This window comes from Spirosoma pollinicola (assembly GCF_002831565.1).
GTDB classification, from domain to species: Bacteria; Bacteroidota; Bacteroidia; order Cytophagales; family Spirosomataceae; genus Spirosoma; species Spirosoma pollinicola.
The window spans coordinates 1,038,087-1,268,772 of the sequence record NZ_CP025096.1; the positions used below are offsets into that span (position 1 = coordinate 1,038,087).

Sequence of the window (230,686 nt, forward strand, 5' to 3'; positions counted from 1 at the left end):
AGACATCCATTACATGCTCTTTAAAGTCGATTCAGCTCAGGGGAAATATTTATCCGCCATTCATCATTTCCGACTTCATAAAACATTGAACGATTCGCTTTTCAACGAAACCAAGGCGAAACAGATCGCCCAGTTGGAAATACAATATGAGACGAAAGAAAATAAACATAACATTAGCCTGCTCAGGAAAGAAAGCAACCTTCAGGCCACTGAATTAAAGCAAGCCCGAACGATCCGCAATACGATCCTGATCTGCTCCATTCTGTTACTTTGCCTGCTGGGGTTGAGTTATAATCGATACCGGCTCAAGCAGAAAAGCAATCAACTTCTCGAAACGAAACAACGCGAAATCAATCAAAAAAACCAGGCGCTGGAAACCCTCTTGTCTGCACAGCAACAACTGCTGACGGAGAAAGAATGGATGCTCAAGGAAATCCACCACCGGGTAAAAAATAACCTCCAGATCATCACCAGCCTGCTCCATTCGCAGGGCGTATTTTTGACCGACCAGGCCGCTCAGTCGGCCATTCGGGAAAGCCAGAACCGGGTTCACGCGATGGCGTTGATTCATCAGAAATTGTATCAATCCGACCAACTGACAGCTATTCCCATGGCAGGTTATGTGACGGAAATCGTCGATTACCTGATCCAGTCGTTCGACCGGGAAGATACCGTTCGGAAGCAGATTTCACTGGCTCCCATTGATCTGGATGTGACGTTAGCCGTTCCCCTGGGGCTGATTATCAACGAGATTGTGACTAACTCCCTGAAACATGCCTTTCCATTCAACCAGTCGGGCATTATCGGGGTTGACTTGATAAAACTGGACAGCCAGACCTACCAGCTTACGGTCAGTGATAACGGGATTGGTCTGCCCGCCGATATAAATCCAAACCATAGTCAGACGTTAGGGATGAGCCTGATTTGGGGATTGAGTAAGCAACTGGGTGGCCGTTTGCAAATCAATCATGACGACGGTGTACAAATAAGCCTGACGTTTACGGAAGAGAAAATAGTCAAAGAAATGGTCGGCCGGGACTAGCCATTTCTTCGCATTCGTCAGTTTTCAATCATTGACTCACCCCCTACCGCTCTAAAGACCCTGATTTGCTCATGATCAACAGGATGCAGTTAATTAGTCTGAGTGTCTGGTGCCTGTTTACGTTACAGGTCCAGGCTCAGTTGTCTGCTCCACAACTCGACAGTGTCCGTAATCAACTAAAAGGTAGTCTGAACGATACCACTCGGGTAAAACTATTGTTGGAACTAGGTACGTTTAAACTTGATCTGGCCACCCAAACGAAAACGAATCAGGATAGCACCGTCCTGCTTTTTCAGCAGGCGTTGACCCTAAGTAATCAGCTTGGGCAGCAAAAATGGAAAGACGAAAGTCTGTATCAGCTGGGCACCTATTACCTCCGAAACAACAAGCTGGCAAAAGGGAAAGCGTACTTCACTCGAGTCATTAAAGCCTACCAGCAGGCGGGTAATAAAGCACAGGAAAGTAGAGCCTGGTTCAGGATGGGAACTGGAATTCTTAGAATAGGGGAAAACTACGCTGAAATTTTAAGCGCGTTTGGTCACGCGCTGGCCCTGGCAAACCAACTCGGCGATCGACAACAGGAAGCCACCATACGGTCGGCTATGGGCGATATGCATAGTATAATGGGTGAATTTAACGAGGCCGAAAAAGAGTACCTGCGTGTCCTGACGATCCAAAAAGCCATCGGCGATAAACGCATTTACAAAACGTACTTTTCCCTGTCAAACATCGGGTTCTATCGGGGCGATTTCAATAGTGCATTGTCGTATGCGCTAAAGATGATTAAAGCCGTAGAAACCAGTGGGAATACCGGTGAACTGGATTATGCGTACTTCAGGCTGGGAAACGTGTATTTTGAGTTAGGCCAGATCGATAAAAGTGTCGAAGCATACAGGAAGTCACTAGCTATCAGCAAGCAAAAAGGCCAGGTAATTGTCGATGTAGCTCTGGCTAAAAAGTTATCCAGAGCATTACTCAAACAGGGTAGAGCACAGGAAGCATTGCATTTTTTAACAACTATTGACCGAAAAAATCTGCCACTTATCATTGATGACAAAATGACAATGGCCGAAAGTTTTGGGGAGTGCTATGCCGCCTTAAAGCAATACAAACGGGCCGAAGCCTATTATTTAGAAAGCATTGCCTGGAGCAAAAAAACCGCGTCCTGGGTAGCCCTGGTTGCCAATATGGGCATTGGGCGATTTTATGTAGCCACAAGTCAGTACGCCAAAGCCAGCCCTTACCTTCAGAAATTATTGTCGGCTCCGCAGGGTCAAGTGCCTGCCAATATTCTCATGGAAGTGCATTTGATGCAGTTCAAAGTAGATTCTGCTGCAGGTCGGTATGTAGTCGCTATTGCGCAGTTTCAACAATATAAGGCGTTAAATGACTCCATTTTTAATGCGGGTAAAAGCAGGCAGATTAACGAGCTGGAAATTCAGTATGAAACAGAAAAAAAGGAGCAGCAAATACAGTTATTGACTGAAAAAGAACAGCGCCAGCAAAGTGAATTGAAACGGGCACAAACCACCCGCTATGGCTTCATTGCCGGGGCTATTCTGTTGGCGGGTCTGCTTGGCATGAGCTACAATCGGTACCGGCTAAAACAACGTAGTCATCAACTCCTAGAGGCTCAGCAGCAGGAAATCAACCTGAAAAACGATTCCCTCCGCCAAATACTCACCGAAAAAGATCAGCTTCTGGAGGAGAAAGAGTGGATGCTGAAAGAAATCCACCATCGGGTAAAAAACAATCTCCAGATTATCAGCAGTTTGCTCCATTCTCAAAGTGTCTTTTTGACCGACCCGACGGCACAGTCAGCCATCCGGGAAAGTCAGAACCGGGTTCACGCTATGGCGCTAATTCATCAGAAGCTGTATCAGTCCGACCGACTGGCCAACGTTGATCTATCGGAGTATATCGAAGAAATTGTTGACTACCTGATTACGAGCTTTGACCGTCAGGATACCATCCTTAAGCAGATTGCCGTGTCACCTGTTGGGTTAGACATAACGCTGGCCGTTCCATTGGGTCTACTCATAAACGAAGCGGTGACCAACTCACTAAAACACGCTTTCCCGTCAGAACAGGCCGGTTTTATCGCCGTTGAACTAACAAAACCTGATCGCAAAACCTACCGGCTTACGATCAGGGATAATGGCATTGGCTTACCTGTCGATGTTAACCCCGACCAAAGTCAAACGCTGGGTATGAGCTTAATTCGGGGATTGAGTAAACAGTTGAAGGGCACGCTTCAAATTGATCAGAACGACGGTGTACAGATAAGTTTGCTGTTTATGACGGAACAAGTAGACCACGAGACGTTCATCAACTCATAACCTAAACGGTCGTACTTTCCAGCCAATTCAGGATGTAAGTAATTGAGCAAATTTATCTTAGATTAACTACCTTAGGTTCATGAGCCGCAAAGAAAAGCATATCGATCTAAACGAATCAGAACAAATAACTTTACGGGAAGGGGCAAAATATCATCCTAAACCTGAATTTAGAGAAAAATGTCGAGCTCTTTTGTTGAACCAAACTGGTGTGACCATCAAACAAATTGCCACTCATCTAGATGTCAATCATAATACGGTCGGAACATGGATAAACACCTGGGAAACAGCAGGCATTGTTGGCCTAAATCGAAAACTAGGCCAAGGGCGTAACCCGATTTTGAGTGTTACTAATCCTCGTCATATCGGGCACTTAGACAAGGCAGTTGATACGCATGCGCAAAATGTGAAAGCCATTCAGGCCGAATTAGTCAAAGAATTGAATACCCCCATGAGTTCAGATACGGTCAAACGCTTTTTAAAAAAATAATTACTCCTGGCGACGCATCCGGCGGTGTACGCATCAAGGCCAGAACAAAGTAATGTATGCCGATAAATACGAACGCTGGAAATTACTTCTAACACTCTGGCTACTAGGCTACATAGAACTTTATTTTGGGGATGAGTCCGGTTTTACGATGCAGCCCTATGTGCCCTATGCCTGGCAAAAAAAAGGGCTAACTCAACGCCGATTTGCTCGGCGGCAGAACAATCGGTTAAATGTCTTTGGGCTCATGAGTTTATCGGGTCAGTTAACGGTTTATCACAGTGAAGCCAATTTGGACGGTGCCTTTATTAAGAATTGTTTGGATGATTTTGCTCGAAAAGTACACCCTAAACCTTACGTAATTGTACTGGATAATGGCCCTATTCATCATGCAAAAGTGGTTAAAACCGAATTTGATACTTGGGAAAGCCAAGGTCTATCCATTTTTTATTTACCTACCTACAGTCCTCATCTGAATCCCATTGAAATTCTGTGGCGCTTCTGCAAATATAAGTGGCTTAACAAAACGCATTATAAAAGCTGGTCAACCTTAAAGCTAGCTAGCTAGGTGGCTTTCGAAACGTCAACACCGATGAAATAGCAAATGTCCATAAGAGATAGTAATTTAGGCCGGCCGGTGCCGTGTTCAACAAGTCCTTGCTTCAATGCTCAAACCCTTGCTAATGGGGCAGTATCCCCGAATTTCCATTCGAGCCTTTAAGCAAGTAAAACAGGGTGGGTCCTGAATCCGCGCATAGAGCTGGAACTCTGCGGCCCCCTAGGGTAGCCCACCCTGTTCACTTGTTGGCAAGCTACCAAATCTTAGAATCTTACCACGCCACAAACCTAAAGGGCGGCCCCGTCGTACCTGTTCATAAAGCAATCATTCGCTTGCGTCAGTGAATACTGACTTTATGAACAGGCACGACGGGGCCGCCCGTGCGGTAAATACTCGCGCCAGACGTTACTATTCGGGTAGTCTTTCGTATTAAAGTAATATGTAAAGTGATCTAGAATCAATGAGTCGGAAGTACAAAGTCAGAGATCAGTCAAAAGTTTATTTCGTGACCTTCACTGTAGTGCAATGGGTCGATGTATTCACCCGACGGCACTATAAAGACCTTATATTAGATAGTATGCGCTATTGTGTCGCCGAGAAAGGTCTGGAGCTTTATGCCTATTGCCTGATGACTAATCACGTGCACATGATTGTTGGAACAAATAAAAATCCAATTGAATACATTATGCGCGATATGAAACGACAAACCTCGACTCATCTGTTTCCAATGATCGAGCAGGATAGTGAAGAAAGTCGCCGGAATTGGATGTGTTGGATTTTTAAGCGGGCTGGTCAATTGAATCCAGCCAATAATGCACATCAGTTGTGGCAACATGGCTTTCATCCTACTGAGTTGTTCACCGACAGCGTGCTTCAGCAGAAATTGGACTATATACATAACAATCCGGTTGAAGCCGGATTTGTCGACGAGCCGGAAGATTACCTGTATAGCAGTGCCCGTAATTATGCCGCCCGTGCGGTAAATACTCGCGCCAGAAATCATGGCTGCCGTTCCCAGGCCAGCCAGGCCACCACAGCCAAACAAGCCGCAAACCATCCGAATGGCAGGCGTAGGTCGAGGAGCGATAAACACCCGAATACTACGGTCGTGATGAAACTGGCTACCCCTTGCAGGGCCTGATTAATCCCGAAGATCTCGCCCCGGTCTTCGTCGGTTGTGAGTTGGGCCATCAGTCCTTCAATCAATCCCTGGATGAGTGAAAATGTCAGGCAGTCAATCGTAACCAGAATATAGAGCCATAGCATGGATGTGCCCACCAGCCCGTAGCCACCGAGTATCGGTACACCCAGAAGGGCAAGCCAGAAAATGCCCCGACGCTGGTTGATACGGTCGGCGATATATGCATAGAACACGTAGCTGATAACGACACTTAGTGCCCCGAAATACATGAAAAAATACGAAATGCCTCTGGCATCCAGTTGCAACGCTCCGAAACTGACGAAGGTGACAAAGTAGAAATAATAGCCAAGGCCAAGTGTCAACGCCAGTTGCATTAATACCAGCTTTTTCAACCCCTTATACTGGTTGTCTTTGGCTAACAGGCGTCTCCATAGGGTATGCACGTCAAGCGACTGTGCCAGTTCCATTTTCAACGCTGCCGGTTCGACACCGGGTGGATTTGGATGCGTTTCGCGCAGTGTCCAACTCAAAATCATGTTCAGGCTGGATAACGAAACGGCCATGATGGCTACCACCCTTGCCTGATCGCCCTGCACAACGTCGAAGGTTGTTAGTAATAAACCCGATGCTGCAGGGCCAATGACAAAGCCGAGCGAAACGATGGCGCCTTCGATACCAAGGTTTTTGAACAGATTTTCTTTGGGTGAAATATCTGTAATCGCCGACCTGACCGTGGCGTACATGCCGTTTGTGGTGCCGTCGCTTATCCGGTTGGCGAAGTAATAGCCAACGCGTACTGGGAGCAACAGGCAATCGGCCAGGAACGTACCAATAGCCGAAATGATAAAGATAGGTCGGCGGCCGTACCCGTCGGAAAGTTTGCCCAGCAACGGAGCCGAGAATAGTTGCATGCCCAGAAACAGGGCTGTACCAACGGCAAGCCAGAGTTGCGGCCGATCCAATCCTTTTACGAATTCCGGTAAAATTGGCCCCACCGCTGAGCCGACTATGACATCAATAAAAATGATGGCATAAATCTGGTATAACCGATAATCGCGGGCTGGCCTATGGGTTGGCATGAATGAAGTAAGTCAGATGGATGGTGCTTCGAACCACCTCGTCCACCTTTAGTCGTTAAAATGTCATTACATAAAACTGGCAGGTAAACGACTGTCCGAATTCCTGCATGTCTCGTTGATAAGTCGGTTGGAAGCCGTATCGTTCATAAAACTGCATAAGTTTAGGGCGAGTGGCATCTGTTTCGAGTTGCAGCGTTTTAATGCCCCGTTTCAGGCACTCTTCCCGACTGAAGTCGATAATGGCCGCGAATAGATTTTGCCCGCTGAATAGCCGCCGAATGGCTAATTTGTGAATGAAGCCTGAGGTATTAGCCTCCACATCAGGCCAGTAAAGTGGATCTTCCCATTGGAGAATGAAAACTGCTGCCGGTTCCGGGTCGGTGCCATCGCCACGGTCGGCATACATCACGAAGAGATTGTCTTTGGTATATTCATCAATCAGGTTTTCAGGCGTGAGGGTGTCCACGTTCCAGAGACCGCGGTCGTTGTCAACGAGCCACTGGCCCACTTCGCGAAGTAATGTAAGGGCCGTATCGGGTTGATCGTTTCGAAAAGTAAATTGCATAGGTACTGATTAGGGTCTATGTACTACGTCTGTCCGTATGCTGCGCATACGGTTAACCATAGTCAACTCCTTCGGAGTTTTAGATGAATAGGTATTTTTCGTCGTACGTGATTTCGTGTTCGTCCAACAGGCTTTTGTATTCGTCGTTGAACGTGACTTTTTGATGGTGTTCTTTTTGTTTTTTAATGTAGTTGATAACCCGGTCACGTTCTTTGACCGAATAAGTAAAGGCACCATATCCCTCTGCCCATCCCTCGAACTCAGGGAATAATCCGCTGGATTTCATCCATAGCGAACTGGCAACTTTAATGTCCTTAACAAAATCGGCCAATGCAACTGATGGGTGTAGGTCACTGAGAATGTGAATATGATCTTCCACGCCATTTATTCTGAACAATTTGCAATTCTTATTTTTAATGACCCCCCAAATGTATTGGTACAGTTCTGAACAGTACGCATCATCAATAGTGGGATTTCTTCGTTTTGTTCCGAAAACGATGTGGTAGAGTATTTGTCGATAACTCATAGGGTTAGTGTTGGCGTCGGTGGGTATGTGGGTGTATGTATTTATATGTGCGTACCCTGCACTGCGTACCCTGCACTGCGTACCCTGCACTGCGTACAGGGTTAACCACAGTCAACACCTTCGGTGTTGTCCGCGTAGCAACACCGAAGGTGTTGACTGTGGTTAACCCCAGGTGTATCCTGGGGTATTGGGTCATGTGGTGTCCTGGGTCATGTGGTGTCCTGGGTCATGTGGTGTCCTGGGTCATGTGGATGTCCTGGGGTATTGGGTCATGTGGTGTATCCTATGTCATGCAGCATACGCTGATACATGTAGTCTATCTACGCTACTTTTTCCCTAACCCTGACCCGTCATCAACCACTTTGCTTAATACCGATACGCCATTTTCGTCAAATGCTTCGATGGCGAAGTAATAGGGGACACCAACGTTTAGGGCACGCAGTTCGAAGGTGTTGGGCTGGTCGTTCCAGAACTGATAATTCTGATAGAGTTTGTCGGGAGCGATGCCCCAGCGGATGTTGTAGCCTACCGCACCCGGTACTTTGCTCCAGGACAGGTCGGCGTTACGCTGATCTTTTTGCCGTTTGGCGGTCAGGGTCGCTGGTGTAGCGGGTACTTTCCCCTGACCATTGCCGAACACCCGAAATGCGTTGATTGCCAGATGCGACCCAGCTACATAGACATGTTCATAGCGCACATAGCGTGCCCTAACGGGTTTTCCGTCTCCACGGGGATCAAGCTCAACATACGCACAGGCGCGGTCGCGTTTGGGTTCTTTTGTGAGATCGGCGGCAACCGTCCATTTTTTGTTATCGGTTGAGGTCAGAATTTTGAACTGCGTATACACCGTTGAGTCGGAGTCGTAGACGGTTTGTTTATAGTCGATATAATCAACCTGCACGGCCCGTACATCGCGTTCGGCCCCCAGATCGAGGGTTAGCGTTTCGCCGGGTTTGTTCTGATTAGCCACCCAAAACGTACGCGGGTCTTCGTCCGTCGTTCTGTCTGCCGACAGTGTATCAGTGGGTGAGGCTTTTAAGGTCGACGAGGCTACGGCAGGCTTACGGTAGGAGAGGAGCATCCAGCCCGTAAACAGCTCATCGGTTTCCATGCCATTCTGACTGGGAACAGCTTTTGTGGCTAAATAATGCGGAAAATCGCCGAAACGAGTATTGGCAAATAGCTGGTCGTCTTTGTCGAAACCCGCCGGATTCATCACAATCCGGCGTTCCATTCCCCAGTTATACCCAATCCAGGTTGTGCCGGTGTTCCAGTAGTTGCCGAAGTTATCCTGAAACGTGTTGCCGTGGCCGCAGCCCGTGGCAAAGCCGCCGGGTTTATAGGCTACCGGGTTATAAGGCGCATACTCAAACGGCCCGAGTGGGTCTTTACTCACATAGGTGCCATTGCCATACACGTTGTACTCCGTGCCGGGAGCGCCATATTGAAGGTAATATTTGCCTTTATATTTGGTCATCCAGGCCCCTTCGGTAAAGGGCTTGAACGGGTCGGAGTGGTTTGGGCCGAAACGCTCCCAACCATGTTTGTAAGGGTCGAGCCAAAGCATGGCTTTGTAGGCTTCGGCTGGATTATTACCCGCATAGGTGAGGTTGCGTTTCTTGTCCAGTTCGGCGCCAAACAATGGGTACACATTCGATGAACCCCAGTACATATACCATTTATCGGTATCGTCGTCATGAAACAGGGCGGGGTCCCAGGGGCCAATGTCTTTGGGCAAACGCGGCATCCAGCGGTTAAGAAATTTCAGTTTACCTTTTTCGGGTTCGGTCGAGTAAAAAATAGGCCGTTGCTCAAAGGTAGACTGGAACAAATACATTGTATCGCGAACCGACAGAGCCGCCGGGGCGCACATATCCTCCATCGGCCACTTGTCGGGCACGATATAATTCCAGTTGATCAGGTCTTTTGAGTGCCACCAGCCGCCCTGAATGGTTACGAATAGATAATACTCCTTTTTGTGGTTGATAATAACCGGATCGGCCCCGGAGCGGTACGAGATTTTCTCGTTCAGTTGCTCAAAATTGTACCGATAGCTGATGTCCATCGGGTTGCAATAGGTCTTTTTCTGGACTTGAGCAATGTTCTCAAGCGAACAGATTGTTAGAAAGAGCAGGATCAGAAATCGCACGGAATTGTCAGGTTTAGGTAGGATCATTAACATTTGGACAGGCTCACAAGTTAAGCACCTATGACCAATATAAACAAGACTATCCTGCAATCGCTGGGCAGTGGCCTGGCCGGTGCCTGTGCGTTGACGGCGCTTCACGAAACCGCCCGCCAATTCATTTCAGACGCTCCCCGCGCCGATATTCTGGGAATGCGGGCCATCAAAAAAGTGATGGAAGTTGCCGATGAGGAGCCCCCCGCCGACGACGAACTGCACGATTGGGCGCTAGGCGGAGATATTGTATCAAATGCGCTCTACTATAGTTTGATCGGCCTGGCGAAACCTAAAGATGCACTGGTAACCGGGGCGGCTTTAGGGCTTGCGGCAGGCGTGGGAGCTGTTGGCTTGCCCGGCCCAATGGGGCTGGGTACGGCACCCAGTAGCCGGACAACCGCCACCGCAGCTATGACGATCGGCTGGTATCTGCTTGGCGGGCTGGTAACGGCAGGAGCCTATACATGGCTAAAGCGTAAATAAGCTACTTTTTAGTAAGTTAGTAACGTTCAGGAGATCGAAAAAAAAGCCTGAATACAGACAGTACATTCCACAAATTATGTACCTTGACTGTATGATTGCTACAACCCCGACACCTCCTTACTACGCTGTAATCTTTACGTCCATTCGTACAGATTATAATGATGGCTATAGTGATATGGCTACGCGGATGGTTGAGATGGCCCATCTACAACCGGGATTCCTGGGTGTCGAATCAGCCCGAACCGAGCTAGGTATTACCGTATCTTACTGGGAAAGTCCAGAGTCGATTCGTGTGTGGAAAGAAAAAGCCGAACACTTAATTGCCCAGCAGATAGGGCGCGAACGATGGTATGAAAGCTACAAAATTCGTGTCTGCAAAGTAGAACGAGATTACGGGTTTGAGTTGTAATGTGTTTATTCGTAGCTGAGATCTGACTGATTGGCGGTGAGAGTAGATACCAGTCGGGCTAAGCAATTAACAAACCTCTGATCCGCAATCGTCACCTGCGCCAATCTCGGTTTCGAGAGTTGCGTGGCTGATTTTTCGATGCTCCAGCCGGTGTCGGGCATCGGCTTTGAGTTTATTTACCGCAGCCACCGATAGGTTCGGTGCCAGCACAAGGTGCGCTGTCAGGGCGTTTTCTGTTGTGCTCATGGCCCATACATGCACATGATGAACGTCTTGTACACCCGCAACCGCCCGTAAGTCGGCCAGCACATCGGGGAGGTCAATATCTGCCGGAATGCCATCCATCGACAGCCGCAAACTATCGGTTAACAAACGCCAGGTCGAGCCCATGATAATAATGGCAACCAGTATGCCAATGAGTGGGTCGAGCCAGGTCCAGCCGGTATAAGTAATCAGGACCCCCGCCACCACCACGCCCAGCGATACCAGTGCATCGACGACTAAATGGAGGTAAGCCCCTTTTGCGTTCAGGTCGTGCTCTTTGTTTCTGAAAAATAGCATAGCCGACGCGGCATTGACCAGTATGCCCAGGCCCGCCACCCAGGCTACCGCACCACCCGCTACGGGTTCGGGATGCCGGAAACGACTGATGCTTTCCCACAAAATGGCGCCTATCGTAATTAGCAAAATAACGGCGTTCGTCAGGGACGCCAGCACCGTACTTTTCCGGTACCCGTAGGTAAAGCCAGGTGTTTGACGCACGCGTGCCAACCGAAACGCAAGTAGCGACAATAACAAACTCGCGACATCGCTGAGGTTATGACCTGCATCGGCAGCAAGCGCCAGCGAATGATAATAAAAGCCCATGCCGAACTCGACAATGACATACACTGTGTTCAGAATGGCCCCAATAATTAACGCCCGATTTACGGAGGTCAGTACAGTAGGACCATGGTGATGCCCGGCGTGTTCTTCATGGTTGTGTTCGTGTGCCATCTAATTAGTTAAGTAGCGTGAACCGTATGCAGTTCATTTCGTCGTTGTAAAGGTAGATCAGCGAGGAATGCAACAGGTAGTCAAAAACAGGGTAGACGATGGATTGAGTAGTTTCCTGAGATCGAAAATGAAAGGAGATTAAAAAAATAAGAGTGCTGATTAGCCGATTGGCATACAAATTAGTTATTAATTATAAATTCTTTAAAATGGTAACTTCTGGTATTAATACCGATGGAAGGCCGTACTTTCGTAACATGAACTTCTGTGGACCTTACGACAAAAAACTAGCGGAGCAGTATCAGCCAGTCCTGCATACCCCTATAGCAGCCGGGTGGGAGTTCAGGCAAAAACCACTTTTGCTAGCGGGTAGTGCCGGATGGCGATCTTTGGCAAAATTGCAGGATTGGGCATTAACGGCCAGCGTTCGTCATGAACTACTGAGCGACAAATGGACAATTGTGATTACAGATCAGCATCAAATCATCCAGTATGTAAATCCTCATTTCGAGAAAATGACGGGCTATTCTAATTATGAAGCCATCGGACGCCGACCCAGTTTTTTGCAGAGCGAAGAGACATCGAAATTGAGTCGTCTGCGCATCAGACAGGCCATTGAGCAGCAAAAGTCTGTGAGTGAGTTGATGCTGAATTTTAGAAAAGACCAAACGCCTTATTGGTGTCAGGTTACGATTCGTCCCATTAGTAATCGGCAGAAAGAGGTGGTCAACTATATTGCTTTTGAGCAGGAGGTCCCATTTGATGAATCCAGCCTTAGTTAATAAACATCAGAATGTCGATTGCCCACGTTGTCAGCGGCCTTTTACCTGCCGGGCGGGCACGATAAGCGTGTGCCAATGTAGCACACTGGTGCTAACTGATGCTCAGCATCGGTACATAAATTTTTTGTATCAGGGTTGTCTTTGCGCCAACTGCCTGTTTGATTTACAGTCGGAGTATACCCAAAAAACAGGATCGTAGATTACTGGAAAAAGAATTGCCTTACGGGCACGTTTCACTGACGAGAACAGGCGGCAAAGCTGTTTTTTTTATCATGAATTTTTCTGACCGCATAGGGACAGATCGAATTCATCCTGATTTACCTTTGCGCCAGAAATGAAAGGCGCACTGGTTTATATACTCCTCATTGCAACGTTGCTGCCAACCGTCAGCCCGTGGGGAACCATTGCGTATTATCACGTCAATAAAGACTACATCGCCCGCGTCCTCTGCGAAAATCGCGATAAGCCCCAACTCCACTGCGACGGTAAATGTTATCTGGCAAAGCAATTGAAAGCGCAGCAGGATCGACAGGATAAAGAAACGACTGAACGGGTGCAAAATACCCCCTTACTCCAGTTGTTCTGCCAGGCCAATTTGCCGTTTCAGTTTCGCTCAGTTCTGACTGTACTAGCGTCTGTTGAGTTTTCTGCTTATACTTTTCCTTCTTACGTGGCTCCCATGTCGGGCCCATTTCATCCTCCCCAGGTTTAAGTCGAGTCGCTTTTTTGCGGTTGAATAATGCCTTTTCTGACGCCGGATTTCAGTCCAGCGCTGGAGCCGTTATTTCTTATGCACCAGATTTTAATCTGGCCTCATTCTCTCTTTCGACTTAAACGAGTATCATGAACATGTATAAATTGTTCATAGCCTTAGGGTTATGGACTATGACTGCCTGTGTTGCATTGGCGCAGTCTGCTACTAAAGGGCTTGTATTTGATGCCCAAACCAAAGAACCAATACCCGGCGTAACGCTGGTTTTTCCTGATGGCAAAGGAACGATTACCGACGCAAATGGGCAATTTGTGCTAACCGCCAACAGCACAAAAGTCATCATCTCTGCGGTGGGTTACCGCAAACAGGAGGTTACATTAATACCGAATCAATCTGTTCGTGTTGCGCTCGAACCGGCCGTAGAAGACCTTCAAACGGTGGTGGTAACGGGCAACCGGGAAGCGGCTCTTCGTACCGAAACGCCTATCGCTATCTCGAAGTTATCGGCCAAACTGATCAACGAAACCAAGCCGACGAGCATTTTCGAGGTGATCAACAAAACGCCGGGCGTATTGATGGTGAACCTCAATAATGAGCAGCATATGATGGCCATTCGGCAACCGATGACCACCAACGCGTACTTCCTGTACATGGAAGATGGCGTTCCCATTCGGCCAATGGGGGTATTCAATCACAATGCGTTATTGGAAATGAATCAGTTTACGGTCAGCTCCATTGAGGTTGTCAAGGGACCGGTTTCGTCCATTTACGGGCCGGAGGCAGTCGGGGGCGCCGTCAACTTCATTACCCAGCGGCCTACTGCCGTGCCAACCGCCCGCGTGGGTATCCAGTTTGACCAATGGGGCTATAAGAGACTTCAATTTGGTGCCGGAGCACGGCAGGGAAAATTTGGTATTTATCTGGGGGGCTTTGTGTCGAAACAGCGTAACTCGTGGATGGCCAGTTCCAACTACGACAAGTCGTCGTACTTTACCCGGCTCGAATATGCCTTTACGCCCAAAACCCGTCTGACGGGTACCCTATCCTACAATGATTATACTTCGCAAACCAGCGGCAGCGTCGATAGTACCGCTTTTTTCTCGCGACAGTATGCCAGCACAACCGACTTTACCTATCGAAAAACCTTCTCGTTTCGCAGCCGCCTGACGTTGGAACACGACTGGAAAGATGGATCGGCGTCATTTGTTACGGCCTTTGTTCGCAATAATAGTGTTGGACAGAATCCGGCCTATTCGATTCGGTGGGTATCGGGTGCCGCAACGGCCACCGGGCAAATCAATAGCAACGATTTCAAGAGTTATGGAGTCATTGCCCAGCACACGCAAAAACTGAATTTCCTGAATAGTAAGCTCATCGTAGGAACCACACTCGACCTATCGCCAAACAGCTATTATGCCTACCAGACCGACTTAACGACGGAATTACGGGCTGATAAAAAGTCGGTGATCAAGTACACACAGGTGAAAGAACGGCCTGATATTCAATTGGCGAACTACCAGGCTGATATTCATAACGTAGCGACCTATGTGCAGTACGATTTTGACCCGTTGCCCAAACTTCGCGTATCGGCGGGCGTTCGCTACGACCGAATGGCCTTCGACTATACCAATGCGCTGGACAAGAGTTCGGGTGATAAAGCGTACAGTCAGGCGACGCCAAAAATCGGTGCGACTTATGATCTGAGCAACGGCAAGGGTATATACCTCAACTACGCCAAAGGATTTTCGCCCCCGGCACTCACAGCTATTTTCCTCAAACGTACCAACCCAACGGTGACTGGTGATCTGTTCTATTACAACCTTCAACCCGCCCGATTCACAAATATGGAAATTGGCGGCTGGGCGTCGTTGCTGAACAACAAAATTTACGTTGATGCGGCCCTCTACCAGATGAATGGCACCAACGAACTGCTCAACATCCGCCAGCCCGATAACTCAACGGACTATCAATCGGCGGGGCAGACACTGCACCGGGGAGTAGAGTTCAGTCTTACCTACCGACCTTCAAAACAGGTATTCTTCCGCTTTGGCGGTACGCACGCCGTGCATCAGTTTGTCGAGTTTACGCTCAGTCAGAAAGTCTCCGATGTGGTGCAGAACGTGAATGGAAAAGACATGCCGTCGGCTCCGCGCACCTTCTGGAATACCGAAATCAGTTATTACCCTGTCTGGCTAAAGAACTTTCGCAGTTCGGTGGAATGGCAACACGTAGGGGCATGGTATCAAAATCAGACCAATACGATCAAGTACGGCGGCTACGATTTCGCTAATGTTCGGGTGGGTTATCAGTGGAAAGGCATCGAGTTATTCTCGAACATACTGAACGCAACGAACGTCCTCTTTGCCACCAATGCCACCCGCGGTAACAACGCCACCGACCGCACGACCTACACGCCCGCAGCGCCAAGAACGTTTGTGTTTGGGGTTCAATATAGTTTTTCGGGAAAATGAATTTCTTTATAACACAGAGAAACGGAGGTATCACGGAGTTCACAGAATTATCGAAAATCGCTCGCTGAACTCTGTGATACCTCCGTTTCTCTGTGTTAAAACTAACCGACAATATATGAAAAGTCTATTAATTACACTCCTCCTTTTCTGCCTGATGGCTGCAAAGTCAGTCAATGAAACCCCTGTTTCCAATCCTCAATTCGTGGGGGGCGTTCCGCGTTTTACTACAGATGCAACTGGTAGCCCGTTGCTGAGTTGGGTAGAAAAAATCAGCGAAAAGGAAGCGGCATTTTATTTTGCCATTTCGTCTGATGGACAAACCTTCGGGGAGAAGATAAGGGTGAAGGCACCCCCCAATATATCCGTTCATGCCGAAGGAATGCCCAAAGTCGCGGTCAAAGCCGACGGGACACTACTGGCCGTTTTCGAAGTGCCAAACCCCACACCCGAATCACGCTTTGCCGGTGATTTACTGTACACGATGTCTACCGATAACGGGAAATCCTGGACTGAACCCGTGCCCGTTCATCAGAACGTGAAACCCGGTACGAGCCATTCGTTTAGTGACATTACCCGACTGCCTAACGGCGAAATTGGCGTTGTATTCTTGGATGAGAAACTGCCGGGTCGGGAGGGACGACCGGTTGTATTCGCCCAAACAATAAAAGGCAAAGGTTTTGGCACGGCGGTACTGGTCGATGATAATGCCTGTCAATGCTGCCGAACGAATGTATTCGTGGACGCAAAAGAGAACATTCATCTGACCTACCGCGACTTACTACCCTCCGGTAAAACCGATGTGCCAGCCTCGCGCGACATCAGCACGGCGGTTTCGACTGATGGCGGGAAAACATTCGGAAAGCCGCAAGTGGTCTTTGCCGACCATTGGCAGGTGAACGCCTGTCCGCACGCCGGGCCGGTGGTGGCGCAACTGGGTAATGATATTCTGATGACGTGGTTCTCGGGGAAAGAAGACGCCGTTGGCTTACGACTGGCTCGTCTGGGTTCCGATAAATTAGCGTCGAGCGTGTTATCCAATCGGGCGAAGCATCCGCAGATAGCTACGGCGGGCAATCAACTGGTTTGGGTTTGGGATGAAGCTGTTTCGAAAGATGGTTCTAATCAGATGGGGTCGTTTGTGCAGCGAATTGGCATGTGCACCTTTGCCGGGGGAGAAAGCAGCTCAACAACTTACCTGACCCCCGAAACCGTAGACGCGACCTATCCGGCTGTGCTCGCTACGAAACAGGGTGTGCTGGTAGCCTATGAGCAGACGAAAGACAAAGGAAAGCCGGTAATTGTTGTGCGGCAATTAGCCGCTCAGTAAGTACAAGGATAAACGCAAACAGGGCGTTAACTTGACGTCCTGTTTGCGTTTATCCCCTATCGGAATGCGTAGGCCAATCTAACAATAGGTGTGAAGTTCACGTTTTACGAACGGGGAGTTTGCGGCTAAAGGTTGCAAAATCGGCCTTGGCGGGCTTGTTCAACGAATCGTTTGTTAGAATGAGTCACTACCGGAAGATACTATGCGCGTGTTGATCGTTGAAGATGAATGGGAAGTTGCTTCGCTCATTAAGGCCGGTCTGGAGGAGTATGACTTCGTACCCGACATTGCCGGTAACGCTATGGAGGCCCAGAAGCAACTGGCCGATCATGAATATGAGGCTATTATACTGGACGTAAATCTGCCGGTAATTAGTGGGTTCGACTTATGCCGGATGATACGCAACCGATTTGATACGCTCCCTATATTGATTCTGACCGCCTTTGGCAGTACGGATAGCAAAGTGAATGGATTTGACGCAGGAGCCGATGATTATCTGGTAAAACCATTCGAATTTCGCGAACTGGTTGCCCGCCTGCGTGCCCTTAACCGGCGCAGTGGGGCCATGGCGCAGGAGGCTGTGGTGCTTAAAATTGCTGATCTTGAACTAAATCAGCAGAGTAAGACCGTAAAACGGGATAACCAGAAACTCATCCTGACCGCCCGGGAATTGGCCTTGCTGGAGTTTTTCCTGAAAAACCAGAACCGCGCCCTGACACGTAACGAAATCACGGAGCATGTCTGGGATATCAACTTCGACACAGGGACCAATCTTGTCGACGTGTATGTCAATTACCTCCGAAAAAAGATTGATAAGGACTTTTCGCCAAAACTGATTCATACCATCAGCGGTATTGGCTATATCATGCAGGCCGGCGATGAGTAGAATATAGAACAATGGATAATGGACAATGAATAATGGGCGGCAAAGTGCCTGACAATCATTGTCTATTATTCATTGTCCATTATTCATTCGTTTTAATTATGAAGATACGGACTCGTCTTTCGCTAACGTTCGTGGGCGTTGTTGCGGCAATTCTGCTGCTGTTTTCGTTCGTTGTATACGCCACGGCAGAATATTTCCGGCAGCGGGATTTCTATACTCAGTTAAGCGATAAAGCGAAGAACGTGGCCCGCCTTCTGCTCGACGAAGATGAGGTTAATACCCGTTTGCTTCGGATCATTGAACGGAATAACATTACCGCCCTGCCCGAAGAGCAAATCAATATTTATGACGAGAACAACCAAATTCTGTATTCAACGCGGGATAGCTCGATTGTAAAGCCTGAAGTTCTGAGCCTTATCCGGGAGAAAAGAGAGGTGTTTATTCGTAGAACCCATGCCGAAATAGTCGGTTTTACACATCGGCATCGGAATCGGAATTATGTACTGGTCGCATCTGCCTACGACCGGTACGGAATTGAAGAAATAGGTCATCTACAAACGATTATGGTCGTAGGTTTCCTGTGTAGCCTGGCGTTGGTGGGTGCTATTGGGTGGGCTTATGCAGGGCGGTCACTTCGTCCTATTTCCAATGTTGTCAGGGAGGTTGATCAGATAACGGCCTCGAACCTGAACCAGCGCCTAACGGCCGGGAGTGACGATGATGAGCTGGCTCAGCTGGCACATACATTCAACCTGATGCTCGACCGGGTACAGGAGGCCTTTGAAGTGCAGCGGAATTTTGTGGCCAATGCCTCGCACGAATTACGCACTCCCCTCACCATTATTACGGGGCAAATTGAAGTAACGCTGCTGAAACGACGCACCGTCGAAGAACACGAAGAAAAGTGGAAGGCAGCGTTGGAGGTCATCCAGCGGATGAACAAGCTGACTAATAATCTGCTCGACCTAACAATGGTTAGCCTTGGGGCTACACCCTTGAAATTCAGCGAGGTATCCATCGACGAAATCATTTATCAGGCTGCCCAGATGCTTATGAACCGGCAACTGGACTACACTGTCTTTTTTTCGTTTGATGGCGAGATGGATAAACTACACCCCTCCCTGACGATGGAGGGAAATAAATCCCTGCTGTATTCAGCTTTTTTCAATCTCATGGAAAACGGCTGTAAGTTTTCGGAGAAAAAACAGATCAATGTCATTCTCGGTGCCAACGAGCAATGGGTAACGATTGATTTTAAAGATGAGGGTGTTGGTATTCTGGAATCGGATATAAAGAGTATTTACGAGCCTTTCTTCCGGGCTGAAAACGTTAAGCGTATTCATGGGCATGGCGTCGGACTACCACTGACGTATCGAATCATTCAACTCCATCGCGGCCAGATTGATGTTGTCTCTCAAATTGGGCAGGGTACCACCTTCACCGTTCGGCTGCCCAAGCGATTCTAATCGTTTTCTAATCGTCTTCTAACGGGTCTCTCATCATATTCTAACAGACCCTTAATTAAAGGCACCTGCGCGCGAACGACCTTTGTTGTGTGAACTGTCATGTGGTTAGTTAACCAATTACGTCATGAACAACAATGTCAACGATACAAAAAAATCAAGCAGCCTTGTCAATTGGATAACCGTCTGGGGCTTCATTTTTGCGGTTATTGTCTATAACCTGTATGTCGACAATCGACTGAACCGGAACTGGTACCGGACGCAATATAAAGCAGAAAGCCAGCGGGCCGATTCACTGTATGCGGAGAAAGTGCGACTTGAGCAACGGCTGCGAGAAATTGAATCGACAAGAGACCCGTCGGTATCGACGGGTCTATCGCCTAATTCCAGAGGCACGGCTATTGTTGCCACGAGTGGATTTTAGGAAGAAATACCGTTGACGACAACCGAAATTGAACCATGAAAAGAAGACAAACCAATACCAATTTTTTTGATTTAACGAATCTGTCCGGCGACATTCGGGGTGGAGCTATTTCGTTTCTGGTAGCTGTTCCTTTATGCCTGGGAATTGCGCTGGCTTCGGGTGCTCCACTTTTCGCCGGTATCATCGCCGGGCTTGTTGGTGGTCTTGTCGTTGGTTTGTTTAGCCGGTCGGCGCTGAGTATTTCGGGGCCGGAAGCGGGCCTCATCGTCGTGACGCTGAGCGCTATTGAAACGCTGGGTTCATTTCCGGCTTTTCTGCTGGCTACTTGTATTGCCGGACTGATGCAGATAGGTCTCGGATTCGCAAGAGCGGGTATGGTCAGCAATTTCTTTCCCTCATCGGTCATCAAGGGGATGCTGGCCGGTATTGGCATTATTCTGATTATAAAGCAACTGCCGCACCTGGTGGGGTATGATGCCGATGCTGCCGAAGGACTTGCTCTTTTTCAGCCGGGCGGTTTCAATATTATCGAGCAGCTGCGCATGTCCCTTGGGCAGTTTAGCGGGGTCGCAATGTTGATAGCGCTATCCTCACTGGCCGTGTTTTACCTGTGGGGGCGGCTTTTGTTCCAGCAACGGGCTTTTGTCAAAAACGTACCCGCAGCCCTGATCGTGGTGCTGTTGGGCATCTTCATCAACGAACTCGTGCGTATGGTGTTCCCGCAACTTGCCTTGCGTGGCAATCATCTGGTGCAACTGCCCGTTCCCGGAAGCCCACAGGAATTTCTTCAATTATTTACTATGCCCGATTTTTCACAGTGGAACAACCCACTGGTGTATACGTCGGCAGTAGCCATCGCGCTTGTAGCAAGTCTGGAAGCACTCCTGTCGGTTGAAGCCACCGATGAACTGGACCCTCTCAAACGGAAAACACCGGCCAATCACGAGCTAAAAGCACAGGGTATAGGCAACATAGTGAGTGGTTTGATTGGTGGTATTCCGCTCACATCGGTAATTGTGCGGAGTTCGGTCAGTATCAATGCGGGTGCCCGCACGAGGTTAGCGGCTCTGGTCCACGGAACGCTGCTGCTGATTTGTGTCGTAACGTTGCCTACGTTGCTCAATAAAATTCCGTGGGCAAGTCTGGCGGCTATTTTGTTGGTAACAGGCTACAAGCTGGCGCGTATCGAGGTTTTCAAGGGTGTATTTGCCGAAGGCCCAGCGAAATTTATTCCCTTTGCTGTAACGATCATCGCTATTTTGCTGACCGATTTGCTAACGGGTATTGGCATCGGTATGATAACGGGTATTGTCTTTATTCTGCGCGAACATTATCAGAATACGCATCGCGTTCGAACGGAGCATGCCAATAACATAACGCGTATTCACGTGAGTTTGGGCGATCACGTTTCCTTTCTGAGTAAGGCCAAGTTGCTGAAACTGCTGAAGAATATTCCCGACAATGCGGTCGTAGAAATAGATGGTACAGGCTCTTCTTATATTGACAGCGACGTAATTAAAGCTATCGAAAATTTTGGCGTGGCGGCCTGTCAGCGGAATATTCAGCTTGTCTTTTTGCCCGCCCGGCCAGCGGAATCACCTGTGTATACCTTGACGGAATTAGCCGATAACTACCGACGCAACAATTCTGAACGAGGGTTTCGGCATGACTCACAACCGCACCTGCATCGTCAGGTAAACCCCACGCCGATTTAAGCATTCAGATCTGCCTTGATGAACGTGTAACCAGGATACACGTTCATCAAGGCAGACTAAAGACAGCAAGCCAAAATTTGCCAACACGTTCTTATGTGTGACCTGCTTGGTAAAAAAGCAGTTTTTGCTGGTTTGGGATAGATTGTATAGTTTTTAGTTAAATTACAATTAAATAGACTAAGCAAATAGTAGCTTTTTGGTCGGCAGCGTGATATATTTGACTCATCCTTTGGCAACATCCGCACCCGCAACTCAATCTTTCCCGGTCTGACCGACGTGTAAACACCGTGTAAAATGGGCTAATCACTTTTTTACCCTTTGTAATGCACTGCAATCAGTAAATGAGTTTACTTCATCACGTTAAACGTTCATTCGTCATGGCTTTTCACTCACCTATGGGTATTGGGCACACAGAGGCTCCTGCCGTTTGGGTCGTTGATGACGACGAGGACGACCGGCTTTTTATCAGTTCGGCCTTCGAAGATACCCCACAGCCCATTAGTGTATTGACACTGGCTGATGGCGACCAGCTACTGCCCAAACTAGCTGTCTGTAAGAGATTGCCTCAACTGATTTTACTGGATATTAACATGAGCCGGCAAAACGGTTTCGATACGCTCGCTCAACTTCGCAACACACCCACATTCGCCCATTTGCCGGTCGTTATGCTGAGTACGTCGTCAGATACCTTGGATCGCCAGCGTAGTTTGGCCCTCGGTGCCAATCAATTTATGACGAAACCCAACAGTTATACCCAATTGGTGACGCTCGTAAAAGGCCTAACCGAAACCTGGGCACTGGCTTGAGAATGCCCTGTCGTTAGTGCATTATACTAACTTTCCTGAGCGTGGCTGAACCAACTCGCCCTGCTAACCGATTCTTTACGTATGTCTTCATCACTACGTTTAGAATTGAGTACGCACATCACAGATGACCGCCCGGTCTTTGTGTCGGGTAATTTTTGCGACTGGCTTCCCGATTTGGATCTGTTCAGGATGCAGCCAGTGGGGCCGGGTCAATTTGTCTATGAGTTTCCGCCAGAAATAGAACTTCCTGATTTACTGGAGTATAAGTACACACGGGGCGGATGGGATCATGTTGAACTGAATGCATTAGGCGAAGGCGTTTCCAATCGAACGGCATCGCATTTTGATTCCCTAAAACAGGAATATGTACCCCATTGGCGGTGGTTTGGCATGCCGTTCAACCCCGAATTTCTGCCTAAAATAGAATTACTGGGCGACACCTTCGATGCTCCCGGACTTGGTTCGACTCGCCGGGTTCATGTGTTGTTGCCTCACGACTACGAAACATCAGGAAAGCGCTATCCTGTTCTATATTTACACGATGGGCAGAATCTGTTCGGTGGCGGGTCTGGTTATGGAAGTTGGGAAGTTGATCAGAAAATGGCCTTGCTGGCTTCCCGGAATCATCATGAAGTGATCCTTGTTTCGATCGATCACGCCAACGACGAACGTATCCGGGAGTTTACCTTCCACCGCACCCGTGCTGGTGCAGGACGAGGAAAATATTATATGGATTTCATTCGGCATACTGTAAAGCCTCTCGTCGACAAGCGGTTTCGTACCGTACCCGATGCGGCTCATACAGGCATTGGTGGCAGTTCGCTGGGTGGTTTGATTAGCATCTATGCCGGACTGATGCACCCTGATGTGTTTGGTCGCATGATGGTTTTCTCGCCTTCGCTCTGGATTTCGCCGAAAATTTATTTCGATGCTATTCGCTTTCAGGCGCCCGTACCCATCAAGGTATATGCTTACGGAGGGGAGAAAGAATCGCAATATATGGTGCCAAACATCCAGCGGTTCAACGAAGCACTGGCCCGCCAGAATTATGGTGGAAATGCTATCGATATTCACCTATCCGTTGACCCAACCGGTACGCATCAGGAAGCCCATTGGAGCCGAGAATTTCCAAAAGCGGTGGAGTGGCTGTTTTATTGAGTGTATTTGCTGAAGTGTGCAGTAGACGCTGCAGTATACGCCATATCTTCAAGATATGGCGTATACTGCAGCGTCTACTGCACACTTCAGCAAATACACTCGTTTTATTGACTATTATTAACCATGAATATTACGCTAACCACGCAAGTATCCGCTACCGGCGACCTCATTATCCCGGTGGTGCAAACCGATACACTGGCCGACCAACTGACTGACCTTGCCCCAAAACTGGGGATATCAGCCGAGGTGCTGCAACGCGATTTTAAGGCAGATGCCAAAGAAGTGCTTGCCGTCTATGGCCCGAACGACCAGAAAACGTACTTGCTGGGCATTGGGGCCGACCCAATGGAAATGGATTGGCTGCGTGCCTTCCGGAAATTCTTTTTTGATCAGAAAAGTAAACTGCCTGCTCAACTCGCTATCGACCTGACGGCCTTTGCCGGTAGCGTTAGCCAGGGCGTTGTGCTGGGTGTTCGCTGGGGCGGCTATGATCTTAAGCTGTATCAGACAGATAAACCCGAAGGACCGATTTTCTTTTCCGAGGCTGGCGAGTTGACGATCTACGTGACACCGGAGCAACAGGAAGCCGCAGAGAAAGCCCTGTCGCAGGCCGAGGCCATTGCCCAAACCCATCGGCAAATGCTTGACCTGATGAATGCCCCCGCCAACTATAAGAATCCGCAGACGCTGGCCGATTGGGCTGTTGAATCAGGGGGGCAGAATGGGTACTCCGTAACAGTTCTCGACAAAGCCGAACTGGAACGGCAGAAATTGGGAGCCTTGCTGAGCGTTAGTCGGGGGAGCGATGTACCGCCCGTGCTGATCATTGCCGAATATAAACCCGAGGGTATCGAGAATCTGCAAAAAGTGGGTCTGGTAGCCAAAGGCGTCACCTTCGATACGGGCGGTGTTTCCATTAAAAGCTCTGCCAGTATGCACCTCATGAAAAGCGATATGGGCGGGGCTGCGGCTGTACTCGGAACTGTTGAGGTGGCAGCTAAACTGAAATTGCCAATTCATGTGATCGGCATTGTTCCATCAACCGAAAACTCGACCGACGGTAGCTCCACAAAACCCGGCGATGTTGTTACGGCCTATTCCGGCAAAACCATCGAAATCATAGATACCGATGCCGAAGGCCGAGTTATTCTGGCTGACGGGCTGGGTTATATGGTCCGGAATTTCCAGCCCGATGTGCTCATCGACCTGGCTACCCTCACCGGCAGCGTTATTGGCGCTTTAGGGTATCACGCGGCTGGTATGTTCACGAAGAATAACCAGTTAGCCGCCCAACTTACCGAAGCCGCCGACCAGACGGGCGAGCAGCTCTGGCGATTGCCGCTTTGGGACGTGTACAACGAGGATATAAAATCGGATGTGGCCGATGTGAAAAATTACAGCGGAAAGCCCGTTGCCGGGTCGATCAGCGCGGCCAAATTCCTGGAAGTGTTCAGTGAAAAACACGTGGCCTGGGCACACCTGGACATTGCGGGGATGGCCTTTGCCGACACGGAATTTGGTTCGCAAAAGAATGCGACAGGTTTTGGTATTCGTCTGTTAATCGCCTACTTACAGATACTTCTTGCAGAAAAGGCGTAAGAAAGTTCGTCGTTTGCTCATTTGGCCGTATCTTTTTTGGCCAAACATAGTTTACCATTTCGTCCGGCCAGACATTACGAACGAGAGGCCTATACGGTTTCTAAAACCTTACAGGTCTAGCACTAAACCATCGAAAGTATGAGCCAATTGTCTTTTCTATGCATCGCCACTTTTTTGAAAGGGCAGGATTTCATGCGGGCCTGCAAGGAGTTGGGAAACACGGTTTACTTGCTAACCGATCAGAAGCTTGCCAACGAAGCCTGGCCCCGCGAGTCCATCGACGAGATGTTTTTCCTTAAATCGCCCAGCAATGCGCCCGAAGATCTGGAGCAAATGGTTGTAGGGTTAGCCCACGCCATGCGTTCCCGAAAAATTGATCGGGTGGTGGCGTTGGATGATTTCGACGTGGAGAAGGGCGCCCTTATTCGGGAAACGTTCCGCATCGACGGGATGGGGCAAACTACCGCCCGCTACTTTCGGGATAAACTGGCTATGCGTACACGGGCTTTTGTAGCCGGTATTCGGGTACCGGCTTTCTGTCCGCTTTTTCACGACGAAACCGTTACGGCATTCCTGCAAACGACAGAAGCCCCCTGGCTCATAAAACCCCGCTCTGAAGCATCGGCAACGGGTATCCGGAAAGTACATTCACTGGATGAAGCCTGGTCGGCTATTCATTTGCTGGGCGACAATCGGCACACCTATCTTATTGAAGAGTTTAAGCCGGGAAAGGTCTACCATGTCGATTCGTTGTCGGTAGATGGCAAAGCGGTTTTTACACGGGTGAGTCAATACCTGGCAACACCAATGGAAGTGGCGCATGGGGGCGGGGTGTTTCGCACAGGAACTCTTGACGTCGATACACCGGAAGCCGAAGCCCTCCGCCAGATCAACGATCAGGTAATGGCCGCCTTTGGTATGCGGTATAGCGCATCGCACTCCGAATACATCCGGGGCGATCACGATGGGGAGTTATATTTTCTGGAAACAGCTTCCCGCGTGGGTGGTGCGCACATTGCCGAAATGGTAGAAGCTGCTTCGGGCGTGAACCTCTGGCGGGAATGGGCCAAACTCGAAAACGCCATTGCGCTCAAAGAACATTATGTACCACCGATCGACAACGGACGCCATGCCGGATTGATTGTGTCGTTGGCTCGTCAGCAATGGCCGGACCTTGCAGTATTTACCGAACAGGAAATTTACTGGCGTATGAACCGCGAATACCACGTCGGGCTCATTATCCAATCGGACGACCGGACCCGAATCCGAACCTTGCTGGACGATTATATGCACCGTATTTACGAGGAGTTTCACGCATCGGCACCCTTGCCCGATAAACCCACGAGTTAATTTAGCTCTGTACCCACGGCCTTTAGGTCGTGTTTTTATGAGAGAGTTTGCCTTTCCATAAAACACGGGCTAAAGCCCATGGGTACAAATTACGACTACAACGTATCCCGTTTTGTCTTCCCAACAGGAACCGAAACGCCAAATGCTCTTGGGTCGCTGGGGGGCATGGTTTTCCTTTTCTTATTATCCTGAACAGGCGGCATTGGGTTATTTGGTGTTTGAGCCGTCATGCCACCCCCGGATATGGGCGTATCTACCCCCGGAATGGCTACCTGCCGTTGAACAGGCGACTGCTGAACAGGGGTTTCCTGTACCGCTTTGGATGAGTCGCTTTGCGCAAAAGATACCGAACCATAGAGGCTTATTGCTAAAAAGAACAGGAGCGTACGCATTTGAAGAGATCGTTTGTTGAGTAAACCGTCGCCAGCAGGATTGCCAGTGATTGGGTATCTTATCAACTAACTTTCATGCGTAAAGTTTTACGCTCATTCTACAGCTCATCGATGCGAACGAATTGATAGCCCTTCTGTCGAAATTCGCTTAGAAATTCGTCCAGATGAGCGTAAAGCTTGTCTGTTCGAGCGGAGGCTGTACCAATGTGCATCAGTAGAATAAAACCGTTTAATCCAGCTGTTTTTTGCTGCTCATAGGCGCGAATGGATGTCAAAATGGTGGCGCTGCTTCGATAATTCCGGTCTTGCGGTGTCGTGTAATCGGCATGGCTCAACGTGCCGGGAGTGTAATTAATAAGTTGAACACCTTCACGTTTCGTCCAGGCGGCAATGCTGTCATTATACCATTCATAGGGTGGCAGAAAGAGCCGGGGTGTTTTGTCTGTATGATCAACTTGAGCCAGAGCCGCGTAATTAGCCCGCAGATCGTTAACAAATTGCTGCCGATTGACCAGCAAACTGTCGCGCCTTGTCCAGTCGCAATACAGTAAATGCTGATCGGAATGCGGCCCCAGATAATGCCCTCCTTGCTTTAGTTGTTTTACCAGCGACGCAAAAGCCGGGTTTCGCAAAAAACGGCCTGTCAGAAAAAAAGAAGCCCGAACGCTATGCTTCTGCAACGTCCGGGCAATGCTTGAGCCACCATCGGCAAACTCGTCGCCGGTAAAGACCAGCGCCAGGTTGCGAACGGTTGTATCACCCCTGATTTTAGCGCCTTTAAAATAAGTTGAATTACGATCTGTACCTCGTTTTACAGGTAGCTTGTTTGCTGGTAAAGTTGCCTTTCTACCGGGTATGGGTTTGGGCGCGGGTTTATACGTTTCGGCATGTTTGGCTGCTAATAGATAAACGAGTGATGCCGTCCCATCCATAGTCGGTTCATTGGTACTGTAGTCACCATAATCGTCATGGTACACGGCTACTTTACTCTGAAAGGGCGCATATTCGTCGGGTTCGTGTAAGGTGATGCCAATTAAATTCCCGTAAATGCTGCCCCGCACGGGCCCATCTACCAGACCCCCATCAATGGGGTAGTTTTTCAGGTGCGTAAAGGATGAATGCGGATCGGAGGGGGTATCCGCATTGGCGGGCAGGCCATACACGAAACTCGTGCCCCACGGATTACAGCCAAATAACCAGTCAAAATTAGCTTGTTCGAGCGAGGCAAATTGATCGTCGGCGGTGAGTTGCCGATACCAGAAGCATTGTGTGGCGAAAGAAGTCGTCAGGTTGTTGCTGCACCAGGTAAACGGCACGCCCCGGTAAAACGCATTCTGACTGCCCCGTTTCCAAATCGTTTCGATACCCGATTTATAAAAGTCAGTGACGGTTTTGCGACTGGCCCTGGGCAGGTGTTTAGCCAATTCCGCATGACCGACGTTGACGAACGGATACCACTGATAATGTCGTGCGGTGTCGTTCAGAATCCAGGGGGTAACCGGCTCGCGACGGGCAAACGCCAGAGCCGTATTTTGCCATTTAGTAGCCTGTGCGCCTGTAGCTCGGGTCGCGTTAAGTTGCTCGACAGTAGCCAGTTCCATGTCGTCGACATAATTGTCTTCTTCATAGAAATAGGGTGCCCGACCTGGAGCCGTTTGACTGTTGCCCGGCTTCTGGATACCAAGCGTATAGGCCGACTGCGATCGCTTTTGCAGTTTGTCGACATAGGCCCGACTCACATAATTGGCCTGGCGATTTCGCAAAAGCTGATACCCCAAAGACAAAGCACTACTTACTTTGCCTGCCGTGGAAGCTACACCCGTTGCCCGATTTTTATATTTAAACAACCCTTGTGGCTGGCCTGTGGCAAAATAAACCGGCCGTTCGGCTCCCTTCCCATACATACTGTCCTGTTTGGGAATCCGCATGGCCGAATGATCGCGGTCGTCGCCAAGCTGGTTGAAGAGCCATGTGTCGGTAGGGTGCATTTTGAGCAACCAGTCAAGGCCCCATCGGGCTTCATCGAGTACGTCGGGCTGGCCGTTCATACCTGCCAGCCCATTGGTCTGATACTGATCGCCAAAGGCCGTTGGAAAATCGCGCAGTGCCGCCAGTAAATGATAGGTTGCATTGGCCGAGGTGGTCACATACTGCAAATAATCGCTGGCATCATGCCAGCCGCCGGATGCGTCGATATGCGTACTGTCGGGCATTGGGCCATACATGGTGTAGCCATCGTGGGTATGGCAGGAGTCTTTCAGGAATGGATTGTAGCCGCTCCGTTGCTGGCGCATATACCGCAAGCAAAAATCGGCCGCACCGGCATACACACCTTCGCCAATGCGAAAACCGGGCGACCGGGCGCCATCTGCTGTACGCAGGTAATACCGGCCAGGTTTTCGGAAAGCCGAGAAATCGAGCCGATACGTTTGCCGGAAGGGACCATATTCGCCAAACGCCCGGCCCGCCGGTAGTTGCCGGATAACCTGACTTGTCTGCTCATCGACCAACTCGAATGTACCTGCCGTCTGCCCGGTCAGGCTTCCCCAAACGGCTATTTTAGGGCTGCCGGGCCGATAGCCGAGCAAATTGATTCGAATAACGGCGGGCGGATCGTCGGGCGTTATAACGGATAGTGAGCTTAGTAGCAGAGAGACGAAAAGGACAAAGCGCATGATCAATCACCTAGTCTAAAGTTTATCTTTTCCCCGGTTGGAAGGATTTAATTCTATATAATCGTTGATACGTTGGTATTCAATATCATTGCGAACAATATGGTCGTGAAAACGCGTCTGCCAGCCAAAATCAAAACCCAGCCGATGTGCGTGTTTGGTTACTGCTGCTTTGTACGATCCAATAATTGATGAAACCGTATTCTTTCCCTGATTCTGAAATCGTTGTTCGCCGGGTGATGTATGCGGTTGCGGTAGAGACAAGGCATGCCTTGTCTCTACGATTGGACCGGTTGCATTTTGGTCATTTGTATGGGTTTCGTTCAATATTAATATCCCGTGTATATGGTTAGGCATTACGACAAATGAACCCAATTCTAGTTGTTGTGAATGGTGACGGATTTCATGCCAAAACACGTCAGCCAATACCCCTATATTCGACAGTTGCATTTTTCCGTCTTCAATTTCACCAAAAAAATGCTGGCGCTGGGCGGTACATATCGTAATAAAATAGGCTCCTGCCCAACTGTAATCCCACCATGCGGCCCTTGCCGATGCAATACGATATTTGTTTTGGAACCTATCCATTTTGCGGTTACGGTTTTATCTTTTCCAGTAACCCCATCATCATTTCTTCAAAATAGGCGCCATTATACGGACCAAACCAGTTCATGTCCCGGGTTTCGTAGGTCGTTCGATTGTAGTATTTATCGGGGGTGACATAGCCAATATAACCGCCATCGAAACTGGTAATCATCAGGTTGATGCCTTTTTTAGCAGCCAGTGGTTTGAAGTCGGCTACAAACTCGCCGGAGTAATCGCAGGGGGTGCCGAGCAATACGGTTTGGCCAATGCGCAGGGCTTTCAGGTCGGAAGGGTAGTCGCCATAAACGGCGTAAAAGAGCCAGGGGCGCACCCGCCAGTTGCCAATTACGCGGGGATGTGGCTCGCGCAGATCGAGGGGTAACGTAAGAATGGACAGGGCGCTATCCGATTTAGTCTGAATCTCTGGAACGGTGCGTTCGATGCGAAGGGCCAGATCACCCGCGTAATTACGAATTTCCTGAAAGTCGGTTTTACCCCGAGCCTCTGGTCCTGTGCTGCCAACGGCTCCTGCCATAAACACCGCAAAATCGGCCGATTTTTTTTCCAGCCGGTCTACCAGCGAGCCGGGATAATCGCGGCTGAGGTAGTTCCACATGCTGTCTTCGTAGAGAGTTGCGTGGCCGGAAAACGTGCAAAGCAAAGCCGATTCGCCCGATGCTTTTTTTAACTTCAACAAGTGAATCAGCCCATCGAGCGGCCCCGTTGGTCCCGACGAGCCAATGCGGTTATAGATATGGTCGCTGGCATCGACCTCACCATAGCCTACCTGCACCGGAGCCATATTCATTTGGGCGGCCCGGATGGCGGCCAGAATGCCCTCTGTAACGCGGGTCACGATTTTTTCGTCGTAGCCTCCCGCAATCAATTGGCCAACCAGGCCCGGTGCCCAACCGCCCATGCTGTTGTGTGAGTGAATGGCCCCGGTATAGATATTCTCCCAGCGCAGCCCTACTTCGGGCAACCGTTTTTTTAGAGCCTCGACAACCGTTGGGGGTGTAATGAGCAGGTCGAGCCCTATCATGGCAACTTTGGTGCTGCCATTATCGAGAACAATGGCGCGGGCAAAAATCGAATCGCTCACAACGTGCCAGTGTTTGCCCCGGCGAGCCCCATAACCACCTGTTGGGGTTGAGTAGGGAGGAGTTATGTTGGCTTTTGCCCAGCCTGCCCGAATTGGCGTTTTTGCTGCTGGTGGTGTGGGAAGTTGAGTCAGCCGTTCTTTTGTCCGGGTGTAATACGGCATTTGCTGGTATGGCGTTTCATCGACCGGTGCCAGGCTAACAGCCAGAAAAAGCAGGATAAGAATAACAAGTCCCAGCAGAACTTTCAGAAAAATACGAACGAATTTCATACGATTTGCGACCAGCGCGAACGGATTTGTCTGCAAGCAACAAAAAAACGAACGGATGGGAAAGGGATAGGAAAACTAAAAAAGGCACCGGAGAAAATCCCCGATGCCTTCCGCCATCCTACCGGTTTCCCGGCCTCCCTATTATAAGGTTTACTATAAGAACGCTGCCGCAGCGGCTAAAACCTCTGCTTTGGTCAGCGGCTCGTCAAATGCGCCACGGAAATTATCGTCTGTTATACCGGTTACGTTGGGTAGTGTTTTCAAGCTTACACCCCCTTGTGTAAAGGTTGTTTGGTTGGCATTAGACATCCAGGCTTTCATCCCCATCATCCGGCGAATCTCCGATGCATGCCTTGCTTCGACCGAGTGAATTTGCAGGGCTGTCTGCAAAATGGCTTTATCGTTGATCAAATTACCCGCCTGACCTTTATAAGCCTGAACGCCCGTGTCTTCGAGAGCACGTGCTGTGGCCAGGAATTGCGCATACGTTGTGAATGTCCCGGCTGGATATTTGAACGTTGGTTTCGCCACAGCCGCAGCACCCAAAGCTCCTTTCAGCAAGGCAACGTGTGCCGCTTCATGCTTGCTGATTTGATTGATAACCGTTTGGTCGCTGGCGGGTACCAGTCCCGCAGTCGCTAGGCCGGTACGGTAAAATTCATCCTCAAGATACTCAAGTGTGAGGGCAAAATTAACGGCGTCAATAGCCGCCTGCGTTGGCGCTGTGGTGGTTTGAGCAAAGGCTTTATTCAGGCTGGCGGCCACAAGGGTTGGAATACCGGCGGCTGCCAGATTTGAGCCAAATTTGAGAAGATTCCGACGCGAATAGAAACTATACCGCTCGCTGATTTCGGGATCAGCCTTTTCAATTTCAGATATTAATTTAAATAGATTCATGGCGTTGTGTCTGGTTTACATGGGAAGAGTAGCGGCCGTGATTTGTGTTTTCACGTACTTCTGGGCAATGGGCAATACAACAGCTGGTTTGTTGGCAGCATCGAGCCCGGTGGTAGGTGCTACCACGTCGTCACCGGCAAAGTCGGCAGATTTTGGGTTCAGTAAATCGCGGATCGCGGCTGCATGACGCGCTTCTACCGATACAATCTTGCCTGCCAGCGCCAGATAATTTACGTCTGTAATCAATGGGCCAGCTCCGTTATAAGCTGACACGCCAAGATCTTCAAATGCTTTGGCCGTTCCTAACACACTGGCCCGATCGCTGAAGTTAATGCTGCTGAAATTTGGAACCAGATCGGCAATTCGATTGGCAGCTGGAATAGCGGCTTTAAAAAACTCGCGGTGGATGATTTCGTGGTCGCGAATGTCCATCAGAATTGTCTTTTCGGCATCGGTCATGCCGCTGTAAGGCGTGGTAATGACCTGAGAATAAAAAGCCGCTTCCAGTTGTTCCAGTGCAAACGCATAGTTAAGAATACCGATATCACCAGTTCCCAAATCGACAGGGGCCATTACGGTGGTTGGGTTTTCTTCTCCTTCTTTGCAGGACGCCAGAAGGGCACCACCGGCGGCAAAAGCACCTGCGTAGCGCAGAAATAACCGACGACCTACCATCACCGGCTCTAACTGGCCTGGTAACATGGTCAGGCCCGATTCATTCTGTTGCTTGCTCATAACGTATGTAGTTAATTGTGTCAGTATAACCGCTATTTAACCAGACGGTTCGATAGATGTACGCCATCTTTTCTGACTTGGATTTATTTTTCTTAACAAAAGTCCCTCCAACGAAAGATATAGGGACTTTTATACACGCATAGAATTGCTTACTTTTTTGATGGTGTAACGTTTCTGAATAGACTGATACTTTGTAAAACAGATACGCTGAATTGTATAAAAACGATGGGTTTATCGCCTATTTTTACAGATTGTGTTGACGCAACAGACCGACGAAATGATTGACAGATGTTTACTGCAACTGTAACATGTCATGTGCGATCTGCATCCATTACCGTAACCGATCCTAATCCTCTGGTTTAATGAAACAATTATTGGCCCTATCTCTGCTGTTTTTTGTCGCCGTTTTACCTGGACTAGCCCAGAAAAATTTGCATGTCAGATCGCCTAATGGACAAATCGACTTTGTCTTCAATCTCTCCAAAACAGCCCCGTCGTATAAGGTTACGTTCAATGAAAAAACACTCGTTGAACCCTCAGAGTTAAGTCTGACATTTCAGCAGACGGGTGTTTTTGGGCCAAACCTGACGCAGAGAAAGTCAATAACCCGAATCATTGACGAGACTTACGAATTGGTAGTGGGCAAAGTTAAAAAAGCGAGAAATCACTGCCGGGAAACAACCATACCCTTGTACGAAAAGGAGGGCAACAAACGTCAGATTAACCTGGTCGTCCGGGTGTTTGATGATGGTGTCGCGTTTCGGTATGAGTTTCCTGAACAGGAAAATTGGTCATCGTATGTACTGACCGACGAAAATACAACCTTCCAACTAACCCAAAACCCCACGGTTAGGGCGCTGTTTCTGCCCAACTTCACCAGTTCGCACGAGGGATTATACACCACTACACTGCTAGGAAGTATTAAAAACGATACCTTGATGGATATGCCCGCGTTGTTCGAATTTCCGGATAAAACGTACTTAGCCATTACCGAAGCCGCTCTGCACGATTATGCAGGCATGTACCTGACAATGAAAAACGGGCCGTCGGGTAGTTCGGTATTAACGAGCCAGCTTTCGCCCCTGCCCGGTCAGACAGAAAACAAAGTGAAAGCCATTTTGCCCCACAAAACGCCCTGGCGGGTCATGCTGATTAGCGACCGGGTTGGTGCATTGATTGAATCCAATATCCTGACGAGCCTGAACGAACCGTCGAAGATTGTCGATGTGTCGTGGCTGAAAGCCGGAAAAACAACTTTCCCCTGGTGGAATGGAAACGTAACGCCGGATACAAGTTTTGCGCCGGGCAATAACTTCGACACCCAGAAATATTACATCGACTTCTGTGCCGCGAACCACATTGAGTATCATTCGGTGGTTGAATATGGACTGCACGAATGGTACGTAAACGATGGCGCGGGGTTCGTGCCGGGACCAAATGTCAATGCGGCCAAAGCTGTGCCGGGACTGGATATGCAGCAGGTGTGCGACTATGCCAAAACGAAAGGTGTGGGCATTCGGGTGTGGGTGTTCTGGACGGCCTTATACCCGAAAATTGACTCGGTGTTTGCACAGTATGAACGCTGGGGCATCAAGGGGCTGATGGTCGATTTTATGGATCGGGATGATCAGGAGATGGTTGCTATTCAGGAGCGTATTCTGCAAAAAGCGGCCGAACATAAACTGCATATTCAGTTTCATGGGTCATACAAACCCACCGGTATGCATCGGACGTATCCGAATGAGTTGACCCGCGAAGCAACGCTCAATTATGAAACCAGTAAATGGAGCGGTCTGGATACCCCCGATCACGACATTTCGTTTCCGTTTACGAGGCTCCTGGCCGGGCCAATGGATATGCACCTGGGTGGTTTCCGGGCGGTACCCGATAACCAGTACAAAATTCAATATACTCGCCCGCTCATGCACGGCACGCGATGCCATCAGTTAGCTATGTATGTGGTGACCGAAAGTTACCTGGGTATGGTAGCAGACTACCCCGACGCCTACAAAGGTCAGCCGGGATTCGACTTCCTGAAACAAATACCAACAGTCTGGGATGAAGTTCGGGTACTCAATGCCGCTGTTGGTCAGTTTATCACCATTGCCCGACGCACAGGCGACGACTGGTTTATTGGCAGTATCACCAATTCAAGAGCGCGGGAAATTTCGATTCCGTTTGATTTTCTTCCCGAAGGAAACTACACCGCCGACCTCTATTCCGATGCCCCCGACGTTGCCCAAAACCCTAACCACCTGACCCAACAAATCAGGACGATTACACGAGCCGATGTGCTAACCATAAAACTGGCAGCGGGTGGAGGGCAGGTTATCCGGTTGAGGAAACAGTGAACCGGGCGTTTTGGTACGGGTATGTACGATCTGGCGCGGGTATTTACCCGTGCCTTTTAATGAAGTCAGTATTTACTGACGCAAGCGAACCGGGACGCCGGACCGGCTTGCTTTATGAACAGGCACGGGTAAATACCCGTGCCAGATCGTACATACCCGCCCCAGATTACGTTCCAAAAACAAAGATGATTGGTTCCTGTTTTGACTCATAACACTCAACGGAAACAACCATGATTCGAACATATTTGAATGCCTTCCAGATAGGAATTGTTGCGGGGATGCGTGCCATGTCGGCACCTGCTTTTGTTAGTCATAAACTATCGCGTGAAACCCCGAATCCGCTGCCGGATTCTAAATTTCATTTTTTGACCTCGTCCAAAGCCGCTAACACCCTGGCTGTATTGGCGGGTGGCGAATTAATTGGCGACAAAATGCCCAATGCACCAAGTCGGATTGCGCCGGCACAATTGCCCTTCCGTTTGATTTCCGGGGCTGCGTCTGGTGCTGCACTAACCGAAGCTGATGGACAACCCGTTGCCTATGGCGCAGTTTTGGGAGCTGTGGGTGCCGCTGTTGGCAGCTTTGCATTCTACCACCTGCGCCATTGGCTGACGCACGAGAAGGATTTGCCAGACACTGTAGTCGCTCTGGCCGAAGATGCATTGACTATGGGTTTGGGCTTGCTGACTATAAATGAATAATGTACAATTTATAATGTAGAATGAAGGATCAATAATGTGCAAAAAGCATAGTTTTAGCATTTAGCACTATCAATTTTTCATTATCCATTAACTGAGTACGGCATCTTAATTGTAGGGGATTAACTGTCAATGGAAAAGGCGCTCATGGTAAGGCGCCTTTTCTGTTGTAAACACCCGGAAATAAGCTTACCATGTTATCTTTGCGTTTCCGAAATAACCCTCATCAACGTCTACCGGATTAATTTGTTAAGAGTGTTTGCCCGGAATTTACCGCTCGGTAGTAACAGATCGTCGGTGATTCAGCCACTCACTCATTCGCTCATTCGCTCATTCACCAGTACAAATGCAGGTTCTTAAATTTGGCGGCACCTCGGTTGGGTCCGTAGATAGCATAAAACAGGTTATCCAGATCATTGAAAACCATCGGCAAAACGGCGACCAGATAGCGGTCGTGTTCTCGGCGATGGGTGGCATTACCAATCAGCTTATCGAGATTGGGCGGATGGCTACGACTGGCGAAACCGACTACATGGAACTGGTTCGCCGAATTGAGGATCGCCATTTTAATGTAATAAAGGCCCTGATTCCAGTTAAAGAACAAAGCAAAGTATTCGCGCACATTCGGGGCATTATTAACGAACTGGAAGATTTACTGCGGGGTGTTTCGCTCATCCGCGAGCTTACGCTTCGTACTCATGACCTGATTACCAGCTTTGGCGAACGCCTATCGACAACGGTTATTACCGAATGCGTAAAAAGTCTGGGTATTCCCGCGCAGTTTTGCGATGCCCGCAAGATCATTAAAACGGATACCCAGTTTGGACAGGCTGAGGTAAATTATACCCTGACGAACCAACTCATTCAAGAGCATTTCGCCAAAACGTCTGACCTGCAACTGGTGACGGGCTTCATTGGCTCGACCGAAAAAAACGAAACGACAACCCTCGGTCGGGGTGGTTCCGACTATACGGCTTCCATCCTGGGCGCGGCTCTGAATGCAGAGGTTATCGACATATGGACGGATGTTGACGGAATGATGACCGCCGACCCGCGCAAGGTGCCCAACGCGTTTAATATTCCAACCATCACCTATGCCGAAGCGATGGAACTGTCGCACTTTGGGGCCAAAGTAATTTATCCACCAAGTCTGCAACCGGCGTTTGCCCGCAATATTCCGGTTCGGGTGCTCAACACCTTCAATCCAACACACGAAGGCACCGTGGTGAGCCGCACCGCCGAACGGCGTCAGTATACCATAACGGGTATTTCGAGCATCGACGATATTGCCCTCGTGAACGTACAGGGTTCCGGTATGATTGGCGTGGCGGGAGTATCGGCCAAGCTATTTGGCGTGTTGGCGGCCCATAAAATCAGCGTGATTCTGATTTCGCAGGCTTCGTCGGAGCACTCAATTTGCTTTGCCATCGACCCGCGCGGAGCCGAGAACGTAAAGACAATTCTTGACGCTGAGTTCGCCACCGAAATTGCTCACGGGCACATCGACAACATCGCTATTGAACGCGATCTGTCGGTTATTGCGACGGTGGGTGAGGGGATGAAGAAAAGCTCCGGTATTGCCGGGAAACTGTTTTCTGTACTGGGTAAAAACGGCGTCAACATTGTGGCTGTGGCGCAGGGGTCGTCGGAGATCAACATCTCGGTGGTTATTAATAAAAATAACCTCTCGAAAGCCCTTAACTCGCTGCATAACATCTTCTTCCAGTCCGAAGCCCGCGTACTAAACCTCTATCTGGTGGGTACGGGTCTGATTGGGAAAACGCTGTTGAAACAGATCTTCGACCAGTCAGAATACCTGCGTTCGGAGAAGCTGCTGAAGGTTTGCGTGGTGGGTATGACGAACACCAAAAAGATGGTGCTTGACCCAAAAGGTATCTCGTTGGACGGCTGGCGCGAACGGCTTTTAACGGATGGCGTCACGACGTCGCTACCGGCCTTTGTCGAGAAAATAAAAGACTATAACCTGCCCAACTCGGTATTTATCGACTGTACGTCGGACAAAGACATTGTGCAGTTTTACGAATCCTTGCTGGATGCCAATATCTCGGTCGTAACACCGAACAAAGTTGCCAATTCCGGCCCCTATAGCGAGTACCGACGGTTACAGCGCACAGCCCTGAATCGGGGCGTCAAGTTCCTCTACGAAACCAACGTGGGGGCTGGCCTGCCGATTATCAATACCGTGCAGGGGCTGATGACCTCCGGCGACCGTTTTCTTAAAATTGAAGCGATTCTATCGGGTACGTTGTCCTATATTTTCAACACCTTCCGCCCCGGCATTTCCTTTGCCGATGTGGTGCGCGAAGCCAAAGAAAAGGGCTATACCGAACCCGACCCCCGCGATGACCTGAGCGGCCTGGATGTAGCCCGGAAAATCCTGATTCTGGCCCGGGAAGCCGGTTTTCCACTTGAGCCGGACGATGTTACAATTACGAACCTGCTGCCGAAGTCGTGTCTGGATGCACCCACGATTCCTGCCTTTTTTGAGGAATTAGAGCGCAACAATGACTACTTCGAGAATCTGCTCAGCACTGCTTATGAGAAAGGCGAAAAACTCCGGTTTGTGGCTAGTTTCGAGAACAACAAAGCGACCATTGGCTTAAAACCAGTCGATGCTGACCACCCGTTCTATCAATTAACCGGCGCCGACAACATCGTTTCGTTCACCACCGAGCGGTATAAAGACCGGCCCTTAGTGATCAAAGGACCGGGTGCCGGTGCGGAGGTAACGGCCTCGGGCGTGTTTGCCGATGTGGTGAGTATCGGAAGCTATTTGGCGTAGAGATGTGGCTGGCGCGGGTATTTACCCGTGCCTTTTTGTGAAGCAAGCATTCGCTTGCGTCAGTGAATACTGACTTCATGAACTGGCACGGGTAAATACCCGCGCCAGCCGCGTGCATAGAGCAGGTAATGGCTTCGGACGTATTTGCCGATGTAGTAAGTATCGGGAGCTATCTGGCGTAAGAATAGAGAACTGTAGTGCCGCACCGGCGGCCTTTACAAGTAGGTGACTTAGAGACTTTCAACAGTCTCATTGCGTAAATCGGCTATACTCTTACCCCCGCACCATGCGCTTTTGGCTCTCGCTTGCCTGCTTTTTATTTCTTTCATTCTCCGTTTTCGCTCAGCAGAACACCGCTTATAAAGACCCGACTGTAGCTTTAGAAAACTTCGACTTCGAGGCTATTGATTACAATACATTAGATTCCATTTCACGCGATTATATCAACGCTATGGAGCACAGCCTGTACCACCGATTTGATAAGGCTGAAGCATTGCTGAAGAAAGTGGCTTTACAGACGACCTCCCCGTTGAGCGGGGTAGCTCGTTATCACTTGCTAAACGAGCTTTACTTCTGGCGGGGTAACTACGCGGAGTATGTGAAATTTGCTGACCAGATAAATGAGAAGCCAGAGTTCTATGAGTTGGCTAGCTTGTTAGCCGTACATCCGGCCATGCACGTCAATTTCTCCACCGACAGTTTAGTGATTCCCGTCACGATTCGAAAGCATAGTTATATTATCGTAGAGGTGTTTCTTAACGGAAAGCCTGTACGGCTCATCCTCGATTCGGGGGCTAGTTTTTCAATTGTTTCTCATAAGTTGAATGACGAACTGAAGGTAAAGCCTTTAGCGAATATAAACTTTCAGAATTCGGTTGGCACAATGATTAAGGAGCCTGTCGGCCTACTTGATTCACTGTCATTTGGTAACGTTCAACTAAAGAATGTACCAATAATCTACACGGCAAAGAATAGCGTTTTCAAACGGATGCACGTCGATGGCCTGTTGGGCTGGGATATTCTGCAAAAGCTCGCTTATACGGCTGATTTCAAAGCACAGACGCTTATGATCTGTAAGCCTGTTATAGACTCAACCGCCGAAAAAAATCTATTTGGTATAGGGCATCCTATTCTGATTGTTCGCACATCTTCGGACAACCCACTCAATATGTATTTTGACTCCGGTTCCAATAGTGTTGATTTACGGGAGAAAGGAGCCGCTAAACTTGGAGAATATAAGACCAGGAAAAGGCCGGGGGCAACCTTTGGCATTGGTAAAATGAAAATAGGCCTGTTTCGTTATGTGAAGGGTTTTACGTTTCAGACAAGCGGTCAATCATTTAGCCGGAAGTCTACTTATTTATCGCCCGTTGAGTATAGTTCGTTGAACATCATCTGTGACGGTGTCATTAGTAATGCACCTTTTCAAAAAGGCCGTCTCACGATTGATTACCTGAACAATCATTTCGGCTATACCGAGATGAAAGCCACAAAACGCTGAAAGTTTCGTAGCTTCGTAAACGACAATTTCCTCTTTCCTGTGCTAGCCGATACCCAACAACAACCCCTCATTGACCGCATTCGTGATATTGATCACCCCGAAGCTGTTCGGCGATTTTTTGGGTTGTTAAAGGAATTGATCGACATGGTTAACCTGCCCAATGGCGATGCCCGGCTGGCCTTTACGGTTCGGCAGGAGAAAGCCGCCATCACGGCGCATATCAATTTCTTTCAGGCTCTGCGTATTCAACGCCAGCGTCGCAGTGAAGTTGAATACCACCTTACCATTAAGAAATCCTGTCAGGATCGGCTGAAAACCATTGAGGAACTGGTTTTTGAACCCCTGACCGAAAAGTCCGATTATCTGGCCGTCATCATTGGGCAGTCGAATGTGCATTTGCTGTATATGCCGGTGCTGCGAACCTGCTGGGAAGACTGCCTGCTCGAACTGGTCGAGACGAGTAAACGGGGGCCGCACTCCGCCCGACATAACGCCGATGTGTACCGGGCCGCCGAAGACGAAGCTTTTCTGAGTGAAGTTATCCGGCTTGCCGATGATCCAACGCTGGCAGATCGGGTGTCGAACGGTAATGCCGTTGAGGAGCCGGAAGCCGGGTATGAACTAGAGCCAGCGCTGCCAAATCAACCCCATAATCTCATTCTGTTTGGCCCACCAGGTACGGGCAAAACGTTTGCCTTACAGCCCTATTTGCGGGAAAATAACTCGTTTATTACGTTCCATCCATCCTACAGCTACGAAGAGTTTATTGAGGGCATTCGACCGGAGGTACTCAACGGGCAAATCAGCTACAAAATTCGCAAGGGTATTTTTTATAAAGCCTGTATGTCGGCCATTCAACAGGCGGGATACGGCACTCTGGCCGACTGCCTGAACGACTCGGTGGAAAACCGTACCCGAAAGTTAAAAAAAGCACCAGCCTATTATTTGCTCATCGACGAGGTCAACCGCGCCAACGTTGCCAGTGTGTTCGGGGATTTGATTACACTGCTCGAAACCGACAAGCGGCTGGGTGCAGCCAATGAACTTTGGCTTACCTTACCCTATTCGCAGGAGCGTTTTGGCGTGCCGCTAAATCTATTCGTTGTGGCAACCATGAACACCACCGACCGCTCGATTGCGCTGTTGGATATTGCCCTTCGACGCCGGTTCTCGTTTCGGGAAATGCTGCCCGATCCAACGATTTTAGGCGTTATCGACGGTATTGATCTGGCCCAATTGCTGCGGACCATCAACGAGCGTATCGAATACCTGCTCGACCGGGACCATCAGATTGGTCATGCCTATTTTACAACGGTCGAAACCCACGCTGAACTTTGTGCCGTCTTTCGTGATCGGATTATTCCGCTGCTGCAGGAATATTTTTTTAATGATTGGGCTAAGATTCAGCTTGTTCTGGGCGACAATCCCGCCTGGGGTAAAGACCCCGACTTACGTTTGATTCGGATTAAGAAAAAATATACGTCGGTAGCAGCCAGTAAGTTATTTGGCGAAATGCCGGATTCTGTAGATGAAATAGTAACCTATGAAATTAACCCAAGTCTAAAAGATGATAACTGTGAACAAATACCGGCCGATGCCTTTGTTCGAATTTATCAGAAGCAGTAGAGCGGACATCTTGTCCGCTTCATAAAGTACTATTTTTGCGGACAGGATGTCCGCGTTACTCATGAAAGCACTAGTCCTCACTCAATACAATCAGTTCGATTTACAAGACGTACCAACTCCAACCATCCGGCCAAACGAGGTGCTGGTACGCGTGCAGGCGGTTGGCATTTGTGGCTCCGATGTACATGGAATGGACGGCAGCAGCGGTCGACGGATTCCGCCCATCGTAATGGGTCATGAAGCCAGCGGCATTATTGCCGAAGTAGGCAGCGATGTAAAAAACTGGGCCACCGGCGACCGCGTTACCTTCGATTCGACGGTGTATGTTCTCGACGACTGGTACAGCCGTCGGGGCCAGTATAACCTGAGCGATGGCCGCGAAGTAGTGGGCGTATCAACGCCCGATTTTAAGCGACATGGCGCATTTGCCGAATTCGTAGCCATTCCCCAGCATATTCTGTATGCGATTCCTGATAATGTCAGTTTTACGCAGGCGGCTTTGGTTGAACCGGTTGCCGTGGCGCTCCATGCCGTTAGTCTGACGCCCATTCAGGTGAACGATTCGGCGGTGGTTGTCGGGTCGGGCATGATTGGCCTATTCGTAATTCAAGCCTTAAAACTGTCTGGGTGCGGCACTATCATAGCTATTGACCTTGACGATGATCGGCTTGCTTTAGCGCAAGAACTTGGGGCAACGCATACTATAAATGCCGAAAGTGGTGAGATAGCCAAACAGGTACAAGAACTTACTGGTGGGCGCGGAGCCGATGTATCCTTTGAAGTCGTAGGCGCAGGTCCAGCTGTTAAAACCGCTATCGACTGTGTTCGGAAAGGGGCCACGGTAACGTTGGTAGGCAACCTTGCGCCAACGGTTGAAATGCCTTTGCAGGCCATTGTAACCCGCCAATTACGGCTACAGGGCTCGTGCGCCATCAATGGCGAATATGAAGCCGCGCTGGCCCTGATCTCATCGGGCCGGATAAATGTCGAAGCCATTCTCAGTGCCGAAGCGCCACTAAATGAAGGTGCCGACTGGTTCAAACGGTTATACGAGAAAGAGAAGGGATTAATAAAGGTCGTGTTAAAACCGTAATCATTGTTTAGCGGCCCATGCTATAATATCCGGGTACAAATCGGCAACGGTTTGGCCCGGTTTTTTGGTTTTATACAATCGAAGTAATTCCTGATTGAACCCGGTGAATTGCTGAAAACCCCGGTTAGCCATGCGATTTTCGAGGTCTCTATTAAGGACAGCAAATGTTTGTTCGTCAAACAGGTCGTTGAACAGTAAGGTGACGAGCGAATAATTCATGTATTCTTCAAAACACGAAAAAGCATTGTTGTAGTTAGCCGACGATTTGCCCGCTGTTATCCACTTGGTCAGGTTTTTATAGGCATCTGAAACCGCTTTTTTATTCCTGTCGGCTTCTGCTTCGGGGTTAAGGTAGGTGTGATTTAATTCAGTAAAAGCGATAATCATTCGCTGGCCTCTTGTAATATTTTTAGGTTGTTTGGCTTGACTGTCGTCAATAAATGGATAATTGATGTGGGACTGTGCTTCCGTAAAGCCATTGTCGGTGAAGTGGTTGGCCGATTGATTCCAGCCAACAAGGGGCGAGAATAGTATTTTTACCGCGGAATAATGCGTGGAAGGGAATTGCTTTTCCAGCCACGCTTTCATCGTCGCTACGTCCACATTCTTCTTGAAGTCAGTTATCAGACTATTGTAATAAGGCGTATGTTTCTGGAAAAACGAGCGAAAATTGGCCTGTTTGGTAAACTGTTCCAGTTTAGGAACATACGGAGTCAATTGATTGACTTCTCCCCAACTTGCCCGGTCATAAATGGGGCTTTTTACGAGTTTATTGCCTTGGAATAAGTAAGCGTAACTGTCCATTTTTAGATTGGCGTAGTTATCCTCTGACTTCAACAGCAGGGAATCAACCGTGCGAACTGCCGGATGATTTTTGTAGGGCGAGAAGTGCCTCATGACCTGCTTATAATAGTCGGTCTCCTTATAAATGGCAGGTGTCTTTCCATAGTTAGTGAGTGCAAAAATGACGTTTATGAGTTCATAGACTTCAGGTACTTCAACGCTCGTCTTGCCTTCATTAGCTTTTTTATAAGCATCTGTGAATGTGGCCGCTTTAACGAATTTATGACTCGTAAAATGACCCAGTAAGGTATCGCCTTTGGCTTCACGAATTATCTGAAAATCAGTCATAGCGTTATGCTGTAGAGTCATAACGACAGAGTCTTTTTCTGTAACCAGTACAAACGGAACGGATGCTTTCTCAAGAGGGAAATTGTAAGAAAAATCTTTAGGCACGTCGTTGACACCGTTAAAGTTTGACCGTTCACCATCAATGTACATAACGATTCTATTCTGCTTCGTACGAAGGGTGGGAGGGGTGGCCGTTTGCCCTGATGCGTCAAGTATTGTGAAGATAATCAGCAGAAAAGTGGCTATTCTTTTCATGTGGTCGGGTGTGTTGAATTGCACCTGCATTTTAGCAAAAAGGCGTAACAGTATCACTAATACATGAAATCTTATTGATGCAAACAGTTTCTATTTGGCCACTTCGTACTGACTGATCGTATAGCCATCATTCAACTCAAGCAAGTCGTCTGTTAGCTGAGTAATTATAGTTTTCTTGGTAGTTGCACAGAAAGCAGTTGGACAGATAACCCAGTCAGTGTAGTTGACGACAATTCCCTGGCGATTGAACTTGGTGGGGGCGCAACAATTAGCCGGGGTCGTTACACCATTTCGCTGATAAGCCACTGTGCCGTCTTGTCGGTATTCGATTGTGTAATAGGCATCCGTATCTCTGGATTGCCAAACATGGCTATCCAGCGTTCGGGTTTGGGTTAAATGCCACCGGTTATACAGCAAATCGGACGGGCCAATTAACTTGTCTTTCTGACATGAACCGAAAATGATTGTTGTCAGTAGGGTGAAAAACGCGCTCCGTTGCATATAATTGAGTCTTTGTTTGAGTAGAAGACCTATCGAAAACGCATTTCGTTGGAAGACGTTTAAAAAATTATGCCTGAACCCATACGCATTGCCATCATTGGCCCCGGCAAAGTGGCTCACCTCCACGCCCAGGCCGTTCTCGACACCCCTAATGCCGAATTAGTCGCCGTTTATGGCCGGACGTATCAGAAAGCGGAAGACTTTGCCAATAAATACGGTATACATGCGTACAGTGATGTGTACGACATGATTGACCGGGAAAACGTGGACCTCTGTCTTGTCTGTACAACGCACCCCGCCCACCGTGAACCCACTGTGGCTGCTTTAAACGCGGGTTCGCACGTTTTGGTTGAGAAACCACTGGCGTCAACGCTCGAAGACTGCGATGCCATGATGGAAGCGGCAAAACGGAACAATCGCCATTTGGGCGTTATCAGCCAGCGACGCTTTTATGCACCCAGTCAGCGCATTCGGGAAGCTATCGATACCGGAAAAATTGGAAATCCTGTGCTGGGCACGATCCAGATGCTCGGCTGGCGTAGTGAAGCCTATTACCAAAGCGATGCCTGGCGCGGCACCTGGGCCGAAGAAGGGGGCGGTGTACTGGTCAACCAGTCACCACACCAACTCGATCTGTTGCTCTGGTACATGGGCGAAGCCGACGAAGTATATGGTGTTTGGCGCAATCTGAACCACCCATATATTGAGGTAGATGACACAGCACTGGCCATTGTGAAATTTAAAAATGGCGGGCTGGGTAATGTTATTGTGAGCAACTCACAAAAGCCGGGCATCTTCGGAAAAGTCCATGTACATGGAGAGAACGGCGCATCGGTTGGCGTTCAAACCGATGGCGGAGCTTTGTTTATTGCCGGTATGTCGACCATCACCGACCCGCCCGTTAATGACCTTTGGACGGTGCCGGGCGAAGAGAATTTGCTGGCTCAATTCATCGAAGAAGACACCGCTTTTTTCAACACCATCGACGCAACGGTTTATTATTTCGGTCTGCAAATTGCCGAGTTCTGCGACGCCATTCGCGAAGGACGTGCACCGTCTGTAACAGGTCAGGAAGGCCGGAATGTAGTGGCCCTATTTCAGGCCATTTACGAATCAACGAGAACGGGCTTGCCGGTGAAATTGTAGTGCCGACCGTCCCGGTCGGGAGCAATGCCATACGGCAGTTGGGCCGTTTTTGCACCCGACCGGGACGGTCGGCACTACGTTAATTCGCTGGATCGGCGGGCGTGCTTGTATTATTGTTACGCTCCGTTAGCGGGTAGGGGAAAAAGTTACGATTCCGCTCGGCACCCGTTGCGCCCGGACCCGGACGATTAAACCGGCGACTATCTTCCAATCGGAAACCCTGATACGCCAATTCGATCTGGCGATTCCGGTAAATTTCCGTCAAAATGGCATCGGCAGTTTGCGCACCGGCATAAGCTGGCAGAGCTGCTCCCAAACCAAATACATCCGTAGTGGCGGTTTTGGTCAAGACTTTGTTCAGTGCCACTACCGCGTTGGTCAGATCTCCTTTTCGGGCATAGGCTTCCGCCTGAATCAACAAAATCTCACCCGGCAGGTAAACAGGAACAGCCGCATTGTTGGCCGTATAGAAAGCCGTTGCTACGACAGGCGCCACCGCCGGATTAGAACTAACCTTGGTCAGAAAACTGATCCGTTTGTCGGCTGCGTCGGGAGTGAGGGCACCGGTCAGGCCAAGGCTGGCGTTGGTTGGTTGAAACACGTTCAGGTTGCCAAAGGTGTATTCGAACAGCGGGTTGCGTGTGTTATCGTCGAAGTTATAGACCGATTTTTTCGTCAGATCAACCTTTGCGGCAGCGGCAAGCGCTTTGTCGTAATCACCGGAAAACAAGGCATAACGGGCAATCAGGGCCTGAATCGTGTTCGGAATATCAATTCCGGTTACGATCTTACTCGTAAAATCGGCCGATACGGGAGCGGCTGAGACCTGCGTTGCTGCCGTTTCGAGGGTGCTGATGGCTTCTTTGAAAACCTGCGCCCGAGGCACAAACGGCACGTTATTGCCTGTCGTAACGGGCGACTGCTCGAAAAACAAGCCCAGGGTTCCCAACGATAACGCCCGGAAAATCGACGCATAGCCAATAATACCGCTCTTTGTTCCGGCATCGCTCACTACACCCGTATTTGCCAGAATCAGTTCGGCATTTGAGCGTACCAGGTGACTTTGAGTCCAGAGGTTACGAACAACACTGTTGATGTTACTGACGTTTCCGGCACCCGTGGCGAGGTTAGCCTCATCAAGATTACCAACGTTTAGTACGGCCTCCTCTTTTGTCGTCAACCCACCACCCGCTGTGCTGGCGTATAATACGCTTAAGGCGCCACCGGTTGTGTAGCGGTATTGGAGTCCGTTGGAAAGGGTCATCAACCCATCGGGCGAGCTAACGGCTTGCGACTGGCTGATGGTGCTTGGGTTCAGATATTCCTTATTACAGGCAACCTGCGTCAGCATGAAGCCCGTAAGGAGAATGGGAGTTATTATTTTTTTCATAGTTAGAATGTCGCTGACAGTTTAAGTTGGTAGGTACGTGGAATAGGAACGTTTCCGAAGTCGATGCCCCGCAGCAAGTCGTTGTTGCCACCGGCATTGGTTTCCGGATCGAAGCCCGTGTATTTGTCCCATGAGTACAGGTTACGACCTACTGCCGATAGTGTCAGGCGACTAATGGCCTTAACAAATGTAGGCAGGGTGTAACTGAGGGAGACTTCGCGCAACTTGGTGTACGAACCTTTGTCAACCCGAAACTCCTGCGTGTTATAGATGCCGAAGATATAACCGCGCGTCAGCGTACCGCGTAATTCCTGTTCGGCATAATCGCCCAGGCCAACACCTTGCCGTGTCCGTTTGTCGGCGTTGAAAACATCAACACCCTGAACCATATCCAGAAGAACATGCAGGTTCAGTTTTTTATACGCCAGATTGGTGCTGAACGAACCCGTCCATTTTGGGTTTGGGTTACCAATGATCACGTTGGCCGTTGGTTTGGTCACGTCTAATGTACCGTCGGAGTTACGCGCCGGCGTGTAGTCGATAGCACCGTTTGCCTGGGCACTTGCCCGTTCGGACTGCGGGAAACCCGAAGGCGAAAGCAGCAACGTGCCGTCTGTATTGCGGGCATAAGCGGTGCCGTAGAAAACACCAACCGGCTGGCCAACAATTAAGTTAACCGGCGTTCCTGATGCCGACGATGCATCGGGGTTAATAATGGGCAGACCGCCTAAATCAAGAACTTTGTTGCGGTTTTGGTTATAAATGAAGGTTACATCCCAGCTCAGATTTTTGGTCTTAATGGGCGTTGCGTCCAGAACAATTTCAAATCCTTTGTTTTCCATCGAGCCTACGTTGTTAACGATACTGGTACCGCCAGTTGTTGGGGCCAGCGTCCGGTTTACAACCAGATTGGTGATCTTCTGATGGTAGGCAGTGATGCCCAACCCAATCCGACCGCTCAGAAACGATAAATCAGCACCGCCTTCGAGTTCGGCCATGCGTTCGGGTTGCACCTCGGGATTAGCCAATTGTGTACCCGGCGTTATAGTATTCTTACCCAGAAAAGCCACTGGGCTAAACTGGTAGAAACGAGCATACGAACCAATACCCGACAAGTTACCCGCTTCGCCGTAACTAGCCCGTAGTTTCAGGCTGTTGAATGCGTTGCCACCCGATATATTTTTCCAGAAATCGAGGTCCGACACAATGAACGAACCGCTCACTTTAGGGTAATACTGGTTGGTTTGACTTGTCGAGAATTTCGACGACTGGTCGCGACGGACGGCACCAGTAATAAAGGCCAGATTTTTATAACCAAACGTAGCCTGTGCAAACAACCCACTCAAACTAAAGCGATCCAGGTTATAGGCAACGCCCAACGTTGTACTACTGGCCCCATTAACGGTTTCAATAAATGGGGCCAGATTTTGCCCACTGTTGTAGGAATAATCGGCCTGAAAATACTGGTAGCTATACCCGATAGCCGAGTTTATCTTAAACTTATCGTTGAACTGATGCTCATACTGCGCGTTCAGGTCGTTGTTGAATTGCAGCGACTGGTTGGTAGCGGTAGCGGCAAATCCACCCGGATAGCGGGCGGCTGGCAAACCGGCCACTGCCTGATACGGATAGGGCCGAATGTAGTTTTTGCCAAACTGCGAGTAGGCGTCAACCCCCACAATGTAGTCTATACTTAGCCCTTTCAGCGGGGTCAGATTCAACTGAAGGCTGTTGATTGTCCGGCTCACCGACTGCGAAAACTTCATGTCTTCGATGGTCGAGAGTGGATTTACACGCGTGGGCTCCACAGCCTGCAAGTTTCCAGCCGCATCGCGCTTGGTGATGTCGTAGATGTTGTTGGTAATGTTGACCGAGTTGATCGGGCTGTAGAATACGTTCCCGTTCGCTTTCTCGTTGGAAAGGCTATTGATGTAGCTTAACCCCACCGATATTTTTGCCCAACTGGCCAGTCGCTGATCAATGCGGGCGCGGAGGTTATACCGGGTGAAATCGGTTCCTTTTATAATCCCCTCATTCTTCAGATAGCCAAACGACACATAATATTGTGTGTTGTCGCGGCCACCCGAAACAGACAGATTATTATCTGTACCGTAACCCGTCCGGAAAATCTGGTCGAAATAGTTGTACCGTTGCACATCCACCAAATTGGTTGCCAATGGCGTGTTCGTGCCATCGCGGTAAATACTGGTCGTTGTGGTACCGGGATTGGCCGCAATCTGGGCTGCCGAAATACCACCAATCGGATACAGACGCAGAGCCGCAAAGCCAAACTGTTTGCCATACGTATTGACAGGTACGCTTTTGCGTAGTTCATTGACGTTGAATGAAGTTGAGAACGTAACCTGTGCTTTACCACTTTGACCACGCTTGGTTGTAATAATAACAACGCCGTTGGCCGCCCGCGAACCATACTGAGCCGCAGCAGCCGCGCCATTAATTACGTTGAGCGTTGCAATATCATCGGGATTAATATCCGAGAGTCGGTTCTGACCCACGTTGGCATTACCCACATCATTGGCAATGGCAAGCTGCGACACGTTGGTGCTTGCATTGCTAACAATCACCCCATCGACCACGTACAGCGGGTCCGATGAGCCAACCAACGACTTGATACCCCGTAAACGAATGCTGATTCCACCAGCAGGGTCGCCGGAGTTTTGTGTAATCTGCGCACCCGGTACTTTGCCCTGCAACGAGTTGATCAGGTTACCCGAACCCGTTTGTTGCAAATCGGTTGCTTTAATTGTGCTGATGGCATTGCCCAATTCGCGTTTGGGTGCTGACAGGGTAGATCCCGTTACTACAACTTCATCGAGGTTGGTGGTGGCGGCTACCAACTGAGCGTTTATCGTAACTTCGTCCGCATTACCTAATGTGGTGTTTTGACGAAGTGTTTCGTAGCCGATGGCCGTAAACGCAACGGTTACTGGGCCCGGCTTTAGGGTTACGGGAAAGGTGTAATTTCCGTCGGCATCTGTTGTGGTGCCAAGCGTTGTGCCAACAATCACTACGGTGGTGCCGGGCAGTGCCAGTTTATCCGCGTCTGTTACGCGGCCTTTGATTGTGAAGCGAGCGGTCTGCGCAAATACGTTTGTGCAAAACAGCAGGGTTAGGCAAAGTATCCCAAGGAAAGGAACACGTTGCCCAACGGGTGGGTATTTGTTTGTCATAAGTGAAGAAATTTGGTAGGTGTTATCAAATTGTTAAAAAAATTAACGTCGAAATATACCGCTAAAATGATCTTCTAGGCTACCGTTCATCATCAATTGCCAGGGTTTGACAAGAACTAATGAATTCTTACTTTTTTAGTAAATTTGAATCTTAGATAAGTTCTATATATACTTCATGATCAATCAAACTCTTTCTAGATGGCTGCTGGGTATTGCCATCCTGCTGGCGCACCTGGCCACTGCTCAACAAGCTAAACAACGCTATACGAATCTTCAACAGGCGCTATCGTCTGGTCGGGAGTTAGCCGGATCTGCCGGGCCACGTTCTGTAAACTGGATTGAAGGCGGCAGCAAATTCTCCTTCATCGACGGGCAGAACATCAAAACGCTTTCACCAAAAGATCAAAAGGAAGACGTCGTTTTTGATGGCAGTCACCTAAAATTTCCCGGTACCGACAAGCCGTTTTCGTACGGCTCGTTTCAATGGTCGAAAGACTCGAAGAATATTCTGTTTCAAGCTAATTTTCGGCCGGTCTACCGGCGGTCGGGGGTGTCGGATTATTATGTGTATGCGGTTGCCGACAAGAGCCTGAAACTCGTGGCCAAAGATGCACAAACCGCCGAACTGGCTCCCGATGGCAGTAAAGTCGGTTACGAGCGGGGTGGCAATCTGTTTGTTTTTGATTTTTCGACACAGAAAGAAATGCAACTGACCGACGATGCGAAAGCCGCTTTCTATAACGGTCGTTTTGGCTGGGCTTATGAAGAGGAATTTGGCCTGGCGCAGGCCTGGGACTGGTCGCCGGACAGTAAGTTCATCGCTTTCTGGCAGTCCGACGAGCGGAAGGTGCCGATTTACAAACTAACGGATTACAAAGGGTTCGATGAGAAATTCGACTCACTGCCGTACCCACGTGTTGGCGATCAGAATCCAATAGTGCGCATTGGCGTTATCGAGATCGCGAACAAAGCCAAACAATGGATGAAGGTCGATCTAGGTCGCGACGGCGAACCGGACGGCTACATTCCGCGCATCTACTGGACATCGCAGGAAGGCCAGTTAGCTTTGATGCATTTAAACCGCAAACAGAACCATCTGCGGCTATTTATGGCAAATGCCCGCACAGGCGATGCCAAACAGATTATGGAGGAAAAATCAACGACCTGGGTCGATGTATTTGATTTCTTTGCGGGTATCAATCACCTGATCTATTTTCCGGCGGGTGTTCAGGAGTTTTACTGGGTATCAGATCGCGATGGTTTTGCCCACTTATATCGCTACGATTACACGGGTAAATTGCTTAATGCGGTTACAAGTGGTAAGTGGGAGGTAAGCTACGTTCATCACATCGATCCGAAAACGAAGAAGGTGTATTTCACGTCGACCGAAGCATCACCGCTGGAACGGCAGCTATTTGTTATTGACGTAGATGGCAGAAATAAGCGTCGGCTCACCACTGTTCCCGGTAGGCACGCCGTCAATTTCTCGCCCAATGGCCAGTATTTTATTGACCGTTACTCAAACGTGTCAACACCTACGCAGGTGGAACTACGCGACACAAAAGGGCAACTTATTAAAACCCTAGAAACTAATACTAAAGTAAAGGATTATCTGGCCGGTCATGAGTTTGCACCCAAGGAATTAAGCAGCTTTACTACCTCCGATGGACAGCAAATAGACATTTCGATCATCAAGCCACTCAACTTCGATCCCACAAAAAAATACCCAGTCATGCTGGATATTTACGGCGGGCCGGGAGCGCAGTCAGTCTATAATGAGTTTTCGGCATCGGCCTGGCATCAGTGGCTGGCGCAAACGGGCTACATTGTGGTTGGCGTAAACAACCGGGGCAGCGGAGGCTACGGCCGTGAATTTGAAAAAGTTGTTTATGAGAAACTAGGGAAGTACGAGAGCCTGGATTTTGCTGAAACGGCGGCTTATTTAGCTAAGCAGCCGTGGGTCGATGCGAACCGTATGGCGATTCGCGGGCACAGCTACGGCGGCTATATGAGTAGCTATACCATGCTTACCCACCCCGGCGTGTTCAAAGTCTCGCTCGTGGGCGCACCCGTTACGGACTGGCGGCTCTATGACTCCATCTATACCGAACGATACATGGGTTTGATTCCCGAAAATGAAGAGAAATACAAAGCCAGCGCAGTAACGACCTATGCAAAGAATCTAGCTGGAAAAATGTTCATAGCCCACTCGACAATGGACGAAAACGTCCACGTTCGGAATACGTTTCAACTAATGAACGCGCTTGAAGATGCCGGAAAAGATGCTGATCTGAGGATATATCCACCCGGTACTCACGGTGTAGCTTACAGCTCAGGGACGCAGCTACTGTTGTTTCAGCAGTATACCAGTTACCTGGAAACGAATTTGAAAGGTAGCCCAGTAAATTAAGGCGCTTCCAAAGCGAAAACACCCAGTTCACCACAGCTTTTTGGATATTTTCGCTTTTTTGTTTCCTGCGTTTTTGCCGCTAAAAGTTTAATGAGCTCTCAGGCAGGAATGTGATTTTCCTAAAATTTTTTCTAAAAATTTAGGAAAATCACAAGTATGTAAAAGTACTATTAATCAATTACTTGTGTATTTATATCTATATTCTATAGTTAATCTAGGGTATATACTTAGGTAAAATACTGTTGAACAAAATTGTTTTGTGGTAGTTCAGAACGATTAACATGCTTATCAATACAAAAGTATACTGCACAAAACATCATTCGTTATGAAAAAATTAATCATTGCTGCTATTGCATTCCTGGCTGTAGCTCAGCCAAGCATTGCTCAAGCTGTTCAGGAAGGCAAAGCTGCCAAAAAAGAGATGAAGGCTGAGAAGAAAGTAGCCAAAGCACAGGAATATAAAATGGAAGCCAGAACTCATAAAGGCTTGGAAGTAAAAGGGATTTCTGATCCAAAAACGAGGATGGCTAAAGCAGACCGTAAAATGGAAAAGGCCGAAAAGAAAGTGCTGAAAGGAGAAGCTAAAGAACTAAAAGCTGTTGCAAAAGAAAAAAAGAAAGAAGGGGCTGGGGTTAACTAAGGCCAAAAAACTGTAAGACGACGATTGCACAATTATCGTCGTACATTCATTCACACACGAAGAACGGGCTTGAGGTAAATATATCTTAAGCCCGTTCATTTTATAATCACTACTGACGTAAAGCCCGCCGAATAACGTCTTCGACACTCAGAGCTGGGTCAGCTTTTAGTGCGTCATCGACACTTTTCTCAGCCGTTGCTTTAGGGAAGCCCAAAGCAACAAGGGCGGCCATTGACTCTTCCCGAATGGGGTTTGCAGCTGGTTGCTGGCGGTAACTTGGGCCATCGGGAACAACACCCGATTTCTTCATCTTATCGCGCAGTTCGAGAATGATCCGTTGCGCCGTTTTTGCACCAATGCCTTTAATAGCCTGTACTGCCCGGACGTTTTCGCCCAGAATAGCCAGTCGTAAGTCGCCCGGCTGCATGGCAGAAAGCATGCCCAACGCTGTATTTGGCCCAACACCCGACACACCAATCAGATCCAGAAACAGACTTTTTTCATCGGCGTTGGCAAAACCATAAAGAGCCTGTAAATCTTCGCGAAAAAGATGGTGAATAAACAATTTGATTCGGTCGCCACCGCCCGGCAGAACAGCATACGTTTGGAGAGATATATGAACCGAATAACCCACGCCATGTACGTCTATTATGGCGTAGGCAGGTTCTTTATAGGACAGAATTCCGTCTAAATAAGCAATCATTCGTTAACTGAAAAAGCTTGTTTTTAAGGTAGTTATAGAGAGTAAAGATACAAAAAACCCACGACATTTTAGGTGAAATGTCGTGGGTTCATCAGGCTGTTGGGAAGCTATTTTAAGCGCTCCTGTAAGAGCTTGAAAATGGCTTTTACGTCCTGTTGCATTTCATCTTGCCGAGCTTCTATCCGTATCTGTCCTTCTTTTAAAGACGTTACATCCGCTTTTAATTCGGCTACATCTGTTTTTAGTTCAGCTACATCTGTCTTCAGTTCAGCTACATCTGTTTTTAGTTCAGCTACGTCTGTTTTTAGTTCAGCTACGTCTTCGGCTATTTGGCTGGTTCGTTCTTCCAGCAGGTCAACCTTTATTTCCAATCGACTAAGACGTTGAAGGACGACTGTAACCTGCTCGCGGGTGTCAGTAACGTAATCAACTATTTTGCCAATTTGAAAAATAATGCGTCCCTGTGTTCGAACAACGTCGGCTAGAACGGGCTCGATTTGATCTAATCGCTGGTCTGATGTCATGGCGGGCTTAGTAGTCATGTGAGTCTGGCAAATTAGACGTTTCGAACAACATTAAGTTACTTAGCCTACAATTAACTTTTGTCCCGGCCGGAGGGAATTACTTTGAATATGGTTCATTTTCTTGAGCTGATCAATCGTCAGGTCGTATCGTTGAACAATGTTCCAGAGCGTGTCGCCACTTTGTACCCGGTGATAGCGAGGTTTGTAGTGTTTCGATTTAGCAATTGCCTCTGCTTTTTTACGACCTTTCACCGTGCCCTGATCAGCCAAGCGTTCAGCGCGTGTTTCCGCTACTTCTTTCAGTATAACCAGTTTCTGACCGCGCTGAATTTTCGTGGATTTAAGATGATTCCAACGTTTTATGTCGTAAAGCTCAACATGGTATCGATCGGCAATATCACCAAGATTATCTCCTTTTCTAACGACATATGTTTGCTTCTTCGGCTTGCGCAGTACAACCGTTTCAATATCCTCTTCTGGTTCATCAGCCGATTCTGCTATGGCAAGCTTGGAGGCCAGTTTAGTGGATTTCCCCCCTGCTTTCTCCGCGGCAACCATTTCTTCGGTTGGCGTTTCGTCAAGGTTCATATGCGCCAATGGGTTGCGACCCAGTGCATTCCAGGCACCCATTGTGTCATTGCCATAGCGAATGTCTTCGGCATTAGCCAGTAGTATATGCTCCATAACGCCGGGTCGTTGTCTTGCCGAATCAAGAATGGCCCGACGACGATTGGCGAAATAGCCATATTGCTGATGAGGAACTCGCAACGGGTACCGGTTTGTGTACTCAGGCAGGATGGTCGTTGTAATGGCCGGATTCATCTTTTGCAAATCGGCCAGCGGCATCGTGCTGTGTTTGGCAAACGTTTCGAGGTTGAAATAACCACTAACCTGAATGGTGTCGTGCGGAATGGGATACTCGTAGGTTTCGGCAACGATGCCATGGTCATCCGCATGGTTCATCAGATACATGAACGCCACAAACTGCGGCACATAACCCCGGGTCTCTTTTGGTAACGCATCGTAAATGGTATAAAACGAATCACCGCCAGACCGGCGCATAGCTCGTTTAACCGCGTTTGGTCCACAATTGTAGGCAGCCAGTGCCAGTTCCCAATCGCCAAAAATATTATATAAATCGCGGAGGTATTTGCAGGCAGCTTCGGTTGCCTTGACGGGGTCCATCCGCTCATCTATATAATCGTCCTGATACAAACGCAGGTCACGACCGGTACCGGGCATAATTTGCCAGAGCCCTCCTGCGCCAGCATGGGAAATAGCGCGCGGATTTAACGCAGATTCAACAATGGATAAGTATTTGATTTCGTCCGGGAGGCCATATTGCGCCAATACGCGCTCATAGAGTGGAAAGAAAAGCGGCATTCTCTCCAGCATTGTCTTGGTGGTGCTGGCTTTGCGGAAGGTAAAATAATCCACATAAGCCTGTACGGCTTTGTGGTAGTTTAGCGGAATGTTTTTCTGCAACTTTGCCAGTCGTTCGCGTAGTAAGCTGTCGGGTACCGTTGGCACGACGGCAATGGTATCTTTTTTAACGATAATACTATCCTGTTGAATCGTCGTTTTGGTTCGGCCAGGCATAGCATGAGCCACTGTCAGCAGACCCATTACCACGCTCAACAGCCCCATTCTCAGCAGGCTACGGTTAATGTAGTTCATAGAGTTTTCGTTCGGTTAAGTTCGGTTATTATATTTAGTGTGAGACATGCTGTAGTATACCATTACTGGAAATATGTCATACGTCACATATTATGCATCATACATTTGTTTTGCCAAGGCAACCAATGCACCTTCGGCAAAAGGCGGGGCCATCAATTGTAAACCAATGGGTAATCCAGATGCATCTGTACCATTTGGAATGGATATGGCCGGATAACCAATTACGTTGGCCTGCACCGTAAAAATATCGGCGAGGTACATTTGTAAGGGATAATCCGTTTTCTCGCCTAACCGAAACGCTGGTGTTGGGGTAGTGGGCGATACTAAAAAGTCATATTTCTCAAACAACTGTTCGGCTTCCTGACGAATCAATCGCCTAACCTGCTGGGCTTTGGTATAGTAAGCGTCATAATAACTGGCACTTAATACAAACGTGCCCAGTAAAATCCGCCGACGTACCTCTGCACCAAAGCCTTCAGTACGGCTTTTTTTGTACAACGTCAAAAGATCCAAAGCTGATGTATCTGCTGATACACTTCTGTAACCATAACGCACTCCGTCGAAGCGCGACAGGTTCGAAGAAGCTTCGGCAGTAGTGAGGATATAATAGGTTGGTAACAGATATTTAAGGAGCGATATATCGACAGGCTCTACCGTATGCCCTGCGTTCTGAAGGGCATTGATCTTCGCCTGGGTGGCTTCGCGGATGGTTTGGTCAACGCCCGAACTTTCGACCCCATCGCGCAGGTAGGCAATGCGAAGTGGCCGATTTGGCAATGTCGCCTGTGTATAGGCAGAGACGGGCTGACTCGAAACGGTACTATCGAAATCGTCGGCACCCGCCATAATTTCCAGCAAGAGGGCTGCATCATCGACGGTATTAGCAATAGGTCCGATACAGTCAAATGAAGAGGCATAGGCAATTAGGCCCCAACGGCTAATACGCCCGTAGGTTGGTTTCAGCCCAACTACGCCACAGAAGGCGGCTGGCTGGCGAACCGAGCCACCCGTATCGGAACCGATGCTGGCTAAACAAAGGCCAGCCTGCACAGCTACAGCCGAGCCACCACTCGACCCGCCCGGCACCCGACTTGTGTCGGCGGCATTGAGAACAGGACCAAAGGATGAGTTTTCATTGGATGAGCCCATGGCAAACTCATCGCAGTTTTGCCGACCAATGATAATCACATCTTCGTTGAGCAAACGTTGTACGGCCGTTGCGGTAAACTGCGCCGTGAAGTTGTCCAGAATATGGCTCCCCGCCCGAACGCCGTGCCCTGTGTAACTTAAAACATCTTTGATGCCAATGACCATACCTGCCAGGCGGCCAGCCGTACCATCGGCTATTTTTTGATCGACAGCCTCAGCCTGTTGCCGGGCTTCATCAGCATAAATCTCTGTAAAAGCATTAAGATGGCGATGTTCGTTAATACGAATGAGGTATTGTTCTACCAGTTGGCGGCAGGTAATTGAGCCGGAATGGATATCGGCCTGAACGGTGGTAAAGCTACGGTAGAAAGTCAAAACAAAGGATGTAAAATAAAACCCCTATAAAGCAGAAACAGACAATCAAGCGGCTCCGGATTGGGGCTGCTTAATTGTCTGCCTATAAAAAGACTAGACTATTTCTCGGACTCTTTCAGACCTTCTTCGATATTCTCGCGAACGTCTTTGGTAGCGTCTTTGAATTCTTTAATGCCTTTACCAAGTCCCCGAGCGAGTTCGGGAATCTTTTTAGCGCCGAACAATAGGAGCAATGCAAGGAAGATAAAAATCATCTCCTGGCCGCCCAAACCCATAAATGCCAAAATGCTTGCCAAAATCATGTTTCCTGGGATTTGAATGTATGCAAAATTAACAAAACTCTCTCGTACAATCTATTAAAATTCACTGAAACTTACGCAGCAACCGTTCGTTTGGTTTCGAGCTTTCTGTTTAAAGTTTCAACTGGTACCGGATAGGTTCTGAATTCAGGGGTATAGATAGCAGATAGAGTAACATAACCTTAAACCCTGAACGGCAAACTTTATACTCAGCCAATTTTAATAGTCTCGACCGAACGGGATGCTTTCTTACCCGAGCCCGTCGCCGTTTGTTCCCACTGACGGAACTTCTCAATGTCATCTTTCATGCCACTAAATAGCCAGAACATCAGGGCAATATCATCTGTAAGCCCAACGATGGGCAGAAAATCGGGTAGTATATCGATCGGGGAAACAAAATAGATCAATACAGCAATGACCCGAATCAATGTTTTCCAGGGTAACTGGCGGTATTCGCCCGATGCATAAGCTTTTAACAAGCGGGTAACAACGCCTAGCTGCTCCCGAAAAGCGGAAATGTTGTTGCCTGACAGACCACCACTTTTTGCTATTGCCTCCTGAACTAACTGATAGAGACTCCGGGAGTTACGGGCATAGCGCACCGCTCCCACATTAGCTCGTTTAAAGAAAAGGGATGTTAGAATTCGCGAAATAAGACTCTTGTTTGCCATTGGATTAACTGTTACGACTGGCTGGTAGCCAACTAACAAAGCAACTTAAAATGAAAGTATAACAAAAAAAATCATTGAATAATCTATAAACGTTGGAACCTTGTATAAGTTTTAACCGAACGTCTTGGTTTGTCTTGAACCTGAACCGTACTTTTGCGGTCACTTGTTAACCTTTTAATTTCGAATACAATATGAAAGTTACCGTAGTAGGTGCCGGAGCCGTTGGAGCTACCTGCGCCGACAACATTGCCCGCCGTGAAATTGCTCATGAAGTTGTTCTTCTGGACATCAAAGATGGCATCAGTGAAGGCAAATCCCTCGATATGCTTCAGGCGTCAACATTGCTCGATTGCGACGTAAAAATAACAGGTTCGACAAACGATTATGAAAAAACAGCGGGTTCGAAAGTTGTTGTAATTACGTCGGGTATACCGCGTAAGCCAGGTATGACCCGCGAAGATCTTATTGGTATCAATGCGGGTATTGTAAAAGGCGTAACGGAAAATATTCTTCGCTACTCGCCCGATGCGATCTTCATTATTATTTCTAACCCAATGGACACCATGACATATCTGGCGCTGAAATCGTCGGGTATACCGAAAAATCGCATAATCGGTTTGGGTGGTGCTTTGGATTCGGCTCGTTTCAAAACGTATTTATCACTGGCATTGGAATGCTCGCCAAACGATCTGCAGGCTTCTGTTATCGGTGGTCACGGCGATACGACCATGATTCCTCTGACACGTCTGGCAACCAAAGCCGGTGTTCCGGTAAGCCAGTTCCTGGATGAGGATACCCTGAAGAAAGTAGCTGCCGACACGATGGTGGGTGGTGCTACCCTGACGGGTCTGATTGGTACATCGGCGTGGTATGCACCGGGTGCGGCTGGTGCCTATATGGTTGAAGCTATCCTGCGCGATCAGAAACGGGTAATTCCCTGCTGCGTATTGCTGGAAGGTGAATATGGTCAGTCAGATATTTGCCTTGGCGTACCGGTTGTATTAGGCATTAATGGTTGGGAAGAAATTATTGACTATAAATTAACCGACGAAGAGCAAGCCGCTTTTAACAAATCGGCCGATGCTGTTCGGAATATGAATGGTGTGTTGAGCACGCTGAATCTTGGCGTGTAGCCTATACCAGATGCACAAAAAAAATACCCGCCAAAAACTTGGCGGGTATTTTTGATTTGTGCCGGTGTCGGTTTTAAACCGTCCGGCGGGTCCAACTTGCAAAGTTTTAAATGAATATCTGGTATTGCAGGGTTAACTGACCACGTCGGCCGCCTGCTGATAGTTGGGAAGTACCTGATGAGGGTTCATAGTAGGGCCGATTCTGGTAATCGAGCGTAAGTTTACCATTGTGGCCTTTAATCAGGTAATTAAGACCAAGGTTATAAACACCCAGCGTGCTGGATACCCGTTGGTAATTAGCAATCTGAGCCTGCACATACGGCATAAGGGTGCCGTTTCCGGCACCGAACAGGTCCCGTTTCATCAGGTAACCGAACTGACCATAAACAACGCTGCCTGTACCAAACATAGGAAAGGTATTTCCTTGTGTACCGCCTAATGCACCCGGACGCTGGGCTGCCGAAATGTCGCTGGCGGGGTTCATGGCACCATTGAAACGAAGGTAGTTATTGCCATAATCTGTATGAAAATAGCCTAGATAGGCATTTACAGCTGTTCCTTTTTCCTTGCTCAGCGGCATATCCAGGAACGAAGCAACCGACCACAGGTTCATATTTTCGTAAATCGTATCGCCCGGAGCCGCCAGGTGTACCATAGCATTTTTCTGAGTAATGAAACCGGCTTCCAGATTAAATACTTTCTTCGCGCCGAGGTAAGTGCCCGTGTTATAGCCCGGAGCCTGATGAGATTCTTTATCGAAGAACTGCCACATGAAGAAACCCTGAAGCTGCTTTTCATGTCCTTTCAGCGCAAAAATAGAGTTTGGCCCGTAGGCTGGCAGAGCCGAACCGTTTGTCTGAATAGGGAAGGGATCACTCATGGCAATCCGATAATCGAGATGACCAACCTGTCCACGAGCATACAAACTCAGTTTTCGGGAAAATTCGTCTGTCTGGTCAACGGTCGCCTGAGCAAATACCGGTACATCCATCGACATGATCGTTGCCACGCTAGGAGCGCTGAAGCGCGAAAGTCCGTTGACAATCGTTAAGCCACCCCCAATATTAAGGTAGTTTTTGTTTTTAAAGACCAGGTATTCTGCAACGGCATCGTGGAAGAAAGCCTGTACTTTTCGCTGCGATGATGCCGTTTGATTAAATCCACCGTTCAGATAGTTAAAATTGTTCATCCCAAACTGGAAGTAAACAAAGACGTGATCGCTTAGCTGACCGAATAGCTGCATCCGGGTACGGCGCAGACCAATAGTAAGGGTATTGCCTTTTGGAACCCCAATCACTGTTGAACCGGGATTACTCTGGTTAAGCTGGAGCCAGGCCTGATTCAGAAAGGTAACTTTGAAAAAATGCGAACCCGACTCGTTAAGATTATATTTCAATTCGTTTTTCTCTGTTGCTGGCTTATGTTTGGGTGCGGTAGTTACCATCTCATTGACAATTACTGGCCCAGTTGTAATGATTACGGGTGCCGCAGGTTTAGTTGTATCGGTTAGCGATGGAGAAATAGACTGTTGAGCAAGTGTAAGTTGACAAATCATCAACAAAGTACTTACCCAAACGATCTTCATAAAAATATACATGTTACGGATGTTTTGGTATCACAACAAAGCTAGGTTGGTAACTTACAATGAGGACAAAACGCTGGTTAAATTGTAATTAAACTTAGACAAATAACCGTTTAAATGATCTTTTGGTGATGTTTTTTGGACAAAAAAAAGCCATCTGATGTTGAACAGACGGCTTTTTTTTTCTACTGAATTATTTCCAGTCACAATCTGGCGAAAGCCATTCCTGACCGGGATCGATAGGAGCGCCATCGGGGGGGGCAAGGGAAGGTGAAACAGGAATGGAGGCAGGATTTGTCTCGTATTGACTAATAAGCCAATACAAATAATCGGGCGTTGTACCAAGTGACGTTTCGTTATTAATTGTTCGGCCTGTGGGTATATTGACCGTTGGTTTAACCGCGTATTGGCTCTTGATACGCATTATGCCCTCATGTGCCGATGCCCGAACAGCACCATCTACATCCTTGTCTACGGCTAATTGCATCAGGCTTTCCAATACTTTACGCTGCAACATACGACTAATAGAACCTGCATAGGTAATATCTTTCTTTACTTGATTGTAGCCTTTCGAACTGTTATACGTTGACGAAATCAGTTGGTCGATCACCTGATCAAGGCTTGGAAGTAAACCATTCACGACCCATCGCTGGCTGGCTAACCGCGCACATCGCTCCGGATTCAATAGCATCCTGAGCGTCATAGCCGCAGCGGCTTCGGGTGGACCGAGGGGGTCAAATGTAATACCTGTGTGCCGTTTAAATACCTCTCGCTGATTGGGGTCATACCGAAATGGCCGAGGAGGAATCAGTGTAAGCACCACTGGCGGTACAGAAAGGAAACCAGGATCTAAAGTGGCTAATAAGGCATCTAAAGCTCGTTTTTGCTCTGGTGCGGGTACCGTCGACAAAACCGCCTGCCCATCGCCACGAAGGGCATTGGTGTAGGTTTGCCCACCTAATACTTTGGCAGCTGCTTCCACCTGATACCGATGGAACATATACATGGGCACAAGTACTTCTTCGAGTGTTGCCATTGGCATGCCGACCGGTATTTTCTTTTCCGTGAAATTGGCTAATGCCATTTTACGTACGTCCATAACACGCCGAAGTTCATCAACAGCATTTGCGCCGTTATCCCATAAGTGTGTGCCGGGGTGTGCCGAACCTTCGGGCCGGGCATCCTGATCAGTCAAAAAGGTAAGGCCCGCCTTATGCATATCGGTGACCAGTTTATTCAGCGCCTGTTTCTCATTCGTTCCGGCAGGAAACTGCTCATAACCATAGCGAATGCTCCATTTGTCGTAATCTCCAATGTTTTTGGCGTAGGCATCCGACAGGTCAATACTCGCGCCTTTAATTTTCGCAACCATCGTTGGGTAATCCATCACCGATGCCCGCTCCTGCGTGCTGGCGATGTAATTGTGTGGCAAGCCAAGCGTATGCCCAACTTCGTGAGCCGCCAGTTGCCGTAGTCGGTCGAGCGACATGGTCATCATAGGGTCGGCCTGTGACGAATCCGGCGACGGGCCAGTAAAATTGCCAACCAGACCCTGTGCAATCAGGTAATCCTGCCGAACACGTAATGAACCAAGCGTAACTTTTCCTTTAATGATTTCGCCCGTACGTGGATCGATGATGCTACCGCCGTATGACCATCCCCGAGTGGAGCGATGCACCCATTGAACCAAATTATAGCGGACATCCATTGGATCAGCGTCGGCAGGCAGCAACTTCACCTGAAACGCATTTTTGTATCCGGCGGCTTCGAACGCCTGATTCCACCAGGCAGTGCCTTCCATCAAAGCTGAGCGAATGGGTTCGGGGGTGCCGGGATCAATGTAATAAACGATAGGTTTTATGGCTTCGCTCACCGCTGCCGACGGGTCTTTCTTTTCCAGTCGATGCCGCGAAATGTACCGTTTCATAATTGGCTGACTTACGGGCGTGGCATAATCGAAATATTCGATACCACCGTAGCCGATGCGCGGGTCAAACAAACGGGGCTTATAATTCGCGTCAGGCAACTGCACAAACGAATGGTGCTGGTGCATCGTAACAACCGAGGGGGTTGGCACTACTTCGCGCAGGTAAGCCCCCGGATTGTCGCCAGTAAGGGTAATAATGGTTTCAAATTCAGTATTTTGTGGAAACGCTTTCGTGCGGGGTAAATACATCGCACTACGGGCTGGATCGAATTTAAAAGAACCCTGTTTCGTCCGGGCGATAGCCTGAACCGCCCCAACGGCATCCTGAATAAGAAAGGGTGTTAAATCGACGAGTACCTTTCCATTCTCTTCGGCTACAATATCGAAGCCGGCATGAACCGATTTGGCGAATGATTCCTCTACGGCCCGGCGTTCCTGAGGATCGTTGCTAATAGCACGATAGCTGTAATTGGGTTCAATGAGCAGCACTTTGGGGCCGCTGCGCTCAAATTTTACAACGTGCTCCTGACCTAACCGACCCCGATCAAGGCCAATATCATTCGATCCAACACCCTGTGCCAAGGTCGGATAATACAGGAATTCAGTGTTAAAAGAGGTTATTTCAAGCCATACTTTCCCCTTTTTGGCATCCCAGTAATAGGTCATGAAACCGGGGTTGCGTTCCATACCTGTGGTGAATGTGCCAATACTTCCTGATGTTCCGGTACTGCTGGTAGGTTGGGCCGACACCAGATAAGGGACGGCGAGTAATGAGTAGATAAATAAAAGTACCTTTTTATGCATTTTGAGATGAGGTTGTAATTCGTGCTCAAGATACGGTAAAAGGATTTATTGGCGATAGATATGCTCATAAAAGGATAGCCCGGCCATACTTTATGTTGTATGGCCGGGCTATCATGTTTATTATGTGAACGCTTCTCGACTATCGCAAACGATCTGATCCCCGTACTAATTTCTCATCCCGACGAATGAATCGATTGGCAAGCGCGTTAAAAACCAGAGCCGCAATAACGGCATAGAAACCCGGCAAAAAAGTGCCCTGGTCGGCAGGGTTGCCAAATTCTTTACCTACATAGAGCGTCCGATAAAGAATAATACCCATAATGGCAGTTAGCATCAACGCGTTTACGGCGCACATAGCCGTTTGTGTCAGCCTGTTTTTGTATTGAAAAATAGTGTAGAAAGACGACAGGCCAACAAGAGCAATTAAAAGGGCTAGATACCAGACCGTTTCGCCAAACGTTGCTGGTGAAGTTGGAACTGGAATGCCTGCTTGTGGTGAAACTAGTTGTTGTTGTGTGTACTGTAAGGCGGTAAGATGTGCCATCTCAGCCGGGGTTGCTCCTGCTTTCTCCCATAGAGGATTTGTGAGAGCAATACCCATGGCAACTGTGATGAGAAACAAAAATATCGTTTGAACGCGTTGGATCATTGGAGTTAATGATAAATGAATACTGAATAACGTATAAGGAAATTGTCCGTTACACCCTAAATGATTGGCAAAAATAGGCCAAAAACGACACATAATGAAAGCAGATATTCGCCTGATGGTAACAGCCGATGGATCGCATACCGCCATCAATGAGGGGTTGGATAAACCATATCATTCAATTCATGGTGCCTATCAGGAGTCGCAGCGGGTTTATATTGAATTGGGTTTGTTTCAGGCATTCAAAGAATTCCCTGAAACTGAGTTATATATCTTCGAAATGGGCTTTGGCACAGGCTTGAACGCACTACTCACGGCCCGCGAAGCGCAGATGCACAAACGAACTATTTTTTATTCGGCTATTGATGCTTATCCGCTGCCTATTGACGATGCCGGCCAGCTTAATTACGATGAACTATTTGGCACCTCTTATCTGCCAAAACTTCATGAATCTGCCTGGAATGAGCCGATTCATATAAACCCTTACTTCACGCTGGTGAAAAATGAAATCAAATTACAGGATTTCCAGACCGCCAATCGGTTCCACCTGATCTATTACGATGCTTTTGCGCCAACTGCTCAGGCCGAACTTTGGGAACCGGAAATTTTTGCCCAAATGGCCCGTTTATTGCTACCGGGTGGTATGTTAACCACCTATTGTTCGCGGAGTTATGTGCAGCGTAATATGCGGGCTGCTGGCCTGACGGTTGAAAAACACGCTGGCCCTTTGCACAAGCGCGACGTTTTGCGGGCAACGAAACAAGTTGAATAGTAGGAGTAACACACCTGGCAATCATTGGCGATACTTCACTGCCTTTAACAGTCTATCAGTGCAGGTTAAATACAGTGATTATTCTAATTTTATTAACCACCGTGCGTTAGTACTTAAAAACAACAGTAGCACCTATGAACCGTCTGCTTCTCTTCTTTGCAGGTTTCGTTTTGATCACCGTAAGCGCATTTCGAACCACTTTGCCGATTGACCCAGCCATTAGAAAAGTCCGTAACGAACCCAGACATATCAAGTGGCTAACCATTCAGGAAGCGTATGCCCTGACGCAAAAAAAGCCCAAAAAGTTTGTGGTAGATGTATACACAGATTGGTGTGGCTGGTGTAAAGTAATGGATCGTGAAACGTTTTCGAAGCCCGCCATTGTCGATTATGTAAACGAAAACTTTTACGCTGTTCGGTTTAATGCCGAGCAAACGGGCGACGTTACTCTGGGAAAACAGACGTTCAAATACATTAGTGGGGGGAGTCGGGGTGTTCACGAACTGGCCGCAGCCCTATTGAAAAACCAGATGAGCTACCCAACGACGGTATTTCTTGATGAGAAATTCAATCTAATTCAGCCAATTCCCGGCTATCTGGAACCACGCACCTTTCATCAGATTATCACGTACTTCGGTGAAAACTACCATCAGAAAGAGCCATTTGACCAATATAAAACAGGCACATATAAAGGATTTCAATCGGCCTTGACGGCAAGTAAATAAGCGCAAACTTACCAGGAACGCAGACTAAATGGATTGAGCGAATTAGAACAGATTTATCTGTTTTATCTGCCAAATCCGTTTAATCTGCGTTCTTATTTTTTACTTAAATTTGTAGTCTTTCATCAACCCAAACTGTCATAAAAAATGACTAACCGAGTACGTTTTTTTATACCAGTAGCCCTTGCTATAAGTCTTATAGCCGCTATTGCCCCAAAATTCATCGATCCAGAAAATATGGATTTATCGGTGAAGCCAGGCGATAATTTTTACCAGTATGCCAATGGTAACTGGCTCAAAAAAAATGCAGTTCCTGCGTCCAAAACATCATGGGGTAGCTTTAATGAATTACGTGAAAAGAGCCTGGATGCAATGAAGTCGTTGTTGGAAGAAGCATCCAAAACATCGACAAAAGGGCGCTTATATCAAATGGTAGGTGATTATTACCTGAGCGGTATGGATAGCCTGGCCATTGAACAACGTGGCTTTGATCCTATCAAGCTCGATCTTGCCCGCATCGACCAGGTTAACAATAAAGCCGGATTCTTTAATGAACTGGCCTACCAACGTACGCAAAGTAATGGTATGCTATTTGGCTTCTTTGTCGCGCAGGACCGAAAAAATGTAAGCAAATACCTTCCGCAATTTGGTCAGGGTGGTACTACACTTCCTGACCGGGATTATTACCTGAAAAATGATGCTCGCAGTCTGAAAATACGGGATGCCTACCACGACAATTTGACTAAAATGTTTGCCCTGATTGGTGAAGAGCCTACGCAGGCAGTTCAGGATGCAGACGTGATTATGCGCATCGAAACTGCGTTGGCCAAAGCACAAATGCCGCGTGTCGATATGCGTGATCCGTACAAAACGTATAACAAACTGACTGTTGCCAGTTTTTCTCAGCAGACACCCGGTATCAATTGGTCCGACCAGCTAACGAAATATGGTATAAAAGGTCAGGATACAGTATTGGTACAGAGCCCTGCATTTTTTCGGTCGCTTGATAGCCTGGTTTCGGCTACACCAATTGAGGACTTGCGTACATACATGCGCTGGAACATTCTCAAAGGAGCGGCCCCTTATTTGAGCGATGCCTTTGTAAAACAAAACTTTGCTTTCTCGCGCGTGCTGACCGGTCAAAAGGAGCAAACACCCCGCTGGCAGCGCATTAGTGGCCTGATCGACAATTCGCTTGGCGATTTGTTAGGCCAGCTTTACGTCCAGAAGTATTTCAAGCCCGAAGCAAAACAGCGTATGATGACGCTGGTGGATAACCTCGAAACATCCTACAAAGAGCATATCAATAAACTCGACTGGATGAGCGAGGAAACCAAGAAAAAAGCACTGACGAAATTAGTAGCGTTTAAACGTAAGATCGGCTATCCCGATAAATGGAAAAGCTACGAAGGCGTTGTCATCAATCGAAATGATTATTATGGCAACGTTAAATCGGCCAGTAAATGGTCGTACAATTACATGATCAACCGATTGGGCAAACCTGTTGATAAAACAGAGTGGGGGATGACACCACCAACGGTAAACGCCTACTACAACCCCGTAAATAACGAAATTGCTTTCCCGGCGGCTATCCTGCAATTCCCATTTTTCGATTTCGAGGCCGATGACGCCATAAACTACGGCGGTATCGGTGCTGTGATTGGTCATGAAATGACACACGGCTTCGATGATTCGGGTCGCCAATATGATGCTGACGGAACACTCCGCGATTGGTGGACGAAAACCGATGCCGACAACTTCAAAAAACGAGCCGACCAGGTAAAAGAGCAATTCTTCGGGTTCAAAGTGCTTGATTCCATTAAAGTGAATGGTCAGCTAACCCTCGGCGAAAATCTCGCCGACCTCGGTGGACTTAACATAGCGTACGACGCCTTCAAAAAAACGGCACAGGGTAAGTCGAGCGGCAAGAAAAGCCTGGTGGATGGGTTCACTCCCGATCAGCGATTTTTCCTGTCGTGGGCACAAGTGTGGCGAATCAATGTGCTTCCTGAAACAGAAGCGCAACTCATCATGACTGATCCGCACGCACCGGGTTTGTACCGCTGCAACGGGCCGTTATCAAATATCAACGCCTGGTATCAGGCATTCAATGTTCAGCCCGGCGATAAGATGTACAAGAAGCCAGAAGATCGGATTAAGGTCTGGTAAATGAATCAGGCTTGACAGAAGGGCTCGGATAAACTCTGGCTATCCGGGCCCTTTAATTATCCTAAACCTCCCTTTTATGAAAACATCATTCCTGTTCACTGCTCTTTTAATTGCCAGTTTATCCTGCCAAACCAAAACAAAGCAGGAAGCGCAAACAACTTCGGCAACAGTCACAGAAGACAGTGCCACCGCACTGGCAAAGCGGCCGGGGCCTGACAGCCCCCGAACGGCGGCCGACCGCTTAGTAAGAGCTTTATACTTTGAACATAACAAGACAGAAAATCCCATGCGAGAGACAAAAGACCGCTCATTAGTGGACCAGTTTTTCGCCAAGCCTACCGCAGACCTAATCTGGAATGACGCACAAAAATTAGGAAGCAAACTAAATCGAACGAAAATAAATTTGCTCTATAATGCGCCCGATGCGGCTATAAAAAAGACCTGGGTGTTGCCATCAGTGTTAGGAGGAACGAGGGCAATTGTGTATGTAACTTTTGAGAATAAGGCTAAACCAGAAGAAGTTAGAGTTGATATGCAGCAAGTTGCCGGACGGTGGCGCATTACTGAAATGCAGTATCCTGACGGGAAACAGCTCACCAAATTGTTGCACTAAAATTCATCTTTGTTAAATTATTTTTGGGGCATCTGTTGACAACACCGTAAAAACGTGTAATTTTGCAACTCCAAACCGGAAACGGGGTGGAAAATCGTTCTTTAACAGTGTTTTTTGGGGAGTTTCCAGAGTGGCCAAATGGATCAGACTGTAAATCTGCTGGTGTACGCCTTCGGAGGTTCGAATCCTCCACTCCCCACTCTTTAGTAATTAGTTAATGGTGATTTACTGTATCAGTCAGTACCCACTGTTAGTTAATCATTAAGTAAGCGGAAGTAGCTCAATTGGTAGAGCGATAGCCTTCCAAGCTATAGGTTGCGGGTTCGAGACCCGTCTTCCGCTCTGTTAATTACATTGTTAAAAACAAGCCGTTATAGCTCAGCGGTAGAGCACTTCCTTGGTAAGGAAGAGGTCCGGGGTTCAAGTCCCCGTAACGGCTCAGGACTTCTTAATGGAGTCTTTTTGACGGGGCCGCCCGTGCGGTATTAAGCCCAAACGGCATCAGTCCTCAAACGAGGGTGATCTCGCTGGGTTTAATTTATTTTCAGCGAGTTCATTCAATAACAAAAACAGTTCACAATAGCGTTTTAAAAACATGGCAAAAGAGAATTTTGACCGCTCGAAACCGCACGTAAACATCGGTACGATTGGTCACGTTGACCACGGTAAAACGACGCTGACGGCTGCCATTACGAAAGTGCTGGCCGGAAAGGGTCTGGCCGCAATTCGGGACTTCTCCTCGATTGACAACGCTCCGGAAGAAAAAGAGCGCGGTATCACCATCAATACATCGCACGTTGAATATTCAACGGCAAAGCGTCACTACGCGCACGTCGATTGCCCAGGCCACGCTGACTATGTGAAGAACATGGTTACGGGTGCTGCTCAGATGGACGGAGCTATCCTTGTGGTAGCTGCAACAGACGGACCAATGCCACAAACGCGTGAGCACATCCTGCTTGCTCGTCAGGTAGGTGTTCCTCAACTTGTTGTGTTTATGAATAAAGTGGACATGGTTGATGATCCGGAACTTCTTGAACTCGTTGAAATGGAAATTCGCGAGTTGTTGAGTTTCTACAACTTCGACGGTGACAATATTCCAGTTATTCAAGGTTCGGCTCTTGGTGGCCTGAACGGCGATGAAAAATGGGTTGCTACCATTGAAGAGTTGATGGACAGTGTTGATAGTTTTATCCCACTGCCTCCTCGTATGACAGAACTTCCATTCCTTATGCCCGTAGAGGACGTATTCTCGATCACAGGTCGTGGTACAGTTGCTACCGGTCGTATTGAACGGGGTATCATCAACTCGGGCGAACAAGTTGAGATCCTGGGTATGGGTGCTGAAAACCTTAAATCGGTTGTAACAGGTGTTGAAATGTTCCGGAAAATTCTGGACCGTGGCGAAGCTGGTGACAACGTAGGTCTTCTGCTACGTGGTATTGAAAAAACCGATATCCGTCGTGGTATGGTTATTTGCAAGCCAGGTTCAGTAACTCCTCACGCTAAATTTAAGGCTGAGATCTATGTACTGTCGAAAGAAGAAGGTGGTCGTCACACACCATTCTTTAACAAGTACCGTCCACAGTTTTACTTCCGTACCACAGACGTAACGGGTGAAATTACTTTGCCAGCCAACGTTGAGATGGTAATGCCAGGTGATAACATTACGATTGAAGTAAGTCTGATCAATAAAATTGCTATGGAAAAAGGTCTTCGTTTCGCTATTCGCGAAGGTGGCCGTACCGTAGGAGCTGGTCAGGTAACGGAAATTATCGACTAAGGTAAATATCTCAAAACAAGTGCATTTCTTAACAGAGATGCACTTGTTTTGCTAATAATAGTTCGTACTTTTGCAGTCCGTTTCGGGGCACGTCGATTCGGTCATTTTTGCAAAAAAATTAAACGGGTGTAGTTCAAGGGTAGAATAGCGGTCTCCAAAACCGTTGATGGGAGTTCGAATCTCTCCACCCGTGCAAATCCCTTACTTTAACATGGACAAGTTTATCTCGTTTCTGAAAGCCTCCTGGGAGGAAGTTCAGCACAACGTGACTTGGCCCAAATTCAGCGATCTGCAATCCAGTTCAACGCTGGTACTGGTAGCATCGCTGATTTTTGCGCTACTAGTCGGTCTAATAGATTTAGTATTTGAGAATGGCCTGAATATGTTTTATCAGTCATTCTAAATTGATTTATGAGGGACAATCAAGGCGTGTAGTTAACACATTACTGGATTCGTAACTCATAATTCTTAACGGGGCCGCCCGCGCGGTCGTAACGACAAGATGAACGGCATACAGTGGTACGTCATACGGGCAGTGTCGGGGCAGGAAAAGAAGATCAAATCCTACCTTGATAACGAAATTATCCGGCAAAAGTTGGACGAAGTAATTCCGGAAGTCCTTATTCCGGCAGAGAAAGTGTATGAAATGCGCAACGGTAAGAAGCGTGTTCGGGAAAAATCATTCTTTCCCGGTTACATTTTGATTTCGGCTGATCTGGGGAACAATCGGGCACTCGATATGATTCTAAATATGCCGGGCGTACTTGGTTTTTTGGGTAACGCGCAGGTAGGAACTACCTCAAAAGTACCCGTTGCATTGCGTCAGGCAGAAGTCAATCGTATTTTAGGTAAAGTGCACGAAGAAGCGCAGGAAGTTGCTGCACCAACGGTTGCTTACATTAAAGGCGAATCAGTAAAAGTAGTCGATGGTCCATTTGGTGGTTTCATCGGTACAGTAGAAGAAGTATTTGACGACCGGAAGAAAGTGAACGTCGTTGTAAAAATATTTGGCCGGAATACTCCGGTAGAACTCAGTTACGCGCAAGTAGAAAAGGAACTTTGATTTTAATCAAATTCCGTGATCGGACGTCCTATGCTTCCCTCAGAGGATAAACGATCAAAACAAGTTGGTTTGCCGTGAAGAAACCTGGATCGGTTATGTGACTAACTCCCGGGCAACGTAAATAGCAGATCGTAACTCAATTATCACAATGGCAAAAGAAGTAGGTGGCTACGTAAAGCTGCAAGTCAAAGGCGGGCAAGCCAACCCCTCTCCTCCGATCGGTCCGGCTCTGGGTTCCAAAGGTTTGAATATCATGGAATTCTGCAAGCAGTTCAATGGCCGGACGCAGGATAAAATGGGTACGGTGCTTCCGGTTCTGATTACATATTATAAGGATAAGTCCTTTGATTTCGTCATCAAAACTCCGCCCGCACCGATTCTGCTGTTGGAAGCAGCTAAGCTGAAAGGCGGCTCTGCTCAACCAAACCGCAACAAAGTAGGCTCTGTATCATGGGAGCAAATTCGGACCATCGCGGAAACAAAGATGCCCGATTTGAACGCCTTTACGGTGGAGTCAGCAATGAAGCAGGTGGCCGGTACGGCCCGCAGCATGGGAATCACGGTGACGGGCACAGAGCCCTTCGAGAACTAATAGACTTGCCGAAGCAAACACAGACATGGCTAAGTTAACGAAAAAACAAAAGGAAGCTCAATCGAAGTACGATGCTGCCAAAGAATATTCGCTCCAACAGGCGGCTGAAATTCTGAAGGACATCTCGTTCACGAAATTCGACGCTTCCGTGGATATTGACGTTCGGTTGGGCGTTGACCCGCGTAAGGCCGACCAAATGGTTCGTGGCGTTGCTACGTTGCCACATGGTACGGGCAAAACGGTTCGCGTTCTGGTGCTTTGCACCCCGGACAAGGAGAACGAAGCGAAAGAGGCTGGTGCTGATTACGTGGGGCTGGACGAGTATATCCAGAAGATTGAACAAGGCTGGACGGACATCGACGTGATTATCACGATGCCAAGCGTCATGGCTAAAGTTGGTCGTCTGGGTAAAGTTCTTGGTCCACGCGGTTTAATGCCAAACCCAAAATCGGGTACGGTAACTCCTGACGTAGCGAAAGCAGTTCGCGAGGTGAAAGCTGGTAAAATCGACTTTAAAGTCGATAAACAGGGAGCTATTCACACCAGTATTGGTAAAGTATCGTTTACGCCAGAAAAACTGGCCGAAAACGCGCAGGAAATTATTGCTACACTGATGCGTCTAAAGCCTTCATCGGCCAAGGGAACGTATGTGAAAACAATCAACCTGTCGAGCACAATGAGTCCGGGAGTAACGATTGATAAAGGCACAGTAGCCGGAATTTAAGCCATGAAGCGCGAGGACAAAGGAGCAATTATTGAGGAATTAACTGGAAAGTTCCAGTCTATTCCCTTCTTCTACATCACGGAAGCCAATGGCATGACGGTTGCTGAAACAAACAACCTCCGTCGGATGTGTTTTGAGCGGGGCATCGAGTATAGAGTGGTGAAAAATACATTCATCAAGAAAGCACTCGAACCCCTTGATACGGATTATACTCCGTTCAACGATACGGTATTGCATGGTCAGTCGGCGGTGATGTTTCACCCCGAAAATGGCAAAGCACCGGCTAAGCTTATTAAGGAGTTCCGTAAAACGAACGACAAGCTGCAACTGAAAGCTGCGTCTATTGACAATAGCTTATTTATTGGTGCTGATCAACTTGATATGCTCATCGCACTGAAGAGCAAAGAAGAGTTAATCGGAGAAATCATCGGTCTGTTGCAATCACCTGCCAAAAACGTCATCTCGGCGTTGCAAAGTGGCGGCAACAAATTGGCCGGTATCCTCAAAACGCTGTCGGAGCGCGAGGAAGCAGCCTAGCTGTAACGCGGACAGGATGTCCGCACTATCCGGCAAATTAAATGCGGACAAGATGTCCGTATTACTAACATATTGTATCACAACCAAATTAATATATTACTACAATGGCAGATTTGAAAGCGTTCGCGGAGCAGCTTGTAAGCCTGACAGTTAAAGAAGTTAACGAGTTAGCTACTATCCTGAAGGATGAGTATGGTATCGAACCGGCTGCAGCCGCTCCAGTAATGGTAGCTGGTGGTGCAGGCGCAGGTGATGCCGCTCCGGCTGTTGCTGAGAAAACGTCGTTTGACGTTGTTCTTAAGTCGGCTGGTGCTGCTAAACTAGCTGTCGTGAAACTGGTTAAAGATCTAACGGGTCTGGGCCTGAAAGAAGCCAAGGAATTGGTTGACACAGCACCGAAACCAGTTAAAGAAGGTGTAAGCAAAGACGAAGCCGAAGCGCTTCGTAAGCAACTTGAAGAAGCTGGTGCTGAAGTAGAAGTTAAGTAAGCAACTTGCTCTTTCGCATATCGCTCCAAGCAGGGGAGGCCAGACCAACGTCTGGTCTTTTCCTGTTTGGAGACTTTTTGTCTAAGCTCTTGCAGAAGACAAACTTATTTATATTGCCTTATGTTGTCTATTTACGCCCCTTAGGTCGGGTGACACCCGGGGCCTGAATAGCCGCTTAGTTCGAGTGCCGTGGCAAATCTTCGCAACGCACTCATTGAGAATCGGTTACGCAACTAAACGAAGCACAATCTTGGCGACAAACGCGAAAATCAGTACGCGCAAAAATTTTGCGACGATTCAGCCAGTGATTGGGTATCCAGACTTTTTGGATATTCAAGTAAAATCCTTCAAAGATTTTTTCCAGCTTGACACGCCCTCCAACCAACGGTCGGAAGAAGGGTTGTTCAAAGTTTTTCAGGAAAATTTCCCCATTTCAGACTCCCGCGAGAATTTTAAGTTGGAGTTCATCGACTACTTGGTCGATCCCCCGAAATACTCGGTTGACGAGTCTATCGATCGGGGTTTGACGTATTCGGTGCCTTTGAAAGCGAAACTGCGCCTTACAAACAATGACCCCGACAACGAGGACTTTGAAACGATTGAGCAGGAAGTATTCTTAGGAAACATTCCGTATATGACCGAGAAAGGCTCGTTTGTCATTAACGGAGCCGAACGTGTGATTGTTTCTCAATTGCACCGTTCGCCGGGTGTGTTCTTCTCCATGAGCAAGCACACAAACGGAACAAAGCTTTATTCAGCTCGGATTATTCCTTTTAAAGGCTCTTGGATTGAATTCTCAACCGATGTTAACAATGTCATGTATGCGTACATTGACCGCAAGAAGAAATTCCCGGTTACAACGCTTTTACGGGCTATTGGTTTCGGTTCAGATAAAGACATCTTGGACTTGTTCGGTTTATCGGAAGAAGTACCGGCAACGCCTGCCAACCTGAAAAAGGCCATTGGCCGTCGGTTAGCGGCTCGGGTACTGCGCACGTGGACGGAAGATTTCGTGGATGAGGATACGGGCGAAGTGGTGTCGATCAGTCGGAACGAGGTGCTCCTGGAGCGCGACTCGGCTATTTCCGTAGACGATATCGATGTAATTACGGAATCGGGACAGAAGTCGGTCATTCTGCATAAGGAAGACATGAACATGGCCGATTACAACATTATTTACAACACGCTGCAAAAAGATAGCTCTAACTCTGAAAAAGAGGCTGTAGAGCAAATCTACCGGCAGCTTCGGAACGCTGATGCACCTGACGAGCAAACCGCTCGTGAAATCATTCAGAGCTTGTTCTTCTCGGATAAGCGCTATGACCTTGGTGACGTAGGCCGCTACCGGATTAATAAAAAGCTCGGTCTTGACATTTCGTCAGACATGAAAGTACTGACCACAGAAGACATCGTGTCGATTGTGAAGTACCTGATTGGTCTGATCAACTCGAAAGCCGTTGTCGATGATATTGACCACCTGAGTAATCGACGTGTTCGGACAGTAGGTGAGCAGTTATATGCACAGTTTGGCGTTGGTCTGGCCCGTATGGCCCGGACGATCAAAGAACGGATGAATGTGCGGGATAATGAGGACTTCAAACCTGTCGACCTTATCAATGCCCGGACGCTATCGTCGGTTATTAACTCGTTCTTTGGCACTAACCAGCTATCGCAGTTCATGGACCAAACCAACCCACTGGCCGAAGTGACGCACAAGCGTCGCATGTCAGCATTGGGACCCGGTGGTCTATCTCGCGAACGGGCGGGCTTCGAGGTTCGTGACGTACACTATACCCACTATGGTCGTCTGTGTACTATCGAAACACCTGAAGGACCAAATATTGGTCTGATTTCATCACTGTGTGTCTATGCTAAAATTAATAGCATGGGCTTCATCGAAACACCTTACCGGATTATTGAAAATGGTAAAGTATCGATGGACAAGCCGGTGATGTATCTGACGGCTGAAGAAGAAGATACGCACTATATCGCGCAGGCTAACGCAGGTATCGACAAGAAAGGAAATTTCATGGTTGATCGCCTGAAGGCCCGTTTTGAAGGTGACTTCCCGATTGCTGAACCGCAGAATGTAACCTTCATGGACATTGCGCCAAACCAGATTGTGTCGGTTGCTGCGTCTATGATTCCGTTCCTCGAACACGATGATGCTAACCGTGCCCTGATGGGTTCGAACATGCAACGTCAGGCTGTGCCACTTCTCCGTCCTGAAGCACCTATCGTAGGTACAGGTTTGGAAGCTCGTGTAGCGGTTGATTCGCGGACATTGGTTATTGCTGAAGCTGATGGCGTAATTGAATTTGTTGACGCATCTAAAATCATTGTTCGCTATAGTCTTGATGAAGATCAGTTGGCTATTACGTTCGATGAAGATCGGAAGACATACAACCTCATCAAGTTCCGTCGTACCAACCAGGATACATGCATCAACATTCGTCCAACTGTTCTTAAAGGACAGAAGGTGAAGAAAGGTGATGTATTGTGCGAAGGCTACGCCACACAGGCCGGTGAACTGGCCCTTGGCCGGAACATGAAAGTAGCGTTCATGCCTTGGCAAGGATATAACTTTGAGGATGCTATTGTGATTTCGGAGCGTGTTGTACGCGAAGATATCTTTACCTCGATTCACATCGAAGAGTTTGAACTGGAAGTTCGTGATACCAAGCGGGGCGAAGAGGAATTAACCTCTGAAATTCCGAACGTAAGCGAAGAAACTGTTCGTAACCTCGATGAAAATGGTATCGTTCGGGTAGGTACAGAAGTGAAGGAAGGCGATATTCTGATCGGTAAGATTACACCGAAGGGCGAAAGCGATCCGACACCAGAAGAAAAACTTCTCCGTGCCATTTTTGGCGACAAAGCTGGCGACGTGAAAGATGCTTCCAAAAAAGCACCACCATCGCTGAAAGGCGTCGTGATCGATACCAAGTTGTTTGCGCGTCCGGCCAAAGAAGATCGGGGCAAGCATAAAGACGAGGTAAAAGCACTGATGAAGAAATATGGCCGTGAGTTGAATGACTTCCGGGCTCGTATGATCGAGAAATTGGTGCATTTGCTGGATGGCAAAACCAGCGCGGGTGCTAAACATAAGTTTGGCGACGAGATTGTGAGCAAAGGCGTGAAGTTCAACCGTAAGAATATTACGGATAACCTCTTCCCGGATCGCAATGCCTACCGCGATGAAAGCAGCTACTCTGTACCAGAGGAAGCTAACCTTCTGGCCGATATGAACCTCGACAACTGGACGGATGATGAAAAACTGAACCAGATGCTTGTCACGCTGATTAAAAGCTACAACAATCGTCGCAGTGAAATCACCGGTCGGTTCAAACGTGAACGGTTTACGCTCGAAGTTGGTGATGAATTACCTGCCGGTATCGTGAAACTAGCTAAAGTCTATATTGCCAAGAAGCGTAAGCTGAAAGTAGGGGATAAGATGGCTGGCCGTCACGGTAACAAAGGGGTTGTTGCCCGGATCGTGCGCGATGAAGACATGCCATTCCTGGAAGATGGAACGAAAGTCGATATTGTACTGAACCCGCTTGGCGTACCATCCCGTATGAACATCGGGCAGATTTACGAAACTGTACTGGCCTGGGCCGGTCAGAAATTAGATCGTAAATATGCAACCCCGATTTTCGACGGTGCGACAGAACAGCAGGTAGCTGATGAGCTGGATGAGGCAGGTTTGCCATCATTTGGCCGGACGTACCTATACAATGGTCTGACGGGCGACCGTTTTGATCAGCCTGTAACGGTTGGGATCATCTACATGCTCAAGCTCGGTCACTTGGTGGACGATAAGATGCACGCCCGTTCCATTGGGCCCTACTCGCTCATTACACAGCAACCGCTGGGTGGTAAAGCGCAGTTTGGTGGTCAACGGTTCGGTGAGATGGAAGTGTGGGCGCTGGAAGCCTTCGGTGCTTCGCACATCCTGCAGGAAATCCTGACGGTGAAATCCGATGACGTGGTTGGCCGCGCGAAGGCATATGAGGCAATCGTGAAAGGTGAAAACCTGCCGAAGCCAAATATTCCTGAGTCGTTCAACGTACTCGTACACGAGTTGCGTGGTCTGGCACTTGAAATTACACTTGAATAAAAGTGAAGTCGTGGAGTAAGTGGAGTGAGTAAAGGTGGTAAATCCTTCTTTACTCACTTCACTTACTCCACTTACTCCACTCATTTTAACCTATAATCTCCAACCAATGTCGTTCAAAAAGAACAAAAAGCTCAACAGCGACTTTGCCAGCGTGACGATCAGTCTGGCATCGCCGGAGTCTATTTTGGAGAGTTCCTACGGCGAGGTAACACAGCCGGAGACAATCAACTACCGGACCTACAAACCCGAAATGGGTGGCTTGTTTTGCGAGCGCATCTTCGGGCCAGTGAAGGACTGGGAATGTCACTGCGGTAAATACAAGCGGATTCGCTATAAAGGCATTATCTGCGATCGTTGTGGTGTTGAAGTAACCGAGAAAAAGGTACGCCGGGAGCGTATGGGCCACATCGAACTGGTGGTGCCTGTTGCGCATATCTGGTATTTCCGCAGCTTGCCCAACAAAATTGGGTATCTGCTGGGCCTTTCGACCAAAAAACTTGATCAGGTCATTTACTATGAACGCTACGTTGTTGTACAGCCTGGCGTAAAAGCAGAAGATGGCATTAATCAACTCGATTTCCTGACGGAAGACGAGTATCTGGACATTATTGACAAATTGCCGGGTAACAACCAGCATCTTGACGACAAAGACCCGAACAAATTCATCGCCAAGATGGGGGCCGAAGCGTTAGAGATGTTGTTGTCGCGGGTAGAGTTAGACGAACTGTCGTACTCGCTACGTCACGCGGCTGCAACGGATACGTCGCAACAACGGAAAGCAGAAGCGCTGAAACGGCTTAAAGTCGTTGAAGCATTCCGGGAAGCAAACGGCCGTATTGAAAACCGTCCTGAATGGATGGTGATCAAGATGGTACCGGTTATTCCGCCCGAACTTCGTCCGCTCGTCCCTCTGGATGGTGGTCGTTTTGCTACGTCCGATTTGAATGACCTGTATCGTCGGGTTATCATTCGGAACAACCGTCTGAAGCGTCTTATTGAGATCAAAGCTCCCGAAGTAATTCTCCGTAACGAAAAACGGATGTTGCAGGAAGCCGTCGATTCGCTGTTCGACAACTCACGTAAAGTGAATGCCGTTCGTTCGGAAGGTAACCGTGCCCTGAAGTCGTTGTCCGACATGTTGAAAGGTAAGCAAGGTCGTTTCCGGCAGAACTTACTTGGTAAGCGTGTGGATTACTCTGGTCGTTCGGTTATTGTGGTTGGGCCTGAATTGAAGCTCCACGAATGTGGTCTGCCGAAAGACATGGCTGCCGAATTGTTCAAGCCGTTTGTTATTCGCAAACTGATTGAACGGGGTATCGTTAAAACGGTGAAATCGGCTAAGAAAATCGTTGACCGCAAAGACCCTGTTATCTGGGACATTCTGGAAAACGTACTGAAAGGCCACCCTGTTTTGTTAAACCGGGCTCCAACACTTCACCGTTTGGGTATCCAGGCATTCCAGCCAAAATTGATCGAGGGTAAAGCTATCCAGTTGCACCCACTTGTTTGTACCGCCTTCAACGCTGACTTTGATGGTGACCAGATGGCCGTTCACGTGCCACTGGGCCAGGAAGCTGTCCTTGAAGCGTCGCTGCTGATGCTGGCGTCGCACAATATCCTCAACCCTGCTAATGGTGCGCCTATTACGGTACCCTCGCAGGACATGGTATTGGGTCTGTACTACGTAACAAAAGGTCGCAAGAGCATTCCTGAGTACCCAATCTTGGGCGAAGGCATGACGTTCTATGGTACTGAAGAGGTAATCATCGGTATCAACGAAGGGAAAGTTTCCAAGCACGCCAACATTAAGTGTCGGGTTAAGGTCCGGGACGAAAATGGCGAGCTGGTTTATAAAGTCATTGACACTGTAGCGGGCCGGTTGTTGTTCAACCAGGCTGTTCCGGAAGAGGTGGGCTACATTAATGAACTGCTGACGAAGAAGAAACTTCAGCAAATCATTGCGCTTATCTTCAAAATCTCGGGCGGTGCTCGGACAGCTCAGTTCCTTGATGAAATCAAAGAGCTTGGTTTCCAGATGGCGTTTAGAGGTGGTCTGTCAATCGGTTTGAGCGACATCATGATTCCTGAAGCAAAACAGGGACTTGTTGACGACGCAAAAGCTGAGGTACAGGCTGTTTGGGATAACTACCTGATGGGTCTGATTACAGAGAACGAACGCTATAACCAGGTTATCGATATCTGGACGCGTGTGAACTCCAAGCTAACCGAGACGCTGATGAAGCAGCTCGAAGCCGACCAGGGCGGGTTTAACTCAATTTACATGATGATGCACTCGGGAGCCCGTGGTTCGCGTGAGCAGATTCGTCAGTTGGGTGGTATGCGTGGTCTGATGGCCAAACCGCAGAAAAACCTGCAAGGCTCAGTGGGTGAGATTATCGAAAACCCGATTCTGTCGAACTTCAAAGAAGGTCTTGATGTATTGGAGTACTTTATCTCAACACACGGTGCGCGGAAAGGTCTGGCCGATACGGCTCTGAAAACGGCCGATGCCGGTTACCTGACCCGTCGTTTGCATGACGTAGCACAGGATGTTATTATCAGTGAAGACGATTGCGGTACACTTCGCGGTCTGCAAGTGTCAGCTCTGAAAGATAATGAAGATATCGTTGAGCCATTATCTGAACGTATCCTGGGCCGTACTACGGTTCATGATGTATATGATCCGCTAACGAAAGAGTTAATCGTTGCATCGGGTGAATTAGTGACTGAAGAAGTTGCTGCTCACATCGACGAAACGAGCATTGAAACAGTCGAAATTCGTTCGGTATTGACTTGCGAATCGCGTCAAGGTGTTTGCGCCAAGTGTTATGGCCGCAACCTGGCATCGGGCCGCATGGTAGATATTGGCGAAGCGGTGGGTGTAATTGCCTCGCAGTCGATTGGTGAGCCAGGTACGCAGTTAACCCTTCGTACATTCCACGTAGGTGGTACGGCCTCTAACATTGCCGTTGATGCATCGATCAAAGCGAAATTCGATGGTTTGATCGAGTTCGAAGAAATGCGGACGGTTCAATCGGAAGACAACGACGGTAACCCATTGACGATCGTAATGGGTCGCTCGGGCGAAGTTCGGATTGTGAATCCAAGTGACCGGAGCGTCGTTCTGATCAGCAACAACGTGCCGTATGGTGCATTCCTGCGGGTGAAAGATGGCGACATGGTGAAAAAGGGCGACGATATTTGCGCCTGGGATCCTTATAACGCCGTTATCCTGTCTGAATTGACCGGTACGTTGAACTTCGACGCTATTGAAGATGGTATTACATACCGTGAGGAATTCGATGAGCAAACTGGCTTTCAGGAGAAAGTAATCATCGAAAGCCGCGATAAAGCGAAAAACCCGGCCATTGTTGTACAAGGCACAACAACGTTAACGTTGCACTTGCCTGATAACGATGGCGGTCCGTTGCAGAAGAGCTACAACTTACCTGTTGGATCTCGTCTAGTTGTGAAGGAAGGTCAGAAAATTAAAGCTGGTCAGCCGTTGGCGAAAATTCCACGTAACGTTGGTAAAACCCGTGATATCACCGGTGGTCTGCCACGTGTAACGGAATTATTTGAAGCCCGTAACCCGTCGAACCCCGCAGTAGTAAGTGAAATTGATGGCGTTGTAACGTATGGCGCTATCAAACGTGGTAACCGGGAGATCTTCATCGAGTCGAGAGACGGAACGAAGAAGAAGTACCTCGTGCCGCTGTCGAAGTTCATCCTTGTACAGGACAATGACTTTGTACGCGCCGGTGCTCCATTATCTGACGGTGCCATAACACCAAGCGACATTCTGGCTATCAAAGGCCCGACGGCCGTTCAGGAGTATCTGGTAAATGAAATTCAGGAAGTATATCGTCTGCAAGGGGTAAAAATCAACGATAAGCACATCGAAGCCATTGTTCGGCAGATGATGCAGAAAGTTGAGATCATCGACTCGGGCGATACCAACTTCCTCGAAGGTCAGGTTGTGGACAAATGGTCTTTCCGTGAAGAAAACGATAAAGTTCTTGACGCCAAAGTGGTAATGGACGCTGGTGATTCACCGAACGTTAAACCAGGGCAGATTGTAACGAGCCGTCAACTTCGTGACGAGAACTCAGGTCTGAAACGTCGTGATATGGCCCTTGTGACCGTTCGCGATGCTATGGCTGCTGTTTCGCAGCCAACGCTGATGGGTATCACGCAATCGTCTTTAGGTACAGACAGCTTTATCTCGGCTGCTTCCTTCCAGGAAACGACGAAAGTACTGAGCGAAGCGTCGATTCGTGGCAAACGCGACGTACTCGATGGCTTGAAAGAGAACGTAATTGTTGGTCACCTAATTCCTGCCGGTACAGGCCTTCGTCGCTACCAAACAGCGATTGTTGGCTCGAAAGAGGAACTGGAAACGATTACCGAATCCCGCGAACAGTACGCTCGCAGCAAAAAGAAGGCTACGGTGTAACCGTTGATCAATACAAGTAAAAAGCCCCGGCCAGAAATGGCTGGGGCTTTTTTTGTTCTCTATTTATATATGCCAATCAGCTAATGTGTTGAAATTCAATAGCTAAACATAGCCACCAGTGTAGCACATATTTTCTGATTGATGGCTTCGTCCAATTGACCAATTTTCTTTATCAACCGTAATTTATCAACACTCCTGGCCTGATCTAGTGTAACTTGTCCGTCTCGATTGTCAAACTGACAATCAACCCGAGTGGGATAAGGTTTTCGGGTACTTGTCAAGGGTGCAACCATGACTGTATTCAAATATTTATTAACCGAATCTGGTGAAATAACGATGCAGGGGCGTGTTTTTGCAATTTCACTGCCTTTCGTTGGGTCAAGAGAAACCAGCCATACGTCGAAGCGAGCTACTACCACTGCCATTCTGTTTGATCAAAATCGTTGGTCATATTCTCAAATAAGTCGTTCTCGGGCGAATGACCTGCGTCTATTGCTTTCTGGAACAGGCTATCCCAACTGGCACGTGGGTTTGATTGGACTGGCCGCAAAATGATAGCTCCGTCTATAACTTGTATATCAACTTCATTTTCAATGCCCGTTTGCTGAAGCAAAGTACGGGGTAGAATAATGCCTTGCGAATTGCCAATACGTCGGATGGGTATGTGCATAGGTATGGGTGTATGTTATAACAAAGATATAACAGATGGCAGAAAAATAAAATTGTATGAGCTATCTTTAGTGGGGTATTCTCTCCATAATGATATCACCGCATCAGTTCATCGAACGTAATACTTACATAATACAAGCCCCCAATGCGGGCTAGGCCATACCCCTGCGCATAATACTGATTGAGTAGGTTGGTGCCGCCAAGCTTTACAATTGCTTTATACGTTGGTACTTTATAGGATACCTGCGCATCCAGACTTGTCCACGAGGGTAGCCAGATATCGCCCGCCGTTGTGCCCTGTTCATACCACATTTTATCGGTCCAGCGGTAGGTTAGTGAAGCGCCAAACCGATCAGTAAGGCGGGGGTTCGATAAAGTAATGTTGTAACGGTTTTCGGGTGAGTTAAACGAATTTCGACCTTTTTGCGACACCTCCGGATTGCTCATTTTACGCTTTACAATGGGTACACCAGCATTGTCATTGACGATATTCCCCTGAGCATCGTGTAGCGTTACAGTGCCAACCTGATGTGCGAAATTACCGCTGAGCGTGAAGCCTCGTCCCAAACTGTATTCGGAACCTACGCCCCAGCCGTTCACAACTATCTCGTTGACATTATTAACGTTGATTTGTAGCGTCCGGTAAGCGTTTGTTGAAAAGTCGGAGATTTGGCCATTCGTGGGTTGGTAAAAACTCTGAGCCGAAATAAAGTCGGTGTATTGACTGTGAAAATAAAAAGCATCAACGTAGAGCTTGTTCTGAATCAAGGTTTTATACCCGACTTCCCACGTTTTCATTTTCTCTGTTGTGAAACTAGCCGGGTTATACGCCCGGCTGCGTAGTTGCGCTTCGGTTATACGCCCGGCTGTAAAATCCTTTACATCGCTATCCAGATACGCCGGATTTGTAAACAGCCCTGCCGACTCAGCCGCGAGTTGTGAACCACCCACATTGCCCCCCAGGCCCGCTGCCGGAGCGGCAAATAATTGCCCCGGTAAAGGGTTATGAAACGCCGACTGCCATGATCCACGGAAGTTATGCGGGCCAATGCTCACTACTACCGAGGCACGGGGCGTGAAACCTCCCTTAATATATTGATTTCTGTCGTATCGAAGGGCAATTGTTGGTTTTACCGTTGCTATAGTTCCTATGCTCAATTCTTTGGCTGCCTGCACATACGCGCCATATTCATTGATGGTATATTCTGAACCATCAGCTTTTAGTGGAATGATAGTTCCACCTGTGTTAAGCGCATACTGACGAAAGCTACCACCGGCAATAACCTCAGCTGCATTGTCTAACAGCTTCGTAAAATTGTACATGCCTTCGTAATGCCAAAGAGCCGAATTGTCGCGTAAGCGTGTTCCTCTTGCTGTGGTGGATCCCGGTATAAAGTCGGTAGTATACGTGTTAGCGTAATCATCGCGCACCGCGTTAAACTGATCGGTTCCGGGTACATAGCGTCCACGGTCGGCTGTGGCGCGGGACTCGCCAATGGTGAACTTATTTTCTATATAAACCTGCCCGAATTCGGCTGCCCATTGGTTGAGGGATTTCCATCTGTTATTGATGGCAGTAGCTGTTTGGCCAATATTCCAGGCTTCGGCCTGCTGTTGGGTGGTATAAGCTCGTAGAAAGAAGTTCTCACCCCGTAGTTCAGCCTTCACCTGATGGCGTTGGTAATTCGGAAAATATTCGCGGAATCCAGCCGTACGAACGAAGTTGCCATTACCATAGTACCAGCCCAGCGATGCTTCAATATTACCCGGCAGTTTGTAATGTACCGACACGCTGGCGCGGTTATTGAAGACTTTGCCGTTGTTGCCCAGTACCTCTAACTCTGTATAGCCGGTGCGGGTAACGAGCTTATTCTGCAACAGCGCGTTGGCATAATTTGCTGGAAACATAAACGCTCCACCGGTATTGATGTCATCACCGTAGCTGTTAACACCGTCGTATTGAAAGTTCGTATTTGGATTGTTGTTAGGTGTATACCCGATACCCGTAGCAATGCCACCCCTGCTGGGATCGGTAGTGAAAAAGTTGACACGGGCACGCGTTGAGCGATCGCTATAATCATCAGCAATGAAGTCAGTACCGCTCAACCGCTGAAAATTTACTTTAAATGCAAAGCGTTCACCTATTTGCCTGGCGTATCGGATAGCCACATCGCCGTAGCCTGTTGGCCCGAAATCCGCTTTGCCAAAATTATTGGCCCCTACCTTTAGTTGTGCGCTTAAGCCCTGGTACACAAACGGATTTTTATTCGACGTAACCAGTAATCCCTGCATAGCATCCGGACCGTAAAGAGCCGATGAGGCACCCGGAACCAATTCGATGCTTTCGACATCCAGATCCGAAATACCCGCTACATTGCCAACGCCAAACCCCAGGCCCGGCGAGCGATTGTCCATACCATCAGTTAATTGCAAAAAACGGGTATTGTCGTTGGCTCCAAATCCGCGCATATTAACAGACTTAAACGTCAGGCTTTGGGTGAGAAAATCAACACCTTTTACATACTGAAGGGCATCGAACGGGCTCATCGCTGTCGACTCCTGAAACTGCTTTATACCAAGCTTTTCGACAGTTATGGCCGCTTGTTGATTCTCTTCCGGCACCCGGCTTACCGAAACCACTACGTCTTTTTCAAGACTGGTTTCTTCACTTAATGTAATCTCAACTCTACGAAAGTTATTTCCCCGTACAGCTACATCCTGTTGTCGATAGCCAGCAAGTAATACATCGAGTATGAGGGGCAGTGACTCGTTCGTTTGTAAAGAGAACTGACCATTAGCCTGTGAGGTAATGCTCGTGTTAGTCCCTCTGATGCTAATTGTTGCGCCTGCTAAAGGTTGGTATTGATCGTTGGTAACGATTCCGGCAATGTTGATCTGTGCCCGGGCTGTTATCGTGCCAAACAATGATAAAAAAGAAAGTAGAAAGAGTTGATTCATCAGTGAGTGAGTGAAAGTAGTTGGATGCAGTAGGCGTAAACGCATAAAGGCTGTCTACGTTAAATAAAATTAACGTAAACAGCCTTTATGAATTCAATAACTTACAATCTGGTACTTATTCAGTTACTCAGTTGCTATCACTTATATTATAATTAAAATCGGGTTACATATTGGACTGTTTGACCCGATAGCACTTGTAGCACTATAGCTAGAATGTATAGCGCAAAGTCGTGCCGTATGTTCGAGGGTCACCAAGCACGGCTGCATACTGACCGGCATTACCGGCGGCTGGCAGTAGCTGCTCGAAATAATTTTTATTCGTCAAATTTCGTGACCATAGCAAAATGGAGATACCATTCGATGCCCGGAATCCAATTCGGGCGTTCACCAGCGTATAGCCGTCGATGTTCAGGTAGGCCGATGGCGACGGGCTCGACGAGAACGAGGAGCGGTAGTAACCATCAAGAGCTGCGAAGAACCGGCCATCCAGGCTTAACAACTTCCCGGCACCGGACACCTCGCCCCCTAAGGAACCTGCCCATTTGGAAATGCCGGGCAGAGCACCCCCCGAAATGTCCTTAAAGGCTGATTCTCCGCCGGTTTCTTCGAGCGGGACGGGTGCGTTTTTGAAGGAGACATAGTTGCCATCGGTATAGGTAACGGCTCCATTGAACGAGAAGTTATTACCAACTCGAATGTTTCCGTCGAGCTCAACGCCGGTAACACGAACCTTCTCGGCATTGGCCAGATACCCTCTGTTTACGCCCACTTCGGCGGTTTGAACCTGCGTCTGATAATCTTTGATATCCGTGTTGAATACCGTCACATTAAAGGTGGAGCCTGGAGTTGGTCTGGTTTTTACACCAAGTTCGTAGTGGGTTACGTATTCAGGTTTCACTTTGGCCAGATCAATTAACGTCACCCCGTTTGCCGTAGGAAGCCCGCCCAGGTTGACACCAATCGGCTTATAGCTATTGGCATAGGTTGCGTAGGCATTCAGTTTCTTACTGGCTTTGTAAGCCAGGGTCACTTGCCCCGAGAAGTTGTTGTCCTCTACCCCAAACGCGAAAGCCTGATTTGTATAAAGCCCGTTCTTCAACGCGATCAGGGCAGGGTCAGTCGTTTGTAGACCACCGTAGGTTTCGCGTTTGTAGTCTACATCCTTCTTGTCGTAGTTAAACCGAAGCCCCGGTAGCAAATGCCACTTATCGCTGATAGACCAGTCAAGCTGACCAAATACAGCCGCACCAAAGGTCTTGAGCCTCGATGTTGTTCTTGTGCCAAAGCCATCAAAAAGGCCGGGGGTTTTCCATAGGGCACTGGTCGAACTTTGGGCAAACCGCCATTGAGCAGAACCCGATTCTTCCGTTTGAACAGGATCTGATGTTAAGTCCTGGTCGATAAGGAAAACCCCGGCAACGCCACTCAACCGTGACGAAAACTGTCCTGCATACCGAATTTCCTGTGTCCATTGCTTATGCCGCGAATTGCCCGCCGATTTAGTTAGCGCAGGCAGCCCCGTAAAGTCTCTGTCATTCGATGGGTCCCAGACCCAGTAACGCCAGGCTGAGGTCGACGTTAGTGTACCTCTTCCAATTTTTGCATCAACATTTACCGAAATACCGCCGAGGTCATTGTTGGCACGCAGGGGCGTATCGACATCGGTAACGCGGTCGAATGGATTCGTCGTTGGTAATTTATAGCCAAGATCGGTTATGATCGCATTGAACTGACGGTAGGCCGCCCGTTTCGTCGTGACAACCCCTGCTACCACAGTGGCATACCCATCGGGCCGTTGGCGCGAATTATCGCCTGTTATGGTAATCGCAACCTTTTCGGATGGCTTATACAACAATTGAGCTCTGTACCCCAGATTATTCAGAGTATTTGTGGGTTTCAGCGTAGTCGTGTTGTAGATGGTTCCATCGCGTTGCGTGCTGGAAAACGACACCCTGGCAGCAAGCTTACTGCTCAATGGGCCGGTTATCGACGCTTTAGCCTGCATGTAATTATAATTCCCGTAGCTTGTTTCAAAGGTAGCGCCGGTCTGAAAGCTAGGGGCGCGTGTCGTAATGTTAAAGGCACCGGCAGTGGTATTCTTGCCAAAAAGTGTTCCCTGAGGGCCACGCAATACTTCAACCTGCTCAATATCGACGAAATCAAGTGCCGTTGCTGCCGGACGAGCAAAGTACACACCGTCTACATAAAAGCCTACGCCGGGGTCAATACCGTCGTTGGTAAGCCCGAAACTCGAACCCAGCCCCCGAATGTTAAGCGTTGTGTTCCGGGCGTTAGAGGCATAGAGTTGCACACTGGGAACCAGTTCCTTCAGTCGGTTTACGTTGAAGGCTCCGGCATCTTCAGCACGGACACCGCTTATCACCGAGATCGGAATAGGTACATCCTGCGCCGATTCCTGACGACGTCGGGACGTGATAACTACGTCGGCTAATTGATTGCTGCCTTCTTCGAGTTTGATCTCTACATTGTCATTGCTTAAAACAACTTCCTGAGTCTGGTAACCTAAGTAAGAAACGACAACAACAAAAGGGAGTTTCTGGCCGGTGAGCAATGTAAACTGACCATTTAGATTGGTTGCTCCCCCGTTTGTCGTTCCTTTAATAACCACCGTTGCGCCAATCAGGCTTTTTTCGGTGCGGGCATCAATTACTTTTCCGGTGATCGTTGCATTGATGACAGGGGCATTTTGAGCGGATAGAAACAGGGGCATTAAAATGGCCCCAATAAGAAAAGCGGACTTTAAAATTCGTTTCATTGTCAATTTTGTTTGATACTACTTGTGATGCACACATCACAAAATACACCCGGCTCTATCTGGCTAAATCTAGGCTCTGTGCGTATTTTTTTGGTCTGATTCAGTCGTATTAATAAGCCAGATTAGCTGGTGAAATGAGGTTGTTTTTGTATTCTCCCTATTCTCCCGGTTGTAGATAGACTATTAGTACTTATAGTCTATTGATCTAATAGATTATGCAAAGCAGCGGTTTCCTGACTTCACTTCCAAATAATAATTTGTGATTTCGGACTACTTGGATAATTATCTTTATTAAAATATAATTAATATGAGAAAAGTATAAGATAATTGATAAATGAAGGATTGTAAATAAATATTTCCTGTAGACATAAAAAATCCGGTTAGCCATGATGAATAGCTAACCGGAGAAAAAAGCGATAATAAGCTATAGCTATTTTAGGCCGCCCGGCTACTTTGCGGACGACGGAGTATGGTCGAGCGTAAGGGCTGTGCCGGGTTACGGGCTTCTTCAATAACCTGTTCCGATACCATACCTAAATGATTGGCGCGTTTCAGAACATAATCGAACGGAAGGTTAAAGTAGTTTGATACTTCGCTGCGGAAGCTGTCCGGGAATCGCGACAAACGCAGCCCGAAGAACTTACGCACCTCGGCTTCGGGCAACATAGCGGCCAGCGCTACCCGTTCTGCTTCGACAAGCAACTGGTTCCGAACAGGGTAGAGGTGTTCCAGACCTATCGAGGCTGCCAGAATATTCAGGAACAGATTTTTGTACATGGCCGACAGTTCTGCTGGTAAAATAATCCAGCCCTGTTCCCGAAACTTGGACGAAAAACCGGTTAGACCTTTCTCTCCGCGAATTTCGCCAGCGATGAGCTCGTTCGGGAAACGCAGTTGGTTCGCTTCTGTGTTGGCATCTATTTTCTGAAGACGGAAAACGATGGCTTCTACAGGGCTTTTCGTAAATAACAGGTCAGCGGGTATAGCGCGGGTATTTTCCCACTGATCGGTCATACGCATAAACAGACTTTCGTTGACGGGCAGGTTTTCGGCATTGCCCAAACTGATGAGCATTTGGCGAAAAGCCGCCAGAAAATCAATCTGGAGCTGATTCGGATTTGATCGTCCTTTTTTCATTCGGATTGAGGTGCCAGATGTTGGTTTTTAAACCACTTTCCAGCTCATTAGTATGGTTGTTTGTTGGAAAATTGGGGAAGTAAATATACGTAATAAGCCGCTGATTACAAAGGCGTAACGTAAAGATAATCCGGGGTAATTTTCTGTAGCGTGGCATGTAGCCTGGCGTGGTACTCCGGGCAGACGAAGACTAATTTTGCGGGACCTTGTTAGCCTTCGGCTACCCGCAGTACCACGCTAGGCTACTTGAAAATTACCATCTACAGCCACCAATACATCCCTCAACTAAATTCTGTATCTCAGTGTCTATACGAAACAAATACAAATCAAATACCGCTTCGTTGGCTTAATACTGTCAGGAAAGTTTATTTTTACCCTACGTTTACACTTCTTGCAATCTGTATGCAATCTCGTAGCCACCTCAGTCAATGTTTACGTATCTGTACGCTTCTAGTCTTTCTTAGTCTGGGTTTGCTGTCAACCGCTCCGGCGCAGCCACAACCGAACGTAAAATTCGCCAGTAAATTTGACTTACTCGAAACGACGATCAGCGATATTCACCGGGCTTTCCGCAACGGAAACCTGACGAGTGAGCAACTGGTTAAGGCTTATCTGGAACGTATTAAAACTTACGATCAGCCCACCAAACTCAATTCGATCATTCTTGTAAATCCGGAAGCTATCGCTACCGCTCGTGCGCTGGATGCTGAGTTTAAGAAAACCGGTAAACTGCGGCCTCTGCACGGGATTCCGGTTATCGTAAAAGACAACTACAATACAAAAGGGCTACAAACGACGGGGGGCTCTGTTGCCCTGAAAGGCTTTGCGCCAACCGAAGATGCCGGGCAGGTAAAGAAACTGCGCGAAGCCGGGGCCATTATTCTGGCGAAGGCCAACATGGCAGAATGGGCTTTTACGCCCATGCATTCGCAGAGTTCAATACTGGGCGAAACGCTCAACCCCTATAATCTGGCGTATGTACCCGCCGGGTCGAGTGGAGGGACGGCGGCAGCGGTGGCAGCTAACTTCGGCACGATTGGGCTGGGTTCCGATACGGGTAATTCTATTCGGGGGCCATCGTCCCATAATGCGCTGGTGGGTCTGCGGACGTCGCTGGGGCTGGTGAGTCGGTATGGTATTATTCCATTGTTTACCCGTAATGATGTGGGCGGACCGATGTGCCGTACGGTGGAAGATGCCGTCAGGATACTGGATGTTACGGCCGGATACGACCCCAAAGACCCGATTACCAAAAACAGTCAAGGCAAAGTGCCGGAAAATTACACACAGTTTTTACGGAAAGATGGTTTGAAAGGAGCTCGGATCGGCGTCATGCGTCAATTGAGCGATAAGAACATTCACCCTGAAATTAAACAGCTCTTCGATCAGGCGCTGGCCGATATGGCTCGGGCGGGGGCCGAAATTATTGACGTAACTATTCCTGAGTTCGATTCGCTGCGGGCCAATCAGTCGTGTGCCGAGTTCAGAACCGACATTGAAAACTACTTACAGACCTTCGTGAAGCGGGATACTCTGAAAACGCTGGAAGATATTATACGCATTGGCGGCTATTCGGACATTGTGCGCGACCGGCTGACCTATCAGCAATCGCACTCAGGTCGCGCGCGGCACCCCGAAATTCCCTGTGGCGATCCCTTTACCGATCCATTGCGAATTGCCTACCGGAAAGGTGTCGAAGCCGAAATGAACCGGCTCAAGGTCGATGCACTAGTGTACCCAACCTGGAATTACCCGCCCGCGCTGGTCGGCGATGCAAAAGGCTACAAAGGTGATAATAGTCAATTAGTGGCCCCGGCTACCGGCCAGCCTGCGTTTACGATTCCTATGGGCTATACCACCGGCGATTTGCCGGCCGGTATCCAGTTCCTGGGCCGTATTTTTGACGAGCCGACCCTCATTCGCATAGCGTATGCCTATGAACAGCAAACCCACCATCGAATGGCACCCAAACGGTTTGGGGCTATCGGTAACTAACATACTAACGAATCACCAATTTTCAGTCCATGAATCGACCACCATTACAGCCAATTGGCCTCCTGATTACAGTACTTGTTTTCCTGAGCGGGTATTCCCTTCAGGCTCAATCCTTCACAAAAGGCGAGATTGCCCGCTGGCAGCAAAAAGCCAAACAGGTAACCATCACCCGCGATACCTGGGGCGTGCCGCACATCTACGGAAAAACCGATGCTGACGTGGTGTTCGGGTTACTCTTCACCCAATGCGAAGATGACTTTGGGCGGGTCGAAGAAAACTACATCACGTCCACTGGCCGACTGGCTGAAGTAGATGGTGAGTCGGCTATTTACCACGATCTGCGGGCGCGGCTATTTCTGGACACGACACAGGCCATTGCCATTTACAAAAAGAGTCCGCTCTGGATGAAAAGCCTGCTGGATGCCTTCGCCGACGGGGCAAACTATTATCTCTACACACATTCAGAGGTAAAACCCCGGCTACTGAAACGTTTCCAGCCCTGGATGCCGCTCATGTTTAGCGAAGGCAGTATTGGCGGAAATATAAGCGTGGTTTCCACCGAACGGCTGAAAGCGTTTTACGAGCAGCGCAAATCGACATCCTATATTGACTACAGCGACCATTACGAACGCGAATCCATTGGCTCGAATGGCTTTGCCATTGCCCCTGCCAAAAGTGCGACCAAAAATGCGCTGTTGCTCATCAATCCGCACACCTCTTTTTACTTCCGCTCGGAGGTACACATGGTTAGTCAGGGGGGATTGAATGCGTATGGGGCCGTGACCTGGGGGCAGTTTTTCATCTATCAGGGTTTCAACGAAAACTGCGGCTGGATGCACACCACCAGCTATGCCGACTCGATGGATGAATACCTTGAAACCATTGAGAAAAAGGGAAATGCCTTATACTACAAGCACGGCAAGGACCTCAAGCCGGTTCGTACGCAGAGTGTGCATATTCCCTACAAAACGGCAAGCGGGATGCAATACAAGGATTTTACGATGTACTTCACGCAGCATGGGCCTATTGCGGGAGAGAAAGACGGAAAATGGATTGCCATCGACATGATGAACACGCCCCTAAACGCACTCTCACAATCGTATTTGCGGACGAAAGCCACCGGCTACGACAGCTTCAAGGAGGTGATGAAACTCAACGGAAACGCATCGAACAACACGATTTTTGCCGATAAAAATGGCACCATTGCCTATTGGCACGGCAACTTCATGCCCAAACGTGACCCCAAATTCGATTGGGAAGAACCCGTTGATGGCAGCAATCCCGAAACCGACTGGAAAGGGTTACACGCAGTCGATGAGATTGTGCAGGTGCGCAACCCGGCCAGCGGCTGGATTCAGAATTGCAATTCAACGCCCTTCACGGTTTCTGGCAGCAGCAGCCCCGACAAGAGCAAGTACCCGACGTACATGGCGCCCGATGCGCAAAACTACCGGGGTGTCAATGCCGCCCGTGTCCTGAGCCAGAAAAACCTTTTCACACTCGACACGCTGATTGCGGCTGCCAACGACCCGCACTTAGTCGCGTTCGATGAGCTTTTGCCTCCGTTATTGACCGCTTACCAAACCGTTTCGGCCGATGCCGCGAACCAGTCGAAAGACCTGTCCGAAGCCATTGACGTGCTGAAAGCCTGGGATAAATCATACGGGAAAACGTCGGTTGGGCAAACGCTGGCTATTTTCTGGGGCGAGAAAATACAAAAGCTGGCCCGAAGCCGTGCGGCTGGCGACCAGCAAGTCAACAATCAATTGACATTTGCTGCCTATACCATCAGCAGTACCTCGCCACAGGAAAAAGTAAAAGCGCTGGCCGATGTCCTTACCGACCTCACCCGCGACTTTGGTACCTGGAAAACGCCCTGGGGCGACATCAACCGCTACCAGCGTCTGACTGGCAAAACGCAGGAAACGTATGACGACCTGAAGCCCAGCATCCCCGTTGGTTTCACGTCCTCGGCCTGGGGTTCGCTGGCGGCTTTTGCGGCCAAAACCTATCCCGGCACCAAAAAGCGGTACGGCAGCGTAGGCAACAGCTTCGTGGCGGTGGTTGAGTTTGGCAAGCGCGTCACAGCCCGCTCGGTGGTAACAGGTGGACAAAGCAGCCAGCCCGGCGCCAAACACTTCACCGACCAGGCTCCTTTATACTGTGAGGGTCAGTTCAAAGACGTACTCTTTTACCCCGAAGACATTCAGAAACAAGTAGAGAAAACGTACCATCCAGGGCAGTAGGGGAGGTCTTCACAAGCCGAAGCTACCGTTAAGTCATGTTGATGTAACAGAGGTTGGAAATTGCATGGGGTAATGATTCCTTTATGTCAACAATATCACCTACATCATTCTAGTAAGGAATTCGAGGAGCTAGAAACGCTTATTAATGCATTGGCTATAGTTGTGCAGTTGCGCGTGCATATGTATGTTGGGTGCGGGTCCAAAATGTGAGTGCAAGGCAGATTACCTGTGACAGTGGAACCAGCCCGAAAGGAAAGTTTGGGTTTGTTAGGCATCTTCTCGTTGACAGTGCGAACGCTTAAGAATTATATTATTTACAATTGCCTTTATTGTAGAATGACTCAGAAGCCTGAAATTTTTCCAGACCATTTTTTCCAGATCATTGATTCAGGTTGGTTTGAAGATGATGGAGGCATTGAGTTTGTCAGCTTCGAGTACACTGAAGACAGTATTACAATAGAATTTATCCTCCATTCAGGAGATGAAGAGATTGTAAATCAGAGTTGGCAGCTACAGGTCGGCAATCTCAAAGCTCATAAAATTGTGCCTGTATTTACCTCTGTCATATCCTTCCACGATGACCATTTCTTGTTGTGGGAGTTTACCGACAGGCAAACAAGTCTATACTTTACGGACAAAGCAGAAAATCCAGACAAGTTGCTAGCTGATATTTTTAGATTTCACTGTCAGTATTTTGATACGTATATCGAAATTGACAGATACGTTAACAATTGCATGGACTTTAGTTCGCTGTGTCACTCTGATTTAGGCCTTTTTGCAACAGGCCCAAAACAGATTTTGACTGGCTATTATACATGCTTGACAAACCACAACATGAATCCTTATTTCCAATCCGACTATGAACCCGCTTATACCGATTCTACGAAGCCATTGGGCGTTCTCATATTAGGTGAATCATACTTCATTGGTCAGGACTTTATATTGAAGCAAACTTCCAAATTGTAGGCTCTCGCTCCGCGTGGGTAGCATCCCGGTGACAGGCCGCTCGCCCCCAAAGGGAACTTTTCAGCCCAACCAAATGAGTGTGTAAAGGTTCAGGTACGTTTGTTCAGTTAAATAACCTGCTCATCATCAACACTCATGGTTGTTGGGTGCAGTCCCAAAAAATGCTTCAAAGTCAGCGTCCGTGCGACAGGTTGAACGCTCCGGTCGGGTAAGTTTGGGCTTCCATTTTCAGCTGACAGGGTAAACGATGAAATTAGGTAGCTTTGGAACTCTACTAGCCAGCTCTCTGCCGACAGCAGAAACGCCATCGTTAGGCAGGGCTGATAAATCTGCAGAAAATGAAAATTTGTGTTTATTGCGCTTCAAGTGCAAAGGTTGATCGTATGTATTTTGACGCAACAGAAAAATTAGCCCTCGAATTTGTAAAGGCCAAAATAGATGTTATCTATGGGGGCGGGGCGATTGGGTTGATGGGAAAGCTGGCGGATACAATTATTGAGAACGGGGGTAAAATAAAAGGTATTATGCCCAAGTTTATGAATGAAGTTGAGTGGGCGCATAAGAAGGTCGTCGATTTCGAGTTCACCGATAGCATGCATGAACGGAAAGCAAAATTTTTAGAAGATATTGACGGACTGGTAACGTTGCCAGGCGGCAGTGGGACTCTGGAAGAACTCTTGGAAGCCATCACGCTTAAGCGGCTTGGGCAGTTTACAAAACCAATTATCATTCTGAACACGAATGGATTTTATGACCCATTACGGACGATGCTTGAGAAATGTGTTAGTGAACAGTTCATGCATGAGAAGCACTTGGAAATGTGGTCGTTTGTTGATAATCCTGAAGAGGTGATCGATAGTATTATCAATGCACCCACTTGGGAACAAAGTGCTATAAATTTTGCCACGAACAAGTAAGTTTTTCTCGCTTTATAGTCTCCCGTCGACAGGAAGCATGTCCTGAAGGCAGGCTTTCAGTCCAGTTCAATGAGTGTGTAAAGGGTCAGGTACGTTTGTTTGCTCAACTTATGCGGCTACCATCAGCACTCATGGTCGTTGAGTGCGAGTCCTCATACTGCTTCCAGTCCCAGCCTCTAAATGACAACCCCAACGCCATAAGCACAGTCAGACTCTTCAGACAGTACCTGTGCGACAGGCATGAAGTTACCTACTCCCCTATAATGCCTTCCAGTGCCAACCATCCTTCAGCTTTCGCTATACAGCCATTTCGCTACCAGCTTTACATAGCGGGGCATGATAACAAAAGTCATGAGTGCGACGATGATGTTACTTGTGATGAACGGTTTTACGAAAGGGAACTGTAATACCGGTAAAGCCGAAGCAATAGGGGAGAGGAACCACGATACGAGGACCGATAACGGAAAAATGGCCGATAAGGTGATCAGAAACTGCTTGTAAGGTGGGGCGGCTTTTCTGTTTTGTGATGGAGTAAACCAGTATTCGAGTCCTGTTTTTATGTCGATCGTTTCGGCTGTGTTCAGGAACGGGCGCACCTTCTCTACCATCTGCCGACGTGTGTCGGATTCCAGCCAGGTACGCAGACTCGCTTCCGATGCGAAATGAAGGACGATGGTATACGCTTCGCTCGCTGCGTGCGGCCTGATGATATTTACGCCCCGATGTCCCTCTGCCTGCTGCGCCAGGGGCACAATTTCTTTTAGCCAGTTTTCGTATGCGGGAATCTGGTTTTTATAAGGACGCTGAACAATAATTGTCGTAACGGCACTGTCAATGTCGATGGGGGTAGGCGCTGACATACTAAACGTTCGTTTTTAGGAAGCTATTCAGCTTACGGTTCAGCTTAAATAAATATACTTTTAATCGTACATCCCAAATATATAAACGGAGTCGATTTCGTCAATAGACAAGAGGTAGATTTCGATGGGTAACAGGCTTTACGTATAGCCTGATCAGGTAGTCGTTATCTTCTGTTTTGTTTTAACCACCTTCATGAAATTCAACCGTTTATTTCTCCTACTTCCCCTCTTGCCAGTCCTTTTTAATTGTACCAATACTCCTGCAACACCGCCCCTGGTTGGCACATGGGAACTGGTTTCGGCAACGACGACGGAAAAAGATTCATCCTTTTCGACCTTTGACCCGACGCATAAGATGATCAAAATCATCAATGCCACCCACTTTTCGTTCCTGAATCACGCTATCAACGGTGACTCATCGGCAACCCGATTTAGTGGGGGCGGGGGCAAATATACCTTGGCGGACAGTGTATACACCGAGAACCTGGAGTACTTCACGGACAAGGCGTGGGAGAATAACAAGTTTCCGTTCGTTGTAAAAATTGTTGGTGATACGCTCGTTCAAAAAGGAGTTGAAAAAGTAGAGAAGTTAGGCATTGACCGAATAATAATTGAGAAGTATAAACGCGTGACGGACTAACGTTAGCCTTTCGGAAGTGCCCATTTGTCGTTCACTAAAACACCAAACAGCCGTGGAAGAAAATAAAGTTGATCGAAGAAAATTCGTTAGTGATTTAGCCCTGTACACCATCGGCGCTGGTGCGTTGGCGGTGCCAAAGCCCGGCTTTTCGGCTCCAGTCGTATATGCCGGAAATATCAATCACATTGGTCCACAGGCAGGCTTTAGTCCGCAAATTGGTACGTTGATTTCTATGCTGGATTGGGTAACGAACAGCGTTATCAACTACAATTCCAAACTGACTGTGGAGCAGTTGGATTATTTGCACGATAAAGAGTCCAACACCATTGGTTCGCTGATGCTTCATCTGGCGGCTACGGAAGTCGTTTATCAGGACCTTACATTCCATAACCTTCCGGATTTTTCGCCCGCCAACAAAGACAAATGGGAGGTAGCGATGAAACTGGAAGATAAAGCTCGTGAGCAGATAAAAGGCAACCCGTTGAGCTACTATAAAGACGCGTTTGCCGAAGTCCGCGCAACGACCAAAGCGGAAATGAAAAAGCGGGACGACGCCTGGCTGTTATCGGGTGAAACCAAAGACTGGGACTGGAACAATTACTGCAAGTGGTTTCACGTAACGGAGCATTACGCCAACCACCGGGGGCAAATGACCTGGTACGCCAAGCGGATACCCAAGTGAATGAAAAGGACATGAAGCAAGAATTAGCCCTACGCATACAGCTAGAAAACCCACCCGCAGACGTCGATTTTAGCCTTCAGAAAGGGAGTGGAACGAACTATACTATCCTTCAGAAACAAAGGTCTGGTACGCAGGCTTTAGTATTCGAGTGTACAGTTGCTGTAAAATTGGGCGCTGATAACCAGCCCGATTTCGCTGGAGTTGTCGTTCAGGGAACCCCAGCGAATCGGTTTATTTATATCAACATCGGGAAAAGTGCCGGACAGTTCGACTCTATCTGGAGTCGTCGGTTAAAGATTCCGCTAAAAGGGATTACGACCGAAATGATTGAGGAGACTACGGACGATTCGTCTCTGGTTTTGGAGACGAAAGTTCCGGGAACAGGAAAGGATGGGGGACCAGCCTGTGGAACCGTGAAGCCGTTCAACGGATGGTATCTCGCTGCGAATACTTCATCTACTTCTTCAACAGTTCCTTAAACGCCTTTAGCCGCACTACCTATTCCCGAACGTGAATGGTACTTTCACGGAGCCGTAAGAATGTGCCGTTCCGACTGGAGAAATCCGCTCTGATTTCGGCTGCCAGTGAGAGAGCGATTTCTTCGGGCGACACGGCCCCAATATCCAGGCCCACCGGTGCGTGGATGCGGGAAAAGTCGGCGTCGTCAATGGGGTTGCCTTCATCAGCTAGTTCAGCCCAGATGCGTTCCGAGCGGACACGCGGCCCCAACATGCCAATGTAAGGGGCGTTAGTGGACAGAACTTTCGGTAAGTTTTGCTTATCACTTTTGTAGTCGTGTGTCATCAAGACAACGGCCGTATGGGCATCGAAAAGAATAGTTGAGAAGTTTTCGGGGAGAACGATTTCATCCACGAGAGCCACAATTTTTTTGTTGACCTTCAGCGGATTCGCAACCACGGTTACCCGCCAGCCAAGTTCTTTAACCAGGCGCGTGAGCGGGTAAACGTCATATTGATGTCCCCACAGCACCAGATGAATTTCGGGAGATAGTATCTCAATAAATACGTCCAGTTCCTGTCCGTCCGGGCTGTCAAACCGGTAGGGGGCAGAAACCCCTTTTGTGATGCGTGCCTGTATTTTTTCGTCCAGCTGCGCCTGCAAAGTTGCGTGGTCAAGCACGTCGAGGCTGGCAGAATTGGTATATCGTATTACTTCACCTTCTTTAATGGAAGGCCAGTTCCCTTCCAGACCGGTAATGGTAATGAGGACATGCGTTTGGCGACGTTCGTTCATGCAGTTTTTGAGTACTTCGACAGGGTTCTTTTTATCGGTAAAATCAAGGGGTGTAAACAGTACGTCGATGATGCCATTACACCCTAAGCCAACGCCTATCTGGTGTTCATCGTCGGTAGTGGTATCGTACGTGATTTTAGACGGAGAGGCTTTCGCAATGGCCAATCGGGCGCGTTTAAGGGCATCGCCTTCCAGGCAACCCCCGCTAATACCGCCAATCCACAGCCCGTCGCTCATGACCAGCATTCGCGCACCCGTGCGCCGATACGAGGAACCTTCTACCCGCACCACCGTCGCTAAAGCGGCCTGCGTAGCGTGACGATCCAGGTGATCATAGCCGTCGATAATTGCTTTAATCTCTTTCATTTATGAATAAATATATCGGAATCTGCCCCGAATGTGACGGCTGCTACGTCACAGCATACATATACGTTTGGTCTTTATACGTAACGACATGTTCGGGGCGGTCTTATCCACTGGAATAAAACAAACAGAATTTAGGGCCAAATTGTCTTATCCATCGCTATTTTCCGGCAAATTGGTTGGCTTCTGGTTGTCAGTGAAGCCTGTTTACAACTGAAACGATGTGCCGGATAGCGGCTTCGACTTCCGCTTCGGTAGTGAACCGGCCTAAGCTGAACCGTAGCGAACTGTACGCTAAATCGTCTGACAGCCCCATCGCTTTCAGCACGTGCGATGGATCGGTAGACGCCGACGTGCAGGCCGAGCCGTTCGAGACCGCAAGCTCGTTTAATGATAGTAGTAATAACTCACCATCCAGCCCCGCAAAGCAGATGTTTGTCGTATTTGGCAGGCGAAACTGACGACTTCCATTAACCGTCGCGTTGGGCAACTGAGCCAGAATCCCGGCTTCGAGCTGATCGCGCAGGGCCGAAATACGGCTTGCTTCATTTGTCAACTGGAGCTGGCATAGACGGGCCGCTTCGCCAATACCCACAATGCCCGGCACATTGAGTGTTCCGGAACGTCGACCCCGTTCATGCCGTCCACCATCCTGCTGGGCTGTTAGCATGGTGGACTTGCGAACTACCAGTGCGCCAACGCCTTTTGGGCCATAGAATTTGTGGCCCGACAGGCTCAGCAAATCAATGGGGCTACTGGCAAACGAAAGGGGGATTTTGCCGACGGCCTGGGTAGCATCGGTATGAAACAACACACCGTGTTTGTGGGCTACTTCACCAATAGCCTGAATCGGTTGGAGGACGCCCGTTTCGTTGTTAGCCGCCATAACGGATATCAATAGCGTAGTCGGTTTAATCGCCCGTTCGACCTGATCTGCCGTAATGAGTCCATCGCTGTCTGGCCGAAGACAGGTGATCTCCGCACCCTGCCGGGCCATATGTTCGCAGGTATCCAGAACGGCTTTATGTTCGGTTGCAATGGTGATGAAGTGGTTGCCTCGCTGCCGGTTTGCTTCCCATACCCCTTTAAGGCCCAGGTTGATCGACTCAGTTGCCCCACTCGTAAAGGCCACCTCTTTCGGATCGGCATCCAACAGACGGGCGAGCTGCTTCCGGGCTTTATCAACGGCCTCTTCCGCTTTGGCACCGAAGACATGCGTGCGCGATGCCGCATTACCGAAATGCAAGCCGAAGTAAGGCAGCATACTTTCCAGTACAACGGGGTCAACAGGTGTGGTGGCGTTATAATCGAAGTAAGCCGGGTAGTTCATTATCGTCCTGGTTTGTTGTTATGACACCATTCGACCATTGGAAATTCAGATAGATTAATTTTTTTGCCAGTCAATGTTTTATAAGGTGCTAAGGACAGACCAGCAAAAGTACGTACACGCCAGTTTTTATCGTCTAAAAGCCAAAATGCAGCGTTATAGTAGCCTGACAGTTTAATGATAGAGGTTGAAACGTAATGGATTAGCAAAGTGCACATACACAATTCGTTAGCAGTCAGATTGAATTATTCTGTAAATTCGGTGTTTTTGACATACATTATTGCACGTACTCATGATTGAAAGACCCCTGACAGACTGGTTGCCTCTGACGATGAAAGAAGTCGAAAAGAGAGGTTGGGACGAAATTGATATCATCCTCGTATCGGGAGATGCATATGTAGATCACCCAGCTTTCGGTACCGCTGTAATTGGCCGCATCATGGAAAGCGAAGGTTTTCGCGTAGCCATTATCGCCCAACCCAACTGGAAAGACGATCTGCGCGACTTCAAAAAGTTTGGCAGGCCCAAATATTTCTTTGGCGTTACGGCCGGTTGCATGGACTCCATGGTTAACCACTACACGGCCAACAAACGCCTGCGCTCCAATGATTCCTATACGCCCGGTGGCGAAGCGGGCTTTCGGCCCGATTATGCCACTATCGTCTACACCAAAATCCTGAAAGAACTGTACCCCGATGTGCCGGTACTGCTGGGCGGCATTGAGGCCTCTCTACGTCGGGTGACTCATTATGACTATTGGCAGGATCGGTTAATGCCGTCCATTCTGGTCGATGCCGGGGCCGATATGCTGGTGTATGGTATGGGCGAGCAACCCCTCCGCGAAATTCTGAAACTGTCGCGGCAGGGCGTCCCGTTCTCGTCGATGCGGAACATAAACCAGGTGGCCTTTATGCACGACGCCAACAGCGAACTGCGCGATTATAACGAATGGAATTCGGTCGAGCTGGCGAGTCACGAGGTTTGTCTGGAAGATAAAATTAAATACGCGGCTAACTTCAAAATTGTTGAGGTTGAGTCGAATAAGTGGCAGGCTAACCGGATTCTTCAACAGGTTGGCGATCAGATACTGGTTATCAATCCGCCGTTCAAGACGATGGATGAGGTTGAAATTGATAAATCATTCGATCTGCCGTATACCCGTCTGCCCCACCCGAAATACAAAAAGCGGGGGCCAATTCCGGCCTATGACATGATCAAGTTCTCGGTCAACATGCACCGGGGCTGTTTTGGTGGTTGTAGTTTCTGTACTATTTCTGCGCACCAGGGCAAGTTTGTTGCCTCGCGGAGTGAGAAATCGGTCCTGAAAGAGGTTGAGGAAATTACGAAGCACCCTGAGTTTAAGGGGTACATTTCGGATCTGGGTGGGCCATCGGCCAACATGTATAAGATGAAGGGCAAAGACGAGTCGATTTGCGCTCGTTGCCAGAGTCCGAGCTGTATTCACCCTGTCATTTGCTCGAACCTCGATACCTCACACAAACCCATGACGGAGTTGTACCGCAAGGTCGACGCTAATCCGAAAATTAAAAAGGCGTTTGTCGGCTCGGGGGTACGGTATGATTTGCTGGTCGACGATTTTAATAAAAATAACGCCGACGGCAACCATGACGAATACATGGAGCAGTTGGTTACACGACACGTATCGGGCCGGTTGAAGGTCGCTCCTGAACATACATCCGACGACACATTGCGGGTGATGCGTAAGCCTTCGTTTAAGTATTTTAAGCTGTTCAAGCAGAAATACGACAAGATTCAGGAAAAGCATAACCTCAAACAGCCACTGATTCCGTACTTCATTTCGTCGCATCCCGGTTGCGAGGAGCAGGATATGGCCAATCTGGCTGCCGAAACCAAAGACCTTGGATTCCAGCTCGAACAGGTGCAGGATTTTACGCCTACACCTATGACAGTGGCTGAAGTGATCTACTATTCAGGCGTTCACCCCTATACGCTGAAGCCGGTTAAAACGGCTAAAACGCGGGAGGAGAAACAAGCGCAGAACAACTATTTCTTCTGGTACAAGCCCGAATACAAAAACTGGATTCGGAATCGCCTGAACCAGCTTAAGCGCCCAGACTTAGTAGAACGATTGCTGGGTGGTTCGAAAAACGAGTACAACAAGCCAAAGTATTCCGGGAACTATGCCGGTAAGAAAAAGGGACAGTCTAAATAGTAAATCGGGTATTCACGTTTACGTTTCTTTGGTGTCGGGTTCTCAAACCCGACACCACGAAGGAATGCTGAATTACAACGCAATCGGAACCGCCACGGCTGTGGTATCCCAGCCCATGTACATGACAACGTTTTTGGCGTCTTTTTTTGCGAATTGAATCGAGAAGTTCTCCAGCATATTCTCTGCCTTCTGAACGGGTACGTTTACCCGAACAACATCCAGCGCTTCGTTGTAGCTATAGGCTCCCCATTGATCCACGTCGGAGCTGAGGATGATGGTCCACTCTTTCTCATTCGGTATGGTCAACAGAGCGTAGTTTCCGGCTGGTACTTTTTTGCCGCCAATGGTCACGTCCTGATAAAACTTGATTTCGGGGGCTTCGTTAGCACCCGCCCGCCACACTTTACCATAGGGCACCAATTTTCCGAAAATCTCCCGGCCGTTTTTGAATGGACGATTATACGTAACACGCACCATGGCTTTGTCGGTGCCAATTTTTGCTGGCGCAAACTTGCGGTCATGCGCATAGTCATCCGGGTAATACGCCATGTCCATAGGCGTTTTGTCGAGCCCCCGGAACGTTTGGGCGTTCGTTGCGCCAATGGTCAGGAAAAGTAATCCGAAAAGCAAAGCTACTTTTTTCATAGTGTTTTTGAGAGGGAGAGTTTGTTACAGGTTAATCGTTGTTATGAAAGTGTCTAAATTTCTGAAAATTAGAAGAAGCAGTTAGTCGCGGGATTCAGAAACTAACTCATTCTCCCAGAAATTCTTTTTCCGTTATTTTGATATCATCACCAAATGTAGCCTTGCCCTTATGCTGCAAAATACCTAGTTGTCGTATCGCTCGCTTACGGGCTGATCCATAAATTGAATTGGCAACTCGTTTTCGTTTTTTTTCAAAGGCCATTACTAGATAATTAATTACTCCACTGTCACTGATTTCGCCAGATTCCTCGGCTGGTCTACATTACGACCACGCATCACGGCAATGTCGTAGGCCAGTAGTTGCAACGGAATGACCGATATCAACGGCATAAGAATATCGTGGACGTTCGGAATTTCGATTGTGAAGTCAACAATACCGGGCAGGAGCGTATCGCCCTCGGTGGTGATGGCAATTACGCGGCCTTTGCGGGCTTTTACTTCCTGAATGTTCGAGACAACTTTTTCGTAGGAACTATCTTTCGTGGCAATTACCACTACCGGCATATCTTCGTCGATGAGAGCAATAGGGCCATGCTTCATCTCGGCGGCAGGATAACCTTCGGCGTGGATGTAGCTGATCTCCTTTAGCTTCAAGGCCCCTTCCAGTGCAACCGGGAAGTTCAAACCCCGACCCAGGTAAATGAAGTTGCGTGCGTAGGTGAAGATGTACGCGATTTCCTTAATCTTATCGGCGGCTTGAAGCACTCGTTCGACTTTGGCCGGGATGCTTTCCAACTCGACCAGCAACTGCCGAAACAGTGAGTCTGAAATAGTGCCTTTGCGTTTGGCGGCCGCCAGTGCAATAAGCGTCAGCACCGTTACCTGGGCCGTAAACGCTTTGGTACTGGCTACCCCAATTTCAGGACCTGCGTGCGTGAAAGCCCCGGCGTGGGTTGCCCTCGCAATGGATGAGCCAACCACGTTACAAACACCGAAGATGATAGCGCCCTTTGACTTGGCCAACTCGATGGCCGCCAGGGTATCGGCCGTTTCGCCCGATTGCGAAATGGCAATAACAATATCGCCTTCCTTGATGATTGGGTTCCGATACCGAAACTCTGAGGCATACTCAACCTCAACCGGAATCCGAGCCAGTTCTTCAAAAATATATTCGGCTACCAGCCCGGCGTGCCAGGACGTACCGCAACCAATAATGACAATCCGCTTCGATTTGGCCAGTTTGTCCATGTAATCGCGTAGACCGCCCAGTTGCAGCGTGCCTTCCTCGGCCCGAACGCGACCCCGCATGGAATCGGCAATGGAGCGGGGCTGCTCAAAAATTTCTTTGAGCATAAAGTGGTCGAAGCCGCCTTTTTCGATGGCTTCCAGCTCCAGCTCCACTTTGTGAACGTAAGGCGTTGTGGTCGTATTATCGAGCGTTACAACGGTCAGTTCGCCGTTTTTGATAACTGCTACTTCGTAATCGTTGAGGTAAATGACGTCTTTCGTGTATTCAACGATGGGCGTGGCATCCGATGCCAGAAAAAACTCACTCTCACCAACGCCGATAACAAGGGGCGAGCCTTTGCGGGCGGCTATCAGTTGGGTTGGGTCGGTTGTGTTCATAATCACAATGGCATAAGCGCCCACAACTTCCTGCAAAGCCAGCCGAACGGCTTCTTCGAGTGTACCACCGTTGTTTTCCCAGATGTCTTCAATAAACTGACCCAATACTTCCGTATCGGTTTCGCTACTGAACGTGTGCCCTTTTTTGATCAACGCCTGCTTAATGGCCGCGTAGTTTTCAATGATGCCATTGTGAATAATGGCCAGCTTGCGGTGGAAGGAATAATGCGGGTGAGCATTCACATCGTTGGGTTCGCCGTGAGTGGCCCAGCGGGTATGTCCCATACCAATCGTGGAATACACGTCTTTTCCTGCTAACTCCTGCTCTAAAGCCGCTACTTTGCCTTTTTTCTTATAAACGCTCAGGCCCTGGCTGTTCACCAGAGCTACACCGGCGCTGTCATAACCCCGATATTCGAGCCGTTTCAATCCTTTTATTACCAATGGACATGCTTCGCGATGTCCTACATAAGCCACAATTCCACACATAAGTCAGTTACTACCGGAACGCCGGTGCGTTTATCTGTTGGGACGGATAAAGAAATATAATCTGGTTTGGGGAGTAAATTAAAGCTAAAAAGCCGGAAACTTCCGGCTTTTTAGAGAGACTTATTTATGACTCGTTTAACATATAATGCTATTACTACTTCCATTAGGTGACAGTAGAAGTAAACTATCCAGCCAGTTGGGTGTAAAGGTTATAATAGCGATCGGTTACGTCTTCGTCCTCTACGGTGTCAAATTTATGTTCCGGAAAATCGGTTAGGATCGCGTTCAGGCTCTCGCTTGTTTCTTCTTCAGCACGAACTACGGCATCGGCATAGGTAGATCCAATTCGGATAAATCCTTCGAAATCAGCGGTTTTTAGTTCGGCTAACATCTCATCGTCAATATCCATCATCCGGGCTTTTTCGATAATGTCGCCCGCAAATCGGTGTTCGAATGAGTTATTGTAAACCGTAAAAACTGACTTCGTGTCCTTAAACATTGGGTCGTTCTTGTAGGTCGTTTTAAGATAGAGTGGAATCAGGGCTGTCATCCAGTCATTGCAGTGAACGATATCGGGAGCCCATCCTAATTTTTTTACCGTTTCAAGAACACCCTTGCAGAAGAAAATTGCCCGCTCGTCGTTATCGTCATAGAAGCGGTTCTCCTTGTCATGAAAAACATATTTCCGCTGGAAGTAGTCTTCGTTGTCAATAAAATATACTTGTAATTTGGCTGTTGGGATCGATGCTACCTTGATAATCAGTGGTTTTTCATCATCTCCCACGGCAATGTTAATCCCCGACAACCGTACCACCTCGTGCAACCGGTTTTTGCGCTCGTTAATAAGTCCAAAGCGAGGCACCAGAATTCTAATTTCCATTCCGCGTTCCTGCATGGCCTGAGGCAATTTGCGGACGAAATCAGCGACGTCAGACGTTTTCAGGAAAGGGTTAATTTCACTGGCAACGTAAAGGATGCGGAGTTTGCTCATAAGATAGGGAAAGCGTGTGCTGTCTGAGTGAACCAAAAAAAACTTGCAAAATTATACAAATTTTTCCCGTATTTCAATACATTTTGTGCAAAAAAGATGCGCTTGCCGTATCATTGCACCCCCGAAACAGAATTATTTATTATGCATCGCTTTGATACGGTTGCCGCGCTTCGTCAACACCTGAATTCTATTCGTTCTGAGCAAACAATTGGTCTGGTACCAACTATGGGTGCCTTGCACGAAGGCCATATTACCCTGATCGAAACGGCTCGCCGGGAGAATGACGTTGTGGTGAGTAGCATCTTCGTTAACCCCACTCAGTTCAACAATCCCGATGATCTGGCACGCTACCCGCGCACCTTGGAAGAGGACTGCGAAAAACTGGAAGCGGCTGGCTGCGATGTAGTTTTTGCCCCCTCGGTATCAGAAATGTATCCGGAAACGCCCCTGCTGCGCATGAACTTTGGCGAGTTGGAAACGGTAATGGAAGGGGCTTTTCGGCCGGGTCATTTCAATGGAGTAGGCATTGTAGTCGCCAAATTATTCAACATCGTTCAGGCCGACCGGGCCTATTTTGGCCAGAAGGACCTGCAACAGGTAGCTGTGATCCGGCGGCTTGTTCGCGACCTTAGCTTTCCTGTTGAACTGATTCGTTGCCCAACCGTTCGGGAGCGCGATGGGCTGGCGATGTCGTCGCGCAATCGGAACCTGACCGAAGTGGAGCGAAAGCAGGCCACAACCCTGTTTAAAGCCCTTACACTGGCTCATGAGCTATTGACCGAAGGTCTTGATGTTGAGCAGGCGAAAGCGGCTGTAACGGGCTTATTTGCCGACAACCCTCATTTTCGGTTAGAGTATGTCGACGTGGTAAATGCAAACACGCTTCAAGTGGCCAGTGAGGTACTGGCACCGGGCCAAACCGCCATTTGTCTGGCCGCCCATTTAGGCAAGGTGAGGTTAATTGATAATCTGGTATTTTGAGTGGTACGAGCTCTTATCTTAATCAACAATCCGAAACATCATCTTTGCTTTCTCCCGCGACAGCGAATTGAAATGCCACCATTCAAACTCAATGGAGCTAAATCCCCCTTCTCGCATGGCTGTGCGCAGGATGTGCCGATTGTCGATTTGCTTTTGTGTCAACTTGCCTGATTTGAGTAGTTCATCCTCGCGGGAAGGGTAGGCCAGTTCACCAAAAAAATCGTACTTGGTTCCCATGTCCAATGGCTTACCGTCGGCAGTGGCAACGGTTAAATCAACGGCACAGCCATAGTTGTGAATAGACCCTTTGCGTGGGTCGGCAACGTATTTCTGGCGTTCGTGTTCGGGTAAGTCGGGGAGCGCATTCCAGAGCTTCCACTGCGCCGTGCGGGGACGGGCCGCGTCATACACCAGTAACCGAAGGGTAGGGTGATGGGCTTGCAGGTATTTGCTGGCCTCGGCGAGTTTTTTTGCCGCCATTGGTTGCATGTAGGCCCGCGTCAGGTCGCCATAAACGTCTTTCCCCACGAAGTTATCGGTGGTCGAATACTTGAGTTCGACCAGAATTGTGGGGTCAACTTTCTGTACATCCACAAGGCCTTGTTTAGCCATAGCACTTTCTGTAGTCTGCGCCTGTAGCGTTGTGACAGAGAGATACACCGAGAAAACACAGAGATACACGAAGATTCTCTGCGCATCTCTGTACGTCTTCGTGAATCGCTGTATCGTAATTTTTTTACCGTTCATCATAACGCAAATAACGCCAAAACGCACTACTTTGCCTGCTAAACCGCCCGTAACATGGCCTTAAATTACATTTGGGTTGCCTTTTTTATCGTTGCTTTTCTGGTTGCTCTGGCCAAACTGATTTTCCTGGGCGATACCGAAATCTTCAAACTTATTGTCGAAGGGCTGTTTGATTCCTCGAAGGTGGCCGTGATGGATATTGCCTTGCCGCTGGCCGGGGTGATGACGTTTTTTCTGGGTTTGCTCAACATTGGCGAGAAAGCCGGAGCCATCAATTTTATGGCCCGGATCATTGGTCCGTTTTTTCACAAGCTGTTTCCGGAAGTACCCAGAGATCACCCTGCTAACGGGCAGATGATTATGAATTTTTCGGCCAACATGCTGGGGCTTGACAACGCTGCCACGCCCTTCGGCCTGCGCGCGATGGCGAGTTTGCAGGAACTGAATCCGACCAAAGAAACGGCTTCCAATGCTCAGATTATGTTTCTGGTGCTGCACACCTCAGGACTAACCATTATTCCGCTGAGCATCATGGCACAACGGGCTATTCTGGGCGCAAAAGACCCATCGGATATTTTTATTCCCTGCCTGATTGCTACCTACGTTGCCACGGTAGTGAGCATGATCGCAGTAGCGATCAAACAGCGAATCAATCTGCTAAATAGTACCGTATTGGGCTGGCTGGGCGGTATTACCAGCTTGATCGGGTTGGCACTCTGGTTTCTATCGACCAAAACAAAAGAAGAAATTGAGGTCATTTCGAAAGTGACGGGTAACCTCATTCTAATGCTTATTGTGGTCTCGTTTCTGCTGGGGGCAATGCGCAAAAGGGTGGATATTTTCGACGCATTCATCGAAGGGGCGAAGGGCGGTTTTGAAACGTCTGTCCGAATTATCCCGTATCTCGTGGGCATGTTGGTCGCCATTGGTGCGTTTCGAAATTCGGGAGCAATGGATTATGTTATTGATGGATTGAAATACGTGTTCAGCCTGACAGGTATCAACACCGAATTTACAGATGCGTTGCCTGTGGCCCTGATGCGCCCTTTGAGTGGGTCGGGCTCTCGTGCCCTGATGATCGACGCCATGAAACAGTTTGGCCCCGATTCGTTTGTAGGTCGGCTGGCCTGTATGTTCCAGGGCGCAGCCGATACCACATTTTATATCGTGGCTCTATACTTTGGCTCAGTAGGGATTCGGAATTCGCGTTATGCCATCCCATTCGGGCTGTTCGCCGATTTGATGGGTGTTATTGCCGGTATAGCCTTAGGATATTTCTTCTTTCACTGAGCGAAAAAACTCAAAAGTGTGTTAACTGATTAGCTAGCTAACTCAACAAACTAACCGCTTCGGCGACCCTAAATCGAATGAACATTACCCAAGTTCGCGAACACCTGCACCGGTTAATCGACGAGGTTGACGATATCTACGTGCTCAACGGCTTATACCGCAACCTGAACTCTGACAAAATCCAGCGGGAAGCCTACGAAAAAGAGCAATTAGAAAAGGCAAAAAAACAAAGCCGGTCCGGTGAGCGTCGCTCGGGCTAACCTAACTCGCAAGGCCACCTACCGTCAGCGCAATGATAATGGCATTGAACCCAAAAGACAGTACCCCATGAATCAGGGCCGTTCGACGCATGCGCTTTGATCCGATAGATACGTCGGACACCTGACTGGTCATACCAATGACAAAGGAGAAATAGGCGAAGTCCAGGTAATCGGGTTCATCATCGTTCGGAAAGTCTAATCCACCAGACGGTTTTTTCTTGTTTGTGTCATTCCCATAATACAAGTGAGCATATCGGAGGGTAAAAACCGTATGAACCAGAATCCAGCCGCTGGCAATGGCCAAAAGTGCCAATAATCTATTCTGAGGCCAATCGGGTCCATTTTTGTCCGTTGAATCAAGGAGCACAATCACCGCATACAGGCTGGCTACGGCTGCCACAATTACGAATACCAGAATTAGCGTTCGGCTCGAATCTTCAAGCTGCGAAACTTTGGGCAAGTCGCGGGGGTGAGCCACACAAATACTTGCCCACATCAGGGCCAGAATCGTTACGGCAAAGGCTATCCAGACTAGCGTGAAGCGGGCCGCCAGGCTTAAGCTATCGGGGCTGAAAAAGTACGTGATTGCCGCCACCAGAAGGCCAATAAATAGTCGGTGTTGGGAGTCCAGACGAGCAATGAAAGGTGTTGATTTTGCACTCATGTTATCAATAACCAAAAAGCAGAACGCTAAGTACGCCCTTCGCCCCATGTTACCCAAATTTTCGGTTACTGATTACGGCAGCCGTACCTTTACGCCGTCAATGTACCTTAATTATCATGTCCCTACAGACGCAGCGTCATCTGGTCCGAATCGAGAATGAGTCTCTGTCCAAGTCGCAGAAAGAATTCAATCGGTTAACCCAAAAAATTGAACAAAGAAGCGTGGAGCTGAACGATCTGCGGGCGATTTATCAACAGATTCAGCAGCGGGTACAAGCCGATTATCATCCGTTAATTGATCAATATGGTCGTTTACAGGCCGATCTGGTGCGCCTATTCGACCGTGCTTATACCCATGAAGACATCACGAAAATCGAACGAAAGAAGCTTGCCGATTTGATTCGGACAATGGCTTTTGACCTGATTTCAGTCCACGAAATCGACAGCCTGAAGCCTATCTACGACAAATACAAGACTGAGGAGTTCGATGGAGGAACTGATGGGTCAGACGAGCAAGTGCCTAACGGTAAAAGGATTGGCACAGATCCGGATGAGGAGCATTCTGAAATGACCTATGAGCAGGAACTGGAAGCGGCCGAAGCAGAACGTCAGCGACAACGGGCCAACAAACCAAAATCAGCAAAACAACTGGAGCGCGAGGCCAAAAAACAGGCCGATGTACAAAAAACCACGAAAGCAGTGCGAACACTGTACATGGATCTGGTAAAGGCGTTTCACCCTGACCGCGAACCTGATGAAGCCGAAAAAGTGCGTAAAACGGAAATTATGCACCGCGTTATAGCTGCCTACGAAAAAAGCGATGTGCTGGCTCTGTTTCGTTTACAACTCGAATTTGAACGTATTGATCAGACTCATCTGGAAGCGCTCGCCGAAGACCAGCTCAAGTACTACAATAAAATTCTTCGGCAGCAGGCACAGGAGCTGGACGATGAGTTTCTGGCGCTACAAAAGGAACTAGCTACAATAACAGGTAAAGCAACGTTTACGGCCAGCTCCCTGGTGGGTTTTGAGATCAGCCTTAACACCGACATTGCTCAATTGAAGCGGGATATAAAGCAACTGAAAAGTGATTTGAAAATGCTTGCTAATATGGATATATTAAAACAATGGCTGAAAAGCTACAGGTAGAATAGCGCTATCTATATGGCTTGTTTACCAGTAACGGGTCAATTAAACGCGAATCTGGATAAAAAAGAATAACCTTTCAATTTCTGTAATATTCCTCGAAAAATCTGGCTTCTCCAATGATTATACGGTACAGGACGATTTTTTCAAAATTTTCAACAATCTTGCTGTGTTATTTGGCACTCTTATAGCCTGAAGCCGCTTTTGTTGAGAATCATGAAAGATTATATCCGACCCATTAATCGTTTGCTTGTCGCCAATAGGGGCGAAATAGCCATCCGCATCATGCGGGCTGCCACCGAATTAGGTATCACCACTGTGGCCGTTTACACCTATGAAGACCGGTATTCGCTTCACCGCTACAAGGCCGATGAAGCGTATCAGATTGGGCGTGACGAAGACCCCTTGAAACCGTATCTAGATGTCGAAGGCATTATTATGCTGGCCAAACATCACAAGATTGATGCTATCCATCCGGGCTATGGTTTTCTTTCCGAGAACGTAAAACTTGCCCGTCGGTGTCGTGAAGAGAATATCATATTTGTCGGGCCATCGCCGGAAGCTATGGACGCGCTGGGCGATAAAGTGCGAGCCAAAAACCTTGCTACCACAGCAGGCGTTCCTCTTATTCCTGACTCGCGCGAGGAGAATATGTCGCCTGAATTCGCGCTGACCGAAGCCGAACGAATTGGTTTTCCGATCATGGTGAAAGCGGCTGCCGGTGGCGGTGGGCGTGGCATGCGTGTGGTGCGGCAAGCCGAAGAATTTGAAAAGGCGTTTGCCGAAGCCAAAAACGAAGCACGTAATGCGTTTGGCGACGATACGATTTTCCTGGAAAAATTCATTGAAGAACCTAAGCACATTGAGGTGCAGTTGCTCGGCGATCAGCACGGCAACATCGTTCACCTGTATGAGCGCGACTGTTCGGTACAACGGCGGTTTCAGAAGGTTGTCGAAGTGGCTCCGTCATTTGGGTTGAAGCAGGAAACAAAAGACAAACTCTACGCCTACGCCCTGCAACTAGGCCGGGCGGTAAATTATTCCAATGCCGGAACGGTCGAGTTTCTGGTCGATAAGGCCGAGAATATTTATTTCATTGAGGTAAACCCACGTATTCAGGTTGAGCATACCATTACCGAAGAAGTAACAGGTATCGACATCGTTAGAACACAGATTCTGATTGCGATGGGCTATCAACTGTCCGACAACGGCATTTATATTAACCATCAGGACGATGTGCCGCTCAACGGCTACGCGATCCAATGCCGCATTACGACCGAAGACCCGGCCAATGGCTTCAAACCTGATTTTGGCACGATAACGGCCTACCGGAATGCGGCTGGTTTCGGTATCCGTCTCGATGAGGGAAGTAGTTATGCGGGCATGAAAATCTCGCCCTACTTCGATTCCATGATCGTGAAAGTTTCGGCACGGGGACGGACGCTGAAAGGCGCTACCCAACGCCTGACACGGGCCTTGCTGGAGTTCCGGATTCGGGGCGTAAAAACGAACATTGGCTTCCTGCTCAATGTAATCAGCAACCCGGTTTTCCAACGGGGCGAAGCGCGTGTTTCGTTCATTGAAACCCACCCCGAACTGTTTGACTTCCGCAAGCCGCAAGACCGCTCGACGCGCGTACTCAATTACCTCGCCGAAGTGATTGTGAACGGCAACCCGGAGGTTAAGAAAAAAGACGATAGCAAGGTGTTCAGAACACCAATTGTACCGGCTTTTGACCAGTATAGCCAATACCCGGCGGGTAACCGTGACCGACTGAATGAACTGGGACGCGAGAATTTTTCGAAGTGGGTTCTCGATCAGAAAAGTATACTATATACCGATACGACCTTCCGCGATGGGCACCAGTCGTTGCTGGCTACCCGCGTTCGAACACAGGATTTACAGAAAGTAGCTGAAGGCTTTGCCAAAAATCACCCCGAACTTTTCTCAATGGAAGTTTGGGGCGGTGCGACCTTCGATGTGGCCATGCGCTTCCTGTATGAAAGCCCGTGGAAACGTCTGGAAGCTTTACGCGAAGCCATGCCGAATATGCTGCTGCAAATGCTGTTTCGGGGTTCCAACGCGGTTGGCTATTCGGCCTATCCCGATAACCTGATCGAAAAATTCGTTGAGAAATCGTGGGAAACGGGCATTGATGTGTTCCGTATTTTCGACTCGCTCAACTGGGTCGAAGCCATGAAGGTAAGCATGAAGGCTGTTCGCGAACGGACAAATGCCATTTGCGAAGCCGCTATCTGTTATACCGGCGATGTGCTCGATCCGAACCAGAAAAAGTACACACTCCAGTATTATCTGGACATGGCTCGTCAACTGGAAGATGAAGGCGCACACATACTTGCCATTAAAGACATGGCAGGTTTGCTCAAACCTTTATCGGCAGAGGTACTTGTTCGTGAACTGAAAAAGGCGGTCAGTATCCCCATTCACCTGCACACGCACGATACGCCGGGCATTCAGGCCGCTACTTACTTAAAAGCCATTGACGCCGGTGTCGATATTGTTGACTGTGCCCTGGGTGCTTTGTCAGGGCTGACCTCTCAACCGAATTTTAATTCGGTAGTGGCCATGATGCAGGGGCACGAACGGGAGTGTGACGTGAATCTGGCATCGCTTAATGCCTACTCGAACTATTGGGAAGACGTTCGGGAGTATTACTACCCATTTGAGTCGGGAATGAAGGCGGGTAGTGCCGAGGTATACGAAAACGAAATTCCGGGTGGTCAGTATTCGAACCTGAAACCACAGGCCATCGCTACCGGTCTGGGCGATAAATTCGAGACGCTGAAAAAGAACTACTCGGTTGCTAATCAACTCTTTGGCGACATCGTTAAAGTAACGCCATCGTCGAAAGTGGTGGGCGATATGGCTATTTTTATGACGGCCAATAACCTTACTGCCAACGATGTACTGACGCGCGGTGATTCGCTGTCATTCCCCGAATCGGTAAAAGAACTGATGAAAGGGATTCTGGGTCAGCCAGTTGGCGGCTTCCCTGAAGAAACGCAGCGTGTTATCCTGAAAGGTGAAGAACCCATCACTGGCCGCCCGAACGAGCACCTGAAACCCATCGACTTCGATGCCGATTTCAAAGCTTTCCAGGAGAAATACCCGCAGTGCGACGGCTTTTTGGATTACCTGTCGTATCAGATGTACCCCAAGGTGTACGATGAATATTACAAAGCCAATGTGCAGTACGGCAACGTCAGCATTATTCCGACGCCTGCGTTTTTCTATGGTTTGAAAGAGAACGAAGAGATTCTGATCAACATCGAAGCGGGTAAAAATATCCTTGTTCGCTTGCTATTCAGATCCGAGCCGGACGAGTTTGGTATGCGAACCATTACGTTCGAACTAAACGGCCAGAGCCGGCAGGTGCAGGTTCGTGACAGAGCCTCGAAAGTTGAGAAGCAAATGAATGCCAAAGCGACCAAAGCGGGCGACATTGGCTCACCATTACAAGGCCGCCTAACCCGAATCCTGGTAAAAGAAGGCGACGTCGTTAAGAAAAACCAGCCTCTGTTTGTGATCGAAGCCATGAAAATGGAGAGCATCGTGGCCGCTCAAAAAGAGGGTAAAGTGGCAAAAGTTATCCTGAAAGAAGCGACTACGGTCGAGCAGGATGATTGCGTACTGGAACTGGCGTAAAATAGTATGAAACAGCCAGCCGGGTGGCCGGAGCCAGAGGCTGTTTCATACAATAATCTTCATCAACATGTGTACAAGACTTTCGACAATTGGCTTTCTACTACTTGTTGGCCTGACGGTAAGAGCACAGGTAAAGCCCCAGGCAGGTATATGGCGGGGTGTTTTCACACTCGCTGGTGGCCATACCGCGCCTTTCAACTTTGAACTGGCCGGAAAGGCCGCTTATTTGCTTAACGGAGCTGAACGCTTTGACTTAAAGAACGTCGTTCAACGGGGCGATTCTATTTTCCTGCCAGTCGATGTGTATAATACCGTGCTGGCAGCAAAAATCGTGGATGCCCAAACGCTGGTTGGCGTATTCAAATCGCTCGACCCGCAGTCGCAGGGCGCTGGTGTTCCTTTTCGGGCCGAGTTTGGGAAACGATACCGTTTTGTAGAGCAACCCGCAACGCCCACAGTGAGCATGCATGGCAAATGGGACATTGCTATTGATGAGAATGTTAAGCTGATTGGGGTGTTTGACCAGCGAGGCAGCAAACTAACGGGCACATTCCTTAGCACCGGTGGCGACCTTCGTTATTATGAAGGCTCGGTACAGGGCGACGAATTTTCGCTCTCAGCTTTCGATGGGTCTAATCCCCAATTGTTTACCGGTAAAATCAGCGGCAATGAGTTAACGGGCAGTTTTATTAATCGGCGGCAGGTTCGGTTGCTCAAGGGCACCCGCAATGCAAAGGCATCATTGCCAGACGCCTACGGGATAACGACCATGAAGGCTGGTGTACCTTTCACGTTCACCTTTCCCGATGCTTTTACAGGCAAACCGGTTTCATTGAGCGATCCGAAGTATAAGGGTAAAGTTGTCATTGTTACGACCTTGGGTAGCTGGTGTCATAACTGCATGGACGAAGCTGCTTTTCTATCGCCCTGGTACAAGGCCAACAAGCAACGGGGTATCGAAATTATTGGCTTGGCGTTCGAGGCTAAAAACGACCCGGCTTTTGCAAAGGCCAGGCTCGAAACAGTCAAAAATCGTTACCAGATAGACTACGACATACTTTTTGCTGGTATTGCCGATACTAAACATGCATCGGAAGTGCTGCCTGCCCTGAGTGAAATGTCTGTTTACCCAACAACCATTTACGTGAAGCGCAATGGCGAAGTCGCCAAAGTGCATACTGGCTATTCAGGCCCCGCCACGGGCCAGTACTACGAAGAGTTCGTAAAAGAATTCAAGGCAGAAATGGATCAGTTACTGAATGAATCTGCTTCTGTTGAAAGCAGTAGAGTGACAAATAAATAACCGACCTCATTACTTTACCTTTTACTCAAACATGAGTCATCCCAAATTTTAAAAGACTTGGCTCGCTTCACATCTCCGCATGAGCGAGGTGGGTGAGCCGCCAGCCAGTTGGTGCCGTAGGTACCTAATGTTGGTAGCCATCGGCCCCCTATGACCGCGGCTGCGTGCCGTAGGTACGCTACACGCGTATTTGGTGGCGTACCTATGGTACGCAGTCGAGACAGATTGCGGGCTATTTTCTACAAAGATTTGACCCCTATGGGGCCAATAAAAAGGGCAAGCTCAGGGGTAAGAAAATTCGGGATGACTCATGTTTTCTTTTATTACTGCTATTTCAGATAGGTATCCAACCACTCGAAAATGGCTTGCCGGTTAAAATCGCTATCGAACATGGTGCCATAATGCGGAGCCCCTGGCACGATGATGAGCCTGTTTTTAACCTGAGCAAGTGTTAGCCACGAACTTAGTAAAACGGATTGCGCGGCTGGCACCGACTCGTCTTTCTCTCCCTGTATAATTAAAAACGGTGGGTCATTCCTGTCAATATAGGTAACGGGACTGGCTATTTTCGCCAGATCAGGCCGACGTAATGGCGAGGCACCCAGCAAACGACTTTCCGAAGTCACTACAGACGTGTCTGATAGGGGAGCATCCCGTCGCATCAGGGCCAGAAAATCGGACGGACCATAGAAATCCACGACTGTTTTAATGCGAAACGAAGGCTTTTTTCGGTTTATGTAAAAGTCCGATATGGAATTGTTGGCAGACAAGGCCAGCAATGACGCCAGATGCCCGCCCGCCGAAAACCCGACTAAAGCAATTCGATTTCGGTCATAGCCGTATTTGGCGGCATTCTGGTATAGGAACTCCAGCGCCTGATTACAGTCCTGAATCTGAGCCGGAAATGGTGCCGTTGTACTGTACCGATAGTCGATAGATGCGAAGGCATATCCTTTTTCCAGAATTGATCGAACTGTATTTTTCATGTAGCTCATGTCGGCATACTTGTCGTTGAGCATCCAGGCACCCCCGTGTACCCAAACAACCAAGGGCGGTTTAGACGCCATTTGAGCGGGTAAATAGATATCCAGTAAATGCCTTTTCAAGGTATCACCGGCATAGGGCACATTCGCAATGAAGCGAGTATCTGTCGGAAAAATCGACCTGACCGGATTGGTAGGTTGTGCCTTGCAAAAGGTAACAACCAGTAGCAAACAAGGCAAAGCAATATGGCGTAGTGTCCGATTTAGCATAATCAGTGTTTGAGGTTGCGTAAAGGTAAGTTGCTGGACGATAGATAATCCCTGTAATGAACCTGTTACTGGCTAACTAATCAATACACATGTCTATAACTGACTTCTGGCTACTCCCGATGAACATCTTTAAAGCGAAGCATGTCTCCCAACCGCAGTTCTTTCTCTTCATCGAACCCACAGGTTGATCGAAATTCTTTGGGATTTTGATACGTTCCAAACAGCATATCCCACCATACAATATCGCCATAGTTGTGGGTATGTTTTTCATACTCGTGATGAATACGATGCATTTCGGGCCGTTGAAAAATATAGCCGACCCATTGAGGTGTTTTTACGTTAGTGTGGTAAAAAAACTCACCCAGAGCCGTACAAAGTGTATAAATGGCTCCTGCTTCAGCAGTTAACCCCAGTAATGTGTAAACCAGTAAACTGCCAATGATCGAATTAACAGTCATTTCGAGCGGATGCTTATAGAATGAGGTAATTACTTCCAGTCGTTGCGGGCTATGGTGAATCTGGTGGAAATGCGTCCAGAGAAAATCAACCGTATGCCGCCAACGATGCCACCAATAGAAAATGAATGTAGCGATAACATAGGCAATGCAGCCGCCACCTATATTTCCTGTATAGGCAGACAGATGAAAAACGGAATAAGCTGACAGCCACTTCTCCCAGGTAAATCCGGCCAGCACAACGATAATCAATTGTACGAAATTGATCGCGAGCACGCGAATTGTCCAGGTAGGCACATTAGGGAGTTTCCAGCCGGGAGTAAGCCGCTCCAGAATAAAGCAGGCTATAAAAACGCCAAAAATGATAGGTAACATAACGTTGTTGTTTTAGTGAATCAATACCCCAAAACAACTAGGTAAGGTTTACCAAAACATTGACGAACATCAATTTCGCTGCCCTCTCAGGCGACTGAGAGTTTCGGGCGAAATGCCCAGATGTGAAGCTATATACTTGAGCGGTACCCGTTGGAAAATAGCAGGGAAATCAGTCACGAGCTGTTGATAACGTTCGGGGGCGGCCTGCATTCGTAAATTCTGCGTGCGCCCTTCACTTAACACGTAATATTTTTCAGTGAGAAGTCGACCAATGGCATTGAATTCGGGAAAGTCACGATAGAGTTGTTGTAATTGATCGTAGGTGATTGACCACAAAATACAGTCTTCCAGGAGTTCAATATATTCCTGTGCGGGCTGGCGGCTGTAAAAACTGACAATTGAAATAATAAAGTCATTTTCCCGCATAAACCACGAGGTAACTTCTTTTCCGTCGCCCTGACCACCCATTTTTATATAATACCCGCGCACTACGCCCTTTTCAATAAAATAGATACGGTCGGAGCGTTGACCCGGTTGCAAGAGCCAGTGTTTGCGCGGCAATACATCCCGATGAAGCAGCTTTCCCAAGCCTTCTTTCAGGTCGGTTGATATGGGCCAAAACGTATTAATTAAAGTCAGTAACTGGTTCATATTTGAAACGTTAACGTTGTATCAATCAAACTTTTATTGCAACTTACTTGTGTAACTAAACCACTAGGAAGCCATGGAAAACCAACCGCCTTACCCACCTTCATCGCCAGCACCTATACCCTTAAACGACTCAGATGCCCGCATGTGGGCAATGCTTGCGCACCTTAGTGCCATACCGGGTTCTTTTGTTTTGATCGGTAGTATTGTGGCTCCACTGGTTATTTGGCAGATTCAAAAAGATCGATCGGCCTTTGTTGACTATCATGGTAAAGAAGCGGTCAATTTTCAAATCACCATGGCCATTGCTGCGGCAGTGTCGTTTTTGCTCATGATTCTTGTGATCGGAGTATTCCTCATTTTCGTTGTCGGTGTGGTATGGCTCGTTTTTACTATTATTGCGGCAGTAAAAGCCAACAACGGAGAATATTATCAGTATCCACTGACATACAGGTTTATTAAATAAGCCCTCTCCATTTTAGGCAATATCCGCTATTGACAACTATTTTTAGTATGAATCCTCAACAACAAAACCCCGAAGGTGCTATTGACGTCGAATTGAGCGAGGAAATCGCCGAGGGTGTTTATGCCAATCTGGCCATGATTGCTCACTCGAATAGTGAGTTTATTCTTGATTTTATCCGGCTGATGCCGGGTGTTCCCAAAGCCAAAGTAAAAGCGCGTATAATACTGACGCCAGAACATGCCAAACGGCTGCTGGAGGCCTTGCGTGAAAACATTGGCCGCTTCGAAGAGGCTAATGGCGATATCAACGAGCCTAACGGGTTTCGGTTCCCGGGTAGCGGCTTCGGCGGCCCTGTTGGGCAGGCGTAGATAGATTTACGATGTGCGGCTCAGGTTGATGCGAGAGTCTATCGTACATTGTAAACCGTACATCGTAAATCTATAATTCCTTTGGCATTCAAACTGTTTTCCGTATCTTTGCACCTCAAAATTCGGGAAGACTGTTTTTTATAAACTAATTTAAGAATGCCTACTATACAACAACTAGTGCGTAAGGGCCGCGAAAAGCTGATCGACAAGTCAAAGTCGCCAGCTCTAGACTCTTGCCCACAACGTCGGGGCGTGTGTACACGTGTGTATACAACGACGCCGAAGAAGCCGAACTCGGCCCTTCGGAAAGTTGCCCGGGTTCGTTTGACGAACCAAAAAGAAGTGAACGCCTACATTCCAGGCGAAGGTCACAACCTGCAGGAACACTCAATCGTACTGATTCGCGGTGGCCGGGTAAAAGATCTTCCGGGTGTTCGTTACCACATCGTTCGTGGTGCTTTGGATACGGCTGGCGTAAGCGGTCGTCTACAAAGCCGGTCGAAATATGGTGCGAAACGTCCGAAACCAGGTCAGGCTCCCGTTAAAGGTGGTAAAGGTGCACCGCCAGCGAAAAAGAAAAAGTAAATTAGTGTAGTCAGTTGATTCGTGGAGTATGTGTAATTAGAAGTTTTTGAACTTACTACACCACTTTACTTAATTAACTAATTACTAAAAAAACTGACTGGACGTCGGAAAGACTACGTTCAGAGTAAGATCAAAAATCTGAAGAAATCATGAGAAAGGCGAAACCGCCCAAGCGTTACGTATTACCCGATCCTAAGTACAAGGAAGTTCTCGTAACCAAATTTGTAAACAATCTGATGTATGCTGGCAAAAAGAGCTTAGCGTACTCCATCTTCTACGACGCACTCGATGTTGTTGCCAAGCGCACCACCGAAAGCGGTCTGGATACATGGAAAAAGGCGTTGAACAACGTCATGCCATCAGTTGAAGTAAAAAGCCGTCGTGTCGGTGGAGCTACCTTCCAGGTGCCAACCGAAGTACGGGCAGACCGAAAAGTCGCGGTAGGCATGAAATGGCTTATTAAGTATGCTCGTTCACGTGGTGAAAAAACAATGGTAGACCGGTTAGCAGCCGAAATCGTCGCAGCCGCTAAAGGCGAAGGCGCGGCTGTGAAAAAGAAGGACGATACGCACCGTATGGCAGAAGCCAACAAGGCGTTCTCTCACTTCCGGTTCTAAACCAACAAAACTGGCCAAATCCCCGATGGCCGTTAACTTTACAAAAGCTATCCAACATTGGGTAGCTTTTGTTGTTTTTCAGCTATATGGCAACTTTAGAAAACGACCTCCTCCGCATTTCCATCCGGCCCAAAGGCGCGGAGTTAACATCCATCTTCCATAAACCCAGCGGTATAGAACATCTGTGGCAGGCCGACCCTATGGTTTGGGGCTGGCATGCACCTAATCTATTTCCGGTAGTAGGTGGCTGTTTGAACAATCAACTGCTTATTGACGGAAAAACATACCCAATCGAACGACATGGCTTTGCCCGGCAGTCTACGTTTGACACGACTGAATCAACGAAGACACATGCTATTTTTTCGCTACGGTCGAGCGATGCTACGCGGGTGCATTTCCCGTACGAATTTGAGTTTCAACTGATCTACGAACTCGATGGCCCGAAAATAACCATTACATACCGACTGGTAAATGCGGACGAGAAAACCATTTATTTCTCAGTGGGAGCACATCCAGCCTTCGCCGTGCCCTTTACGGCAGAGGAATCATACGAGGACTACTTTATTGAGTTCGAGCAGGCAGAACCGCTGGAAACACACATGCTTTCGTCGGCGGGATACTTTACCGGCGAAACAATAGCTGTTCCAACGAATGGGAATCGACTTGCGTTAACAAAACATTTGTTTGATGCCGATGCACTGGTGTTCAAAAACCTGGCATCCCGAAGCGTAGCTATTCGAAGCGACAAACACGACCATGCCCTAACGGTTGCTTACCCTGATTTCCCATACTTAGGACTATGGGCCAAACCCGGTGCGCCTTTTGTATGTATTGAGCCGTGGTTAGGTTGCGCCGACAGCGAAGGCGAACCCAAGCCAATTCAACAGAAAGAAGCGATTCAGCAGGTGGAAACGGGAAAGGTATTTGAAGCCTCCTTTACAATTGAGGTGAGTTAGTTTTTGGTAGGTAGAGTAGAGATAAGGCAGGCCTTGTCTCTACTCTACCTACTTATTGCGTTTCATCCAACGCTACAAAGTCTTTGAAGGTACGTTTCAGCGCTTTATCGGTCGCTTCTTTCTTGCTTTGCCAATTGGCGTCCAGCTCCAGCGCTACCAGGCCGCTCAGACTCATTGAATTACGAAAGTCGTCCAGTTTTTTGATAAATTCTCCGTTTCGGCGAGCCGACTTCAGCGCAAACTCACGCGCAAATACATCACCTTTATTCTGCAATTCGCTTCGTTTGCCCAGTACATAGTTGTAGCGGTCGAGCAAATCTTTCATCGACTTACCAATAACCTCGGTTGCTTCCAGCGTGCCCATCGTTAGAACGGCTGTACCGCCAACGGCTGAAATCAGACGTCCGTTGTTCTGTGCATTTTGGCTGGTACTTGAACCCGTTACGGCAGGCGTAACACCCGTTACGGCACCCAGCGATGCATTGGCTACCGAGCGGTTTCGCTTGCCACCTTTTGCTTTTTTATAATCGTGCTTGAGTTGCTCTTCTTTATCGCCCAGTTGTTCGATCAGTCCCCACGCCTGCACCAGCACCTGCCGATACTGATTGTAGTAATACCGGTCTTTTTCGGCTTCGTTAACCGTATTTAAAACAGTAAACGTAATTCGACGTTCTTCCCGGTTTTGGGCTTTGTCCAGCACATAAAATGTGATTTGCACAGTCAATGAATCGTAAGGGTCTTTTACGAAATCGTATCCTGGTTTCCAGATAAATTCGTATTGATTGTCCGTATTCTTAACTAATGCCGTTTTAGCAATTTCTTGATTATCAGACAAAAATCCGAAAGCTGCTACGTCATCCTCCCCATTAGGATCTGAGAGGTAAAATTTAAGGTTTACCGTTGCATTCTCTTTTAGCTTATAATGTGTGTCTTTTGGAATAACGGCAATATCGGGCGGCAAGTCCATCTGGGTGACTTCCACTTTCAAGCGTCCTTTCGTGCGCGTTTTGGCCGGTTGATCTTCTACCCAGAACTCAATATACTGAGGTGCTTGTTTCAGTCGATTAAATTGATTGAGTGATAAGGTCCAGGTTAGTTCGCCCTGCGATGACAGTTTGCTGCCTTCTGGCATTTGATCGGCAATGGGGATAAAAACAATTGGGTCGCCATCGTCATCGTGAACCACCTGTGGGTCCATTTTGTAGGTATTCTGCGTTCGATAACTCACGTAAAAGGGCCGCAGTTCACCAATTACCGGTGGGCGATTTACGTGTAGAATCTTAAATTCAGCGCTTTGCGTAGCTGTTTGCCCGCGTCCATTACGAACCTCAAAACTAACTGGGTAGTTTTTTGTCGTCTGAATACGGTCGGCCAGATCAAAGCCAGGTGTCCAACTAAAATGGCCTAATGAATCAAGCTGCATGCCATCCTGTTTATCGCCACCAAAAGAAAATCTCAATGTATCGTTGGGAGATCCAGTTGCTTTTAAGTCAAAACGGACGGTGGTGCCTTCAGACACAACGTTCCAGTTAGCTTGTGAAGGTAGGAGGAGCTGTAGTGATTTGGAATCCTGCGCGTGGATGCTTCCCATTGTACTCATGAGTAGGCTCCACGCTACTATACCGGCAGTTCGGTTCATAGCGACGTTCAAAGGTGGTCTGTTTTGAAAAACGTAAAAGTAAGACTAAGATTTCGTCTCGTCTGGATTATAAACCCGTTTTGCGATTTTTCTTAGCAAAAATGCCTGTTTTGTGTTTAATAATTATATTTTTCCAGTAAAAAGTAACAACTAGGATAATTCGATTTTTATAGGCTAATCTGCGACTGTTTGGTCATCAAAAATAGAGGTAGGTAAATCCCGACAGCTACAAGCGACATAAGTAAGCCTCCAATGGTGCCGATGCCAAGCGCATACCAGAAAGCTTCTTGTTCGTACAGTAGAAACGGAACCATGCCGACCACGGTAGACAATACAGTTAGCAATACCGGACCAATTTTATGCCTGAATGCCTTCTGATAAGCCATAAACAACGACAAATTTGGATACCGCTTGCGAAGCCGGTTCATTTCGGCCACGATAAATATGCCTGCGCAAACTACATTGCCCGCCAGAAGAATAAACGATGCGTAACCGCCCTGATCAAAATTACTGTCTGTCCAGTAAAAGGCTAAAAACACACCGATATAGGACAGCGGAATTAGCCCAATGAGTGCCAGCGGTTGCCATAAACTTTCAAAGATTATGGCGCAGATGATGTAGATTAGCAGAACGACCAGTCCGATTAATTCATATTGACAACTCCAGTGCAAACGCCGTACAGAAACAGGGAGCTACCATATTGCAACAGGAAACTGGTGTACTGGCTGGCTGGTCTGGGCGTTATCTGCGCGACAAAACGTATCTGACGGAACTGTTGGGCATTGTAGCCATTGCCATTTTATTACTGTTCTGTATTCTTACTGCTCAGTTTGAATCACTACAGCAACCGCTCATCGTGCTGCTAATCATTATGCTCGGTTTGGCTGGTTCGGTCTGGACACTTTATCTGGCAGGAGAGAGCCTGAATGTTTTATCGGTTATTGGTATGATCGTTTTGATTGGTCTACTGGATAATGACTCAATCCTAAAAATAGACACCATGAACCGTAGTATTGATTCGATGTCGCTCATGGATGCCATTCGATCGGCAGGGCAACGGAGGCTCAAATCGCAGGTGATGACTTTCCTGACAACGGTATTAGGCCTTTTACCCGTATTATTTAGCGGTGGTTTAGGTTCGGAGTTACAGCGGCCTTTGGCTTTATCGGTCATTGGCGGGATGGGCATTGGTGTACTGGTCTCCTGGACCGTAATTCCGCTGCTATACTGGTGGCTAGCCCAACGAAAAACACAACAAAAAAGTCCTTCCTGAACAGGAAGGACTTTTTTGTTGTGTTTAAGCTCTATACAAACGCCTAGTTTTTCTTTGGCGCAGCTGCTGAACCCGCGGCTGGTTTAGTCGCTGTTGGCGTGCTGCCGCCGGTAGTAGCCGGTTTTGCTGCCGCTGCTGCTTTAGCTGGATCAATGCCCATTTTCTTCAATACCAATTCCGTGATATTGTTTTCTTCGGGAGCAACCAGCAAAATAGGGATGGTGTTAGCGCCAGCATCCAGGTTGAAAACATACTGGTAGCCGCTTTCTTTTGCAACAGCATCAATGGCCTTCTGAATTTTTTGAACAACTGGATTCACCAACTGCTGGTACTTTGCTTGCAGCGATTGTTCTGCCGTACGACCGAACTCCTGAATCCGTCCCTGAAGACCCTGCAATTCAGTTTCACGATCTTTTTTGATCACGTCCGACATTTGAGCCGCGCCTTTTTCATAAGCGCCATATTTATCTTCCAGCTCTTTCTGCATCCGCTTCAGTTCGTTTTCCGACTGCGTACGCTGGATCGTCAACTGGTTCTGAATATCTTTTGCTTCTGGTGTTTGCGACAGAACGTAATCAATGTTCGTATAGCCTAACTTCAATGGACCAGCAGTGGCCGTAACTGGTGTTGTTGTTGGGGCTTGTGCCTGAGCGTTTAAACCACCCAACAGAAGGGCTGATGCAAACGCCATGACGATGTGTTTCTTCATCTCGAATTAGTTATTGGTATTACTTTGGTTTTGTGATTGTTTTATTTGCTGGACTTGGACTCGTATTTGTCGCCGTTGGTTTAATGTCTAAGCCTAATTCTTCCATTACATAATCTGAATAGTCATGCCTTGGATTCGTATACAGCATAACAAAATCAGACGCTTTGTCGAACATAAAGTCCAGTTTTTTTTGAATACAGACTTTTTCTACGGCCCGATTCACTAACTCCATGGGGGCTTTCATCAGTTCCTTCTTTTTCTCAAAAAGCAACCCCTGATAGCCAAACACTTTGTTATTGTACTCCCGTGCTTCCCGCTCTTTATCGCTGATGGCACGTTGCCGGTCGCGTTTCATATCTTCGGTCAACAGGATTTCTTCTGCCTGATAAGCTTTTTGCAGCTTATCAATTTCAACATATTTATCCTGAATATCCTTCGACCACTTATCGGCAAACTTGTCAATTTCGGTAAGGGCTTTCTGATATTCGGGCATTTTACCGAAGATGAACTCCGTATCTATGTATCCAAACTTCTGCGCCTGCGCCGGTGTGACTACCCAAACAGCGCACAAAAGTACGAAAAATAGGGTTTTTTTCATTGATCGTACATCAATTTTTGCGGGAAGTAATTGATTGTCAAGGGTGGTGTTTTTATATCTATAATGTCTTTGATACCTTATAGATACATTAAAAACGTTTAATCTTCCCGAATCTTATCTGATCTGCTGACCAATTGTAAAGTGGAACTGGCCTGAGGCTTTATCTTTTACACCCGGAATCTTATCGAAACCGTAGCCGTAGTCAATACCAATCAACCCAAAGGCTGGCATGAAGATACGTGCGCCAAAACCCGCCGACCGTTTCAGATCGAATGGATTGTATTGCTTATAGCTACCCCAGTTGTTACCGGCTTCCAGAAATGTCAGAACGAAAATAGTTGCCGATGGATTCAGCGATACCGGATACCGTAGTTCGGCAACGAACTTGTTGTAAGCGACACCACCCTGGCTGCGCGATGTGGCATCGACAGCACGGTCGTAGTCGGCGGTATACACGCTCCGGTCATCGTAGCCACGCAGACCGATGATGTCCTGAGCCAACGCAAACTGCCCCTGACCGGCCAGCCCTGATCCGCCCAACACGAAGCGTTCAAATGGTCCGATTGTCGTGCGGCTGTTATAACTACCCAGAAAACCTAAGTGAGCCCGTGTATTCAAGACTAACTTACCGAATACCGTCTGGAACCAGCTGGCGTCGAACATCCATTTGTGGTATTCCACAAACTTGTATTTATCCTTCGGTGCTTCCGTTGCCGTGGAGGTACGCCAGGCCGAGTAAGGGGGCGTAAACGAACCGCTCAGCGTGAACGAAGAGCCGTTACGTGGAAACTGCGGGTTATCTATGCTATTACGCGAAAGGGTCGTATTGAACGTAATGTTGTTTGAAATCCCGTCTTTGTAGCCGATGTAGAACAAATCGAGGTTGTTCAGGTCATACCGCTGAAACGAGATCGAATTGCTCAAGCTGAAATAATCATCGGGGACTTTTAACTGACGTCCAAGACCAATTGTAACGGCTGTGTTGGTATAGGAACCGGTTGGTTTACGGCCCTTCAGACTTTGGTAAATACTGGCAGGGTTTAAGGGATCGTAAAAAGTTTGATACACCGTATGGCTGGCACTAACCGATAACGCATTTGGTTTGCGGCCACCTAACCAGGGCTCCGTAAACGACAGCGAATACACCTGGTATTGCGAGCCGTTGGCCTGGAAACGTAACTGCACCCGCTGACCATCCCCGGCCGGTAATGGCCGCCAGGCTTTCAGGTTCGGAATGTTGCGGGCCGAGAAGTTATTGAACGTTAAGCCGAGGGTACCCACGAAGCCTACATAACCACCCCAACCGCCGGATAACTCAATCTGGTCGGATGGTTTTTCTTCAACAGTATATTCAATATCAACAGTCCCATCGCTTTGCGGGACAGGGTTGATCCCGATTTTTTCAGGGTCGAAATAGCCCAGCGTTGACAATTCCCGCTGCGTACGAATGAGGTTCGTTTTTGAGAACTTCTGGCCCGGTAACGTCCGGATTGTCCGCATCACAACGTGGTCGCTGGTTTTGGTATTCCCATTCAGAATGACCTTGTTAATGGTTGCCTGCTTACCTTCAAAAATCCGGATTTCAAGGTCAATCGAATCACCTTCGATGGCTCTTTCGATGGGTTGAGCGTTGTAATACAGATAACCAAGGTCCATGTATTGCGAACTCAAGTCCTGTCCAGGATTACCGTTCAGGCGTTTGTCCAGATCTTCCGGGTTATACACATCACCTTTTGTTACGCCCAGTACTGAACGCAGTTGGTCGGCCGTGTACAGGTAGTTACCCGAGAAGTCGATCTTACGGTAGTAATACTGATGACCTTCGTTGACCTTCATGTTAATGCTGATGGCATTGCCGCCATTATTAACAATCGTGTCGTCTTCGATGGTCGCATCGCGATAGCCCAGCTTATTATAGTACTCTATAAGCTTCAGTTTATCTTCTTCATATTTCTTCGGGACGAATTTCGATGGGCTAAACAACCGGCCGAAGCGCTGCTGTTTGGTATTTTTCATCTTCATTCGTACAGCAGACTCATCGACTTCAGTGATACCTTCGAAGTTGATTTTGGCAATTTTTACCTTTTGCCCTTTGTCAACCAATACGCGCATGGTGGCGTTATTGCGGGTACTATCGGGAATAGTGGTGATTTTAACTTTCGTATTCAGATAGCCTTTGTCTACGAAGTATTTACGGGTAGCCATCTGGGTATTTTTCGTAATCGTGTTGGTCACGATTTTACCCAGATTGAGTTTTACTTTGTCTTTCAGGTTATCCTGTTCGCCCTTTTTTATACCCATGAAACTAACCCGATAAAGCCGGGGACGTTCCTGTACCTTAAACATCAGCGATACCTTGTTGTCGGCAACGTTAGTAGCAAACATCTCGACATTGTCTAACAGCCCGGATTCCATTAGTTTACGCACCGCCGAACCGACGGCTTCGCCCGGAATACGAATTTTGTCACCAATTTTCAGACCGGCTAACGAAACAAGTGAGTTTGGGTCCAGGTAGCGGGTGCCTGTTACGGTGAGCCCGGAAACTTCATATTCTTTAGGGCTGGCGTAGTTGAGCAATTCGTTCGTTTCTGTCGGAACGACATTAGCGCGCGGAACGCCAACGCGCACCTGAGCCCAAACAGTAGCAGGTGACAAGCTAATGAGCAGGCAAATGGCCCCTACTAATACTTTTATACGGTGTTCCAAGTTGTGTAATACCTATTATGTTGTTGATTGTCAGGAGTCAGTTTGCGGCATAAGGGTTGTAACGCGTCAAACCTTTTTATCGCAAGCGTCAACTTCTCACCCTGTCTTATTTAATTAATTGTTCACTTATTTTTCCAAATCGACGTTCACGTCGCTGGTAACTTAAAATAGCTTCATACAGGTGTTCTCTGCGGAAGTCGGGCCAGAGAACATCAGGCATATATAATTCAGAATAAGCCACTTGCCAGAGCATAAAATTACTGATACGCATTTCGCCACTGGTTCGGATCATGAGCTCGGGGTCGGGCATGCCGCTCGTGCTGAGGTGTTGCCCAAACACGGTTTCATCAATTTGGTCGGGCGTCAGGTTGCCATCACGCACCTCTGCCGCTAGCTGACGAACAGCCTCCAGAATTTCCCACCGACCGCTGTAGCTAAGTGCCAACACCAGCGTTAATCCGGTATTCTGGCTTGTTTCTCGCATGGCCTCAGCCAGTTCGCGCTGACAATCAGACGGTAAACTACCGGTATGACCAATGGTCGTCAACTTCACGTTGTTGTCCATCAGTGTTTTAATCTCCCCACGAATGGTATGAACCAGCAACGTCATTAACGCATCTACTTCAAATTTGGGACGATTCCAGTTCTCAGTCGAAAACGCGTAGAGTGTCAGGTATTTGATACCTAATTCCGCGCATCCTTCCGTTGTGTCGCGTACGGCCTTGATCGCATTGCGGTGGCCAAATACCCTGGCAGCGCCCTGTTTTTTCGCCCATCGTCCATTTCCGTCCATGATAACGGCTATGTGTTGGGGCAGATTGCTCGGGTCAATGTGTTCCTTCATCCCAAGTGGGGAGTTTTAACATAAGTTAACAAGACCGCGAAGATACGGAATTTTAGTAAGTCGGTAAGTTAAATAAGTCAGTAAGTTGGTAAGTCAGTGAGTCGGTAAGTGACGAACCACATCAGCAGATAGACGAAAGCAACAGACGCGCCAGTTACTTGCTGACTTATTTAGCTTCCCGACTCACATCCCCTATCTTTGTCCTCGAAGACTATAATTCGGAGACTGGCGTTTTTATACAGTTTCTTGTTAACCCCTTCTGTTTTTTTATGAACTCCATTTCTTGGATGGGAATCCGGCGGATTTCTGTGATTTTGTTTTTACTGGTGGCTTTGGTGAATTGTAAAAAGGGTGATGACACGGTAGCCGTGCCCCCAACCATAACAGACCGAATTCTGGAAGACAGCCAGTTTGGTCTGCTGCGATTTGCTATGCTTTATTCCGAGACCGGTGATGTACTCAAAGGGGGAAATCTCACCTTGTTTGCGCCTAATGATGCCGCTTTTCAGGCATCGGGTTTGGCATCGCCAGCCGCTATTTCGGCCTTGTCTAAAGAACAGGTAAAAGCGATTCTGCTATACCATGTATTGTATGGATCTGTTTCAGCATCGGCAATTCCTGCGGGTCAGAATGCCGTTGTAACAGCCAGTAAAGGTGTTGCGTATGTGAATAAATCATCGGACGGGAAGATTTTTGTTAACAACGCGCAGGTAATTCAAGCTGATATCGCCGTTGCCAACGGGTATATACATAGTATAGACCGGTTACTGACACCGGCTACCGGAAATTTGCTAACCACGATTCAAAACACACCAAATCTAACATTTCTGACAGCCGCTGTAGGGCGCGTGGGGGCCAGTAATCCGGCTTTACTAACAACGCTGAACAACGAGTCATCAACAAATCGGGTTACTGTGTTTGCGCCAAATGATGCCGCTTTTATGGCCGCTGGATATAATGATCTTGCAGCTATCAACTCGGCCAACTTGCAGGTACTGACCAATATACTATTGTATCATGTGGTGCCTGGCGTAACGTTTTCAAATCAACTTCAAACGGGAAGTCTAAATACATTGTTGACTGGAAATAAAGTTACGATTACTGCCACCGCGAATCAGATTACACTAAAAGGTAATAAGAATAATACAGTGGCTACGATCAAACAGGCCGACCTGCCTACCACGAACGGAGTGATTCATATTATCGATCAGGTATTACAACCCTAATGATAAAATTTAATTTGTTTACAACCCTCCGCCACGTTTCGGGGTCATTGAGCGTAGTAGTAAAGATGCTAGGTTGCTCTATTTGCATGCGTACAGTTCATTTTGTCATTTTGTTTGCCCTGATCGTTGGCGGGTTAAGTTCCTGTAAAAAAGAAGACGTTGCCAGTAATGCTGCGGCTACTTTGGTGGCCAATCAGAACGATATTCAGACGTATGTAGCCGGTAGAGATTTTCAAACATACCTTGTGAGCCAGGGGATGTCGGCAACAACAACCAGTTCGGGGCTTTATCTGGCCTCAACGCAACCGAACTCAGCCACGGTAGTCGATAATTATGGGTCAGAGGTTGAATTTAATTATGTACTCTACGTGCTGAACGGCCCCAGTAATGGCGTTACCAGTACAACGGCGACCAGCACCACCGCAACGAGTACAACAGCCGTAACGGCTAAAAAAGTAGATTCGCTCTATGCCACAACGTCTGTATTTTTCCCGCTTTTTTCGGGGTCTATGAAAGCTGGTCTGGAAGAGGGGCTGCGACGAATGCACGAAGGCGAAAGAACTATATTGATTATGCCCTCGATTCTGGGGTATGGTAGTGTTGCCTCCACCGATGGTACTATTCCGGCCAATTCACCGGTTCGATTCGATGTAAAACTGATTAGAGCCCGTACCGAAGAACAACAGATCAATGAGTACTTAGCCGCCAATAAGCTAACCCCTACAACTGTTAGCGCAACTGGCTTGCGGTTTATTAAAACCCTGAGTACTACTAGCGGAGACACGATAAAGGCGACTTCGAGTGTGACCATTAATTATGTGGCTAAACAGTTGCGAGCCAAAACCGCAGTGGGTTTCGATAGTACCAAGGCCGGTGTCGATCCCTATAATCTGGCTGGATTTAAGGAAGGACTTTTGAAGCTGAAGGTTGGTGAAAAAGCAACATTCATTTTTCCTTCGTCAATTGGCTTTGGCACAACTGGCCTTGTTGACAAAACGAACAAGCTGTATAAAGTTGCCCCCAATACACCTCTACGGTTTGATGTTGAGGTAATTAAGATAAATCTGTAGTATAAGACAATTTAAATTCAGTCTATTTTCATGCGTAAAATTTCGTTATCAATTTTCGGTCTCCTGCTAGTTGGTGGATTAGTTTCCTGTAACAAAAGTGACATTAATCCTGGTAGTGACACCGTTTTGCAATCAAATAAAGCCGACATACAAACCTATGCAACCAGCAAAGCCCTGTCGGGAACAATGACAACCACAGGGACTTATGTTGCCCTTACAAAATTGAGCGGATCGACAGTAAGACCTGCCAATGGCGAAGAAGTAGAGTTCAATTACTCGATTTATGCACTGACACACAGCACCAGCAATGCATCGGTCATTGTCGATTCGTTTGTTGATTCGACTTATGCCACAAAGGCAAATTACGCTTATCTGGTGTCTACCAATCCAGGCTTGACCGAAGGGTTACTGCAGATGCATGAGGGCGATCAGGCTGTCGTTTTATTGCCCTCTATCTATGCTTTTGGTTCGACGGGAAGTAGTGACGGCAAGGTGCCGGCTGATGTGCCTGTTCGACTAAATGTGACCCTGAAAAAAACTCGTTCAGAAGATGTACAGATCAACGAGTATATGACGGCCAACAAGCTGACACCAACCGAGGTGACGCTAACCGGATTACGGTTTATCAAAACCCTTGATAATTCGACAGGTGCCACACCAACGGCTAACCAAACCCTGACTGTAAAATATAAAGGGAAGTTATTAAGAGCTGTATCGGCGTTCGATAGCACCGGAACCGGCACTTATTCAACAACGCTTGGGCGATCTATTCCTGGTTTCGATGAAGGCCTGGCTAAGCTGAAAGTTGGTGAGAAAGCAACGATCATCATGCCATCTAAACTTGGTTATGGCACTGCGGGCAATGGTAGCATTCCTCCTTACGCACCAATGCGATTCGATATAGAATTGGTTTCTGCTCAGTAAGTCAATTGCTCTAACAAAAAAAGCCCGATTCATATCGGGCTTTTTTTGTTAGAGCGTGTCGTGCGGGTGGAAACCCGAGATTCTATTAATTGTCGCGGGTTTCCACCCGTGCGACACGCTCCTAAATCTTCTCCGCAATTCTAAGTTTCGCGCTTCGGGCGCGGGGGTTACGGGCTGTTTCCTCGGGTGACGCTTCGATAGGTTTGCGCGTAACCGACTGCAACGGCTTAATGTCATTGCCGAATAAATCTTTCTCTACATCGCCCTGAAATTTTCCTTTATTGATGAAGTTCTTCACCAGCCGGTCTTCGAGCGAATGATAGGACATAACCACCAGCCTGCCGCCGGGTTTTAAGATATCCGGCACCTGCTCCAAAAACTCTTCCAGTGCCTGCAATTCTTCGTTTACCTCGATTCGAAGTGCCTGAAAAACCTGAGCGAAATATTTATTCTCTTTACCGCGAGGTGCCAGGCGTTGCAGTGCCGCTTTAAGGTCGTTGACCGTATTAATGGAGCGGTTGGAGCGGGCCGATACGAGGGCGCTGGCTGCCGTTCGGGCATTCGTAATTTCGCCATACATGCCCAGGATTCGGTGCAAATCCGCTTCCGTATAGTCGTTGATGACATCGCGGGCTGTCTTATCGGCTTGCTGATTCATCCGCATATCCAGATCGGCGTCATAGCGGGTTGAGAAGCCCCGTTCGGGGGTGTCGATCTGGTGCGACGAAATGCCTAAATCGGCCAGAATACCGTCGACCTGCTCGGCTTTGTAGAGTCGTAGGTAGCGTTTGATATTCCGAAAATTCGACGCCACAAACGTAAGCCTGGGATCAGCAATAGCCTGCGCATTGGCGCGCGCGTCGACATCCTGATCAAAGCCAAAAAGCTTGCCATCCTCCAGTTGGTTGAGGATTTCGCGGCTATGCCCGCCCCCGCCAAAGGTAATGTCAACGTAAGTGCCGCCGGGTTGCAGGTTCAGGCCATCGATACAGGCTTGTAATAAAACAGGTTCGTGGTAATTAGTCATTTAGAAACTAACCGTCTTAGGTGGTCGTTATTTTTGGACGTTGAAGCTCAGCTCGTATACATCATTAGTACGTTAAAAAATGTACTTTTAGCTACTAACTACAACCTGCATCCTGAATTTATCAATAAAATGAAAAATCTCCTCTCTATCGCAGCCGTTGCACTTCTCTCATTGCCAGTTGCCTGCTCAGGGCAATCTGCTCCGGCAACTGTCAAACCGGGTACCTACCGGGCTGTTCTGAAAACCAAAGGTGGTGACCTCCCGTTCGGACTGGACATTCAACCAACAGCAGGCGATGCTAAAGGATACGCCGTTTTTGCTATTAACGGCAATGAACGCCTACCGATGGATGCCGCTACCGTTCAGGGTGACTCTTTGTATATTCCAATGGCCTTGTTTGAGTCGGAATTAGTGGCAAAGATAGACGGTAATCTGCTCCGGGGCGTATGGCGTCGGCGCAGAACAGCACAACAAGTGCAAAGTTTGCCATTTGAAGCCCAACATGGTGTAACGTATCGCTTCGCACCGGGAAAGGCTGCGTCGGCCAATTTAAGTGGAAAATGGGCAACGGACTTCGGCAGTAAAACCGGGAAAGTGGATACGGTTAATGCCGTTGGCGTGTTCAATCAGAAGGGGAATCAGTTAAGCGGTACGTTCCTGACACCCACCGGAGACTATCGTTATCTCGACGGGAACGTTATAGGCGACAGTTTATTTATGTCCTGCTTTGATGGTTCGCATATTTATCTTTTTAAAGCCAGACACAACCCGGTTACTAAAACACTAACGGGTGGTCATTGGGCAGGAGTTTCGGGTTATGAGGATTGGGTGGCTCATTTTGACCCAAATGCAGAGCTCCCTGACCCTGCCAAACTCACCTACCTAAAGCCTGGCGCCAAGACACTCAACTTCTCATTTCCGGAACCGAATGGCAAACAGGTGTCAATGACCGATCCGCGATTCAAAAATAAAGTAACGATTGTACAGATTATGGGTTCGTGGTGCCCTAACTGCATGGATGAAACCAATTTCATGAGTCCCTGGTATAAGCGAAATAAACAACGAGGTATAGAGGTCGTTGGGCTCTCTTTTGAGCGGTCGCCGGAAATGGCCGAGTCCGGTCCGAAGATTGACCGAATGAAACAGCGCTTCAAAATTGATTACCCTATTGTACTGGCGGGTACTAACGATAAAGCGCAGGCGTCTAAAGCGTTGCCCGATCTAAATGCGGTCGTCGCGTTTCCAACAACCATCTTCATTGATAAAAAAGGGCAGGTACGGCATATCCATACCGGTTTCTCGGGCCCCGGTACCGGCAAGTATTATGATCAATATGTAGAAGAGTTCAATCGGTTGATTGATAAGCTAGTTGCGGAGTAAATCAGAACCGCACAGGCGTCCCTGCGGGATTTTCACAAGATTTAAAAGATTAAACAGGATTAATGCACAAGGCTATACTGCTGGTCTTGCTTATTCAAGTTTAGATTAAAATAGCTCTGCCTATGCATCAATCTTGTTTAATCTTTTAAATCTAGGTAAAATCCCGGTCGAGACATATTGGTATGCATGCATACGGTTTTCAAAAAAAACTGTAGATTTACGTCCAGAAGTTGGACTGAGGACGACACCGATCATGAAAAAAGAGAAGACCGTTGATTTTCATATAAAATGGGGTTGGCACGCCATTTCGCGTATGTACAATGCCTATGCTTCCCGCTTCGGCATTACAATGGCAATTGGCTACGTATTACTGAATATCGACCTCGATGAAGGGACCCCAGCCACCAAAATTGGTCCGCTGTTGGGCATGGAGCCACGGTCGCTGGTTCGAATGTTGAAGAGTCTGGAAGAGCGCGGCCTGATTCGACGCGAAGTAGACGGAAACGATAAACGCTTCGTTCGAATCTACCTCACCGAGGAAGGGAAAATAAAACGGGAAATGGCGCGCGATGGCGTTATCCAATTCAATAACATGATTCGGGAGAAGATTCCGCTCGATAAGCTGGTTGTCTTTTTCGACGTTATGAAAGAGATCAACAAGATGGTTGAAGAAGAAAACATCAAGATTAAAGCGGGCGAGCCGGAGGAGTTGCCTTTGGACTAACGATGCAATAATGAATGCTATCCTGAACAACCCTGCTGAGAACCGACTGAAGGCGTTTACGCGGCTGATGGGCGTAGCATCGAAACTTTATCATGCGAATCCGAAGAACCCACCTAAAAACATGAACATCGCCGACGATGATGTTTTACTCCTGCTTCAAAGCTTAAATCGCTACCATGTTCAGTTTCTGTTGGTAGGTGGTATGGCGGGAGTTGTTCATGGCCATATTCGGACAACGCAGGATATGGATTTATGGATTAAATCAGATGAGGAAACGAAAGTGAATTTGATTCTTGCTCTGGAGGAAAACGATGTTGTTGGCGCTTCTTATCTGAAAGATGTTCCACTGATTTTTGGTCGGGCTGCGTTCAGTTGGACATCTGTGGCTATTGGGAAGTATGGGTTTACGCTTGATATGGGGTATAATCTCAAAGCGTTTCGGGATGTTGATTTCGATGCCTGTTACAAAAGAGCCATCGATGTACTTTTTGACGGCGTATCATTTAAAGTTATTCAATTGAATGACTTGATCACAGAAAAGCTGGCAACCGGTCGTCCTAAAGATTTGAATGACGTTGACGAGTTAATTAAAATAAAAAAAGATAGAGAAGCGGATTGATCTTCATCACTCACATTCTTTATTACCAGACCCCGAGTAAAACAAAACGCATGGAAGCTACCTTAGAAAAACCTAAAACCCAGGCTAAAAATCGTACCATTCGGCGTGTTGCCGTATTAGGCTCGGGCATTATGGGCTCGCGTATTGCCGCCCATTTCGCCAATATCGGCGCCGATGTTCTTCTGCTTGACATCGTTCCGAAGGAGCCAAATGCCCTCGAACAAGCCAAAGGATTGACAACCGACAGCCCGGCAGTACGAAATCGTATTGTCAATGATGCATTTCAGAGCATGCTGAAAGCCAGTCCGGCATCATTGTACAGCCCAAAATTTGCAGAACGGGTCAAACTGGGGAATTTCGACGATAACCTGAAAGAGATTGCTACCTACGACTGGGTAATTGAAGTTGTTGTGGAGCGACTGGATATTAAGCGGTCGGTTTACGAGCGGGTTGAACAATTCCGCAAGCCCGGCACACTCATTACGTCTAATACATCGGGTATTCCCATGCATTTGCTGGCCGAAGGCCGGAGCGAAGACTTTCGGCGTAACTTCTGCGGCACGCACTTTTTCAATCCACCGCGTTACCTGCGTTTGCTCGAAGTCATTCCCGGCCCCGATACCGATCCGGCGGTTATTGATTTCCTGATGAACTACGGAGATTTGTACCTCGGCAAAACGACCGTTTTATGTAAAGATACCCCCGGTTTTATTGCCAACCGGCTCGGTATCCAATCGCTGATCCAGACCATTCGGGTGGCCGAAGAACTGGGCCTGACCGTTGAAGAAGTCGATAAACTTACCGGCCCCGTAGTTGGGCGACCCAAGTCGGGCACGTTCCGGTTATCGGATGTAGTGGGGTTGGATACGACCGTTAACGTAGCGGGTAATCTGGTCAAAATGGAGCACGACGAGTCTCGGGCAAGTTTTGAACTACCCGCTTCGGTGCAGAAACTAATGGAGAATAAATGGCTCGGCGACAAAACCGGTCAGGGCTATTACAAGAAAACGAAGGACTCGACAGGTCAGACGCAGATTCTGGCGCTTGACCTGAAAACGTTCGAGTATAAGCCATCGCAAAAAGTAAAATTTGCTACACTAGAAAGTACCAAGGCGATTGACAACCTCAAAAAACGCTTCCCGGTACTGGTAGCTGGTAAAGACAAAGCGGGTGAGTTTTATCGTAAAACCCTTGCTGATGGTTTCCAGTATGCCACGCATCGTATCCCCGAAATCTCTGATGAACTCTACCGCATCGACGCGGCCATTACGGCTGGCTTTGGCTGGCAGTTAGGCCTGTTCGAAACCTGGGACGCTATTGGCGTAAAGAATGGCCTGGACATGATCGAAGCCCAGGGGCAAAAACCCGCCCAATGGGTGTACGATATGCTCGATGCGGGATTCGATAATTTCTACAGGGTTGAAAACGGCAAGCGGAAATACTACGACATCCCAACCAAAAGCTATAAGGTTATTCCGGGTGCCGAAGCCTTCACGATTCTGGAAAACTTGAGTAACAATGTCGTCTGGAAAAATGCTGATGCATCTATCTACGACATTGGCGATGGTATTCTGAACGTCGAGTTTCGAAGCAAAATGAACACATTTGGGCAGGGTGTTTCGGAAGCACTCAACAAAGGTATTTCGCTGGCAGAGAAAGACTTCCGGGGACTCGTAGTTGGCAACGACTCGGTCGAGGCCTTCTCGGCGGGGGCTAACCTGGCTACGCTGTTCATGTTTGCCGTTGAGCAGGAGTTTGATGAAGTGAACCTGATGATTGCGCAGTTCCAGAAACTCATTACCCGCCTGCGCTACTCGTCCATTCCGGTTGTCGTAGCTCCGCATACCCTCACGCTGGGGGGCGGCTGCGAAGCCGTGCTGCACGCCGACCGTGTTGTGGCTCATGCCGAAAGCTATATTGGCCTGGTAGAAGTAGGCGTTGGCCTGATTCCGGCGGGTGGTGGTACGAAGGAAATGGCGGCTCGTGCCTCCGATCTTTACCAATCCGGCGACCCAGAGTTGAATATTCTTCAAAACGTGTTCATGAACATCGCTACAGCCAAGGTTTCGACTTCGGCGCAGGAGGCACGCGAAATGAACTACCTACGCTCAACCGATCAGATTGTGCTTAACCGCAGCCGTTTACTGGCCGAAGCGAAACAAGCCGCTGTTGAACTGGCCGAAAATGGCTACACGCAGCCCAAGCCCCGCGCTGACATAAAAGTACAGGGTAAAACAGGTATTGCATTGTTCAAAGCGGGTTTAGCTGCCATGCGAATGGGGCGTTATATTTCGGACCACGATATGAAAATTGCTGATAAGCTGGCTTATGTCATTTGTGGGGGCGACCTGAGTGCTCCGCAGGTAGTATCGGAGCAATATTTACTTGATCTTGAGCGGGAAGCATTCCTGTCACTCACAGGTGAGAAGAAAACCCTGGAACGGATTCAAAGCTTGTTAACAGGTGGTAAACCCCTGCGGAATTAGTGTAGTCTAGTCGAAAATTTGTTTAGTAAAGGTTTATAGAGCACACCACCAGATATATAATTTGGGGTGTGCTTTTTGCTTGTTGATCACATGGCTAATTACTTCACTCAAGGATGCTTTTATGAGAAAAATAAGTTTTAAAACTGATGATTGATATAGTTAGATATTGATGCCAGTCCAGAAAATGGACTAGATGAATACGTATAGTTGAATTCTACTGCGGTCATATACTTGAGATTTGTTTTTTAATTAGGCTATTGAGTAACAACAGTCTCTTACAATGATAATTAGGTTAAGAAAAATAGTATTAATTGTAGATGGGTTTATAAATCAGGCTTAATTGTATCAAATTTTATGCCATTTAATATATTTACATCAATTTTACGAAACCGATTATATGGCGATTTGCTTAACTTGTAAACACAATTAGCCTACACTCATAAAGTAATCTAACCCATCAAATTAAATGAATGCTCCATTAAGTGACGAAGATATGATTCGACGATACCTGTCGAGTCAGCCTGCCCACTGTTTTGAGGCTCTTTACAATCGTTACGTTAACAAAGTCTACCGACGATGCTTATCGATGACAAAAGATCCCCTCAAAGCTGAAGATTTTACCCACGACATTTTTTTGAAGGTTTTTCACAAACTGGATGCCTTTCAGGAGCGGTCAAGTTTCTCCACCTGGCTTTATTCTATAGCCTATAACTATTGCTCAGACCAGATTCGATTGGCAAGAAGGATGCACGTCACGGGGATTGACGAAAATTTCAAACACGACATTCCCGAAGTAAAAGAAGATTATCTGCACGAAGAAACGCTTCATCTGGTTAATAGGGCTATGGAGTCCCTCTCTGTAAGCGAACAGGCATTATTGAGGCTTAAGTATGAAGATGGTATGAGCATTGCTGCCATCGGCGAGGCCTGCGATTTGAAAGAAAGCACCGTAAAGATGCGCTTGAAACGAAGTAGAGATAAAATTTATCGGCTATATGAAAAAATGTATACTGCGTAATATATAATTCGTTTATAAAACAGATCAGCCCATGCTTTATGTATGGGCTGATCTGTTTTATATGGTTCACTATTGATTCCTGACTGGTTTTATTTGATAAACGATATGAACTGATCTAATGAGGCTGGATTGCGGACGGTGTCTTTACTGGTAGCCAAAGAGACATTCATGCCAGACAAAATTTTCTTGACTGGCGTTTCGAGTTTCTTGCCGCTTATTGTGTAGGGAACTTCGGTTATTGCGTATATAGCATCGGGTACATGACGTGGGCTGAACTGACTGCGTAAGGTATGTTTTATACGGTCAATTAAGTCGGCTGTCAGGTTGGCTCCCTCGTCCAGAACCACAAACAGAGGCATAAAATATTTCCCGCCGGGCTGTTCTATGCCAACAATTAAGCTATCAGCAATTTCGGGCAGGCTTTCGACAGCACTGTAAATTTCACTGGTGCCAATTCGAACGCCGTCGCGGTTGAGGGTTGCATCGGAGCGGCCGTAGATGATAATGCCATTTCGCTCCGTAATACGGATGTAATCGCCGTGTCGCCAGATGCCGGGATATTCCTCAAAGTAGCTTTTTCGGTATCGGTCATTGTTGGGATCATTCCAGAAGTAGATGGGCATCGACGGCATTGGTTCTAAAATAACCATCTCGCCCATCTCACCCCGAACGGGCCTGGCATTCTCGTCGAAAGCTTCGACTTTACAGCCTAATAGTCGACACTGAATTTCGCCCTCATAGACGGGTAAGAGTGGATTGCCGCCCACGAAGCCGCTGCATACATCGGTGCCGCCACTTAGCGAAATTAACCAGACAGATGGTTTGACGGCTTCGTAAATCCATCGAAAACCTTCGGGTGGCAACGGAGAGCCTGTTGAGCCAATAGTGCGTAAACTTGCCAGACTTCCCGTATCGATGGGTCTCAATCCCGCCCGTAAGCAGGCTAGATAATAGGCTGCACCACCGCCAAAATGAGTGATCCTGGCCTCTTCGGCCAGTTTCCAGAGTGCGTTCATGGTCGGATAACCGGCGGCACCGTCATACAGAACAAGCGTTGCGCCAACGAGCATGGAACCAATAGCATAATTCCACATCATCCAGCCCGTGGTGGAATACCAAAAATACCGGTCGCCAATCCGAACATCCTGATGGAGCGCCAGTGCTTTCAGATGCTCAAGTAAGCAGCCGCCTACACTGTGGGTAATGGCTTTTGGCTTACCCGTTGTACCCGACGAGTACAGCACCCATATAGGATGATTGAACGGAACAGGTTCGAACGTTAAACCATCGGGGGCCGGCGTATCCAGAACCTCGTCCCAGCTGATGGTACCCGCTAACTCGCTTTCTTTATCTAAATACGGGACCCAAACGACTTTTTGAACGGTTGGCAGCTTCCGGCGCAATTCAGAAATGGCGTCTGTTTTATCAATTTGTTTGCCGTTATACGTGTAACCATCAGCCGCGATCAGGATTTTAGGCTCGATTTGCCGGAACCGGTCAATTACGCTGGATGTCCCGAAATCGGGCGAACAACTGGACCATACGGCGCCAATGGCATTGGTAGCCAGAAATGCCACAACCGCTTCGGGACTGTTAGGAAGTAAAGCCGCTACACGGTCGCCTACACCAACCCGCTGCTGACGTAAGTAGGCCGACATAGCCGCTACCTGACGCTCCAATGTATCCCACGACAGACTTGCCACAATAGGCTGCTGTTCAGAAGAAAATAAAATAGCCGGACGTTGCGTGTTGCCATGGCGAAAAATATGTTCGGCATAATTGAGCGTAGCTTCTGAGAACCAGCTTACACCAATCATGTCGAGCTTGTTGGGCCTGTAAAACACCTGATGATAAGGTGTATGGCTCTGAACATCGAAAAACTGCCAGATGCTCTCCCAAAAATCTTCCAGATCTGTTACCGACCAGTCCCATAAATCGTCATAATCCCGAAAATACAAGCCTTTCTTTACGAACAACCAATCCATATACCGTTTCAACAATGACTGTTCTGTGGCAGCTCGGGTGGGTTTGTAAAGTGGGGTCATGGCGGGTCTGGACATACATGTATTTTGACTAGAATGATGGATATAGGTTAGCACTTATGGGTGCCAAAAAATAACTGTACCAATAGCTCGGTATTCACTAACGACTGAGGGCTTCTGCGGATTGTTTTTTCGATAAAAAGCGTTGCAATAAAAAGCACATAGTCAGGTTGTCTTGAAAAGCCTTAACTTTGTGGCCCATTTTGTATTTTTTAGTAACAGCTATGCTGACAATCAGTCAGATTTATCTAAATAAAATCTGATTTACTGTATTATTCCATGAGTCAAGATTCAGAAAAGAACGACCGGGATGCCGGACAAAGCCGTGATGGTGATCCGCAACGGCGGGATGGTCGTTCATTCGGCCGTCGCGATGACGCCCGCACCAGTGGACCAACGGGTTCACGTACCAATAGCAATCGGGGTGATGACCGTCCCCGTTTTAGTCGGGATAACGACCGCCCCAAATTCAACCGGCCCAGCGATGGAGACCGTCCCCGTTTCAGCCGGGATAACGACCGCAACAGCGGACCAAGTGAGGGTGCTTCCCGAGATTCAGGCGCACCGAACCGGCCTTTCAGACCCGCCGGACCACGTAGCGACGGGCCAGCCGGAAAGCCGCGTTTCGACCGCGGACAGAGTGACCGCCCCAAATTTAATCGGCCTGCCGATGGAGATCGTCCTCGTTTCAGTAAAGACCGTCCAAAATTCGACCGGCCTGCTGATGGTGAACGCCCTCGGTTCAGCCGCGATAACGACCGCCCCAAATCCAGCCGCCCTGCTGATAATGACCGCCCCCGGTTCAACCGGGAAGATCGCACGTATCGACCAGCCGGAGCCGGACCAAGAACTAATACACCACGCACCGAATCTGATGGACCACGTACAGATGGACCAACGGGCGCACCGCGCTTCAACCGCGAGGACCGTCCACAACGTCCGGACCAACGCAGCCGGGATACCGATTCTCCACGTTTCCCGAACGATAAAGGACGCAGCACCGACCGTTTTGGTACAGATCGCCCAAAACGGGATGACCGTCGTGAAGGCGATCGTCCACGTATAGGCCGGAGTGATTTTCCGCGTGATAAAGATCGTCGGAGTGACTCGGGTACTGGCGGTTCGCGTTTTTCGCGCGATAACAAACGTGATGGTGGAGCGGGTCGATTCGACAAGCCAGCCTTCAAACGGGTGGGTGGTTTCAGCCGCGAGGCCGACGAACGCAACCGGTTTGGTAGCGAAGACCAGCCTAGCGGCCGTCGTAACGACCGCCCCGAAGACGAGGAACGCTTTACGAGCAAGCAACGGAAAGATTCCGGCGACCGTCGCACGGGAAACTTTACCAAAGCACCAAATTATAATCTGGAGCAAACCCGCGCCAATGATACCTTTAAACGGGATCGGGGTGATGATCAACGTCATGGTAAGCCCAGCGAAAGCGAATCGGACAAACCAAAACGCCAGCCATCCGGCGACCGTAACGATGGACCGGGAACGACGCGTCTGAACCGGTACATTGCCAATTCGGGCGTTTGTTCACGTCGGGAAGCCGATGAGTTAATTGCCCGTGGCGACATTTCGGTAAACGGAAAAGTCATAAACGAAATGGGGTATAAAGTGAAAGAAGGCGATACGGTTAAGTATGGCACCAAGTCGCTGACTCCTGAGCGGTTCGTATATGTATTGCTCAACAAGCCGAAAGACTATATCACCACAACTGAAGACCCCGAAGAGCGCAAAACCGTTATGGAGTTGGTAGCCGATGCGGGTAATTTTCGTATGTATCCTGTAGGTCGTTTAGACCGCAACACAACCGGGTTGTTACTGGTAACAAACGATGGTGAACTGGCCGATAAGCTAACCCATCCATCGAACAATATCCGGAAAATCTATCAGGTTGAACTGGATAAGCCCTTTACGGAAGAACACCTTGAGGTCGTTAAAAAAGGTCTTGAACTCGAAGACGGCCCCATTAAACCCGACGCGGTGAGCATTGTTACGCCCGACGGGTATGTCGTTGGTATCGAAATTCACTCGGGTCGCAACCGCATCGTGCGTCGCATATTCGAGAGCCTCGGCTACGAAGTAAGCAAGCTTGACCGCACGACTTATGCCGGTTTAACTAAGAAAGAGTTACCCCGTGGCAAATGGCGCTTCCTCGACCCCAAAGAGGTTGTGAAGTTGAAATATTTGAACTCTTAGATTAAAGAGCGAAAGACCGGGCCGCCGGTGCGGTGAATGAGTGAAAGAGCGATGAACATTACGTTAGTAATTCGCTCATTCACTCATTCACCGCACCGGCGGCCCGGTCTTTCGCTCTTTACAAATATGAATCACCTCTTTCCTTACATTGAGCGTACATTGCTGCATCCCGGTGTGACCATTGGGGAGCAGTATACCGCGCTCGATGAGGTAACCCAACTGAGCATGGCTGGCCTGACCGTTGCGCCATTTTGGGTGAAAAAATTTCGTCGCGAACTCGGAGAGAACCATCCGGCGGTTTTAGCAACCGTGATCGGATTCCCGTTTGGGTACCAGCGCACGGAAGCCAAGCAAACTGAAATTGAGTGGACATTACGCGACGGTGCCAGTGAGATTGAAGTGGTGCTGAATACATCGGCCCTGTTCTCGTCATCCTCCGTCTGGCTGAAGATTGAGTTGGCCAAGTTGGTGGCGCTGGTTCATGCGCAGGAAAAGCCTTTTACCGTAATTCTGGAAACCTCGCTGCTCGATCCCGAGCAAGTCGGGAAAATGATCAAGATCGCAACGGATACCGGAGCCGATTTTATTAAAAACGCGACAGGTGCCCTTAACGTGGGCTTCTCCCTCGAAGCCGCTTTAAAGTTCCGCCAACTCGTCCCGAAATCAGTAGGGGTGAAGATCGTTGCCGACGACGCCACCGAGTCGCAAATGGAAGCCTTAGTGGCCGCTGGTGTTGAGCGTCTGTCAATAGGACGCCTTTCCCTATAAATAGCGTCCGTATCTTGGCCTCAACAAGACCTTTTCATATATTTCGAACGATTCACACATCGTATCATTATGAAATTCTGGTCTATTTTATTTCTCCTTAGTTGGGGTTCCTCATCAGTTGCTCAACCTGCGTTTTATCAGGGTTTCGAAGCGGATACGGCCGCCGAACCTCGTGGTGGCATGCCCTATCTCTCGGCATTTTTACAGGCAAATCTTCGAAAGCCAATCGCTGCTGAAGCAAAGGGTGTTGGCGGTCGAGTGGTTGTAAGCGGTATCATCGAAACAGACGGGCGTATCAGCGAGGTAAAGCTGATGAATTCGTTTCGACCCGACTGCGATCGCGAAGCCTTGCGGGTTTTCAAACTCTTCAATGCTTGGAAGCCAGCTAGTAAAGCGGGGAAACTCGTGCGACAGCAGGTCAGTATTCCCATTGCGTTTAAACCAAACCCACCGTTTGTCTATGAAAATGGTGCCCGGATCAGCTACTTTGATACCAACGAAAAGCAGGTTGCCGATAGTAGTAAGGCTCGGTATAAACAAACTTCACCGATAGACTCATTAGGCATACCCGCTGGCGATATGGTGGTTTATAAAGCCAAAGGAAATTCCTGGAAGGAGGAACGACGAATGCCACTCATTAAGAAACCAAATGCCGTTCGGGGCGCATCGGGAGAAACAGGGTATTTAATTGGCTATGCAAACAGCATCATTTACCTGGATGGGTTGCTGGTTAGTGTTGATGATAAGGGTGCTCTCCAACGGGAGGTGTATTTTAAAGATGGGAAGCGTGTTGGTACCGAATTACGTTATCATACTAACGGTACCGTCGCCGAAAAAATCGAAGAATTCGACGAAAAATATGTGAGTACCTCCTGGTATCAAAACGGGCAGGTCAGGCAAATTCGGGCTATAGACAAACCAAAACCGGGAATGCCCGGTGCACCCACCCACGTTTTATCAGTTTGGGATAGTACGGGCCATCAAACAGTTAAAGAGGGTATGGGCCGGGCTTATTATTTTGGTCGGGTTAAGTCGCATGCAGACACAACCCAGTACACAACATATACGGAGGAGGGGAATTATGAAAATGGCTTCAAGCAGGGCGTATGGCAAGGTCGATACGTAGATGGGTCATATTCTTACGAAGAAGAATATGATAAAGGGATGTCTAAAAGCGGTAAAGCGTTAGCGCCGGATGGATCTGTCCAATATTATACGATCGTAGAGAAGCAACCCGAATTTAAAGGAGGCATGCAGGCGCTGGGTCAATTCTTAAGTCAGAATCTGCGCTACCCTGCCGAAGCACAACAGGCTAAAGTACAGGGTAGGGTATTTATCAGTTTTATTATTGATAAAGATGGCGGTGTTGATGAGGTGCGTGTCCTGAAAGGCATTGGCTTTGGTGCCGATGAAGAAGCGGCCCGTGTAGTCAAAGCCACCAATGGCTTATGGAAACCAGGTACGCAACGGGGCGAGAGGGTCCGGGTAAAATATAACTTGCCAATCAATTTTAATTTGAATTGAGTTGTTTACAGGTAGCAACCACGTTTTTCGGTAAATTTGCCGGATAACCCCTGTGTACATGTCGCTTCAGCAAGTTCCCCTTCATCATATTCATCAGCAGTCAGGTGCGAAGATCGTACCGTTTGCGGGTTTCGAGATGCCCGTTCGCTACTCGTCCGATCTCGACGAGCATAATACCGTTCGCAATGGCGTGGGCATGTTCGATGTCTCGCACATGGGTGAGTTCATCCTCAAAGGCGAGGGTGCTTTAGGTCTTATTCAACGCGTATCGGCCAACGATGCCAGCGTTTTGTATGATGGTAAAGTGCAGTATAGCTACCTGCCAAATGGCCGGGGCGGTATTGTGGATGACTTGCTGGTGTACCGGATCAATGAACTGGAGTATATGCTCGTTGTGAACGCATCGAATATCGAAAAAGACTGGAACTGGATTAGCCAGTATGTATCGGACTACGATACCGAAGGCGCACCGCTCAGCATGGTGAACGTATCCGGCGATATGTGCCTGTTTGCTGTGCAGGGACCGTTAGCCGCTAAAGCCTTGCAGTCGCTTACGCAGACCGATCTGGATTCGATGGAGTATTACACGTTCGAGAAAACGGACTTTGCCGGGTATGCCAACGTAATTGTGTCGGCAACGGGCTATACGGGTGCGGGTGGTTTCGAGATTTACGTATCGAACCACCAGGCCGAGGGCGTCTGGAATGCGATTATGAAAGCTGGTGAACCCTTTGGTATCAAGCCCATTGGCCTCGGCGCCCGTGATACACTCCGGTTAGAAATGGGCTATAACCTCTACGGTAACGACATCACCGATGAAACATCGCCCATTGAAGCCGGTTTAGGCTGGGTAACGAAATTCACGCATGACTTCATCGACGCCGATCTACTGAAAGCCCAAAAAACTCAGGGTGTTTTCCGTAAACTGGTTGGCTTTGAGTTAGTTGAACGCGGTGTCCCGCGCGGGCATTATGAACTTACCGATGCCGAGGGGACTAAAATTGGCGAAGTAACATCGGGCACTCAGTCGCCTACACTTGGCAAAGGCGTTGGCCTGGGCTACGTGCAAACCGCATATAGCAAGCCCGGTTCCGAAATTTTTGTCAAAGTCCGCGATCGCCTATTGAAAGCACAGGTCGTTAAACCCCCTTTCGTAAAAAAATAATCAGAACCGGGATTTTAACAGGATTTGACGGATTGAACAAGATTGTAGACAGGAAGAATCTATTCTTCTTCAAGACACTACAAGGGTTTCTGTAATCTTGTTTAATCCATCAAATTCTGTTAATATCCCGGTTCAAGTTCCTATGAAACAAATTGATGTTTGCTTAACGCCCGATTTATTACACCTGCACGACATTGAAAATACAATTGTCGTTGTGGCCGATGTGTTCCGGGCTACCTCGTGCATGGTGACCGCCTTTGCCTATGGCGTAAACAGTATTATTCCCGTAGCCACGATTGACGAGTGCCAACTCTATCAGGAGCGCGGGTATCTGGCCGCAGCCGAGCGGAATGCCAAAAAGGTTGATGGATTTGAGCTGGATAACTCGCCTTTCACGTACATGGACGACCGGATTCGGGGTGCTAACGTGGCCATGACCACCACCAACGGAACCCTTGCTATTACCAAATCACGCTCAGCCGTAAAGGTGCTGGTTGGCTCGTTTCTGAATCTGGATGCTATTGCCCGCTTTCTTAAAACTGAGCGCTATGACGTAATGGTGCTTTGTGCGGGTTGGAAAGGCCGTGTCAATATGGAAGATACACTCTTTGCCGGGGCACTGGTCGACCGGTTGAAGGATAGTTACGCCATGGCCGAAGACAGCGCTATCATGGCATGGCGGCTGTATTGTCAGGGGAAAGACAATCTGCCAAGCTATCTGTCCAGTTCGTCGCACATCCAACGCCTTCAGCGGTTGGGAATCCAGAAAGACATCACCTACTGTTTGCAGCATGATCTTTACGACGTCGTCCCGGTGTTGCGGGGCAATGCGCTGGTAAGTATGCAGGTTTAAGTAATGGTTCAGTAAATTGATAATGTAGAATGATGAATGAATAGCAGTCTAATGCTGACAGTTAACAATTTATCATTCTACATTATCAATTTTTCATGTACTTGATAACCACTAACTGGCTGCGTTCTTCTTCCGGGTGGCCGCTGCTTTTTTAGCTGAGGCCGAGCGTTCTTCTGCCGTGCGCGAAGCTGAAGCGGCACCGCCTTTTCGACCACCAGTTCTAGTCGGCTCTTTGTTTTCGGCATGGCCGCGTCCTGAACCGCTCTTTTTGCCGCCACCCGATATTTTATTGACCGTTGCCCAGGCACGGGCTTCGGCTTCTTCTTCGGGTACACCGCGATCTTCGTAGCTTTCTTCAATGTGTTCCGCCTGTCGTTTCTGCTTATCAGTGTAAGCCGACTTATCTCCCTGTGGCATAACTGTGGTTGGTTTAGTTGTACATTTGGCCACTAAACTGCAAACCCAACTGTTGTGTTTGGCCGGTATAGACGTACTATGGTATGAGATTACCAGTCTACCAGCATAAATGCCAATAAGCCAAAAAGGAAGCATGTACATGCTTCCTTTTTGGCTTATTGGTTAATGATATGAGAATTTAAAACAAACGTACAGTTAGGCAGCGGCCTGTTCAGCTTCAAGATACGTTAACAGACCTTGCATGGTGGTTAGCTTCTCATAATCTTCATCGGGAATGCGAATGCCGAATTCCTTTTCGAGTTGCATAATTAGGTCAACAGTGTCGAGGCTGTCCAGACCCAGATCACGTGAAAAATGAGTTTGGTCCGTTATTGCCGACTCCTGTACGCCAAATGCTTTGAGAATTCCAATCACTCGCTTCTTCATAACACGTTCTTTGTTTTATCAACCAGTGCCTTTATTGATAGAATACCAACTATCCACAGTTTAGTATGTGGGTTCCGTCATTTTTAACAAAGTTTAATTTCCAAGCAAAGTCTCCCCCAACAGTCTTTTTAGCTCCAATTGGTTAAGCATCAGTTGATATTGGAAATTTAACTGACCAAGTTTAGCTTCTTCTACACCAACTTCGGCGCTTTGCAATTCAACATTTGTAATAACGCCGTTCCGCAAACGGGCGTTGGCAATCTGAAGCGCTTGCTGTGCCTGTTGTACCTGTGTTTCGAGGTTGGCTAATCGGGTTTGGTTGCTGCGAATGTCGGCGTTGAGTTGCGCGATGCTCTGCCGAACCTGCGCATTGGCATTCTCAACGGCATAGCGACTTGCGTTCAGATTGAGTCGTGCGGCTTGGTTTTGCAACTGATACCGTTTTCCGGCATAAATAGGAACGATGAGCGATACCCCTGCTGCAATATTGAAACGGGGCGTGTTGATCGCGGGTAAATACCCGTTCCGAAAGCCTGCCGAACCCAAGAAACTAAGGTTTGGACGACCGGATAAATCGTTTACGATAATATCCGTTTCGGCCTGCCGAACGCGATCCTGCGCCAACTGAACATCTTTATTGCCTGCTAAAGCTGTCTGTCCTTCGGCAATAATGTAAGGCTGTGTGGTTGCACTGCCACCGGTTGCCTCCAGACTGAACTGGCTCATGGCACGGCTAATATCGGGATTCAAATTACCCGTCAAATAGGTTAGTACCGCCAGTTGCCGCTCCAGCTGATTCTGAATCTCGATCTTCCGATTCTGCGCTGTTTTTACCCGAACTTGCTGTGTAAGCACATCATACTGAAGCGCATCGCCGTTTTGCAGGCGCGTAACGAGTAGTTTGACGTTGGCTCCGGCCGTTTGAATAACCGAATCCTGAACAGACAGACTACGTTGTAAAAAACCAATGCCATAGTACGCTGCCGCCACCTGATAGGCCAGCGATTGCTGGGTGATCTCTAACCCACGGCGCAAAACCTGAACATTGTCGGCTGCTTGTTTTACAGATGCATTGGTCCTGCCCCAGTCGTAGATCGTTTGCCCAACGCCCAAATTAGCGTTGACGTTGTGATTTGGCTGGAACTGAAGCGTTCTATTTACACCGTCGACGGGGAGGGTTGCCTGGGCTACGGGTGTTACATACTGATATGACGCGTTACCGTTCACGTTTGGCCGCATCGCCGTGCGGGCAATATCAGTACGTAATTCATTGGCCTGAATCAGTTGTTGTTGTTGTTTCAGGCTTGGATAATTCGTGTTGGCTTGCTGAACCAACGCCCGCAGATCGTCGGGGAGTGGTACGGGTTGAGTCTGCGCCTGAGCGACACAAACTGCCAGCAACAGGGCTATTGTAAGGAATTTTGACTGCATAAGTAAGATGGTTTTCAGTATCTGGTATACGGTTTTCAATTTGCTGATGCGCATGTCAAAAGCTGAAAACCGTACACCAAATACAGGATTAGTGAGCTGAGTCGGAAATGGCTTTAGCCGTTGCCGCGTCCATTTTTTTGCGTTTAAGTAAAAACAACAAAGGGAACGAGACTACGAAAAACAGGCCCGCCAGTTTGAATGTATCCAGGTAGGAGAGCATGAGCGCCTGTCTGGAAATAATCAGATCCATATTTTTGTACGCTCCCGTAACCGCATCAAAGGCGTTGACACCCCTGGCGGCCAATCCCTGTGTCATGGCATTGAGTCGCTCCATCGTGAGCATATCGCCCGGTTGCAGATTCGATGTAAGGTCGCCCCGGTGAACAGCCATGCGCTGCGTAACGTAGGTGTTGGTAATGGCTACGCCGAATGCACCACCCACCTGCCGCATCATGTTGACAATGGCAATGCCAGTAGGTAATTCGCGGGGAGACAGTGTCGAAACCGACTGGTTAATAAGCGGTACGTTCACAAATGCCAATCCGATTCCCCTGATAACGAGTGCATACACAAAGTCGCCATTCGATGCATCCATATTGTAGGTCGACATGATGAAACAGAAGGTCGAGAAGGCGACATACCCAATCACCACCATCAACCTCGGCGATGCACCTTTTGCCATTAACCGCCCAACCAGGGCAAACATAGGTAGGGTTGCCAATCCACTGGGAATCAACAGTTTGCCGGTTTGGGTGGCCGTTAATCCAACAATGCGCTGGGCAAAGAGTGGGTATAGCAAAACCGATGTAAACAGACCGTAGCCAATGACGACCATCAGAATAGAGCCAACGGCCAGGTTTCGGTTCTTCAGGGCTCGTAGGTCAACAACAGGCTCTTTTGTTCCCCGAAGTTCCCACCAGATAAAGGCCGGAATCGCTATGACTGCCGCTACTGCCAGCCAGGCAATTACTTTACTATCGAACCAGTCGTCGGCTTCACCCCGCTCCAGCACATATTGCAGGCTGCCAATACCAACCGCCAGCAGCAGAATACCCGTCTGGTCGATGTGAATGGACTTTCGATCGATATGTAGTTCGTCCTGTTTCTTGTCGATGTAGGCGATGCTCAGCAGAACGGCTGCAATACCAATGGGAATGTTGATATAAAACATCCAGCTCCAGTGGTAATTGTCGATAATATAGCCGCCCAGAGTAGGGCCAAGGGTGGGACCAAGCACAATACCCATTCCAAAAAGTGCCGAAGCCAGCGGCCGTTGCGAAGGGGCAAACGAATCGAACATCAGTCCCTGCGACGTTGACAGCAACGCGCCACCGCCAATACCCTGTAGGAATCGGAATGCGACCAGCGTCCATAAATTATCGGCGAAACCGCAACCGTAAGAAGCTATCGTAAACAGAATGATGGACCCTACGTAATAGTCTTTTCTGCCAAAATACCGCTGCAAAAAGCCGGTCATTGGAATCACAATGACGTTGGCAATAGCATAGGCCGTTACTACCCACGACACATCTTCCACCGTAACGCCGAGGTTACCGGCAATGTCTGTCAGGCCGACATTCACAATGGAGGTGTCAATTAATTCAATAATGGCCGCCGAGATAGCTGTGATGACGATTATCCACTTTTTGAACCCCGTGGGTAATCCCAGTTGCTCAGGCGGAGCCAATGTTTGAGTTGCCATATTTCGTAGTTAGTTTGCTACACGCACTTCGGCATCTACGCTAAGGCCCGCCCGCAGTTGATTTTTGTATTTTTCGGGATTCAGGATCTCAATTTTCACGGGTACACGCTGGGTGATTTTAACGAAGTTACCTGAGGCATTGTCGGCTGGCAATAGCGCAAACTTGGCGCCGGTAGCGTCGGACAAGGAGGCCACGCGACCTTTGATGTCGAGGTCTGGGTAGGCGTCGAGTTTGATGTCAACTTCCTGACCAAGCTTCATTTTCTCCAATTGTGTCTCTTTGAAGTTGGCCACTACCCAAAAGGTTGAATCGGCAACAATCGTGAACAGGTTCTGACCAGGCTGTACATACTGGCCGACAACTACGTTTTTGCGGCCAATTTTACCGGCAATTGGCGCGGCAAGACGGGCATACCCAACGCGTAATTTGGCATTGTCGATTGCCGCCTGTTTCACTTTCAGGACTGCCTGGATTTTCTGAATATTTGCCTGTGCTTTGGCAATACCTGCCTGCGCTACACCCTGCGACGTTTTGGCCAGTGTAATCTGTTCCACGTTGGCGTCGTATTGACGAGCCTGTACTTCAGTATTGCTTTGGGAATCTTCCAGTTGCTTTTTCGTGAGCGACTGTTCTTTATACAGGTTCTGGTCGCGTTGTAAATCCTGCCGTGATTTGTCGCGACGGGCGGCTTGTACCTGTGCGTTCGATTGGGCTACACGGGCGTTCTGGGCTACATTGCGGGCGTTGGCCTGCGCATTTTGTACATCGGCGCGGGCGTTTTCAAGATCGGCTACTGTTTGCTGATAATCGGCTTCGGCCTGGGCCAGAGCTACGTCGTATTCCTGTGGATCAATTGTGATCAGAGGTTGGCCCCGCTTCACGTTTGCATAGTCATCGACATTTACGGCTGTCACATAACCAGCTACGCGTGCCAGTACAGGAGCCGAGTTGCCATCAATCTGCGCATTATCGGTTGTTTCGTATTGTTGGCTGTGTACATACGCTTTGTAGCCAAAATAACCGCCAACTAGTACGACGAGGGCAATAATAATACGAGGTAGATACGTTTTAATTCCGCTTTTCTCTTCTGTGGTTGCCATTGGTTCTGTTAAGGTTGCCATATTTCAGTAAAGTTTGGACATAAGCTGATGCCGTGCAAAGAACTAAGTTGATAGTCAACATGTTTGACTATTGTTGGGCAAAAGTAAACCTAGTTGACTATAAAGTCAAGCTGGTTGACTATCTTTGTACAATCATTTGTCGAAAATTGTTCCAGTATTTTTTATTTTGCCAATATGTTCGTGGAAACAGATAAAGAATCCTTTGATTTTAACCAGTATCGGACAGTCCGAGAACGGTCAATTGGCCGTTTATTCTGGCGACTGAAGCGATTTACGACTACATTTATTGAGCCGCGTCTACATGCACAAGGCTATACTGATTTTAAGATGAGCTACCTGATGTTCCTGTCGAACATTGAGGAGGGCGGCACAACGAATAATGAATTAGCTAAACGAGCCTGCGTGACCAAACAGATGATGAGTAAAATCGTCGGGCTGCTGGAAAACGAAGGCTATATATACACGCAGAAAAATCCGGTAGATTCCCGTTCCAGCATCATTTTTCTGAACGAACGGGGTAAGGCATTGTTTGTAACCCTCAAACAATGCATGCAGGAAGCCCGGGATAAATTTGACGCCATTGTTGGTTATGACCGTATGGAACAGGTGATAGACACGATGGTCGATTTAGTCAATACGTTAGAAAACGAAGAACAAAAGGGAAATGTATGATGTAAGGTATATGATGTACCTACGGGCTTCAGTCCGTTTATAATAATAGTCTGAATTACGGGCTGAAGCCCGTAGGTACATCATATACCTTACATCATACATCTGTCTATCTATGTTTGCGTCCATAAATCCCTATTCGCAGAAGCGCATTAAATCGTACCGCGCCGATAATGCCAGTATTATTGAGTGGAAACTTAAACAAGCCGACCGGGCATTTGCCGACTGGTCGGTTTTGTCGCTTCGGGAGCGCACCGACTACCTTCGCAAGGTTGGCCAGTATTTAACCGCCAACAAGCAACGCTACGGCGAGTTGATGACCGCCGAGATGGGTAAAACCCTCAAAGAAGCTGTTGCCGAAGTTGAAAAATGTGCCGCCACCTGCACTTTCTACGCCGATCATGCCGAAGCGTTTCTGGCTGATCAATCCATAAAATCTGACCGTGGCGACGGACCAGCCCAATCTAGTGTTATTACTTATCAACCGTTAGGGCCGGTGCTGGCTATTATGCCTTGGAACTTTCCGTTCTGGCAGGTGATGCGCTTTGCCATTCCGGGCCTGATAGCGGGTAATGTTGGGTTGCTCAAGCACGCGCCCAATGTATTTGGCTGCTCGCTGGCTATCGAAGAAGCGTTCCGGGAATGCGGCCTGCCAACGGGTGTTTTCCAGTCGCTTCTGGTCGATGTGCCCGTTGTTGAAGACTTGTTGAAAGACAAACGGGTAAAGGCCGTTACGCTTACGGGTAGTGGCCGCGCTGGAGCATCGGTAGCCAGTATTGCGGGCCGGGAAATCAAGAAGTCGGTATTGGAATTGGGCGGCTCCGATGCGCTGATTGTTTTGGCCGATGCCGATCTGGACAAAGCTGCCGAAGTAGCTATTAAGTCCCGTATGCAGAACGCAGGGCAAAGCTGTATAGCAGCCAAACGATTCATTGTCGAGAAGTCTGTCAAGAAACAGTTTACCGAGCGGCTCCTCCACCAAATTAGTCAGATTAAACAGGGCGACCCAATGGACGAAGCCACCACTATGGGGCCTATGGCGCGTCTTGATCTGGCTGATGCTATTGAACGGCAGTATCAGGAAACTCTGGCAAAAGGTGCCAAACGATTAACGGGCGGGCAACGGGATAAATGTAACGTACAACCGATGCTTCTCGATAACGTACAACCCGGCATGGCGGCTTTTGACGAAGAAACGTTTGGCCCTTTGGCCGTACTTATCGACGCCAAAGACGAAGCGGATGCCGTTCGATTGGCAAATCAATCTGATTTTGGCCTTGGCTCCGCTATCTGGACGCAGGATTTGGACAGGGGCAACCGGCTGGCGCGTCAGATTCAGGCGGGTTCAGTATTCATCAATGGCCTGATGCGTTCCGATGCGCGGGTGCCATTTGGCGGTATTAAAACATCCGGCTTTGGTCGCGAACTGTCGGAAGCAGGGATAAAAGAGTTCGTAAACGTAAAGACGATCTGGATAGAGAAGACTTGAGTTAGTCGACGTTTTGTTTGGCCTGATTTTCTTTCCTCGCGTTCAAATAGCCTTTAACGACAGTGAAGGTCGTGATGGCCAGAAAGAAGATGATAATGTACTGAACATAGTCAACGATCCAGGGAAACCGTTCGCCGAAAAAATACCCTCCGCCCACGAGTGTTAGCACCCAAATAGCCCCGCCAACAACATTATAAAGCATAAAAAAGCGGGCGGGCATATGAATCAACCCCGCCAGTAACGGAGCAAAGGTTCTGACAATGGGCAGAAAGCGGGAAATAATTAAAGCACTATTACCATATTTGATAAAAGCATCTCGTGTATTGTCGATGTATTTCTGTTTGAAAAACAGCGAATCTGGCCGGTTCTTTATCTTGCCCCCAAAGTAATATCCCGTCAGATAACCCGTTAGCGAGCCAAACACGGCTGCCCCGAAAATACAGCTCAACAATAGCCACAGAGGTACATTCAGCAACTTTATTCCGGCAAACACGCCTGACAGAAACAGAAGGTAATCGCCCGGTAAAAAGAACCCAAAGAAAAAACCATTCTCAACAAAGACAATTGCAGTGATGAGCACCAGCCCACCCGTCCGGATAATTTCTTCGGAGTTGAGTAATGTCTGAAAAAAAGTAATCAGTTGATCCATAGTAAAAAAGCGAAAGAGCGAAAGAGTGAATGAGTGAAAGACCAGGCCGACGGTGCGGTGAAATCCAGCGTAGTGCGCTCTTTCACTCATTCACTCTTTCGCTCTTTAAATAAACTCCGCCAGCTCAAGCCAACGGTCTGATTTTTTGGCAATGGTTTCGTCGATCATCTCAATTTCGCGAGCCCAGGCTGTGAGCTGCTCATGATGACCACCTGAGTTTAGCAGGGTTACTATATTGTTCTTGTGTTCCTCCAGCGACTCAATTTCTTTTTCGATCGTTTCGTACTCCCGAATCTCCTTAAACGATAACTTCCGCTTTGCTGAAGTACCGTTTACTGGAGTAGCTATCACTTCTGGTTTTGGGCTTTTGACTTCGGCTGGTGCGGGCTTGCCGCTACGGGCATTGGTCTTAGGTTGCGCATCTCGCCATTCCCGATAATCGGTGTAATTGCCCGGATAGTCACGTATTTTCCCTTCGCCTTCCATCACAAAAACGTGCTCCACAAGCCGATCCATGAAGTACCGGTCGTGGGTAACGATCAGTACACAACCCGAAAAGTTGAGCAGAAAGTCTTCCAGCACGTTCAGCGTCATGATGTCGAGGTCGTTGGTCGGCTCATCCAGAATCAGGAAGTTTGGATTTTGAACCAGAACGAGTAACAGTTGCAGACGCCGTTTTTCGCCCCCGCTCAACTTTGCCACGAAATCGTACTGCTTGGATCGGTCGAACAGAAACCGACTTAGGAGCTGGGTAGCCGTAATGGTATCGCCGTTGGCTAGCTTCATCACTTCGGCTACATCCTGCACCACGTCGATCACCCGCTGATTTTCGGGTAAGTCAAGTTCAGTTTGGGTGTAGTAGCCAAATTTTACAGTGCCACCAGTCGATATTTTTCCTGAATCGGGACGAAGCTGGCCAGTCAGCATGTTCATGAGCGTGGTTTTTCCCATGCCATTTTTGCCAATCAGCCCTACACGATCAGGGCGTTTGAACGTATAGTTGAAGTGGTCGAGCAAGACTTTGTTGCCAAAACGTTTGCTCAGGTTTTCAACTTCCAAAATTTTGCCACCCAGCCGGGCCATGCGCAGATTCAGGTCTAGTTCGCCATCGCTCTTTTTGCCGCTGGTTTTTTCCTTTAGCTCTTCATAGGCATCAATCCGGTACTGGGCTTTGGTGCCCCGCGCTTTGGGTTGTTTACGCATCCATTCCAACTCCCGCCGGAACGTGTTGCGATCTTTAGTCAATTCAGATGCTGCGGCTGTTTCGCGTTCGTCTTTTTTCTCCAGAAAGTACGCGTAATTGCCTTTATAAGTGTACAACTGCCCATTGTCCATTTCTGCAATCTGGTTGCACACCCGATCCAGAAAATACCGATCGTGAGAGACCATCAGTAGCGTACCATTATTGGTGTTGAGGTAATTCTCCAGGTATTCGATAGCTTCCAGATCAAGGTGGTTGGTCGGCTCATCCAGAATGATTAAATCAGGATTCTGAATAAGCACCCGTGCCAGCGCAACGCGTTTACGCTGCCCGCCGGATAACGAGCCAACGACCTGGTCAAAATCCTGAATGCCCAATTCACCCAGAATTTGCCGGATTTGTGCTTCATAATCCCAGGCTTCGAGCTTCTCCATATCGGCCATGGCTTGTTCGAGTCCCTTATTATCTTCGTGAGCCAGGGCATGTTCATAGGCCCGGACGGCATCGAGCTGGGCACTTTCGCCTGCCAGCACAACTTCCATTACGGAGAGGGCTTCATTGAATTCTGGCTGCTGGTCGAGGTAACCAATGCTAATATCCTTCCGGTGACTCACAACGCCCGAATCGGGTGGCATAGAACCGGCCAGAATCGAAAGCAAGGTAGTTTTGCCCGAGCCATTGGCCCCAACAATGGCTACCTTATCGCCCCGGTTTATACCAAATGTGAGGTTTTTAAACAGCGTACGGTCGCCGTAGGACTTCGTTAGATTTTCGGCTGATAAGTAATTCATTCGTTAATCAAGTGGCGAACGGCGAAGAAACGACTTTTGTCTTTCTATCGGTTCAATCAGCTTAGCTGATGAATCAGACCGTCCGCGTTTTCATTTATTTATACAAAGGTACAACAAAGAAAATCGTTCGTACTTTTACCTGCTGAATGTGAGGTTTGACAGTGATTAAATTTAATGACAGGTATATGGCACCAGTTCAAAGTACCAAGCTCAATGGGCGATCAAACTGTTTATGATTAAACAATTTGGTCGCCCATTGAACGCAGAACAACAGGTAGAAATCAAGCAACTGTTGTCTGATTATTTCGCCCGATTAATAGACGAAGAAGTCAATTGAATATGGGAAGAAAGGGGGATGACTCAACAGGATTTAGACGAAGTTGCTTTCTCTACAAGTATCCAGAGTTAGTCTTGCTGAGTTTAGGAAAATACTGGACGAGGAGTAGGGGAGAGATAGTGTATAATTTCCTTTTCATTACAATCTGATTTTTATACTATTAATAATGCGTCTCAAATATCTCTTTTCAACTATTGCTTTACTAACAGGAGCAACGCTTTACACAAATGCTCAAATAACGACTGATTTTAAGTCCTATACTCAGGCCGTTCCGGGGAGTAACCAGACTTATGCGCTGGTAGCAATTCCGGGTGGAGCTTATATGATGGGTAGCCCCGCCACCGAAAAGGGACGTCAGGCCGATGAGGGACCCCAGCACAAAGTGCAAATCGAGCCATTCTATATGGGGCAATATGAGGTGACCTGGGATCTCTACGACCTGTTTGCGTTTACAAATATGGAAAAGGAAATGGCGGCCAAATACACTGAATCGGATGCCAACTTAACCAAAACTGATGCCACTACGCGGCCAAGTCCGCCCTATGTGGATATGTCGTTTGGGATGGGTCGGGCGGGCTACCCGGCCATCAACATGACCCAATATGCGGCTATTAAATTCTGCGCCTGGCTCTATGCTAAAACGGGTATTTTTTATCGCTTACCCACTGAAGCCGAGTGGGAATATGCCTGCCGGGCCAATACCACAACGCCTTACTCATTCGGCGCTGACGTTAAGAAACTAGGTGAGTATGCGGTGTTTACGGGAAACAGCGACGGCGGTTATAAGAAAGTAGGCACTAAAAAGCCGAACCCCTTTGGCTTGTTCGATATGCACGGCAACGTGATGGAATGGACGAAGGACCAGTACATTGAAGATTATTACAAACAGGTAGCCAGCGGCAAAGCCAAGGAACCCTACGCGCCCACGACCACGCTGTATCCAAACTCGGTGCGGGGTGGCTCCTGGGACGATGAAGCCACCATATTGCGCTCGGCTGCTCGAACGCCCTCGGCCCCGGCCTGGAAAGTACTGGACCCGCAAAGCCCAAAATCAGACTGGTGGCTAACCTCAGCCTCATTCGTCGGCTTCCGTCTCGTCCGCCCCGCTAAAGCACCAAGCCCTGAAGAGATTCAGGCGTATTATGGGATTAAGCCTATAAAAGATTATTGACCAGTGAGTGAATGAGTGAATAAAATTGTCTCGAACTTGCTCATTCACTCCGCTTCGGCGTACCGATTCACCCATTCACTCATTGAAAACTATTTTGCTTCTCGGCGCCAACCTCGGCGACCGCCCCCACACTCTTCAGCAAGCGGTTGATCTGATTGCTGAACGCGTCGGGGCGGTGGTTCGGCAATCGGGTTTATACGAAACGGCACCTTGGGGTGTAACGGATCAACCGGCTTATTTGAATCAGGTGCTAGCCGTTGAAACTGATTTGGAACCGGAAGCCGTTTTGGTTCAAACGCAGGCTATTGAGCACGAGTTAGGGCGCGTTCGATTGGAAAAATGGGGTGCTCGCGTGATTGATGTTGATATCCTGTATTACGGTCAGCTTGTTCTACAAACGGAAAGACTTAGCATTCCGCACCCATTTCTACATCAGCGACGCTTCACGCTCGTGCCGCTTGCCGAAATAGCCCCAGATTTTGTGCATCCTGTTTTACAAAAAACGACTGTTGAGTTGCTGGCAGAGTGTGAGGATACTGGAGAGGTATTACTGAGTTAGTTATGTCACAGAGATACACGGAGGAGACACGGAGATTCACAGAGAAAAACAAAAAACCTCTGTGCATCTCTTTTAGCTCCGTGTATCTCTGTGTCACAACTTTTTAGTTTTAGAAAAACCTCTGTGTCATAACCCATTTTTAATTTCCCAAAAACCATACCCTTCCGCTGAAAACCTACTACCTTTGTGGTCAGTTTGTTATCATTTTCCTAAAACATCACCCATTATGTCTGCCACGCTTGACACCGTGAGTTTGTTAGCCGACCGCATCAATGCGCTGGAAGAGTCGTCCACGCTGGCGATGACCAAGAAAGCCCGTGAATTGGCTGCTCTGGGCCACAAAGTAATTAGCCTGAGCGTTGGAGAGCCGGATTTTAAAACACCTGCACACATCTGCGATGCTGCCAAAAAAGCCATTGACGATGGTTTCCACGGCTATTCGCCTGTTGCCGGGTACCCCGACCTCCGCAAAGCCATTGCCGATAAATTCAAGCGCGACAATAATATCGACTGGAAGCCCGAAAATATCGTTGTGTCTACGGGTGCCAAACACTCACTGGCGAACGTCATTCAGGTGCTGGTAAACCCCGGCGATGAGGTAATTATTTTCTCGCCCTACTGGGTTAGTTACTCCGAAATGGTGAAACTGGCTGAGGGAAAAGCGGTTGTTGTCGATGGTAGTTTCGACAATAATTTCAAAGTGACGCCCGAGCAATTTGAAGCCGCCATTACGGACCGGACCAAGATTGTAATGTATGCATCGCCCAACAACCCAACGGGTTCGATCTATTCGGAAGCCGAACTTCGCGCTATTGCCGATGTCGTAGCCCGTCATGAGAACGTTCATGTGTTGGCCGATGAAATTTACGAATACATCAACTTCACGCCCGAAGGCCACTTCAGCATGGGCTCGATTCCCGAAATTGCTGAGCGTGTCATCACGGTAAACGGAGTGGCTAAAGGCTATGCCATGACCGGCTGGCGTATTGGCTACATCGGTGCTGCGAAATGGATTGCCGATGGTGTTGAGAAACTACAGGGGCAGGTTACGTCGGGCACAAACTCGATTGCTCAAAAAGCAACGGTTGCCGCCCTGAATGGCCCAATGGAACCATCTATGGAAATGGCGAAAGCCTATCACCGTCGGCGTGACCTGGTTGTGCAGTTGCTGAAAGAAGTACCTCACTTCCGGACCAACGTGCCCGAAGGCGCTTTCTATGCCTTCCCCGATATCAGCTATTATTATGGCAAATCGGATGGTACGACAACCATTAATAACTCCGATGATTTTGCTGGCTGGTTGTTGAACACAGCTTATGTAGCAACGGTGGCGGGTTCGGGCTTTGGTGCGCCCGATTGCCTGCGCATCTCGACAGCCGCAGCCGACGAGTCGCTTGTTGAAGCGGTGCAGCGCATTAAAGATGCGGTTGCGACCCTGAAATAAAAAGGAGCAAAAAGAGCACGGGGCCGAAAGAGAGGGTGGATAAACCACTTACTCCCTTTCGGCCCCTGCTCTTTTATTTACCCCCAAACGGGAGTACGACTTTCACACTGATATTCCGGCCCATGTTATACACGCCACGTCGGCCGGTAGCCTCGTTGACGCCAAAGTATTTAAGTCGGTTCTGATGGCTCTGGTAGGCAACATCGAAGATGTTTTGCACAGTCAGGTATAGCGAACCTAGCACACGCCCGTTGCTATTGACAAGGTCGGTACCACCGCCCAGATTAATGAGTGTATAGCCCGGCGTTTCTGTCTCGGTGCCATAGGCAAGCAACGCTTCTGTCTGTTTCCAGTTCTGTTCAACTTCCAGCAAGGCGTATAGATTTCGCCAATGATTTCCTGCTTCGGTTTTCGTAAACTTCACTTGCCCGATAACGCGAGGTGGCGGCAGGAAAGGCAAATAACGAGCCGAATCCGTAGTAGCAGTAAGATTGCGCGAGCGCACCAGCGAGTAGGAGGTAGTAAAGTGGAACCACCGTGCCGCGTGAGGATTGAAGGCCAGCTGAGCTTCGCCCCCAAACAAAACGGCGTTGCCCTGCTTGTAGCGGTAGGTCAGAATCGGTCGGCTCGGGTCCACGATAGAGTCTTGTCCCAATCGGTTAAGTACTTTCTCCGAATAGGTATAGTTGTTAATCCGATTCTGGAACAGGCTAGCCGTAATGGATACATCGGGCGATTCATAGTTGATACCCAGATCACCCTGCCAGGATGTTTCGGAGAGCAGATTAGGGCTACCAATTTCATAGCGGAAAGTACCCGCATGTTCGCCATTGGCCGATAGTTCAGGTGTTGAAGGCGCTCGGAAACCCCGCCCGATATTCATTTTTACTGTCCAGCGACTTGACAACGAATAGGTAGCGCCAAAACTGGCCGTTGGATTGGCGTAGATTTTATCCAAACCGGCAAACCGCACCTGACTACTAACCGTTTCGCTGAAAACGCCATTCTTATCTGCGTAAAGCTTATTGATGTGCATACGTCGGATATCCATGCGTATGCCGCCGTTTATAGTCAGGCGGTCGGTTTTCTTTTGGGCAAACAGAAACAGCCCATTGTCCCAGGAGCGATAGCCGGGATAAAGTATTTGTAAGCCCTTGTTTTGATTGTACTGCCAGAGGCCATTACCACCAATGGTAAAATCCCAGCCGTTGTGGCCGCCGAAGTAATATTTCAGATCATAAAAGACGTTTTGTAGATAGAAATACAAAGCGGGTTGGCCGGGTGTAAGGGTGCTGGCGAATTCCTGCCTACGATTCTGGCTGTAACTCACAATGGCCGAAATATTGCCGCTGCCTATCTTGGCAAATGTATTCCAGGAAGTCTTGAAGTTATTGAGATTCTGATAGTTTGCTAACTCAATGGCCCGGCTGTGGAGCGTAGCGTCCGACACGGGCCGTAAGGCTTCTGTCGTATCTGATGTGCGTACCAACTCCTGAAAACGACCGCTGGGGTCGCGTTCGCCCGTTACGACGTTGATGTCCTGATGCCAGTTGGACATATAGAGTTGAGAATAACCCCATTTCCGGTTAATACCAATCGTGCCGTTTATATCGAACTCACGATAAGCTGAGCCGTACACAAGCCCATCATATTGATTATGATAGTTGCCCGCGCTTTTGGTGCTCATCCGCACCCGGCCAAACAGTCCCTTGTGCGTGGTTCCTTCCAGCAATCCCGACAGGCCAATCATACCGTTGTTGCTCTGATAATTGGTTAAAATCTGCCCTTTCAACACACCCGCTTCGGGTGGGCGGGCCGAGATCAGACTCATTACCCCACCCAGGCCATCAGAGCCGTACAGCAAACTGCCTGAGCCTTTAATAATCTCATAGCGGTCAATACTGTATTCATCTACCTGTAAGGCATGTTCTTCGCCCCACTGATTATCCTCCTGTCGAACGCCATCATGAACGGTAATAACCCGATTGAAGCCTAACCCCCGAATAACAGGCTTCGATAGGCCCACACCGGTTGTAATCTGCGACATACCCGGCAGTTTACCCACTGCATCGACCAGGTTCGTTGAACTGCCTTGCAGCCATTGAATCTTGTTGTAGGTCATAATCGGCACTGGACTATCTTTTACGGTTGAGCCAGTTGTGAGGCCCGTCACAACAACTTCCTGAAGTTGGGCTGCATCCGGTTCGAGGCTAAAGTCGGCCGTTGTTTCGCCGGAGAGAAGTCGCAGGGAGCGTGTCTGGGTTTTATAACTCAGAAACCGAACTTCCATTTTTTGAGTACCCGCCGGAAGAGCCGACACGCGATAGTGCCCCACCGTGTCTGTTACAGCACCTTTCTTCAGATTGGGAAAGTAAATAGAAACCCCGATTAGTGGCTGGCGGGTTGATTTATCGGTGATGATGCCGGAAACAGTCGTTTGCGCCATTGCCAGACCTGGCAAGAGCAGGAAAATAAGGAGAATTCGAAGCATGAAAGAGAGGGTAGCATTGAATGAATAGACCAATCGAATTTATACACGGAACCATACCAGACCGCTACCTCAAAATAAGGCCAGTAGATACGTCATGTACGACAAAGAAGGGGAACTATATCAAATGCACCGGGGGACCTCGATGGCGAAACGCAACGTGCGAAGACGTGAAGAAAAAATACGATGGCGCTGTTCCGCCAGCCGCCAACAGAACAATAATGACAATGAGAGCCACCCAGGCAACAGCGTCTGGATTAGCATACAACGCATTGGCAAAGGCATCGAGCCAGATCAGTTCATCGCGAGTGTGGGCATGAGTAGGAAACTGCGTACCCGGCGATGACTTGTAGGGGTGGGCATGGCAAATAATCGTCCCATCGGCTAAACGGTGGGCATGGCGAAACACGACCCCGTTGATCAGTACGGCGACGTACAGACCAAACAAAAAACGGGCTATCCCAAACCGATAACGATCAATACCGAACACGCTGATAGTGAGAAACTAAAGAAAGTAGTCGTAAAAATACCAAATGAAAATTATAGATTAGTCAGGTCGTTCATTTACTTATATTAAAGACGAAAAAAGTTGGCACAATAATTGAGAACGATTAAGTGGTTGTGAAAGTGACAATAACTTTACGTGTTTTAAAAGATTAGGCGTATATTAGAATTCAAACTTTTTCAAATCCGTCTTGTTTTTGGATAAAGTCAAGTTTAACTTTGAATATGAATATAAAGCCCGTTCTGTAGAAATCCTACAAGTTATCTATTAGGAATAACCGTAAACTTAACTTTAAAACTACTCCCTAAGCTGATGAGAAATTTTCGTTTATACATGATTTTTCAGTGGGTCTTTTTTTTACCTATTATTCTACCGTTGTGCATCATCTTCGGCGCTTTACGTGGGATTGTTCAAATGATTGAGCGTGTTATGGAACAAATTATTTTGGATGTATCGCCTTCTGAGCCACAAAATACGACTCGAACGCTAACAGAACGCTGATTTAATACTAGTGCATACTAGTTTATCATATAAAAGGGCCGCATTTTCTGGGGATCAGAAAATGCGGCCCTTACATTTTTTCAAAAAAGCAAGTCAAGGGTCTTATTCAAATGTGAAATCCAGATTCTTGTCATTATAGATTTCTGTATCTAACTCCAAAAATTCTTCCCAGAAAGGATCGTTGGGTAGACCCGCTTTGCAAATGATGGGCCGATCTGGCGCACCAACTTGCTTGATCGGGTGGAGAAAATACAACCGCCGGGCGTGCAGGTAAATTTTCTTGTCGGCAACTGCCCGGTCATAACCATACTTGATATCGCCCCGGATTGGGCAACCCATGTGGGCCAACTGCGACCGAATCTGGTGAGGACGTCCTGTAATAGGATTTACTTCCAGTAAATAGTGTTCGTTGATTTTACCAAGTACCCGATAGGATAGTTCAGCCTTCTGCGACTTAGGAACCTCGAAGTCGTGGACCGTTACCTGATTTTTTTGTTCATCCTTAGTAATCCAGCCAACGAGTTTATCGGCATCTTTTGGTGGTTTCCGCCGAACAACGGCCCAATAGGTTTTTTGTACCTGACGCTTCCGAAAGATTTCGTTCATGCGTTCCAGTGCTTTCGATGTACGGGCAAAAACGACCAGACCGCTAACAGGACGGTCGAGACGATGAACCAGTCCTAAGAAAACTTCCCCTGGTTTATTGTATTTCTCTTTGACGTAGTCTTTCAGGACATCCAGTAGCGTGGTGTCGCCGGTGCGATCGCCCTGTACTAAAATACCCGGATCTTTATTGACAATGAGCAGGTGGTTGTCTTCGTAAACCACCTGAAATGGCTTTTTATTCATAATGCATACTGTATAATGAATGACGTATAATGAAAAATGGAAGCTTACTTCATTTTCTATTGTACATTATTCATTTACCTTCTAACTCAATACGCTTCTTTCTCGTTCGGAAAGTCGTTGGTTTTCACATCATCTACATAATGGGCAATGGCCTCAGTCATAACCTTATGCAGATCGGCATACCGACGCAGGAAGCGTGGTTTAAATTCATTTGTAATGCCTAGCAGATCATGGATAACCAGAATCTGGCCATCGGCATCCGGACCTGCGCCAATTCCGATTGTTGGAATGCTAATGCTCTTCGACACCGTTTTGGTGAGTGCTGCCGGAATTTTTTCGAGCACGACCGCAAAACAGCCAATAGCCTCCAGCATGTGAGCATCGTCGATTAATTTCTGTGCTTCGGCATCTTCTTTGGCACGAACGGCGTATGTGCCAAACTTGTAAATGGATTGGGGCGTCAGGCCAAGGTGCCCCATTACAGGAACGCCGGCGCTTAGTATACGCACGATGGATTCTTTAATTTCCAGACCACCTTCCATTTTTACAGCATGGGCGCCCGATTCTTTCATGATTCGAATAGCCGACCGAAGGGCCTCTGTCGAGTTACCCTGGTAGGAGCCAAACGGCAAATCGACAACCACCAACGCTCGTTTAACTCCCCGCACGACCGAACTGGCATGATAAATCATTTGGTCGAGCGTAATGGGCAGCGTTGTTTCATGGCCCGCCATGACGTTTGAGGCCGAGTCGCCAACCAGAATTAGTTCGACCCCGGCTGCATCCACAACCTGGGCCATAGCGTGGTCGTAGGCTGTTAGGGCAGAGATTTTCTCGCCTTTATTTTTCAGTTCCTGAATAGTATGCGTAGTAACTCGCTTGATGTCAGGATTATGTACAGACATAGTGTCGGGTAACGGTTTACGGATTTCGGTTTGAGGTCATAAAAGTACGACTTTTTACCGACGCCCTTCGTTTACACCAGACGGTCTTGCACCGAAAACTGAAAACGGTAAACTTATCGTTGCATGAGCCACGACTCGGGGTTGAGCTTGGTGAACTCTTTCCAGATCTGGAACTGGATTTCTGATACACCGTTTTTGTCGGTTGCTACGGTGCCAATGGATTCGCGGGCCTTCACGCGCTGGCCAACCCGAACCGATACGCTGCGGAGCTTGGCATATACCGTGAAATAGTCACCATGCTGAATCGCTACAACATTGTTCATGCCAGGCATATTAGCTACGTCCTGCACAATACCGTCATAAACGGATCGTACGCCCTCGCCCGCATTAGTTTGGATATCAATACCCTGGTTTTCAACGTATATACCCTTCAGAACAGGGTGAGCTTTCCGGCCAAAGTGATCAGAGATAAATCCCTTTGTTACCGGCCAGGGCAGGCGTGCCCGCGCACCCGTGAATGATGAAGCCAGAGCCGCTTCTTCATCATTCAGGTTATTATTCCTGCGTTCGTCGGGCTTTCTGGCAGCTGGCTCAGCCGGTTCGGTTTCCCGTTCTACAGGACGCTCTACTTTCGCGACATCGGCGGGGGTGGGTTTTTCACCAGCTTTCTCGGCCGCAGCGATAGCGGCTTCGGCGCGTTTACGTTCGGCGGCTTTGCGCGCTGCTTCGGTCCGGGCAATCCGGTCGCGGTCGGCTCGTTCGCGGGCCTCGCGGTCAGCACGCTCTTTGGCTTCGCGCAGAATCAACCGTTTAATTAAAGCTTCCAGTTGAGCCACCGACCGGCGGCTCTCGTCCAACTCGGTTTTAAGTTCCGATTCTTTCTGGCTTAATTCTTTAACAACCTGATTTTTGACAACTTTCAGCGTTTCGAGGCTTTTTGTCTCGTTTACTTTGGCCCCAATTGTATTTTTCTGTTCCTGCCGTTTCCGTAAAGTCGCCTGTTGCTTGCCCTGCAACATTGTTTTAACATTGTTCATCTGCCGTACCTGGCTTAAGCGGGCATCTGAGTACTGGCGTAAGTACCGATATCGGGCAACAAGTTGATTGAAGTTATCGGCAGCAAACAAAAAGCCCAGTGGGTTTACCTGCTGCCGTCGTTTGTCGGCTGCATAAATCATGGAGCCATATTCGGCCCGAAGTTTATTGAGGTCTTTGGTCAGTGTGTTACTTGCCTGCCGGAGTTCGGCAATTTCGGATTCGGTTAACCGGAGGTCTTTATTGAGCAAGCCAATTTGTTTCGATTGCGTCTGAATCTGCTGGTCTAACGCTTTTAGCTGACCCAGACCCGCTTGTTTCTCCGATGCTGTTTGCTTGAGAATCGTTCGAATCTGGCCCATTTTCTCCAGGTTTTGTTTCTTTTCTTTCTCCAAAGCCTGCCTGTTGGTTACCGGTTGCTGCGCCAGTACAGATTCTGTCAGGCACAGACAACTTAGTAGAACCAAGCTGCAAACCGGCCAACGAATAAGGTGGAGAACGTGGAAAATCGTAGGGTGCATAGGGTATAAACCAACGAACAGACTTAAGGTCGACGGGTGTAGTTAGACGGAATAGTGAACGGGAAGCCCGGGTTTTTTTCAACTAACTCAACTTTATTATGCTTGATACGCAGTAATGTCTGGTAAAATTGCCCATCCGCCTGCGACTTATAATCGACCGTTACTAAACTAGTGTAAGGAAACAGGAAGTTGTTGAGTGAGCTAAAGTCCTCATAGTCAAGTCGCAACGTATTTTTCGTCGGCTGCTCGGTTACCATCAATTTTTTTAGTTTCCGATCTTGTTCGCCAATGTAATTTTCGACTAGCACCTTACCCTCACTTTGGCGTAGTAATAAGTAATCCCGCTCGTTTTTGATTTTTTGCGCCGGCCGTTTAGGTAAGGGAAGGTTTCCAACAATGAGGGCTTGGAGTAGTTCGAAGTTCATATTGAAATTGAACTGCTTGCTCAAGGCCGGAAAATCATGAACGGAGTATTCCCGGTGTATCTTATCAATAATAATAATTGAATCGCGGGTGATCAATCCGCGAACGGCCTCAATGCCCAGCTTGGAAACCGATAACCATATCAAACTGTCTTTCCGAACCCGGATATTGACATTGGCATTGTCAATATCCTGATCGCGACTTTTAAATGAAATCTTCGACTTGGCCGTCAAATAGCGAAAATCAATTTCGGCTACGTTGGTGCGGGCTTCTTCGATACCGGGCCGGGCTGGCGCCGGGGAAACTACAGAAACAGAATCGGCGGGTAATGCCGGACGGGTAGCAAGGGTCGAATCTATAGGGGTGGGAGAAACCGGATTTTGTCCTGTGCTGTGCGACATATGATGTCGTCGGCAACCTTCCGAACTTAGAATCACGCCCAACAGAAACGCAACGAACAGGTGTTTAGTCATTTTATGGATTTCGGGTTTATCATTTATCGTCTACAGTGGTCAGTGTGAACAAAAAAGTGTAACACATACAAGCTGTAGCGTATAAATCGTAAACCGTTTTACATTTTGCCAGAGGCTATTTTTTTGTCCAGATCGGGGCTGGCACCACCCTTGGTTTTCGCCTGCTTCCACTGCTCCATGGCTTTGTCATGTTCACCAAGCTGATAGAGCGCATCGCCATAGTGTTCTATAATTGTTCCGCTCACATTCGCCGGATCGGCCAGGGCTTTTTCCAGATACTGTTTCGCTTTCGCGTAATCTTTCGAGATATATAGTACCCAGGCGTAGGTATCCAGGTAAGTAGCATTGGTTGGATTCCGTTCAACAAGTTTCTGCGCCAGTTGCAGGGCACGCGGTAAATTCTCCTTTCGTAAGGACAGGAAATAGCTGTAATTGTTCAGAACGTGGTCGTTCAATGGATCGACTTTCAGTACAGCCTCATAAGCTTCATCTGATTTGGCGTGATCGCCTAATCCGTTGTAGGCGTCGCCCAACTGCGCATCAATGCCCCTTTTTAATTCATTATTTGCGCTTGTCGCCAGTAGTTTCTGGCTTTCTTCAAAGGCGTCGACCGCTTGCTGGTATTTGCGTTTGTAGAGGTTGGCCGATCCATTGAAATACCAGAATAACCCCTGTGTCGGGAAAACCTCCAGTGCCTTGTCTGAGTGAGCCAATAAACTATCGACCTGATTTAATTCGAGATCCAGTTGTAACAAGGCGCTCCAGACTTCGTAAATGGATCCATCTAAACGGGCCGCTTTAGCGTAGGCATCACGGGATTCGGTTTTTTTGCCTTGCTGCATCAGCAAATCGGCCAGCATAACCTGCGTTTTTGGGTCATTTGGCGACGTTTTCGCTAAATTCTGCGCCATACCCAGTGCATCCTTTTGAGCCGTAGCGTTTGAGCCAGTCATACCCATGTAGCTGGAGAGGATTCGGGCTTTTAGTCCTGCTTCGAGATTTGGGTTTGCCAATACCTGATTCAGTTCTTTACTTACGCGATCCATATCACCTTTTTTGCGATAAATGTCGGCCAGCAATACATGGGCCTGGGGTAAGTCGGAACTCAATTTAAGTGCCCGGTCAATCCAGTTAATGGCCTGATCGGTTCGGTCATTGGCAATGAGCAACTCGGCACCTTCGAGCAGGTAGTCGGGGTCGGAGGGTTCTGACGCCACTAATTTTTCGGCCTCCTCAACGGCTTTGTCAATCTTATTTTGTTTGAGGTAGATGCGCTGTTTCTGGCGGGTAATCTCTTCATTCAGACCCATATCACGCTCTACTTTAGTATAGGCGTCGAGTGCTTTGTCGGGCTTGTCGTTGAATAGGTAAATCGCGGCTAGCTCAACGCCATATTCCGCATTTTCAGGCCCTTTTTTTAGCAGGGCTTCATAAAGCTGTTCGGCCTCACCATAGCGTTTTTGTTTGACATATAATTCGGCCAGGAGCAGGGAATAAAACTTGTTGTTGACATCCAGTGAATGTGCTTTTGTTGCAAAGGGAATGGCCTCGGCTGTTTTACCGCTTTTCAGATAGGCGCTGGCTGTTGAATACTGAGCCGCTGCGTTGTTGGGATCTTTTTGCAGCACTTTGGCAAACTGCGTAATGGCTTTTGTCGGCTCATCGGTCATCAAATACCGAACGCCCTCCGTAAACTGGGTTTCTTCGTCAATACGGGCTGTTGTTGTCGAAGCGGAGTTCGGCTTTTCTACCGCTGCCTCAGCTTTATCGCGTTTGCGTTGGGCAGAAACGGGCAAGGCCATAAGCCAAAGCAACAGCCCCAAACTACCCATTAGCCCAATGAATAGCCGACGGCTTTTGTATGATAGAGATAATGATATCATGTTGGTCTGCGTGTCGTGATGCATACGTACGAAAAACGCGGCTCAACCCGGTCTATTGCGGCTTTGTTTTAAATAAACCGCTAAGACAAAGGTAGTTTAAAATGATGGAATGTCGGTGAATGACTAATCCGCCCTTAACAACTACCTTTTTGAACTGACAACCGCTTGTCAAAAGAAAGCAAATAGTTTGCCTTTTTGGTATTGCCTGCCCTTAAATTAGTCAATAATAACGTTTTTCCAGCCTGTGTTTTACACGTATTTGTTTGTCCTTAGTGCCAAATAATGACCCCTTTTTAAACAACTTGAGTTTTTTGAGTTTATAGAATGACATTCGTCCAATCGAGAGACGCGTGAGTATTACTAAAACTCAGTTTATGGAAACCCTGTATACAGCAACCGTCAGCAATGTCGGCGGACGCGAAGGCGATGTTAAATCGCTTGACGGTATTTTAGAAATGGATGTGAAACGCCCCGTAGAAATGCATGGCGAAGGTGGGGCTCCTAACCCCGAAATGCTATTTGCAGCGGCTTATAGTTCGTGTTATAATGGCGCCTTGATGGCGGTTGCCGAGCGCCGGAAAGTTATACTCCCAACCCACGCTGTGGAAGTGAGCATTTCGCTCAATAAAGATGGAAACAATATGTTTCTCTCGGGGAAAATTACCGTGAAAGCACCCGGCATGGATCATGACGAGCTTCAACAGTTAGCCGAAACTGCTCATGCCGTTTGCCCGTATTCCAAAGCCGTAAAGGGAAATATGGATATGAAAATTGAGGTGATGGTGTAAGGTTTGTAAAAAGTAATAGGAGTGAGGAGCGAGTAACAGGAGTTGCTGACAAGTGTCGTTTGTGTTTGCGTCAGCAACTCCTGTTACTCGCTCCTCACTCCTACTACTACCTAGCTCACGGCATCATAAATCTGCACCCGTTCCCAGAGGTGCGCGCACTTATCGACAAAGGCCAAATGGCCCGAATGCACCTGATAGGCATCATGAGCGGCTCTGTCGGCAAAAACCAGCGTTAACGAGAAATCGTAACTGTGGTCAATAACTGGCCGACGTGTATCGGCGGGCGTACCCACGTAGGCAGTTGAAATGTCGGCTATCGACTTAAGACCTTCCAGTCCAGCGCGTAAAGCCTGGTGATCGTCCTGGCTCTCGGGATGACGAAGCCAGAAAAAAACAGTATGAACAAACATAAGAGTTGAGGGCAGGCTATGGTATTGGCTGCCCCGTAAAAGTAAGCATAGATTTTGGTATGAGTTGAGCAAAACCAGCTAAAATGACCGCTTACTATACTGTTCATTAGTTATCTGGAGTAACTATAAAAACACACGCTGAAATTTTAATAGCCATATCATCTTTCTGGCAAACATTTCGCTATCTTCCAAACGTTATGGAATTATAAGACGACACCCTCTTACGAGACGAACGAATGGAAGGAGATATCAACGCTACGAATAAACCCGGCGGTCATGAAGTTGATGGGCGCAGAAATCAAATTCAAAACGATAAAATGACGGTCCGAATTCCTATGTTACTGGGCATCACCCTGGCTGGTGGAATGCTGATTGGCGCCACGTTTTTTGGCGGTGCCAAAAGCATGAATAACATAGGGAAAGGGTATGCCAAATACCGCGAGATTCTTCAGTTGATCGAAAATAATTATGTGGATTCGGTCAATACCGACGAGCTGGTTGATTATTCGATTACGAAAATGCTCGAAAAGCTTGACCCGCACACAGCTTATATGAACCCCCAGGATGCTATTGCGGCCCGGTCGCAGCTGGAAGGTGGCTTCGATGGGATTGGGGTCGAATTCAACATCTACAAAGATACCGTATATGTGGTGACGCCACTGGCGGGCGGACCATCAGAATCGGTAGGTATCCAGAGTGGCGATAAAATTATTAAGGTCGATGGGAAGTCCTTAACGACGGGAGGGAAGATCGAGAACAGTTCTGTTTTTAAGGCGCTCCGTGGTAAACGCGGTACCGATGTTCGGTTAACCATTTTGCGAAAAGGGGATAAAGAGGCTAAAGACTTTACCGTTACCCGCGACCGCATTCCGACTTATTCTGTCGATGCGGCTTATATGATCGACGCAAAAACGGGCTACCTCAAAATCAACCGCTTCTCCGAAACCACTTACGACGAGTTCAAAACCGCGCTGGCGTCGCTCAAGTCGAAGGGCATGACCCAGCTTATGCTCGACCTCCGCAACAACCCCGGCGGGTATATGGACCGCGCAACCAACATTGCTGATGAGTTCATTTCTGGGAATAAACTACTTGTCTATACTGATGGCAAAGACAACAGGTATGACCGTAAAACGATGGCCCGTATCGACGGCCAGTTTGAGGAAGGCCCGCTTGTGGTGCTGGTAGACGAAGGCAGCGCGTCGGCCTCGGAAATTGTATCGGGAGCACTACAGGATCACGACCGGGCTCTGATTGCGGGTCGGCGGTCGTTTGGGAAGGGACTGGTGCAAATGCCGGTGCAACTTGCCGATGGCTCTGAGCTACGGCTCACTATTTCGCGCTACTACACACCCAGTGGCCGGAGTATTCAGAAACCGTATGTGCCGGGTCAGGAAGGAGATTATGAAAAAGATCTCGAACTACGTTCGAAACGGGGTGAATATTACATTGCCGATTCTATCAAAAACGATCCTAAGCTCAAGTTCAAAACCGATGGCGGCCGGATTGTGTATGGCGGTGGTGGCATTACGCCCGACTATTTCATTCCGCGAGATTCCAGCTGGCAGACGCCTTATCTGATCCAGCTTTACGGCAAAAATATCATCCGTGAGTTTGCGATGGAATATGCGAATGACAACCGGAAGAAACTGGAGAAAATGCCGTTTGATGAATTTGATCGCACGGTTACGTTCAATGATGAGCAGATGAGCCGCCTGGTGAAAGACGCAACGGCTGAAGGAATCAAGTTTAACGAGAAGGACTACAATCGCTCGAAAAACTACCTCCGTAATCAGCTGAAGGCATTAGTGGCGCGGTCCGTTTATCAGAAAAATAACAAGGGCGGTCAGAACAACGAGTTCTTCCGTGTTATCGGTCAAACCGACGATACTTATCAAAAAGCGTTGAAACTCTTCGACCGAGCTAATAAGCTTGAACACGGAGCAATGACATATAATCAGAAGTAGAGTATTAGGAGGTAGGAGCGAGGGGTTAGGAGGGCTGGCGCATATGTTACTTTCACGTCAACCCTCCTCACTCCTACCTCCTAATACTCTATTTTTAATTCTTCTTCGAAAACTGGTACACAAGTCCCAAAAACGACTGGAGATTTCCCGTTTTGAAATCTTTTCGGGAATAGGGAGCCAGTTCGAAGGCAACGCGTAGGTTGGGTATCATCGTAAGCGGTCTGATTCGTACGCCAACGTGCAGCGAGTATCCTTCAAGTATATCGCGGTCATCAATTCCGTTCAGCGCATTGAAGCGAACGCCCAGCCCCGTATAATAATTTACTTGAGCCTTCCGTACTACATTGACCATTGGGCAGATGGTGGTGCTCAACGAGCCAAAGACCGTATTTGTTTGTACGCGGGCATCGGCCCAAAACGCCCGATCTGCGTTGGTACTGACCGTAATAATGTTGTTAAAGGGGTAATAGGCAACCGACGCCTGACCAAAAGCGGATACAGTAATACCTAACAGCAGTGCAGTTAATGCGTGTTTCATGGTCGCAAAGCAACAACTTTATCGGTATAAAAAAACTCAATGTGTCGTAAAACGACTGTCTGGTTAGCGGTACTATGCACAGGCTATTGGCCAGCCGCTTATAGGCGAATGCTTAAATGTGATCGTTGATCTGCTTTTCTTCATACCTTTGTCGTTCCTTTCCTGATAATTACTTACTGAAAATGTCTTGGTTCGTCCGAAAAGATAAGGGTATTCAAACCCCAACCGAAATGAAACGGGAAGCTCCCGACGGGTTGTGGTATCAATGTCCGAATTGTAAAAAAGTAATGAATACGCGGGAGCACAAACTCAATGCTTATACGTGTGTTCATTGCAATTACCACGAAAAAATAGGCTCCGATGCCTATTTTTCTATCCTGTTCGATGAGAATGAATTTACCGAGCTGGATGCCAGTATGCATTCTGCTGATCCGCTCAAATTTGTCGATACAAAAGCCTATCCAGACCGTGTAAAAGCGACTATCGCCAAAACCGGTTTGCAGGATGCCGTTCGGACGACTTATGGCCCGATGCACGGCCTGACAGTAACGGTAGCTGTGATGGATTTTAACTTCATTGGTGGGTCGATGGGCTCTGTAGTGGGCGAGAAGATTGCCCGTGCTATTGATCATGCCATCGCCAATAAAACGCCGTTTTTGATGGTTTCCAAATCGGGGGGTGCCCGCATGATGGAAGCCGGATTTTCGCTCATGCAAATGGCAAAAACATCGGCAAAATTAGCCCTGTTGGATAAAGCCAAGCTGCCTTATGTATCGTTGCTGACCGATCCAACAACGGGTGGCGTTACGGCTTCGTATGCTATGCTGGGCGATTTTAACATTGCCGAACCCGAAGCGCTGATCGGCTTTGCCGGACCGCGCGTCATCCGCGAAACCATTGGTAAAGATCTGCCGAAAGGTTTTCAGAGTGCTGAGTTTGTTCTTGACCACGGCTTTCTGGACTTCATCGTTGACCGGAAAGATTTGAAAGATAAACTTGTGAGTCTGTTTAGAATGTTGTTGTAGAGACGCAACCCTTTGCGTCTCACATGCGTCAGCAAAAACCATCCGGATATGAGACGCAAAGGGTTGCGTCTCTACAATTCTCATGCGCCTTGTCTCCCATCCTGTTCTGTGCAATTACTATTTGACTTATCGCTGCAATGCGACCTGTAGTTTTTGCGATATATGGGAGCGGCCCTCGCCTTATGTTACGCTCGACAATGCCCGTCAGAACCTGCTGGATCTTAAAAAACTAGGCGTACGGGTGGTTGATTTTACGGGTGGGGAACCACTGCTACACCGCCAGCTTCCCGAACTGCTTCAGGAAGCCAAAAGCCTCGGCCTGATCACGACCGTTACGACCAACGCGCTCCTGTATCCTAAACAGGCTGAACGACTGCGTGGGTTGGTCGATATGCTACACTTCTCACTCGATTCACCCGTGGCCGACGAACATGACAAATCGCGGGGTGTAAAGTGCTTTGATAAGGTGATGGAGTCGATAGCCATTGCCCGAAGTCTTGGTGAGCGCCCCGATATCTTGTTCACAATTTTTGAACACAATGTAGATAAAATCAGGCAGATGCACGAAGAAATTTGTCTGCCCAATGATCTTGTTCTAATTCTGAATCCGGTATTCGAGTACAACGCCGTTGAAACCGGCGACCGATTGTCGGAAGATGCCCTCCAACAAATGTCGTGGTGGGGGAAACAGAAGAACGTGTATCTGAACGATGCTTTTATTCAGCTTCGGCGTGATGGCGGCAACCACATTAACGACCCCATTTGTCGAGCTGCCAGCACAACCATCGTTATCTCTCCTGAAAACAAGCTCGTGTTGCCCTGTTATCATCTGGGCCTGAAAGATTTCGCTGTCAATAATAATCTGTACAATCTCTACCGCTCCGATGAGGTACAGAAATTAGTGGCGCTGGAGGGGCGCTTGCCTGCCTGCGAAGGATGCGCCATAAACTGTTATATGCAGCCGTCTTTTGCTGTAGAGGTAAATAAATATTTCTGGCGCGCCTTACCCAGTACGCTCAAATACAATTGGGTGAAAGGCACCTGGAAACAGTTGCTGTAGCGCGGGTTTCCACCCGCGCTACAACCAGCGTAAATAACAATAGGAAAACCTACTTCTTCACAATCTTGCGCGTCAACGTCCGCTCGCCAATGATAGCGCGAACCAGATAAACCCCTGGCAGCAGATCGCTCATACTTATGATTTGTTCATGCTGGCGAGCCAGTCGACTAAACACTAATTCGTGGAGTTTCCGTCCGTTCACATCCATCAATTGCAGGGTAGTGGTGGTGGGATTACTGGTTTGGATAAGTACCTGCAACTGATCATCAAAGGGGTTAGGGAAGGTCGTGAGCCGGAAATTTGCATCGTCATATTCCGATGTGGCGGTGACTATACCGTTTCCTTCAATAGCAGGTTCATAAGCTGGAATCGTACCCGGCGTACCGGGCTTGTCGTCCACTATTAAGGCAACTTCCTGAGTCGTTTGGCTAATAAAGTTGCCATTACGGTACTCACTGACAGTGATAACCAGGCTATAGTTTCCTAGTTGGGCAGGAGCATCCCAGGTTAGGTCTCCCGTCCGGTTATTGAGTTTATACGTACCCTGACGCGTTACATCGTTTGGGAATTGGTAAGAGACCATTTGTTGATAACTACACAAATCATTCGTCGTGTTGGTCTGTGATTTAACTAACCCATAAACCAGACTGTCACCGTCAATATCGGTAGCCTGGAATGACAGTGTGGCTCTTTGGTTGAGTCCCACAGAAAACCCCGTTGGTGGAATGGGTAGGGAAGGGGTCTGATTTGTGCCCGATATTGTCGTAAATATAGTGGTAAGCGTGAGCGGTTCCTGTTGTACTGTACTATTGGGAATGTTGACCGCCGGTGTTCGATTAGGCAACGATGTGATGAGCGTGTATATTCCCGGCCCGGCATACGTGTGGTTAATCCGGTACGTATTAATCCCAATACGGGGGCTGATATTGTTGCTGCCGAGTGTAATATATAGCAAACTTTCACGGGTTGCAGTAGCTGTGCTACCGTCGCCGAAACAAAGATTTATGGAGGAGGCCTGATCAGTTGCCGCTCCTGCATACATATAAACAACAGCTACAACTTCGTATGTAAGCGATGACCCCGAAATAGGTTTTACCTGAATATAACCCCCAACCAAATGAGTCGCCTGAGTAAGCTGAATACTCAGAAATGTGAGGAATAGAAACGTAAAGATTTTCATAAAATTGAGGATGCAGAAGAAGGAATAACTTACCGGAATAACTTCAAGTGGACACGTAATCATATAGTTGACGCCAAACATTTCGTAAACGGTATTTTCGTACTTTTCGGCCATGCTTTACACGCCCGACCAAACCGCTCAACTATCCGCTCAAGGCTTCCGGTATCTGCTCACAGCGCTCGATGACCACGTGCTGACGATCACCTTGAACCGCCCCGAAAAGAAGAACGCCCTCAATCCACCAATGCTCGCAGAACTGGCGTTTGCAGTGGCGTATGCGCACTATACTGCCGACGTGTGGCTGGTTGTTCTGGCCGCTTCGGGCGATACATTTTGTGCGGGTATGGATTTGAAAAGTCTGGCCCAGGCCGGCCCGGCAGAAACATTATCAATTCCGCAACCATCCGGACCGGTTTTGCTGGGTGAGATACTGGCTGGTTTGCACAAACCCTGCATTGCTCGTGTGCAGGGGGCGGTGTATGCCGGGGGCTTTTTGCTGGTAGGAACCAGTACCTATGTCGTGGCGGCTGAGTCGGCAATGTTCAGTTTGCCGGAGGTGAAGCGCGGCTTATTTCCGTTTCAGGTTCTGGCCGTCCTGCTCGACATAATGCCCGCCCGCAAGGCTCTCGACCTATGCCTCCGGGCAAAAACGATATCGGCACAGGAAGCGCAAACGCTCGGCCTAGTAACGGATGTTGTGCCAGCCGAAGAACTGAATAAGGAGATAACACGCCTGACAGATGAACTAAAACAGTTTTCACCCACAGCGATGCAGTTTGGCTTGCGGGCTTATCAACAACTAAAAACCCTGCCGTTCAATGAGCAGCAGGGATTTCTATACGATCAATTTAGTCAACTCCAGCAAACGCCCGATGCCAAAGAAGGTATGGCCGCTTTCCTGGAAAAACGGAAACCCAAGTGGGGAAATGTACCAAACAGCTTCTAGCTGTTTGTCTGACTCAAAAACAGCTGGAAGCTGTTTGGTATATGCATTACTGCTTCGGTAAATCCGGGCAGTTGTCTTTCCGGCGCGTGTCGATAATGCCCTGAATTTTCCAGTTGCCACTCACTTTCACAAGCGTGAACGCATTGACGCCACAGTGGCTTTTCTGATCTTTCAGATAAAAAACATAGGGCGTCCAGGCGGTAGCCAGTTCAGCATCAATCTTAATCTCCATGCCCGACAGCCGTTCATCGAGCGTGAAGGCGGGATATTTAACGACCGATGCGGCAAACTTGCCAATGTCGTCGGTGCGCACCGATACGTCGCCTTCCTTGTTTTTGGCGATAGTCTGTAGCGAGGCCGTGGGCAGAAATGTATTCTTAATCTGCGTCGAATCGCCTTTACGCATGCCGTCGAACATGAGCTTGATGGTTGTACGCACGGCGGCCTCGTCGGTAGACGATTGCGCGAAAGCCGATAAGCTGGCCAAGAGTAGAAGTAGTATTTTCATAAAAAGATTGGAACGCGGATTGTACGGATTTTTACTGATCTGTTTAATCCGTACAATCCGCGTTCCAATTTATCAAATATATTGGTTAACAATCATTTCGTATAGTTCCTGCTTGCCGCTGAGTTGTTTTGGCTCGCCATTGGTCATAGCATACTGGCGAAGATCGTCGAGCGTGAGTTCACCTTTTTCGAAGCGGGCACCTTCGCCTGAGTCATAACTGGCGTAGCGCTCGGCCCGCAGTTTTTTGTACTGCGATTTTGCCAGAATGGCTTCGGCGGCAATAGCTGCCCGTGCGAAAGTATCCATACCACCAATGTGGGCAATGAAAATATCTTCCAGATCGGTGGAGTTCCGGCGGGTTTTGGCATCGAAATTAACGCCACCCGATTTCAGGCCACCCGCTTCCAGAATCACCAGCATGGCTTCGGTTAGCTCATACACATCTACCGGAAACTGATCGGTATCCCAACCGTTCTGGTAATCGCCCCGGTTAGCGTCGATGCTGCCGAGCATGTTGTTGTCGGCCGCTACCTGCAACTCGTGGGCAAAGGTGTGATTCGCCAGTGTCGCGTGGTTGGTTTCGAGGTTCAACTCAAAATCGTCCTGTAAGCCGAAGCGATTTAAGAAACCAATTACCGTAGCCGCATCGAAGTCGTACTGGTGTTTGGTTGGCTCCATTGGTTTTGGCTCGATGTAGAACGCCCCTGTAAACCCTTGCTTACGCGCATAATCGCGGCTGATTTGCAGGAATTTACCCAAATGCTCCTGCTCGCGCTTCATATTGGTGTTCAGCAGCGACATATAGCCTTCGCGACCTCCCCAGAATGTATATCCGGCACCGCCCAGTTCGATAGTGGCGTCGATGGCGTTTTTAACCTGCCAGCCGCCGTGGGCCAATACATGGAAGTCGGGGTTGGTCGATGCACCATTCATATAACGCTCGTGCGAAAACAGGTTGGCCGTTCCCCACAGCAGTTTCACACCACTGGCTGCTTGTTTTTGTTTGGCATAATCGACAATAGCCCGGAAGTTCTTCTCAAACTCCGAATTTGACTTGCCTTCGGGCGCAACATCGGTGTCGTGGAAGCAGTAAAACTCCATCCCGATTTTTGTGATAAACTCGAACGCTGCGTCCATTTTATCGTGAGCCGCTGCCAGCCGATCCGCCTTTGCATCCCAGGGGAAATGCTTCACACCGGGGCCAAAAGGGTCGCCACCTGTTCCGCAGAAGGTATGCCAGTAAGCCGTAGCGAACCGGAAAATGTCCTTCATCGGTTTACCCAGAATAATCCGGTTAGCGTCGTAATATTTGAACGCCATCGGGTTATCGGACTCGCGACCTTCGTAAGCAATAGGCTTATCTATGAATGGAAAGTAAGTTTTCTCGCCGAGGGTTAATTTAATATCAGACATGAAAATGTAAGTTGAGGTATTTGCTTGAAAGAAGGCTGAAGGTAGTTTCTCCTTATTCTGCTGGCAAAGCCTTTACCTAATGTCTGATCAGGATTTGGTTTTTTCCTGCCGAGTTGTGGACAGCCTATTCTGACGAGTCATTGTTCTACTATACTCGACCCGACGAAACCGCAGGGCACTCCAGTCGTCATCAATGGCTACCATTCTGACAGGTTCAAAGCCCAGCTTACCTAGTACCGCCCAGCCCGTATCGCGATTAAAGTCGCACTTGTGTTTTTTTGAACTGCCTTTTGGGTAAGTCATCCAGAGAATCGCATCACCGTTTAATTTATTGGTCAGGATAGGACTCAGGCTATCGACTTCCTGCTGCGTTTTCACGAAGGCAATGGCAAACGCTCCTTCCTGTATCTGCTGCGGATCTGTGACAATGGTCGCCAGCGAGCGCATCTCATCAACCACAGGCAAAAACTCCTCCGGCGCGTTAATCACGCCTATTTCAAGCTGGGCTTTGTAATTGAGTTTTGCGAAGATTGGGTTCATGGCGCTTTTCTGGACTAAAGTTACTTCTATTTGAGAGTTACCGGGCGGCCCCGTCCGTTGTACACGGTACGCCCGGTAACTTTTAATGTAAATTAGATTTATAACCTATTTCACTTCCACAGACTGCCCGGTGCTGGCAACGGCTTGGCCTTTATCGAAGGCCAGGTCAATGCGGCCGAGGTTGATGCCTGCAAACCCAACCTGATTTATCCACACAGGTTGCCCATTGAGGTTGTTGACAGCTACGGGCGCGTCCAGAAACGTATGCGTATGTCCGCCAATGATGAGGTCAATGTTTTGTGTTTTGGCGGCCAGTACGTTGTCGGAAACCGTTGGTTCATTGTTGTATTTGAAGCCGAGGTGAGACAGACAGACAACGTAGTCGCATTTCTTATCGCTGCGTAATTTAGCCGCTATGTCGTTACCGATTTCAATCGGATCGAGGTACTTCGTTTCTTTGTAGGCATCGCGCGGAATCAGCCCTTCAGGTTTAATGCCCAGACCAAATACGCCAACCCGAACGCCGTCTTTCTCGAATACTTTATAGGGCATGGTTCGCCCATCCATCACCGTATTTTTAAAGTCGTAATTGGCAATCAGCATAGGGAAACTCGCCTTGCCAAACTGCGTGACCATGTTGTCGATACCCCCATCAAAATCATGATTTCCGATAGTTCCGGCGTCGTAACCCAGTTTGTTCATGGCCAGGATTTCGGGCTCGCCTTTGTAAACGTTAAAATAAGGCGTTCCCTGGAAAATATCGCCCGCGTCGAACAGGAGTACATTCGCCTGCTCCTTTCGGATTTTCTGAATAAGCGTTGCCCGACGCGCAACCCCACCTTTACCGGCATTCCGGCTCCCATCCATCGGGAACGGGTCCAGTCGGCTATGCACGTCGTTGGTGTGCAGAATAGTCAGTGATGTCGATTTATTGCGACCACTTGTTCGAGCCATCAAATCGGGAGCGACTGATCCGATTACGGCGGCTGTGCCGAGTAATTTTAGAAACTGGCGTCTATTCGATGCTAATTCGTCCATCGGAAGTTGGATTAATGGGTTGACCGGTTTTGCCCTGTTCGCGGAAATAGTCGATCAGAGCATCGCGCATAAGGTAATTGATGTTTTCACTCTTGATGGGGTTTTTCAAAAAACCGGCATCGTCGCCCCCATTCGCCACGTAATCGCTCATGACAATGGTATAGATTTCGTTAGGCTGGAGCGTTCGGCCATTTGTAAACGTAACCGACTGCACCTGTTCATTGCGCACTTTTGCCCGTAGGCCACCCACAACCAGTTTATTGCCTTTGGCAAAGTGATTTAACATTTGCAGGAGCATATCGCCTTTAACGGTCAGTACAATGAGTTGATTGTCAAAGGGCATCACCTCGAAAATAGAACCGGTTGTAATGTTGCCTTCGGGTAGATTACTCCGAATACCGCCGTAATTAAGGTGCGAACAGTCGATGGGTTTACCGTAACGCAAAATGGACTGTTTGAGCAACGCATCGGTCAGTAAATCATTGAGCGGAGCTTCGGGCTGGCCTTTCTCAATACGTCCCGTTGACCGGGCCAGCACCTCGTTCATCGTTTTTTCGAGACCTTGCCGGTAGGGCGTTAAAAAGCTGGCAACGCTGCTGTCCGTTGCTGCCGATACCGAGTCTATGCCAATGCGATTGGCCGTTCGGTTGGTGAGGTGATAGCTGGTGGGAGTACAGGCTGAGAGCGCAGCCAGAGCCAGCAGCAGTAAGTGTTTTTTCATACGTAACGGCAAGTTCGGAAACTCTGCGCAATCGTGTGTTAATAAATCGTTAGAAAGGTAGTGCCCATCCGAGCGATTAGTAATAAAGTACAGGTTCTAGTTGAGGCTGCCTGCTGGTAAGGGAATAAGCGTGCGTTCGGGCTGATATGTCACCTTACGGATTCGGCTGAATCCACCAAGGCTGATTTGTATGTTAATCAGGCCGCCCGAAAAAGCCTCGGCGGTCAGCAACGGGCTGTATGAAACCTTTGTTCGAACAAACCAGAAACTATCTTCTGAATGGTCATTCCTGCGCGTATTATTGCCCAGTTTGATATCCAGCATGATACCTACTGTTGGGGCATGATTAATAAGGGCCAGCCCTTTATACCGCTCATCAGTACGATCTCGTGGCGACAGATCGAGCAGGCGGTAGCCAACGTAGGGAATAAATCGACTGCGGGGAGAGTCGTTCACAATCCGTCCCAAACCAATCTCAAACAGGGTTGAACTAACGGGCATATCCTTTTCCCAGCGTTGATTCTGATGCCAGAACCCCGACCTTAACGTGCCATTGTAGAGCGTTGGATGCAGCAAAAGCATCGTTCGTTTGAAGGCAATATCCAACCCGAACACAACGCCTGCCGCCGGATCGAGGGTTTGAACAAGCGGGCCGGTTGGTGCAATGCCTCCCACACCCAAAAACATGCTATACCCTATTTTTGAGGATTGAAAGGTCGTGACCAGATCGGGTGTATCGTATAGCCGTTGCGCCACCTGTAGTTGCCATTGCTTCAGAATGGGTAAATCATCGCCACCGCCCGTTTCTGCCCGAAACCGATTCACTTCGGCACCTAGTTCAGCATTGGTCAGGTATTCGATCTGGGTAGCCTGTTGTTTAAAATGCCGGTCGGTTTGCAGCGCAATCAGTTTGGCTTTCATCAGCCGGGTATGAATTTCCACCAGGTCGAATAAAACCTGATTATAAGCCAGCGTACGGTCGTTACGGGCTGTTTCTGACACCCACGAAAGGTTGCGGAACATCAGGCAGAACGCGTCGATGGCAGGCTGACTCCAGACCGACGTTGGGTGAACTTCATAGCCAATCTGGTAATGAAATTCTGAACCGCCCAGGCCAGTTTGAATCGGCGCGTGAAAATCAGTGAGTTGTATTCGTCGGGTTGCGCTCCAGTGCAGCGTATCAATTGTCGCCTGCGCCGAGCCGAGCAGGGGAGACAATAGCAGCACGAAGAGCAGACGATTCATATCAAGTAATATCTTATCGTTGTCAATACTAACAAATTTAACGCAAAAAAGCGCGACCCCGTTTCCGAAGCCGCGCCAGTTGTCCGAACCGGGATTTTTAGGATTTAAATGATTTTCATGATTGCTGCACAAGACAGGACTATTCCAAAATAACTGACTAAGTCAGCAAAGAACTAATCTTATCTTGAAATCTAAAATTTGACAACCTTCTTTTTTATGCAGTAATCTTGAAAATCATTTAAATCATAAAAATCCCGGTTCAGATTAGTACCGGTACATTTCTGATTTGAACGGACCCTGAACCGGTACGCCGATGTAATCGGCCTGTTCCTGTTCGAGGGGTTCGAGCCGGGCGCCCACGTGAGCAAGGTGCATAGCCGCTACTTTCTCATCAAGAATTTTAGGCAACACATACACTTTGTTTTCGTATTTGTCGGAGTTGGCCCACAGTTCGAGTTGCGCCAGTGTCTGGTTTGCAAACGAACACGACATCACAAAGGATGGGTGGCCCATAGCACAGCCAAGGTTTACCAGACGGCCTTCGGCCAGAATGATAATTTCTTTGCCGTTCACTTCGTACATGTCCACTTGTGGCTTGATCTGGCTCTTCGTGTTACCGTAGTTACTGTTCAGCCAGGCCATGTCGATTTCGTTGTCGAAGTGACCAATGTTACAAACAATCGCTTTGTCGCGCATGGCTTCAAAATGACGGCCTTTGATGATGCCTACGTTACCGGTAGCCGTTACAAAAATCTGAGCACGGGGCACGGCTTCATCCATCGGGATAACTTCAAAACCGTCCATAGCAGCTTGCAACGCGCAAATTGGGTCGATTTCGGTAACCAGAACGCGGCAACCAGCACCCCGAAGCGATTCGGCTGACCCTTTACCTACGTCGCCGTAACCAGCCACAACAGCTACTTTACCGGCCAGCATCAGGTCGGTGGCCCGACGGATGGCATCCACCAGTGATTCGCGGCAACCGTATTTATTATCGAACTTCGACTTCGTTACCGAGTCATTCACGTTGATAGCAGGCAAGTGCAGCGTACCGTTCTTCATCCGCTCATACAAACGGTGAACACCCGTTGTCGTTTCTTCCGACAGGCCTTTGATGTTCTGAATCAGCTCAGGATATTCATCAAAAACCATGTTGGTCAGGTCGCCACCATCATCAAGAATCATGTTCAATGGCTGACGATCTTCGCCGAAAAACAGCGTTTGCTCGATACACCAGTTGAATTCTTCTTCGTTCATGCCTTTCCAGGCATATACAGGAATGCCAGCGGCAGCAATAGCAGCAGCGGCATGATCCTGTGTTGAGAAAATATTACATGACGACCAGGTTACATCGGCACCCAACGCTACCAGTGTTTCAATCAGTACCGCTGTTTGAATGGTCATGTGTAGACAACCTGCCACGCGGGCACCTTTAAGGGGCTGCGAAGGGCCATATTCTGCACGAAGGGACATTAGCCCTGGCATTTCGGCTTCGGCAAGTTTAATTTCCTTGCGGCCCCATTCGGCCAGCGCGATGTCCTTAACCTTGTAAGGAACGTAAGTTGATGTTTGCATATAGATTTGCGACCGCTCGGGCGGCCTCGTTACGAACTGTGCTATACGATTGATTCCGTACGACTTCGTGGTTTTTTGCTCTCTTAGTAAAATGCAAAAATAAGAATAGCTAGCCAGAATCCCTACTGAACCCCAACTACTTTAGTGAGTGAAAAGCGCATCTGAAAAAAAGTTTTTTGGTATGAAGCTTGACTTTAAAAGGTATTTCATCTAATTATGTAAGAACTTACGTAACCAGTTACCTAATATGGATTTTATGGCCGAAATGGCTGAGTTGGCAATGGCCAGCCGACTCAGACGCTTAAGCGACATGTATTGGCAGGCCGTTACGGCAACTTATCGGCAATCGGGGCTGGACTTCGATGTACGCTGGGCAACCATTTTTGTTCTGATTGCCCGTCAGGGGCCAGTCGCTGTTATGGAAATTGCTGACCGATTGGGTATTACGCACCCAGCGGTTATCCAGGTAATTAATGAACTCGAAAAAAACGGGCTTATTACGTCGACCAAGTCGGAGACGGACGGACGTAAGCGATTGCTGACCCTTAGTGATACAGGGCAAGCCATGTTACCCAAACTTCAACCACTCTGGGATGCCTTTATCGCTGTGAACAAAAGTATGCTGGCGCAGCAAACGCATCATCTTCTGCAATCGCTTCAGGAGATGGAAGCACAACTCAGCGAAAAAAACTTTTTCGACCGGGTTCAGGAAGAGCTAAAAAAGACAAATACAACCAACTTATAAGACTATGAACGACGTTTCCATTTTTTCTTATTCTCCTCAATACCAGGCTGATTTTAAACGACTGAACATTGAGTGGATTTCCCGTTATTTTGCCGTTGAGCCGCATGACCTGGAGCAACTGGATCATCCTGAAGTCCATGTGATGCCTCGTAGCGGTCAAATCTTCTTCGCTACCATCGGTGAGGAAGTCGTTGGCTGTGTAGCGATGGTCAATACCGGAACGCCGGAGCAGGGCGTCACAGAATTTGAATTGGCCAAAATGGCCGTTTCGCCAACGGCTCAGGGCAAAGGCATTGGTAAAAAACTATGTCTGGCTGCTATTGATTACGCCCGTCAGTTGGGTGTTAAAAAAGTCTGGCTGGAGTCAAACCGGATTCTTACGCCCGCCCTCACGATGTATGCCAATGTCGGCTTTCGCGAAGTGCCCAGCATTCCCACGCCCTATGCCCGCGCCGATATTCGGATGGAGATGGTATTGTGAGCGAGCTTTTCAACTTTTCAATCGCTAATTTGGTAAAAAGTTGGGTTGACTAAACGTCAACGCTTGAAGCCGTTTGACCGTGTATCGCTGACTTGAGAAAGGATGGGTTATCTGGGAGTAGTGTCTGTACCTATATGGTTTACATCGTTTGGCTTTGTTGCCGTCGGCATCTTTTTACTCATCCGAGGCATTAAACAAATCCTGACATTTGTTGGCGGTCCAGTTTTGCTCAAACTACCCTTTACCCGAAAAAGCGGACAGTTTGTCGTTCCTGATACGGGCGAATACAGCATCTGGCAATCTGGAAAAACCCTACAGCGAGCACCTGTAAAGATATCGGTGCCCGGCGTTTTTGCGTTGCCGACCGGCGAGCCAGTCACGGTGCGTCCAACCTTCTCAAGAGTTCGGGTAAACAACGGTTGGGAGGGCCGAATTCAGTTATTTACATTTCGGGCAAAAGCGGGTCAATATGAACTCGAATTGACAGATCATCCATCTACTTATTTCTCTGAATCACCACGCTTTCTTGAAGTACGGGAACGGAAACTGGGTTATCAATTGGTTTTTGGTATTTTGATTCTTCTTTTTGCCGCAGCCTGTCTGATTATGGGGCTGGTTTTACCATTTATAAATAGAAATTGATGTGAATTATTCAGCAGTTTGAAGTTTATTGGGGAAGTTATTTCTAACGAAAGTCGGTGTCATTAGGTCTAACTGAGATGAGCTATTTTGGGGATTGAATTTGGCATAATAAGTCTCAAAAAAAATTAATAACTCACTTATTCTAAGGATTTGAAAAGCTACTTGGCAAGCATGAGCGAACCCGTGCGCACAGAGCCATCGGCTGATTTTATTTGGTAAGCATATACGCCATCAGGTAAAAGGGTGCCTTTCCATTTGCCGTCCCAGGCTACTGTATAGCTATCTGAATAAAAAACCAGTTCTCCCCAACGATTATAAATAGATACTTCAAGATGTTTAGACGAAATGTTGAATAGCTCCCATGTGTCATTTATGCCGTCTCCATTAGGCGTAAACATCGTTGGTATATAAAAGAAATCAGCCTGATTAAAATCGGGGCACTTTGGAATTTCTATGATAGCTTCGTCTCGAATATGGGAAGTGATATTGGAGCATCCTTTTTGGTAATTTACCAGTACACTAACCTTTATCATATACGCTGTAGTTTGCGGAACAACTGTTTGCGAAAAACTGGAGTCCATCGTTTGGCCACCTGCATTAGCATCATTTATTTGCCACTGATAAGTAGGAGATAGTGTTTTGTCGGCACCCTTTGCCAGGAAAACTAGTTTATTATCATTACAGGAAAAATCAGATGATTGAATTTTTACGGGCTGGCTACATTTTAAATTAGTGCTATTACAATTTTTAATACTAACCGTAGTTTCATCGGTTGCCTGTAAGGGTTCATCACAACCTAATTGATAAGTTACCGTTACCGTAATTTTAGCCGTGTAATTGACAGGTTTCGATGAGAAATTGTAACTGAAGGTCGAATCATCACCCACCATTGCTGAACCATCCACTTTCCATTGATAATGAGGAGCATAGGCTTTCGACACGCCTTTAGCTGTAAACGTGGTATTTTGGCTGCTGCAAATAGGATTAGGGACTGCAATTTTGACAGACTGGCATTGCTGGGCATACAGTATACTAACTTCCTCCATTGTTAAGGCCCGGTCGTAAATTTTCAGGTCGTCAATGACTCCCTTAAAATAGTGTTGTGTTTCATTGGCGTTTCTAGTTCCGATTTTGGCTTTCAGGACGCCTGACCCATAATAAGCGTCGTCATTGGAAGGGGCAACGTTCATTAATTTGCCATCTATATAAAGCTTCTTTTCGTTGTTATCCCGCGTAAAAACAACATGATACCACTGATTAGAAACTGGGGCAGATCCTTGCGTATTGAGGCAAAAGGAATTACCATTATTAATCGTATTATAGCCCCAACCAGCCCAGCCAATACAAGGTCCGTTCGAGGCTGAATTATTGCTATTTGAAACGTTTTGGTCGCCCCCAAATGAGCCTATCGAAAACAAAACCAAAACTTCGCCATTCTGCGGATTCTGAATACTTTTTGCCCAAAGTGCATATGTATATTGTGGAGTTGCCAGGGAGGCTGGATTCTGCAATTCGATTTCAGAGCTACCATCAAAAAAGTAAGCTGCCTTGTCTTTTCCGCAACGATTGGTAACAAGCTCAGCTTTTTTTACAATACCGTCATGCCCATTCCCGGTTATGTCCTTTGCTGCACCATCAAAAGAGAAACAGGCGAGTAGCCCTTTTTGACTATTAATTTGGGCAAATGAATCTAGTTGTACGCAAGCCAGAATGATAAAAGCAACGTATTTTATAGTACTTAACATACTGATTCATAACCTATAACTAAGCTATTTTTAGAGAGAATTATTTACGATAATAAAAAAACAGTTTATAGTATATGGCTAGCTCTATCTACTGTATTAGTTAGAATTGTATATAAAGAAACAGAGAACCCAAAGTTAATAAAATGCTCCGTGTTCTCTGTTTTCAAAATTAGCTTACTTCTTCGCCGTTTCCTTTGGCCATACATACTGAAATGTATTATTGATCGGGGCGCCAAAATAATTGACGTTCAGGTAATCAAGGCGCTTTTTGTGAATTTCCAGCCGCTTGCTGAAATCATCGAAATTTCGGGCGTCCTGCGGTGTCCAGCCGGTTTCGGCCAGGGCAATCAGACGCGGATAGGCCATGTATTCCACTGAGTGCGTGGTAGGCAGGTATTCCGACCAGACGTTCCCCTGTACGCCCAATACGTGTTTCGATTGTTCGGCGGTCAGGCTGTCCGTTACAGACGGGTTAAAGCTGTACACTTTCTCGATGGGTAGAAAACCGCCAATGGTCACGGGTTGTGTTTTGGGGTCGGCCTGGTAGTAGTCGAGGTAGCAATACGTTGTGGGGCTCATGATTACGTCGTGATTTTGGCGGGCGGCAGCAATGCCACCGCTGATGCCCCGCCAGCTCATAACCGTCGCGTTGGGCGACAGGCCGCCTTCCAGAATTTCGTCCCAGCCAATGATCCGGCGGCCTTTTGACGTAACGAATTTATCGATGCGCTGGATGAAATAGCTTTGGAGTTCGTGCTCGTCTTTCAGCCCTTTTTCTTTCATCAGCGCCTGACAAAAACGGCTCTGTTTCCACTGTGTTTTCGGGCATTCGTCGCCCCCGATGTGAATGTATTGACTCGGGAACAGGGCCATAACTTCGGTAAGTACGTTTTCCAGAAATGTAAAGGTTTCTTCGCGCGGGAACAGCACATCGTCATGGACGCCCCAGTTGGTGGATACCTCCAGAATTTTGTCTGGATTACTGCCCAGTTCGGGGTAGGCCGCCAGCACGGCTACCGAATGGCCCGGCATTTCAATTTCGGGAATAATCGTTACAAACCGTTCCTGCGCATATTTGACCACATCGCGAACTTCATCCTGCGTATAAAAACCACCATGAGGTTTGTTGTCATAAGCGTGGTCTTTATAGTGACCAGCCATCGACTTTTTTCGAACCGAACTGACTTCGGTAAGTTTGGGATATTTCTTGATTTCGATATGCCAGCCCTGATCTTCGGTCAGGTGCCAGTGAAAGGTGTTCATTTTGTGCCGAGCCAGCAGGTCGATGTATTTTTTAATAAACGCCACCGGATAAAAATACCGTCCGGCATCGAGCATGGAGCCGCGATAGCCATAACGGGGCGTATCGTCAATGGTGCAGGCCGGCACCGTCCAGGCAACACCGCTTACTTTCGTTGAGCTGAAAATGGCGGCTGGCATCAACTGCATCAGCGATTGCACCCCATAAAAAAAGCCCTGTGGCTGCTCCGCCGAAATGATAATTTGTTTTGGCGAAACAGTCAGCGTATAGCCTTCAGGACCTAATTTCTTGCCTTTGGCATCCGCAAACAAAATACCTTTTGATGATTTGCCGCCGGTAATGGCTGGTGTTGAACCAGTGGCTTTGGCCATTTGATCGGCCAGCACCTGCGCAATCCGGCGCACTTCGGGGTCTGCCGATTGCACTGCAATGGTTGGTGTGGCTGGCAGTGTGTATGTGCCCTTCTGCGCTTCCAGATGGGTGGGTTTGGGCAGCAGGGCGTAGGTTTGCGCATGGGTAGTTTGAGCCGCCATGAACAGCGTAATCAGACAAAAGAATAGTTTTTTCATGAAGGAAAAGGTGTTTAAGGTTGGGGCGATCTGGCGCGGGTATTTAACCGTGCCTTTATATAAAGCAAGCCGGTCCGACGTCCCGGTTCGCTTGCGTCAGTGAATACTGACTTCATCGAAAGGCACGGGTAAATACCCGCGCCAGTCGTTTACTTCAAATACGGACTCAGCACGGTAGCCCAACGGGCATAACCAGCCGGAAGCATATGCAGGCTGTCGGGTTTGAACAGAGCGGGTACCGGCTGACCATTATTGCCAAGCATGGCTGGCCGAATATCCACAAACTGGGTATTTTCCTGTTTCGCCAGATAGTCCTTAATGAGCTGATTAGCCGTGTCATTCTCCCGAAAATACTGCCGACGAGATGGGCTGGGCTTGATCGAAATAAACGTGAACAGTGCATTAGGTAGTTTCTGGCGAACGTGTTCGAATAAAGCAACAAGCCGCTCATACGTTTGCTGACCCGTTTGCTTGCCAGTCGCTATGTCATTCTCGCCCGCGTAGATCACAACCTGTTTGGGTTGGTAAGGCACAATGATCCGGTCGGCATAGAGCAGTACCTGACTTAGTTCAGAACCACCAAACCCACGCTGAATTAGGTTCTTGTTCGGGAAGTAGGTTGATAAATTATCCCAATAGCGAATGGATGAACTGCCGGTAAAGACAATGGCATTCTGGGGTGGGGGAGAAGCCTTGTCCGCTTGCTCAAACGCCCGAATGTCGGCCTCGAACGGGCGGTCTGTCGATACGGGCTGAGCCTGGCCAAACGCCCCTACACTTATTACTAATAAACCTGTACACCAACGTAGCTTCATGATACTTTCTTTAATCGGCGGGAATTACGTCTTAACGAACCGACTTTTTAAATGAAAGGCACGACCGACTCTAAACTCATGCCCCTCGACCCTTTTATTAATATATGGGTATCGGTCATGGGGTTGTCCATCACCCAGTTATGGAGCGAAAATTTATCGGGGAAGTAGTAGGCTTTCGGTAAATAACGCAGAGCGAAGTGCATGTCTTTTCCGGCCAGGATTACCAGATCGAAGTTACTTTCGGCAATTAGTTTCCCCAGGGCTGCGTGTTCGGTTTCGCTTTCTGGGCCGAGTTCATACATATCGCCCAAAATTACGGCCCTGCGTTTAGCGGGTGTAGCGGCAAATTGCTGAATAGCCGCAGCCATAGAGCTTGGATTGGCATTATAGGCATCCAGCATGACGGTATTGGTGCCTTTCGTAATAAACTGAGAGCGGTTATTGGTTGGATTATAATCGGCTACAGCCCGATTGGCATCTTCGGGCGATACACCGAAATAATCGCCAATGGCCAGTGCCGCTAACATATTATCGAAATTATAGCGACCGGGTAAATGCGTCGTTATTTCGTGGCCGGAGGCATCGCTGAAAACAACCACCGGCGATTCACTGAGTAGGGTTACAGGTGCTTCATCCGGCTTGGTTGCCGGGTAGAAAATGGCTTCGGCGAAGGTGGTTTCAGACCGTATGCTTTTGAGCCGTTCGCGATACATGGCCGTCAGGGTTTTATCGCGCGAGTTGATAAAGACCGTCCGGGCGTTTTGTGCCAGGTAATCATACAACTCGCCTTTGCCTTTCCGAACGCCTTCTATACCGCCAAAACCCTCAAGGTGCGCTTTCCCAACATTGGTAATGAGACCGTGGGTGGGCTGGGCAATGGAGCAGAGTAACGCAATTTCCTGCTGGTGGTTGGCCCCCATTTCAACGATGGCCATTTCATGTTGTTCGTTCAGCGACAGGAGCGTGAGCGGCACACCGATGTGATTGTTGAGGTTACCGACGGTGGCATAAACCTGATAATTCTTCGACAGAACAGCCGCCATCAACTCTTTCGTTGTCGTTTTGCCATTGGAACCCGTCAGCCCGATAACGGGGAAGGAAAACGTTTGGCGGTGGTGCCGGGCCAAATCCTGAAGCGCTGTCAAACCGTCCGTTACGAGCAGGCATCGGGACGGCTCCTGCTCTGCTACACGCGGATCATCGACAATGGCGTAACGTGCCCCGGAAGCAATAGCCTGTTCGGCAAATTTGTTGCCATCGAAGTTGTCTCCTTTAAGGGTAACAAATAAACAATCGGGCGTTATTTTGCGGGTGTCGGTCGAGACGCCTGTGCATTCAAGAAATTTATGATAGAGTTGTTCGGTTGACAGCATATTTGGACTGGTTTCGTCGTTTTCTAAACGCAACGGATAAAACGAATAGCGCCAGAAGCTTGATGAATTAAATTTCCCTTGCCTACTCTGCGAAAAACGTTGCGCTCTTTGCGTTTAAGCGATACCCAAAAATAGATGAAAAAGCTGTTTACGCTTTGTTTTTTAGTAATTCCACTGTTCACCTACGCTCAGTCGGCCGGGAAGATCTCCTTTCGATATGACCTGAACCCAACCGTGAGTGTCAGCGGGCGTGCTTTGCTGAATCCCTGGGCGGGGGGGCTGAATACCACCCAATACTCAACCATTCGCCTGAATAACGATACCCGCGATGATCTGGCCGTGTTTGACCGGACAACCAATAAGATAAGCACCTTCATCGCGATTGACAACCCAACGGGAAGCGGCATCGCCTGGCAATACGCCCCCGAATACGAAATCGCTTTTCCGGCCGTGATGTATAGCTGGATGCTGCTGGTGGACTATGACGGCGACGGTAAAAAAGACATTTTTACCAACAGTGAAAAAGGGGTAGCCATCTATCACAATGAGTCGCAGGGCGGTGTAGTTTCGTTTAAGCTGGCTGTTAATCCGCTCAAAACGGTCGGTTTCAGCGGGCTTCAAACGCTGTATATTACGTCTGTCGATTTGCCCGCCATTACAGATTATGACGACGACGGCGACATTGACATTATTACGTTCGACGCCGATGGAAACATTATTGCCTATCAGCAAAATATGAGCGTTGAGAGAACCGGCACAAAAGGACTCGATTTTGTGCGCACCGGTGATCAGTGCTGGGGCCATTTTCACAAAGAATTTTGTAACGATTTTACTTTCGGTATTCAGTGTACAGATGGATCAGGCCGGGTAGCTGCTCCAAAACCCAGCGGAGCAAGGCCGCTGCATACGGGCAACACCCTGACCGTACTGGATACGGATGGGGATGGCAAGAAAGACTTGCTGTTTGGGTTTGTGAGTTGCGAAAACATTGCCCGGTTGCATAATAGTGGTCCCAACAGCGCCAGTGCTAACTTTACGAGCTACGACAGTTTGTTTCCCGCTATATCGCCCATCCTGTTCCCGGCCTTTCCGGCCACCTATTTTGAAGATGTAGACGGCGATGGGCAGAAGGATTTACTGGCATCGCCCAACGTTAATTTCAACGATAATCACGCATTCGATTTTCGTGCATCGGGCTGGTTTTATAAGAATGCGGGCACGACAAAGAATCCGGATTTTCAACTTGTCCAGCGAGATTTCCTGCAAAGCGATATGCTCGATCTGGGCGAGCGGGCTGCCCCGGCTCTGGCCGATCTGGACGGTGACGGAGACATGGATTTGCTCGTTGGATACGGCGGCATAGGACTCGGGTCCAGTTACCGCGCCGGCGTTTGGCATTTCGAGAACAAGGGCACTACCCAAAACCCGGCGTTTGCGCTCATTACAACCGACTATCTCGGTTTGGCGTCGCTGGCACTAACCAATGTGGTTCCTTCGTTTACAGATGTTGACGGAAACGGTAGTGTCGATCTGGTCTTGACCGGAACGAATACGACCGAGGTGCAGGTTCGGGTCATGTTCAATTCGGCAGCAAAAGGGGCCGCTGTTCAATATAATCTGGCGGGTGCAACGCTCTGGCCTACACGGGCGCTACTTAGCCCGTCCGATTTGCTGACCGTAACGGACGTGGATCGGGATGGAAAACCTGACTTGTTGATTAGCCGCTCCAGCACCGGCACAATTCTCTATTACCGCAATGCCGGAACTGCGGTTAGCCCCACGTTCCAGTTGCAAAACCAAACCTTTGGGGGCTTCACCACCGACGATTATGTGTATGCACGTGCCCGCTCGCTGGTGGTCGCCGACTTGAATGGCGATCAGAAAAACGAACTGATTGCCGCTGCCGATAACGGTACCGTTCGGGTGTATCAATTCCCCGATCGACCCGATCAATCGTTTACCCTGATCGACTCGCTGGCTTCTATCGGATTGCCCGGAAAAGGGCTGATCGCTGCGGTTGCCGACCTCGACGGCGATCAACTGCCCGATTTAATGATTGGCAGTACCGCAGGCGGATTGCGTTACCTGAAAAATACCTCGCAAAAAGTGGTTGTAACCGCCGTACCCGACGAGGAACCAACAACGCCCTGGGTTTTTCCGAACCCCACCGATCGTTACCTGACCGTTCGTCCGCAGTATGACGGGCGCGTTGAACTGGTGTCGATATCCGGCCAGTCAGTGCTGCCTGTAGAAGCCGTTAAGGCAAACGTCGAAACAACTCTCGACCTGGGAAATCTAGTCGATGGAACCTACCTGATTCGGCTTATTATCGACAACAGACCTGTTCAGATACAGAAAGTGGTGCTCTGGAAATAACTTGAAACTCTTTTAATTCTTGCTGGTTAATGGGTAACAACTGGTGACCGGAATTGGTATGCAAATGTTCCAGACAGTCACCATCAGCTACTAACCATTATGGAAAATACCAACAACTCTGACCAACAACGAGTCGACGAAAATTCGGGTGGCCCATTGGGAGGTATGTCGCCCAGGCATACCAATATGCCCGAAAATGATACAGAGCAGGATGCTGTCGTGTATGCCGGTTTAGGCGTCGATAACGAACCCGACAGCATGAATCCGGGCGACGAAGAAGCCTCCGACACGCTCCTGTATACGGATACGGCTACCGCACGCCATGCTACGGATCAACTCTCGAATGATGAAGAGCCCGACGAGTTTATTGACGAGAGCGAAGCCGATATGTCAGACGACGATATCGACGAGGAAATCACCGAACTGGCCGAGGAAGAAGACGAAGGCAATGAACGATATTAAGTTTGTATAAATGAAAAAGCCCTACTCATTCGAGTGGGGCTTTTTCGTTTATACATATGTCTGGTTCTATACCGTGAATGACTCAAATGTTACAGCTTTTTACCAATTTTTGACAGCGAAACGATGCGCGGTGAGAGACCTTTGTCATGTCCAGAGCGGACACTAAAACAAACCTCCTCACATCATGAAAACGTTCATTAAATCGCTGGTCATTGCTTGTTCTTTAAGTTTCATCAGTCTATCAGCATCATTTGCAGCACCAAACCCAATTGGCCATCCGATGGCTGTAGCCACCTACAAGGCGGGAATTTATACGACAAAAGAGGGTAAGCTTAGTATTGCCCTGGACAAAGAAGCCGGCGCCCCCGTAGACTTACGCCTGAAGAATTCGAAAGGCGATGTGTACTTCTCTCAACATCTCAACAAAAAGGCAAAAACATTCCGTATTCGTCTGGACGTAAGTGAACTGCCCGACGGCGATTATCAGGTAGAAATCTCCAACGGCGCAGCGTCATCCGTTCAGCTGGTAACTATCTCAACTCAGTCTCCCACTACGCCAAGCCGGCTCGTTGCCATTAACTAAGTTCGCAGTAATTGCCTGACATCCACATCATAACCTATATCTTCCTCTTTTTAAACTGGTAGCCCCCGGCCAGCCCAATGTTTGGGCTGGCCGGGGGCTTATTCGTCTATGAATGCCTATTGATTTACTCAGGAAGTCCGCTACTTTTGTTGGGTTAATTGAGAACAGTAAACGTTCATATATTGATGAAGACGAAGATTTTACTGGTAGATGATGAGGACGATCTGGAAGTGCTTTTCAAACAGATTTTTCGGCGACAAATTCAAGCGAATCAATATGAATTTATGTATGCCCGCGATGGGCAGGAAGCTCTAGCTGTTATTGAGCAATTTCCAGATATTGATGTTGTTCTCAGCGATATTCATATGCCCGTTATGGATGGCCTGACCCTCCTGGCCAAACTATCGGAAACGAATCCAATCATCAGAACAGTAATGGTTACGGCCTATGGCGATATGAGCAATATCCGAACGGCCATGAACCGGGGGGCGTTCGACTTCGTTACCAAACCCGTCGATTTTAAAGACCTGGAAGTAACCATCGAAAAAACGATTCGTTATGTAAACCAGTTGCGGGAAACCGCCGAACTGAAAGCCGTCGATGAGATGAAGACGCGCTTTTTTGCCAACATCACCCACGAACTTCGTACACCCCTCTCACTGATTATTTCGCCGGTCGACAAGCTGCTGGAAACAACAGACCTGCCCGTTTCCTACCAGCAACAACTGTCGACCGTTCGACGAAATGCCCGCCAGTTACTGCGCCTGATCAACCAGTTGTTAGACATAAATAAGCTGGAAGCCCAGCAAATGGATCTGGTTACCGAGGTGGGCGATTTGCCGGGTTTCGTTGCGCAGATCGTGGATTTGTTCCGACCGTCGACAGACATTAAACAGCTAAATCTGGCCTTTACGACAGATATGCCGCCGGGTAACTACCTGTTCGATGCGGGGAAATGGGAAAAGATACTATACAATTTATTGTCTAATGCCATCAAGTTTACCGAAACCGGCGGCATTACTATTCGTCTCTCCCAAACGCCAACGGCGGCCCGGCTGGCAGTAGCCGATACGGGCATTGGCATTCCGCCAGATAAACTCCCTCACATTTTCAATCGGTTCTATCAAGTCGATAACTCGCGAATACGTACCTACGAAGGCACTGGAATAGGTCTGGCCCTGGTTCATGAATTAACGCTTCGACTGGGTGGAACAATCACTGTTCAGAGTTATTTAAACGAACCAACCGGGCTGCAAGGCACCCATTTTGTCCTGGAAATTCCGGTTCAGCGGGTAAACAATTATAAAGAAGCCCAGCCAGTGGTAACACCCACAACCAGTATGGATTTACTCTTGCCTGCGAAAGCGACAGTTGCGGAGTCGCAATCGGTTGATACTACCCCGCTGATATTGGTGGTGGAAGACAATGCTGAACTGCGGGAGTTTATGATCGCCGAGTTAGCCACAACATTTCGGGTTCGTTCGGCGGCCAATGGGTATGAAGGCTGGGTACTGGCCAAAGAAGAACTGCCCGATATTATCATATCTGACCTGATGATGCCGCGTATGGACGGCTACGCGCTCATTGAGCAGCTAAAAGCCGATCCGGCTACCGATCATATCGCCATTATTCTGTTGACTGCCAGTCTTGAGCAGGATAGTCGGCTGAAAGGCTTGTCGTATGGGGCAGATGAGTATTTAACGAAGCCGTTTCACGTTGGCGAACTGCGCTTGCGCTTACGCAACCTCCTCAATCGCCAGCAGAAGCTACGCGAGCAATATCGACAGCAGTTAGCCCAGCCCGAACCCTCTACACCCCTCGAAGCGGTGCAGGACCAGTTTTTGCGTCGTCTATATTCACTTGTTGAGCAACGCCTTGATGACTCGTCGCTGAGTGTTGAATGGCTGGCCGATCAGTTGGCCATGAGCCGTAAAACACTCTACACCAAAGTAAATTCGCTCATTCAACTGTCGCCCAATGAACTCATACGTCAGTATCGGCTTCGTAAAGCCATCGACTTACTGCGAGCGGGTCATAATGCATCCGAAACAGCATACATGGTGGGCTTTGAGTCGCCGTCTTATTTTACCAAGGTTTTCCGCGAATTCTACCAGCAAACGCCAACCGACTATCTGAAAACGTGAGATTTAAAATCATAGCTGATCTAGGCCGTCAAGGCGACCATTCGCTGAATAAAACCCGCCATCCAGGTTGTTTTGACTAACTGATTGAACAGCGTAATACCCGCAAGAGCAGAGGTAACACCGGCCAGTACATCCAGCACATAATGGTGGCTGGAATAAACTGCCGAAAACCAGATGCCGAGCATCACAACCACAAAAAACAGGTTTACCCACCCTAGTTTTTTCTTAAGTCCAGAATACAGCACAATCACTGGATACGATGAATGCAGCGAGGGCATAGCAGCAAACACATTGGAGCTTTTGGCGTAGATGGAGCTAAACAGCGAAATGCCAAAGTATCGGTCAAAATTGGCCAGGCCAGCGGTGTTGCCGGGAGTGTGCGGATGAAAGACAAACCCATATTCCTGACTGTACCAGGGTGGGGCCGCCGGATACAGGTAATAAACCACGAAGCCCAGTAAATTAACCAGCACAAACGTCAGCGCGAAGGGATAGAATGCGGGCCGATCTTTGAAAAAAAGATAGGTCGCAAAAAGCAGTGGAATCGGAACCCAGGTTAAATAGAATAACCCGGTCATCACGTCCAGAAAGGTTGTTCGATGAGCCAGCCAGTATTCATTGGGGGTCAGAATGGACGAGCCGTAGGGAATGCCGAACAAATTTTTCTCCAGCTGGTAGAGGGATTCGATGTGTACGGTAGTATATCGGTAATTCGGGAACGCTTTCATGTAATCGAAAACGATCCAGTACACGATGAAAATAGAAAAGCCCAGAACAAACTTACGGCTCTGACTGGAGGCAAAATACAGGCCATTGACCAACGCAATCAGAAACAACTGGTCTGATTTAAAGCCAACCAGCAAAAAAGACAGCAATAAATAACCAAGTGAAAGGATACTCAGCGTTAAAATCTGTTTGGGAAGAGTCGGGTTGGCAACCGGCGAATTCGAGATCATGTTACGGGTAAACAAGTACAGCGTTAAACCATAATACGTTCGACAGTACTCTCGCCGGTAGTTGCGTTAATGCCTTCGACCTGAATGTATTTGACATTCGGCATCCATAAGGTGCCGCCCTCAATATGCAGATAGAGTCGTTTCAGAATCACCTTTTTCTGGTTCACCGTGGCATACACATAGTAACCCGCGCCCCGCTCCGATTTAACCAGATGTAGGGGGAATTTCTTGTAGGAAACAAAGTTCAGTTCAAATTCGTCGTTCGACAGCGCATGGGCTTTGATGCCGTAGGCAAAGGTGCGCTGAAGATACGAAAGCTCCTTCTGCTGGCTTTGTTCGGTGTAGCGAATCCAGAAAACACGAACAGGCTCCCGTTTATCCAACTGACCATTCTGTAGGTTCAATGCACAGATAATGGTATTGACATTTGGATCTCGCTGAAGGTAAAATAATTGGTTGGGAATATTTTTGGGTATCGGAAAGCTGATTTTTGGCTGTTCGTCAGTAGGAGCCTTCACAACCCCTTTTGCCACCACCGAGTGGGCCAGCGTAGCCGTTAGTAGCAGAAACGTCAGCATCAGGGCGTTGGACCGCGAAGGCGATTTCTCCTTTTGGGTGAGTGCTTTCTTTGCGTCCATTAGGCGGTTATAGGCCGTGAGGTTAGTCATCACCGCCATGAGCGTTAACGGCAGGGTAAAGATTGACATCGTTTCGAATACATGCATAGGAATCCCCGGCATATAAACCTTAAAATCGGGCCCGAGCACAGGAGCCAGGAAGCCACACGCCAGCGCCGACACACCAATGGTAATTACCCGCTCAGGACGCTGCATGAGTCCCCCTTTGCACTCGATTCCCAGCCCTTCGGCACGGGCACGGGTATAGCTAACCATCATGGAACCAATCAGGGCGATGAAGGCGAACAACGACCCAAAAAAGTAATGATGGGCAATGAGGTAATAGCAAATTCCCAGAAACATGATCAGTTCGCTGTAGCGATCCAGCACTGAATCAAATAGAGCTCCATAGAGCGAACTCATCTTGCCCAGCCGCGCTACCTGCCCGTCGAGCATATCGAATAAACCGGCAAACAGCACCAGCGCACCCGCCCAGCCAACGTAACTTAAATCGCCCCGATTGCCTTGCTGGGCACCCAGAATGAAGATTAACGCCACGCCTATGTTCAAAACCAGCCCGATGGTCGTGATCATGTTAGGCGTTAGCCCTATCCGAATGAGCAACCTGACGAAGGGGTTAATGATTGTATATATCCCCAACTGAATTTTTGTACGAAGAGAAAGTGTCTGTTGCATGGCAGGTGGTGTATGGCGTTAAAAGTCAAATGTGGCGCGGGCGCGAATACCCCATTGCGACACATTTGGGTGATCGAGGTAATTGAGTCGTTTGACCAGGTCGATCCGGAAAAACTTCAGCACATTGGCAACACCCGCACTGGCTTCAATGTAGGGCGTTTTGTTTAGCGTGTAGGTGTATGGCACACCAAAGGCGTCGGTCGGAAATTGATAGAGCGACGGATTCTGCTGCGGATCGTTCTGGCTGCGTAAACCGCCATAGAGCGCCTTAAACGACACCGCTTCCCGCCATTTCAACTTCTTGAATAATGGGATTTTGTTGAAGAAAAACCCATTAAACGAATGGTCGATGCTTATGCTGGCATAGTGATCGCTCACAAACTCCAGGAAGTTCATCAGGTTATACGAATTCAACTGATACGCATACGTTTGGTTGGCCCGATGAATGTTCAGTAGGGGAAACGGAACCTGACCGAAAATGTAGCCGCCCTGCACCGTAACGTTCGAATAGCCTAGTTGCGATAACATGAAGCGTTTGCTAATGGTGCCCGTCAGGTTCTGATAGTTGTACTGGCTGTTGAGCAAGCCTTTTATGCCAGTAGCAAAGCGGAGCGTATAAACAGGGTATCGGCCCACAATCGGCACCCGGTAAATCTTGCCCTGATAGAACTGCTCATTAGGTGCCCAGCGCGTTTCCAGCGAGAATTCGGAGGTGGTAACGGTGGGCGAAGGCGTGTTTTCGTTGTCGTCCTCGCGTTTGAACTTCAACGCTCCGGCAGGGGCTTGCTGCCAGTTTTTGAACCCGATACTGTACGAAAAGTGGTTCTCGAACTCATGAACATAGTCGATCCGCCAAGTGTCGTTATAGAGCCATTTGTCGTTAACACCCCGTTTGAAGGACAGCAAAAAATTGTCTTCCTGCACAAATTGAAGCTCCTGCCCCGGAATTTTGGTGTCGCGCTGGAAACTGGCCCGGATGTAGTTTTGGGGAAACTGGTAAATGGTTTTGTTGTTGAGGGAATACGTTCCGCTCAGAAAATACTTCCAGCGCTGGTCTTTGAAGCCATAGGCAGCATAGGTTTCGGCATAGTACCGCTTGCTCAATTCCGGCGTGGTGCGCCCGCCCAGCCGCAGCCGAAACCCCTCTACCGGGTTGAAACTGTAGAACGTGTTGGCCGGGCCTATCTCAAAGGCACCGAACGACTTATACCCGGCAACCACAAACGTAAGGGCTTCCATTGTGCGCCGAAACGAGGGCATTCGTTTCAGGCTGTCGATATTGGCGTATATCTTCGACTCGGCAGACGATAGCGTATCGTGGCGGTTTTCTACCCAGAACTGCTCCGATTTCGTCGCGGCACCGGCCTCCACTACCTGCGGCTGACCGCTATAAAATTCGTCGGACTGCGGTTCGTTGGTTTTGTAGTTTTTGTACGACAGCGTTCGCTGGCCGAAGATGCCGCCCCCCTTGCCTTTGGTAATGCCAAAATCGGCTAAAAGGTCGCTTTTGCTGAGAAAATATTTGCCGTCGGTGTTTTGCTCAAATTGCAGACGAATCTGCATGTCGCGAACCCAGTTGAGATTGATTTTCGGGTTTATCGACAAATTGATTCGCTGAACGGCATAGTTGCTGTCCAGCGTCACATACATTTTGCCCTGAAAAAGCATATCCGTTCCATTGCGGGGCACAAAGGTCAACCCCACCAGCTTTGTCGTTCCGACCTGGATGGTATCGGACAAGAAATACTGGTAAAAAGTTGGTGCCGTTGTGGCAATAGGACTCAGGAACTGATTGGTCATCAGAAAGATCGAGTTTGAATAAATATCGACCTTCGAGTACATCCGGTTCAGGTAAAGGCTAAGGCCATTATTGTCAAAATACTGACCGAAATCGACGCGCTTTTTGGCTTTTATGATAGTTTTTTCTTTCTGCGGGCTTTTACGGAAATAGCTATCCGTTACCTTTTCTTCCAGGTAGATTGGCAGAAGCGACTTTCCGGGTAGGGTAGTCGTATCCCGATTCGCCAGCAGGAACTGGTATTTCTGGAAAATTTTCCGCTCCGATACCTTGGCTGACAGACTGCTGAGCGAAAACTGTAATTTGTCGTATTCCTCATACGACACATAATTGTAGTGCTCTATCTGATTTTGCTCTTTATGGCTAATTACGTTTCGGATCAGCTCAACGGCCGGATTGTTTTTGTTGCGATAGCGTTCCCGTTTCCCGCTGCGAATAACTACTTCGTTCAACAACTGCGAGTCGGACTCCAGCTTGATATTGATCTGTTGAGTTGCACCCGGTGTAATTGTTCTGGTAATGGATTTATAACCAATAAATGAAAAGGTTATTTTCGTAAAACTTCCCGTGGCTGCTAATGTGTAGGTGCCCCGTTCGCTGGTGGTCGTGCCGATGGTTGAGCCAACAAAAACGACGTTGGCAAAGGGGAGGGGCTGATTAGACACTCCGTCAATAATGGTTCCAGTAACAGTAGTCATCTGCGCGTGGGTCAAACCAGAACACAATAACAGTAACCCGCTTAGCAGCAGGACTGTTTGGTGACGCACGCAACGATATAAGTGATTCATGACATAACGAAGACAAAGTCTTTCTGCAAAAAATAATTGTACGTGACACCCACCAGAATGCCGATGGCTGTTTTTGCGACCAGATACTGGACGCCCAGAAAATGAGTAGCAACAAAAAGTCCGCTTGCGTTGGCACCTGCATTGCCGAGCCAGACCAGCACAAACCGGCTGAACTGTGAGGCTACGGGCTGAGAGCTATTGGCAAACGTCCACTTTTTTGAAATAATAAAACTGGTCAGCCCACCAAAAACTGCCCCGCTAATACTGGCCGACAAATACCAGAAATGCCCCAATTGGACGCACAGAATAGTTGTCAGAAAGTCTACACCGGTAGCCATAAGGGAGGTGGCCTGAACTTTAACGAATGTTCGCATAGGATTTATAAAATACGCAGTGCCAGCGCAGCCTGTAACAGTAAATTGGCATATAAGCCCGCCAGCAAATCATCGAGCATAACGCCCCAGCCTCCGCTCAGTTTTTCCAGTTTTCGAATACCGAACGGTTTGGCTATGTCAAACAGGCGGAATAAAACAAGCCCCGCCAGCAGGCTTTTTTCATTAATCGGGATGAATAACAGCGTAAGACACATGCCAGCTATTTCGTCGATAACAACGCGGTAACTGTCTTTTCCCCACTCTTCTTCAACTACGTTGGCCGACCAGATACCGATTCCCGTCAGGGCAATCGCAATCAGTACCGGAGCAAAAGCCGGGTAGCCAGCGGGTTGCGCCAGATACCATAGTGCACAGCATGCAATCGAGGCTACCGTACCGCCCCCTTTCGGGATATAACCAATACCCAGTGCGGTAGCGATTAGTTTATGCATGGATCATATAGATGCGCCAATTGAATGTACTCAGCTAGCCAATTAGTGAAAAGCCGATTAAACGCCTGAATCATCTATAAATAAATAGCCGACAATCATTTGGGTAATGAGTTGTTTGTGATCTTCGGCAAAGGCATCGAAACTTTCTTCATCCATTTGCCAGGTGTTCATGGTGATGGCTTTCCCCAGAAAAATAAATTGAGTGTTCGATAATAAAAGACTCAACACATGCTGCATTTTGATGGGGCGAACAACACCCGCATCAATAGCTTCCTGCAATTGTTTCTCAAAAAGTGAAGTCCACTGGGCTTTTGCTACCCGAAAAAGATTGATCAACTGATCAGGGTCTCTGTGTACCTCATTTAAAACAAAGATGCATAGGCTAGGGTTTTGCTTAAACGTCTGAAAATCATGTTCTATCAATTCAATTATTTTCTCTTTCAGACTAATTGGCTTATTAAGTACCGTAGTCATACCCGCGAAGAAAAGCTGAAGCATGTCCTCAAAAATGGCTGCAAACAGTTTCTCCTTCGTGCGGAAGTAGTAATTCATTAAGGCGCAGTTCAAGCCAGATGCCTTGGAAATGTCGCGGGTTGTAGCCCCATCGAATCCTTTTTCCAGGAATACTTTCTTAGCCGCTTCTTTGATTTTTTCTTCCGCGGAACTAGCAGATTTCATCATTTCTTTTTGTTGTTGCATCAAAGGTACGGCAGCTTATTTATATTTGTCAAATGATTTAATGAATTGATTAAACAAGTTGATTAAATACTGTTTTCTCCTGAATCAGTCCTAAATTCCAGCTGTTCGAAGCGGTAAAAAAAGGACAAAGGGCAGTAACGGATGATTACGAAAATTCTTTTTTCTTCTGTAGGCATTGCTTGACAGGAAGGCTGCCGCAACAAACTGGCCTGCCAGATCAAGAGAAGGTTGCTTAACCAGCAGGTCATTCTGGTAACAACTATCAGGATTAGTAAGTTGTCTTTTAAATAGTTATAAATTATGTACGACATCTGCACAATAGGTCATATATCGCTGGACGAAATTGTCACTGCGCAAAGAGTTACATCTATGCCCGGTGGAACGTCATTTTATTTTGCCAAAACACTTCAGTATTCCGACATAAAGCATAAACTTATCACGGCTCTGGCTCCTCGGGAATATCCTATTATTGATGACTTGCGAGCCGAAGGAATTGATGTTTATGCATTGCCGAGCCGTCATACTGTCTATTTCAAAAACAGCTATAGCGATGACCAGAATCACCGGGAACAATACGTACTCCAGAAAGCATCTCCCTTCAGGGTTTCTCAAATGCCAGCTGTAAGTGCAAAAGTGTTTCACTTGGGGCCCTTGCTCTTCGATGATATTCCTGCACAATTAATTAAGGACCTGTCAAAGAAAGCACTCGTGTCGCTTGACGTACAAGGGTATTTACGGTCTGTGCGAAATCAAAAAGTGATGTATCATGACTGGGTCGATAAAGGAAGAATCCTTCCCTACGTAGACATACTGAAAGCCAATGAGTTTGAGATGGAAGTCGTTACGGGGCGAAAAAATGCGCGTGATGGAGCCATGTATCTGGCCGATCTGGGTGTGGAAGAAGTGATTATAACGCTTGGCAGTATGGGATCGCTTATTTACACCAAGGGCGTCTTCTATCAGATTCCGGCCTTCAAACCTACTGCCGTTGTCGATGCCACAGGCTGTGGTGATACATACATGGCGGGCTATTTATGGAAACGCGTGCAGGGAAATCAGGTGCAGGAAGCCGGCGAATTCGGGGCGGCATTGGCAACGTTGAAAGTAGCCTCTTCAGGGCCTTTCTCCGGCTCATCCGATCTGATTATGAGCCTTGTAGAACAAGGGGTTACGGCATAAGCCCAATGCCTGCCTATACCGGAGCCGGGTTGACTGTCGTCAATCTGTTTCCAGCGTATGGAGGTGCCGGGTTTATTGCTAAATTGCCCGTATATGAAACAAGACTACGTTGCTGGCCTGCTTCTTTGGGCTTTTTGTTTTGTGCTGATAGAAACGTCTGTTGCTCAGCGGGCTTCATCAGCGCCGGATTCATTAAAATCAACCACTGCAGCAACCGGTAAGGATTCCCCGTTGTTTGGCTCAGTCAATGAACTGGCGTTTACGCTCACTGCCGCCGATCTGCGCGTGCTGTTGAAAGATAGGGGCGATAAGCCCGTTACGCATGTAGCTTCTTTAACCTATGTCGATGCCCGGAACCAGCCCGTTAGTTTGCCGCTCACGCTGAAAGTACGGGGTAATTTTCGACGCAGCCGGGTCAACTGCTCCTTTCCGCCCCTGCTCATTGACCTTCCCAAAAAGAAAGCTAAAAAAACGCTGTTTGCCCACCAGAATAAGCTGAAACTGGTAACACACTGCCAGGTCGACGAATGGGTTGTGCGCGAATACCTGGTCTATAAACTCTACAACCTGCTTACCGATGTTAGTTTTCGCGCGCAACTCGCACGGGTCACCTATGCCGATTCGCTGGGTAAGGTTTCCTCTGAAACACACTGGGCGTTTTTGCTCGAAGACGACGATGACTTAGCCAAACGGAACGGCTCAAAGATCAGCAACATGAAACAGATCAGCATGAGCTATACTGATTCGCTCAGGATGGCTACGGTTGCGGTTTTTGAATACATGATTGGTAACACCGACTGGTCTGTGCCTTATCTGCACAACATTCGATTTCTTGATAACGGCAAGACAAGTTTTGTGCCCGTGCCTTACGATTTCGATCATGCCGGTATCGTAGGAGCGAGCTATGCCCTCCCTGATCCGCGACTCGAAATCAGATCGGTGAAAGAACGGATATATCGGGGTCTGGCTTATCCAACGGCCCTTTTTCAGCAGGTATTCAATACGTTCAATCAGGTGAAGCCGCAAGTTTATGCCGTATATCAGAACGATAGTCGGCTGGACAAGGCCTATATAAAACGCACGTTGAAATACCTGGATGAGTTCTATACCCTCATTAATAAACCGGCCTCGGCGCAGACGGTATTCAGAGCGAATGCGCAGTCGGCTGAGGTGAAGTAGCTTATTGCATCACGATCAGCGTGATGATAACGCTGATAATTACCGCCGAGAAGCCAATCATGAAAAATTGATAGGCGAATTTAAGGAGCCGGTATTTTCTGGATAATACCAGACCCTGTGTGTATATATTGTCGATCAGACTCGTATAAAGATCTTCGTCGTTAGTGAGCAGTTTCCGTAGCTCGGTGCGGTAGTCGGTTGCCGTAAGTTGCGTGTAATAACCGAAAAATAACAGATCGATTGGCCGTTCTTTCGGTGTGCTTCCACGTTTTGCCAAAGGTGAAATAGTGGGGTTGGTCGCAATCAGCGAGACAATGATCGTAACCAGGCAAACCGTCAGCAGGAGTAAACTGGGAATTAATAGAATGGCGGGGGCGTCGAATTTGCGGGCGTAAGCCGAAATAGTAATGGAAACAATAATGGTGTTGATTGAAATCATCAGGTTGGCCTTACTGTCGGCCATTTCGCTGAGTTTCATGTGATTGGACAAGGTGGTTCGAAATAACGTTTCCACCCCTTTACTGGTTTTCTTGCCCTTCTCTTTCTTAGGTTTATTGCGTTTTTGACTATCAGGTACTGCTATTTCCGACGATTGATCTTCTGGCGGCATGGGTGTCATTGTGGGTGGTCAGTTTAAGCCGTAAGTTACGTGTCTTATAGACATTGACCAATAAAACGATCGACTGTCTAACTCGCCCGTTAGTTTGTCAGCGAAGATTTTACGACTGTTTTTTGCCCTTTATTGTACCTATTTTCTGCATAGAACGGAAACCGTCGTGCCTTGCCCTGGCTGACTGTTGAAGCGCAGGGTGGCTCCATTCCGGCGAGCAAAATCATTGATCAGTACCAGCCCTAATCCCAACCCATGCGTGCCCACCTGGGGCCGTCGCTTGCCGGAAAATACCTGCTGGAGGTAGGCCAGCTGGTCGGGAGCAATACCGTCGCCCGTATCCTGCACCTGAATGGTGGCTTGTTCTGGTGCGGCACTGAGCGCTACTTTACCGCCTTTTTAGGTATGTTTAAGGGCATTGTCGAGTAGATTACGGACAATAAGAGAGAGGTCTTTGGGGTTGGCTGTCAGGGTATAGTGATCAGGTATGACCACCGAAAGCAGAACACCTTTGGCCTCTGCCAGTCCTTTATAAACCTGAGTCAACTCCTGGAGCAGGGGGGCCGCGTCGAATGGCTGGGGGCTGGATTGCTGCTCGAAATGATTGTTTTTGCCCCATTCAAGCAGGTTATTGAGCAACAGACTGGTTTGCTGGCCCATAAGATCGATTTGCTGGGTTACTTTTTCGACATCCTGACTACGGTTTTGACGAATCAAAAAGCGCAGCAGGGTACCCACATTCATGATGCTGTTGATGGGTTCGCGCAGGTCGTGGGCAATTACGGTGTAGAGTTTATCTCTGGATTGTTGAAGACTTTGCAGTTCAGTATTGGTCGTGCGAAGGCGGACGGCTAACAGACTAATGATGCCAATAATGATCAAAGCCAGCACTAACCCGGCCATAATGAGCTGATTTCGGTCTTCATTTCGTTGTTTTTCGAGTTCGAGGGTTTTGATGGTGGCTTCCTTTTTCTCTGATTCATATTTGGCCTGGAGGTTAAGCAGCTCCTTTATTTTCACCCGTTCCGTGTAGGCTCTTTTGAGCGAATCATAGGCCAGTAAATAGGGCAGGAGATCTTTAACTTTTTTAGTCTTTGTACGGGCAATTGCCATACCAAAATTAGCTTCAATAATTACATAGTCATTGAGACCAATTTTTGACCTACCTGCGGCCAATATCTTTTTCAAATATCGTTCCATTTCTACGTAGTTACCCAAACCTTCATTGGCAGACGCAAGATTTGAGTAAATCGTTATTTGATTATAGGAACTGCAGTGAGCTGCATATTTCAGTGACAAGTTTAGTTTGTTTATAGCTGTTTGAAAATCTTTATTCAAAATGTAGAAAAAACTGAGATTAAGGTAGATATCCTTCAACATAAATCTCATCTCCGGGTATTTTCCGACAAGTTGTACTATGCTGTCATATTTTTTCTCAACCTCTGCTAAAGTCATTGGCTGATAGAATAAATCCAGCTCTGCCAGATACCTTGGCATAAGGCTTATTTTATTCCGGGGGTCGGATGACGTTTCGACTAGAGAGAGAGTTTTATCATAATGAAATTTAGCCTTGTCGATATCGCCAACCCGTTCGTTAAAATTATCGATATTCAATCGCATGAGCGCCAGATGGCAGTGGGCCATACCGGATGTATCGCTGGTACGATCAAAATAGGTCAGTGCTTTTTGAAAGTAAGTAAGGGCTTTTGGCGCATCTTCTGATTTGTAGCGGATACCCATCAAATAGTTATACATCGCTATACCAACACCAGAGCGCTGCTGACTCACTAACTTTTGAATGGTTGCCAGATCGTTGCCAAAGTTATCCGAAATTTTGTAGCGGCTATATTCCAGCCAGATCAGCTCATGCATGTAGCGTGACTGATCGTCTTTATGGCTATACACTACTTTTTCCAGACTGTCTGGATTCATGTTTACAACAAAATAATCCTGGAACGAGGTATAGGTCTTAGGCTGAGCCAGGGCGGTAAACACCCTGATTGTAAGTAATAGGGTAAGTAGAAAGAACTTCACTTGATAAAGGGTAGGAAGGCGTTGTTAAGCTGTAAAAATACAGTAAAAAAACCTTTTGTCTACAGATGGCAAGTTGTTGTTAATTAAATAGTAAATACAATAGATACATTTTATTTATTAAAATCACAAGTAACCTACATCAGTTTTACCGTGGTAAATTCCTTACTTTGTGTTCTACCGCGCATTGTACTGAAATTTCCTATATAAAAGTATGTCCCCCATCCGTATTATTCTTCTGGAAGATAATCCTATCGACAGTTTAACTATACAGATAATGCTTACCGAATTAGTTGACAAAGAGCATCAGTTGGACTTGGTGGCTGTCTTTGAGACCCTGACTCCTCTGTTAGTATTTCTGGAAACCAACGAGGTAGATATTGTCATTGCTGATATTTTTATGAATAATAAGCCAGTAGGCCTCTCTTTGTTCGACTACCTCAAACACCGGCCTATCTCCCTTCTGTTTGTTTCCAATACCAACGATAAGGATATTTTTCTGGAAGCCCAGCGCAAATCGTCGTTTCGCTTTATCAGTAAACCGATAAATCTTTTTACGCTGCATGCCAACCTGTATAGTATATATGAAGAGATGCAGCGCAACCGGCAGTATAACTTATTAGCTAAACAGTATTTGTATTTAAGTGGGAAGGGGGGGCAGCAGGAACAAGTACTGTTTGATGATATAGTCTATATTGAGTCAGAGGGTAATTATTGTTTTGTGTTCACGACGGCAAAGAAATACGCGCTAAAAAAGTCGTTGAGCAAAGTCCTTGAAGAGGACCTGGACGTGAGTTTTCTGCGCATTCACAGGGCTTATATTGTTAACAAATCAGCTATTAAACAGATTGGTCCGCTTTCTATCAAAGTCAATGAGCATGTATCGTTACCCATTGGCCGACACTATCGCAAATCGCTGATGGAATTTGCAAGAAAGTAATGAATAACCGGATACCCGTACAGTTTACCAGCATGTTGCTTTTTCGTAACTTATTGGTACCCCTCCAGTAAGTTGATCAAAGTCTACTAATGTGACGAAAAGCGTTAATGGTGGCTAAGGAATAGCTAGTCTTCCTTTGGAGCCAGCACGTCATCATTCTCTTCCTGACTTGCCCGCTCCACCGTTTCTACAAACTCCTCCGTCGAAACGGTGTGTATATATGGATCATCGAGTTCTTCATCCGAATTGGGTGTGGTTGGGGGAGTATCTGGATTCATGCTGTCAGAATTTAAGGGAATAATATGGATTAAACGAAAATCTCGTAGTGAAAATAAACGCAGGAACGAAGGCATGATTTTTGCCTATAATTATATACTAATTTTTTCTATTAGTATATAATTTCAACCACTCCTATATAGTCCATGACTAATTCCAGTATGCGTTTTTGCGCCATTTTTCTATGGATATGTCTGTCCGGTTGGGGAATTACCCCTGTTCAAGCCTATATCAAAGTATACGAACAAATAAACCCAACATTTCGACTTACAAAAACAGTTGACAAAAGCCGGGCCAATGTGGGCGATGTATTGAGTTATACCCTTGTTTTGACAAATACGGGTACTGTATCTGCCAGTGTAGTCGTTCAGGACTCCTTATCAGCGGGTGTTAGTTATATAACTGGGTCGGCAATCGTTCCAACCGGAACGACCTTTACGCCGGGTGCCAGCGTTAGTGCCTGGCAGGTGCTGAATATGGCTGCCGGGCAACAGCTAAGCCTAACGTTTCAAGTAACGGTTACTGCCGGCGGAATAGTTTACAATACGGCCAGTATTCCTGGCGAAGCGGTTCGGGCCTGCACCACCATACCCGTCAAAATGTGTGCCGGAACAGCATACCGCTTCCAATTGACTGCCCCACCCGGTCGCCCGGACTATCAATGGTATCGAATTCCGCCTGGCAGTACCAGTGCTGTGCTACTGACCGAAACCAGTAACCTATTGAGTATAACGGCGGCTGGTACATATAGCCTTTATTCCGCAAATACCGCCAATTGTCCTGATTTCAGTTGCTGTCCGTTTATTGTCGAAGAACAAAATACAGTCGGTTGTTTCCCTATTGCCGTCAAACGGTTTGATAAGCCTGTTGTTCCGCCTAACGCTGGTAGTGTACTGTACATTGGCAATTCGTTGGGTAATTTCTTCGCTATCGATGGCAATACAGGCGCGGGTAAGTGGCGGGTTTCAACAAGCTCGGCTTTCACGTCGAGTCCATATGTAGCGGCAGGACTAGTTTTTACAGGATCCGATGGCGGAACCCTGTTTGCCTACGACACGACGGCTGGTCAGCAACGCTGGCAGTTTAGTGCAGGTACTGGTATTTTATCAAGTCCGGTCGTTTCACATACACTGGTATATGTGGGTAGCGAAGACCAGAATCTCTATGCGATAAGCACGGCCACCGGTTCGTTACAATGGAAATACAGCACCGCAGGGGGCGTGACAACGAGTCCAACAGTTGCCAATGGGAGCGTTTTCTTTGGTAGTAAAGACCAGACGCTCTACGCGCTCAATGCCAGTTCGGGGCAGCTAGAGTGGAAATATAGCACGGGTGCTGCTATCCGCTCCAGCCCGGCTATCGATAATGGTCGTATTTATTTTGGTTCCGATGATTATACAATTTATGCTTTAACTGCCAGCACAGGTGCCTTTCAATGGAAATATAGTACAGGAGGCAAGATTTCGTCGAGCCCAACTGTATCCGGCAATAACGTTTTTATTGCTAGCGAAGATGGTACGGTCTATGCCTTAAATGCGACTACCGGCGTACTGGTGTGGAAATATGGTACAGGAGGGCCTATAACCTCCAGTCCTGTTGTTTGGGGTGGTAAGGTATTCCTGGGTGGACAAGATTACACCGTCTACGCACTGGATACTTCTACGGGTGCACTCAGTTGGAAATACAGTACAGGAAAGCCTATCACGTCGAGTCCTATTGTTCAGACAGACGTTGTCTACGTAGGTAGTCAAGATGGCACACTGTACTGTTTAAATGCCACTACTGGAAGTCTTCGCTGGAAAAATCCACTCGATGGTCAGTTGTTGGCAAGCCCCAGTATGTATACAGCGGGCGGGAGCATCGTCGCTCCGGGTATTAGTGGGGGCCAGCAGTAAATCGGCCTCAATACATGTAATGCAAGCTTTATTGTGACCGACATAAGAAAAGCACTTAACGATAATGTTAAGTGCTTTTTTATTAAGAGTCTCCTATAGGACTTGAAACTACGGCCCCTTCATTACGGATGATGGCCTACCCATTTTTTGCTGTTTACCGTCTCTTGAGCAATTGACCCGTTGGGTGCATTGAACTAAACTCAGCATGTAAAATCGGGCATTTTATTTATTCGGCTGACGTGCCCCAAGTACGCTGGCCAGGACCTGTCGAGCGGTATCGGCCTATTGCTTACCAACGCTGGTTTCAATCAGCGAAATCAATCCGTTGAGTTGCGCTTCACTGAGGCCTACCTGCAGGCCTGCTCCCATAGGAAACTGCAACTGACCGTCAACGCCAGTCATACTGGCAAGGGACGAAATGGTTACCAGTTCCCGCTGACGACAGGTTAGCACGTCGAGGCCTGCGAACTCGTCACGGCCTGGGTAATCTGTCCCTGTGCCGAAAAAACAGACGTAAAGAAGCTAACTAGTATCAACAGGATAGGGAGAGCTATGTCGGCAAGCTGCGGTGTAGCGGCCGGATGACTGGTAAAGCCGGTTGTTTTGGTATCGAATGAATGTTTCATGACCGTTTCGTTCATCTTTCTGTTTCTTTACTCATAGTGTCTTTAGCTTGTTGCCGTGGCGTTTATCGTCACGCACAGCCGAATGGCGTGGGAAAGGATCTCGCCAAATTTGTGGTACTCCGAACCATCCTTACGCGAAAGCTCGCTTGTAGTCGCTCAATTATATCGGGCATCCGGGCTTTCTTATAAAAAATAAATGGATCCGTCGGGGCCGACCGTGCGGATCCATTTGTAGTCATTAGCGGGTGAATTCAGCAAAAAATCTAAATCCGTAATCCTATTTCGAATAGTCGCTATCACTGACCTTTTCCATCCACTCTACCACGTTACCGTTCAGGTTTTCCTGAATGGCGATATGCGTCATGCCGGTTGTTGCAGTGGCTCCATGCCAATGCTTTTCGTTGGGCTCAAACCAGATGACATCACCGGGACGAATTTCTTCTACCCGACCACCTTCCCGTTGTATCCAGCCGCACCCGGCGGTTACGATCAGGGTTTGGCCCAGCGGATGAGTATGCCAGGCGGTTCGGGCACCGGGCTCGAAGGTAACGCTGGCGGCTGCCCCACGCCTTGCGTCGTTGGCCGCAAATAAGCTGTCTATCCGTACGGCTCCGGTAAACCAGTCGTCCGGTCCTTTAGCCGACGGTTGTGACCCTACTCGTGTAATTTCCATACTGATGCTTTTATCGATTTAACTGAGACGACGGGTAGTGAGCGCCCTCCCTGTTTTTCGATTAGTTATGCCGTTTCCTGAAGTGTTTTTTCAGTAACGTCGGTAATAACGACGCTGGCTCCCCGACTCGAAAAGGCCAGGGCTGTTGCTCGCCCAATACCTGTTCCGGCACCGGTTATAAAAGCTACCTTACCAGCGAAAATTTCATTTTCTGTTGATTTCATATACGTTGATTGGTTACTGCACTTTGTTTATTGAAGACGCAAAAAATCACGTCTCTAGGCCAGCTTTTCATCACTTTATCCGGGGTAATCGGCAGATTACGAATGCGGTGGCCGATGACTGCTTTTTTAAGATTATGCAACTATTGGGTTCTGTCCCCAATTCCCGCAGGCGGCAGGTAACGTATAGGTGCTATGGCAGCTCCAAACTGACAGTTACACTACCCGAACCCAGCGCAGCCTCAAGTCCGGCCGGGTTATCAATCCGTCCGAGTCTGGTGTAGCTATAGCTTGTCGGAAACGACTTGTAAAAGAGCACCAGCGTAGTGGACCCATACAGCATCAGATCACCGGTAGTAATCGTTCGGGGATTTGATGCATTGGTGGGCAACGGTCCCGCATTCGGGCTGGTGGGGAAATTGTACAGTTTTTCGTTCCCGTTTAACTCACTCATCGAAACGGTCATGGGTAGCCTGGCTCTAAACGCCGTGACAGTCGGATTGTCCTGCAGGGTTGCGATGAACGAAGTGGTCCCTATCCTTATTCTGACCGGACCGCCGAGCGGCTTATTGCTGGTTGTATCTGGTTCATTGTTTCCAGGTACAGCAGGAGAAGGACCCCCATTGTTATTCATAGTACACGCCATAATTCCAATGAGAAATAAAAGAATTAAGCTGATTCGTGCCTTGTTAATGGCTTGCATACTGATTCATTAATGCTGTTGAACGTTAAGTATATACCCTGAATGTAGCCTCTTTCTACGGGCAAAGCTACCCGAAAAGCATGGGCGGCTTTATAGCGAAATCGCAGTCCTTTTTATAAAAACCGCACCTTTAATCAAAAAATGAATTACGTGATTGTTTAACTATAAAGTCTACAACTTTCCGTTACCCTTTGAAAGTCAGGCTGTAAGCGCAAAATGTTGCCAATTGCCATGCTTGAAACCTTTTGATTAAAATCTTTAGTCTTATATTGTAATTATGAAAATGCAATTGCACAAAGAGGTGGCCCCGCCTGATGCCGGTGATGCGGCAATAAGACCACGCCGGACCGGTGAAGCCCAGCCCATCACGATGGTCTATGATAGTCCATCCGAGCTACCACCCGGCACCACGCCGGTGAGTCGACTTTACTACGAAGACTGGAACATTAAAGTCGTGGATCGGGAAAAAAGCGGTTGTGATAACTACCTGTCACCCAACCGTCGGGATTTCTACAAGATCATGCTCATGACCAGCGGCACGGGCTGCCAAACCGTCGGGAAGGATAATTACCTCATTGATGAACGAACCATTCTTTTTCTGCACCCCAATGAGATTATACGCTGGCGCAATGCCCCCGAAACGGTGGGAGGGGGTGTCTTCTGCATGTTCAAAAAACGGTATCTGGATCAGCACCCATCCCTGAAGCTGGTTATCGACCGATACCGGTTTTTTACCGAAAAAAAGATCCTGCGTCTTTCCGAAGAATCGACCCGGATGATTCACCAATTGCTTACCCAGATGAAGGCTGAAGCGGCCTCGGGCGACCCACTAGCCGAAGAAGCCATGCAGGCTTATGTTCAACTGGTTCTGATTGAAAGCCTGAAAGGAACAACCTACACGTCAACCGGTCCGATTACCCATGAATACCGGCATGTCTATAATTTCTTCGAATTACTGGAAAAGGAAACCAATCTGGCCAATCTGGACAAACCCATCCGAATCCGGACGGCTCAGGAATATGCACAGAAACTGAATCTGAACCCCAGTTACCTGAACGGGTTGGTTAAAAAGCATATCGGTCAGCCCATCAGTACACTTATTAAAAATCGTTTAGTCGAAGAAAGTAAAGCGCTTCTGATTCAGACTGATTGGAGTTTGCAGCAGATCAGCCAGATTATTGGCTTTGCGGATCAGCCTAATTTCAGCCAGTTCTTTAAAAAGTATGTGGGTATAACGCCCAATGAATTTCGGCGCTCACCCATATCGCCAGCTTATGAGGATTGATTTTTTGAAAGAAATGAACCTGCATCGCTGATTTATTCCTGGTAGCATACAGGCTTGTTGGAGTCCTGATGCCACCAGGTCAACCAGCAATATCCACTGGTCCGGTACATTAAAGCAGGGTACAAACTTCTCCCTGAGGGATCTACGTTTAGTAGTTTTACAGGATCACTTTGAAAATATTACTCTTGTCAGCTGCTAACGTAATCCGTAGTCTATCCCCATTTAACCGTAGATGCGGCATCCAGGTATTTCCTGAAAAGTCGTTCTATCAAGTGGCATAATACTCACTTTCGAGGAGGCACCTGGATTGAGCGCACCAGAATCGATTCAGACTTTACCGATCGAGCGCCACATAGCCAACTCCTGACTAAATCGGTTGTCAATTACTTCGCAAGTGGCATCAATACGCATGGTGGGCCGGGTAGTGAGATTGTAGGCTGGCCAGGCGGGTACATCCTTGGCGGCTGGTTTACCCGTTCGGGCAAAGGTGGTCCAGAGTTCGGCGAAATGACGGGAAGCAGCAAACCGTTCGGGCCGATTGCCACCAAAATAGCTTTCCTTGGGTTCTGACCCGTCGCGGGGGGGCAACTCGTTGTTGAATTTAAACGAAATGTCCATCGCGTGGGGCGTACCCATCGCGTAGTCCGTGCCCGGAATTTTCTTTTCGGACTTGTAGCCGAAATTATACAGATAGACCGGTGCTCCACCTTGCTTCACCTTTTTCTCGGCAATGTCTACCGATCCCAGCCCCATCATGGTAATGGACGATATGGCGACAAAAACAGCGGGGGCTGATGCGTTAGGGTTGGCTTTCCGGTAGGTGTCAACAATTTTGTCAGTGTCTTGCCCGTATTGTGGTTCCAGCTTTTTCTGGACACCCTCAAAATCCAGTTTAGCGAACGCGGTGTCTTTACTTTGCCAGGCAAAAAAAGTGTACTCATCCTCGTTCCAGCCCACCAGTAGCGGCTTATTGCGCGAAATGGCCGGTGCGGTAGGATCGAACGGATGATGCGGCAGCACCACGCCGTCGACCACCGGCCCGAACCCGCCGTAGTTTCGGCGCATCAGGCTCTGCGTCCGATTTTTCTCCTGGAACGGTGGCACGGACGGTAACTTGTTCTGAATGGTCAGCAACGTAGCCGCTGGTACGTCGAGCAATTTGCGCCAGTCTTTCGGGGCGATGTTCAGCTCCTTGAGCAGCATAGCCGTTGTTTCGGCGGCTACGTCTTTGGCAATCATCCGAACACCCGGTCCGCTTTCAATCGAGGCTTTGTTGAAATAGGGAGCTGCATCGGGCATGGCGTACAAGCAAGACGTTTTCGCTCCTCCACCCGATTCGCCCCAGATCATCACGTTATTGGGATCGCCCCCAAACTGAGCAATGTTGTCGTGGACCCATTTCAACCCTAGTGTAATATCCAGCATGCCCATGTTGCCCGAACCGGCATAGTCTGAACCGGCTAGTTCGTCCAGATAAAGAAAGCCCAAGAGACCCAGCCGGTGGTTCGTCTCCACGATAACCACGTCGAAATTGCGGGCCAGGTTTGACCCATCCTGCCCACCCGATGCCCCGGAACCACCCACAAATCCACCCCCGTGGCTGTAGAACATCACCGGGCGTTTTCGGTTATCGCTGGCCGGTGTCCACACATTCAGGAACAGACAGTCCTCGGCAGGGTCCGGTTCATTGCGCCGGGGTGCCTGAATAGCCGGTGCACCAAACTGGAGCGCATCCCGCACACCCGTCCAGGGGGCAATGGGAGCGGGCCGCCGAAAGCGCCGGTCGCCGGAAACTCTACCCCCGTAGGGTATGCCCTTAAAGATAGTCACCCCTTCATTCCGCGCCCCTCTCAGTCGGCCGTGGGTGGTGGCTACCTCAACGAATTCATCCGCCCGGCCAACGCCTGAAAACCCGTATCCGGGTGCAGCTATGGCGGCCGTAGCCAGGGTTAATCGGGTCAAAAAATCGCGTCTATCCAGGTGGTTCATCGGATTGGTGGTTCAGGCGTTTAGGTTTGTGGTTATGAAAGATAAGTTATGAAAGATAAGCAGTCGAACGAAAATACTTTTGCGTATTTGGAATAGCGTTTATGTCATGCTGACCGGTCCGCCGGTGCGGAAGGAAGCATCTTAAAGGTCAAGCATTAGCTGAGCTGTCGGAGCAGATGCTTCCTCCGTCAGCATGACAAAAAGTAACCTAACGTATAGTCTCCGACCTATTTAGTCTCTCTTAAATTTCTCTGCTTCCAGTCTCTCAAATAGGGACAAATATACTATACTAACATACTACCGCTTCTGTATCACCCATTGATGTTCAGTTTATTGATCAGCTTGTCGAGGGTGATGGGGTACTCGCGAACCCGGATGCCCGTGGCGTTATAGACGGCGTTTGCAACCGCTGCCGCCACGCCTACCAACCCCAACTCACCAATACCTTTGGCTTTCATGGGCGACATGGTCGGGTCAACATCATCGAGCAGCACCACCTCCTGATGCGGAATATCGGCGTGAACGGGCACTTCGTAACCCGCCAGGTCGTGGTTGACAAAGAAACCAACCTGCTTATCCACCACCAGTTCTTCCATTAGGGCCGCGCCCACGCCCATCGTCATGGCACCGATGACCTGACTACGGGCGGCTTTGGGATTCAGGATACGCCCGGCGTTGCAAACGGCCAGCATGCGCCGGACGCGGATCTCTCCGGTGTAGCGGTTCACGCCCACTTCCACGAAATGAGCCCCGAAGGTATCCTGCGCGTACTCCTCAGACAGGTTTCCGTAGGTCATTTCATCCGTGACAACCAGGTCGATGGCTTTGGCTGCGTCGCCCAGCGGGTAGCTGCGGTTTCCCGAACGTACCTGTCCACCCACGAATTCCACCCCCTCGGTACTGACGCCTAGTGATTTCGTGACGGCTTCGCGCAATTTGACACAGGCGGCATAGACGCCCGACGTAGCGGAGGCCGCGCCCCACTGTCCACCCGAGCCGGGAGATTCCGGAAACGTTGAATCGCCCAGTTTGACCACCACGTTGGACAGCGGGACGCCCATCATCTCGGCGGCTGTTTGTCCGATAATGGTGTAACTACCCGTTCCGATATCGGTCATGTCGGTCTCGACCGTCACGATGCCTTCCCGGCTTAGCCGTACGCGGGCCGCGGATTTCATGATTGGCGCTCCCCGGATGGCCGACGCGACGCCCATCCCGATTAACCATTGACCCTCCCGGATGGTGCCGGGTTTGGCCTGCCGCTTAGTCCAGCCAAACTGCTCAGACCCGGTTTTCAGGCACTCGACCAGTTTACGGGAGGAAAATTTACGGCCGGGTTTTTCGGGGTCTTCCTGGGTGTCGTTTTTAATTCGGAAGGCTACGGGGTCCATGTTCAGTTTCTCGGCCATCTCATCCATGGCAATTTCCAGCGCCATCATGCCCGTCGCTTCCCCCGGTGCGCGCATGGCACTTCCTTCGGCCAGATCGAGATCGGCTAACCGGAGTTGGGTAAACCGATTGGCCCCTGCGTATAGCAGTCGGGTCGATGCGGTGGCCGTTTCCGATATGCCGCCGGGCAAATTACCCGACCAGCTTTCGTGACCGATAGCGGTGATATTTCCATCGGGGGTGGCCCCGATCCGGATGCGCTGAATCGTGGCGGGACGGTGGGTCGTGTTATTGGCGATCAGCGGCCGGGGCAGGGTTACTTTCACGGGTCGACCCGCAGCACGGGCGGCCAGTGAAGCCGCGATGATGTCGGACAGCACGGTACCTTTACCACCGAAGCCGCCACCGATAAAGGCCGATATAAGCCGGATATTTTCTTTCGGGATACCCAGCACTGTGGCGATGTCCCGAACGCCCCAGTTGATCTGTTGAATGGATGCCCAGCACGTCAGTTTATCCCCGTCCCACTTGGCAATGGTCGCGTGAGGCTCCATCATGGCGTGGGTCTGGTCGGGGGTGGTATAGGTTTCATCCAGCTTGACCGGGGCCGACGCAAAGGCGCTCTCAAAATTTCCCACGTTCGTTGTCGGGGGTGGACTGAACGGACCCGGCTTGATAAGGGGTGCCGAGTCTTTGGCGGCAGCCAGATCGAACGCACCTTTGGTTTTGGTATAGCTTATTTTCAGGAGGGAAGCTGCCGCACGGGCCTGCTCGAAGGTCTCCGCCACCACCACGGCGACCGCCTGGTGATAATGGTCGATGTCGGGTCCGGCCAGCAGCCGGTCGACGTAAAATTGACCCGGCTTGAGTGGTCCGGCATTGGCGGCCGTCACGATCGCCAGCACACCGGGGGCGGCTTTAGCCTTTGACTGATCGATGGCCTTGATCCGTCCTTTGGCAATGGCTGCGCCCACGACGTACCCATACGCGGGATTGGACACCGCGTCGTTATATTCATAGGCGTATGTAGCCGTTCCCGTTGTTTTCAACGGGCCTTCAATGCGGTCCGTTGGTTTGCCAATGACCTTGAGCTGGTCGATTGGATTGGCTCCTGCAGGCGTTTCAAATTTCATGTCAGTGGTTGGCTTCGTTTAAAACGGCCGTCAGGGTACGTTCGACCAGAGCTAGCTTATACTCGTTTTCCTTCGTGGGTCGGGCTCCTGTCAAGAGTTGGGTGGTAAACGCCTTCGCCCCGGATGGTAGCAGCGATTCGGCCTTTTCAACCCGCCAGGGCCGGGGAGATATCCCCCCAACGGCCACATGACCCGTACCATTTTTCTGTACAATTGCCGCCACTGAAACCAGCGCGAAAGCGTAGGAACTGCGGTCGCGCACTTTGTGGTAGATCTGCACTCCTCCCACGGGTGGCGGCAGCAGTACCGCCGTAATCAGTTCGTTCTTCTCCAGTGTCGTTTCCAGGTGTGGCGTCTGACCCGGCAGGCGGTAAAGCTGGTCCAGCGAAAAGGTGCGTTTGGCCCCGTTGGCCTTTACCGTTTCTATCGTCGCATCCAGGGCACGCATGGCCACGGCCATATCACCCGGGTAGGTGGCGATGCACGAAGCACTGGTACCGATGATCCCCAACTGGCGACTAAATCCGGCAATGGCCGCGCACCCGCTGCCGGGCACCCGTTTGTTGCAAAGCTGGTTGGTATCGTAAAAATACGGGCAGCGGGTGCGTTGCAGCAGATTACCGGCGGTGGTCGCCTTGTTGCGCAACTGCCCCGACGCACCCGCCAGCAGCGCCCGCGACAAAAGACCGTAATCCCGTCGCACGAGGGGGTGAGCTGCCAGATCGGTGTTGCTGACCAGCGCGCCAATGCGTAGCCCGCCAGCCGGGGTCGATTCTATTTTGTTCAGGCCAATTTTGCCAATATCGATGACATGTACAGGAGTTTCGATTTCCAGTTTCATCAGATCGAGCAGGTTGGTGCCTCCGGCCAGGAATTTAGACCCTGGTGTTCGGGCCGCGGCTGCCGCGGCTTCGGCGGGTGTGCTCACCCGCTCGTACGTGAAAGTTTTCATAAGCCTTTGTTGATTAACGGCTGGCTACGGATCAAGGAGGATCGGGGATGAGCCGGTGATTTACGCTTGCTTTTCGGCCACTTCATGCATCGCTTCGGCAATATTGGAGTAAGCCCCACAACGGCAGATATTGCCACTCATCCGTTCGCGCAGTTCCAGGTTGGTAGCCTGTGGTTTCTCCAGCAGACTGGCACTGACGTGGCTGGGTATGCCCGCCTTGATTTCGTTGAGCACCCCAATGGCCGAGCAAATCTGCCCCGGCGTGCAATACCCGCACTGGTAGCCGTCGTGCTTGATGAAGGCCGCCTGCATGGGATGTAGCTTGTCGGGTGTTCCCAAGCCCTCGATGGTGGTAATGGCGTCGCCCTGATGCTGAAGGGCCAGCGACAGGCAGGAATTGATCCGCTGGTTATTAACCAGTACCGTACACGCGCCACACTGCCCGTGATCGCAGCCTTTTTTGGTACCCGTAAAGTGGAGGTGTTCCCGCAGGGCATCGAGCAGGGTCGTCCGGGTGTCCATTTCCAGGTTGTGGGATTTACCGTTCACCGTAAACGACACCTTTGCCAGTGAGAGTGGAATGGTATGGGGAGCGGCCTGGGTGCCCGTCACGTTCAACAGGGCAATGGCGGCAACGGCAGCCGTCGTTCCCGCAATCATTTCGCGCCGGGTAATCATCGACTCGTTTGACTCTTCCATCGTATTACCGTTTTAAAGGGTTAATGAGTATTCGTTCTTCTAAAACAGCCAGCATCCTCCTGTGTTAGGTACTAAATACAAAGTTCGACCCTTTACAGGTTGAAACTTATACTAAAACCAGTGTCTTTTTTATGAAAACCATAGATTGGTAGTTTGACTCTAGCACTACAAGGTATTGACTAAACGAGGGAAGCGCAGCCCCAAACCCGGCATTTGCCCGAGGAACCCACTGTAATGATACTACTGTCCCTATCGGTAAAGAATTGAAAAGCACATTTACACATCAAACGGCAACTTTCTATTTCGTTTTGTGGATAAGAAGGGCGTCGCGACCTTTTTGGCAACCCAGGTCGATGTTCCCAGTACGGCTACTGAATTTTTCACCTGCACAACATTCTTTACACCACCTACTTTCCGAGCCGCTGAGTCATCAAAAGATTTTAATGTTTTTCCCTGGGCGGGTGGTCTGGCAACCATCGCATATAACATTATCTTGCGCTTTATATCAATTCCATACAGTGGTTTGCCAGTAGCTATTTTTTTACCGTCGAGGTCACCAATACACTTTGCGGGGTATTTTTCAAACGAATGAACCTGTTTATTTCGATACGCGCTCCAACTATACACCAATCGATCGTTTTCGTTTAATAAAAGGCGAGCTACTGCTATTTAATGAACTAAGTAAAATTTTACTACTGAATGACTTGCGTTAAGATTAGACATAAGCAAAAATCGTTTAGGAAAGCCTCCGAATAAAATCAGGACAAGACACTTCATGGGCAGGCTGACCCATTTTAACATACCACCGGTCGGTGCGCACCAGGGTCAACGCCGTCAGGTAGCCACTCTGGTCATAGGTGTAGGTGTTCTTCAGGGTATGATCGCCATTGGTCAGGTTGAATTCCCAGTTTAGAAGTTTGCCCTCGGAATCATAGGCGTAGGTCGTCCGGTCTGATTTGTTATCTTTTGTTAAGGAGTCTGTCCCGGGCACGGCCCTACCTTTGGCCTATAGGTAAAACAAACTCCTTACACGTATGAAAACGCTCATCACCATTGAAGAAGTCGCTCAGTTGGCTCTTTCGATCTTTTTGTTTGCTAAACTGCCCTTCGTCTGGTGGGTATACCCGGCTTTGCTGCTGCTCCCCGATGTGAGTATGCTGGGGTATCTGATAAATGCTAAAGTGGGTGCATTTAGCTACAACTTGTTCCACCACAAGGCAGTGGCCATTGCGGTTGGCGTGGCTGGGGTAGTGCTGCAAAACAATGAGTTGACGTTGGCGGGCATACTGCTTTTTGGCCACTCCGCCATGGATAGAATGATAGGAGCCGGATTGAAATACACGACCGGTTTTGCCCATACGCACCTGAGTGAGGCAGCCGCTCAGACGAAGCCAACTACTGAATTAACGGTTGCCTGATCGTCAGCGAACCAACTACCAGAGGTTAGTAGCCCTAGACAAATCCAGGTAAACAAATGCCTATCGACGCTACCATTTCTTCCGCTTCCGTAAAGGGGCTGCTCTATGCCGTCGCGCAATGCGGGGCCGATGCCGGGGCGTTGAGCCAGGCAGTTGGGTTGACTAGTGCCGAGTTGAACGATCCTGACGGTCGGGTGCCCATGGCGATCATGCAACGCCTGTGGGGTCTGGCCGTACAGATCACAGGCGACCCGCACCTCGACTTGCACATAGCCCAACATGTCCACCACAGCAGCTACGGCGTGCTGGCGTACGTACTCATGCATTGCCCTACACTGGGCGTGGCCATTCACAAATTGTGCCGCTATCAGGACATTGTTTGCAGTGGCACGCGCATCAGCCTGCGCCACCAGGGCGACAGTGTGGAACTGGTCGTCGACATAATCAGTCCCGCAGTTGTGTACCCGCACTTTGTGCTCAACTCCGAGCTATCCATTTATCTGCATATGCTACGGCTGCTGAGTGGCTAGTCCCTCGCTCCCGAAGCACTACACCTGGCTTATCCCGCTCCGGCCGATACCCGCGAGCACGTTCGTGTTTTTGCGCCTGCCCTGGTGCAATTTGGTACTCCCTATTCCGCCCTGCGCCTGCCAGCTGCCGTGTTAGCGCTACCCATCCTTACCGCCGATCCTGGGCTACTGGCGCTGCTTGAGCCGCATGCCGCTGCCCTGCTGGCCCGACTACACACACTGCCTGCTCTTGCCGATCGCGTACGCCACAAATTGTTGCACCTGTTGGTTCAATCCGAACCCACCCTGGAAGCCGTGGCCGAAGCCCTGAGCCTTAGCCCCCGCATCCTCCAGCGGCAACTGCGTCAGGATGGGTACAGCTACCAGCAACTGCTCGATGAGGTACGCCGTGAGCTGGCTGAACGCCACCTGCGCGAGGGTATTCTCAGCATCAAAGACATCGCGTTACGGCTGGGTTTCGCCGAACCGAGTGTGTTTATCCGGGCATTTCGGCGCTGGACCGGCCAAACGCCCGGTATGTTTCGCCGGGGGTCGTAGTAGGAGCAATAAGCTACTGAATGACGTTCATTTTAGTGCTTTTTTAACGCCTTGCGCGAAAAGTCAATTCAATTTTCGGAATCGGTCAACAAGCCAGCCACTGGCACACAATAACTTTGTTACTTATCTAACGCCCTCTGGGTAACTACCATGTTTTTAGGTCATTTTGGGGTCGGTCTGGCGACCAAGCCCCTGCAACCGCGCGTGTCGCTGGGTACCTTGTTTCTGGCGACACAGCTAGCTGATTTACTTTGGCCTACCCTGTTGCTGCTGGGCATAGAGCGCGTCGAAATCAAGCCCGGTCTATTGGCTGCCTCACCCCTTGACTTCGTGTATTATCCCTTCACGCACAGTCTGCTGGCGGAGGTGGTATTAGGCATAGTACTGGGCCTCGCTTACGGCCTGTTCCGGCGTAACTGGCGCGAAGCCCTGCTGGTGGGTCTGCTGGTGCCCAGTCACTGGCTGCTCGACCTGATCATGCACCGTCCTGATCTGCCCCTGTACTTCGGCCAATCCCCCAAAGCAGGACTGGGTCTATGGAAAAATCTTCCCGCAACGCTGGTACTCGAACTGGGCTCGCTGGCAGTCGGTCTATGGGTGTATATGCGCCACACCAAGGCGCGTAACCGCACCGGTCGCTTCGCACTCTGGGGTATGATCGTCTTTTTAGTGCTCGTCTATTTAGGCGGAGCCCTCGGCCCGGCCCCGGCTAGTGTCGCAGCCCTGGCCTGGAGCGCTCAGATATTATGGCTGGTCGTGGCCCTTGGCTACTGGGTAGATGCGAATCGGGAAGCTGTGTAGAGTAGCCGCTACTTAAAAACAACGTATGGTTTGACAAACAAATAACTTACTCATGAAGACATTAGGACTAATTGGTGGGGTTAGCTGGTATGCTACATCCGTTTATTATAAGACGCTCAATCAACGCACCAATGAACGACTTGGCAGCGCTCATTCGTCTAAACTTCTTCTCTTTTCGGTGGATTTTGAAGAGTTCAGCTTACTACAACAGGTAGGCGACTGGGATGCCGTTGAAACGATGTTATCAGGCATTGCGATACAACTTGAGCAGGCAGGAGCAGACTGCATTGTGATGTGTGCCAACACCGTTCACCTGGTTGCTGACGCAATTCGGCAAAAAATAAACATTCCGTTGCTGCATAGTGCCGAGGAAACAGCCAGGGCAATCGCCAGCCAAAAAATGAATAAGGTTGCGCTTCTTGGCACAAAATTTACCATGGAACACCCGTTCTTTAAAGATCGTCTTTCCCAGTTGGGCATTGAGACGATTATTCCCGACGAAGCGGATAAGGAGTATATTCATGCATCTATATTTAATGAGTTGACAAAAGGAGTTTTTAAAGACGAAACAAAAAATAAATACATTGCCATTATTGATAAATTAAAGAGTCACGGCGCAGAGGGCGTTGTATTTGGCAGCGCTGAGTTTTCACTATTGCTTACTCAAACGGATTGCAGTATTCCAATTTTTGACACGATCGCCATTCATTCCGAGGCCGCGGTTGACTTTGCCTTATCTTAATAACGAGAGGGTAAAAGCCAACGGTTACCTGCCACAAAGAGCGACTGTCTGGGAAGCTGAACATGTGGAGGATCGTATCAGAGATCAGTAAGCAAATCGCCCATGTAGTTGGCTCAGAGAAGTTCTGGATGTATTTGACGAATGTCAGGACCAGGAAGCACGGTGATATTAACGTGTTTCCTGGAATAATTTCTTTACATACCACAGTTGAAGCCCAGCGTAAGTTATTAAGCTTCTTCTCGTTAATTAATTGAGTAAACGACCCATATTAGAATTTTTCAGTACCAACGTAGCCTATGAACGATTCGCTCCACCAGGCAGCCCGACAACTGCGGCAGCACATTCACCAGTTTGTGGCGTTGTCGGATGAGGAATGGCTTGGCCTGGAGCCACACCTGTCGATCGTCCATCTGAAAAAAAACCAATTCATGGCTACGCAGGGGGTTGTTGCCAGTCAGATAGGCTTTATCCTGGAGGGCGTATTCCGGCAGTATTATACCAAAGACGGCGAAGAACGCACCACCTATTTCTTCTTCGACCAGCAGTTGGTAGCGGCTTACATGAGCTGCATCACCGCCCGGCCATCGCCGGTTAATATAGAAGCCCTCAGTGACACGACGTGTCTGGTCTTTC

General features: G+C 48.4%; 199 protein-coding genes, 4 tRNA genes and 2 pseudogenes (2 of these 205 only partly in view). 108 read left to right on the forward strand and 97 right to left on the reverse strand.

Going from position 1 to position 230,686, the window contains the following annotated elements; all coding sequences use genetic code 11:
- The 5 genes and pseudogenes from CWM47_RS04535 to CWM47_RS04555 all read left to right on the forward strand — a co-directional run.
- Window positions 1-1,042, forward strand: partial view of a tetratricopeptide repeat-containing sensor histidine kinase gene (locus tag CWM47_RS04535; RefSeq protein ID WP_100986621.1) — the final stretch only. 1,493 nt of this gene lie to the left of the window's left edge; 1,042 of the gene's 2,535 nt are visible here — the last part of the coding sequence; the start codon falls outside the window, past its left edge; it ends in the stop codon at window positions 1,040-1,042.
- A 71-nt stretch (window positions 1,043-1,113) separates the two neighbouring features.
- The gene (locus tag CWM47_RS04540) at window positions 1,114-3,381 is read left to right on the forward strand and encodes a tetratricopeptide repeat-containing sensor histidine kinase (RefSeq protein ID WP_100986623.1); all 2,268 of its coding nucleotides are present in this window, start codon (window positions 1,114-1,116) and stop codon (window positions 3,379-3,381) included.
- A 79-nt stretch (window positions 3,382-3,460) separates the two neighbouring features.
- A complete protein-coding gene (locus tag CWM47_RS04545; RefSeq protein ID WP_100986625.1) occupies window positions 3,461-3,868 on the forward strand; it encodes a helix-turn-helix domain-containing protein in 408 nt (135 codons plus the stop codon).
- Window positions 3,869-3,920: 52 nt separating this feature from the next.
- Window positions 3,921-4,433 (forward strand): IS630 family transposase, encoded by a 513-nt coding sequence (locus CWM47_RS04550; RefSeq protein ID WP_100986627.1) that lies wholly within the window; start codon window positions 3,921-3,923, stop codon window positions 4,431-4,433.
- 451 nt (window positions 4,434-4,884) lie between these two features.
- A pseudogene (locus CWM47_RS04555) lies at window positions 4,885-5,316 on the forward strand (transposase); the annotation flags it as partial.
- Between the two features lie 107 nt (window positions 5,317-5,423).
- Here the strand turns inward: CWM47_RS04555 and CWM47_RS04560 are convergent.
- From CWM47_RS04560 to CWM47_RS04575, 4 genes are all read right to left on the reverse strand, one after another.
- Window positions 5,424-6,644: an MFS transporter gene (locus tag CWM47_RS04560; protein ID WP_100986629.1), complete on the reverse strand. Its 1,221-nt coding sequence runs from the start codon at window positions 6,642-6,644 to the stop codon at window positions 5,424-5,426.
- A gap of 55 nt (window positions 6,645-6,699) precedes the next feature.
- A complete protein-coding gene (locus CWM47_RS04565; protein ID WP_100986631.1) occupies window positions 6,700-7,209 on the reverse strand; it encodes a GNAT family N-acetyltransferase in 510 nt (169 codons plus the stop codon).
- A gap of 79 nt (window positions 7,210-7,288) precedes the next feature.
- A complete protein-coding gene (tnpA, locus tag CWM47_RS04570; RefSeq protein WP_100986633.1) occupies window positions 7,289-7,735 on the reverse strand; it encodes an IS200/IS605 family transposase in 447 nt (148 codons plus the stop codon).
- Window positions 7,736-8,060: 325 nt separating this feature from the next.
- The gene (locus CWM47_RS04575) at window positions 8,061-9,911 is read right to left on the reverse strand and encodes a family 43 glycosylhydrolase (RefSeq protein ID WP_394341981.1); all 1,851 of its coding nucleotides are present in this window, start codon (window positions 9,909-9,911) and stop codon (window positions 8,061-8,063) included.
- Between the two features lie 33 nt (window positions 9,912-9,944).
- Here CWM47_RS04575 and CWM47_RS04580 point away from each other — a divergent pair, with 33 nt between their 5' ends.
- Window positions 9,945-10,400 carry a hypothetical protein gene (locus CWM47_RS04580; RefSeq protein ID WP_100986637.1) on the forward strand — a complete coding sequence of 152 codons (456 nt, stop codon included), beginning with the start codon at window positions 9,945-9,947 and terminating at the stop codon, window positions 10,398-10,400.
- Between the two features lie 91 nt (window positions 10,401-10,491).
- On the forward strand, window positions 10,492-10,809 hold the full coding sequence (locus CWM47_RS04585) for an antibiotic biosynthesis monooxygenase family protein (protein WP_100993731.1): 318 nt from the start codon (window positions 10,492-10,494) through the stop codon (window positions 10,807-10,809).
- A 66-nt stretch (window positions 10,810-10,875) separates the two neighbouring features.
- On the opposite strand, the gene CWM47_RS04590 is transcribed toward CWM47_RS04585, so the two are convergent.
- Window positions 10,876-11,805 (reverse strand): cation diffusion facilitator family transporter, encoded by a 930-nt coding sequence (locus CWM47_RS04590; protein ID WP_100986639.1) that lies wholly within the window; start codon window positions 11,803-11,805, stop codon window positions 10,876-10,878.
- A gap of 254 nt (window positions 11,806-12,059) precedes the next feature.
- On the opposite strand from CWM47_RS04590, the gene CWM47_RS04595 reads away from it, so the two are divergent.
- The 13 genes from CWM47_RS04595 (at window position 12,060) to CWM47_RS04655 (ending at window position 26,495) form a co-directional block, all read left to right on the forward strand.
- Entirely contained in the window at window positions 12,060-12,584 is a 525-nt protein-coding gene (locus tag CWM47_RS04595) for a PAS domain-containing protein (RefSeq protein WP_100993732.1), read from the forward strand.
- Window positions 12,565-12,783 carry a cysteine-rich CWC family protein gene (locus CWM47_RS40175; protein WP_100986641.1) on the forward strand — a complete coding sequence of 73 codons (219 nt, stop codon included), beginning with the start codon at window positions 12,565-12,567 and terminating at the stop codon, window positions 12,781-12,783. Before CWM47_RS04595 ends, CWM47_RS40175 begins: the two co-directional genes overlap by 20 nt.
- A 135-nt stretch (window positions 12,784-12,918) precedes the next feature.
- The gene (locus CWM47_RS04605; RefSeq protein ID WP_100986643.1) at window positions 12,919-13,296 is read left to right on the forward strand and encodes a hypothetical protein; all 378 of its coding nucleotides are present in this window, start codon (window positions 12,919-12,921) and stop codon (window positions 13,294-13,296) included.
- A gap of 131 nt (window positions 13,297-13,427) precedes the next feature.
- Window positions 13,428-15,767, forward strand: a complete 2,340-nt coding sequence (locus tag CWM47_RS04610; RefSeq protein ID WP_100986646.1) for a TonB-dependent receptor — start codon at window positions 13,428-13,430, stop codon at window positions 15,765-15,767.
- Between the two features lie 115 nt (window positions 15,768-15,882).
- Window positions 15,883-17,094, forward strand: a complete 1,212-nt coding sequence (locus CWM47_RS04615; RefSeq protein ID WP_100986648.1) for a sialidase family protein — start codon at window positions 15,883-15,885, stop codon at window positions 17,092-17,094.
- A 202-nt stretch (window positions 17,095-17,296) separates the two neighbouring features.
- Entirely contained in the window at window positions 17,297-17,980 is a 684-nt protein-coding gene (locus tag CWM47_RS04620; RefSeq protein WP_100986650.1) for a response regulator transcription factor, read from the forward strand.
- A 98-nt stretch (window positions 17,981-18,078) separates the two neighbouring features.
- A complete protein-coding gene (locus CWM47_RS04625) occupies window positions 18,079-19,446 on the forward strand; it encodes a sensor histidine kinase (protein ID WP_100993733.1) in 1,368 nt (455 codons plus the stop codon).
- 124 nt (window positions 19,447-19,570) lie between these two features.
- The gene (locus CWM47_RS04630) at window positions 19,571-19,867 is read left to right on the forward strand and encodes a hypothetical protein (protein WP_100986652.1); all 297 of its coding nucleotides are present in this window, start codon (window positions 19,571-19,573) and stop codon (window positions 19,865-19,867) included.
- 35 nt (window positions 19,868-19,902) lie between these two features.
- Complete coding sequence (locus CWM47_RS04635) at window positions 19,903-21,582, forward strand: SulP family inorganic anion transporter (protein ID WP_100986654.1); 1,680 nt, start codon at window positions 19,903-19,905, stop codon at window positions 21,580-21,582.
- 377 nt (window positions 21,583-21,959) lie between these two features.
- Entirely contained in the window at window positions 21,960-22,388 is a 429-nt protein-coding gene (locus CWM47_RS04640; protein ID WP_100986656.1) for a response regulator, read from the forward strand.
- Window positions 22,389-22,469: 81 nt separating this feature from the next.
- The gene (locus CWM47_RS04645; protein WP_100986658.1) at window positions 22,470-23,546 is read left to right on the forward strand and encodes an alpha/beta hydrolase; all 1,077 of its coding nucleotides are present in this window, start codon (window positions 22,470-22,472) and stop codon (window positions 23,544-23,546) included.
- 123 nt (window positions 23,547-23,669) lie between these two features.
- Window positions 23,670-25,145 (forward strand): leucyl aminopeptidase family protein, encoded by a 1,476-nt coding sequence (locus CWM47_RS04650; protein ID WP_100986661.1) that lies wholly within the window; start codon window positions 23,670-23,672, stop codon window positions 25,143-25,145.
- Between the two features lie 138 nt (window positions 25,146-25,283).
- Window positions 25,284-26,495 (forward strand): ATP-grasp domain-containing protein, encoded by a 1,212-nt coding sequence (locus CWM47_RS04655; RefSeq protein ID WP_100986663.1) that lies wholly within the window; start codon window positions 25,284-25,286, stop codon window positions 26,493-26,495.
- A gap of 95 nt (window positions 26,496-26,590) precedes the next feature.
- Here the strand turns inward: CWM47_RS04655 and CWM47_RS04660 are convergent, their stop codons facing one another.
- The 6 genes from CWM47_RS04660 to CWM47_RS04685 form a co-directional block, all read right to left on the reverse strand.
- Complete coding sequence (locus CWM47_RS04660; RefSeq protein WP_100986665.1) at window positions 26,591-26,887, reverse strand: hypothetical protein; 297 nt, start codon at window positions 26,885-26,887, stop codon at window positions 26,591-26,593.
- Between the two features lie 98 nt (window positions 26,888-26,985).
- Window positions 26,986-29,562: a glycoside hydrolase family 9 protein gene (locus tag CWM47_RS04665; protein WP_170069404.1), complete on the reverse strand. Its 2,577-nt coding sequence runs from the start codon at window positions 29,560-29,562 to the stop codon at window positions 26,986-26,988.
- A 15-nt stretch (window positions 29,563-29,577) separates the two neighbouring features.
- Window positions 29,578-30,147, reverse strand: coding sequence for a transposase (locus CWM47_RS04670; RefSeq protein ID WP_100986669.1), 570 nt, complete (start codon window positions 30,145-30,147; stop codon window positions 29,578-29,580).
- A 7-nt stretch (window positions 30,148-30,154) separates the two neighbouring features.
- The gene (locus CWM47_RS04675) at window positions 30,155-31,516 is read right to left on the reverse strand and encodes a neutral/alkaline non-lysosomal ceramidase N-terminal domain-containing protein (protein WP_100986671.1); all 1,362 of its coding nucleotides are present in this window, start codon (window positions 31,514-31,516) and stop codon (window positions 30,155-30,157) included.
- 153 nt (window positions 31,517-31,669) lie between these two features.
- The gene (locus CWM47_RS04680) at window positions 31,670-32,413 is read right to left on the reverse strand and encodes a ferritin-like domain-containing protein (RefSeq protein WP_100986673.1); all 744 of its coding nucleotides are present in this window, start codon (window positions 32,411-32,413) and stop codon (window positions 31,670-31,672) included.
- A 15-nt stretch (window positions 32,414-32,428) separates the two neighbouring features.
- The gene (locus tag CWM47_RS04685; RefSeq protein ID WP_100986675.1) at window positions 32,429-33,148 is read right to left on the reverse strand and encodes a ferritin-like domain-containing protein; all 720 of its coding nucleotides are present in this window, start codon (window positions 33,146-33,148) and stop codon (window positions 32,429-32,431) included.
- Between the two features lie 362 nt (window positions 33,149-33,510).
- Between CWM47_RS04685 and CWM47_RS04690 the strand changes: the two genes are divergently transcribed.
- The 6 genes from CWM47_RS04690 (at window position 33,511) to CWM47_RS04715 (ending at window position 43,220) form a co-directional block, all read left to right on the forward strand.
- The gene (locus tag CWM47_RS04690) at window positions 33,511-35,499 is read left to right on the forward strand and encodes a glycoside hydrolase family 97 protein (protein WP_100986677.1); all 1,989 of its coding nucleotides are present in this window, start codon (window positions 33,511-33,513) and stop codon (window positions 35,497-35,499) included.
- Between the two features lie 230 nt (window positions 35,500-35,729).
- Window positions 35,730-36,200, forward strand: a complete 471-nt coding sequence (locus CWM47_RS04695; protein ID WP_100986679.1) for a DUF4126 family protein — start codon at window positions 35,730-35,732, stop codon at window positions 36,198-36,200.
- A gap of 343 nt (window positions 36,201-36,543) precedes the next feature.
- Window positions 36,544-39,000 (forward strand): bifunctional aspartate kinase/homoserine dehydrogenase I, encoded by a 2,457-nt coding sequence (gene thrA / locus CWM47_RS04700; protein WP_100986681.1) that lies wholly within the window; start codon window positions 36,544-36,546, stop codon window positions 38,998-39,000.
- A 286-nt stretch (window positions 39,001-39,286) separates the two neighbouring features.
- A complete protein-coding gene (locus CWM47_RS04705; protein ID WP_100986683.1) occupies window positions 39,287-40,501 on the forward strand; it encodes a retropepsin-like aspartic protease in 1,215 nt (404 codons plus the stop codon).
- A 39-nt stretch (window positions 40,502-40,540) separates the two neighbouring features.
- Window positions 40,541-42,127 carry an McrB family protein gene (locus CWM47_RS04710; protein WP_100986685.1) on the forward strand — a complete coding sequence of 529 codons (1,587 nt, stop codon included), beginning with the start codon at window positions 40,541-40,543 and terminating at the stop codon, window positions 42,125-42,127.
- A gap of 61 nt (window positions 42,128-42,188) precedes the next feature.
- Entirely contained in the window at window positions 42,189-43,220 is a 1,032-nt protein-coding gene (locus CWM47_RS04715) for a galactitol-1-phosphate 5-dehydrogenase (protein ID WP_100993734.1), read from the forward strand.
- Here CWM47_RS04715 and CWM47_RS04720 read toward each other — a convergent pair whose 3' ends face one another.
- A complete protein-coding gene (locus CWM47_RS04720; RefSeq protein ID WP_240625708.1) occupies window positions 43,221-44,606 on the reverse strand; it encodes a DUF4932 domain-containing protein in 1,386 nt (461 codons plus the stop codon).
- Between the two features lie 90 nt (window positions 44,607-44,696).
- Window positions 44,697-45,107, reverse strand: coding sequence for a hypothetical protein (locus tag CWM47_RS04725; RefSeq protein ID WP_100986689.1), 411 nt, complete (start codon window positions 45,105-45,107; stop codon window positions 44,697-44,699).
- Between the two features lie 69 nt (window positions 45,108-45,176).
- On the opposite strand from CWM47_RS04725, the gene CWM47_RS04730 reads away from it, so the two are divergent.
- Window positions 45,177-46,253: a Gfo/Idh/MocA family protein gene (locus CWM47_RS04730; protein ID WP_100986691.1), complete on the forward strand. Its 1,077-nt coding sequence runs from the start codon at window positions 45,177-45,179 to the stop codon at window positions 46,251-46,253.
- A gap of 79 nt (window positions 46,254-46,332) precedes the next feature.
- On the opposite strand, the gene CWM47_RS04735 is transcribed toward CWM47_RS04730, so the two are convergent.
- Both CWM47_RS04735 and CWM47_RS04740 read right to left on the reverse strand, forming a co-directional pair.
- Window positions 46,333-47,643, reverse strand: a complete 1,311-nt coding sequence (locus tag CWM47_RS04735; RefSeq protein ID WP_100986693.1) for a RagB/SusD family nutrient uptake outer membrane protein — start codon at window positions 47,641-47,643, stop codon at window positions 46,333-46,335.
- A gap of 2 nt (window positions 47,644-47,645) precedes the next feature.
- Complete coding sequence (locus CWM47_RS04740) at window positions 47,646-50,834, reverse strand: SusC/RagA family TonB-linked outer membrane protein (RefSeq protein WP_240625709.1); 3,189 nt, start codon at window positions 50,832-50,834, stop codon at window positions 47,646-47,648.
- 175 nt (window positions 50,835-51,009) lie between these two features.
- Between CWM47_RS04740 and CWM47_RS04745 the strand changes: the two genes are divergently transcribed.
- Both CWM47_RS04745 and CWM47_RS04750 read left to right on the forward strand, forming a co-directional pair.
- Window positions 51,010-53,244, forward strand: a complete 2,235-nt coding sequence (locus tag CWM47_RS04745; RefSeq protein ID WP_100986695.1) for a S9 family peptidase — start codon at window positions 51,010-51,012, stop codon at window positions 53,242-53,244.
- A 325-nt stretch (window positions 53,245-53,569) separates the two neighbouring features.
- The gene (locus CWM47_RS04750) at window positions 53,570-53,884 is read left to right on the forward strand and encodes a hypothetical protein (protein ID WP_100986697.1); all 315 of its coding nucleotides are present in this window, start codon (window positions 53,570-53,572) and stop codon (window positions 53,882-53,884) included.
- 109 nt (window positions 53,885-53,993) lie between these two features.
- Here the strand turns inward: CWM47_RS04750 and ruvA are convergent, their stop codons facing one another.
- The 6 genes from ruvA to CWM47_RS04780 form a co-directional block, all read right to left on the reverse strand.
- A complete protein-coding gene (gene ruvA / locus CWM47_RS04755) occupies window positions 53,994-54,587 on the reverse strand; it encodes a Holliday junction branch migration protein RuvA (protein WP_100986698.1) in 594 nt (197 codons plus the stop codon).
- A 107-nt stretch (window positions 54,588-54,694) separates the two neighbouring features.
- Window positions 54,695-55,129: a hypothetical protein gene (locus CWM47_RS38925; RefSeq protein ID WP_206170605.1), complete on the reverse strand. Its 435-nt coding sequence runs from the start codon at window positions 55,127-55,129 to the stop codon at window positions 54,695-54,697.
- A 42-nt stretch (window positions 55,130-55,171) separates the two neighbouring features.
- The gene (locus CWM47_RS04765) at window positions 55,172-56,788 is read right to left on the reverse strand and encodes a lytic transglycosylase domain-containing protein (protein ID WP_100986700.1); all 1,617 of its coding nucleotides are present in this window, start codon (window positions 56,786-56,788) and stop codon (window positions 55,172-55,174) included.
- A gap of 90 nt (window positions 56,789-56,878) precedes the next feature.
- The gene (gatA, locus tag CWM47_RS04770; RefSeq protein WP_100986702.1) at window positions 56,879-58,312 is read right to left on the reverse strand and encodes an Asp-tRNA(Asn)/Glu-tRNA(Gln) amidotransferase subunit GatA; all 1,434 of its coding nucleotides are present in this window, start codon (window positions 58,310-58,312) and stop codon (window positions 56,879-56,881) included.
- A gap of 98 nt (window positions 58,313-58,410) precedes the next feature.
- Window positions 58,411-58,614 (reverse strand): Sec-independent protein translocase subunit TatA/TatB, encoded by a 204-nt coding sequence (locus CWM47_RS04775; RefSeq protein WP_100986704.1) that lies wholly within the window; start codon window positions 58,612-58,614, stop codon window positions 58,411-58,413.
- A gap of 206 nt (window positions 58,615-58,820) precedes the next feature.
- Entirely contained in the window at window positions 58,821-59,282 is a 462-nt protein-coding gene (locus CWM47_RS04780; protein WP_100986706.1) for a YkvA family protein, read from the reverse strand.
- A 191-nt stretch (window positions 59,283-59,473) separates the two neighbouring features.
- Between CWM47_RS04780 and mdh the strand changes: the two genes are divergently transcribed.
- Window positions 59,474-60,415: a malate dehydrogenase gene (mdh, locus tag CWM47_RS04785; RefSeq protein ID WP_100986708.1), complete on the forward strand. Its 942-nt coding sequence runs from the start codon at window positions 59,474-59,476 to the stop codon at window positions 60,413-60,415.
- A 106-nt stretch (window positions 60,416-60,521) separates the two neighbouring features.
- Here the strand turns inward: mdh and CWM47_RS04790 are convergent, their stop codons facing one another.
- The 3 genes from CWM47_RS04790 to CWM47_RS04800 form a co-directional block, all read right to left on the reverse strand.
- Window positions 60,522-62,000 (reverse strand): hypothetical protein, encoded by a 1,479-nt coding sequence (locus tag CWM47_RS04790; protein ID WP_240625710.1) that lies wholly within the window; start codon window positions 61,998-62,000, stop codon window positions 60,522-60,524.
- A 190-nt stretch (window positions 62,001-62,190) separates the two neighbouring features.
- Window positions 62,191-64,728, reverse strand: coding sequence for a zinc-dependent metalloprotease (locus tag CWM47_RS04795; RefSeq protein WP_100986712.1), 2,538 nt, complete (start codon window positions 64,726-64,728; stop codon window positions 62,191-62,193).
- A 139-nt stretch (window positions 64,729-64,867) separates the two neighbouring features.
- Window positions 64,868-65,377, reverse strand: a complete 510-nt coding sequence (locus CWM47_RS04800) for a DUF4293 domain-containing protein (RefSeq protein WP_100986714.1) — start codon at window positions 65,375-65,377, stop codon at window positions 64,868-64,870.
- Window positions 65,378-65,471: 94 nt separating this feature from the next.
- Here CWM47_RS04800 and mnmD point away from each other — a divergent pair, with 94 nt between their 5' ends.
- The 17 genes from mnmD (at window position 65,472) to rpoC (ending at window position 83,413) form a co-directional block, all read left to right on the forward strand.
- Window positions 65,472-66,146, forward strand: coding sequence for a tRNA (5-methylaminomethyl-2-thiouridine)(34)-methyltransferase MnmD (gene mnmD, locus CWM47_RS04805; protein WP_100986716.1), 675 nt, complete (start codon window positions 65,472-65,474; stop codon window positions 66,144-66,146).
- 134 nt (window positions 66,147-66,280) lie between these two features.
- Window positions 66,281-66,871 carry a thioredoxin family protein gene (locus CWM47_RS04810; protein WP_100986718.1) on the forward strand — a complete coding sequence of 197 codons (591 nt, stop codon included), beginning with the start codon at window positions 66,281-66,283 and terminating at the stop codon, window positions 66,869-66,871.
- 144 nt (window positions 66,872-67,015) lie between these two features.
- Window positions 67,016-69,037, forward strand: coding sequence for a M13 family metallopeptidase (locus CWM47_RS04815; protein ID WP_100986720.1), 2,022 nt, complete (start codon window positions 67,016-67,018; stop codon window positions 69,035-69,037).
- A gap of 76 nt (window positions 69,038-69,113) precedes the next feature.
- Complete coding sequence (locus CWM47_RS04820; RefSeq protein ID WP_100986722.1) at window positions 69,114-69,650, forward strand: hypothetical protein; 537 nt, start codon at window positions 69,114-69,116, stop codon at window positions 69,648-69,650.
- A gap of 116 nt (window positions 69,651-69,766) precedes the next feature.
- Window positions 69,767-69,849 (forward strand) — tRNA-Tyr (locus tag CWM47_RS04825).
- A 70-nt stretch (window positions 69,850-69,919) separates the two neighbouring features.
- A tRNA-Gly gene (locus CWM47_RS04830) sits at window positions 69,920-69,992 on the forward strand.
- A gap of 25 nt (window positions 69,993-70,017) precedes the next feature.
- A tRNA-Thr gene (locus tag CWM47_RS04835) sits at window positions 70,018-70,089 on the forward strand.
- Between the two features lie 156 nt (window positions 70,090-70,245).
- Window positions 70,246-71,433: an elongation factor Tu gene (tuf, locus tag CWM47_RS04840; protein ID WP_100986724.1), complete on the forward strand. Its 1,188-nt coding sequence runs from the start codon at window positions 70,246-70,248 to the stop codon at window positions 71,431-71,433.
- 122 nt (window positions 71,434-71,555) lie between these two features.
- A tRNA-Trp gene (locus tag CWM47_RS04845) sits at window positions 71,556-71,626 on the forward strand.
- Window positions 71,627-71,644: 18 nt separating this feature from the next.
- On the forward strand, window positions 71,645-71,836 hold the full coding sequence (gene secE / locus CWM47_RS04850) for a preprotein translocase subunit SecE (RefSeq protein ID WP_100986726.1): 192 nt from the start codon (window positions 71,645-71,647) through the stop codon (window positions 71,834-71,836).
- Window positions 71,837-71,935: 99 nt separating this feature from the next.
- Window positions 71,936-72,496: a transcription termination/antitermination protein NusG gene (nusG, locus tag CWM47_RS04855; RefSeq protein WP_100986729.1), complete on the forward strand. Its 561-nt coding sequence runs from the start codon at window positions 71,936-71,938 to the stop codon at window positions 72,494-72,496.
- A gap of 148 nt (window positions 72,497-72,644) precedes the next feature.
- On the forward strand, window positions 72,645-73,088 hold the full coding sequence (rplK, locus tag CWM47_RS04860; RefSeq protein WP_100986731.1) for a 50S ribosomal protein L11: 444 nt from the start codon (window positions 72,645-72,647) through the stop codon (window positions 73,086-73,088).
- Window positions 73,089-73,113: 25 nt separating this feature from the next.
- Entirely contained in the window at window positions 73,114-73,812 is a 699-nt protein-coding gene (gene rplA, locus CWM47_RS04865) for a 50S ribosomal protein L1 (protein ID WP_100986733.1), read from the forward strand.
- Window positions 73,813-73,815: 3 nt separating this feature from the next.
- Window positions 73,816-74,349, forward strand: a complete 534-nt coding sequence (gene rplJ, locus CWM47_RS04870; RefSeq protein ID WP_100986735.1) for a 50S ribosomal protein L10 — start codon at window positions 73,816-73,818, stop codon at window positions 74,347-74,349.
- A 104-nt stretch (window positions 74,350-74,453) separates the two neighbouring features.
- Window positions 74,454-74,837: a 50S ribosomal protein L7/L12 gene (gene rplL / locus CWM47_RS04875; RefSeq protein ID WP_100986737.1), complete on the forward strand. Its 384-nt coding sequence runs from the start codon at window positions 74,454-74,456 to the stop codon at window positions 74,835-74,837.
- Between the two features lie 250 nt (window positions 74,838-75,087).
- Window positions 75,088-78,957: a DNA-directed RNA polymerase subunit beta gene (gene rpoB / locus CWM47_RS04880; protein ID WP_100986739.1), complete on the forward strand. Its 3,870-nt coding sequence runs from the start codon at window positions 75,088-75,090 to the stop codon at window positions 78,955-78,957.
- Window positions 78,958-79,063: 106 nt separating this feature from the next.
- A complete protein-coding gene (gene rpoC, locus CWM47_RS04885; protein ID WP_100986741.1) occupies window positions 79,064-83,413 on the forward strand; it encodes a DNA-directed RNA polymerase subunit beta' in 4,350 nt (1,449 codons plus the stop codon).
- Between the two features lie 95 nt (window positions 83,414-83,508).
- Here rpoC and CWM47_RS04890 read toward each other — a convergent pair whose 3' ends face one another.
- The 5 genes from CWM47_RS04890 to CWM47_RS04910 all read right to left on the reverse strand — a co-directional run bounded on the left by CWM47_RS04890 (window position 83,509) and on the right by CWM47_RS04910 (window position 90,953).
- Window positions 83,509-83,838 (reverse strand): type II toxin-antitoxin system PemK/MazF family toxin, encoded by a 330-nt coding sequence (locus CWM47_RS04890; protein WP_100986743.1) that lies wholly within the window; start codon window positions 83,836-83,838, stop codon window positions 83,509-83,511.
- Window positions 83,826-84,083: an AbrB/MazE/SpoVT family DNA-binding domain-containing protein gene (locus CWM47_RS04895; protein ID WP_100986745.1), complete on the reverse strand. Its 258-nt coding sequence runs from the start codon at window positions 84,081-84,083 to the stop codon at window positions 83,826-83,828. The genes CWM47_RS04890 and CWM47_RS04895 overlap by 13 nt, the downstream gene beginning before the upstream one ends.
- Before the next feature lie 95 nt (window positions 84,084-84,178).
- Window positions 84,179-87,040, reverse strand: coding sequence for a TonB-dependent receptor domain-containing protein (locus tag CWM47_RS04900; RefSeq protein WP_100986747.1), 2,862 nt, complete (start codon window positions 87,038-87,040; stop codon window positions 84,179-84,181).
- 208 nt (window positions 87,041-87,248) lie between these two features.
- Window positions 87,249-89,816, reverse strand: a complete 2,568-nt coding sequence (locus CWM47_RS04905; protein WP_100986749.1) for a TonB-dependent receptor — start codon at window positions 89,814-89,816, stop codon at window positions 87,249-87,251.
- A 435-nt stretch (window positions 89,817-90,251) separates the two neighbouring features.
- Entirely contained in the window at window positions 90,252-90,953 is a 702-nt protein-coding gene (locus tag CWM47_RS04910; RefSeq protein ID WP_100986751.1) for a hypothetical protein, read from the reverse strand.
- A gap of 402 nt (window positions 90,954-91,355) precedes the next feature.
- On the opposite strand from CWM47_RS04910, the gene CWM47_RS04915 reads away from it, so the two are divergent.
- The 4 genes from CWM47_RS04915 to CWM47_RS04935 all read left to right on the forward strand — a co-directional run bounded on the left by CWM47_RS04915 (window position 91,356) and on the right by CWM47_RS04935 (window position 97,077).
- On the forward strand, window positions 91,356-92,948 hold the full coding sequence (locus CWM47_RS04915; RefSeq protein WP_100986753.1) for an amidase: 1,593 nt from the start codon (window positions 91,356-91,358) through the stop codon (window positions 92,946-92,948).
- Between the two features lie 29 nt (window positions 92,949-92,977).
- Window positions 92,978-95,194, forward strand: a complete 2,217-nt coding sequence (locus tag CWM47_RS04920) for a penicillin acylase family protein (RefSeq protein WP_100986755.1) — start codon at window positions 92,978-92,980, stop codon at window positions 95,192-95,194.
- A 336-nt stretch (window positions 95,195-95,530) separates the two neighbouring features.
- Window positions 95,531-96,160 (forward strand): hypothetical protein, encoded by a 630-nt coding sequence (locus tag CWM47_RS04925; protein ID WP_100986757.1) that lies wholly within the window; start codon window positions 95,531-95,533, stop codon window positions 96,158-96,160.
- Window positions 96,161-96,498: 338 nt separating this feature from the next.
- A complete protein-coding gene (locus CWM47_RS04935) occupies window positions 96,499-97,077 on the forward strand; it encodes an LOG family protein (RefSeq protein ID WP_100986762.1) in 579 nt (192 codons plus the stop codon).
- Window positions 97,078-97,364: 287 nt separating this feature from the next.
- On the opposite strand, the gene CWM47_RS04940 is transcribed toward CWM47_RS04935, so the two are convergent.
- Entirely contained in the window at window positions 97,365-97,937 is a 573-nt protein-coding gene (locus CWM47_RS04940; RefSeq protein WP_100986765.1) for an antibiotic biosynthesis monooxygenase, read from the reverse strand.
- Between the two features lie 193 nt (window positions 97,938-98,130).
- Here CWM47_RS04940 and CWM47_RS04945 point away from each other — a divergent pair, with 193 nt between their 5' ends.
- The 3 genes from CWM47_RS04945 to CWM47_RS04955 are packed head-to-tail and all read left to right on the forward strand — an operon-like array spanning window position 98,131 to window position 99,738.
- Window positions 98,131-98,577, forward strand: a complete 447-nt coding sequence (locus tag CWM47_RS04945; protein WP_240625712.1) for a hypothetical protein — start codon at window positions 98,131-98,133, stop codon at window positions 98,575-98,577.
- 52 nt (window positions 98,578-98,629) lie between these two features.
- Complete coding sequence (locus CWM47_RS04950) at window positions 98,630-99,259, forward strand: mycothiol transferase (protein WP_240625713.1); 630 nt, start codon at window positions 98,630-98,632, stop codon at window positions 99,257-99,259.
- A gap of 11 nt (window positions 99,260-99,270) precedes the next feature.
- Window positions 99,271-99,738 carry a DUF5990 family protein gene (locus CWM47_RS04955; RefSeq protein ID WP_100993738.1) on the forward strand — a complete coding sequence of 156 codons (468 nt, stop codon included), beginning with the start codon at window positions 99,271-99,273 and terminating at the stop codon, window positions 99,736-99,738.
- Between the two features lie 19 nt (window positions 99,739-99,757).
- Here the strand turns inward: CWM47_RS04955 and CWM47_RS04960 are convergent, their stop codons facing one another.
- Entirely contained in the window at window positions 99,758-100,879 is a 1,122-nt protein-coding gene (locus CWM47_RS04960; RefSeq protein ID WP_100986767.1) for an XdhC family protein, read from the reverse strand.
- Between the two features lie 190 nt (window positions 100,880-101,069).
- Entirely contained in the window at window positions 101,070-102,206 is a 1,137-nt protein-coding gene (locus CWM47_RS04965) for a cysteine desulfurase family protein (protein WP_100986769.1), read from the reverse strand.
- A gap of 289 nt (window positions 102,207-102,495) precedes the next feature.
- Between CWM47_RS04965 and CWM47_RS04970 the strand changes: the two genes are divergently transcribed.
- Entirely contained in the window at window positions 102,496-104,397 is a 1,902-nt protein-coding gene (locus CWM47_RS04970) for a YgiQ family radical SAM protein (RefSeq protein WP_100986771.1), read from the forward strand.
- 72 nt (window positions 104,398-104,469) lie between these two features.
- On the opposite strand, the gene CWM47_RS04975 is transcribed toward CWM47_RS04970, so the two are convergent.
- The 3 genes from CWM47_RS04975 to CWM47_RS04985 all read right to left on the reverse strand — a co-directional run bounded on the left by CWM47_RS04975 (window position 104,470) and on the right by CWM47_RS04985 (window position 108,148).
- Window positions 104,470-105,042, reverse strand: a complete 573-nt coding sequence (locus CWM47_RS04975; protein WP_100986773.1) for a DUF2911 domain-containing protein — start codon at window positions 105,040-105,042, stop codon at window positions 104,470-104,472.
- Window positions 105,043-105,318: 276 nt separating this feature from the next.
- Complete coding sequence (gene glmS, locus CWM47_RS04980) at window positions 105,319-107,157, reverse strand: glutamine--fructose-6-phosphate transaminase (isomerizing) (RefSeq protein ID WP_100986775.1); 1,839 nt, start codon at window positions 107,155-107,157, stop codon at window positions 105,319-105,321.
- 184 nt (window positions 107,158-107,341) lie between these two features.
- Window positions 107,342-108,148 carry a glycogen/starch synthase gene (locus tag CWM47_RS04985; protein ID WP_100986777.1) on the reverse strand — a complete coding sequence of 269 codons (807 nt, stop codon included), beginning with the start codon at window positions 108,146-108,148 and terminating at the stop codon, window positions 107,342-107,344.
- Between the two features lie 141 nt (window positions 108,149-108,289).
- Here CWM47_RS04985 and panC point away from each other — a divergent pair, with 141 nt between their 5' ends.
- Window positions 108,290-109,129 carry a pantoate--beta-alanine ligase gene (gene panC, locus CWM47_RS04990; RefSeq protein WP_100993739.1) on the forward strand — a complete coding sequence of 280 codons (840 nt, stop codon included), beginning with the start codon at window positions 108,290-108,292 and terminating at the stop codon, window positions 109,127-109,129.
- Window positions 109,130-109,147: 18 nt separating this feature from the next.
- Here panC and CWM47_RS04995 read toward each other — a convergent pair whose 3' ends face one another.
- Window positions 109,148-109,879: a M15 family metallopeptidase gene (locus CWM47_RS04995; protein ID WP_100986779.1), complete on the reverse strand. Its 732-nt coding sequence runs from the start codon at window positions 109,877-109,879 to the stop codon at window positions 109,148-109,150.
- 51 nt (window positions 109,880-109,930) lie between these two features.
- Between CWM47_RS04995 and CWM47_RS05000 the strand changes: the two genes are divergently transcribed.
- Both CWM47_RS05000 and CWM47_RS05005 read left to right on the forward strand, forming a co-directional pair.
- Entirely contained in the window at window positions 109,931-111,166 is a 1,236-nt protein-coding gene (locus CWM47_RS05000) for a nucleoside recognition domain-containing protein (RefSeq protein ID WP_100986782.1), read from the forward strand.
- Between the two features lie 77 nt (window positions 111,167-111,243).
- On the forward strand, window positions 111,244-111,426 hold the full coding sequence (locus tag CWM47_RS05005; protein ID WP_100986784.1) for a hypothetical protein: 183 nt from the start codon (window positions 111,244-111,246) through the stop codon (window positions 111,424-111,426).
- Window position 111,427: 1 nt separating this feature from the next.
- Here CWM47_RS05005 and CWM47_RS05010 read toward each other — a convergent pair whose 3' ends face one another.
- The gene (locus CWM47_RS05010) at window positions 111,428-112,090 is read right to left on the reverse strand and encodes a DUF1345 domain-containing protein (protein WP_100993740.1); all 663 of its coding nucleotides are present in this window, start codon (window positions 112,088-112,090) and stop codon (window positions 111,428-111,430) included.
- Between the two features lie 116 nt (window positions 112,091-112,206).
- Between CWM47_RS05010 and CWM47_RS05015 the strand changes: the two genes are divergently transcribed.
- From CWM47_RS05015 to CWM47_RS05025, 3 genes are all read left to right on the forward strand, one after another.
- Window positions 112,207-113,238 carry a hypothetical protein gene (locus tag CWM47_RS05015; RefSeq protein ID WP_100986786.1) on the forward strand — a complete coding sequence of 344 codons (1,032 nt, stop codon included), beginning with the start codon at window positions 112,207-112,209 and terminating at the stop codon, window positions 113,236-113,238.
- Window positions 113,239-113,451: 213 nt separating this feature from the next.
- Window positions 113,452-116,901 (forward strand): pyruvate carboxylase, encoded by a 3,450-nt coding sequence (locus CWM47_RS05020; RefSeq protein WP_100986788.1) that lies wholly within the window; start codon window positions 113,452-113,454, stop codon window positions 116,899-116,901.
- 67 nt (window positions 116,902-116,968) lie between these two features.
- Window positions 116,969-118,204 carry a TlpA disulfide reductase family protein gene (locus CWM47_RS05025; RefSeq protein ID WP_100986790.1) on the forward strand — a complete coding sequence of 412 codons (1,236 nt, stop codon included), beginning with the start codon at window positions 116,969-116,971 and terminating at the stop codon, window positions 118,202-118,204.
- Window positions 118,205-118,533: 329 nt separating this feature from the next.
- Here the strand turns inward: CWM47_RS05025 and CWM47_RS05030 are convergent, their stop codons facing one another.
- From CWM47_RS05030 to CWM47_RS05040, 3 genes are all read right to left on the reverse strand, one after another.
- A complete protein-coding gene (locus tag CWM47_RS05030; protein WP_100986792.1) occupies window positions 118,534-119,457 on the reverse strand; it encodes an alpha/beta hydrolase in 924 nt (307 codons plus the stop codon).
- 110 nt (window positions 119,458-119,567) lie between these two features.
- Window positions 119,568-120,287, reverse strand: coding sequence for a sterol desaturase family protein (locus tag CWM47_RS05035; RefSeq protein ID WP_100986794.1), 720 nt, complete (start codon window positions 120,285-120,287; stop codon window positions 119,568-119,570).
- Window positions 120,288-120,356: 69 nt separating this feature from the next.
- On the reverse strand, window positions 120,357-120,938 hold the full coding sequence (locus CWM47_RS05040; RefSeq protein WP_100986796.1) for a Crp/Fnr family transcriptional regulator: 582 nt from the start codon (window positions 120,936-120,938) through the stop codon (window positions 120,357-120,359).
- 73 nt (window positions 120,939-121,011) lie between these two features.
- On the opposite strand from CWM47_RS05040, the gene CWM47_RS05045 reads away from it, so the two are divergent.
- The 5 genes from CWM47_RS05045 (at window position 121,012) to CWM47_RS05065 (ending at window position 123,927) form a co-directional block, all read left to right on the forward strand.
- The gene (locus CWM47_RS05045; RefSeq protein WP_100986798.1) at window positions 121,012-121,401 is read left to right on the forward strand and encodes a DUF4870 domain-containing protein; all 390 of its coding nucleotides are present in this window, start codon (window positions 121,012-121,014) and stop codon (window positions 121,399-121,401) included.
- 47 nt (window positions 121,402-121,448) lie between these two features.
- On the forward strand, window positions 121,449-121,769 hold the full coding sequence (locus CWM47_RS05050; protein ID WP_100986800.1) for a DUF3467 domain-containing protein: 321 nt from the start codon (window positions 121,449-121,451) through the stop codon (window positions 121,767-121,769).
- Between the two features lie 156 nt (window positions 121,770-121,925).
- Complete coding sequence (gene rpsL / locus CWM47_RS05055; RefSeq protein WP_046577394.1) at window positions 121,926-122,354, forward strand: 30S ribosomal protein S12; 429 nt, start codon at window positions 121,926-121,928, stop codon at window positions 122,352-122,354.
- A 149-nt stretch (window positions 122,355-122,503) separates the two neighbouring features.
- Window positions 122,504-122,971: a 30S ribosomal protein S7 gene (gene rpsG, locus CWM47_RS05060; protein WP_100986802.1), complete on the forward strand. Its 468-nt coding sequence runs from the start codon at window positions 122,504-122,506 to the stop codon at window positions 122,969-122,971.
- 86 nt (window positions 122,972-123,057) lie between these two features.
- Window positions 123,058-123,927 (forward strand): aldose 1-epimerase family protein, encoded by an 870-nt coding sequence (locus tag CWM47_RS05065; RefSeq protein WP_100993741.1) that lies wholly within the window; start codon window positions 123,058-123,060, stop codon window positions 123,925-123,927.
- A 52-nt stretch (window positions 123,928-123,979) separates the two neighbouring features.
- On the opposite strand, the gene CWM47_RS05070 is transcribed toward CWM47_RS05065, so the two are convergent.
- Complete coding sequence (locus CWM47_RS05070) at window positions 123,980-125,566, reverse strand: hypothetical protein (RefSeq protein ID WP_100986804.1); 1,587 nt, start codon at window positions 125,564-125,566, stop codon at window positions 123,980-123,982.
- 167 nt (window positions 125,567-125,733) lie between these two features.
- Window positions 125,734-126,237 (reverse strand): efflux RND transporter permease subunit, encoded by a 504-nt coding sequence (locus tag CWM47_RS05075; RefSeq protein WP_240625714.1) that lies wholly within the window; start codon window positions 126,235-126,237, stop codon window positions 125,734-125,736.
- Between the two features lie 29 nt (window positions 126,238-126,266).
- On the opposite strand from CWM47_RS05075, the gene CWM47_RS05080 reads away from it, so the two are divergent.
- The gene (locus tag CWM47_RS05080; protein WP_240625715.1) at window positions 126,267-126,839 is read left to right on the forward strand and encodes an efflux RND transporter permease subunit; all 573 of its coding nucleotides are present in this window, start codon (window positions 126,267-126,269) and stop codon (window positions 126,837-126,839) included.
- A gap of 43 nt (window positions 126,840-126,882) precedes the next feature.
- On the opposite strand, the gene CWM47_RS05085 is transcribed toward CWM47_RS05080, so the two are convergent.
- From CWM47_RS05085 to CWM47_RS05100, 4 genes are all read right to left on the reverse strand, one after another.
- Complete coding sequence (locus CWM47_RS05085; RefSeq protein ID WP_100986806.1) at window positions 126,883-127,548, reverse strand: OmpH family outer membrane protein; 666 nt, start codon at window positions 127,546-127,548, stop codon at window positions 126,883-126,885.
- 19 nt (window positions 127,549-127,567) lie between these two features.
- Window positions 127,568-128,146, reverse strand: coding sequence for an OmpH family outer membrane protein (locus CWM47_RS05090; protein WP_100986808.1), 579 nt, complete (start codon window positions 128,144-128,146; stop codon window positions 127,568-127,570).
- Between the two features lie 114 nt (window positions 128,147-128,260).
- A complete protein-coding gene (gene bamA, locus CWM47_RS05095; protein ID WP_100986810.1) occupies window positions 128,261-130,852 on the reverse strand; it encodes an outer membrane protein assembly factor BamA in 2,592 nt (863 codons plus the stop codon).
- A gap of 106 nt (window positions 130,853-130,958) precedes the next feature.
- Window positions 130,959-131,696, reverse strand: a complete 738-nt coding sequence (locus tag CWM47_RS05100) for an isoprenyl transferase (RefSeq protein WP_100986812.1) — start codon at window positions 131,694-131,696, stop codon at window positions 130,959-130,961.
- A gap of 269 nt (window positions 131,697-131,965) precedes the next feature.
- On the opposite strand from CWM47_RS05100, the gene CWM47_RS05105 reads away from it, so the two are divergent.
- The 3 genes from CWM47_RS05105 (at window position 131,966) to CWM47_RS05115 (ending at window position 134,916) form a co-directional block, all read left to right on the forward strand.
- The gene (locus CWM47_RS05105) at window positions 131,966-132,922 is read left to right on the forward strand and encodes a fasciclin domain-containing protein (protein WP_100986814.1); all 957 of its coding nucleotides are present in this window, start codon (window positions 131,966-131,968) and stop codon (window positions 132,920-132,922) included.
- Window positions 132,923-133,008: 86 nt separating this feature from the next.
- Window positions 133,009-133,992: an FKBP-type peptidyl-prolyl cis-trans isomerase gene (locus CWM47_RS05110; protein ID WP_100986816.1), complete on the forward strand. Its 984-nt coding sequence runs from the start codon at window positions 133,009-133,011 to the stop codon at window positions 133,990-133,992.
- Between the two features lie 126 nt (window positions 133,993-134,118).
- A complete protein-coding gene (locus CWM47_RS05115; RefSeq protein WP_317046720.1) occupies window positions 134,119-134,916 on the forward strand; it encodes an FKBP-type peptidyl-prolyl cis-trans isomerase in 798 nt (265 codons plus the stop codon).
- 121 nt (window positions 134,917-135,037) lie between these two features.
- Here CWM47_RS05115 and rsmH read toward each other — a convergent pair whose 3' ends face one another.
- Entirely contained in the window at window positions 135,038-135,943 is a 906-nt protein-coding gene (gene rsmH / locus CWM47_RS05120; protein ID WP_100986820.1) for a 16S rRNA (cytosine(1402)-N(4))-methyltransferase RsmH, read from the reverse strand.
- 129 nt (window positions 135,944-136,072) lie between these two features.
- Between rsmH and CWM47_RS05125 the strand changes: the two genes are divergently transcribed.
- The 5 genes from CWM47_RS05125 to CWM47_RS05145 all read left to right on the forward strand — a co-directional run bounded on the left by CWM47_RS05125 (window position 136,073) and on the right by CWM47_RS05145 (window position 142,170).
- On the forward strand, window positions 136,073-137,323 hold the full coding sequence (locus tag CWM47_RS05125; protein ID WP_100993742.1) for a peroxiredoxin family protein: 1,251 nt from the start codon (window positions 136,073-136,075) through the stop codon (window positions 137,321-137,323).
- A gap of 253 nt (window positions 137,324-137,576) precedes the next feature.
- Window positions 137,577-138,047, forward strand: coding sequence for a MarR family winged helix-turn-helix transcriptional regulator (locus CWM47_RS05130; RefSeq protein ID WP_100986822.1), 471 nt, complete (start codon window positions 137,577-137,579; stop codon window positions 138,045-138,047).
- Between the two features lie 10 nt (window positions 138,048-138,057).
- Entirely contained in the window at window positions 138,058-138,666 is a 609-nt protein-coding gene (locus CWM47_RS05135; protein WP_240625716.1) for a nucleotidyltransferase, read from the forward strand.
- Window positions 138,667-138,716: 50 nt separating this feature from the next.
- Window positions 138,717-141,152 (forward strand): 3-hydroxyacyl-CoA dehydrogenase/enoyl-CoA hydratase family protein, encoded by a 2,436-nt coding sequence (locus tag CWM47_RS05140; RefSeq protein WP_100986824.1) that lies wholly within the window; start codon window positions 138,717-138,719, stop codon window positions 141,150-141,152.
- 466 nt (window positions 141,153-141,618) lie between these two features.
- Window positions 141,619-142,170 carry an RNA polymerase sigma factor gene (locus CWM47_RS05145; protein WP_100986826.1) on the forward strand — a complete coding sequence of 184 codons (552 nt, stop codon included), beginning with the start codon at window positions 141,619-141,621 and terminating at the stop codon, window positions 142,168-142,170.
- A gap of 89 nt (window positions 142,171-142,259) precedes the next feature.
- On the opposite strand, the gene CWM47_RS05150 is transcribed toward CWM47_RS05145, so the two are convergent.
- Window positions 142,260-144,230 carry an acetoacetate--CoA ligase gene (locus tag CWM47_RS05150; RefSeq protein WP_100986828.1) on the reverse strand — a complete coding sequence of 657 codons (1,971 nt, stop codon included), beginning with the start codon at window positions 144,228-144,230 and terminating at the stop codon, window positions 142,260-142,262.
- 261 nt (window positions 144,231-144,491) lie between these two features.
- On the opposite strand from CWM47_RS05150, the gene CWM47_RS05155 reads away from it, so the two are divergent.
- The 5 genes from CWM47_RS05155 (at window position 144,492) to CWM47_RS05175 (ending at window position 150,724) form a co-directional block, all read left to right on the forward strand.
- A complete protein-coding gene (locus tag CWM47_RS05155) occupies window positions 144,492-146,414 on the forward strand; it encodes a pseudouridine synthase (protein ID WP_100986830.1) in 1,923 nt (640 codons plus the stop codon).
- 126 nt (window positions 146,415-146,540) lie between these two features.
- Window positions 146,541-147,182, forward strand: coding sequence for a hypothetical protein (locus CWM47_RS05160; protein WP_100993744.1), 642 nt, complete (start codon window positions 146,541-146,543; stop codon window positions 147,180-147,182).
- 69 nt (window positions 147,183-147,251) lie between these two features.
- Window positions 147,252-148,706, forward strand: coding sequence for a TonB family protein (locus CWM47_RS05165; protein WP_100986832.1), 1,455 nt, complete (start codon window positions 147,252-147,254; stop codon window positions 148,704-148,706).
- A gap of 58 nt (window positions 148,707-148,764) precedes the next feature.
- Window positions 148,765-149,871 (forward strand): glycine cleavage system aminomethyltransferase GcvT, encoded by a 1,107-nt coding sequence (gene gcvT / locus CWM47_RS05170; protein WP_100986834.1) that lies wholly within the window; start codon window positions 148,765-148,767, stop codon window positions 149,869-149,871.
- Between the two features lie 142 nt (window positions 149,872-150,013).
- Entirely contained in the window at window positions 150,014-150,724 is a 711-nt protein-coding gene (locus CWM47_RS05175) for a 2-phosphosulfolactate phosphatase (protein ID WP_100986836.1), read from the forward strand.
- A gap of 111 nt (window positions 150,725-150,835) precedes the next feature.
- Here CWM47_RS05175 and CWM47_RS05180 read toward each other — a convergent pair whose 3' ends face one another.
- The 5 genes from CWM47_RS05180 to CWM47_RS05200 form a co-directional block, all read right to left on the reverse strand.
- Window positions 150,836-151,141, reverse strand: coding sequence for a plasmid stabilization protein (locus CWM47_RS05180; protein WP_100993745.1), 306 nt, complete (start codon window positions 151,139-151,141; stop codon window positions 150,836-150,838).
- A gap of 195 nt (window positions 151,142-151,336) precedes the next feature.
- The gene (locus CWM47_RS05185; protein WP_100986838.1) at window positions 151,337-151,567 is read right to left on the reverse strand and encodes an acyl carrier protein; all 231 of its coding nucleotides are present in this window, start codon (window positions 151,565-151,567) and stop codon (window positions 151,337-151,339) included.
- Window positions 151,568-151,660: 93 nt separating this feature from the next.
- Window positions 151,661-152,998: a TolC family protein gene (locus tag CWM47_RS05190; protein ID WP_100993746.1), complete on the reverse strand. Its 1,338-nt coding sequence runs from the start codon at window positions 152,996-152,998 to the stop codon at window positions 151,661-151,663.
- An 88-nt stretch (window positions 152,999-153,086) separates the two neighbouring features.
- Entirely contained in the window at window positions 153,087-154,700 is a 1,614-nt protein-coding gene (locus CWM47_RS05195) for a DHA2 family efflux MFS transporter permease subunit (RefSeq protein WP_100986840.1), read from the reverse strand.
- Between the two features lie 9 nt (window positions 154,701-154,709).
- Window positions 154,710-155,822, reverse strand: coding sequence for an HlyD family secretion protein (locus CWM47_RS05200; RefSeq protein ID WP_100986842.1), 1,113 nt, complete (start codon window positions 155,820-155,822; stop codon window positions 154,710-154,712).
- 174 nt (window positions 155,823-155,996) lie between these two features.
- Between CWM47_RS05200 and CWM47_RS05205 the strand changes: the two genes are divergently transcribed.
- Together CWM47_RS05205 and CWM47_RS05210 are read left to right on the forward strand one after the other, a co-directional pair.
- The gene (locus CWM47_RS05205) at window positions 155,997-156,494 is read left to right on the forward strand and encodes a MarR family winged helix-turn-helix transcriptional regulator (protein ID WP_100993747.1); all 498 of its coding nucleotides are present in this window, start codon (window positions 155,997-155,999) and stop codon (window positions 156,492-156,494) included.
- Between the two features lie 112 nt (window positions 156,495-156,606).
- Window positions 156,607-157,980, forward strand: a complete 1,374-nt coding sequence (locus CWM47_RS05210; protein WP_100986844.1) for an NAD-dependent succinate-semialdehyde dehydrogenase — start codon at window positions 156,607-156,609, stop codon at window positions 157,978-157,980.
- Between the two features lies 1 nt (window position 157,981).
- On the opposite strand, the gene CWM47_RS05215 is transcribed toward CWM47_RS05210, so the two are convergent.
- Both CWM47_RS05215 and CWM47_RS05220 read right to left on the reverse strand, forming a co-directional pair.
- Window positions 157,982-158,629 carry a DedA family protein gene (locus tag CWM47_RS05215; protein WP_100986846.1) on the reverse strand — a complete coding sequence of 216 codons (648 nt, stop codon included), beginning with the start codon at window positions 158,627-158,629 and terminating at the stop codon, window positions 157,982-157,984.
- A 105-nt stretch (window positions 158,630-158,734) separates the two neighbouring features.
- The gene (locus tag CWM47_RS05220; protein WP_100986848.1) at window positions 158,735-160,621 is read right to left on the reverse strand and encodes an ABC-F family ATP-binding cassette domain-containing protein; all 1,887 of its coding nucleotides are present in this window, start codon (window positions 160,619-160,621) and stop codon (window positions 158,735-158,737) included.
- Window positions 160,622-161,124: 503 nt separating this feature from the next.
- Here CWM47_RS05220 and CWM47_RS05225 point away from each other — a divergent pair.
- From CWM47_RS05225 to CWM47_RS05235, 3 genes are all read left to right on the forward strand, one after another.
- Window positions 161,125-162,129 carry a formylglycine-generating enzyme family protein gene (locus tag CWM47_RS05225; protein WP_100986850.1) on the forward strand — a complete coding sequence of 335 codons (1,005 nt, stop codon included), beginning with the start codon at window positions 161,125-161,127 and terminating at the stop codon, window positions 162,127-162,129.
- An 82-nt stretch (window positions 162,130-162,211) separates the two neighbouring features.
- Entirely contained in the window at window positions 162,212-162,688 is a 477-nt protein-coding gene (folK, locus tag CWM47_RS05230; protein WP_100986852.1) for a 2-amino-4-hydroxy-6-hydroxymethyldihydropteridine diphosphokinase, read from the forward strand.
- A 226-nt stretch (window positions 162,689-162,914) separates the two neighbouring features.
- A complete protein-coding gene (locus CWM47_RS05235; RefSeq protein ID WP_100986854.1) occupies window positions 162,915-164,132 on the forward strand; it encodes a pyridoxal phosphate-dependent aminotransferase in 1,218 nt (405 codons plus the stop codon).
- 73 nt (window positions 164,133-164,205) lie between these two features.
- On the opposite strand, the gene CWM47_RS05240 is transcribed toward CWM47_RS05235, so the two are convergent.
- From CWM47_RS05240 to CWM47_RS05275, 7 genes are all read right to left on the reverse strand, one after another.
- Window positions 164,206-166,623, reverse strand: coding sequence for a TonB-dependent receptor (locus CWM47_RS05240; RefSeq protein WP_100986856.1), 2,418 nt, complete (start codon window positions 166,621-166,623; stop codon window positions 164,206-164,208).
- Between the two features lie 115 nt (window positions 166,624-166,738).
- A complete protein-coding gene (locus CWM47_RS05245) occupies window positions 166,739-167,110 on the reverse strand; it encodes a hypothetical protein (RefSeq protein ID WP_100986858.1) in 372 nt (123 codons plus the stop codon).
- Window positions 167,111-167,728: 618 nt separating this feature from the next.
- Window positions 167,729-168,475: an RluA family pseudouridine synthase gene (locus tag CWM47_RS05255; RefSeq protein ID WP_100986862.1), complete on the reverse strand. Its 747-nt coding sequence runs from the start codon at window positions 168,473-168,475 to the stop codon at window positions 167,729-167,731.
- Window positions 168,476-168,561: 86 nt separating this feature from the next.
- The gene (gene panB / locus CWM47_RS05260) at window positions 168,562-169,380 is read right to left on the reverse strand and encodes a 3-methyl-2-oxobutanoate hydroxymethyltransferase (protein ID WP_100986864.1); all 819 of its coding nucleotides are present in this window, start codon (window positions 169,378-169,380) and stop codon (window positions 168,562-168,564) included.
- A 113-nt stretch (window positions 169,381-169,493) separates the two neighbouring features.
- Entirely contained in the window at window positions 169,494-170,936 is a 1,443-nt protein-coding gene (locus tag CWM47_RS05265; protein ID WP_100986866.1) for a murein hydrolase activator EnvC family protein, read from the reverse strand.
- Between the two features lie 23 nt (window positions 170,937-170,959).
- Window positions 170,960-171,832, reverse strand: a complete 873-nt coding sequence (locus tag CWM47_RS05270) for a DUF4292 domain-containing protein (protein ID WP_100986868.1) — start codon at window positions 171,830-171,832, stop codon at window positions 170,960-170,962.
- Between the two features lie 98 nt (window positions 171,833-171,930).
- The gene (locus tag CWM47_RS05275; RefSeq protein ID WP_240625717.1) at window positions 171,931-173,715 is read right to left on the reverse strand and encodes a tetratricopeptide repeat protein; all 1,785 of its coding nucleotides are present in this window, start codon (window positions 173,713-173,715) and stop codon (window positions 171,931-171,933) included.
- A gap of 374 nt (window positions 173,716-174,089) precedes the next feature.
- Here CWM47_RS05275 and CWM47_RS05280 point away from each other — a divergent pair, with 374 nt between their 5' ends.
- The gene (locus CWM47_RS05280) at window positions 174,090-174,503 is read left to right on the forward strand and encodes an Ohr family peroxiredoxin (RefSeq protein ID WP_100986872.1); all 414 of its coding nucleotides are present in this window, start codon (window positions 174,090-174,092) and stop codon (window positions 174,501-174,503) included.
- Between the two features lie 110 nt (window positions 174,504-174,613).
- On the opposite strand, the gene CWM47_RS05285 is transcribed toward CWM47_RS05280, so the two are convergent.
- The gene (locus CWM47_RS05285; RefSeq protein ID WP_100986874.1) at window positions 174,614-174,913 is read right to left on the reverse strand and encodes a Dabb family protein; all 300 of its coding nucleotides are present in this window, start codon (window positions 174,911-174,913) and stop codon (window positions 174,614-174,616) included.
- Window positions 174,914-175,149: 236 nt separating this feature from the next.
- On the opposite strand from CWM47_RS05285, the gene CWM47_RS05290 reads away from it, so the two are divergent.
- A complete protein-coding gene (locus CWM47_RS05290; protein WP_100986876.1) occupies window positions 175,150-176,880 on the forward strand; it encodes a S41 family peptidase in 1,731 nt (576 codons plus the stop codon).
- A gap of 94 nt (window positions 176,881-176,974) precedes the next feature.
- Here the strand turns inward: CWM47_RS05290 and CWM47_RS05295 are convergent, their stop codons facing one another.
- Complete coding sequence (locus CWM47_RS05295) at window positions 176,975-177,418, reverse strand: hypothetical protein (protein ID WP_100986878.1); 444 nt, start codon at window positions 177,416-177,418, stop codon at window positions 176,975-176,977.
- Window positions 177,419-177,600: 182 nt separating this feature from the next.
- Between CWM47_RS05295 and accD the strand changes: the two genes are divergently transcribed.
- Entirely contained in the window at window positions 177,601-178,443 is an 843-nt protein-coding gene (accD, locus tag CWM47_RS05300) for an acetyl-CoA carboxylase, carboxyltransferase subunit beta (protein ID WP_100986880.1), read from the forward strand.
- Between the two features lie 82 nt (window positions 178,444-178,525).
- Window positions 178,526-179,503: a radical SAM protein gene (locus tag CWM47_RS05305; protein WP_100986882.1), complete on the forward strand. Its 978-nt coding sequence runs from the start codon at window positions 178,526-178,528 to the stop codon at window positions 179,501-179,503.
- Between the two features lie 49 nt (window positions 179,504-179,552).
- Here CWM47_RS05305 and CWM47_RS05310 read toward each other — a convergent pair whose 3' ends face one another.
- Window positions 179,553-180,683, reverse strand: a complete 1,131-nt coding sequence (locus tag CWM47_RS05310; RefSeq protein ID WP_100993748.1) for a T9SS type A sorting domain-containing protein — start codon at window positions 180,681-180,683, stop codon at window positions 179,553-179,555.
- A gap of 112 nt (window positions 180,684-180,795) precedes the next feature.
- Here CWM47_RS05310 and CWM47_RS05315 point away from each other — a divergent pair, with 112 nt between their 5' ends.
- Entirely contained in the window at window positions 180,796-181,629 is an 834-nt protein-coding gene (locus tag CWM47_RS05315; RefSeq protein ID WP_100986884.1) for an enoyl-CoA hydratase-related protein, read from the forward strand.
- Between the two features lie 46 nt (window positions 181,630-181,675).
- Here CWM47_RS05315 and CWM47_RS05320 read toward each other — a convergent pair whose 3' ends face one another.
- The 7 genes from CWM47_RS05320 to ahcY all read right to left on the reverse strand — a co-directional run bounded on the left by CWM47_RS05320 (window position 181,676) and on the right by ahcY (window position 188,669).
- On the reverse strand, window positions 181,676-182,137 hold the full coding sequence (locus CWM47_RS05320) for a nuclear transport factor 2 family protein (protein WP_100986886.1): 462 nt from the start codon (window positions 182,135-182,137) through the stop codon (window positions 181,676-181,678).
- A 72-nt stretch (window positions 182,138-182,209) separates the two neighbouring features.
- Window positions 182,210-183,550 carry a xylose isomerase gene (gene xylA, locus CWM47_RS05325; protein ID WP_100986888.1) on the reverse strand — a complete coding sequence of 447 codons (1,341 nt, stop codon included), beginning with the start codon at window positions 183,548-183,550 and terminating at the stop codon, window positions 182,210-182,212.
- Between the two features lie 87 nt (window positions 183,551-183,637).
- Entirely contained in the window at window positions 183,638-184,090 is a 453-nt protein-coding gene (locus CWM47_RS05330; RefSeq protein WP_100986890.1) for a hypothetical protein, read from the reverse strand.
- A gap of 105 nt (window positions 184,091-184,195) precedes the next feature.
- On the reverse strand, window positions 184,196-185,128 hold the full coding sequence (locus CWM47_RS05335) for a metallophosphatase (RefSeq protein WP_100986892.1): 933 nt from the start codon (window positions 185,126-185,128) through the stop codon (window positions 184,196-184,198).
- Window positions 185,106-185,849, reverse strand: coding sequence for a 5'-nucleotidase C-terminal domain-containing protein (locus CWM47_RS05340; protein WP_100986894.1), 744 nt, complete (start codon window positions 185,847-185,849; stop codon window positions 185,106-185,108). The genes CWM47_RS05335 and CWM47_RS05340 overlap by 23 nt, the downstream gene beginning before the upstream one ends.
- A 96-nt stretch (window positions 185,850-185,945) precedes the next feature.
- Window positions 185,946-187,094 carry a hypothetical protein gene (locus CWM47_RS05345; protein WP_100986896.1) on the reverse strand — a complete coding sequence of 383 codons (1,149 nt, stop codon included), beginning with the start codon at window positions 187,092-187,094 and terminating at the stop codon, window positions 185,946-185,948.
- 264 nt (window positions 187,095-187,358) lie between these two features.
- Window positions 187,359-188,669, reverse strand: a complete 1,311-nt coding sequence (ahcY, locus tag CWM47_RS05350; RefSeq protein ID WP_100986898.1) for an adenosylhomocysteinase — start codon at window positions 188,667-188,669, stop codon at window positions 187,359-187,361.
- Window positions 188,670-188,916: 247 nt separating this feature from the next.
- Here ahcY and CWM47_RS05355 point away from each other — a divergent pair, with 247 nt between their 5' ends.
- From CWM47_RS05355 to CWM47_RS05365, 3 genes are all read left to right on the forward strand, one after another.
- Window positions 188,917-189,414, forward strand: a complete 498-nt coding sequence (locus tag CWM47_RS05355) for a MarR family winged helix-turn-helix transcriptional regulator (RefSeq protein WP_100986900.1) — start codon at window positions 188,917-188,919, stop codon at window positions 189,412-189,414.
- Between the two features lie 4 nt (window positions 189,415-189,418).
- Window positions 189,419-189,895: a GNAT family N-acetyltransferase gene (locus CWM47_RS05360; RefSeq protein ID WP_100986902.1), complete on the forward strand. Its 477-nt coding sequence runs from the start codon at window positions 189,419-189,421 to the stop codon at window positions 189,893-189,895.
- Window positions 189,896-189,997: 102 nt separating this feature from the next.
- Window positions 189,998-190,537 carry a hypothetical protein gene (locus CWM47_RS05365; protein WP_100986904.1) on the forward strand — a complete coding sequence of 180 codons (540 nt, stop codon included), beginning with the start codon at window positions 189,998-190,000 and terminating at the stop codon, window positions 190,535-190,537.
- Window positions 190,538-190,695: 158 nt separating this feature from the next.
- Here the strand turns inward: CWM47_RS05365 and CWM47_RS05370 are convergent, their stop codons facing one another.
- The 4 genes from CWM47_RS05370 to CWM47_RS05385 form a co-directional block, all read right to left on the reverse strand.
- Window positions 190,696-192,282: a LamG-like jellyroll fold domain-containing protein gene (locus CWM47_RS05370; RefSeq protein ID WP_100986906.1), complete on the reverse strand. Its 1,587-nt coding sequence runs from the start codon at window positions 192,280-192,282 to the stop codon at window positions 190,696-190,698.
- 174 nt (window positions 192,283-192,456) lie between these two features.
- The gene (locus CWM47_RS05375; RefSeq protein ID WP_100986908.1) at window positions 192,457-194,112 is read right to left on the reverse strand and encodes a beta-N-acetylhexosaminidase; all 1,656 of its coding nucleotides are present in this window, start codon (window positions 194,110-194,112) and stop codon (window positions 192,457-192,459) included.
- Between the two features lie 149 nt (window positions 194,113-194,261).
- Window positions 194,262-194,927 (reverse strand): GDSL-type esterase/lipase family protein, encoded by a 666-nt coding sequence (locus tag CWM47_RS05380; protein ID WP_100986910.1) that lies wholly within the window; start codon window positions 194,925-194,927, stop codon window positions 194,262-194,264.
- Window positions 194,928-194,974: 47 nt separating this feature from the next.
- On the reverse strand, window positions 194,975-196,300 hold the full coding sequence (locus CWM47_RS05385) for a UDP-N-acetylmuramoyl-tripeptide--D-alanyl-D-alanine ligase (RefSeq protein WP_100986912.1): 1,326 nt from the start codon (window positions 196,298-196,300) through the stop codon (window positions 194,975-194,977).
- A gap of 135 nt (window positions 196,301-196,435) precedes the next feature.
- On the opposite strand from CWM47_RS05385, the gene CWM47_RS05390 reads away from it, so the two are divergent.
- From CWM47_RS05390 to CWM47_RS05405, 4 genes are all read left to right on the forward strand, one after another.
- Entirely contained in the window at window positions 196,436-198,676 is a 2,241-nt protein-coding gene (locus CWM47_RS05390; RefSeq protein ID WP_100986914.1) for an FG-GAP-like repeat-containing protein, read from the forward strand.
- Between the two features lie 99 nt (window positions 198,677-198,775).
- Window positions 198,776-199,138, forward strand: coding sequence for a hypothetical protein (locus tag CWM47_RS05395; RefSeq protein ID WP_100986916.1), 363 nt, complete (start codon window positions 198,776-198,778; stop codon window positions 199,136-199,138).
- A 184-nt stretch (window positions 199,139-199,322) separates the two neighbouring features.
- Entirely contained in the window at window positions 199,323-199,721 is a 399-nt protein-coding gene (locus CWM47_RS05400; RefSeq protein WP_100986918.1) for a hypothetical protein, read from the forward strand.
- 185 nt (window positions 199,722-199,906) lie between these two features.
- Window positions 199,907-201,865 carry a response regulator gene (locus CWM47_RS05405; protein WP_100986920.1) on the forward strand — a complete coding sequence of 653 codons (1,959 nt, stop codon included), beginning with the start codon at window positions 199,907-199,909 and terminating at the stop codon, window positions 201,863-201,865.
- 20 nt (window positions 201,866-201,885) lie between these two features.
- Here the strand turns inward: CWM47_RS05405 and CWM47_RS05410 are convergent, their stop codons facing one another.
- The 6 genes from CWM47_RS05410 to CWM47_RS05435 form a co-directional block, all read right to left on the reverse strand.
- On the reverse strand, window positions 201,886-202,821 hold the full coding sequence (locus CWM47_RS05410) for a phosphatase PAP2 family protein (protein ID WP_100986922.1): 936 nt from the start codon (window positions 202,819-202,821) through the stop codon (window positions 201,886-201,888).
- Window positions 202,822-202,844: 23 nt separating this feature from the next.
- Entirely contained in the window at window positions 202,845-204,134 is a 1,290-nt protein-coding gene (locus CWM47_RS05415) for a DUF4833 domain-containing protein (RefSeq protein WP_100986924.1), read from the reverse strand.
- Between the two features lie 18 nt (window positions 204,135-204,152).
- Window positions 204,153-206,630: a DUF5686 and carboxypeptidase-like regulatory domain-containing protein gene (locus CWM47_RS05420; protein ID WP_240625718.1), complete on the reverse strand. Its 2,478-nt coding sequence runs from the start codon at window positions 206,628-206,630 to the stop codon at window positions 204,153-204,155.
- A gap of 86 nt (window positions 206,631-206,716) precedes the next feature.
- Window positions 206,717-207,094, reverse strand: a complete 378-nt coding sequence (locus tag CWM47_RS05425) for a GtrA family protein (RefSeq protein WP_100986928.1) — start codon at window positions 207,092-207,094, stop codon at window positions 206,717-206,719.
- Window positions 207,095-207,099: 5 nt separating this feature from the next.
- On the reverse strand, window positions 207,100-207,546 hold the full coding sequence (locus CWM47_RS05430; protein WP_100986930.1) for a phosphatidylglycerophosphatase A family protein: 447 nt from the start codon (window positions 207,544-207,546) through the stop codon (window positions 207,100-207,102).
- Between the two features lie 57 nt (window positions 207,547-207,603).
- Window positions 207,604-208,227 (reverse strand): TetR/AcrR family transcriptional regulator, encoded by a 624-nt coding sequence (locus CWM47_RS05435; RefSeq protein ID WP_240625719.1) that lies wholly within the window; start codon window positions 208,225-208,227, stop codon window positions 207,604-207,606.
- A gap of 318 nt (window positions 208,228-208,545) precedes the next feature.
- Here CWM47_RS05435 and CWM47_RS05440 point away from each other — a divergent pair, with 318 nt between their 5' ends.
- Both CWM47_RS05440 and CWM47_RS05445 read left to right on the forward strand, forming a co-directional pair.
- The gene (locus CWM47_RS05440) at window positions 208,546-209,424 is read left to right on the forward strand and encodes a PfkB family carbohydrate kinase (protein ID WP_100986934.1); all 879 of its coding nucleotides are present in this window, start codon (window positions 208,546-208,548) and stop codon (window positions 209,422-209,424) included.
- Window positions 209,425-209,517: 93 nt separating this feature from the next.
- Complete coding sequence (locus CWM47_RS05445) at window positions 209,518-210,603, forward strand: hypothetical protein (protein ID WP_100986936.1); 1,086 nt, start codon at window positions 209,518-209,520, stop codon at window positions 210,601-210,603.
- 1 nt (window position 210,604) lies between these two features.
- On the opposite strand, the gene CWM47_RS05450 is transcribed toward CWM47_RS05445, so the two are convergent.
- From CWM47_RS05450 to CWM47_RS05460, 3 genes are all read right to left on the reverse strand, one after another.
- Window positions 210,605-211,222, reverse strand: coding sequence for a Pycsar system effector family protein (locus tag CWM47_RS05450; protein WP_206170607.1), 618 nt, complete (start codon window positions 211,220-211,222; stop codon window positions 210,605-210,607).
- Between the two features lie 129 nt (window positions 211,223-211,351).
- The gene (locus tag CWM47_RS40180; RefSeq protein WP_170069405.1) at window positions 211,352-211,561 is read right to left on the reverse strand and encodes a sensor histidine kinase; all 210 of its coding nucleotides are present in this window, start codon (window positions 211,559-211,561) and stop codon (window positions 211,352-211,354) included.
- Between the two features lie 51 nt (window positions 211,562-211,612).
- Complete coding sequence (locus tag CWM47_RS05460) at window positions 211,613-213,247, reverse strand: tetratricopeptide repeat-containing sensor histidine kinase (RefSeq protein WP_157815903.1); 1,635 nt, start codon at window positions 213,245-213,247, stop codon at window positions 211,613-211,615.
- 211 nt (window positions 213,248-213,458) lie between these two features.
- Between CWM47_RS05460 and CWM47_RS05465 the strand changes: the two genes are divergently transcribed.
- Window positions 213,459-214,184, forward strand: a complete 726-nt coding sequence (locus CWM47_RS05465) for a LytR/AlgR family response regulator transcription factor (protein ID WP_100986942.1) — start codon at window positions 213,459-213,461, stop codon at window positions 214,182-214,184.
- A 125-nt stretch (window positions 214,185-214,309) separates the two neighbouring features.
- Here the strand turns inward: CWM47_RS05465 and CWM47_RS38740 are convergent, their stop codons facing one another.
- Window positions 214,310-214,462 (reverse strand): hypothetical protein, encoded by a 153-nt coding sequence (locus CWM47_RS38740; RefSeq protein ID WP_170069406.1) that lies wholly within the window; start codon window positions 214,460-214,462, stop codon window positions 214,310-214,312.
- 144 nt (window positions 214,463-214,606) lie between these two features.
- On the opposite strand from CWM47_RS38740, the gene CWM47_RS05470 reads away from it, so the two are divergent.
- Complete coding sequence (locus CWM47_RS05470; protein WP_100986943.1) at window positions 214,607-216,355, forward strand: outer membrane protein assembly factor BamB family protein; 1,749 nt, start codon at window positions 214,607-214,609, stop codon at window positions 216,353-216,355.
- Window positions 216,356-216,637: 282 nt separating this feature from the next.
- On the opposite strand, the gene CWM47_RS38020 is transcribed toward CWM47_RS05470, so the two are convergent.
- From CWM47_RS38020 to CWM47_RS05495, 5 genes are all read right to left on the reverse strand, one after another.
- On the reverse strand, window positions 216,638-216,808 hold the full coding sequence (locus CWM47_RS38020) for a hypothetical protein (protein ID WP_157815904.1): 171 nt from the start codon (window positions 216,806-216,808) through the stop codon (window positions 216,638-216,640).
- The gene (locus CWM47_RS05475) at window positions 216,802-216,981 is read right to left on the reverse strand and encodes a hypothetical protein (RefSeq protein WP_157815905.1); all 180 of its coding nucleotides are present in this window, start codon (window positions 216,979-216,981) and stop codon (window positions 216,802-216,804) included. Before CWM47_RS05475 ends, CWM47_RS38020 begins: the two co-directional genes overlap by 7 nt.
- Window positions 216,982-217,258: 277 nt before the next feature.
- Window positions 217,259-217,654, reverse strand: a complete 396-nt coding sequence (locus tag CWM47_RS05485) for a (R)-mandelonitrile lyase (RefSeq protein ID WP_100986948.1) — start codon at window positions 217,652-217,654, stop codon at window positions 217,259-217,261.
- Window positions 217,655-217,719: 65 nt separating this feature from the next.
- Window positions 217,720-217,878, reverse strand: coding sequence for an SDR family NAD(P)-dependent oxidoreductase (locus tag CWM47_RS05490; protein ID WP_240625721.1), 159 nt, complete (start codon window positions 217,876-217,878; stop codon window positions 217,720-217,722).
- Window positions 217,879-218,068: 190 nt separating this feature from the next.
- Entirely contained in the window at window positions 218,069-218,509 is a 441-nt protein-coding gene (locus CWM47_RS05495; RefSeq protein WP_240625722.1) for a cyclophilin-like fold protein, read from the reverse strand.
- A gap of 346 nt (window positions 218,510-218,855) precedes the next feature.
- Between CWM47_RS05495 and CWM47_RS05500 the strand changes: the two genes are divergently transcribed.
- Window positions 218,856-219,863, forward strand: a complete 1,008-nt coding sequence (locus CWM47_RS05500; RefSeq protein WP_240625723.1) for a helix-turn-helix domain-containing protein — start codon at window positions 218,856-218,858, stop codon at window positions 219,861-219,863.
- A 327-nt stretch (window positions 219,864-220,190) separates the two neighbouring features.
- Here CWM47_RS05500 and CWM47_RS05505 read toward each other — a convergent pair whose 3' ends face one another.
- The 6 genes from CWM47_RS05505 to CWM47_RS05530 all read right to left on the reverse strand — a co-directional run bounded on the left by CWM47_RS05505 (window position 220,191) and on the right by CWM47_RS05530 (window position 227,016).
- Window positions 220,191-221,852 carry a carboxylesterase/lipase family protein gene (locus CWM47_RS05505; RefSeq protein WP_100986952.1) on the reverse strand — a complete coding sequence of 554 codons (1,662 nt, stop codon included), beginning with the start codon at window positions 221,850-221,852 and terminating at the stop codon, window positions 220,191-220,193.
- Between the two features lie 311 nt (window positions 221,853-222,163).
- A complete protein-coding gene (paoC, locus tag CWM47_RS05510) occupies window positions 222,164-224,374 on the reverse strand; it encodes an aldehyde oxidoreductase molybdenum-binding subunit PaoC (RefSeq protein ID WP_100986954.1) in 2,211 nt (736 codons plus the stop codon).
- A gap of 1 nt (window position 224,375) precedes the next feature.
- Window positions 224,376-225,326: an FAD binding domain-containing protein gene (locus tag CWM47_RS05515; protein ID WP_100986956.1), complete on the reverse strand. Its 951-nt coding sequence runs from the start codon at window positions 225,324-225,326 to the stop codon at window positions 224,376-224,378.
- A 60-nt stretch (window positions 225,327-225,386) separates the two neighbouring features.
- The gene (paoA, locus tag CWM47_RS05520) at window positions 225,387-226,025 is read right to left on the reverse strand and encodes an aldehyde dehydrogenase iron-sulfur subunit PaoA (protein WP_100986958.1); all 639 of its coding nucleotides are present in this window, start codon (window positions 226,023-226,025) and stop codon (window positions 225,387-225,389) included.
- A 276-nt stretch (window positions 226,026-226,301) separates the two neighbouring features.
- A complete protein-coding gene (locus CWM47_RS05525) occupies window positions 226,302-226,652 on the reverse strand; it encodes a hypothetical protein (protein ID WP_100986960.1) in 351 nt (116 codons plus the stop codon).
- Window positions 226,653-226,761: 109 nt separating this feature from the next.
- Entirely contained in the window at window positions 226,762-227,016 is a 255-nt protein-coding gene (locus CWM47_RS05530) for a hypothetical protein (RefSeq protein WP_100986962.1), read from the reverse strand.
- A gap of 43 nt (window positions 227,017-227,059) precedes the next feature.
- Between CWM47_RS05530 and CWM47_RS05535 the strand changes: the two genes are divergently transcribed.
- From CWM47_RS05535 to CWM47_RS05555, 6 genes and pseudogenes are all read left to right on the forward strand, one after another.
- Window positions 227,060-227,443 (forward strand): DUF4260 domain-containing protein, encoded by a 384-nt coding sequence (locus tag CWM47_RS05535; protein WP_100986964.1) that lies wholly within the window; start codon window positions 227,060-227,062, stop codon window positions 227,441-227,443.
- A gap of 56 nt (window positions 227,444-227,499) precedes the next feature.
- A pseudogene (locus tag CWM47_RS39120) lies at window positions 227,500-228,105 on the forward strand (AraC family transcriptional regulator); the annotation flags it as partial.
- 162 nt (window positions 228,106-228,267) lie between these two features.
- Window positions 228,268-228,510, forward strand: coding sequence for a helix-turn-helix transcriptional regulator (locus tag CWM47_RS39125; RefSeq protein WP_240626010.1), 243 nt, complete (start codon window positions 228,268-228,270; stop codon window positions 228,508-228,510).
- 150 nt (window positions 228,511-228,660) lie between these two features.
- Window positions 228,661-229,311 (forward strand): hypothetical protein, encoded by a 651-nt coding sequence (locus tag CWM47_RS05545; protein ID WP_100986967.1) that lies wholly within the window; start codon window positions 228,661-228,663, stop codon window positions 229,309-229,311.
- A 52-nt stretch (window positions 229,312-229,363) separates the two neighbouring features.
- The gene (locus CWM47_RS05550) at window positions 229,364-230,053 is read left to right on the forward strand and encodes an aspartate/glutamate racemase family protein (protein WP_100986969.1); all 690 of its coding nucleotides are present in this window, start codon (window positions 229,364-229,366) and stop codon (window positions 230,051-230,053) included.
- A 296-nt stretch (window positions 230,054-230,349) separates the two neighbouring features.
- On the forward strand, window positions 230,350-230,686 hold the 5' portion of the coding sequence (locus tag CWM47_RS05555; protein WP_100986971.1) for a Crp/Fnr family transcriptional regulator. 263 nt of this gene lie beyond the right edge of the window; the window shows 337 of its 600 coding nt (coding positions 1-337); it begins with the start codon at window positions 230,350-230,352; the stop codon falls past the right edge of the window.

Coding starts and splice junctions, on each gene's coding strand:
- CWM47_RS04540 (WP_100986623.1), top strand. CDS start 1,114: ATGATCAACAGGATGCAGTTAATTAGTCTGAGTGTCTGGTGCCTGTTT.
- CWM47_RS04545 (WP_100986625.1), top strand. CDS start 3,461: ATGAGCCGCAAAGAAAAGCATATCGATCTAAACGAATCAGAACAAATA.
- CWM47_RS04550 (WP_100986627.1), top strand. CDS start 3,921: ATGTATGCCGATAAATACGAACGCTGGAAATTACTTCTAACACTCTGG.
- CWM47_RS04560 (WP_100986629.1), bottom strand. CDS start 6,644: ATGCCAACCCATAGGCCAGCCCGCGATTATCGGTTATACCAGATTTAT.
- CWM47_RS04565 (WP_100986631.1), bottom strand. CDS start 7,209: ATGCAATTTACTTTTCGAAACGATCAACCCGATACGGCCCTTACATTA.
- tnpA (WP_100986633.1), bottom strand. CDS start 7,735: ATGAGTTATCGACAAATACTCTACCACATCGTTTTCGGAACAAAACGA.
- CWM47_RS04575 (WP_394341981.1), bottom strand. CDS start 9,911: ATGATCCTACCTAAACCTGACAATTCCGTGCGATTTCTGATCCTGCTC.
- CWM47_RS04580 (WP_100986637.1), top strand. CDS start 9,945: ATGACCAATATAAACAAGACTATCCTGCAATCGCTGGGCAGTGGCCTG.
- CWM47_RS04585 (WP_100993731.1), top strand. CDS start 10,492: ATGATTGCTACAACCCCGACACCTCCTTACTACGCTGTAATCTTTACG.
- CWM47_RS04590 (WP_100986639.1), bottom strand. CDS start 11,805: ATGGCACACGAACACAACCATGAAGAACACGCCGGGCATCACCATGGT.
- CWM47_RS04595 (WP_100993732.1), top strand. CDS start 12,060: ATGAACTTCTGTGGACCTTACGACAAAAAACTAGCGGAGCAGTATCAG.
- CWM47_RS40175 (WP_100986641.1), top strand. CDS start 12,565: ATGAATCCAGCCTTAGTTAATAAACATCAGAATGTCGATTGCCCACGT.
- CWM47_RS04605 (WP_100986643.1), top strand. CDS start 12,919: ATGAAAGGCGCACTGGTTTATATACTCCTCATTGCAACGTTGCTGCCA.
- CWM47_RS04610 (WP_100986646.1), top strand. CDS start 13,428: ATGAACATGTATAAATTGTTCATAGCCTTAGGGTTATGGACTATGACT.
- CWM47_RS04615 (WP_100986648.1), top strand. CDS start 15,883: ATGAAAAGTCTATTAATTACACTCCTCCTTTTCTGCCTGATGGCTGCA.
- CWM47_RS04620 (WP_100986650.1), top strand. CDS start 17,297: ATGCGCGTGTTGATCGTTGAAGATGAATGGGAAGTTGCTTCGCTCATT.
- CWM47_RS04625 (WP_100993733.1), top strand. CDS start 18,079: ATGAAGATACGGACTCGTCTTTCGCTAACGTTCGTGGGCGTTGTTGCG.
- CWM47_RS04630 (WP_100986652.1), top strand. CDS start 19,571: ATGAACAACAATGTCAACGATACAAAAAAATCAAGCAGCCTTGTCAAT.
- CWM47_RS04635 (WP_100986654.1), top strand. CDS start 19,903: ATGAAAAGAAGACAAACCAATACCAATTTTTTTGATTTAACGAATCTG.
- CWM47_RS04640 (WP_100986656.1), top strand. CDS start 21,960: ATGGCTTTTCACTCACCTATGGGTATTGGGCACACAGAGGCTCCTGCC.
- CWM47_RS04645 (WP_100986658.1), top strand. CDS start 22,470: ATGTCTTCATCACTACGTTTAGAATTGAGTACGCACATCACAGATGAC.
- CWM47_RS04650 (WP_100986661.1), top strand. CDS start 23,670: ATGAATATTACGCTAACCACGCAAGTATCCGCTACCGGCGACCTCATT.
- CWM47_RS04655 (WP_100986663.1), top strand. CDS start 25,284: ATGAGCCAATTGTCTTTTCTATGCATCGCCACTTTTTTGAAAGGGCAG.
- CWM47_RS04660 (WP_100986665.1), bottom strand. CDS start 26,887: ATGCGTACGCTCCTGTTCTTTTTAGCAATAAGCCTCTATGGTTCGGTA.
- CWM47_RS04665 (WP_170069404.1), bottom strand. CDS start 29,562: ATGCGCTTTGTCCTTTTCGTCTCTCTGCTACTAAGCTCACTATCCGTT.
- CWM47_RS04670 (WP_100986669.1), bottom strand. CDS start 30,147: ATGGATAGGTTCCAAAACAAATATCGTATTGCATCGGCAAGGGCCGCA.
- CWM47_RS04675 (WP_100986671.1), bottom strand. CDS start 31,516: ATGAAATTCGTTCGTATTTTTCTGAAAGTTCTGCTGGGACTTGTTATT.
- CWM47_RS04680 (WP_100986673.1), bottom strand. CDS start 32,413: ATGAATCTATTTAAATTAATATCTGAAATTGAAAAGGCTGATCCCGAA.
- CWM47_RS04685 (WP_100986675.1), bottom strand. CDS start 33,148: ATGAGCAAGCAACAGAATGAATCGGGCCTGACCATGTTACCAGGCCAG.
- CWM47_RS04690 (WP_100986677.1), top strand. CDS start 33,511: ATGAAACAATTATTGGCCCTATCTCTGCTGTTTTTTGTCGCCGTTTTA.
- CWM47_RS04695 (WP_100986679.1), top strand. CDS start 35,730: ATGATTCGAACATATTTGAATGCCTTCCAGATAGGAATTGTTGCGGGG.
- thrA (WP_100986681.1), top strand. CDS start 36,544: ATGCAGGTTCTTAAATTTGGCGGCACCTCGGTTGGGTCCGTAGATAGC.
- CWM47_RS04705 (WP_100986683.1), top strand. CDS start 39,287: ATGCGCTTTTGGCTCTCGCTTGCCTGCTTTTTATTTCTTTCATTCTCC.
- CWM47_RS04715 (WP_100993734.1), top strand. CDS start 42,189: ATGAAAGCACTAGTCCTCACTCAATACAATCAGTTCGATTTACAAGAC.
- CWM47_RS04720 (WP_240625708.1), bottom strand. CDS start 44,606: ATGAAAAGAATAGCCACTTTTCTGCTGATTATCTTCACAATACTTGAC.
- CWM47_RS04725 (WP_100986689.1), bottom strand. CDS start 45,107: ATGCAACGGAGCGCGTTTTTCACCCTACTGACAACAATCATTTTCGGT.
- CWM47_RS04730 (WP_100986691.1), top strand. CDS start 45,177: ATGCCTGAACCCATACGCATTGCCATCATTGGCCCCGGCAAAGTGGCT.
- CWM47_RS04735 (WP_100986693.1), bottom strand. CDS start 47,643: ATGAAAAAAATAATAACTCCCATTCTCCTTACGGGCTTCATGCTGACG.
- CWM47_RS04740 (WP_240625709.1), bottom strand. CDS start 50,834: ATGACAAACAAATACCCACCCGTTGGGCAACGTGTTCCTTTCCTTGGG.
- CWM47_RS04745 (WP_100986695.1), top strand. CDS start 51,010: ATGATCAATCAAACTCTTTCTAGATGGCTGCTGGGTATTGCCATCCTG.
- CWM47_RS04750 (WP_100986697.1), top strand. CDS start 53,570: ATGAAAAAATTAATCATTGCTGCTATTGCATTCCTGGCTGTAGCTCAG.
- ruvA (WP_100986698.1), bottom strand. CDS start 54,587: ATGATTGCTTATTTAGACGGAATTCTGTCCTATAAAGAACCTGCCTAC.
- CWM47_RS38925 (WP_206170605.1), bottom strand. CDS start 55,129: ATGACTACTAAGCCCGCCATGACATCAGACCAGCGATTAGATCAAATC.
- CWM47_RS04765 (WP_100986700.1), bottom strand. CDS start 56,788: ATGAACTACATTAACCGTAGCCTGCTGAGAATGGGGCTGTTGAGCGTG.
- CWM47_RS04775 (WP_100986704.1), bottom strand. CDS start 58,614: ATGATTTTGGCAAGCATTTTGGCATTTATGGGTTTGGGCGGCCAGGAG.
- CWM47_RS04780 (WP_100986706.1), bottom strand. CDS start 59,282: ATGGCAAACAAGAGTCTTATTTCGCGAATTCTAACATCCCTTTTCTTT.
- mdh (WP_100986708.1), top strand. CDS start 59,474: ATGAAAGTTACCGTAGTAGGTGCCGGAGCCGTTGGAGCTACCTGCGCC.
- CWM47_RS04790 (WP_240625710.1), bottom strand. CDS start 62,000: ATGAAGATCGTTTGGGTAAGTACTTTGTTGATGATTTGTCAACTTACA.
- CWM47_RS04795 (WP_100986712.1), bottom strand. CDS start 64,728: ATGCATAAAAAGGTACTTTTATTTATCTACTCATTACTCGCCGTCCCT.
- CWM47_RS04800 (WP_100986714.1), bottom strand. CDS start 65,377: ATGATCCAACGCGTTCAAACGATATTTTTGTTTCTCATCACAGTTGCC.
- mnmD (WP_100986716.1), top strand. CDS start 65,472: ATGAAAGCAGATATTCGCCTGATGGTAACAGCCGATGGATCGCATACC.
- CWM47_RS04810 (WP_100986718.1), top strand. CDS start 66,281: ATGAACCGTCTGCTTCTCTTCTTTGCAGGTTTCGTTTTGATCACCGTA.
- CWM47_RS04815 (WP_100986720.1), top strand. CDS start 67,016: ATGACTAACCGAGTACGTTTTTTTATACCAGTAGCCCTTGCTATAAGT.
- CWM47_RS04820 (WP_100986722.1), top strand. CDS start 69,114: ATGAAAACATCATTCCTGTTCACTGCTCTTTTAATTGCCAGTTTATCC.
- tuf (WP_100986724.1), top strand. CDS start 70,246: ATGGCAAAAGAGAATTTTGACCGCTCGAAACCGCACGTAAACATCGGT.
- secE (WP_100986726.1), top strand. CDS start 71,645: ATGGACAAGTTTATCTCGTTTCTGAAAGCCTCCTGGGAGGAAGTTCAG.
- nusG (WP_100986729.1), top strand. CDS start 71,936: ATGAACGGCATACAGTGGTACGTCATACGGGCAGTGTCGGGGCAGGAA.
- rplK (WP_100986731.1), top strand. CDS start 72,645: ATGGCAAAAGAAGTAGGTGGCTACGTAAAGCTGCAAGTCAAAGGCGGG.
- rplA (WP_100986733.1), top strand. CDS start 73,114: ATGGCTAAGTTAACGAAAAAACAAAAGGAAGCTCAATCGAAGTACGAT.
- rplJ (WP_100986735.1), top strand. CDS start 73,816: ATGAAGCGCGAGGACAAAGGAGCAATTATTGAGGAATTAACTGGAAAG.
- rplL (WP_100986737.1), top strand. CDS start 74,454: ATGGCAGATTTGAAAGCGTTCGCGGAGCAGCTTGTAAGCCTGACAGTT.
- rpoC (WP_100986741.1), top strand. CDS start 79,064: ATGTCGTTCAAAAAGAACAAAAAGCTCAACAGCGACTTTGCCAGCGTG.
- CWM47_RS04890 (WP_100986743.1), bottom strand. CDS start 83,838: ATGGCAGTGGTAGTAGCTCGCTTCGACGTATGGCTGGTTTCTCTTGAC.
- CWM47_RS04895 (WP_100986745.1), bottom strand. CDS start 84,083: ATGCACATACCCATCCGACGTATTGGCAATTCGCAAGGCATTATTCTA.
- CWM47_RS04900 (WP_100986747.1), bottom strand. CDS start 87,040: ATGAATCAACTCTTTCTACTTTCTTTTTTATCATTGTTTGGCACGATA.
- CWM47_RS04905 (WP_100986749.1), bottom strand. CDS start 89,816: ATGAAACGAATTTTAAAGTCCGCTTTTCTTATTGGGGCCATTTTAATG.
- CWM47_RS04910 (WP_100986751.1), bottom strand. CDS start 90,953: ATGAAAAAAGGACGATCAAATCCGAATCAGCTCCAGATTGATTTTCTG.
- CWM47_RS04915 (WP_100986753.1), top strand. CDS start 91,356: ATGCAATCTCGTAGCCACCTCAGTCAATGTTTACGTATCTGTACGCTT.
- CWM47_RS04920 (WP_100986755.1), top strand. CDS start 92,978: ATGAATCGACCACCATTACAGCCAATTGGCCTCCTGATTACAGTACTT.
- CWM47_RS04925 (WP_100986757.1), top strand. CDS start 95,531: ATGACTCAGAAGCCTGAAATTTTTCCAGACCATTTTTTCCAGATCATT.
- CWM47_RS04935 (WP_100986762.1), top strand. CDS start 96,499: ATGAAAATTTGTGTTTATTGCGCTTCAAGTGCAAAGGTTGATCGTATG.
- CWM47_RS04940 (WP_100986765.1), bottom strand. CDS start 97,937: ATGTCAGCGCCTACCCCCATCGACATTGACAGTGCCGTTACGACAATT.
- CWM47_RS04945 (WP_240625712.1), top strand. CDS start 98,131: ATGAAATTCAACCGTTTATTTCTCCTACTTCCCCTCTTGCCAGTCCTT.
- CWM47_RS04955 (WP_100993738.1), top strand. CDS start 99,271: ATGAAGCAAGAATTAGCCCTACGCATACAGCTAGAAAACCCACCCGCA.
- CWM47_RS04960 (WP_100986767.1), bottom strand. CDS start 100,879: ATGAAAGAGATTAAAGCAATTATCGACGGCTATGATCACCTGGATCGT.
- CWM47_RS04965 (WP_100986769.1), bottom strand. CDS start 102,206: ATGAACTACCCGGCTTACTTCGATTATAACGCCACCACACCTGTTGAC.
- CWM47_RS04970 (WP_100986771.1), top strand. CDS start 102,496: ATGATTGAAAGACCCCTGACAGACTGGTTGCCTCTGACGATGAAAGAA.
- CWM47_RS04975 (WP_100986773.1), bottom strand. CDS start 105,042: ATGAAAAAAGTAGCTTTGCTTTTCGGATTACTTTTCCTGACCATTGGC.
- glmS (WP_100986775.1), bottom strand. CDS start 107,157: ATGTGTGGAATTGTGGCTTATGTAGGACATCGCGAAGCATGTCCATTG.
- CWM47_RS04985 (WP_100986777.1), bottom strand. CDS start 108,148: ATGAGCAAACTCCGCATCCTTTACGTTGCCAGTGAAATTAACCCTTTC.
- panC (WP_100993739.1), top strand. CDS start 108,290: ATGCATCGCTTTGATACGGTTGCCGCGCTTCGTCAACACCTGAATTCT.
- CWM47_RS04995 (WP_100986779.1), bottom strand. CDS start 109,879: ATGATGAACGGTAAAAAAATTACGATACAGCGATTCACGAAGACGTAC.
- CWM47_RS05000 (WP_100986782.1), top strand. CDS start 109,931: ATGGCCTTAAATTACATTTGGGTTGCCTTTTTTATCGTTGCTTTTCTG.
- CWM47_RS05005 (WP_100986784.1), top strand. CDS start 111,244: ATGAACATTACCCAAGTTCGCGAACACCTGCACCGGTTAATCGACGAG.
- CWM47_RS05010 (WP_100993740.1), bottom strand. CDS start 112,090: ATGAGTGCAAAATCAACACCTTTCATTGCTCGTCTGGACTCCCAACAC.
- CWM47_RS05015 (WP_100986786.1), top strand. CDS start 112,207: ATGTCCCTACAGACGCAGCGTCATCTGGTCCGAATCGAGAATGAGTCT.
- CWM47_RS05020 (WP_100986788.1), top strand. CDS start 113,452: ATGAAAGATTATATCCGACCCATTAATCGTTTGCTTGTCGCCAATAGG.
- CWM47_RS05025 (WP_100986790.1), top strand. CDS start 116,969: ATGTGTACAAGACTTTCGACAATTGGCTTTCTACTACTTGTTGGCCTG.
- CWM47_RS05030 (WP_100986792.1), bottom strand. CDS start 119,457: ATGCTAAATCGGACACTACGCCATATTGCTTTGCCTTGTTTGCTACTG.
- CWM47_RS05035 (WP_100986794.1), bottom strand. CDS start 120,287: ATGTTACCTATCATTTTTGGCGTTTTTATAGCCTGCTTTATTCTGGAG.
- CWM47_RS05040 (WP_100986796.1), bottom strand. CDS start 120,938: ATGAACCAGTTACTGACTTTAATTAATACGTTTTGGCCCATATCAACC.
- CWM47_RS05045 (WP_100986798.1), top strand. CDS start 121,012: ATGGAAAACCAACCGCCTTACCCACCTTCATCGCCAGCACCTATACCC.
- CWM47_RS05050 (WP_100986800.1), top strand. CDS start 121,449: ATGAATCCTCAACAACAAAACCCCGAAGGTGCTATTGACGTCGAATTG.
- rpsL (WP_046577394.1), top strand. CDS start 121,926: ATGCCTACTATACAACAACTAGTGCGTAAGGGCCGCGAAAAGCTGATC.
- rpsG (WP_100986802.1), top strand. CDS start 122,504: ATGAGAAAGGCGAAACCGCCCAAGCGTTACGTATTACCCGATCCTAAG.
- CWM47_RS05065 (WP_100993741.1), top strand. CDS start 123,058: ATGGCAACTTTAGAAAACGACCTCCTCCGCATTTCCATCCGGCCCAAA.
- CWM47_RS05070 (WP_100986804.1), bottom strand. CDS start 125,566: ATGAACCGAACTGCCGGTATAGTAGCGTGGAGCCTACTCATGAGTACA.
- CWM47_RS05085 (WP_100986806.1), bottom strand. CDS start 127,548: ATGAAGAAACACATCGTCATGGCGTTTGCATCAGCCCTTCTGTTGGGT.
- CWM47_RS05090 (WP_100986808.1), bottom strand. CDS start 128,146: ATGAAAAAAACCCTATTTTTCGTACTTTTGTGCGCTGTTTGGGTAGTC.
- CWM47_RS05100 (WP_100986812.1), bottom strand. CDS start 131,696: ATGAAGGAACACATTGACCCGAGCAATCTGCCCCAACACATAGCCGTT.
- CWM47_RS05105 (WP_100986814.1), top strand. CDS start 131,966: ATGAACTCCATTTCTTGGATGGGAATCCGGCGGATTTCTGTGATTTTG.
- CWM47_RS05110 (WP_100986816.1), top strand. CDS start 133,009: ATGCGTACAGTTCATTTTGTCATTTTGTTTGCCCTGATCGTTGGCGGG.
- rsmH (WP_100986820.1), bottom strand. CDS start 135,943: ATGACTAATTACCACGAACCTGTTTTATTACAAGCCTGTATCGATGGC.
- CWM47_RS05125 (WP_100993742.1), top strand. CDS start 136,073: ATGAAAAATCTCCTCTCTATCGCAGCCGTTGCACTTCTCTCATTGCCA.
- CWM47_RS05130 (WP_100986822.1), top strand. CDS start 137,577: ATGAAAAAAGAGAAGACCGTTGATTTTCATATAAAATGGGGTTGGCAC.
- CWM47_RS05135 (WP_240625716.1), top strand. CDS start 138,058: ATGAATGCTATCCTGAACAACCCTGCTGAGAACCGACTGAAGGCGTTT.
- CWM47_RS05140 (WP_100986824.1), top strand. CDS start 138,717: ATGGAAGCTACCTTAGAAAAACCTAAAACCCAGGCTAAAAATCGTACC.
- CWM47_RS05145 (WP_100986826.1), top strand. CDS start 141,619: ATGAATGCTCCATTAAGTGACGAAGATATGATTCGACGATACCTGTCG.
- CWM47_RS05150 (WP_100986828.1), bottom strand. CDS start 144,230: ATGTCCAGACCCGCCATGACCCCACTTTACAAACCCACCCGAGCTGCC.
- CWM47_RS05155 (WP_100986830.1), top strand. CDS start 144,492: ATGAGTCAAGATTCAGAAAAGAACGACCGGGATGCCGGACAAAGCCGT.
- CWM47_RS05160 (WP_100993744.1), top strand. CDS start 146,541: ATGAATCACCTCTTTCCTTACATTGAGCGTACATTGCTGCATCCCGGT.
- CWM47_RS05165 (WP_100986832.1), top strand. CDS start 147,252: ATGAAATTCTGGTCTATTTTATTTCTCCTTAGTTGGGGTTCCTCATCA.
- gcvT (WP_100986834.1), top strand. CDS start 148,765: ATGTCGCTTCAGCAAGTTCCCCTTCATCATATTCATCAGCAGTCAGGT.
- CWM47_RS05175 (WP_100986836.1), top strand. CDS start 150,014: ATGAAACAAATTGATGTTTGCTTAACGCCCGATTTATTACACCTGCAC.
- CWM47_RS05180 (WP_100993745.1), bottom strand. CDS start 151,141: ATGCCACAGGGAGATAAGTCGGCTTACACTGATAAGCAGAAACGACAG.
- CWM47_RS05185 (WP_100986838.1), bottom strand. CDS start 151,567: ATGAAGAAGCGAGTGATTGGAATTCTCAAAGCATTTGGCGTACAGGAG.
- CWM47_RS05190 (WP_100993746.1), bottom strand. CDS start 152,998: ATGCAGTCAAAATTCCTTACAATAGCCCTGTTGCTGGCAGTTTGTGTC.
- CWM47_RS05195 (WP_100986840.1), bottom strand. CDS start 154,700: ATGGCAACTCAAACATTGGCTCCGCCTGAGCAACTGGGATTACCCACG.
- CWM47_RS05200 (WP_100986842.1), bottom strand. CDS start 155,822: ATGGCAACCTTAACAGAACCAATGGCAACCACAGAAGAGAAAAGCGGA.
- CWM47_RS05205 (WP_100993747.1), top strand. CDS start 155,997: ATGTTCGTGGAAACAGATAAAGAATCCTTTGATTTTAACCAGTATCGG.
- CWM47_RS05210 (WP_100986844.1), top strand. CDS start 156,607: ATGTTTGCGTCCATAAATCCCTATTCGCAGAAGCGCATTAAATCGTAC.
- CWM47_RS05215 (WP_100986846.1), bottom strand. CDS start 158,629: ATGGATCAACTGATTACTTTTTTTCAGACATTACTCAACTCCGAAGAA.
- CWM47_RS05220 (WP_100986848.1), bottom strand. CDS start 160,621: ATGAATTACTTATCAGCCGAAAATCTAACGAAGTCCTACGGCGACCGT.
- CWM47_RS05225 (WP_100986850.1), top strand. CDS start 161,125: ATGCGTCTCAAATATCTCTTTTCAACTATTGCTTTACTAACAGGAGCA.
- CWM47_RS05235 (WP_100986854.1), top strand. CDS start 162,915: ATGTCTGCCACGCTTGACACCGTGAGTTTGTTAGCCGACCGCATCAAT.
- CWM47_RS05240 (WP_100986856.1), bottom strand. CDS start 166,623: ATGCTTCGAATTCTCCTTATTTTCCTGCTCTTGCCAGGTCTGGCAATG.
- CWM47_RS05255 (WP_100986862.1), bottom strand. CDS start 168,475: ATGAATAAAAAGCCATTTCAGGTGGTTTACGAAGACAACCACCTGCTC.
- panB (WP_100986864.1), bottom strand. CDS start 169,380: ATGTCTGTACATAATCCTGACATCAAGCGAGTTACTACGCATACTATT.
- CWM47_RS05265 (WP_100986866.1), bottom strand. CDS start 170,936: ATGCACCCTACGATTTTCCACGTTCTCCACCTTATTCGTTGGCCGGTT.
- CWM47_RS05270 (WP_100986868.1), bottom strand. CDS start 171,832: ATGACTAAACACCTGTTCGTTGCGTTTCTGTTGGGCGTGATTCTAAGT.
- CWM47_RS05275 (WP_240625717.1), bottom strand. CDS start 173,715: ATGATATCATTATCTCTATCATACAAAAGCCGTCGGCTATTCATTGGG.
- CWM47_RS05280 (WP_100986872.1), top strand. CDS start 174,090: ATGGAAACCCTGTATACAGCAACCGTCAGCAATGTCGGCGGACGCGAA.
- CWM47_RS05285 (WP_100986874.1), bottom strand. CDS start 174,913: ATGTTTGTTCATACTGTTTTTTTCTGGCTTCGTCATCCCGAGAGCCAG.
- CWM47_RS05290 (WP_100986876.1), top strand. CDS start 175,150: ATGGAAGGAGATATCAACGCTACGAATAAACCCGGCGGTCATGAAGTT.
- CWM47_RS05295 (WP_100986878.1), bottom strand. CDS start 177,418: ATGAAACACGCATTAACTGCACTGCTGTTAGGTATTACTGTATCCGCT.
- accD (WP_100986880.1), top strand. CDS start 177,601: ATGTCTTGGTTCGTCCGAAAAGATAAGGGTATTCAAACCCCAACCGAA.
- CWM47_RS05305 (WP_100986882.1), top strand. CDS start 178,526: ATGCGCCTTGTCTCCCATCCTGTTCTGTGCAATTACTATTTGACTTAT.
- CWM47_RS05310 (WP_100993748.1), bottom strand. CDS start 180,683: ATGAAAATCTTTACGTTTCTATTCCTCACATTTCTGAGTATTCAGCTT.
- CWM47_RS05315 (WP_100986884.1), top strand. CDS start 180,796: ATGCTTTACACGCCCGACCAAACCGCTCAACTATCCGCTCAAGGCTTC.
- CWM47_RS05320 (WP_100986886.1), bottom strand. CDS start 182,137: ATGAAAATACTACTTCTACTCTTGGCCAGCTTATCGGCTTTCGCGCAA.
- xylA (WP_100986888.1), bottom strand. CDS start 183,550: ATGTCTGATATTAAATTAACCCTCGGCGAGAAAACTTACTTTCCATTC.
- CWM47_RS05330 (WP_100986890.1), bottom strand. CDS start 184,090: ATGAACCCAATCTTCGCAAAACTCAATTACAAAGCCCAGCTTGAAATA.
- CWM47_RS05335 (WP_100986892.1), bottom strand. CDS start 185,128: ATGGACGAATTAGCATCGAATAGACGCCAGTTTCTAAAATTACTCGGC.
- CWM47_RS05340 (WP_100986894.1), bottom strand. CDS start 185,849: ATGAAAAAACACTTACTGCTGCTGGCTCTGGCTGCGCTCTCAGCCTGT.
- CWM47_RS05345 (WP_100986896.1), bottom strand. CDS start 187,094: ATGAATCGTCTGCTCTTCGTGCTGCTATTGTCTCCCCTGCTCGGCTCG.
- ahcY (WP_100986898.1), bottom strand. CDS start 188,669: ATGCAAACATCAACTTACGTTCCTTACAAGGTTAAGGACATCGCGCTG.
- CWM47_RS05355 (WP_100986900.1), top strand. CDS start 188,917: ATGGATTTTATGGCCGAAATGGCTGAGTTGGCAATGGCCAGCCGACTC.
- CWM47_RS05360 (WP_100986902.1), top strand. CDS start 189,419: ATGAACGACGTTTCCATTTTTTCTTATTCTCCTCAATACCAGGCTGAT.
- CWM47_RS05365 (WP_100986904.1), top strand. CDS start 189,998: ATGGGTTATCTGGGAGTAGTGTCTGTACCTATATGGTTTACATCGTTT.
- CWM47_RS05370 (WP_100986906.1), bottom strand. CDS start 192,282: ATGTTAAGTACTATAAAATACGTTGCTTTTATCATTCTGGCTTGCGTA.
- CWM47_RS05375 (WP_100986908.1), bottom strand. CDS start 194,112: ATGAAAAAACTATTCTTTTGTCTGATTACGCTGTTCATGGCGGCTCAA.
- CWM47_RS05380 (WP_100986910.1), bottom strand. CDS start 194,927: ATGAAGCTACGTTGGTGTACAGGTTTATTAGTAATAAGTGTAGGGGCG.
- CWM47_RS05385 (WP_100986912.1), bottom strand. CDS start 196,300: ATGCTGTCAACCGAACAACTCTATCATAAATTTCTTGAATGCACAGGC.
- CWM47_RS05390 (WP_100986914.1), top strand. CDS start 196,436: ATGAAAAAGCTGTTTACGCTTTGTTTTTTAGTAATTCCACTGTTCACC.
- CWM47_RS05395 (WP_100986916.1), top strand. CDS start 198,776: ATGGAAAATACCAACAACTCTGACCAACAACGAGTCGACGAAAATTCG.
- CWM47_RS05400 (WP_100986918.1), top strand. CDS start 199,323: ATGAAAACGTTCATTAAATCGCTGGTCATTGCTTGTTCTTTAAGTTTC.
- CWM47_RS05405 (WP_100986920.1), top strand. CDS start 199,907: ATGAAGACGAAGATTTTACTGGTAGATGATGAGGACGATCTGGAAGTG.
- CWM47_RS05410 (WP_100986922.1), bottom strand. CDS start 202,821: ATGATCTCGAATTCGCCGGTTGCCAACCCGACTCTTCCCAAACAGATT.
- CWM47_RS05415 (WP_100986924.1), bottom strand. CDS start 204,134: ATGCAACAGACACTTTCTCTTCGTACAAAAATTCAGTTGGGGATATAT.
- CWM47_RS05420 (WP_240625718.1), bottom strand. CDS start 206,630: ATGACTACTGTTACTGGAACCATTATTGACGGAGTGTCTAATCAGCCC.
- CWM47_RS05425 (WP_100986928.1), bottom strand. CDS start 207,094: ATGCGAACATTCGTTAAAGTTCAGGCCACCTCCCTTATGGCTACCGGT.
- CWM47_RS05430 (WP_100986930.1), bottom strand. CDS start 207,546: ATGCATAAACTAATCGCTACCGCACTGGGTATTGGTTATATCCCGAAA.
- CWM47_RS05435 (WP_240625719.1), bottom strand. CDS start 208,227: ATGATGAAATCTGCTAGTTCCGCGGAAGAAAAAATCAAAGAAGCGGCT.
- CWM47_RS05440 (WP_100986934.1), top strand. CDS start 208,546: ATGTACGACATCTGCACAATAGGTCATATATCGCTGGACGAAATTGTC.
- CWM47_RS05445 (WP_100986936.1), top strand. CDS start 209,518: ATGAAACAAGACTACGTTGCTGGCCTGCTTCTTTGGGCTTTTTGTTTT.
- CWM47_RS05450 (WP_206170607.1), bottom strand. CDS start 211,222: ATGACACCCATGCCGCCAGAAGATCAATCGTCGGAAATAGCAGTACCT.
- CWM47_RS05465 (WP_100986942.1), top strand. CDS start 213,459: ATGTCCCCCATCCGTATTATTCTTCTGGAAGATAATCCTATCGACAGT.
- CWM47_RS38740 (WP_170069406.1), bottom strand. CDS start 214,462: ATGAATCCAGATACTCCCCCAACCACACCCAATTCGGATGAAGAACTC.
- CWM47_RS05470 (WP_100986943.1), top strand. CDS start 214,607: ATGACTAATTCCAGTATGCGTTTTTGCGCCATTTTTCTATGGATATGT.
- CWM47_RS05475 (WP_157815905.1), bottom strand. CDS start 216,981: ATGAAACATTCATTCGATACCAAAACAACCGGCTTTACCAGTCATCCG.
- CWM47_RS05485 (WP_100986948.1), bottom strand. CDS start 217,654: ATGGAAATTACACGAGTAGGGTCACAACCGTCGGCTAAAGGACCGGAC.
- CWM47_RS05490 (WP_240625721.1), bottom strand. CDS start 217,878: ATGAAATCAACAGAAAATGAAATTTTCGCTGGTAAGGTAGCTTTTATA.
- CWM47_RS05495 (WP_240625722.1), bottom strand. CDS start 218,509: ATGAATAACAATGGGGGTCCTTCTCCTGCTGTACCTGGAAACAATGAA.
- CWM47_RS05500 (WP_240625723.1), top strand. CDS start 218,856: ATGAAAATGCAATTGCACAAAGAGGTGGCCCCGCCTGATGCCGGTGAT.
- CWM47_RS05505 (WP_100986952.1), bottom strand. CDS start 221,852: ATGAACCACCTGGATAGACGCGATTTTTTGACCCGATTAACCCTGGCT.
- paoC (WP_100986954.1), bottom strand. CDS start 224,374: ATGAAATTTGAAACGCCTGCAGGAGCCAATCCAATCGACCAGCTCAAG.
- CWM47_RS05515 (WP_100986956.1), bottom strand. CDS start 225,326: ATGAAAACTTTCACGTACGAGCGGGTGAGCACACCCGCCGAAGCCGCG.
- paoA (WP_100986958.1), bottom strand. CDS start 226,025: ATGGAAGAGTCAAACGAGTCGATGATTACCCGGCGCGAAATGATTGCG.
- CWM47_RS05535 (WP_100986964.1), top strand. CDS start 227,060: ATGAAAACGCTCATCACCATTGAAGAAGTCGCTCAGTTGGCTCTTTCG.
- CWM47_RS05545 (WP_100986967.1), top strand. CDS start 228,661: ATGTTTTTAGGTCATTTTGGGGTCGGTCTGGCGACCAAGCCCCTGCAA.
- CWM47_RS05550 (WP_100986969.1), top strand. CDS start 229,364: ATGAAGACATTAGGACTAATTGGTGGGGTTAGCTGGTATGCTACATCC.